At 65.5% G+C, this 227,400-nt stretch carries 211 protein-coding genes, 7 tRNA genes and 5 pseudogenes (2 of these 223 only partly in view); 119 read left to right on the forward strand and 104 right to left on the reverse strand.

From position 1 onward, the window contains the following. The 3 genes in view from A9973_RS18580 to A9973_RS18590 are tightly spaced (each overlapping or abutting the next) and all read left to right on the forward strand, a layout consistent with a single transcriptional unit that may run on beyond the window. Positions 1-253: the end of a TetR/AcrR family transcriptional regulator gene (locus A9973_RS18580; RefSeq protein ID WP_183015181.1), read on the forward strand. It extends 362 nt beyond the left edge of the window; only the last 253 of its 615 coding nucleotides appear in the window; the start codon falls outside the window, past its left edge; it ends in the stop codon at positions 251-253. After that, complete coding sequence (locus A9973_RS18585) at positions 250-693, forward strand: PaaI family thioesterase (protein ID WP_183015182.1); 444 nt, start codon at positions 250-252, stop codon at positions 691-693. The genes A9973_RS18580 and A9973_RS18585 overlap by 4 nt, the downstream gene beginning before the upstream one ends. Beyond that, the gene (locus A9973_RS18590) at positions 690-1,118 is read left to right on the forward strand and encodes an NAD(P)-binding domain-containing protein (RefSeq protein ID WP_183015183.1); all 429 of its coding nucleotides are present in this window, start codon (positions 690-692) and stop codon (positions 1,116-1,118) included. The genes A9973_RS18585 and A9973_RS18590 overlap by 4 nt, the downstream gene beginning before the upstream one ends. On the opposite strand, the gene A9973_RS18595 is transcribed toward A9973_RS18590, so the two are convergent. From A9973_RS18595 to axyZ, 7 genes are all read right to left on the reverse strand, one after another. Continuing rightward, a complete protein-coding gene (locus A9973_RS18595; protein ID WP_183015184.1) occupies positions 1,089-1,856 on the reverse strand; it encodes a phosphatase PAP2 family protein in 768 nt (255 codons plus the stop codon). The two genes, A9973_RS18590 and A9973_RS18595, sit on opposite strands and share 30 nt — an antisense overlap. Beyond that, positions 1,853-2,647: a metallophosphoesterase gene (locus A9973_RS18600; RefSeq protein ID WP_183015185.1), complete on the reverse strand. Its 795-nt coding sequence runs from the start codon at positions 2,645-2,647 to the stop codon at positions 1,853-1,855. The genes A9973_RS18595 and A9973_RS18600 overlap by 4 nt, the downstream gene beginning before the upstream one ends. After that, positions 2,644-3,618 (reverse strand): diacylglycerol kinase family protein, encoded by a 975-nt coding sequence (locus A9973_RS18605; protein ID WP_183015186.1) that lies wholly within the window; start codon positions 3,616-3,618, stop codon positions 2,644-2,646. Before A9973_RS18605 ends, A9973_RS18600 begins: the two co-directional genes overlap by 4 nt. Positions 3,619-3,771: 153 nt before the next feature. Next, on the reverse strand, positions 3,772-5,571 hold the full coding sequence (locus tag A9973_RS18610) for a gamma-glutamyltransferase family protein (protein WP_183015187.1): 1,800 nt from the start codon (positions 5,569-5,571) through the stop codon (positions 3,772-3,774). A 2-nt stretch (positions 5,572-5,573) separates the two neighbouring features. Continuing rightward, positions 5,574-7,076: an ABC transporter substrate-binding protein gene (locus A9973_RS18615; RefSeq protein ID WP_183015188.1), complete on the reverse strand. Its 1,503-nt coding sequence runs from the start codon at positions 7,074-7,076 to the stop codon at positions 5,574-5,576. Between the two features lie 136 nt (positions 7,077-7,212). Continuing rightward, positions 7,213-8,109 (reverse strand): LysR family transcriptional regulator, encoded by an 897-nt coding sequence (locus A9973_RS18620; RefSeq protein ID WP_183015189.1) that lies wholly within the window; start codon positions 8,107-8,109, stop codon positions 7,213-7,215. 48 nt (positions 8,110-8,157) lie between these two features. Beyond that, positions 8,158-8,796 carry a multidrug efflux transcriptional repressor AxyZ gene (gene axyZ, locus A9973_RS18625; RefSeq protein WP_183015190.1) on the reverse strand — a complete coding sequence of 213 codons (639 nt, stop codon included), beginning with the start codon at positions 8,794-8,796 and terminating at the stop codon, positions 8,158-8,160. A 245-nt stretch (positions 8,797-9,041) separates the two neighbouring features. Between axyZ and A9973_RS18630 the strand changes: the two genes are divergently transcribed. The 3 genes from A9973_RS18630 to oprZ are packed head-to-tail and all read left to right on the forward strand — an operon-like array spanning position 9,042 to position 14,728. Next, complete coding sequence (locus A9973_RS18630; protein ID WP_183015191.1) at positions 9,042-10,211, forward strand: MexX/AxyX family multidrug efflux RND transporter periplasmic adaptor subunit; 1,170 nt, start codon at positions 9,042-9,044, stop codon at positions 10,209-10,211. Between the two features lie 3 nt (positions 10,212-10,214). Further along, positions 10,215-13,352 carry a multidrug efflux RND transporter permease subunit gene (locus tag A9973_RS18635; RefSeq protein WP_183015192.1) on the forward strand — a complete coding sequence of 1,046 codons (3,138 nt, stop codon included), beginning with the start codon at positions 10,215-10,217 and terminating at the stop codon, positions 13,350-13,352. Continuing rightward, on the forward strand, positions 13,349-14,728 hold the full coding sequence (oprZ, locus tag A9973_RS18640; RefSeq protein WP_183015193.1) for a multidrug efflux RND transporter outer membrane subunit OprZ: 1,380 nt from the start codon (positions 13,349-13,351) through the stop codon (positions 14,726-14,728). The genes A9973_RS18635 and oprZ overlap by 4 nt, the downstream gene beginning before the upstream one ends. Positions 14,729-14,748: 20 nt before the next feature. Here the strand turns inward: oprZ and A9973_RS18645 are convergent, their stop codons facing one another. The 5 genes from A9973_RS18645 to A9973_RS18665 form a co-directional block, all read right to left on the reverse strand. Further along, positions 14,749-15,408, reverse strand: coding sequence for a metalloregulator ArsR/SmtB family transcription factor (locus A9973_RS18645; RefSeq protein ID WP_183015194.1), 660 nt, complete (start codon positions 15,406-15,408; stop codon positions 14,749-14,751). 55 nt (positions 15,409-15,463) lie between these two features. Then, entirely contained in the window at positions 15,464-16,915 is a 1,452-nt protein-coding gene (locus A9973_RS18650; RefSeq protein WP_183015195.1) for an efflux transporter outer membrane subunit, read from the reverse strand. A 10-nt stretch (positions 16,916-16,925) separates the two neighbouring features. Beyond that, positions 16,926-20,033: a MexW/MexI family multidrug efflux RND transporter permease subunit gene (locus tag A9973_RS18655; RefSeq protein ID WP_183015196.1), complete on the reverse strand. Its 3,108-nt coding sequence runs from the start codon at positions 20,031-20,033 to the stop codon at positions 16,926-16,928. 16 nt (positions 20,034-20,049) lie between these two features. Beyond that, positions 20,050-21,180, reverse strand: coding sequence for an efflux RND transporter periplasmic adaptor subunit (locus tag A9973_RS18660; protein ID WP_183015197.1), 1,131 nt, complete (start codon positions 21,178-21,180; stop codon positions 20,050-20,052). 160 nt (positions 21,181-21,340) lie between these two features. Then, entirely contained in the window at positions 21,341-23,311 is a 1,971-nt protein-coding gene (locus A9973_RS18665) for a choline BCCT transporter BetT (RefSeq protein ID WP_183015198.1), read from the reverse strand. A 124-nt stretch (positions 23,312-23,435) separates the two neighbouring features. Between A9973_RS18665 and A9973_RS18670 the strand changes: the two genes are divergently transcribed. Next, the gene (locus tag A9973_RS18670) at positions 23,436-23,816 is read left to right on the forward strand and encodes a VOC family protein (RefSeq protein WP_183015199.1); all 381 of its coding nucleotides are present in this window, start codon (positions 23,436-23,438) and stop codon (positions 23,814-23,816) included. On the opposite strand, the gene A9973_RS18675 is transcribed toward A9973_RS18670, so the two are convergent. Beyond that, on the reverse strand, positions 23,813-24,436 hold the full coding sequence (locus tag A9973_RS18675; protein ID WP_183015200.1) for a TetR/AcrR family transcriptional regulator: 624 nt from the start codon (positions 24,434-24,436) through the stop codon (positions 23,813-23,815). The two genes, A9973_RS18670 and A9973_RS18675, sit on opposite strands and share 4 nt — an antisense overlap. 130 nt (positions 24,437-24,566) lie before the next feature. Between A9973_RS18675 and A9973_RS18680 the strand changes: the two genes are divergently transcribed. The 3 genes from A9973_RS18680 to A9973_RS18690 are packed head-to-tail and all read left to right on the forward strand — an operon-like array spanning position 24,567 to position 30,390. Continuing rightward, positions 24,567-25,754 carry an efflux RND transporter periplasmic adaptor subunit gene (locus A9973_RS18680; RefSeq protein WP_370539503.1) on the forward strand — a complete coding sequence of 396 codons (1,188 nt, stop codon included), beginning with the start codon at positions 24,567-24,569 and terminating at the stop codon, positions 25,752-25,754. Continuing rightward, positions 25,751-28,915 carry an efflux RND transporter permease subunit gene (locus tag A9973_RS18685; RefSeq protein ID WP_183015201.1) on the forward strand — a complete coding sequence of 1,055 codons (3,165 nt, stop codon included), beginning with the start codon at positions 25,751-25,753 and terminating at the stop codon, positions 28,913-28,915. The genes A9973_RS18680 and A9973_RS18685 overlap by 4 nt, the downstream gene beginning before the upstream one ends. Positions 28,916-28,917: 2 nt before the next feature. After that, positions 28,918-30,390 carry an efflux transporter outer membrane subunit gene (locus A9973_RS18690; RefSeq protein WP_183015202.1) on the forward strand — a complete coding sequence of 491 codons (1,473 nt, stop codon included), beginning with the start codon at positions 28,918-28,920 and terminating at the stop codon, positions 30,388-30,390. 72 nt (positions 30,391-30,462) lie between these two features. Here A9973_RS18690 and A9973_RS18695 read toward each other — a convergent pair whose 3' ends face one another. Beyond that, positions 30,463-31,233, reverse strand: a complete 771-nt coding sequence (locus A9973_RS18695; RefSeq protein WP_183015203.1) for an IclR family transcriptional regulator — start codon at positions 31,231-31,233, stop codon at positions 30,463-30,465. A 222-nt stretch (positions 31,234-31,455) separates the two neighbouring features. On the opposite strand from A9973_RS18695, the gene A9973_RS18700 reads away from it, so the two are divergent. The 9 genes from A9973_RS18700 (at position 31,456) to A9973_RS18740 (ending at position 40,731) form a co-directional block, all read left to right on the forward strand. Beyond that, positions 31,456-32,475, forward strand: coding sequence for a tripartite tricarboxylate transporter substrate binding protein (locus A9973_RS18700; RefSeq protein WP_183015204.1), 1,020 nt, complete (start codon positions 31,456-31,458; stop codon positions 32,473-32,475). Further along, complete coding sequence (locus A9973_RS18705; RefSeq protein ID WP_183015205.1) at positions 32,475-33,359, forward strand: polysaccharide deacetylase family protein; 885 nt, start codon at positions 32,475-32,477, stop codon at positions 33,357-33,359. Before A9973_RS18700 ends, A9973_RS18705 begins: the two co-directional genes overlap by 1 nt. Beyond that, entirely contained in the window at positions 33,356-34,126 is a 771-nt protein-coding gene (locus A9973_RS18710) for a polysaccharide deacetylase family protein (RefSeq protein WP_183015206.1), read from the forward strand. The genes A9973_RS18705 and A9973_RS18710 overlap by 4 nt, the downstream gene beginning before the upstream one ends. A gap of 127 nt (positions 34,127-34,253) precedes the next feature. Further along, a complete protein-coding gene (locus A9973_RS18715) occupies positions 34,254-35,390 on the forward strand; it encodes a C45 family peptidase (RefSeq protein ID WP_183015207.1) in 1,137 nt (378 codons plus the stop codon). 35 nt (positions 35,391-35,425) lie between these two features. After that, on the forward strand, positions 35,426-36,988 hold the full coding sequence (locus A9973_RS18720) for an ABC transporter substrate-binding protein (protein ID WP_183015208.1): 1,563 nt from the start codon (positions 35,426-35,428) through the stop codon (positions 36,986-36,988). A 608-nt stretch (positions 36,989-37,596) separates the two neighbouring features. Next, positions 37,597-38,235, forward strand: coding sequence for a GntR family transcriptional regulator (locus A9973_RS18725; RefSeq protein ID WP_183015209.1), 639 nt, complete (start codon positions 37,597-37,599; stop codon positions 38,233-38,235). A gap of 1 nt (position 38,236) precedes the next feature. Then, positions 38,237-38,734 carry an ureidoglycolate lyase gene (locus A9973_RS18730; RefSeq protein ID WP_370539504.1) on the forward strand — a complete coding sequence of 166 codons (498 nt, stop codon included), beginning with the start codon at positions 38,237-38,239 and terminating at the stop codon, positions 38,732-38,734. Positions 38,735-38,758: 24 nt separating this feature from the next. Beyond that, the gene (locus A9973_RS18735) at positions 38,759-39,685 is read left to right on the forward strand and encodes an allantoinase PuuE (protein ID WP_183015211.1); all 927 of its coding nucleotides are present in this window, start codon (positions 38,759-38,761) and stop codon (positions 39,683-39,685) included. 44 nt (positions 39,686-39,729) lie between these two features. Then, a complete protein-coding gene (locus A9973_RS18740) occupies positions 39,730-40,731 on the forward strand; it encodes a tripartite tricarboxylate transporter substrate binding protein (RefSeq protein ID WP_183015212.1) in 1,002 nt (333 codons plus the stop codon). 52 nt (positions 40,732-40,783) lie between these two features. Here A9973_RS18740 and A9973_RS18745 read toward each other — a convergent pair whose 3' ends face one another. The 8 genes from A9973_RS18745 to ytfE form a co-directional block, all read right to left on the reverse strand. Continuing rightward, on the reverse strand, positions 40,784-42,340 hold the full coding sequence (locus tag A9973_RS18745; protein ID WP_183015213.1) for an ABC transporter substrate-binding protein: 1,557 nt from the start codon (positions 42,338-42,340) through the stop codon (positions 40,784-40,786). A 192-nt stretch (positions 42,341-42,532) separates the two neighbouring features. Beyond that, positions 42,533-43,153 (reverse strand): GntR family transcriptional regulator, encoded by a 621-nt coding sequence (locus A9973_RS18750; RefSeq protein ID WP_183015214.1) that lies wholly within the window; start codon positions 43,151-43,153, stop codon positions 42,533-42,535. Between the two features lie 83 nt (positions 43,154-43,236). Beyond that, complete coding sequence (locus A9973_RS18755) at positions 43,237-44,892, reverse strand: ABC transporter ATP-binding protein (protein ID WP_183015215.1); 1,656 nt, start codon at positions 44,890-44,892, stop codon at positions 43,237-43,239. After that, positions 44,889-45,710: an ABC transporter permease gene (locus A9973_RS18760; RefSeq protein WP_105555188.1), complete on the reverse strand. Its 822-nt coding sequence runs from the start codon at positions 45,708-45,710 to the stop codon at positions 44,889-44,891. The genes A9973_RS18755 and A9973_RS18760 overlap by 4 nt, the downstream gene beginning before the upstream one ends. Next, positions 45,707-46,651, reverse strand: a complete 945-nt coding sequence (locus A9973_RS18765) for an ABC transporter permease (RefSeq protein ID WP_006223711.1) — start codon at positions 46,649-46,651, stop codon at positions 45,707-45,709. The genes A9973_RS18760 and A9973_RS18765 overlap by 4 nt, the downstream gene beginning before the upstream one ends. Before the next feature lie 58 nt (positions 46,652-46,709). Continuing rightward, positions 46,710-47,579 carry an alpha/beta hydrolase gene (locus tag A9973_RS18770; protein WP_183015216.1) on the reverse strand — a complete coding sequence of 290 codons (870 nt, stop codon included), beginning with the start codon at positions 47,577-47,579 and terminating at the stop codon, positions 46,710-46,712. A 219-nt stretch (positions 47,580-47,798) separates the two neighbouring features. Beyond that, positions 47,799-48,716, reverse strand: a complete 918-nt coding sequence (locus A9973_RS18775) for a DUF808 domain-containing protein (RefSeq protein WP_183015217.1) — start codon at positions 48,714-48,716, stop codon at positions 47,799-47,801. A gap of 61 nt (positions 48,717-48,777) precedes the next feature. Next, a complete protein-coding gene (ytfE, locus tag A9973_RS18780; protein WP_183015218.1) occupies positions 48,778-49,449 on the reverse strand; it encodes an iron-sulfur cluster repair protein YtfE in 672 nt (223 codons plus the stop codon). 153 nt (positions 49,450-49,602) lie between these two features. Here ytfE and norR point away from each other — a divergent pair, with 153 nt between their 5' ends. Further along, positions 49,603-51,132 (forward strand): nitric oxide reductase transcriptional regulator NorR, encoded by a 1,530-nt coding sequence (gene norR, locus A9973_RS18785; RefSeq protein ID WP_183015219.1) that lies wholly within the window; start codon positions 49,603-49,605, stop codon positions 51,130-51,132. 268 nt (positions 51,133-51,400) lie between these two features. Here norR and A9973_RS31180 read toward each other — a convergent pair. The 7 genes and pseudogenes from A9973_RS31180 to A9973_RS18820 all read right to left on the reverse strand — a co-directional run. Further along, positions 51,401-51,787: pseudogene (locus A9973_RS31180) on the reverse strand (TonB-dependent receptor domain-containing protein); the annotation flags it as partial. Further along, positions 51,784-52,026 carry a DUF4880 domain-containing protein gene (locus tag A9973_RS18795; protein WP_183015220.1) on the reverse strand — a complete coding sequence of 81 codons (243 nt, stop codon included), beginning with the start codon at positions 52,024-52,026 and terminating at the stop codon, positions 51,784-51,786. The gene A9973_RS18795 and the pseudogene A9973_RS31180, both read right to left, overlap by 4 nt. Further along, positions 52,023-52,568 (reverse strand): RNA polymerase sigma factor, encoded by a 546-nt coding sequence (locus A9973_RS18800; RefSeq protein WP_183015221.1) that lies wholly within the window; start codon positions 52,566-52,568, stop codon positions 52,023-52,025. The genes A9973_RS18795 and A9973_RS18800 overlap by 4 nt, the downstream gene beginning before the upstream one ends. Before the next feature lie 136 nt (positions 52,569-52,704). Continuing rightward, positions 52,705-53,061, reverse strand: a complete 357-nt coding sequence (locus A9973_RS18805) for a gamma-glutamylcyclotransferase family protein (RefSeq protein ID WP_183015222.1) — start codon at positions 53,059-53,061, stop codon at positions 52,705-52,707. 90 nt (positions 53,062-53,151) lie between these two features. After that, on the reverse strand, positions 53,152-53,688 hold the full coding sequence (locus A9973_RS18810; RefSeq protein ID WP_183015223.1) for a hypothetical protein: 537 nt from the start codon (positions 53,686-53,688) through the stop codon (positions 53,152-53,154). Positions 53,689-53,828: 140 nt separating this feature from the next. Next, positions 53,829-54,086 (reverse strand): hypothetical protein, encoded by a 258-nt coding sequence (locus A9973_RS18815; RefSeq protein ID WP_183015224.1) that lies wholly within the window; start codon positions 54,084-54,086, stop codon positions 53,829-53,831. A gap of 40 nt (positions 54,087-54,126) precedes the next feature. Beyond that, a complete protein-coding gene (locus A9973_RS18820; RefSeq protein WP_105555199.1) occupies positions 54,127-54,330 on the reverse strand; it encodes a cold-shock protein in 204 nt (67 codons plus the stop codon). Positions 54,331-54,790: 460 nt separating this feature from the next. Here A9973_RS18820 and A9973_RS18825 point away from each other — a divergent pair, with 460 nt between their 5' ends. Next, complete coding sequence (locus tag A9973_RS18825) at positions 54,791-55,234, forward strand: hypothetical protein (RefSeq protein WP_183015225.1); 444 nt, start codon at positions 54,791-54,793, stop codon at positions 55,232-55,234. A 151-nt stretch (positions 55,235-55,385) separates the two neighbouring features. Next, positions 55,386-55,826 (forward strand): GCN5 family acetyltransferase, encoded by a 441-nt coding sequence (locus A9973_RS18830; RefSeq protein WP_183015226.1) that lies wholly within the window; start codon positions 55,386-55,388, stop codon positions 55,824-55,826. Here the strand turns inward: A9973_RS18830 and A9973_RS18835 are convergent. Together A9973_RS18835 and A9973_RS18840 are read right to left on the reverse strand one after the other, a co-directional pair. Further along, on the reverse strand, positions 55,801-56,541 hold the full coding sequence (locus tag A9973_RS18835) for an SDR family oxidoreductase (RefSeq protein ID WP_183015227.1): 741 nt from the start codon (positions 56,539-56,541) through the stop codon (positions 55,801-55,803). The genes A9973_RS18830 and A9973_RS18835 overlap by 26 nt on opposite strands. Positions 56,542-56,578: 37 nt before the next feature. Continuing rightward, entirely contained in the window at positions 56,579-57,919 is a 1,341-nt protein-coding gene (locus A9973_RS18840) for a CitMHS family transporter (protein WP_183015228.1), read from the reverse strand. A 157-nt stretch (positions 57,920-58,076) separates the two neighbouring features. Here A9973_RS18840 and A9973_RS18845 point away from each other — a divergent pair, with 157 nt between their 5' ends. The 5 genes from A9973_RS18845 to A9973_RS18865 all read left to right on the forward strand — a co-directional run bounded on the left by A9973_RS18845 (position 58,077) and on the right by A9973_RS18865 (position 62,696). Beyond that, complete coding sequence (locus A9973_RS18845; RefSeq protein WP_183015229.1) at positions 58,077-58,781, forward strand: response regulator transcription factor; 705 nt, start codon at positions 58,077-58,079, stop codon at positions 58,779-58,781. 3 nt (positions 58,782-58,784) lie between these two features. After that, positions 58,785-60,197: a sensor histidine kinase N-terminal domain-containing protein gene (locus A9973_RS18850; RefSeq protein ID WP_370539505.1), complete on the forward strand. Its 1,413-nt coding sequence runs from the start codon at positions 58,785-58,787 to the stop codon at positions 60,195-60,197. Beyond that, positions 60,187-61,266, forward strand: coding sequence for an ABC transporter substrate-binding protein (locus tag A9973_RS18855; protein ID WP_255469214.1), 1,080 nt, complete (start codon positions 60,187-60,189; stop codon positions 61,264-61,266). The genes A9973_RS18850 and A9973_RS18855 overlap by 11 nt, the downstream gene beginning before the upstream one ends. 176 nt (positions 61,267-61,442) lie before the next feature. After that, a complete protein-coding gene (locus tag A9973_RS18860; RefSeq protein WP_183015230.1) occupies positions 61,443-62,171 on the forward strand; it encodes a LuxR C-terminal-related transcriptional regulator in 729 nt (242 codons plus the stop codon). A 204-nt stretch (positions 62,172-62,375) separates the two neighbouring features. Further along, complete coding sequence (locus A9973_RS18865; protein ID WP_183015231.1) at positions 62,376-62,696, forward strand: DUF4148 domain-containing protein; 321 nt, start codon at positions 62,376-62,378, stop codon at positions 62,694-62,696. A 144-nt stretch (positions 62,697-62,840) separates the two neighbouring features. Here the strand turns inward: A9973_RS18865 and A9973_RS18870 are convergent, their stop codons facing one another. Then, positions 62,841-63,704 (reverse strand): LysR substrate-binding domain-containing protein, encoded by an 864-nt coding sequence (locus A9973_RS18870; protein WP_183015232.1) that lies wholly within the window; start codon positions 63,702-63,704, stop codon positions 62,841-62,843. A 150-nt stretch (positions 63,705-63,854) separates the two neighbouring features. On the opposite strand from A9973_RS18870, the gene A9973_RS18875 reads away from it, so the two are divergent. After that, the gene (locus A9973_RS18875) at positions 63,855-64,979 is read left to right on the forward strand and encodes an agmatine deiminase family protein (RefSeq protein WP_183015233.1); all 1,125 of its coding nucleotides are present in this window, start codon (positions 63,855-63,857) and stop codon (positions 64,977-64,979) included. A 6-nt stretch (positions 64,980-64,985) separates the two neighbouring features. On the opposite strand, the gene A9973_RS18880 is transcribed toward A9973_RS18875, so the two are convergent. Continuing rightward, positions 64,986-66,035 (reverse strand): hypothetical protein, encoded by a 1,050-nt coding sequence (locus tag A9973_RS18880; protein ID WP_183015234.1) that lies wholly within the window; start codon positions 66,033-66,035, stop codon positions 64,986-64,988. A gap of 171 nt (positions 66,036-66,206) precedes the next feature. Between A9973_RS18880 and A9973_RS18885 the strand changes: the two genes are divergently transcribed. From A9973_RS18885 to A9973_RS18895, 3 genes are all read left to right on the forward strand, one after another. Then, positions 66,207-66,851 (forward strand): cysteine hydrolase family protein, encoded by a 645-nt coding sequence (locus A9973_RS18885; protein WP_183015383.1) that lies wholly within the window; start codon positions 66,207-66,209, stop codon positions 66,849-66,851. 306 nt (positions 66,852-67,157) lie between these two features. Next, complete coding sequence (locus A9973_RS18890; RefSeq protein WP_183015235.1) at positions 67,158-69,620, forward strand: penicillin acylase family protein; 2,463 nt, start codon at positions 67,158-67,160, stop codon at positions 69,618-69,620. Positions 69,621-69,705: 85 nt separating this feature from the next. Continuing rightward, positions 69,706-70,149 carry a hypothetical protein gene (locus A9973_RS18895; RefSeq protein WP_183015236.1) on the forward strand — a complete coding sequence of 148 codons (444 nt, stop codon included), beginning with the start codon at positions 69,706-69,708 and terminating at the stop codon, positions 70,147-70,149. Positions 70,150-70,179: 30 nt separating this feature from the next. Here the strand turns inward: A9973_RS18895 and A9973_RS18900 are convergent, their stop codons facing one another. The 3 genes from A9973_RS18900 to A9973_RS18910 all read right to left on the reverse strand — a co-directional run bounded on the left by A9973_RS18900 (position 70,180) and on the right by A9973_RS18910 (position 77,982). Next, entirely contained in the window at positions 70,180-70,713 is a 534-nt protein-coding gene (locus A9973_RS18900) for a phosphonate degradation HD-domain oxygenase (RefSeq protein ID WP_183015237.1), read from the reverse strand. Positions 70,714-70,876: 163 nt separating this feature from the next. Next, positions 70,877-71,599: an META and DUF4377 domain-containing protein gene (locus A9973_RS18905; RefSeq protein WP_255469215.1), complete on the reverse strand. Its 723-nt coding sequence runs from the start codon at positions 71,597-71,599 to the stop codon at positions 70,877-70,879. Between the two features lie 377 nt (positions 71,600-71,976). After that, positions 71,977-77,982: a DUF3320 domain-containing protein gene (locus tag A9973_RS18910; protein WP_183015239.1), complete on the reverse strand. Its 6,006-nt coding sequence runs from the start codon at positions 77,980-77,982 to the stop codon at positions 71,977-71,979. A gap of 192 nt (positions 77,983-78,174) precedes the next feature. On the opposite strand from A9973_RS18910, the gene A9973_RS18915 reads away from it, so the two are divergent. Further along, complete coding sequence (locus A9973_RS18915; protein ID WP_183015240.1) at positions 78,175-78,945, forward strand: substrate-binding domain-containing protein; 771 nt, start codon at positions 78,175-78,177, stop codon at positions 78,943-78,945. 21 nt (positions 78,946-78,966) lie between these two features. On the opposite strand, the gene A9973_RS18920 is transcribed toward A9973_RS18915, so the two are convergent. Both A9973_RS18920 and A9973_RS18925 read right to left on the reverse strand, forming a co-directional pair. After that, a complete protein-coding gene (locus A9973_RS18920) occupies positions 78,967-79,953 on the reverse strand; it encodes a tripartite tricarboxylate transporter substrate binding protein (RefSeq protein ID WP_183015241.1) in 987 nt (328 codons plus the stop codon). 82 nt (positions 79,954-80,035) lie between these two features. Further along, complete coding sequence (locus A9973_RS18925) at positions 80,036-81,457, reverse strand: CoA transferase (protein WP_183015242.1); 1,422 nt, start codon at positions 81,455-81,457, stop codon at positions 80,036-80,038. Positions 81,458-81,559: 102 nt separating this feature from the next. Here A9973_RS18925 and A9973_RS18930 point away from each other — a divergent pair, with 102 nt between their 5' ends. After that, entirely contained in the window at positions 81,560-82,456 is an 897-nt protein-coding gene (locus tag A9973_RS18930; RefSeq protein ID WP_183015243.1) for a LysR family transcriptional regulator, read from the forward strand. Here the strand turns inward: A9973_RS18930 and A9973_RS18935 are convergent. The 4 genes from A9973_RS18935 to A9973_RS18950 all read right to left on the reverse strand — a co-directional run bounded on the left by A9973_RS18935 (position 82,421) and on the right by A9973_RS18950 (position 86,575). After that, on the reverse strand, positions 82,421-83,284 hold the full coding sequence (locus tag A9973_RS18935; protein ID WP_183015244.1) for a lysozyme inhibitor LprI family protein: 864 nt from the start codon (positions 83,282-83,284) through the stop codon (positions 82,421-82,423). The two genes, A9973_RS18930 and A9973_RS18935, sit on opposite strands and share 36 nt — an antisense overlap. A gap of 28 nt (positions 83,285-83,312) precedes the next feature. After that, positions 83,313-84,503, reverse strand: coding sequence for a hypothetical protein (locus A9973_RS18940; protein WP_255469227.1), 1,191 nt, complete (start codon positions 84,501-84,503; stop codon positions 83,313-83,315). Between the two features lie 382 nt (positions 84,504-84,885). After that, positions 84,886-85,485 carry a nitroreductase family protein gene (locus A9973_RS18945; protein WP_183015246.1) on the reverse strand — a complete coding sequence of 200 codons (600 nt, stop codon included), beginning with the start codon at positions 85,483-85,485 and terminating at the stop codon, positions 84,886-84,888. 166 nt (positions 85,486-85,651) lie between these two features. After that, positions 85,652-86,575 (reverse strand): LysR substrate-binding domain-containing protein, encoded by a 924-nt coding sequence (locus A9973_RS18950; RefSeq protein ID WP_183015247.1) that lies wholly within the window; start codon positions 86,573-86,575, stop codon positions 85,652-85,654. Between the two features lie 110 nt (positions 86,576-86,685). Between A9973_RS18950 and A9973_RS18955 the strand changes: the two genes are divergently transcribed. Further along, positions 86,686-87,504 (forward strand): aminotransferase class IV family protein, encoded by an 819-nt coding sequence (locus A9973_RS18955; RefSeq protein WP_183015248.1) that lies wholly within the window; start codon positions 86,686-86,688, stop codon positions 87,502-87,504. A gap of 26 nt (positions 87,505-87,530) precedes the next feature. Here A9973_RS18955 and A9973_RS18960 read toward each other — a convergent pair whose 3' ends face one another. From A9973_RS18960 to A9973_RS18970, 3 genes are read right to left on the reverse strand one after another with little or no spacing between them, the layout of a single operon-like run. Then, positions 87,531-88,496: a tripartite tricarboxylate transporter substrate binding protein gene (locus A9973_RS18960; RefSeq protein ID WP_183015249.1), complete on the reverse strand. Its 966-nt coding sequence runs from the start codon at positions 88,494-88,496 to the stop codon at positions 87,531-87,533. 51 nt (positions 88,497-88,547) lie between these two features. Further along, a complete protein-coding gene (locus A9973_RS18965; protein WP_183015250.1) occupies positions 88,548-89,024 on the reverse strand; it encodes a DUF3237 domain-containing protein in 477 nt (158 codons plus the stop codon). Continuing rightward, positions 89,021-90,286 carry a flavin-dependent oxidoreductase gene (locus A9973_RS18970; RefSeq protein WP_183015251.1) on the reverse strand — a complete coding sequence of 422 codons (1,266 nt, stop codon included), beginning with the start codon at positions 90,284-90,286 and terminating at the stop codon, positions 89,021-89,023. Before A9973_RS18970 ends, A9973_RS18965 begins: the two co-directional genes overlap by 4 nt. 166 nt (positions 90,287-90,452) lie before the next feature. Between A9973_RS18970 and A9973_RS18975 the strand changes: the two genes are divergently transcribed. From A9973_RS18975 to A9973_RS19045, 15 genes and pseudogenes are all read left to right on the forward strand, one after another. Beyond that, the gene (locus A9973_RS18975; protein ID WP_183015252.1) at positions 90,453-90,944 is read left to right on the forward strand and encodes a MarR family winged helix-turn-helix transcriptional regulator; all 492 of its coding nucleotides are present in this window, start codon (positions 90,453-90,455) and stop codon (positions 90,942-90,944) included. 72 nt (positions 90,945-91,016) lie between these two features. Next, positions 91,017-91,796 (forward strand): tyrosine-protein phosphatase, encoded by a 780-nt coding sequence (locus A9973_RS18980; RefSeq protein ID WP_183015253.1) that lies wholly within the window; start codon positions 91,017-91,019, stop codon positions 91,794-91,796. Positions 91,797-91,839: 43 nt separating this feature from the next. Continuing rightward, entirely contained in the window at positions 91,840-92,145 is a 306-nt protein-coding gene (locus tag A9973_RS18985) for a hypothetical protein (RefSeq protein WP_183015254.1), read from the forward strand. 52 nt (positions 92,146-92,197) lie between these two features. Then, positions 92,198-92,439: pseudogene (locus tag A9973_RS18990) on the forward strand (BrnA antitoxin family protein). A 164-nt stretch (positions 92,440-92,603) separates the two neighbouring features. Then, positions 92,604-93,740: an FAD-binding oxidoreductase gene (locus A9973_RS18995; protein ID WP_183015255.1), complete on the forward strand. Its 1,137-nt coding sequence runs from the start codon at positions 92,604-92,606 to the stop codon at positions 93,738-93,740. 30 nt (positions 93,741-93,770) lie between these two features. Beyond that, positions 93,771-94,166 carry a RidA family protein gene (locus A9973_RS19000; protein ID WP_183015256.1) on the forward strand — a complete coding sequence of 132 codons (396 nt, stop codon included), beginning with the start codon at positions 93,771-93,773 and terminating at the stop codon, positions 94,164-94,166. Between the two features lie 135 nt (positions 94,167-94,301). Beyond that, positions 94,302-95,747: a M81 family metallopeptidase gene (locus A9973_RS19005; protein ID WP_183015257.1), complete on the forward strand. Its 1,446-nt coding sequence runs from the start codon at positions 94,302-94,304 to the stop codon at positions 95,745-95,747. A 53-nt stretch (positions 95,748-95,800) separates the two neighbouring features. Beyond that, positions 95,801-97,372 (forward strand): ABC transporter substrate-binding protein, encoded by a 1,572-nt coding sequence (locus tag A9973_RS19010; protein ID WP_183015258.1) that lies wholly within the window; start codon positions 95,801-95,803, stop codon positions 97,370-97,372. 52 nt (positions 97,373-97,424) lie between these two features. Then, a complete protein-coding gene (locus A9973_RS19015; RefSeq protein WP_183015259.1) occupies positions 97,425-98,360 on the forward strand; it encodes an ABC transporter permease in 936 nt (311 codons plus the stop codon). A gap of 12 nt (positions 98,361-98,372) precedes the next feature. Next, a complete protein-coding gene (locus A9973_RS19020) occupies positions 98,373-99,248 on the forward strand; it encodes an ABC transporter permease (RefSeq protein ID WP_183015260.1) in 876 nt (291 codons plus the stop codon). 8 nt (positions 99,249-99,256) lie between these two features. Next, positions 99,257-100,264 carry an ABC transporter ATP-binding protein gene (locus A9973_RS19025; RefSeq protein ID WP_183015261.1) on the forward strand — a complete coding sequence of 336 codons (1,008 nt, stop codon included), beginning with the start codon at positions 99,257-99,259 and terminating at the stop codon, positions 100,262-100,264. Between the two features lie 7 nt (positions 100,265-100,271). After that, positions 100,272-101,279: an ABC transporter ATP-binding protein gene (locus A9973_RS19030; RefSeq protein WP_304503368.1), complete on the forward strand. Its 1,008-nt coding sequence runs from the start codon at positions 100,272-100,274 to the stop codon at positions 101,277-101,279. Positions 101,280-101,301: 22 nt separating this feature from the next. Further along, entirely contained in the window at positions 101,302-102,756 is a 1,455-nt protein-coding gene (locus A9973_RS19035; protein WP_183015262.1) for an amidohydrolase family protein, read from the forward strand. 73 nt (positions 102,757-102,829) lie between these two features. Further along, entirely contained in the window at positions 102,830-103,477 is a 648-nt protein-coding gene (locus tag A9973_RS19040; protein WP_255469216.1) for a helix-turn-helix domain-containing protein, read from the forward strand. Between the two features lie 282 nt (positions 103,478-103,759). Then, on the forward strand, positions 103,760-103,939 hold the full coding sequence (locus tag A9973_RS19045) for a hypothetical protein (RefSeq protein WP_183015264.1): 180 nt from the start codon (positions 103,760-103,762) through the stop codon (positions 103,937-103,939). 204 nt (positions 103,940-104,143) lie between these two features. Here the strand turns inward: A9973_RS19045 and A9973_RS19050 are convergent, their stop codons facing one another. Together A9973_RS19050 and A9973_RS19055 are read right to left on the reverse strand one after the other, a co-directional pair. Further along, entirely contained in the window at positions 104,144-104,590 is a 447-nt protein-coding gene (locus A9973_RS19050) for a GNAT family N-acetyltransferase (RefSeq protein ID WP_183015265.1), read from the reverse strand. A 134-nt stretch (positions 104,591-104,724) separates the two neighbouring features. Next, positions 104,725-105,309, reverse strand: a complete 585-nt coding sequence (locus A9973_RS19055) for a nucleotidyltransferase family protein (RefSeq protein WP_370539506.1) — start codon at positions 105,307-105,309, stop codon at positions 104,725-104,727. A 289-nt stretch (positions 105,310-105,598) separates the two neighbouring features. Between A9973_RS19055 and A9973_RS19060 the strand changes: the two genes are divergently transcribed. The 5 genes and pseudogenes from A9973_RS19060 to A9973_RS19075 all read left to right on the forward strand — a co-directional run bounded on the left by A9973_RS19060 (position 105,599) and on the right by A9973_RS19075 (position 109,640). After that, on the forward strand, positions 105,599-106,774 hold the full coding sequence (locus tag A9973_RS19060) for a MerR family transcriptional regulator (RefSeq protein ID WP_183015266.1): 1,176 nt from the start codon (positions 105,599-105,601) through the stop codon (positions 106,772-106,774). Positions 106,775-106,821: 47 nt separating this feature from the next. Continuing rightward, positions 106,822-106,974, forward strand: a pseudogene (locus A9973_RS31185) (YjhX family toxin); the annotation flags it as partial. Between the two features lie 159 nt (positions 106,975-107,133). Continuing rightward, a complete protein-coding gene (locus A9973_RS31190) occupies positions 107,134-107,640 on the forward strand; it encodes a GNAT family N-acetyltransferase (RefSeq protein ID WP_255469229.1) in 507 nt (168 codons plus the stop codon). A gap of 301 nt (positions 107,641-107,941) precedes the next feature. Further along, entirely contained in the window at positions 107,942-108,607 is a 666-nt protein-coding gene (locus A9973_RS19070) for an imm11 family protein (RefSeq protein ID WP_183015268.1), read from the forward strand. Positions 108,608-109,256: 649 nt separating this feature from the next. Next, on the forward strand, positions 109,257-109,640 hold the full coding sequence (locus tag A9973_RS19075; RefSeq protein ID WP_183015269.1) for a cytochrome c: 384 nt from the start codon (positions 109,257-109,259) through the stop codon (positions 109,638-109,640). A gap of 68 nt (positions 109,641-109,708) precedes the next feature. Here A9973_RS19075 and A9973_RS19080 read toward each other — a convergent pair whose 3' ends face one another. Beyond that, positions 109,709-110,092, reverse strand: a complete 384-nt coding sequence (locus A9973_RS19080; protein WP_183015270.1) for a VOC family protein — start codon at positions 110,090-110,092, stop codon at positions 109,709-109,711. Between the two features lie 101 nt (positions 110,093-110,193). On the opposite strand from A9973_RS19080, the gene A9973_RS19085 reads away from it, so the two are divergent. Continuing rightward, entirely contained in the window at positions 110,194-110,436 is a 243-nt protein-coding gene (locus A9973_RS19085) for a hypothetical protein (RefSeq protein ID WP_183015271.1), read from the forward strand. Positions 110,437-110,576: 140 nt separating this feature from the next. Next, positions 110,577-110,855 carry a DUF2164 domain-containing protein gene (locus A9973_RS19090; protein ID WP_183015272.1) on the forward strand — a complete coding sequence of 93 codons (279 nt, stop codon included), beginning with the start codon at positions 110,577-110,579 and terminating at the stop codon, positions 110,853-110,855. Positions 110,856-110,963: 108 nt separating this feature from the next. Here A9973_RS19090 and A9973_RS19095 read toward each other — a convergent pair. The 4 genes from A9973_RS19095 to A9973_RS19110 form a co-directional block, all read right to left on the reverse strand. Next, positions 110,964-111,048: transfer RNA gene (locus A9973_RS19095), tRNA-Leu, on the reverse strand. A 188-nt stretch (positions 111,049-111,236) separates the two neighbouring features. After that, positions 111,237-111,710, reverse strand: coding sequence for a preprotein translocase subunit SecG (secG, locus tag A9973_RS19100; protein WP_183015273.1), 474 nt, complete (start codon positions 111,708-111,710; stop codon positions 111,237-111,239). Between the two features lie 21 nt (positions 111,711-111,731). Next, positions 111,732-112,478: a triose-phosphate isomerase gene (gene tpiA / locus A9973_RS19105; protein WP_183015274.1), complete on the reverse strand. Its 747-nt coding sequence runs from the start codon at positions 112,476-112,478 to the stop codon at positions 111,732-111,734. 130 nt (positions 112,479-112,608) lie between these two features. Further along, entirely contained in the window at positions 112,609-113,586 is a 978-nt protein-coding gene (locus A9973_RS19110) for an NAD(P)H-quinone oxidoreductase (RefSeq protein WP_183015275.1), read from the reverse strand. A gap of 151 nt (positions 113,587-113,737) precedes the next feature. On the opposite strand from A9973_RS19110, the gene A9973_RS19115 reads away from it, so the two are divergent. The 6 genes and pseudogenes from A9973_RS19115 to A9973_RS19135 all read left to right on the forward strand — a co-directional run bounded on the left by A9973_RS19115 (position 113,738) and on the right by A9973_RS19135 (position 118,612). Then, positions 113,738-113,825: transfer RNA gene (locus A9973_RS19115), tRNA-Ser, on the forward strand. A 224-nt stretch (positions 113,826-114,049) separates the two neighbouring features. Beyond that, on the forward strand, positions 114,050-114,565 hold the full coding sequence (locus A9973_RS19120; protein WP_183015276.1) for a sigma-70 family RNA polymerase sigma factor: 516 nt from the start codon (positions 114,050-114,052) through the stop codon (positions 114,563-114,565). Next, positions 114,562-115,518: a FecR domain-containing protein gene (locus A9973_RS19125; protein ID WP_183015277.1), complete on the forward strand. Its 957-nt coding sequence runs from the start codon at positions 114,562-114,564 to the stop codon at positions 115,516-115,518. The genes A9973_RS19120 and A9973_RS19125 overlap by 4 nt, the downstream gene beginning before the upstream one ends. A 278-nt stretch (positions 115,519-115,796) precedes the next feature. Next, positions 115,797-116,303: pseudogene (locus tag A9973_RS31195) on the forward strand (TonB-dependent receptor plug domain-containing protein); the annotation flags it as partial. 629 nt (positions 116,304-116,932) lie between these two features. Continuing rightward, positions 116,933-118,009, forward strand: coding sequence for a TonB-dependent siderophore receptor (locus A9973_RS31200; RefSeq protein ID WP_370539507.1), 1,077 nt, complete (start codon positions 116,933-116,935; stop codon positions 118,007-118,009). Positions 118,010-118,174: 165 nt separating this feature from the next. Next, on the forward strand, positions 118,175-118,612 hold the full coding sequence (locus A9973_RS19135; protein ID WP_183015278.1) for a universal stress protein: 438 nt from the start codon (positions 118,175-118,177) through the stop codon (positions 118,610-118,612). A gap of 19 nt (positions 118,613-118,631) precedes the next feature. Here A9973_RS19135 and A9973_RS19140 read toward each other — a convergent pair whose 3' ends face one another. The 4 genes from A9973_RS19140 to A9973_RS19155 form a co-directional block, all read right to left on the reverse strand. Beyond that, the gene (locus A9973_RS19140) at positions 118,632-119,561 is read right to left on the reverse strand and encodes a hydroxymethylglutaryl-CoA lyase (RefSeq protein WP_183015279.1); all 930 of its coding nucleotides are present in this window, start codon (positions 119,559-119,561) and stop codon (positions 118,632-118,634) included. Between the two features lie 37 nt (positions 119,562-119,598). Further along, positions 119,599-120,558, reverse strand: a complete 960-nt coding sequence (locus A9973_RS19145; RefSeq protein ID WP_183015280.1) for a tripartite tricarboxylate transporter substrate binding protein — start codon at positions 120,556-120,558, stop codon at positions 119,599-119,601. A 71-nt stretch (positions 120,559-120,629) separates the two neighbouring features. Further along, on the reverse strand, positions 120,630-121,838 hold the full coding sequence (locus tag A9973_RS19150) for a CaiB/BaiF CoA-transferase family protein (RefSeq protein ID WP_183015281.1): 1,209 nt from the start codon (positions 121,836-121,838) through the stop codon (positions 120,630-120,632). Positions 121,839-122,001: 163 nt separating this feature from the next. Further along, the gene (locus A9973_RS19155; RefSeq protein WP_183015282.1) at positions 122,002-122,928 is read right to left on the reverse strand and encodes a LysR family transcriptional regulator; all 927 of its coding nucleotides are present in this window, start codon (positions 122,926-122,928) and stop codon (positions 122,002-122,004) included. Between the two features lie 121 nt (positions 122,929-123,049). On the opposite strand from A9973_RS19155, the gene A9973_RS19160 reads away from it, so the two are divergent. The 3 genes from A9973_RS19160 (at position 123,050) to A9973_RS19170 (ending at position 126,773) form a co-directional block, all read left to right on the forward strand. Beyond that, entirely contained in the window at positions 123,050-124,126 is a 1,077-nt protein-coding gene (locus tag A9973_RS19160; protein ID WP_255469217.1) for an RDD family protein, read from the forward strand. A 29-nt stretch (positions 124,127-124,155) separates the two neighbouring features. After that, positions 124,156-125,691 (forward strand): tetratricopeptide repeat protein, encoded by a 1,536-nt coding sequence (locus A9973_RS19165; RefSeq protein ID WP_183015283.1) that lies wholly within the window; start codon positions 124,156-124,158, stop codon positions 125,689-125,691. Between the two features lie 464 nt (positions 125,692-126,155). Continuing rightward, positions 126,156-126,773, forward strand: a complete 618-nt coding sequence (locus A9973_RS19170; RefSeq protein WP_183015284.1) for a PIN domain-containing protein — start codon at positions 126,156-126,158, stop codon at positions 126,771-126,773. Positions 126,774-126,805: 32 nt separating this feature from the next. Here the strand turns inward: A9973_RS19170 and A9973_RS19175 are convergent, their stop codons facing one another. The 4 genes from A9973_RS19175 to rpsO all read right to left on the reverse strand — a co-directional run bounded on the left by A9973_RS19175 (position 126,806) and on the right by rpsO (position 131,417). Beyond that, a complete protein-coding gene (locus tag A9973_RS19175) occupies positions 126,806-128,023 on the reverse strand; it encodes a threonine ammonia-lyase (protein ID WP_183015285.1) in 1,218 nt (405 codons plus the stop codon). Positions 128,024-128,038: 15 nt separating this feature from the next. Then, complete coding sequence (locus A9973_RS19180) at positions 128,039-128,764, reverse strand: hypothetical protein (RefSeq protein WP_183015286.1); 726 nt, start codon at positions 128,762-128,764, stop codon at positions 128,039-128,041. A gap of 126 nt (positions 128,765-128,890) precedes the next feature. Next, positions 128,891-131,053: a polyribonucleotide nucleotidyltransferase gene (gene pnp, locus A9973_RS19185; RefSeq protein ID WP_183015287.1), complete on the reverse strand. Its 2,163-nt coding sequence runs from the start codon at positions 131,051-131,053 to the stop codon at positions 128,891-128,893. Positions 131,054-131,147: 94 nt separating this feature from the next. Further along, the gene (rpsO, locus tag A9973_RS19190; protein WP_006223612.1) at positions 131,148-131,417 is read right to left on the reverse strand and encodes a 30S ribosomal protein S15; all 270 of its coding nucleotides are present in this window, start codon (positions 131,415-131,417) and stop codon (positions 131,148-131,150) included. 312 nt (positions 131,418-131,729) lie between these two features. On the opposite strand from rpsO, the gene A9973_RS19195 reads away from it, so the two are divergent. Next, positions 131,730-132,248 carry a hypothetical protein gene (locus A9973_RS19195; RefSeq protein ID WP_183015288.1) on the forward strand — a complete coding sequence of 173 codons (519 nt, stop codon included), beginning with the start codon at positions 131,730-131,732 and terminating at the stop codon, positions 132,246-132,248. Between the two features lie 74 nt (positions 132,249-132,322). On the opposite strand, the gene pssA is transcribed toward A9973_RS19195, so the two are convergent. The 4 genes from pssA to A9973_RS19215 all read right to left on the reverse strand — a co-directional run bounded on the left by pssA (position 132,323) and on the right by A9973_RS19215 (position 136,628). Further along, positions 132,323-133,096, reverse strand: a complete 774-nt coding sequence (pssA, locus tag A9973_RS19200; RefSeq protein ID WP_183015289.1) for a CDP-diacylglycerol--serine O-phosphatidyltransferase — start codon at positions 133,094-133,096, stop codon at positions 132,323-132,325. Positions 133,097-133,264: 168 nt separating this feature from the next. Further along, positions 133,265-134,281, reverse strand: a complete 1,017-nt coding sequence (gene ilvC, locus A9973_RS19205) for a ketol-acid reductoisomerase (protein ID WP_006223609.1) — start codon at positions 134,279-134,281, stop codon at positions 133,265-133,267. A 75-nt stretch (positions 134,282-134,356) separates the two neighbouring features. After that, complete coding sequence (ilvN, locus tag A9973_RS19210; protein WP_006223608.1) at positions 134,357-134,848, reverse strand: acetolactate synthase small subunit; 492 nt, start codon at positions 134,846-134,848, stop codon at positions 134,357-134,359. Positions 134,849-134,858: 10 nt separating this feature from the next. Further along, on the reverse strand, positions 134,859-136,628 hold the full coding sequence (locus A9973_RS19215; protein ID WP_370539509.1) for an acetolactate synthase 3 catalytic subunit: 1,770 nt from the start codon (positions 136,626-136,628) through the stop codon (positions 134,859-134,861). 427 nt (positions 136,629-137,055) lie between these two features. On the opposite strand from A9973_RS19215, the gene A9973_RS19220 reads away from it, so the two are divergent. Further along, positions 137,056-139,281 (forward strand): FUSC family membrane protein, encoded by a 2,226-nt coding sequence (locus tag A9973_RS19220; RefSeq protein WP_183015291.1) that lies wholly within the window; start codon positions 137,056-137,058, stop codon positions 139,279-139,281. Between the two features lie 80 nt (positions 139,282-139,361). Here A9973_RS19220 and yaaA read toward each other — a convergent pair whose 3' ends face one another. The 3 genes from yaaA to A9973_RS19235 all read right to left on the reverse strand — a co-directional run bounded on the left by yaaA (position 139,362) and on the right by A9973_RS19235 (position 142,255). Further along, positions 139,362-140,135 carry a peroxide stress protein YaaA gene (yaaA, locus tag A9973_RS19225; RefSeq protein WP_183015292.1) on the reverse strand — a complete coding sequence of 258 codons (774 nt, stop codon included), beginning with the start codon at positions 140,133-140,135 and terminating at the stop codon, positions 139,362-139,364. A 15-nt stretch (positions 140,136-140,150) separates the two neighbouring features. Beyond that, entirely contained in the window at positions 140,151-140,933 is a 783-nt protein-coding gene (locus tag A9973_RS19230; protein ID WP_183015293.1) for a 3-hydroxybutyrate dehydrogenase, read from the reverse strand. 104 nt (positions 140,934-141,037) lie between these two features. Continuing rightward, on the reverse strand, positions 141,038-142,255 hold the full coding sequence (locus A9973_RS19235; protein WP_183015294.1) for a cation:proton antiporter: 1,218 nt from the start codon (positions 142,253-142,255) through the stop codon (positions 141,038-141,040). 243 nt (positions 142,256-142,498) lie between these two features. On the opposite strand from A9973_RS19235, the gene A9973_RS19240 reads away from it, so the two are divergent. Next, a tRNA-Ser gene (locus tag A9973_RS19240) sits at positions 142,499-142,589 on the forward strand. A gap of 118 nt (positions 142,590-142,707) precedes the next feature. Here A9973_RS19240 and A9973_RS19245 read toward each other — a convergent pair. From A9973_RS19245 to A9973_RS19260, 4 genes are read right to left on the reverse strand one after another with little or no spacing between them, the layout of a single operon-like run. Continuing rightward, the gene (locus A9973_RS19245; protein WP_183015295.1) at positions 142,708-143,982 is read right to left on the reverse strand and encodes a DUF2254 domain-containing protein; all 1,275 of its coding nucleotides are present in this window, start codon (positions 143,980-143,982) and stop codon (positions 142,708-142,710) included. Between the two features lie 22 nt (positions 143,983-144,004). Continuing rightward, a complete protein-coding gene (locus A9973_RS19250; protein ID WP_183015296.1) occupies positions 144,005-144,619 on the reverse strand; it encodes a flavin reductase family protein in 615 nt (204 codons plus the stop codon). A 3-nt stretch (positions 144,620-144,622) separates the two neighbouring features. Continuing rightward, the gene (locus tag A9973_RS19255) at positions 144,623-145,582 is read right to left on the reverse strand and encodes a carbon-nitrogen hydrolase family protein (protein ID WP_183015297.1); all 960 of its coding nucleotides are present in this window, start codon (positions 145,580-145,582) and stop codon (positions 144,623-144,625) included. Positions 145,583-145,600: 18 nt separating this feature from the next. Beyond that, positions 145,601-147,253, reverse strand: a complete 1,653-nt coding sequence (locus A9973_RS19260) for an MFS transporter (RefSeq protein ID WP_183015298.1) — start codon at positions 147,251-147,253, stop codon at positions 145,601-145,603. Positions 147,254-147,425: 172 nt separating this feature from the next. Between A9973_RS19260 and A9973_RS19265 the strand changes: the two genes are divergently transcribed. Beyond that, entirely contained in the window at positions 147,426-148,274 is an 849-nt protein-coding gene (locus A9973_RS19265) for an IclR family transcriptional regulator (RefSeq protein ID WP_183015299.1), read from the forward strand. A 28-nt stretch (positions 148,275-148,302) separates the two neighbouring features. Here the strand turns inward: A9973_RS19265 and A9973_RS19270 are convergent, their stop codons facing one another. Beyond that, on the reverse strand, positions 148,303-149,289 hold the full coding sequence (locus A9973_RS19270) for a tripartite tricarboxylate transporter substrate binding protein (RefSeq protein ID WP_183015300.1): 987 nt from the start codon (positions 149,287-149,289) through the stop codon (positions 148,303-148,305). A 73-nt stretch (positions 149,290-149,362) separates the two neighbouring features. Beyond that, positions 149,363-150,490 carry a mandelate racemase/muconate lactonizing enzyme family protein gene (locus tag A9973_RS19275; RefSeq protein WP_169270571.1) on the reverse strand — a complete coding sequence of 376 codons (1,128 nt, stop codon included), beginning with the start codon at positions 150,488-150,490 and terminating at the stop codon, positions 149,363-149,365. A gap of 161 nt (positions 150,491-150,651) precedes the next feature. Between A9973_RS19275 and A9973_RS19280 the strand changes: the two genes are divergently transcribed. After that, positions 150,652-151,536 (forward strand): LysR family transcriptional regulator, encoded by an 885-nt coding sequence (locus A9973_RS19280; protein ID WP_183015301.1) that lies wholly within the window; start codon positions 150,652-150,654, stop codon positions 151,534-151,536. Between the two features lie 22 nt (positions 151,537-151,558). Here the strand turns inward: A9973_RS19280 and A9973_RS19285 are convergent, their stop codons facing one another. Further along, positions 151,559-152,749, reverse strand: a complete 1,191-nt coding sequence (locus tag A9973_RS19285; RefSeq protein WP_183015302.1) for an amidohydrolase family protein — start codon at positions 152,747-152,749, stop codon at positions 151,559-151,561. 116 nt (positions 152,750-152,865) lie between these two features. Next, positions 152,866-153,063, reverse strand: a complete 198-nt coding sequence (locus tag A9973_RS19290; RefSeq protein ID WP_183015392.1) for a hypothetical protein — start codon at positions 153,061-153,063, stop codon at positions 152,866-152,868. A 188-nt stretch (positions 153,064-153,251) separates the two neighbouring features. Here A9973_RS19290 and A9973_RS19295 point away from each other — a divergent pair, with 188 nt between their 5' ends. Together A9973_RS19295 and A9973_RS19300 are read left to right on the forward strand one after the other, a co-directional pair. Then, the gene (locus tag A9973_RS19295) at positions 153,252-153,749 is read left to right on the forward strand and encodes an ASCH domain-containing protein (RefSeq protein WP_183015303.1); all 498 of its coding nucleotides are present in this window, start codon (positions 153,252-153,254) and stop codon (positions 153,747-153,749) included. Between the two features lie 288 nt (positions 153,750-154,037). Next, a complete protein-coding gene (locus A9973_RS19300) occupies positions 154,038-154,373 on the forward strand; it encodes a virulence factor (RefSeq protein ID WP_183015304.1) in 336 nt (111 codons plus the stop codon). A gap of 231 nt (positions 154,374-154,604) precedes the next feature. Here A9973_RS19300 and A9973_RS19305 read toward each other — a convergent pair whose 3' ends face one another. From A9973_RS19305 to A9973_RS19320, 4 genes are all read right to left on the reverse strand, one after another. Continuing rightward, entirely contained in the window at positions 154,605-154,853 is a 249-nt protein-coding gene (locus A9973_RS19305; protein ID WP_081534068.1) for a hypothetical protein, read from the reverse strand. 229 nt (positions 154,854-155,082) lie between these two features. Continuing rightward, the gene (gene serS, locus A9973_RS19310; protein ID WP_183015305.1) at positions 155,083-156,429 is read right to left on the reverse strand and encodes a serine--tRNA ligase; all 1,347 of its coding nucleotides are present in this window, start codon (positions 156,427-156,429) and stop codon (positions 155,083-155,085) included. A gap of 42 nt (positions 156,430-156,471) precedes the next feature. Then, positions 156,472-157,812 (reverse strand): replication-associated recombination protein A, encoded by a 1,341-nt coding sequence (locus A9973_RS19315; protein ID WP_183015306.1) that lies wholly within the window; start codon positions 157,810-157,812, stop codon positions 156,472-156,474. 78 nt (positions 157,813-157,890) lie between these two features. Then, a complete protein-coding gene (locus A9973_RS19320) occupies positions 157,891-158,682 on the reverse strand; it encodes a deaminated glutathione amidase (protein ID WP_183015307.1) in 792 nt (263 codons plus the stop codon). A gap of 178 nt (positions 158,683-158,860) precedes the next feature. On the opposite strand from A9973_RS19320, the gene A9973_RS19325 reads away from it, so the two are divergent. The 9 genes and pseudogenes from A9973_RS19325 (at position 158,861) to A9973_RS31205 (ending at position 168,569) form a co-directional block, all read left to right on the forward strand. Continuing rightward, positions 158,861-160,129: an amino acid deaminase gene (locus tag A9973_RS19325; RefSeq protein WP_183015308.1), complete on the forward strand. Its 1,269-nt coding sequence runs from the start codon at positions 158,861-158,863 to the stop codon at positions 160,127-160,129. Positions 160,130-160,244: 115 nt separating this feature from the next. Continuing rightward, positions 160,245-161,804 (forward strand): ABC transporter substrate-binding protein, encoded by a 1,560-nt coding sequence (locus tag A9973_RS19330; protein ID WP_183015309.1) that lies wholly within the window; start codon positions 160,245-160,247, stop codon positions 161,802-161,804. A gap of 91 nt (positions 161,805-161,895) precedes the next feature. After that, positions 161,896-162,837 (forward strand): ABC transporter permease, encoded by a 942-nt coding sequence (locus A9973_RS19335; RefSeq protein ID WP_183015310.1) that lies wholly within the window; start codon positions 161,896-161,898, stop codon positions 162,835-162,837. Position 162,838: 1 nt separating this feature from the next. Next, positions 162,839-163,714 carry an ABC transporter permease gene (locus A9973_RS19340; RefSeq protein WP_183015311.1) on the forward strand — a complete coding sequence of 292 codons (876 nt, stop codon included), beginning with the start codon at positions 162,839-162,841 and terminating at the stop codon, positions 163,712-163,714. Between the two features lie 2 nt (positions 163,715-163,716). Then, entirely contained in the window at positions 163,717-164,724 is a 1,008-nt protein-coding gene (locus A9973_RS19345) for an ABC transporter ATP-binding protein (protein ID WP_183015312.1), read from the forward strand. Beyond that, positions 164,721-165,719: an ABC transporter ATP-binding protein gene (locus tag A9973_RS19350; protein ID WP_183015313.1), complete on the forward strand. Its 999-nt coding sequence runs from the start codon at positions 164,721-164,723 to the stop codon at positions 165,717-165,719. Before A9973_RS19345 ends, A9973_RS19350 begins: the two co-directional genes overlap by 4 nt. A 43-nt stretch (positions 165,720-165,762) precedes the next feature. After that, a complete protein-coding gene (locus A9973_RS19355) occupies positions 165,763-166,635 on the forward strand; it encodes a MurR/RpiR family transcriptional regulator (RefSeq protein ID WP_183015314.1) in 873 nt (290 codons plus the stop codon). Positions 166,636-166,649: 14 nt separating this feature from the next. Beyond that, positions 166,650-168,110 (forward strand): annotated as a pseudogene (locus A9973_RS19360) (amidohydrolase family protein); the annotation flags it as partial. 126 nt (positions 168,111-168,236) lie between these two features. Then, positions 168,237-168,569: a RidA family protein gene (locus A9973_RS31205; RefSeq protein ID WP_255469234.1), complete on the forward strand. Its 333-nt coding sequence runs from the start codon at positions 168,237-168,239 to the stop codon at positions 168,567-168,569. Positions 168,570-168,661: 92 nt separating this feature from the next. Here the strand turns inward: A9973_RS31205 and lolA are convergent, their stop codons facing one another. Both lolA and A9973_RS19370 read right to left on the reverse strand, forming a co-directional pair. Then, the gene (gene lolA, locus A9973_RS19365; protein WP_183015387.1) at positions 168,662-169,285 is read right to left on the reverse strand and encodes an outer membrane lipoprotein chaperone LolA; all 624 of its coding nucleotides are present in this window, start codon (positions 169,283-169,285) and stop codon (positions 168,662-168,664) included. Next, positions 169,285-171,669: a DNA translocase FtsK gene (locus A9973_RS19370; protein ID WP_183015316.1), complete on the reverse strand. Its 2,385-nt coding sequence runs from the start codon at positions 171,667-171,669 to the stop codon at positions 169,285-169,287. The genes lolA and A9973_RS19370 overlap by 1 nt, the downstream gene beginning before the upstream one ends. A 42-nt stretch (positions 171,670-171,711) precedes the next feature. Between A9973_RS19370 and trxB the strand changes: the two genes are divergently transcribed. The 5 genes from trxB (at position 171,712) to A9973_RS19395 (ending at position 175,447) form a co-directional block, all read left to right on the forward strand. Further along, positions 171,712-172,671, forward strand: a complete 960-nt coding sequence (gene trxB / locus A9973_RS19375) for a thioredoxin-disulfide reductase (protein ID WP_105555295.1) — start codon at positions 171,712-171,714, stop codon at positions 172,669-172,671. Next, positions 172,658-173,326 (forward strand): Smr/MutS family protein, encoded by a 669-nt coding sequence (locus A9973_RS19380; RefSeq protein WP_183015317.1) that lies wholly within the window; start codon positions 172,658-172,660, stop codon positions 173,324-173,326. Before trxB ends, A9973_RS19380 begins: the two co-directional genes overlap by 14 nt. After that, positions 173,323-173,652 (forward strand): multidrug efflux SMR transporter, encoded by a 330-nt coding sequence (locus A9973_RS19385; protein ID WP_183015318.1) that lies wholly within the window; start codon positions 173,323-173,325, stop codon positions 173,650-173,652. Before A9973_RS19380 ends, A9973_RS19385 begins: the two co-directional genes overlap by 4 nt. Positions 173,653-174,126: 474 nt before the next feature. Then, complete coding sequence (locus A9973_RS31210) at positions 174,127-174,312, forward strand: hypothetical protein (RefSeq protein ID WP_255469219.1); 186 nt, start codon at positions 174,127-174,129, stop codon at positions 174,310-174,312. Further along, positions 174,299-175,447 carry a hypothetical protein gene (locus A9973_RS19395; RefSeq protein ID WP_183015319.1) on the forward strand — a complete coding sequence of 383 codons (1,149 nt, stop codon included), beginning with the start codon at positions 174,299-174,301 and terminating at the stop codon, positions 175,445-175,447. Before A9973_RS31210 ends, A9973_RS19395 begins: the two co-directional genes overlap by 14 nt. Here A9973_RS19395 and A9973_RS19400 read toward each other — a convergent pair. After that, a complete protein-coding gene (locus A9973_RS19400) occupies positions 175,444-177,534 on the reverse strand; it encodes a sodium:solute symporter family protein (RefSeq protein WP_183015320.1) in 2,091 nt (696 codons plus the stop codon). The genes A9973_RS19395 and A9973_RS19400 overlap by 4 nt on opposite strands. Further along, positions 177,534-177,833 (reverse strand): DUF4212 domain-containing protein, encoded by a 300-nt coding sequence (locus A9973_RS19405; protein WP_183015321.1) that lies wholly within the window; start codon positions 177,831-177,833, stop codon positions 177,534-177,536. Before A9973_RS19405 ends, A9973_RS19400 begins: the two co-directional genes overlap by 1 nt. Positions 177,834-178,756: 923 nt before the next feature. Between A9973_RS19405 and kdpF the strand changes: the two genes are divergently transcribed. The 9 genes from kdpF to A9973_RS19450 all read left to right on the forward strand — a co-directional run bounded on the left by kdpF (position 178,757) and on the right by A9973_RS19450 (position 189,306). Further along, the gene (gene kdpF, locus A9973_RS19410; RefSeq protein ID WP_006223569.1) at positions 178,757-178,846 is read left to right on the forward strand and encodes a K(+)-transporting ATPase subunit F; all 90 of its coding nucleotides are present in this window, start codon (positions 178,757-178,759) and stop codon (positions 178,844-178,846) included. After that, entirely contained in the window at positions 178,846-180,642 is a 1,797-nt protein-coding gene (gene kdpA / locus A9973_RS19415) for a potassium-transporting ATPase subunit KdpA (protein WP_183015322.1), read from the forward strand. The genes kdpF and kdpA overlap by 1 nt, the downstream gene beginning before the upstream one ends. Before the next feature lie 22 nt (positions 180,643-180,664). Further along, the gene (gene kdpB / locus A9973_RS19420; protein WP_183015323.1) at positions 180,665-182,824 is read left to right on the forward strand and encodes a potassium-transporting ATPase subunit KdpB; all 2,160 of its coding nucleotides are present in this window, start codon (positions 180,665-180,667) and stop codon (positions 182,822-182,824) included. 40 nt (positions 182,825-182,864) lie between these two features. Then, the gene (gene kdpC / locus A9973_RS19425; protein ID WP_255469220.1) at positions 182,865-183,485 is read left to right on the forward strand and encodes a potassium-transporting ATPase subunit KdpC; all 621 of its coding nucleotides are present in this window, start codon (positions 182,865-182,867) and stop codon (positions 183,483-183,485) included. Between the two features lie 51 nt (positions 183,486-183,536). Next, entirely contained in the window at positions 183,537-186,323 is a 2,787-nt protein-coding gene (locus A9973_RS19430; RefSeq protein ID WP_183015324.1) for a sensor histidine kinase KdpD, read from the forward strand. 12 nt (positions 186,324-186,335) lie between these two features. Then, positions 186,336-187,028: a two-component system response regulator KdpE gene (gene kdpE, locus A9973_RS19435; protein WP_183015325.1), complete on the forward strand. Its 693-nt coding sequence runs from the start codon at positions 186,336-186,338 to the stop codon at positions 187,026-187,028. Positions 187,029-187,156: 128 nt separating this feature from the next. Then, positions 187,157-187,924, forward strand: a complete 768-nt coding sequence (locus tag A9973_RS19440; RefSeq protein WP_183015326.1) for a TorF family putative porin — start codon at positions 187,157-187,159, stop codon at positions 187,922-187,924. 143 nt (positions 187,925-188,067) lie between these two features. Further along, on the forward strand, positions 188,068-188,403 hold the full coding sequence (locus A9973_RS19445; RefSeq protein ID WP_255469221.1) for a hypothetical protein: 336 nt from the start codon (positions 188,068-188,070) through the stop codon (positions 188,401-188,403). A 3-nt stretch (positions 188,404-188,406) separates the two neighbouring features. Next, the gene (locus tag A9973_RS19450; protein WP_183015327.1) at positions 188,407-189,306 is read left to right on the forward strand and encodes a 4-hydroxy-tetrahydrodipicolinate synthase; all 900 of its coding nucleotides are present in this window, start codon (positions 188,407-188,409) and stop codon (positions 189,304-189,306) included. Here A9973_RS19450 and A9973_RS19455 read toward each other — a convergent pair. The 3 genes from A9973_RS19455 to icd all read right to left on the reverse strand — a co-directional run bounded on the left by A9973_RS19455 (position 189,284) and on the right by icd (position 193,697). Continuing rightward, a complete protein-coding gene (locus A9973_RS19455) occupies positions 189,284-190,825 on the reverse strand; it encodes a methyl-accepting chemotaxis protein (RefSeq protein ID WP_183015328.1) in 1,542 nt (513 codons plus the stop codon). The two genes, A9973_RS19450 and A9973_RS19455, sit on opposite strands and share 23 nt — an antisense overlap. Positions 190,826-191,056: 231 nt before the next feature. Next, entirely contained in the window at positions 191,057-192,322 is a 1,266-nt protein-coding gene (locus tag A9973_RS19460) for an O-antigen ligase family protein (RefSeq protein WP_370539508.1), read from the reverse strand. A gap of 118 nt (positions 192,323-192,440) precedes the next feature. Further along, entirely contained in the window at positions 192,441-193,697 is a 1,257-nt protein-coding gene (gene icd / locus A9973_RS19465; RefSeq protein WP_050447222.1) for an NADP-dependent isocitrate dehydrogenase, read from the reverse strand. Positions 193,698-193,946: 249 nt separating this feature from the next. Here icd and A9973_RS19470 point away from each other — a divergent pair, with 249 nt between their 5' ends. Next, positions 193,947-194,372, forward strand: a complete 426-nt coding sequence (locus tag A9973_RS19470; protein ID WP_183015330.1) for a DUF1841 family protein — start codon at positions 193,947-193,949, stop codon at positions 194,370-194,372. 84 nt (positions 194,373-194,456) lie between these two features. Here the strand turns inward: A9973_RS19470 and A9973_RS19475 are convergent, their stop codons facing one another. Together A9973_RS19475 and A9973_RS19480 are read right to left on the reverse strand one after the other, a co-directional pair. Continuing rightward, positions 194,457-194,819 carry a cytochrome c gene (locus A9973_RS19475; protein ID WP_183015331.1) on the reverse strand — a complete coding sequence of 121 codons (363 nt, stop codon included), beginning with the start codon at positions 194,817-194,819 and terminating at the stop codon, positions 194,457-194,459. Between the two features lie 11 nt (positions 194,820-194,830). Further along, positions 194,831-195,184, reverse strand: a complete 354-nt coding sequence (locus A9973_RS19480) for a cytochrome c (protein ID WP_006217806.1) — start codon at positions 195,182-195,184, stop codon at positions 194,831-194,833. 178 nt (positions 195,185-195,362) lie between these two features. Between A9973_RS19480 and A9973_RS19485 the strand changes: the two genes are divergently transcribed. Next, positions 195,363-196,244 carry a MoxR family ATPase gene (locus A9973_RS19485; protein WP_183015332.1) on the forward strand — a complete coding sequence of 294 codons (882 nt, stop codon included), beginning with the start codon at positions 195,363-195,365 and terminating at the stop codon, positions 196,242-196,244. A 25-nt stretch (positions 196,245-196,269) separates the two neighbouring features. Next, positions 196,270-197,442, forward strand: coding sequence for a VWA domain-containing protein (locus A9973_RS19490; protein ID WP_183015333.1), 1,173 nt, complete (start codon positions 196,270-196,272; stop codon positions 197,440-197,442). Positions 197,443-197,463: 21 nt separating this feature from the next. Here A9973_RS19490 and A9973_RS19495 read toward each other — a convergent pair whose 3' ends face one another. From A9973_RS19495 to A9973_RS19505, 3 genes are all read right to left on the reverse strand, one after another. After that, entirely contained in the window at positions 197,464-198,021 is a 558-nt protein-coding gene (locus A9973_RS19495) for a GNAT family N-acetyltransferase (RefSeq protein WP_183015334.1), read from the reverse strand. Positions 198,022-198,102: 81 nt separating this feature from the next. Continuing rightward, positions 198,103-198,480 carry a hypothetical protein gene (locus tag A9973_RS19500; protein WP_183015335.1) on the reverse strand — a complete coding sequence of 126 codons (378 nt, stop codon included), beginning with the start codon at positions 198,478-198,480 and terminating at the stop codon, positions 198,103-198,105. Positions 198,481-198,728: 248 nt separating this feature from the next. Continuing rightward, on the reverse strand, positions 198,729-199,328 hold the full coding sequence (locus tag A9973_RS19505) for a GNAT family N-acetyltransferase (protein ID WP_183015336.1): 600 nt from the start codon (positions 199,326-199,328) through the stop codon (positions 198,729-198,731). Between the two features lie 109 nt (positions 199,329-199,437). Between A9973_RS19505 and A9973_RS19510 the strand changes: the two genes are divergently transcribed. Both A9973_RS19510 and A9973_RS19515 read left to right on the forward strand, forming a co-directional pair. Beyond that, positions 199,438-202,194 carry a pitrilysin family protein gene (locus A9973_RS19510; RefSeq protein WP_183015337.1) on the forward strand — a complete coding sequence of 919 codons (2,757 nt, stop codon included), beginning with the start codon at positions 199,438-199,440 and terminating at the stop codon, positions 202,192-202,194. 286 nt (positions 202,195-202,480) lie between these two features. Then, the gene (locus A9973_RS19515; protein ID WP_183015338.1) at positions 202,481-202,870 is read left to right on the forward strand and encodes a DUF4148 domain-containing protein; all 390 of its coding nucleotides are present in this window, start codon (positions 202,481-202,483) and stop codon (positions 202,868-202,870) included. A 25-nt stretch (positions 202,871-202,895) separates the two neighbouring features. Here the strand turns inward: A9973_RS19515 and A9973_RS19520 are convergent, their stop codons facing one another. The 8 genes from A9973_RS19520 to hrcA form a co-directional block, all read right to left on the reverse strand. Continuing rightward, a complete protein-coding gene (locus tag A9973_RS19520) occupies positions 202,896-203,240 on the reverse strand; it encodes a hypothetical protein (RefSeq protein ID WP_183015339.1) in 345 nt (114 codons plus the stop codon). A 99-nt stretch (positions 203,241-203,339) separates the two neighbouring features. Next, positions 203,340-204,473, reverse strand: coding sequence for a molecular chaperone DnaJ (gene dnaJ / locus A9973_RS19525; RefSeq protein ID WP_183015340.1), 1,134 nt, complete (start codon positions 204,471-204,473; stop codon positions 203,340-203,342). Positions 204,474-204,582: 109 nt separating this feature from the next. After that, positions 204,583-206,508, reverse strand: a complete 1,926-nt coding sequence (gene dnaK, locus A9973_RS19530) for a molecular chaperone DnaK (RefSeq protein WP_183015341.1) — start codon at positions 206,506-206,508, stop codon at positions 204,583-204,585. Between the two features lie 80 nt (positions 206,509-206,588). Then, on the reverse strand, positions 206,589-206,993 hold the full coding sequence (locus A9973_RS19535) for a co-chaperone YbbN (protein WP_183015342.1): 405 nt from the start codon (positions 206,991-206,993) through the stop codon (positions 206,589-206,591). A gap of 17 nt (positions 206,994-207,010) precedes the next feature. Then, on the reverse strand, positions 207,011-207,568 hold the full coding sequence (grpE, locus tag A9973_RS19540) for a nucleotide exchange factor GrpE (protein WP_183015343.1): 558 nt from the start codon (positions 207,566-207,568) through the stop codon (positions 207,011-207,013). A 123-nt stretch (positions 207,569-207,691) separates the two neighbouring features. Next, positions 207,692-207,928: a hypothetical protein gene (locus tag A9973_RS19545; protein ID WP_183015344.1), complete on the reverse strand. Its 237-nt coding sequence runs from the start codon at positions 207,926-207,928 to the stop codon at positions 207,692-207,694. Continuing rightward, entirely contained in the window at positions 207,918-209,042 is a 1,125-nt protein-coding gene (gene hemH / locus A9973_RS19550; protein WP_183015345.1) for a ferrochelatase, read from the reverse strand. Before hemH ends, A9973_RS19545 begins: the two co-directional genes overlap by 11 nt. A 45-nt stretch (positions 209,043-209,087) precedes the next feature. After that, positions 209,088-210,092, reverse strand: coding sequence for a heat-inducible transcriptional repressor HrcA (gene hrcA / locus A9973_RS19555; RefSeq protein WP_006223542.1), 1,005 nt, complete (start codon positions 210,090-210,092; stop codon positions 209,088-209,090). A gap of 143 nt (positions 210,093-210,235) precedes the next feature. Between hrcA and A9973_RS19560 the strand changes: the two genes are divergently transcribed. Together A9973_RS19560 and recN are read left to right on the forward strand one after the other, a co-directional pair. Continuing rightward, positions 210,236-211,135: an NAD kinase gene (locus A9973_RS19560; RefSeq protein WP_006223541.1), complete on the forward strand. Its 900-nt coding sequence runs from the start codon at positions 210,236-210,238 to the stop codon at positions 211,133-211,135. A 13-nt stretch (positions 211,136-211,148) separates the two neighbouring features. After that, complete coding sequence (recN, locus tag A9973_RS19565) at positions 211,149-212,810, forward strand: DNA repair protein RecN (protein ID WP_183015346.1); 1,662 nt, start codon at positions 211,149-211,151, stop codon at positions 212,808-212,810. A gap of 148 nt (positions 212,811-212,958) precedes the next feature. Here recN and fur read toward each other — a convergent pair whose 3' ends face one another. Continuing rightward, complete coding sequence (fur, locus tag A9973_RS19570; protein WP_006223539.1) at positions 212,959-213,378, reverse strand: ferric iron uptake transcriptional regulator; 420 nt, start codon at positions 213,376-213,378, stop codon at positions 212,959-212,961. Between the two features lie 157 nt (positions 213,379-213,535). Between fur and A9973_RS19575 the strand changes: the two genes are divergently transcribed. Further along, entirely contained in the window at positions 213,536-214,072 is a 537-nt protein-coding gene (locus A9973_RS19575; RefSeq protein ID WP_183015347.1) for an outer membrane protein assembly factor BamE, read from the forward strand. A 17-nt stretch (positions 214,073-214,089) separates the two neighbouring features. After that, a complete protein-coding gene (gene dapB / locus A9973_RS19580; protein WP_183015348.1) occupies positions 214,090-214,881 on the forward strand; it encodes a 4-hydroxy-tetrahydrodipicolinate reductase in 792 nt (263 codons plus the stop codon). A gap of 81 nt (positions 214,882-214,962) precedes the next feature. Here the strand turns inward: dapB and murB are convergent, their stop codons facing one another. Continuing rightward, entirely contained in the window at positions 214,963-216,009 is a 1,047-nt protein-coding gene (gene murB, locus A9973_RS19585; protein WP_183015349.1) for a UDP-N-acetylmuramate dehydrogenase, read from the reverse strand. A gap of 193 nt (positions 216,010-216,202) precedes the next feature. Here murB and A9973_RS19590 point away from each other — a divergent pair. The 9 genes from A9973_RS19590 (at position 216,203) to A9973_RS19630 (ending at position 220,870) form a co-directional block, all read left to right on the forward strand. Continuing rightward, positions 216,203-216,278 (forward strand) — tRNA-Gly (locus A9973_RS19590). Between the two features lie 184 nt (positions 216,279-216,462). Then, entirely contained in the window at positions 216,463-217,644 is a 1,182-nt protein-coding gene (locus A9973_RS19595) for a hypothetical protein (RefSeq protein WP_183015350.1), read from the forward strand. Between the two features lie 137 nt (positions 217,645-217,781). After that, entirely contained in the window at positions 217,782-218,492 is a 711-nt protein-coding gene (locus A9973_RS19600) for a hypothetical protein (protein WP_183015351.1), read from the forward strand. A 140-nt stretch (positions 218,493-218,632) separates the two neighbouring features. Further along, positions 218,633-218,708 (forward strand) — tRNA-Gly (locus A9973_RS19605). Between the two features lie 87 nt (positions 218,709-218,795). After that, the gene (locus tag A9973_RS19610; protein ID WP_183015352.1) at positions 218,796-219,410 is read left to right on the forward strand and encodes a hypothetical protein; all 615 of its coding nucleotides are present in this window, start codon (positions 218,796-218,798) and stop codon (positions 219,408-219,410) included. A 233-nt stretch (positions 219,411-219,643) separates the two neighbouring features. Next, positions 219,644-219,719, forward strand: a tRNA-Gly gene (locus A9973_RS19615). Between the two features lie 55 nt (positions 219,720-219,774). Further along, positions 219,775-219,848, forward strand: a tRNA-Cys gene (locus tag A9973_RS19620). Between the two features lie 102 nt (positions 219,849-219,950). Beyond that, complete coding sequence (locus tag A9973_RS19625) at positions 219,951-220,268, forward strand: hypothetical protein (protein WP_255469223.1); 318 nt, start codon at positions 219,951-219,953, stop codon at positions 220,266-220,268. A gap of 2 nt (positions 220,269-220,270) precedes the next feature. After that, positions 220,271-220,870, forward strand: a complete 600-nt coding sequence (locus A9973_RS19630; RefSeq protein WP_183015354.1) for a DUF2946 family protein — start codon at positions 220,271-220,273, stop codon at positions 220,868-220,870. 23 nt (positions 220,871-220,893) lie between these two features. Here A9973_RS19630 and A9973_RS19635 read toward each other — a convergent pair whose 3' ends face one another. Continuing rightward, on the reverse strand, positions 220,894-221,346 hold the full coding sequence (locus A9973_RS19635; RefSeq protein WP_255469224.1) for a nuclear transport factor 2 family protein: 453 nt from the start codon (positions 221,344-221,346) through the stop codon (positions 220,894-220,896). A 111-nt stretch (positions 221,347-221,457) separates the two neighbouring features. Then, complete coding sequence (locus tag A9973_RS19640; protein ID WP_183015356.1) at positions 221,458-221,859, reverse strand: DoxX family protein; 402 nt, start codon at positions 221,857-221,859, stop codon at positions 221,458-221,460. A 130-nt stretch (positions 221,860-221,989) separates the two neighbouring features. Here A9973_RS19640 and A9973_RS19645 point away from each other — a divergent pair, with 130 nt between their 5' ends. The 5 genes from A9973_RS19645 to A9973_RS19665 are packed head-to-tail and all read left to right on the forward strand — an operon-like array spanning position 221,990 to position 226,161. Continuing rightward, positions 221,990-222,922 carry a LysR family transcriptional regulator gene (locus A9973_RS19645; protein ID WP_183015357.1) on the forward strand — a complete coding sequence of 311 codons (933 nt, stop codon included), beginning with the start codon at positions 221,990-221,992 and terminating at the stop codon, positions 222,920-222,922. Between the two features lie 10 nt (positions 222,923-222,932). Next, positions 222,933-223,514, forward strand: coding sequence for an NUDIX hydrolase (locus A9973_RS19650; protein ID WP_183015358.1), 582 nt, complete (start codon positions 222,933-222,935; stop codon positions 223,512-223,514). Continuing rightward, entirely contained in the window at positions 223,511-224,284 is a 774-nt protein-coding gene (gene aat / locus A9973_RS19655) for a leucyl/phenylalanyl-tRNA--protein transferase (RefSeq protein WP_183015359.1), read from the forward strand. Before A9973_RS19650 ends, aat begins: the two co-directional genes overlap by 4 nt. A 41-nt stretch (positions 224,285-224,325) precedes the next feature. Further along, entirely contained in the window at positions 224,326-225,060 is a 735-nt protein-coding gene (locus A9973_RS19660) for an arginyltransferase (RefSeq protein ID WP_183015360.1), read from the forward strand. Positions 225,061-225,117: 57 nt separating this feature from the next. Beyond that, a complete protein-coding gene (locus A9973_RS19665) occupies positions 225,118-226,161 on the forward strand; it encodes a quinone-dependent dihydroorotate dehydrogenase (RefSeq protein ID WP_183015361.1) in 1,044 nt (347 codons plus the stop codon). 117 nt (positions 226,162-226,278) lie between these two features. Here the strand turns inward: A9973_RS19665 and phaP are convergent, their stop codons facing one another. Continuing rightward, positions 226,279-226,857 (reverse strand): TIGR01841 family phasin, encoded by a 579-nt coding sequence (gene phaP / locus A9973_RS19670; protein WP_105555332.1) that lies wholly within the window; start codon positions 226,855-226,857, stop codon positions 226,279-226,281. Between the two features lie 386 nt (positions 226,858-227,243). Between phaP and A9973_RS19675 the strand changes: the two genes are divergently transcribed. Further along, on the forward strand, positions 227,244-227,400 hold the beginning of the coding sequence (locus A9973_RS19675) for a tripartite tricarboxylate transporter substrate binding protein BugD (RefSeq protein ID WP_183015362.1). 821 nt of this gene lie beyond the right edge of the window; 157 of the gene's 978 nt are visible here — the first part of the coding sequence; the start codon lies at positions 227,244-227,246; its stop codon lies beyond the right edge, outside the window.

The raw sequence follows: 227,400 nt of genomic DNA on the forward strand, positions 1-227,400 counted from the left end.
GGGGCCACGCGGCCTGGGCCGGGAAATGGACGAAAAGCTCAACGCCCGGCTGCGGCAATGCGTGGACCTGCTGGGCGTGGCCCTGGGCCGCACCAAAGGCTGGGACGCGCCCGCCGTGGAGGTCGAGCAGATGAATCTCTTCACCTACCTGATGGGGCTATTGCTGCTGTTGCACACCCATCGCCTGAAATCCCTGGGCCAGCACGCCGACGCGCTGCTGGACAACTATTGCCTCGCCCTGGAGCAACGATGACCGTAACCGCCCTGGCCGCCGACGCCGACGCCCCGCTGATCAGCCTTGCCGACTTCCACATCCTGCTGGCCGACCAGCATCCTTTTTCCCTGCTGCTGGGCATCGACATCCTGCGCATCGGCCGCGGCACGGCGCGCGCGGTGCTGCCCGCGCGGGACGCCCACCAGCGCCTGGGCGGCATCGTCGCGGGCCCCATGCTGATGGGCCTGGCAGACCTGACCATGTATGCCGCCGTGGTGGGCGCCACCGGCCAGGCGCATGCCGTCACGGCCAGCCTGACCATCAATTTCCTGCGCAAAAGCCCCGCCGGCGCGATTTACGCCGACGCCCGCCTGCTAAAGGTGGGGCGCCTGTCCGCCGGCGAAGTTATCCTGACCGGCGAAGGCTCGGACGAGCCCCTGGCCCATATCGTGAGCACGTGGTCCGTGCCGAAGCCATGAGCCAGCGCATCAGCATCTTGGGCATGGGCGGCACCGGGACGCTGGCCGCCCGGCGCCTGCTGGCGGCTGAACCGGACATCGCGCTGACCGTCTACGACATCGATCCCGAACGCTGCGAGGATTTCCGCGGTTCGGCGACGCTGGCCACCTCGGCCCGGGAAGCCCTGGCGGAATCGGACACCATCGTGCTGGCCTTGCCGCGCGAGCGCGAAATCGACCGCACGCTGGAGCGCTTCAGCGACGGCGAGGTCACGGCGCCCGTGGCGGGCAAGCAGATCATCGACCTGGCCCCTCCGCCCGGCGAACGGGCGCGCCGCCTGGGCCTGGCGATCGCCAGCGCGGGCGGCCGATACACCAGCTTGCCCGGACTGGCCGGGGAAGACGTCAGCGCGCGGCTACTGCGGGTCTTGCACTGCCCGGCGTGAGGTGCAGTAGCGTTCGGCCACCGCGACGCAAACCGACAGCCAGGCCAGACTGACGGCAAAACCCGCCAAGACGTCGCTGGCGAAATGAACCTGCAGCAGGATGCGGCTGAGCCCGATCGCCATGATCAGCGCCCCGGCGACCGCCACGCAGGGCCACCGCCAGGCGGGCGGCGCCAGGCGCCACACCAGATAGCAGGCCGTGCCGTACACCGCCATCGCGGCCGAGGCATGGCCGCTGGGGAAGCTCCACCCCGCCACCGTGGCGTAGCCGTGATCGTGTTCCGGCCGCACCCGTTCGAAGGTGTGCTTGAGCAGCGTGTTGATCGCCCCGCCCACGCCGGTGGCGATGGCGCAGAACGCCGCCAGCCGCCACCACCCCGTCCAAAGCAGATACAGCGTCATCAGCACGCTCAGCACCGTCAGGAAGTCGCGGTCGCCCAGATAGGTGAACCAGGACAGCACCCACAGCAGAGACGTGTCCATCGACATGCTCAAGGCAGCGGCCAGCGCGCCGTCGAACGCGACGATGCCGCCCTGGTGCCGCACCGCCATCGCCAGGCCCATGAACAGCAGCAGCAAGGCCAGCAGCCCCGACGCGTAGACCGCCTTGCAGCCCTGCCCCGTGCAACCGATGTAGGCGCGCAGGGTGAAGAACGCGGCGGCGCCCGCAAGCAGCGGCAACGCGATGAACAATTCCAAGGCATGAGAGGCCGCCCACGCCGCATACACGTCGGTCATGACAGCGTCACCAGGGTCTTGTCGACCGGCGCGAACGCGTGCGTGCCCGCCGCGTAGTCCCAGCGTTCGACGTGGCACATCTGTTCGCCGCCCTCGCCTTCGCGCGTGATCACATTCACGGAATTGGGCACGCTGCCCCGCACGCGGTGGGAGCAGGCCGTGCCCGCCTGGACGATCCAGCCCGCCGGCTGGCCGGCCGCGGCCAGCGGCAGCACATAAGGAAGATGGATGTGCCCACCCAGGATCAGGTCCACGCCCGCCTGCGCCCAGGCCGCCAGCGCGCGCTCGCGCCCGACGAGCAGATTGGACAGGTCGGATTCGACCTTGGCGCGCACGGGGTGATGCGCCACGACGACCCGCAGTTGGCCCGGACGGGCCTGGCGCAGCCGCTGCGCCACGCGGGCAATCTGCGCATCCGAGATTTCGCCGTCCTTGCGGCGGCGCGGCCGCGTCGTGTTCACGCCGATGGCGAGCAGGCCGGGGTTCTCGAACACAGGCTCCAGCACCGCGCCCAGCGCGCGCTTGTAGTTGCCGTAGGGGTTGAGCGCGCGCAGGAACACGTTGAACAACGGGATGTCGTGGTTGCCCGGCACGGCCAGCACCGGCAGCGACAGGCGTTCGATGAATTTGCGGGCGGCGGCGAACTGGCCGCGCCGCGCGCGCTGCGTGATGTCTCCGCTGAGCACGACCAGGTCCGGGTTCAGCGAGCGGGCCAGATCCAGCGCGGCTTCGACCACGGGTTTGCGCTCGGTGCCGAAATGCGTGTCGGACAGTTGAAGAATGCGCGTCATGAGCGGTCCAGGTACTGCGAGTCGGCCGGCACCACCAGCGGCAGCTTTTCGTCGGCCACCTTGAATTCCAGCGGCGTGTTCATCCAGGAGATTTCACCATCCATCGCCACCTTGACGCGGCTGCGCCCCCGGATATGCACCGTCAGGCGGTCGAAGGCGAAGCTGATCACGTGCTCGGCGTCGCCCAGGCGGCTGAACAGGCCCCGCACCAACAGGCCGTACAGCGCCAGCGTGCCGACCGGGCGCGCCGCCATCGCCATCAGGCGGCCGTGGTCCAGTTCCTGCGATTCGATGCCGATGTGTTCGAGTTGCAGCTTGTTGTTGCCGACCACCAGCGTGGGAGAACGCAGGTCGCGCGCCCGGCCCTCGTACTCCAGCTGCAGCCTGAGCTGGCGCGGTGCGCGCAGCAAGGTGACGATGCCCGACCACAGCGCCACCAGGCGGCTGCGGCCGAAACGCTGCTTATACGCTTCGCGGTCTTCCAGCAGTGTGGGATACAGGCCCAGGCTGGCGTTCACCAGGAACAGCCTGCCGTTCAGGTGCCCGACCTGCACGGGCTGCAGATGGCCTTGCAGGAAGCCGCGCAAGGCGACTTCGGTGTCTTGCGAGATGCCGTAGCTGCGGCCGAAGTAGTTGAACGTGCCCTGCGGCAGGATGCCGAAGGGCACGCCGCGGCCCAGCACCGTGCTGGCCACCGCGTTGAGCGTGCCGTCGCCCCCGGCGGCGATGACGGCGCCCTGCTCGTCCTGCGCGCGCTTGACGGCGGCCTGCGCCGTTTCGGTGAGCCGGGATGGATCATCGACGGGCATCAGCGTGTAACGCCGGCCCGCCTCGTCGAGGATGCCGCGGATGGTGTCCTGCAGGACCTGCGCGTCGCCGCGCCCCGATCCGGTGTTGAGGACGATGAAAAGCGGTTCTTGTCCCGTCAGGGATTGCGCCCCGGTGGCCGGGCGCTGCTGGGATGACGTCATGGGAGAAAGATAGCCCATGCCGGCAAATCGCCGCAAGGCAGCACCGCGCGGCCGGCCCGGCCAGCCGTGGCCGCAGGTGCGGGACGGCTGGTGCGGGCGGCCCGATGCGCGTGGCCGGCGAGGCCGCGCGCATCGGCTCGCCCGCAGAGGCGATTAGCGGCCGATGGCGTAGGCTTGCATCAGCCGCGGCGTCGCCGCCGCATGCAGCAGCCCGTCCTCGTCGCGCGAGGCTGCCGTCAGGCGGCCCACGGACCATTCAGGCACTTCCTCGATCTGGTGCCCGCGCTGGCGCAGGCCGTCGATGACCTCGGGGCCGAAGCTGGCTTCCACCGCCAGATGGCCGGGCTTTCGGTCGCGCGGGTAGAAGGACGTGGGGAAATGCATGGTGTGGGACATGGGCAGGTCGATGGCTTCCTGCAAGTTCAGCCCGTGATGCACATGGCGCAGGAAGAACAGCAGCTGCCACTGCTCCTGCTGGTCGCCGCCCGGCGTGCCGAACGCCAGATAGGGCTTGCCGTCGCGCAGCGCCAGCGAAGGCGTCAGCGTGGTGCGCGGACGCTTGCCCGGCGCCAGCGTGCCGGGCAGCCCCTCTTCCAGCCAGAACATCTGGGCTCGGGTGTTCAGGCCGAAGCCCAGTTCCGGGATGACCGGCGAAGACTGGAACCAGCCGCCCGACGGCGTGGCCGAGATCATGTTGCCCCAACGGTCGATGACGTCCACGTGCGTGGTGTCGCCGCGCTTGGCGGAGGCGCGCATGTCGGCCAGCGTGGGTTCGTTGGTGGCGCTGCCAGGCGCCGACACCTTGGACAGGCGCTCCAGCGTGTCCATGACGCGCGCGACCTGCGCCTCGAAGCCCGGCACCTGGCCGGGCAGCAGATCGTGCGAGGCGGATTCGCCGATCAACGCGCGGCGTTCCGCGTTGTAGTCGTCGGACAGCAGATGGGCCAGCGGCACGTCGATGAAGGCCGGATCGCCGTAGTAGGCCTCGCGGTCGGCGAACGCCAGCTTCATGGCTTCGGTGACGCGGTGGATGAATTCCACGCTGTTCGGGCCGACGCCTGCCAGATCCATGCCTTTCAGCAGCGCCAGCGTCTGCAGGAAGACCGGGCCCTGGCTCCAGGCGCCGGCCTTGGCGACCGTATAGCCGTGATAGTCGTAGGTCAGCGGCTTGTCGTAGCTGGCCGACCAGCCGGCCAGGTCGTCCGCCGTGATGACGCCCCGGTGGGTCGTGCCGCTTTCGTCCATGACGTCGGTGTTGCGCGCGAACTTATCGATCTCGTCGGCGATGAAGCCGCGGTAGAACGCGTCGCGGGCCGCTTCGATCTGGCGCTCGCGATCCGCGCCCGCGGCCTCGGCTTCCTTCAGCACGCGGGTCCAGGTGCGGGCCAGCGCCGGATTGCGGAACAGCTTGCGGGCTTCGGGCACCTTGCCGCCCGGCACGTAGACCTGGGCGGTGGTCGGCCAGTGCGTTTCGAAGAAGTCCTTCAGGCCGGCGATGGTGTTGGAAATGCGCGGCATCAGCGCATGGCCGTGCTCGGCGTAGTAGATGGCGGGCTCCAGCACGTCGCGCACGCGCATCGTGCCGTGGTCGCGCAGCAGCAGCATCCAGGCGTCGAACGCGCCCGGAATCACCGTTGCCAGCAAGCCGTTGCCGGGGATCAGCTTCAACCCTTCGGCGCGGTAGCGCTCAAGCGTGGCCGCGGCAGGCGTCGTGCCTTGGCCGCACAGCACCTCCACCTGGCCGGTGCGCGCCGAATAGAACACCGCGGGCACTTCGCCGGCCGGGCCGACCAGGTGCGGTTCGACCACCTGCAGCACGAACGCCGACGCCGCGCAGGCGTCGAACGCGTTGCCGCCTCGCTCCAGCAGCGACATGCCGGTTGCGCTGGCCAGCCAGTGGGTGGAGGTCACGACACCGAAGGTGCCGAGGATTTCCGGGCGGGTGGTGAACATGGCTACTTCCCCGTCGCCGTGACGCCCTTCAGGCGGATGAGGCCGTCGGGGTAGGCAACGAAATTCTCCAACTTCTTCTGTACGCCGAACGTCCACGGCAGGTAGAACAGGTAGATGATCGGGCGCTGTTCCTGCATGGCGGTCAGCACCTGGTCGTACATGGCGCGGCGCTTGGCCGTATCGGCTTCGGCGCGGGCGTCGTTCAGCAGCTTGTCCACGCCGGCGTCGCAGAACTTGCCGTCGTTCAGGTTTCCCTTGCAGCTGAGGTACTGGTGGATATTGCCGCTGGGATCGACGCGGCCCGACCAGCCGCTCTGGCCCACCTCGAAATCGCCGCGCGCCAGCGACGATTGCAGGGACGCGAACTCGACCGGACGCAGGGTGATGTCGAAGCCGGCTTCGGCGCCCATCGCCTGTACCAGTTCGAATACCTGCTGCATGGTCGTGTTGTTGCCGAAGGTGATCTCGAACTTGACGCGGTCGAAACCGGCTTCTTTCAAGAGCGCCTGGGCCTTCTTCGGGTCGCGGCCCTTGTGCTCGAAGGCGGTGTTGTAGGCGAAGCTGGCGGGCGGGAACGGCTGGTAGGCGGGCTGGAACATGCCTTCACCGATCACCTGGTTCAGCACGTCGCGGTCGATCGCAAGGTCAAGCGCCTGGCGCACGCGCTTGTCTTTGGCCAGCGGGTTGTTGGCGCGGGCGCCGTTGCCCAGGTTGATCGAGATCGACTGGAAGCCCAGGCCGGTCACCGGCGCCAGGCGCAGGTTGCGGTCGTCTTTCACGGCCTTGGCATCGCTGGGCGCCACGCGCTCGATGATGTCCAGGTCGCCCGCGCGCAGGTTGTTCAGGCGCACGGTGTTGTCCGGGATCGGTGTGAAGACCAGGCGGTCGAAGTGGTAGTTGGCGGCGTCCCAGTATTTGGGAAATTTATCGAGCACGATGCGGTCGTTCTGCACGCGCTCCTTGAACTGGTAGGGGCCCGAGCACACGGGCTTGCCGCCGGGATCCTTATCGAACGAGGCGGGCGACATCATCATGCCGGCGCGGTCAGACAGCTGCGACAGCAGCGAAGCGTCCGGCTCCGACAGGTTCAGCACGACGGTGCTGGCATCCGGCGCGTCGACGCTGGCGACGGTGGCCAGTTCGCTCTTGCGGTTGCTGTCGGGCAGCGTGCGGGCGCGGTCCAGGTTCGCTTTGACGGCGGCGGCGTTGACCGGCGTGCCGTCATGGAATACGGCATCGGTGCGCAGCTTGAACGTCAGCGACTTGTTGTCCGGGCTAATCGTCCAGGACTGCGCCAGCTGGGGCACGATCTTCAAGTCGGGGGTGATGTCGACGAGCTTGTCGCACAGCGAGGCGAAGACGATGCGGCCCACGAAGGTGCGCGCACGCGCCGGGTCCAGCACGTCCGGGTCGTCCTGCAGGCCGATCCGCAAGGTGGACTGGGCTTGGGCCAGTCCGCCCACCAGCATTCCCGCCATAGCCATGGCGGCGCAAATCTTACGCATGGATGTTCTCCCTCGATTCATTTTGTTGGATTCTGCGCCAAGCGCGCGGCGATTGTATAGAGCGCGGGCTGTCTGACAGCTAAACAGGAGACGGCGGCGGCCGCCTCGCGGACGCCACCCAGGTAGCACGCCCCGCTCAGGGCAGCCGACAGGGCGCCGAAAAATCCACCGCGGCGGCGACCGCGGCGCGCAGCCGGGCGACCAGCGCGCGCGTGTCGTCGCGCCGGTATTGGAACGCGTAGGGCAAGGCGGCCAGCGCCGGTTCGCCGGGCAGGACACGCAAGCTGCCTTCGGCGGCGAGCGCGTCGGCCCAGTGGCTGGGCAGCAGCCCGACGCCGGTCCCTTCGATCAGCAGGCCGGCGATCGCGCCCCAGTTGTTGCAGCAGAGGCGCACGCCACCGGCTTCGCGCCCGGCCAGCCAATCGTCGATGATGCGGGTCGTGCCCGCGCCGGCCGGCAGGGTCACCAGCGGCAGGCGCGCCAGCAGCGCCGTCGTCATGCGGGTTTCGCCGTCCAGCGCGGCGGGCGAGGCCACCCAGGAGAAACGCGCCTCGCCGATGGGCGTGGACGCGATGTTCGCGCGCGACGACCGCCCTGCGATGACGGCGAAATCCAGTTCGCCATCCGCCACGCGCTGCTCCAGCACCTGGCCGATGTCCACGTAAGGTTCCAGCACCAGGTCGGGATAGGCCGCCCGCACGCCGGCGATCAGGCGCGGCAGCCAGGTCAGCGCGGTCAGCTCGCCCACGCCGAAGCGGCAGCGGCCGCGCAGGCCCGGCGTTTCATTCATGGACGCGCGCACCCGGTCGGCCGCGGCCAGCAGTTCGCGGGCCTGCGGCACCAGCCGCTGGCCCGCGTCGGTCAGCGCGGCCTTGTGGCCGCTGCGGTCGAACAGCGCCTGGCCCAGCGCTTCCTCAAGCTCGGTGATGCGCTTGGACAGCGACGACACCGACAGGTGCAGGCGGCCGGCGGCCACGGCGAAGCTGGCGCAGGTGGCGGCCCAATAGAAGGCTTCGAGTTGCTTGAGGGTCATGCGGCGATTGTAGGGGGATGCGCCCGCGCCGGGTGGCCCGCCGATGGCTTACGCCAGCCGAGGCATCAGCAGATGGGGGGACAAGCGCAAGGTGTCGATCCCGGCGCGCAGCATGCGTTCGACGCTGGGCCAGATATCGCCCTTCAGGCGGTCGGACCAGCAGATGCTGTCGAACACGCCGTCCACCAGCGAATGCAGGTAGATGTTGGATAGCCGCACATCCAGCGCGGGCGGCAGGTCTTCGCGCTCGACCGCGACGCGCAGCAGTTTTTCGGACGTGCGCTGCGCGTAGCGTTCCCACAGGTCGCGGCGGCGCAGCAGCGGTGCATTCTCGTCGCTGCGCTCGCACTTCAGATACAGGATTTCCAGCACGCGCTGCATCGAGCCCTCTTCCGAGTAGATCCGGATGAACTGGCGCATGGAGGCATACAGCGATTCCAGGGCTTCGCCGTCGGTCGACACCTCGGTCAGGGACGCCGCTTCGCCCAATGCCCGGTCGCACATCGCGATGCAAACGTCGATCTTGTTCTTGTAATGGCCGTAGACGGCGCCCCGGGAGACCCCCGCGTGGTCCGCGATGTCGCTCATGGTGGTGCTGGCCACCCCTTTGGACAGGAACACGTGCTCTGCCGCATCCAGGATGCGGTCGCGGGTGCGTTGGGACTCTTCTTTCGTCTTGCGGGCCATGCAGGAAATCTCCATGAAAAAGGTTGAGGGAAGGCGCGGAAAAACAAACGGCGGCTCACCGGGACGGGAGCCGCCATTTCCACACTGTTAAGAAGTGTGCAGCCGCCAGCATACTTTCGAACAAGATAATCAATCAAGCATGACGGATTAAATGATAGACTCGCCTCCCACCGGGAAAACCCGCGCATTCCCGGCCTGGCATCACCCCCGCCCTTCCCACGGGCACACCACAACAACAATCAAAAATGAAGCAACGAGTCCCCTACAAAAAGCTCGCCTTTCTATCCGTATTGGTTCTTATTACCGCTTGCTCGAAGCAAGCGCCGGAAGAAGACGCCAAGGCGCCCGCCGAAATCGGCGTCATCATTGCCCGGGCCACGCCCATCGCCGTCACCACCGACCTGCCCGGCCGGCTGGAGCCCTATCGCGAGGCAGAAGTGCGCGCCCGGGTGGCCGGCATCGTCACCGAACGCCTGTATGAAGAGGGCCAGGACGTGGTCCGTGGCGCCGCGCTGTTCCAGATCGATCCGGCGCCCCTGCAGGCCGCGTACGACTCCGAGGCCGCCAACCTGGCGCGCGCCCAGGCCAGCCTGTCGGCCGCCGCCGACAAGCTGCGCCGGTATGCCGACCTGGTCGGCGACCGCGCCATCAGCGAACGCGACCATGCCGAAAGCGTGGCCGACGAACGCCAGGCGCGCGCGCAGGTCGCGCTGGCGCGTGCCAACCTGCAAAGCGCCAAGCTGCGCCTGGGGTATGCGCGCGTCACCTCGCCCATCGACGGCCGTGCCCGGCGCGCGCTGGTCACCGAGGGTGCGCTGGTGGGCGAAGGCCAGGCCACGCCGTTGACGGTCGTGCAGCAGCTCGACCCCATCTACGTGAACTTCGCCCAGCCCGCCGCCGAGGTGATGCAACTGCAGAAGCAGATCCGCGCCGGCGCGTTGCAAGGCGTGGCGCCGGATCAGGTCCGGGTGCGCCTGGTGCTGCCGGACGGGTCCGAATACGCGCAGGGCGGAACACTTTCGTTCGCGGACCTGGCGGTCGACCCCGGCACCGACAACGTGACGATGCGGGCGCTGTTCGGCAACCCGGGCCGCGACTTGCTGCCGGGCATGTACGTGCGCGTGCGGCTGGAACAGGCGATCAACCGCGACGCCTATCTGGTGCCGCGCGACGCGCTGCTGCGCACCGCCGAGGGCGCGCACCTGCTGGCGGCCGACGAGACCGGCGAGCTGCGCCGCGTTCCCGTCGCCGCGCACCGGCTGCAAGGGCCGAACTGGATCGTCACGCAAGGCCTGACTGGCGGCGAACGCATCGTCGTGGAGAACGCCGCCCAACTGGCCGCCGGCCAGAAGATCAAGCCCATTGAAAAACCGGCCCCCGGCGCGCAAGCCGCCACCGAGGGCAAGAAGGGATAAGCCATGGCGCGTTTCTTTATCGATCGCCCCGTCTTCGCGTGGGTGATCTCGTTGCTGATCATGCTGACCGGCATCCTGTCGATCCGCGCGCTGCCGGTTGCGCAATACCCGGACATCGCTCCGCCCGTCGTCAACATCGGCGCCAGCTACCCCGGCGCATCCGCCCAGGTGGTCGAAGAGGCCGTCACCGCCATCATCGAGCGCGAGATGAACGGCGCGCCCGGCCTGATGTACACCTCGTCCACCAGCGACTCCACCGGCTGGGCCAGCATCAATCTGACGTTCAAGCAGGGCACCGACCCGGACATCGCCGCCGTGGAAGTGCAGAACCGCCTGAAGGCGGTCGAGCCGCGCCTGCCCGAGTCGGTGCGGCGCGACGGCGTGCGCGTGGAAAAGGCGGCCGACAACATCCAGCTGGTGGTGTCCTTGAAGTCCGACGGGCGCCTGGACGACATCCAGCTGGGCGAACTGGCGGCCTCCAATGTGCTGCAGGCGCTGCGCCGCGTGGAAGGCGTGGGCAAGGTGCAGTCTTTCGGCGCGGAAGCGGCAATGCGCATCTGGCCCGATCCCGCCAAGCTGACGGCCCTGTCGCTGACGCCCGGCGATATCTCGCGCGCCGTGCGCGACCACAACGCGCGCATCACCATCGGCGAACTGGGCAACCAGGCCGTGCCGAAAAATGCGCCGCTGAACGCCAGCATCGTGGCCGGGGAATCCCTGCACACGCCCGAGCAATTCGCCAACATCCCGCTGCGCGCGCAGCCGGGCGGCGCCACGCTGCGCTTGAAGGACGTGGCGCGCGTAGAGCTGGGCGGCACCGACTACATGTACTTGTCGCGTGTAAACGGCATGACCGGAACCGGGCTGGGCATCAAGCTGGCGCCAGGATCGAACGCCGTGGAGACCACGCGCCGCATCCGCGCCACCATGGACGAACTGGCGCAGTACTTCCCGCCCGGCGTCACGTATGACCTGCCTTACGAGACGTCCACCTTCGTCGAGATATCGATCCAGAAAGTGCTGATGACGCTGCTGGAAGCGGTGGCCCTGGTGTTCTGCGTGATGTACCTGTTCATGCAGAACTTCCGCGCCACGCTCATCCCGACGCTGGTGGTGCCGGTGGCGCTGCTGGGCACGCTGGGCGTGATGCTGGCGCTGGGCTTCTCCATCAACGTGCTGACCATGTTCGGCATGGTGCTGGCCATCGGCATCCTGGTGGACGACGCGATCGTGGTGGTCGAGAACGTGGAACGCATCATGGCCGAGGAAGGCCTGACGGCGCACGACGCCACCGTGCGCGCCATGCGCCAGATCAGCGGCGCCATCATGGGCATCACCGTCGTGCTGGTGTCGGTATTCGTACCGATGGCCTTCTTCGACGGCGCGGTCGGCAACATCTACCGCCAGTTCGCGGTGACGCTGGCCGTATCGATCGCGTTCTCGGCCTTCCTGGCGCTGTCGCTGACGCCCGCGCTGTGCGCCACCCTGCTCAAGCCCGTGCCGGCCGGCCATCACGAAAAGCGCGGCTTCTTCGGCTGGTTCAACCGTGCCTTCGCGCGCCTGACCGACCGCTACACGGCCCGCGTGGCGGGCGTGCTGGCCCGGCCCGTACGCTTCGGGCTGGCCTATCTGGCCGTCATCGCCGCGGTGGCCTTCCTGTTCATCCGGCTGCCCTCTTCGTTCCTGCCCGATGAAGACCAGGGCAGTTTCATGGCCATGGTCATCCTGCCGCAAGGCACGCCTCAAAGCGACACGATGGCGCTGGTGAAGGACGTCGAACGCTACATGCTGGAGAACGAGCCGGTCGAATTCGTGTATTCGGTCAATGGCTTCAGCCTGTACGGCAGCGGGCCGAATTCGGCCATGTTCTTCGTGACGCTGAAGGACTGGAAGGAACGGCGCGGCGCCACCAAGCATGTGGACGCCGTCGTCGAGCGCATCAACGAAGCCTTTGCCGACCGCAAGAACGCCACCGTGCTTGCGCTGAATTCGCCGCCGCTTCCGGACCTGGGTTCCACCTCGGGCTTCGATTTCCGGCTGCAAGACCGCGCGGGCCTGGGCTATCAGGCCCTGACGCGGGCGCGCCAGCAATTGCTGGAGGCCGCCGCCGAGCATCCGGCGCTGAGCGAAGTGGTGTTCGCCGGCCAGGAAGAGGCGCCGCAGCTGCGGCTGGACATCGACCGCGACAAGGCGCAGGCGATGGGCGTGACGATGGACGAAATCAATACGGCGCTGGCCGTGATGTACGGGTCGGACTATATCGGCGACTTCATGCACAACGGCCAGGTGCGCCGCGTGACGGTGCAGGCCGACGGCAAGAGCCGCGTCGACGTGGACGACGTGTCCCGCCTGCATGTGCGCAACGTGCAAGGCCAGATGGTGCCGATTTCGGCGTTCACCACGTTGACCTGGACGATGGGCCCGCCGCAGCTCAGCCGCTACAACGGCTTTCCCACGTTCACGATCAACGGGTCGGCGGCAAAGGGGCACAGCAGCGGCGAAGCCATGCGCGCCATGGAGGAACTGGCCGCCGGATTGCCGCGCGGCATCGGCTTCGACTGGTCGGGCCAGTCGTATGAGGAACGCCTGTCCGGCAACCAGGCGGCCGCGCTCTTCGCCTTGTCGGTGCTGATCGTGTTCCTGGCGCTGGCCGCGCTGTATGAAAGCTGGTCCATCCCGCTGGCCGTGATCCTGGTAGTGCCGCTGGGCGTGATCGGCGCCGTGCTCGGGGTGACCTTGCGCGGCATGCCCAACGACATCTACTTCAAGGTGGGCCTGATCGCCACCATCGGCTTGTCGGCCAAGAACGCCATCCTGATCGTGGAGGTGGCCAAGGACCTCGTGCGCGACGGCCAGGGCCTTGTGTCCGCCACGCTGGAAGCCGCGCGGCTGCGGCTGCGGCCCATCGTGATGACCTCGCTGGCCTTCGGCGTGGGCGTGCTGCCGCTGGCGCTGGCCACCGGCGCGGCCTCGGGCGCGCAGGCGGCGATCGGCACCGGCGTGCTGGGCGGCATCATCACCGCGACGGCGCTGGCGATTTTCCTGGTGCCGCTGTTTTTCCTGATCGTGGGCCGCCTGTTCGGCGGGCGTGCCCGCCCCGCGCGCCCAACCGGCCGCGACCCTGTGGAGACCACGCCATGAAAGCCATGGCCATGCCCCTGTTGGCGGCAATGCTGGCGGGCTGCTCGCTGGCGCCCGTCCATGAACGCCCTGCCGCGCCCATCCCCGAGGCCTACGACACGCCCGCCCGGGACGGGCAGGCCGCCATGCCGCAAGACTGGCGCGCCTACTTCGACGACCCGGCGCTGCAAGCGTGGATCGAGGCCGCGTTGTGGAATAACCGCAACCTGCGCGTCGCGGCCTTGCGCATCCAGGAAGCACGCGCGCTATACGGCGTGCAGCAGGCCGACCGCCTGCCGGCCCTGGACGGCCGTGGCGAATTCAGCCGGGGCCGCAGCGTCGAGCCCGGGCAGGGCCCGCTGCCCGTGGCGAACCGCTACCGCGCGGCCGTCGGCATCACCGCGTTTGAATTGGACTTTTTCGGCCGCGTGAAAAGCTTGAGCGACGCGGCGCTGGAACGCTATCTGGCCACCGAAGAGGCGCACCGCGCCGCCACCTTGTCGCTGGTGGCGGAGACCGCCACGGCGGTGTTCAACCAGCGTTCGCTGGCCGAACAGCTGCGCCTGACCGACAGCACGCTGGCGCTGCGCGAAGCGACGCTGAAGATCACGCAGCGCCGCTACGACGCGGGGCTGGAAACCGCGATCGGGCTGCGCACCGCGCAGATGCTGGTGGAATCGTCGCGTGCCACGCATGCCGAACTCAGCCGCGAATACCGGCAAGCCGTCCATGCGCTGGGTCTGCTGGCGGGCGACTTCACGCTACCCGCCGGCACCGACGCGGTCTCGCTGGAAAACCAGAGCCTGACGCCGCTGGCGGCCGGCCTGCCGTCGACGCTGCTGACGCGCCGCCCCGACCTGCGCCAGGCCGAAAATACGCTGCGGGCCGCCAATGCCGACATCGGCGCCGCGCGGGCGGCGTTCTTCCCGTCGGTGCAGTTGACGACCGACATCGGCACCACCGCCGGCAGCTTCTCGGACCTGTTCGGATCGGGCACGGGCAACTGGGTGTTCGCGCCCACGCTGACGCTGCCCATCTTCAACGCGGGCCGCAACCGCGCCAACCTGTCGCTGGCTGAAACCCGCAAGGACATCGCGGTGGCGCAATATGAAGGCAGCATCCAGCTGGCCTTCCGCGAGGTGGCCGACGCGCTGTCCGCGCGCGACACCCTGCGCGCGCAGATCGACGCCCAGCGCAAGGTGCGCGACGCCGACCGCGACCGCCAGCGGCTGGCCGAACGGCGCTACGACCGCGGCGTGGCCGGTTATCTGGAGATGCTGGAAGCCCAGCGCAGCCTGTTCGAATCCGAACAGGAGTACATCCGGCTGCAGCAACGCCGGCTGGTCAACGCGGTGGAACTGTACAAGGCGCTGGGCGGGTGGGATACGCCGTCTTAGCCGGAGTTTGACCGGGAACCCTACCCCCGCGCGCTGACGCGATACGCGCAGCGGCGCGCGCCGGCCAGGATGTGCTCTTCCCGATCGACGTGCACGTCCGTGCCCAGCACTTGGCGGAACAGCTCCAGTTCGCTGCGGCAGAAACCCATACAGGCCTTGGCCGCCGAGCAGATCGGACAGTGGTTCTCAATGAACAGATAGTCCGCGCCGTCCTTGCGCAGTTCGGCCATATAGCCTTCCGACGAACGCACCTGCACCAGCCGTTCCAGCCGGCCGGCCAGGTCTTTGGCGCCCAGCATGGCCTGGTGGTAGCTGTTCAGCATGGCGGTTTCGCGCACCTGGATCAGCTTTTCCACGCCTTCGTCGCCGAACACCTGGCGCACCGCCCCGATCATCTGCACCGTCATTTCCGCGTGCGTGTCCGGGAAGCGGCCGTGGCCGGCTTCCGTCAGATGCCAGATCTGCGTGGGCCGGCCGCGCCCCGCGCTATGGCTTTCGGAATCGACCAGCCCGTCCGCATGCAGCCGCGTCATCTGCTGGCGCACCGCTTCGGCCGTCACGTCCATGGCTTTCGCGATGACCGCGATGGATTGCGGGCCGCGCGTCTTCAATGTCATGAGCACGCGGTCCGCTGGTTGATGCGGCGTCCAGGCGATGGGTTGGGACTGGCTGTCGGGCATGGGAATAACAAGACTCTTAGGATTTTTCCTATGGTGCCACGAACCGGAGCGGCGGTCAGCCGGCGGCCGGGGCTTCGGGTCCAACTTCCGGTCCGGCCTCCCAGCCCCCGCCCAGCGCCTTGTAAAGCGCGATGAGGCGGGTATAGGACTCGGTTTCGGCTACCGCCACGGCATCCTGGGCGCGCAAAAGCGTACGCTGCGCGTCCAGCACCGTCAAATACGGGGTGCTGCCTTCCCGGTAGCGCAACTGCGCCAGATCGGCCGCCCGGCGACTGTGCGCGGCGGCTTGGGCCAGGTTACCCAGACGCTGCTGCGTCTGGCCGAATTCGGTCAGCGCGGCTTCCAGCTCTTCCACCGCCCGCAGCACGGTCTGCTCGTAACGCGCCACTTCGCCCTCGGACCTGGCCACGGCCCCGCGCTTTCTGGCCAGCGCCGTCGGCAGGTGCAAGGCCGGCCAGTTCACGCCCGACGCCACGCTGAACGCGCGGCTGGACGACGAACCGAAATCCGCTCCGCGCAGCGCGACAAAGCCCAGGAAACCGCCCAGATCGAACCGGGGATAAAGTTCGGCGGTCGCCACGCCCACGTCCGCATTGGCGGCGGCCATGTTGCGTTCGGCCGCCAGGATGTCGGGGCGGCGCGCCAGCAAGGCGCCCACGTCGCCGATCGGCAGGCGCGCGGTCAACGGCGCCAGCGGCTGGCCCGCGTCGAGTTCGCCCAATTCCACGGGCCGCAGCCCGGCCAGCACCGCGATGCGGTACCGCGCCAGCCGTCTTGCCGTTTCCTGCACGGGCACGCTGGCCTGCACGGTTTCCAGTTCGGCCCGCGCGCTGGCCAGATCGCCCTCGTCGCCGCGGCCGGCCGAGACCATGGCCTGGGTCACGCGCAGGCTGTCGCGCTGGCTGTCCAGATTGGCGCGCGCCACGCCCAGCCGCTGTTCCGCGCCGCGCAGTTCGAAGTAGTTGCGCGCCACCTCGGCGGCGACCACGATGCGGGCCTGGGCCAGGTCCGCCGCCTGGGCCTCGCTGCGCGCCGCCGCCCCCTCGGCCGTCCGGCGCAGGCGGCCGAACAGGTCCAGCTCCCAGGTGGCGTCGAAGCCGGCCCGGTAGCTTTGAGCCAGATTGCGCTGCCCGGCCGCGCCGGCATTGGCTTGCGACAGGCTGCGCTCGTAGCGGCCGTCCAGCGTCACGGCGGGCAGCTGGTCCAGTTCTTTTTCGTCCAGCACCGCGCGGGACTCGGCCAGCCGCGCCTGGGCGATGCGGATATCGTGATTGCGGGACAGCGCCAGGCCGATCAACCGGTCCAGTTGCGGATCCTGCAATTGCCGCCACCAGTCCTGCTGCAATGGGTCCGTGGAAAACAGCGCCTGCTCCGGGCTGTCCAAGGCCACGGGCGCGGCCTGCGGCTTTTGGTAGTCCGGCCCGACGGCGCAACCGGCGGTGGCCAGGGCGGCCAGCAGCACGGCGAGGCCGCGGCGCAGGCGCTGGGAATGAAGGGAAGGGTTCATGATCGGTTCCTTAATGCGCGACGGCCGCGGGGGTGCCGGCGTCGGCGGCCTGCGCCGCCGCCAGTTCGCGGGCGCGCGGCGTATCGTTGGCCGCGCGGTGGTCGCGCGCGAAAACGGTGTAGACGGTCGGCAGCACGAACAGCGTGAACAGCGTGCCCACCAGCAGGCCCACCACGATGACAAGACCCAGGCTGTAGCGGCTGTGCGCGCCCGCGCCCGAGGCGAACAGCAGCGGGATCAGCCCCATCACCATCGCCGCCGTCGTCATCAGGATGGGGCGCAGGCGGATGCGGGCGGCCTGCTCCATCGCGGCACGCCGGTCCAGCCCGTGGCTGACCTGCATCTCGTTGGCGAACTCCACCATCAGGATGCCGTGCTTGCTGATCAGGCCGATCAGCGTCACCAGGCCGATCTGGGTATAGATGTTGACGGTGGCCATGCCCAGCGCCAGCGGGATCAGGGCGCCGCAGATCGACATGGGCACGCTGACCAGGATGATGAACGGGTCGCGCAGGCTTTCGTACTGCGCGGCCAGCACCAGGTAGATGACGATGATGGCGAAGATGAAGGTGATCATCAGCGCCGAGCCTTCCTGGCTGAACTGGCGCGCGTCCGACTGCCAGTCGTAGCTGAAGCCTGCGGGCAGTTGCTGGGCCTGCCGCGTCAGGAACTGCACCGCGTCGCCCATCGTGACACCCGGCATCGGGATGGCCTGGAAGGTGGCGGCGTTCAGCTGGTTGAACTGCGTCAGCGAATTGGGTTCGACCCCCATGGACACCGTCACCAGGTTGGACAGCGGCACCTGCGCGCCGCTGGCGCTCTTGACGTGGAACTGCGCCAGCGACGCGGGCGAGATGCGCTGTTCGCGCAGGCTCTGCGGAATCACGTCATAGGACCTGCCGTCCATGCCGAAGCGGTTGACGTAGTTCTCGCCCACCAGCACGGCCAGCGTGTCGCCGATGGCCTTCATGGTGACGCCCAGGCTGTTGGCCTTGGCGCGGTCCACCTTCAGCTGCACCACCGGATTGTTGTAGTCCAGATCGCTGTCCACGACCATGAACAGGCCGCTTTCGCGCGCCGCCTTCTTCAGGCTTTCCATGGATTCGTAGACCACCGGGTAGTCGGCCGCGCTCATCAGCACCATCTGCACGGGCAAGCCGCCCGTGGAACCCGGCAGCGACGGCAGCTGGAAGGCGAAGATGTTGCTGCCTTCGACCTGGTTGGCCATCGACTGCATGTCGGCCTGGATGGCGTCGGCCGAGCGCGTGCGGGCATCCCAGTCCACGAAGTCCACGCCGCCGATGCTGTTGGAGACCCCGTCCGATCCGTTGATCAGCCAGCGCCCTTTCTGTTCCGGCAAGGTCTTCATGACGTCGTCCCACTTCTTGCCGAACTTCTCCACGTAATCGATATTGGCCTGTTGCGGGGACTTGATCGCCGTCAGCACGGTGGACTGGTCTTCGACCGGCGCCAGTTCGCGCTGCGCCGCGTTGTACAGGAACGGCAGGCTGACCAGCACCCCCGTCGCGATCAGCCCGGTCACCCAGCGGTGATGCAGGGACACGTCCAGCACCCGGCCATAGGCTTCGCCCAGCCGTGCGAAAAAGCGCTCGGCGCGCTGCGCCATCCAGCCCTCCGACACGCGGCGGTTCAACAGGAAAGAGCTCATCACCGGCGACAGCGTCAGCGCGATCACGCCCGACACGACGACCGCCCCCGCCAGCGTGAAGGCGAATTCCTTGAACAGCGACCCCGTCAACCCGCCCATCAGCCCGATGGGCGCATAGACGGCCGCCAGCGTGATCGTCATGGCGATGACCGGCCCCGCCACTTCGCGCGCGCCGATCAGCGCCGCCCGCACGGGCGACTTGCCCTCTTCGATATGGCGATGCACGTTCTCCACCACCACGATCGCGTCGTCCACCACCAGGCCGATGGCCAGCACCATCGCCAGCAAGGTCAGCAGGTTCACGCTGAAGCCGAACAGCGCCATGATGGCCGCCCCGCCCAGCATGGACAGCGGGATGGTAATGACCGGAATCAGCACGGCGCGCAGCGATCCCAGGCACAGGAAGATCACCGCCACCACGATGGCGACCGCTTCCAGCAGCGTGTGCATCACGCCGTCGATGGACGCGCTGATGAAGCGGGCCAGCTCGAACGGCACCTGCACGCTGGTGCCCGGCGGCAGGTTCTGCTTGATGTTGGGCAACAGCTCGTTCAGCCGCTTGACGATGACGAGCGGGTTGCCGACCGGCGTAGCGTTCAGGCCGAAGTACACGGCCGGTTCGCCGTCCATCAGGCCGCTGGAATCGGTGGACGCCGCGCCCAGTTCCACGGTGGCGACATCGCCCAGCCGCACGATGGCGTCGCCGTCGCGCTTGACCACCAGGTCGCGGAATTCGGCCACGTTCACAAGATCGGTATTGACCTGGATGTTGGACACCACGTACAGCCCCTTGGCCTGGCCCGGCGCGGCCTGCACGTTGTTATCGCGCAGCGCCTGGGCCAGTTCGCCAGCGGAAATGCCGCGCGCGGCCATCCGGTTGGGGTCCAGCCAGACGCGCATGGCCAGCTTCTGGCCGCCGTAGAGCTCGACGCTTGCCACGCCGTCGATCGAAGACAGCTGCGGCTGGACCACCCGCGACAGGTAGTCGGTCAGCGCCGCCAACGACAGGGTGGTGCTGGAGAATCCCACGTAGGCCACGGCCGTCGCCTCGCCCGCGGACTTGACCAGCACGGGGTCGTACACGTCTTGCGGCAAGCGGTACTTGACCTCGTTGACCTTGGCCATGACCTCGGTCATGGCCTTGTTGGAGTCGGCGTTCAGCTTCATCCGGACCGTAATGACGCTGCGGCCCTGCGTGGATGAGGACGACAGGTAGTCGATGCCTTCCACCGTGGCCACCGATTGCGCGATGGGCTGCGTGACGAAGCCCTGCATCAGGTCGGGTGACGCGCCTGGATACTGGGTGGTGATGGTGATGGTGGTGCTTTCGGTCAGCGGGTACTGCCGCACGGGCAGGCCACTCAGCGCCTTGATGCCCAACAACAGGATCAGCGTGCTGACCACCAGGGCCAGCACGGGCCGGCGGACGAAAAGGTCGGTGAATCTCATGATTGCCTCCTTCCCGTTACTTGGCCCGCGCCACGGCTTGCCGCGCGTCATCCAGCGCCACGGTGTCGGTGGCGATGATGTCGACCGCCGCGCCGTTGTGCAGGCGCAACTGGCCGGACGTCACGACCTGGTCGCCGGCGTCCAGGCCTTCCGTCACGACGACCCGGCCGCGCGCGCGCTCGGCCGTCTTCACATAGGCTTGCCGCACGGTGGGGGCCGCGCCCTGCTGGTCCGCCGCAGGCGGCGTCAGGACATAGACGGAGTCGCCATAGGCGCTGTAGCTGACCGCAGTTTCCGGCACGGTGATCACGCCGGGCCGGTCGGGCAGGCCGATGCGGCCGTGCGCGAACATGCCGGCGGCCAGGGCGCCGTCGGCATTGGGCAACGTGGCCTGCACCCGCACGATGCGCGACCCCGGGTCCACCTGGGGCTCGACCGTGGTGACCTGGCCGGCGAACTCGCGCCCGGCATGGGCGTCCACTGTCACGGTGACAGGCTGGCCGGCGCGCAACGCGCCCAGCGCCTGCTCGGGCAAGGTGATGTTGGCGTACAGCGTGGTCGCGTCGGTCAACGACACCAGCGCGTCGCCCGCCTTGGCGAACTGGCCCAGATTGACGCGGCGCACGCCCAGCACGCCGTCGAACGGCGCCTTGACACGCTTTTGCTCGATCACCGCCTGCACCCGCTTGATGTCGGCGGCGGCCTGGTCATAGTCGGCCTGCGCCTGGTCCAGCTGTTCGCGCGTGGCGGCCTGCTGCGGCAACAGGCGGCGCGTGCGTTCCAGCAGCGTCCGCGCATTGCGCGCCTGGGCTTGCAGGCGGGCCAGTTCGCCTTGTTCCGGCGCGTCGTTCATCTGCACCAGCAGTTGGCCGGCCGCTACGCGCTGCCCGGCCGTGAACAGGATCTGCGTGACACGGCCGTCCACTTCGGCCGGCACCTGCACCTGGCGCGTGGCCTCCAGGGATCCGATGCCGGTCAGCGCCACCGGGAAGTCCGCCCGCACCGCGGGCGCCACCGCCACCTTGGCCGGCGGCATCGCCCAACCGCCCTTTTGCGACGGCCCGCTGAACTTCCAGACCAGCCCACCTCCCGCCACCACCGCCAGCACGACGATGCCCGCCGCCCATGCCCCTGATTTCGCCTTCATGATTTGCTCTCTATTTATCCAAGAATATACTTGGATAATCTATGATTCCGGCGAATCCGTCAAAGCGGCTAAAGCAATGACCGGCATAGCGGCTGCCTATGGGCGAAAAAAAACCGCCGGACGCGCCCGGCGGTTTCGATGCGAAGCGGCGTGCCCGCTGCTAGGTCCGTACCATGTGCAGGTAGTGGCGATGGCGCTCGTATTGGTCCAGGATGTCGCCGATGACGGCGTCCCGGCTCCAGCCCATGATGTCGTAGTCCTGCCCGCCTTCGCGCAGGTGGACTTCGGCGCGGAAGTATTTGCGCTCTTCCTCGTCGGCGGCCTCGTCCGGCGTCAGGCTGGGGCGCACGAAGGCCTCGGGCTGCACGGCATACGAGAAATCCAGGTGCTCGCCATGGGATACCTCGAGGACGGCGCTGCCGTCGCTCTCGTTTTCCCGGACCTCGACGGCATAGCCCTGCTTGCGCAGTTCGTCGGCCACGTCTTCCAGCGCCGGGCGCACGACGTCGCTGATGAAGCGCTGCACGTGGGCGCGGCGCGGCATCATGACCATGTTGCGCAGGCGGCGTTCCCAGGACTGCCCGCCGCGCGCCGGGCGCGACAAGGTCAGCGACTGGTACCGGATGCCGCGCTTGGTCGCGTCCAGCTTCAGCGCCTTGAACAGCCCCCACAGCGACAGCAGCAGGATGACGGAGAACGGCAAGGCGCTTGCGATCGTGGCCGTCTGCAACGCGGTCAGGCCGTCCGCCAACAGCAGCGCGATCGCCACCGCCCCCATCAGCAGCGACCAGAAGATGCGCTGCCACACCGGCGTGCGGTCCGACCCGCCGGACGCCAGCAAGTCCACCACCAGCGCCCCCGAGTCGGCCGAGGTGACGAAGAACACCGCCACCATCACGATGGCGACGATCGACAGGACCCCGCTCCAGGGCAAGTGTTCAAGAAAGGCGAACAGGGCCAGCGATGAATCGGCTTCCACCACTTCCGCGAAGCCCTGCACCTTGTCCACCAGGATCATGTGGATGGCCGTGTCACCGAACACCGTCATCCAGAACAGGGTGAAGCCGGCCGGCACCAGCAGCACGCCGGTCACGAATTCGCGGATGGTGCGGCCGCGCGAGATGCGCGCGATGAAGAGGCCCACGAACGGCGACCACGCGATCCACCAGCCCCAATAGAACAGCGTCCAGCCGCCGATCCAGTCGGTGGGCTCGTAGGCGTAGAGGTTGAAGGTCTTGTTGACGATGTCGGACAGGTAGGCACCGGTGTTCTGCACGAACGTCTGGAACAGGAACACGGTGGGCCCGACGATCAGCACGAACAGCAGCAGCACCCCCGCCAGCACCAGATTGGTCTCGGACAGGATGCGGACGCCCTTGTCCAGGCCGCTTGCGACCGAGATCGTGGCCAGCCCGCAGGTGATGACGATCAGGATGATCTGCGTGGTCACGCCCACCGGAACGCCGAACAGGTGGTTCAGCCCGCTGTTGATCTGCGCCACGCCCAGCCCCAGCGACGTCGCCACGCCCAGCACCGTGCCGATGATGGCGAAGATGTCGACGGCATGGCCGATCGGCCCGTGGATGCGGTTGCCGATCAGCGGATACAGCGCGGAACGCAGCGTCAGCGGCAGTCCGTGGCGATAACTGAAGAACGCCAGGATCAGCGCCACCACCGCGTAGATGGCCCAGGCGTGCAGGCCCCAATGGAAGAACGTGATCTTCATGGCTTCGCGCGCGGCGATCGCCGTCGCGCCCTCGCCCACCGGCGGCGACATGAAGTGCATCACCGGTTCGGCCACGCCGAAGAACATCAGGCCGATGCCCATGCCCGCGGAAAACAGCATCGCGAACCAGGTGAAATTGCGGTAGTCCGGTTCGCTGTGGTCCGGCCCCAGCTTGATGTCGCCGTACCGGCTGACGGCCAGGAACACCACGGCCAGCAGGATGATCGCAACGACCAGGATGTAGAACCAGCTGGCGTTGCCCAGGATCCAGCCTTGCACCGATTCGAAGAGGCTTTGCGCCGACTTCGGCGCGAAGATCGCGAATCCCACCAGCAGCAGCGTGAAGATGGCGGCCGGGAAGAACACGGGCCGATTGATCGTGGATGGTCGGGTTTCTGAAGTCATGCTGCCGCTCCTTTCGCCCGAGGGTTGGAAAAACCGGCGCAGGCCCCCTCAGTCTGGCTGCACGCCGCAGGTATTACTATCACGCCCAGCGTAGGGCTGACAATCTGAAATCACGGAGAAGCGCATGATCGATCATCTTGACCATCTGGTCCTGACCTGCACCGACCCCGACGCCACAGTGGACTTCTACACCCGCATCCTGGGCATGCGCCTGGAAACCTTCGGCGCGGGCCGCCAGGCGTTGCGATTCGGCAACCAGAAGATCAACCTGCATGTGCGCGGCCACGAGTTCGAACCCAAGGCGCACTTGCCGGTGCCGGGCGCACTGGACCTTTGCTTTATCGCCGACCGGCCCCTGGACGAGGTGATCGCCCGGTTGAACGAGGCAGGCGCCACGATCATCGAAGGCCCGGTGCCGCGCACCGGCGCCACCGGCAAGATCCGGTCAGTGTATCTGCGCGATCCGGACCTGAATCTGATCGAGATTTCGGAACTACTAGGCTAATTGGGCGGCGCGTCGCCGAACACCACGCGGCGGAAGAATCCCGCCAGCACGGCTTCGGTCATTTCCAGCGTGACGCCCTGCGGATCGAAGGCGTAGCTGAACTGCATGCCGTCCGACAGGGCCAGCAAGCCCACGGCCAGCTGCTCGGCCGGCATCGGCAGCGGCGTGCCCACGTGGGCGGAAAACTGGCGGACGTATTCCGTGGTGGCGGCGCGCAGTTCGCGCAGGCAGTCCGTGAAACCGACCCGGAACTCCGGGTCGCGCGCGGCCTGCAGCTTGCCTTCCATCCAGAGCAGGAAGCAATCGTTTTCGCGGTAGTGCGTGCTGTAGTACTCCAGCACGCGCGCCTCCATTTGCGGACGCGATTCGCCGTCTTCGAAGATGGCGCGCATGTCGGCCATCACTTTTTCGTGGTCGCGCCGGAGCAGCTGCAGGAACAGTTCTGACTTGCTGCCGAAATTGGAATAGAAGGCCCCGCGCGTGTACCCCGCCAATTCGGCGATGTCTTCGACGCTGGCGGCCACAAAGCCCTTGCTGAGAAAAACCGATTGCGCGGCGTCGAACAGGCGCTGGCGCGTCTGGTCTCGGCTTTGCTCGCGGGTAAGGCGGATTTTTGACATGGCGCGAGTTTAGCACTGGCCATCATTCCAAATACAATGTTGTATCTGAATTCATAGTTGGATTAGAATCCAGGCCGTATCGAGTCTGACTCGCCCCTCTTTTGCCCCTTTCCGCGCCGCGAGGTGTTTCGTGAATTGTCCAGGCCCTTGCGCGCATCCCGCCGCGCACGACCTTGCCGCCGCCGCGGCATTGCCCTCTTCCACTCCCCGCCGCTGGACGCGCCGGCTAGCCTTGCCGGCCGCCCTGGCGCTGGCCGTGGCCCTGTCGGGCTGCGGCCGCAAAGACGCGCCCGCCCCCGCGCCGCGCCCGGTGGTGGCCATGCCGGCCCAGGCCGACGAACGCCTGCCGGCCTGGACCCTGCCGGGCGAGGTGCAGGCCCGCTACAGCACGCCGTTGTCGTTCCGCGTGGGCGGCAAGATCATCGAACGCCAAGTGAGGCTGGGCGACAGCGTCACCCCGGGCCAGGTCGTGGCCAAGCTGGACCCGGCCGACGCGACCAAGAACGCGGCCGCCGCGAAGGCCCAGTTGTCGGCGGCCCAGCATCAGCTGGACTATGCGCGCCAGCAATTGGACCGCGACCGCGCCCAAGCGCGCGAAAACCTGATCGCGGCGAACCAGCTTGAACAGACCCGCAACGCCTACGCCTCGGCGCTGGCCTCGCGGGACCAGGCCGCGCAGCAGGCGGCGCTGTCGGCCGACCAGTTGAAATACACCACTCTGCAAGCCGACCACGCGGGCGTCATCACCGCGGAACAGGCCGACACCGGCCAGAACGTGGCGGCAGGCACGCCCGTCTACCAATTGGCATGGTCCGGCGACATCGACGCCATCTGCGACGTGCCCGAAAGCGTGCTGGCGGGGCTGACCGTGGGCCAGCGCGCCAGCGTCACGCTGGGCCCGCTGCCGGGCAAGACCTTTACCGCCGTGCTGCGCGAAATCGCGCCCGCGGCCGATCCCCAAAGCCGCACCTACCGCGTCAAGCTCACGCTGGAGTCACCCTCGCCGGAGGTCCGGCTGGGCATGACCGCCAACATCAGCTTCGACAACCGCGGCCTGGACGGCCAGGCGACCTACACGGTGCCGGCCACCGCGCTGTTCCATGACGGCAAGGAACCCGCGGTCTGGGTCGTCAAGCCCCAGGAAGACACGCTGGAGCTGCGCCGCGTGCAGGTGCTGCGCTACGACGCGCGCTCCGTCACGTTGTCCGGCGGCGTCCAGGCCGGCGAACGCCTGGTGTGGCAAGGCGTGCACACCGTGTCCGCCGGCGAAAAGGTGCGCGCGGTGCCGCCGCTGCACCCCGAGGACTTCGCGTCATGAGCGCGCCGGATCGAGAACCTGGCCACAGCCACGAAGAAGGCAAATTCAACCTGTCGGCCTGGGCGCTGCGCCACCAGCCGCTGGTGATCTTCATCATTGCGCTGGTCACGCTGTTCGGCGTGCTGTCGTATTCCAAGCTGGCGCAGTCCGAAGACCCGCCCTTCACCTTCCGCGTCATGGTCATCAAGACCCTTTGGCCGGGTGCGACCGCGCAGCAGGTGCAGGAACAGGTCACCGACCGCATCGGCAAGAAGCTCCAGGAGACCCCCAACACGGACTTCCTGCGCAGCTACTCGCGCCCCGGCGAATCGCTGATCTTCTACACCATGAAGGATTCGGCGCCCGCCAGCACGGTGGCCGAACAGTGGTATCAGGTACGCAAGAAAGTCGGCGACATCCAGGCCACGCTGCCCCAGGGCGTGCAGGGCCCGTTCTTCAACGACGAGTTCGGCGACGTCTACACCAATATCTATACCCTGCACGGCGACGGCTTCTCGCCCGCGCAGCTGCATGACTATGCGGACAAGCTGCGCACGGTGCTGCTGCGCGTGCCGGGCGTGGCCAAGGTCGACTACTTCGCCGACCAGCCCGAACACGTCTACATCGAAATTTCGAACACGCAGTTGTCCCGTCTGGGCGTGTCGCCGCAGCAGATCGCCCAGGCGATCAATACGCAGAACGCGGTGGCCGGCGCCGGCACGTTGACGACGGCCGACGACCGCATCTTCGTGCGCCCCACCGGCCAGTTCGAGAATAGCCGCGCGCTGGCAGACACGCTGATCCGCGTGAACGGAAAATCGATCCGGCTGGGCGACATCGCCACGATCCACCGCGGCTACGACGACCCGCCCATCGAACAGATGCGCGCGGCCGGCAACCCCGTGCTGGGCATCGGCATCACCATGCAGCCCGGCCAGGACGTGGTGCGCCTGGGCAAATCCCTGGGCACGACCTTTGACAAGCTGAAGGCGGAACTACCGGCCGGCCTGACGCTGACCGAAGTGTCCAGCATGCCGCAGGCGGTATCGCGTTCCGTCGACGACTTCCTGCGCTCCGTCGCGGAAGCCGTCGCCATTGTGCTGATCGTCAGCCTGGTGTCGCTGGGCCTGCGCACGGGCATGGTAGTGGTGATTTCGATCCCGGTGGTGCTGGCCGTCACGGCCCTGTTCATGGACGTGTTCGGCATCGGGCTGCACAAGGTATCGCTGGGCACCCTGGTGCTGGCGCTGGGCCTGCTGGTGGACGACGCCATCATCGCCGTCGAAATGATGTCGGTAAAGCTGGAGCAAGGCTGGAGCCGCGCCCGGGCCGCCGCATACGCCTACACCAGCACCGCCTTCCCCATGCTGACCGGCACGCTGGTCACGGTGGCGGGCTTCCTGCCTATCGCGCTGGCCAAGTCCAGCACCGGCGAGTACACGCGGTCGATCTTCCAGGTGTCCGCCATCGCGTTGATCACGTCGTGGTTCGCCGCCGTGGTGCTGATCCCGCTGCTGGGCTACCGGCTGTTGCCCGAACGCAAGCGTGAAGCGCATCTGCCGCACGACCACGAACACGATATCTACAACACCCGCTTCTACCAGCGTCTGCGCGGCTGGGTGGCGTGGTGCGTGGACCGGCGCTATCGGGTGCTGGCGGCCACCGTACTGATCTTCGTCGTGTCGATGGCGGGCTTCAAGCTGGTGCCGCAGCAGTTCTTCCCCAGCTCGGACCGCACCGAACTGCTGGTGGACGTGCGCCTGCAGGAAGGCGCGTCGTTCGCCGCCACGCTGCGCCAGGTGGAGCGCCTGGAAAAAGCGCTGGACGGCCGGCCCGAGATCGACCATTCGGTCAGTTTCGTGGGCACGGGTGCGCCGCGTTTCTACCTGCCGCTGGACCAGCAGCTGGCCACGCCAAACTTCGCCCAGCTGGTCATCACCGCCCATTCGGTGGAAGACCGTGAAAAGCTGGCGCAATGGCTGGCGCCGATGCTGCGCGAGGAATTCCCCGCCATCCGCACGCGCCTGTCGCGGCTTGAAAACGGGCCGCCCGTGGGCTACCAGGTGCAGTTCCGCGTCAGCGGCGACAAGATCCCCGATGTGCGCGCCGTAGCCGAGAAGGTCGCCGCCGAAGTCCGCGCCGATAGCCGTTCGGTGAACGTGCAGTTCGATTGGGACGAGCCCTCGGAACGTTCGGTGCGCTTCGAGATCGACCAGCAGAAGGCGCGCGAACTGGGCATCAGTTCCAGCGACATCTCCGACTTCCTGGCCATGACCCTGTCGGGCTACAACGTGACGCAATACCGCGAACGCGACAAGCTGATCACCGTCAGCCTGCGCGCGCCAAGCGACGAACGCGTCGACCCCGCCCGCCTGGCCACGCTGGCCATGCCCACGCCCAACGGCCCCGTGCCGCTGGGCAGCCTGGGCCAGGTGCGCTACGACCTGGAATACGGCGTCATCTGGGAACGCGACCGCCAGCCCACCATCACGGTGCAGGCCGACGTGACCAGCGGGTCGCAGGGCATCGACGTCACCCACGCCATCGACAAGAAGCTGGACGCGATCCGCGCCGAGCTGCCGGTTGGCTACCGCATCGAAGTGGGCGGCCCGGTCGAGGAAAGCGGCAAGGGCCAGTCGTCCATCAACGCGCAGATGCCGCTGATGGCGGTGGCCGTGCTGACCCTGCTGATGGTGCAGCTGCAAAGCTTCGCGCGGGTGTTGATGGTGGTGCTGACGGCGCCCCTGGGGCTGATCGGCGTGGTCGCGGCGCTGCTGCTGTTCGGCAAGCCCTTCGGCTTTGTCGCCATGCTGGGCGTGATCGCCATGTTCGGCATCATCATGCGCAATTCCGTGATCCTGGTGGACCAGATCGAGCAGGACATCCTGAACGGCCACAAGCGCGTGGACGCGATCGTCGGCGCCACGGTGCGGCGCTTCCGCCCCATTGTGCTGACGGCTGCGGCCGCGGTGCTGGCCCTGATCCCGCTGTTGCGCAGCAATTTCTTCGGCCCCATGGCGACGGCGTTGATGGGCGGCATCACCAGCGCCACCGTGCTGACGCTGTTCTTCCTGCCCGCGCTGTATGCGGCCTGGTTCCGCGTGCGCCACGACGAACGCGACGAACCGGAAGGCGTGCCGCCCGGCGCCAACGCCGCCGACACGCTGCAACGAGGAGCCTGACGATGATGACCCTTCCCCCCCGTTTGGCCAGACTGCCGCTGGCGCTGCCGCTGATCCTGGTGCTGGGCGCCTGCGCCTTCGCCCCCGACAGCAAGCCGCCCGCGGTGGCGTCGCCCGCGCAGTACGGCGTGGAACCCGCGCCCGCTGCCGGCGCCGCTGCGCAAGGCGTAGCGCAACGTTTCGAGCCGGGCGCGCGTCCCGTGCCCGAATGGTGGAAACGCTATGGCTCCGGCGCGTTGGACGCGCTGGTGGAAGAAGGCCTGGCCAACAGCCCCAACCTGGCCGCGGCGGAACGCAACCTGGCCGGCGCGCGCGAGCAACTGCGCGCGCAGGTCAATTCGTCCTTGCTGCCGTCCGTGGACGCGGGTGTCAACGGCAAGCGCAACCGCGCGCTGACCATGCCGAACCTGCCCGAGCCCACGGCGCTCTACAACGTCTTCACCGGGCAGATCCAGGCCACCTACGACCTGGACCTGTTCGGCGCCGCGCGCTTCGCCAACGCCTCGCTGGCGGCGCAGGTCGAACAGCAGGCGTTCCAGCTGGAGTCCGCCCGCCGGTCCCTGGCCGGCAACATCGTCACCGGCGCCATCACGTCGGCGTCGCTGGCCGAACGCGTGGCCCTGACGGAAAAGCAGGTGGTGCTGCTGCGGCAGGTGGCGCGCGATACGCAGCGCCGCTATGAATTGGGATCGGCATCGCAGAACGATGCGCTGGACGCCGACCAGGACGCCGCCACGATGGAGGCGTCGCTGCCCGGCCTGCGCGCGCAATGGCACGCGACCCGCCATGCGCTGGCCGTGCTGCTGGGCCGCAGCCCCGATCAGGCCCCGGAAGACCTGGCTTTCAGCATGTTGGCGGTACCGGCGCAGGTGCCGGTGGTGGTGCCGTCGGAATTGCTGGCGTCGCGCCCGGACGTGCTGGTCGCCGATGCCGTGGTGCAGGCCGCCGCCGCCGATGTGGGCGTGGCCACCGCGCAGTTGTTCCCCAGCCTGTCGCTATCGGCGTCCATGGGCAAAGGCGGCTTCAGCTGGCCGTCCGCGCTGTCGGGCGCGGGATCGATCTGGGCTATCGGCGCATCGCTCACGCAACCCATCTTCCACGGCGGCGCGCTGCTGGCCGAACGCCGCGCGGCCCAGGAACGCTATCAGGCCGCGGTGCTGCAATACAAGCAGACGGTGCTGACCGCATTCCAGGATGTGGCCGACACCTTGTCGCGCCTGGACGCCGACGGGCAGGCGCTGGCGTCGGCCGAAGCCTCGCGGCGGGCGGCCGAACAGTCCTACCGCAACACGGCCAGCCGGGTGCGGCTGGGCGCGCTGGCGCCCTACACGGAATACGCGGCCGAGCAGCATTACGTGGCGGCGCGGCTGCGCGAACTGGAATACGCCAATGCCCGGATGACCGAAACCGCGGCGCTGTTCCAGGCCATGGGTTCGCCCGCGCGGGCGCCGGAGACCGCCGCCCGACAGCCCTGACCGGGTCTGCCATCGCCACTCTGCCCCCGCCTCTGGCCCGATCCCGTCCGGCTGGAAACAGGCCCTCGGCGCCTACGGCGCGGGGGCCTGTTCTTTCATGCGCGCGGCCAACGCCAACGATTCGATGCGGCGGGCGGCGGACTGCAGCAGCGCCGTCGTCTTGTCCTGCGCGATCGTGTTCAACCGGGTCGCCAGGAACGTGACCGTCAACGCGCCGAAGATGCGGCGGTCTTCCTGGAACACCGGCACCGCGATGCCCGCCCGCTCGGGCGAGATCTCCCCCACTCCCAGATAGGCGCCCTGCACGCGGATCGTGTCCAGCTTCGCCGTGAATTCGCCCAGGGTGTCGCCCAGGCCCAGCGCGCGGACTTCGTCCGTATGCGCCTCGTACAGCTTGCGCTGGTCCTTGCGCGGCAGGAACGCCACGATGGTCTTGGCCGTGGCGCCGCGGAACAAAGGATGCGCGCGGCCGCGGCCGTGCGGGATGCCCAGTTCGTCGGGGCCGCGTTCGTGGTGGATATTCAGGATGCGCAAGCCATGGATCACGCTGAGCAGCACGTCTCCGCCCACCTGATCGACCACCTCTCGCATGATCGGCCGCGCCACGGCCAGCACCGGGTCGCCATCGATGATCAAGTGATCCAGTTCGATGATGCGGGGGCCCAGCTTGTAGCCGCCGCCCGTCATGCGCAGCAGATAGCCCAGGTCGGACAGGTCGCGGATGTAGCGGTAGCCCGTAGGGGCCGAATACGCCAGGCGGGAAATGATGTCTTCGGCCGTAAGCACCGGAGTGTCTAGGCTGAAGAGGTCAAGAATCGCCAGGGCTCGCTTCAGGGTGGACATGGGGTCTTTGGGCAAGGAACAACGCGGGACCGGCGCAGCGTATCACAGCGTTCCGCCCCGCCGCCGCGCCTCATGAAGGCAATCTATCGGCATCGCGGCCCGCAGCAGACTTGAGCTATCGTCTTTCCTGTTTTTATCATTTATAGATAAATACTAATTGGTAAGTATGATTTTTTATCGAATAATGATATCCAACTAAAAGCAGAACCCAAGGGGAAAACCATGAAGCAGTCACGCAGCAGCAATGAACCGCACGGCGGCGTCAGCCGCCGGCAATTCCTGACGGCCTCTGCCGCGGCCCTGGCCGGCGCGGCGGTCGCCCGGCCCGGCCAAGCCTGGGCGGCGGACTACCCGGCGCGCGCCATCCAGTTCATCGTGCCCTTTCCCGCCGGCGGCGGCACCGATCTGGTGGCCCGGCCGCTGGCGCAGGGCATCGGCGAAGCGCTCAAGCAAAGCGTGGTCGTCATCAACAAGGGCGGGGCCGCGGGCAATATCGGCACCCAGCAGGCCGCGCGCTCGGCCCCCGACGGCTACACGGTGGCGCTGGGTTCCACCGGCACGCACACCGTGAACCAGAGCCTGTACGAGAATATCGGCTACGACCCAGTCAAGGACTTCGAACCGGTGTCGATGGTCTGCTACTACAACAACGTGCTGGTCGTGCATCCGTCGTTTCCGGCGCGGACCCTGCAGGAACTGGTCGCCCTCATCAAGGCCAACCCGGGCAAGTATTTCTACGGCATCACGCAGAACGGCAGTTCGGCGCATCTGGCCATGGAACTGCTGAAGGCCACGGCCGGGCTGGACCTGCCCGGCGTGCCGTACAAGGGCGCGGCGGCGGCGGTCAACGATTTCCTGGGCGGGCAGTTCCCCATCCTGATGGACGTGGTGATCAACCAGCAGCAATTCATCCACGGCGGCAAGTCGCGCCCGTTGGCGGTGACATCCGCGCAGCGCGCGCAGGCGCTGCCGGACGTGCCCACCGTGGCCGAGTCCGGCTTCCCCGGCTATCAGGCCATCGGCTGGAACGGCGTGTTCGTGCCCGCGGGCACGCCGGCCGCCATCGTCAGGACGCTGAACAGCGCAGTGCAAAGCGCGCTCAAGCAGCCCGCGCTGGCGCAACTGACGCAAAACGGGTTGGAGCTGCATGGCGGCACGCCCGAAGAACTGGGCCGCTTCGTCGCCAGCGAAAGCGAGAAGTGGCGCGCCCTGATCAAAAACGCCGACATCAAGGCCACCTGATGCAACGATTCCCCTACGGCGCGGCGGTCCGCGCCGACGACAACCCCTGGCTGCCGCTGGACCGCGAACTGCGGGCGCAAGGCTTGCGTGCCGCCGGCGCGGCGCCGGTGCGCGCCGTGGTCTGCGTCACCGTCCACGTGGACGGCCCGGCCGTCGAAGTCGGCCGCAAGCAATTCCCGGCAGGCCCGTACACGGCCGGCCGCTACGCCATCCGGCGCGGCGTGCCCCGGCATCTGGAGATCCTGGCGCGGCACCGCATGCCCGCCACCTTCTTCGCCTGCGGCTACGACGTCGAACACTACCCCGCCCCCTTCCACGCCATCCTGGCCGCCGGCCATGAAATCGCCGCGCACGGCTATCTGCACGAGGCCTGGGACCTGGGCGACGAGGAACCCGCGCTGTTGGCGAAAACGCACCGGATCATCCAGCAGGAACTGGGCGTGACGCCGGCGGGCTGGTGTTCGCCGTCCGGGCGCAAGAGCCATCGCACCTTGCCGGTGCTACGCCAGTTGGGCTACCGCTATGACGCCAGCGAAAAAGACCAGGACCGGCCTTACCTGGCCGACGGCGACGACGGCTTCATCATGCTGCCCAACAACACCGTGTCGCTGGACGACTATCCGTTCTACTTCTCGGGCCACAGCCTGGCCGCCGAAGCCTGCGACAACTGGATCCAGGAATTCGAGGCCCTGCGCCAGGCCGAAGGCTATGTCCACCTGACCGTGCATCCCAAGGCGGCCGGCGGTTCCGGCACGCCCGCCCGCGCCGCCGCCCTGGACCGATTCCTGGGCCATGTCGCGGCCCAGCCCGACGTGCACGTCATGACGCTGGAAGCGCTGGCCCGCCACTGCCTGGCCCACCCCGACAACTGGAGACGCGCATGACCGCCCCCAAGACCGTGCTGGTCACCCTGAACGTGCAAGGCATCGGCCCCGAAGCCGCGACCCAGCCCGAAGCTGCGCTGCACGGGCGCGACGCGCATGGCCGCTATGCCTACGGCGGGGGCCTTGCCCGCGTGCTGGACATGCTGCGACGCCAAGGCATCCGCGCCACGCTCTTCTGGCCGGTATTCGAAGCCGAGCGCTGCCGCGATCTGCTGGAGCAAAGCCTGCGCGACGGGCATGAAGCCGCCTCGCAGGGCAATGCCTTCGAAGATCTGAGCACGTTGGGCGATCGCGAAGGCGAGGTGCTGGAACGCGCCCGCGACCGCCTGGCCCAATTGACGGGCGCCACGCCGCTAGGCTTCCGCTACACCGGCAGCGCTTTCTCGGCGTGCACCGTGCCGTTGCTGCGGCAACTGGGCTACCGCTACGACAGCAGCGCGATCGATGACGACGCCCCCTACGCCCTGGACGCCGACGGCGGCGCGGGCATGGTCGAACTGCCCTGGAGCGAAGGCCTGTGCGACGCCACCCACTTCAGCCGCCGCGTCACCCAGGACCGCGCCTATGCGCACTGGGTGGAACAGGGCGACGCGTTGCTGGCGGCCGAGGGCTACGCCTGCCTGACCCTGCATCCGCGCGCAGACAACGGCGTCGGCCGCGCGGCGCGGCTGCAGAAAGTGGAGCAATTGCTGGAACGCTTCCGAACGGCGGGCGCCGAGTTCACCGCCTGCGGCGACCTGGCGGCGCGCGCCTTGCAAGCAGGATAAGGGCCATCAGCACCCGTAGCGCGTCATTGGGTAAACCCTGAGCAATATTGGCGCCAAAATAAGCTAACATTTTTGAAATATCGATTTCCCCTTCCGACTACACGGCGCGCGTCGCCGCTTACCGTCCATGACCCAGATCACCCAATTCCCTTTCGTATCGGTTTCCGGCACGCCCGAAGCCCGTGGCCGCTCCTATGGCCAACAAGCCGCCGACCGCGTGCGCAAAAGCGCGGCCATGTACGGCCAGACGCTGGTCGACCTGGGCTACGACGCCATGGCGCGCACCCAGCTCATCGCCCATTTCGCGCGTGAAATCGAGGACTTCGCCCCGCACTACCTGGAAGAAATGCGCGGTATCGCCGCGGGCGCCGACGTGCCGTTCGAAGACATCGTCATGGTGAACGCGCGCACCGAAGTCGTGGCCAAGGCGCGCGCTGAAAAGAAAAAGGCCGCCGAACTGGAACCGGGCGACGGCTGCACCGGCGCCCTGATCCTGCCCACGCGCTCGGCCAACGGCAACCTGATCCACGGCCAGAACTGGGACTGGCGCGCCGAATGCGCCGAAACCGCCATCGTGCTGCGCGTGCGCAACGACAACGGCCCGGACATCCTGACTTTCGTTGAAGCCGGCGGCCTGGCCCGCAGCGGCCTGAACAGCGCCGGCGTATCCATCACCGCCAACTACCTGGAATCCGACCGCGACTTCCGCCAACTGGGCGTGCCGCTGTCGCTGATCCGCCGCAAGGTGCTGGAACAGCAGCATTTCGCGCTGGCCATCAAGGCCGTCGCCACCACGCCCAAGTCGTGTTCGAACAACATCATGATCGGCATGGCCGCCGGTTTCGGCGTGGACTACGAATGCACCACCGATGAAGCCTTCCCGATCTACCCGGGCGCCGACGACCTGATCGTGCACGCCAACCACTGGGTCAGCGAAGTGGCGCTTGGCAAGCTGCGCGACACCGGTCGCGCCAGCACGCCGGAAAGCGCCTACCGCGACTGGCGCGTGCGCCGCCTGCTGAACGAGAAGACGCAACTGACGCGCGAAGACTTGAAGCGCGCGCTGTTCGACGACTTCGGCGCGCCCTATTCCGTTTGCCGCCCGCCGCGCCCCGGCAGCCACGACAACCTGTCGGCCACGGTCGCCATGGTCGTGATGGAACCCGCCGCCGGCCTGATGGAAGTGGCGCCGCTGCCCGCGCTGAACCGCACGTTCACCCGTTACAGCCTGACCGCAGAACCCGAACTGCTGGCCGCCGCCTGACCGGCAACGCGTCCGCGCAACCCGAGGAAATATCAATGACGAACCATTGTTTGCGCGCCGCGGTTGCGCTGGCGCTTGCCGGCCTGGCCGGCGCGGCCGCCGCCCAACCGGCGCCGCCGCTGCGCATCTCGCTGACGGCCGACATCCGTTCCACCGAACCTGGCGTCAACCGCGACAGCAACAGCGACGCGGTCGTGCTGCACATCGTCGAAGGCCTGGTCGCCTACGGCGAAGACGCCGAAGTGCGTCCGCTGCTGGCCAAGTCGGTCGACATCAGCCCCGACGGCAAGACCTATACGTTCAAGCTGCGCGACGGCATCACGTTCCACAACGGCAAGCCGATGACGTCGGCCGACGTGCTGTGGACCTGGCAGCACTACACCGCTGCCAATTCCGGCTGGCGCTGCGCCAGCGAATTCGACGGCCGCGGCACGGTGAAAGTCACTAGCGTGGACGCGCCCGATGCGCAGACGGTGGTCTATCACCTGGAAAAGCCCACCAGCCTGTTCCTGGCGTCGCTGGCCCGCACCGACTGCGGCGGCACCGGCATCCTGTCCAAGGATTCCGTCGGCGCGGACGGCGCCTGGATCAAGCCCATCGGCACCGGCCCGTTCGAATTGGCGGAATGGAAGCGCGGCGAATACATCCGCCTGACCAAGTTCGCCGGCTATTCGAACCTGGACGGCAAGCGCGACGGCTACACCGGATCCAAGCGTCCGCTGGTGGACGAAGTGCGCTTCATGATCGTGCCAGACGACTCCACCGCCAAGGCCGCCTTGCAGCGCGGCAACATCGACATCATCGAAGACGTGTCCAACAACGACGTCCCCGTGCTGCAAGGCACGCCGAACGTGAAGGTGGCCTACGCGCCGGTGATGAGCATGACGGCGCTGCTGCTGCAGACCAAGGATCCGGTATTGTCCAGCCCGAAGATGCGCCAGGCCCTGGCCCACGCCATCGATTACAAGCAGTTGGCCGCCGCGGTCACCGAAGGCCTGGCACAGCCCAACAATTCCATCGTGCCGCTGGTCTCGCCCTTCCATGACGCGGCCCAGAAGCAAGGCTGGGACTACGATCCCGCGCAAGCGCAGAAGCTGCTGAAGGAGGCCGGCTACAAAGGCCAGGAGCTGACGATCCTGACCACGAAGCGCTACCCGCAGTCGTATAACTCGGCCGTGATCGTGCAGGCGATGCTGCAGTCGGTGGGCATCAATGCGCAATTGTCGGTGGTGGAATGGGCGACGCAGCTGGACCGCTATAACGCGGGCACTTACCAGATGATGACGTTCCCCTATTCGGCGCGCCTGGACGCGGCGCTGAATTACGAGATGGTGACGGGCGACAAGGCCAAGCAACCGCGCAAGATCTGGGACAACCCCGAGGCCGCGAAGCTGGTGGAAGCGGCGTCCGTGGATACGGACCATGCCAAGCGGCAGGCGGCGTTCGACCAGCTGCATCAGCTGTTCCTGGCGGATGTGCCGAGCATTCCGCTTTATAACGGGCTGGATATCGGGGCTTACCGGAGCAACATCAAGGGGTATCAGCCTTGGGCGGTGAAGAAGCCGCGTGCTTGGGAAGTGGAGCGGGTGGCGCAGTAGGCTTGGTAGTGCAGGCGGTTTTTGTTGTAGGCCGCCCATCGGCGCAGCCACCCTGACGGCGCGCGCCCACGATTGCGGTCCGGAGCCTTCGCTCCGGACTGCCCCTTTGTCATCTTCGTTGCGGCCTGCGGCCGCTTCCTTCAGATTCCCTCGGGCGCATCAAGGTTGCGCGCCGTCAGGGTGGCTGCGCCGACGGGCTACCAGCGTCTTGGCTTGAGGCGCTGCTAGACCCGTGGTGGGTGGAGAGTCTTGCGTCGCCCGCCGAATTGCGGCCGCGCGGGCGGCCACAATCGGCATACATGGTTGTGGGCGTCGTGGCGGTGTCCGTCCTGCGTGTGGCGGCATGCCTAAGCAGGCGTATTTCCCTTCCTTGTGCGCGAATTCCGCCCTTTTGGGCGAATTGCCCTTTCTCCGGGCCTGTTCCGCTCCGTCCTGGGCGGAATCCCCTTCCCCTTCTTCGCCTTCCCCCGCTGATTTCGTTCGGTTCGAGTATTCGGGATACTACTGGTATCCCATTGGGATACCAATGAAGTACCGTTCAGCCATCGCATCGGCCGCAACCCGGTTTTCGGGTGGGCGGCGCCGCTTCCATTTCCTGCAACACGCTTATGAACGCTACGCAACGCACCTATCAAACGCTTCTGGACCAAATCGTTTCGCGCCGGATTCCGGCTGGCGAAGTGCTGGAAGAGCGGCGGCTGGCCGATGAACTGGACGTGTCGCGCACGCCGTTGCGCGCCGCGATGAACCGGCTGCTGGGCGAAGGCATGCTGGAGCGCCTGTCCAACGGGTCGATCGTGGTGCGGTCGTTCGGCGTGACGGATCTGCTGGAACTGCTGCAGATCCGTAGCCTCTTGGAAAGCGAGGCGGCGGCGATGGCGACGGGGCGTATTCCGGCCGAGCCGCTGGAAGGACTCCGCACGCGTCTCCAGGCCTTGCTGGACGGCCAGACGCCTGACGAAAAATCGGACTGGGAGGTCGACAACGCCCTGCATGACCTGGTTGCCGCCTATTGCGGCAACCGGAACCTGGCGTCGATGATCACCGCGACCCGCCGGCAAGTGCGGATGTGCGACGTCGAACGTTTGCCGCAGCGGCAGGTGCAAGCCCGGGAGGAACACCTGGCGATCGTGCTCGGCCTGTTGTCGGGCGATTCCGCGCGCGCGCGCCAGGCGATGGCCGCCCATCTGGAGAGCGTGCGCCGCAGCTACGTCAATTCGCTGGGATACCTTTCCCATGGCGCCTGACGTGCCGAATCCTCAACCGGTCGTGCGCGTACAGCCTCTTACCCCCGACGCGTTCGCGCCTTATGGCGAGGTGGTTGCGCACCAAGGCACGGAACGCCGCCACCACCTGACCGAGCCGATGCGGCACGGGCCGCAAGTCATGCGGCAGGCCTGCTGGGTCAGCCGCGTGAATGCCCGGGCGGCCGGTCCCGTCGTGATCGAACTGATGGAACGGCATCCGCATGCGGCCCAGACCTTCGTTCCCCTGACGGCGACGCCCTACCTTGTCGTGGTCGCGCCGACCGGGGCCGACGGCTTGCCGGATATGGCGCGGCTGGAGGCCTTTCTGGCTTCCGGCAGCCAGGGCGTGTGCTATCGCGTCGGCACCTGGCATCACGGCCTGACCGTGCTGGGCGGGCCGGCAGAATTCCTTGTCTTGATGGGCCAGACCGGCCGCGACGACGACGACGAATTCTGGCAGGCGCCGGCCCCTCATGCCGTCGTTTCCCTTCCCGATTGACTCCTCTCAGGTGGCTTGTCCGTCATGAACTTCGATCCTCCCCACTTGCGCCGCGATTTCATCGGCTATGGCGCAAATCCCCCCGATCCCCAATGGCCCGACGGGGCCCGTCTGGCGTTGAACCTGTGCATCAACTATGAAGAAGGCGGCGAGCCTTCGGTGCCGGACGGCGATGCCGAATCCGAGACCGGGCTGACCGAAGGCGGCGCGGGCGGCTTTAGCGGCCGCGACCTGGCGGCCGAGTCGATGTTCGAATACGGCAGCCGCATCGGCTTTTGGCGGGTGCACCGGCAACTGCAATCGCGCGGCATGACGGCGACGGTCTTGGGCTGCGGCCTGGCGCTGGAACGCAACCCCGAGGTCTGCGAGGCCATCCGCGCGGCGGGCTATGACGTCTGCGCGCATGGCTGGCGCTGGGAGCGGCATCAGAACCTGACGTTGGAACAGGAACGCGAGCGCATCCGCCGCACGGTGGAATCGATCACCCGTTCGGTGGGCTCGCGCCCGCTGGGCTGGTACTGCCGCTATGGCCCCAGCCTGAATACCCGCGCATTGCTCGTGGAGGAAGGCGGCTTTCTTTACGATTCCGACACCTACAACGACGAACTCCCCTACTGGACCCGGGTGGCCGATAAGCCGCACCTGCTTGTGCCCTACGGATTGGCCAACAACGACGCCAAGTTCATCCGCGGCGGCATGGCTACCGGGCAGGACCTGTTCGAGTATCTGCGCGACGCCTTCGACCTGCTTTACGAAGAAGGAGCGACGGCCCCCAAGATGATGTCCGTCGGGCTGCACCTGCGCCTGGTCGGCCAGCCCGGCCGCGCGGCCGGCCTGGCGCGCTTCCTGGACCACGTGGCCGCCCATTCCGATGTGTGGGTGTGCCGCCGCGCAGATATCGCCCGCCACTGGCACGCCTGCCATCCGCCCGCCCAGGACGCACCGCGCTGATTCGTTTTCTGCAATGACCCCGTTTTCTCTATCAGGAGAGCAGCATGTCGAAGTACAGGAAATTCAATCGTCGCGGCGCGTTAGCCACGGCGCTGGCCGGATTGCTGGCGCTGGGCCTGAGCCCGGTTGCGCAAGCCCAGCCCCAACCTTATCCGAACAAGCCCATCCGCATCATCGTGCCCTTCCCGCCCGGCGGCGCGGCGGACACGCTGGCGCGCGCGCTGTCGCAACAACTGAACGACACGCTTGGCAAGCAGGTGATCGTCGAGAACCGGGCCGGCGCGGGCGGCACCATCGGGACCAATGCGGTGGCAAGGGCGGAACCGGACGGCTACACGCTGCTGCTGGGCAACGTATCGACCCTGGCGATCGCGCCCAGCCTGTACCCGAACCTGAACTATGACCCGGTGAAGGACTTCCAGCCGATCACCCTCGTCGGCAAAAGCCCGCTGGTCTTCGCCATCAACCCGGGCCTGCCGGCCAAGAACCTGCCTGAACTCATTGCGCTGGCGTCCAAAGAACCCGGCAAGCTGACGTTCGGCTCATCCGGCGCCGGCAGCATCACCCATTTGACGGGCGAAGTCCTCAACCTGGCCACGGGCGGCAAGCTGGTGCACGTGCCCTACAAGGGCAGCTCGCCGGTGCTGCTGGCCGTGGCGTCGGGCGAACTGAGCATGGGCGTCACGCAGGTCGTGGAAATGCTGCCTCAGTACAAAGGCGGCCGGGTCGGCGCGGCGGCGGTGACGGGAACCGAGAAGTCGCCGGCGCTGCCCGACGTCTCGACGGCAGCGTCGCAGGGCGTGAAGGGCTTGGAAGCGACTACGTGGTACAGCCTGATGGCGCCCGCCGGCGTGCCGGCAGCGGTCATCGACCGCTTGCAACCCGCCCTGCAGAAAGTGCTGTCCAATCCCGAACTGCTAAAACGCTATGCCGACGAAGGCCTGATCCTGGCCCCGTCCACGCCAGCGGAACTCACCGCCTTCCTGGGCAAGGAAGTCCAGGACTGGGCCGCCGTCATCAGGCAGGCGGGCGTGAAGCTGGACTAGGGCGGCCCTGCGGGAGGGACGCCTCTGGACGCCTGGGAAGTGGCCGGAAGCATTACTTCCCTTCGACGACCTTGGTCTCCCACACCCTGGGCTTGCCTTCCCACACCGAGAAGCCTTCGACGCGCTTGTTGACCGCCCAGGCGTCGGCGCCGTTGTACAGCATCAGCATCGGCGTCTGCTCCAGCATCAGCGCGTGCAGCTGATCGAACAGGGCCTGGCGCTTGGCCGGGTCCGATTCCAGGAAGCTTTCGTCGATTAGCTTCTGCGCGGCGGGATCGTCCCAGACCTTGCGCGGCTGCTTGGCCTTGTCGCCCGAGAACTGCTCGAAGCTGAGCGACGGGTCCAGGCGGGACGAGAACGAGAACGAGCTGACCTGGTACTTGCCGGTGTTGTAGCGGTCCAGCTGCGTGGCCCACTCCAGCACTTCGATCTTGGCATTGATGCCGACCGACTGCATCATGGCCTGCGCGATCACCGCGACCTGGTAGCTGGGCACGTGGGCACGCTTGTTCGCGTAGATGACGATGGGCTCGCCCTTGTAGCCCGCTTCCTTCAGCAATTGCTGCGCACGCGCCGGGTCGTACTTGTAGCTGCGTTTTTCGGCTTCCTTGTAGTAGGCCGAGCCGGCGTGGACCGCCGAGTTGTTCAACTGGCCCAGGCCTTCGGAGGCGGCGGCCACCACCTGCGGGATATCCAGCGCGGCGGCGATCGCCTGGCGCACCTTCACGTTCTTCAGCACCGGGTCCTGGGTCTGGAACAGCAGCACGTGCTTGACCGCGTCGTGGGGGCTGAAGACGGTCAGGTTCTTGGCGCTTTTCAGTTCGCCCACATCGGTGTTGGTGATCTGGCTGGCGTCGATGGCGCCGGACATCAGGCCGGCCTTGGACGTGGACGGGTCCGGCACCACCAGGAACTTCACTTCGTCCACCAGCGGGCGCTTGGAACCGACGTAGCCGTCCGGCTTGTCGCCTTCGGGCGACACGTAGTCCTTGAACGCGGACAGCAAGGTGTATTCGCCGCGCTTCCAGTCCTTGAACATGTAGGGACCGGTGCCCACGGGCTTGATCCACGACCCGTCCGCCGCGACCGAATCCTTGGAGATGATGGCGGTCATGCCGCAGTCGGTGCGCGCCAGCGAATCCAGGAACACGGCCGACTTGCGGTCCACCTTCATCACCACGGTCTTCGCGTCGGGCGCGGTCACTTCCGTCACCTTCAGGCCGTTGCGGCCGTCGAAGTCGCTGCGGCAGCGCCAATCCGTCTTCGGATCCATGTAGCGCTGCCAGTTCCAGATCACGTCGGCGGACGTCAGCGCGGCGCCGTTGTGGAACTTGACGCCGTCGCGCAGCGTGAAGGTGTATGCCAGGCCGTCCGGCGACAGGTCCACCGACTTGGCCAGCAGCGGGCCGACCGTGCCGTTCTCGCGGTAGCCGACCAGGCCTTCGACGATATTGAGCACCACGCCGTCAGTCGTGTTGTCGCGGTTGACACCGGGGTTGGTCGACCGGATGTCGGCCGGTTGCGCCACGGTCAGCACGGCCGCGTGGACCGGCACGGCGGCAAGCGCCAGGGAGAGCGCAAGCGCTCTGGGAACAAAATGGTGGTGCATGGAAAAGACTCCCCGGCGTGCGGCGCAGATTTCACGCATATATTGGCGCCAAAATAATCTGCTAATTATGGCGACTCCTCCGTAAGCCGCCATCGGGGGTATCCCTGAAGCACTCGCGGGAAAACAACGCGGCGGCCCCCTTTTCAGGTGGGCCGCCGCGTGGGCGAAGCGCCATCGGCCGGATGCGCCGCGTCAGGAGATGTCTTGCCCCACGTGCTGGGCAATGATCTTCTGCAGCAGTTTGACGTCGCGGGCCTCCAGCGCTTCGACCATGTCGAAGTGTTCGCGCGCCGAGATTTCGATGCGTGAACGGGTCACCCATTCCTTGGCGGGCGCCGCGGGCCCGCGCGCGCGGGTTTCCTGGATCAGGGCGGCCAGTTCGCGGTTGCTGCACAGGTCGTACATGCCGGCGTGGAACGCCAGGTTGACCTCGTACTGCTCCAGCAAGGTGCCGTCGTGCAGCAGCTTGGCGAAGCGTTCGGCCAGCGTGCGCAGCGCCCGGACCTTTGCCGCCGTGACGTTGGGCATCAGGTCGGCCGCCGCCCCGGTTTCCAGCAGGACACGGATGTCGCGGATCTGCAGATGCTGGTCCGGGTCCATCGCATAGACGTGATAGCCCCGGTTCGGGATGTGCGCAATCAGCCGCTTGGCGGCCAATTGGTCTAGCGCCCGCCGGACGTCCAGACGCTTGGCGTCATAGCGCTCTTGCAGGTCGATCTGTTTCAACCAGGCGCCGGGACCATACACACCCGACTGAATATCATGGGCAATACGGTCTACCAGGCCGGGCTGTGTCGCTGCCGCTTTCGGCATGGACCACTCCCGTCAATCAAATCCAAAACGCGTATTTTAGGCATAACTTCTTGCGGCGATAGCAGGGGGTTCCCCCCCTGCCCTCACGCGCTGGCCCGCAAGGGCTCTTGCCCGTCCAACCGCCACCGCAGGCGCACGCCCCCAGTATCGGTGGATTCCAGCGCCGGGATCGCCGACAGCAGGCTACGCGTGTAGTCATTCTGCGGCCGGTCGAACACGGCGTCGCGCGAGCCTTGCTCGACAATGCCGCCATCGCGCATCACCACCACCCGGTCGGCCACCTGCTCCACCACGCCCAGGTCGTGGCTGATGAACAGGCACGAGAACCCGTGCCGTTCCTGCAAGTCGGCGAACAGGTCCAGCACCTGCGCCCGGACGGTGACGTCCAGCGCGGATACCGGTTCATCGGCGATCACGAACGCCGGGCGGCGCACGATGGCGCGGGCGATGGCCACGCGCTGACGCTGGCCGCCGGACATCTCATGCGGAAAGCGCTTGGCGTACTCGGACCCCAGGCCCACCTCCGCCAGCACCTCGTCCACGCGGCGGCGCCTGTCCGCCGCGGGCATGTCGCTCAGCATGCGCAGGCCTTCACCCACCAGCTGCCCGATGGTCATGCGCGGGTCCAGCGACGAATACGGGTCCTGGAACACCATCTGGCAATTCAGGCGGTAGTCGCGCCAGGCGGCCGAGCGCCGGTTCACCAGCTGGTTGCGGAACAGGATCTGGCCGGACGTGGGCGCCAGCAGGCCGGCGATCGCCCGGCCCAGCGTCGTCTTGCCCGAACCCGATCCGCCGACGACCGCGACGACTTCGCGCGGCTGCACATGCAGGTCGATGCCGCCCAGGGCGCGCTTGGCGTTCGTGCGGGAGAACAGGCGCTGGTGGCCCGCGTAGTCCACCACCAGGTTCTTGACCTCGACGATGGGCGCCTCCGGCGCCAGCTTGCGGGCCGGCAGGCGGCGCGGCATTGCGTCCAGCAGCTTGCGCGTGTAGGGGTGCTGCGGCCGCTCCAGGATGCCGGCGGTCGTGCCCGTTTCCAGCACCTTGCCATGCTGCATCACCACCATGCGCTCGGTATAGCGCGCCACCATCGGCAGGTCGTGGCTGATCATCAGCACCGCCGTATGGTGTTCGCGCGTCAGGTCCACCATCAGTTCCAGGACGTCGCGCTGCACCACCGCGTCCAGGGCGGTGGTGGGCTCGTCGGCGATCAGCAGGGCCGGCTCCAGCAGCATCACCGAGGCCAGCATCATGCGCTGGCGCATGCCGCCCGAAAACTCGTGCGGCCAGGCGTCCATCGCCCCCTTGGGGTCGCGAATGCCGACGCGGCGCAGCATTTCAAGGATGCGTTCGCGGCGCTGCGCCGTGGACAAGTCCTTGCGGTGCAGCTTCAGGCCTTCGTCCAGCTGGCGGCCGATCGGCATGGACGGGTTCAGCGACGTCATCGGCTCCTGGAAGACCATGCCGATGCGCGCGCCGCGCAGCTTGCGCAGCACGGCAGGATCGGCCTTCGTCACGTCCACGCCTTCGAACAGGATGGCCCCGCCGGCCACCACCAGCGGCGCCGGCGTCAGGCCCATGATGGCGCGTGCCGCCTGGGTCTTGCCGCTGCCGGATTCGCCGACGATGCCGACCATTTCGCCCGGCGCTACGTCGAAGGACACGCCGCTGACGATCTCGCGGCCGCCTTCGCCCACCGTCAGGGACAGGTTCGATACGGTTACCAGTGCGCTCATTGCACGCCCCTCATGCGGGGATCGAGACGGTCTCGCACCGCGTCGCCCAGCAGGTTGATCCCCAGCAGCGCGAGCGCGATGGCCAGGCCGGGAAGGATGGAAAGATACGAGGCCTGCGCCATGAACGGGCGCGCGGCGGCGAGCATGTTGCCCCAGGTCGGCGCGGGCGGCGGCACGCCCAGGCCCAGGAAGGACAGCGCGCTTTCCGCCAGGATCACCCAGCCGAACATGGACGTGGCCAGCACGGTCAGCGGCGCCACGCAGTTGGGCAGCACGTGCCGGAACATGGTGTAGAGCTCGGAATTGCCCAGCACCCGGGACGACTCGATGAACTCCTTTTCGCGCAGGGACAGCACCGTGCCCCGCACGATGCGCGTCACCGACGGCGTGTAGGCCAGGCCCAGCGCCAGGATGATGCCGTACTTGTTGGCGCCCACCACCGCCAGCAGCCCCAACGCCAGCAGCAGGCCCGGGAAGGCCAGCAGCGCATTGTTGAAGGCCATGATGATGCGGTCGGTCCAGCCGCGCACGAAGCCCGTCAGGGTACCGATCGCGGTGCCCGCCACGATGGCGAACGTGACGGTCAGCAGGCTGATCCAGACGCTGCTTGCGGCCCCGGCCAACAGGCGCGACAGTTCGTCGCGGCCGAATTCGTCGGTGCCCAGCAGGAAATCTCCGCCCGGCGGCTTGAGCCGCGCGACGAAGTTGATCTTGAGCGGGTCATGCGGCGTCCAGAAGGCGCCCATGACCGCCGCGACGATCATCGCCCCGACGATCACGCCGCCCAGGAGCGCGTTAGCTGCGATTCGCTTTTTCATTCGGCGGTCACTCTCGGGTCGAAGATGGGATAGCAAAGGTCGATCAGCAGGTTCACGATCACGTAGACGACGCCCACGAACAACAGGCAGCCCTGGATGACGGGGTAGTCGCGCGCGAAGATCGAATCCACCAGCAGGCGGCCCAATCCGGGAATCGTGAACACGGTTTCCACCACCGCGATGCCGCCCAGCAGATTGCCCAGCACCAGGCCGATCAGCGTCCAGGTCGGGCCGAAGGCGTTGCGGAACGCGTGGCGCATCAGCACGGCCGATTCGGACAAGCCCTTGGCGCGCGCATGGGTGATGTAGTCCAGCCGCAGCACTTCCAGCGTGCTGGCGCGCGCCATGCGCATCAGCACCCCGATCTCGTGCAGGAACAGCGTCAGGATGGGCATGGCCAGGTACAGCAGGCCCGCCTTCCAGTCTTCGCCGATGGACACGTAGCCCACTACCGGCAGCCATTGCAGCTTCAGGCCGAAGAAGATCAAGAGCAGCAAGCCCAGCCAGAAGGTCGGGATGGACACCAGCAGCGTCGCCGAACCGACCAGGAACAGGTCGGGCCATTTGTTCTGCTTCCAGGCCGCGATCATGCCGGCGGGCACGGCGACCAGCGCGGCGAACAGCACCGCCACCAGCACCACGCGCCCGCTGATCAGGAAGCGGTCCCACACCAGCGGCAGCACGGGCTGCCCGGTGTTGATGGACGATCCCAGATCGCCGTGCAGCATGTTGCCGAACCAGATGCCGAACTGGGTCAGCCAGGTCTGGTCCAGCCCCAGGCGCGCACGCAGGTCCGCCAGGGCGGCCGGCGTGGCCAGGTCGCCCAGCAGCAGTTGGGCGGGATCGCCCGGAATCAGCCGGATCATCACGAACACCGCCACCGCCACGATCAGCAGGGTCGGCACGGCCATGACAATTCGGGATAGCGCAAAACGCAGCATGGCCCTCTCCTATTCCTGGACGCCGCGCGGCGGTGCGCCGCGCCCGCGTCCAGCGATATCAATTATCAGCATGTCGCAACTTGCGCAGCGCGTCCGCCAGGAAGTCCTGCACCTGGCCCACGCACTTCAAACCGTCATGCGGCACGTTCTCGACCACGTCCAGCACCGCCTTCACGCCTTGCGCTTCGAACGAACGGCGCAGCGACTCCAGGCGCTCGGGGCGCGTCTTGCCGGCGTCGTTGGCGCCCGGCATGAAGAACTTGCCGCCTTCGCGGTGGGTGATTTCCCAGGTTTCCAGGTCGGCCTTGCCCACGATCATGTGGACGGCGACCTCTTTAAGCGCCTCGATGTCGACGGCCTTGCCGAAACGGGCTTCGGCATCGCGCACGCCCACCCACCAGTCCTGGCTGGGGTCCAGCAGCGTGACCGAGCCCGGCGCGCCGATCGACACGGCCCACAGGCTTTCCGGGTGCAGGTAGGCGTAGCGGTTGACGAACTGGCCGCCGCCCGAATAGCCGAACAGGCCGAACTTCTTGAAGTCGCGGCCGAACTTCTCGCCGACTTCGGCCACCATGTCCAGCAGGATCTGGTCATAGCGGATGTCGCCTTCGCGCAGCTGCTTGAAGCCGTCGCGGTTGCCGTCGCCCAGCGGGCCCACGGGGAACAGCGGGCACAGCACGATGCAGTCGTTCCAGCGCGCGAACTCGGCGAACGCGTCGCGGTATTCCACGAAGGCGCGGCCGGTGCCGTGCATGATCACCACCAGCTCCATCGGGTGGCGGGCGGTGTCGATGTGCGGCGGCACATACATGCAATAGGAAAAGCGCGGATCGGAACGGGCCGCGAAGACGGTGCTGTGGCCCAGGTCGTATATGGCCCGCGCGCGGGCGGCGTCGGGCTGGATGGCGGGAGCTGCGTTGGACTGCATGATTTCCTCGTTTCCATGGCCGCGGCGCGGGCGCATGGTCTATGCCGGTGGTCGAAACAATAATCACATAAATTGGCGCCAATTTTAGGCGCATGCGTTTCCGGTCAACAAGGCAGGGGATTCCCTAGTGCCAACGGGCCCGGGCCGGTAGGCCCGGCCGTTGTTTCATTCCTGGGGGAGAGGTAATCAGGCGCCGCAGGAGTGCGGCGCCATGCTGCGTCAGCCTTTCTTGAACAGCCGCTTGGCCACGCTGACCACGGCCAGCACCACCGCCCCGGCCACGATGCCGAACAAGGCGTTGAGCAAGGTGGACGTCAGCGCCTGCACCACGCCGCTCCCGCCCACCGCGGCGGCGGCGCGCTCGACGGCGGCATAGACCGGCGGGATGCCGTGGGTCAAGATCGCGCCGCCCACCATGAACATGGCCGCGGTGCCCACCACCGACAGCGTCTTCATCAGGTAGGGCGCCGCGCCCACGATGCGCTTGCCCAGCCAGGCCACCGCCTGCGACCGCTTCTGGCTCAAGTACAGGCCCAGATCGTCCAGCTTGACGATGCCGGCCACCAGGCCATAGACGCCCACGGTCATGGCGATGGCGATGATCGACAGCACCAGTACCTGACGCGTGAAGTCGGCGTCGGCCACCGCGTCCAGGCTGATGACGATGATCTCGGCGGACAGGATGAAATCGGTGCGCACCGCGCCTTTGATCTTGTCGCGCTCGAAGGCGACCATGTCCACGGACGCGTCCTGCAAGGCTTCGGCGCGCGCCGCATGATTGCCTTCCGCCGAATCGCCATGCGGCAGGAATTTGTGGGCCAGCTTTTCCACGCCTTCGAAGCACAGGAACGCGCCGCCCAGCATCAGCAGCGGCGTCACCGCCCAGGGCAGAAAGGCGCTGATCAAAAGCGCCGACGGCACCAGGATCAGCTTGTTGATGAAGGACCCCCGGGCCACCGCCCACACGACGGGCAGCTCCCGGTTGACCGGCACGCCGCTCACTTGCTGCGCGTTCAGCGCCAGGTCGTCGCCCAGCACGCCGGCCGTTTTCTTGGCCGCCACTTTGGTCATGACGGAGACGTCGTCCAGAATCGTGGCGATATCGTCGAACAATGCGAAGAAACTGCTTCCGGCCATCAAGCATCCCCTGAGCCCTAAGGTGCCCCGAGTGTACAGGCCGCAGGCGCCGGCGGGCCGGTCAGTTGCGCACCGGCGCGGCGGCGTCGTCGAACAGGATGTTGTTTTCCAGATGGATGTGCGCCATCAGGTCTTCCTTGAACGTGCGGATGCCCAGGTACAGCGCGCGCCAGGTGTTGCATGCGGCGCGCGGCAAGGTCAGGCCGTGCGTCAGCGCCAGCAGGCGTTCCAGCGCCACGCCATGGTCGTCGTGCTCCATGCGCATCACCATGATGGGCATGGTCGCCATCGCCCCATGGCCGCGGGCCAGCATCGGGAACAGCACCTGCTCTTCCTTCTGCATATGGCTTTCCAGTTCCTGGTGCATCGTGCGCAGGTGGTCGGCCAGGCCGGCCGGACAATCCGGGCTGTCGGCATGCACCTGTTCCACCTTCAGCGCCAGCCGGATCAGTTCGGGCAACTGCTGGCGATGCACATCGTGATAGCGCGCCAGGATGTGGTCGATCAGTTCGGCGGGGGAGGCCAGGCCCCAATCCGTCTCCCGGGGCGGGTTTCTCGACAGCGCGATCAGACGCGCCTCGATCTGCGCCGGATCCAGCGACCGTTGGGCCGCCGCTTCGCCCAGACTTTTCTTGCCGCCACAGCAGAAATCCAGTTCGTATTCGTGGAACACCTGCGTGGCGCCCGGAATGCTGCGGGCCAACTGGCCCAGGGATTGCTCAACCATGTTCATCGCGTCTCTCCAGTGATCTTGACGGGTACCTGGATAGAAGCGAAAACCATGCCAGAAAAACATTGCTTCAAATCAAAGACTTGCAAAACAAAGGGTAGATAAGACCATCGCAAATCGGGGTTTTAATCACCCTGCGACGGTAAAATCGACCCCATGCGAAACCTCTTGCTTGCCGATCTGGTGGCTGATCTTCCGCCCGCCATCCGTCTGCAACGGCTGGTCTCCAGCCTGCGTGCGCATTTCCGCTGCGGCGCCGTCGCCCTGCTTCAACAGGAAGAGGATCATCTGCGTCCCGTCGCGGTTGACGGCCTGACCCGGGACGCGCTGGGCCGGCGCTTCGCCGTGCACCAGCACCCGCGCCTGGCCGCCATCCTGGCCCGCCGCGGCATCACCTGCTTCCATCACGACAGCACACTGCCCGACCCCTACGACGGCCTCATCAACGGCATGGCCGGCGAACCGCTGCCGGTGCACGACTGCATGGGCACCCGCCTGCATGTCGAAGGCCAGCCCTGGGGCGTACTGACGCTGGATGCGCTGGAAGTCGGCACGTTCGACACCGAAGCCCAGACGGAACTGCGCGACGCCATCGTGCTGGTCGAAGCCGCCTTGCGCACCACCCGCCTGGAAACCGAGATCCGCGCCTTGCGCGACGCCCGCGGCCCCGCGCCCGCCGGCAACGTGGCCACGGACCGCTACGAAATCCTGGGGAACAGCGAGTCCATCGCCCGCCTGCTGCATGAAATCGACGTGGTGGCCGATTCCGACCTGCCGGTCCTGCTCCTGGGCGAAACCGGCGTCGGCAAGGAGTTGTTCGCGCATCGCGTGCATCGCCTGTCGCGCCGCGGCGGCAAACCGCTGGTGCATGTGAACTGCGCCGCCCTGCCGGAATCCCTGGCGGAAAGCGAATTGTTCGGTCACGCCAAGGGCGCGTTCTCAGGCGCGGTCACGGACCGGCCCGGCCGCTTCGAAGCGGCCAACGGCGGCACGCTGTTCCTGGACGAAGTCGGCGAACTGCCGCTGCTGGTGCAGGCCAAGCTGTTGCGCGCCCTGCAGAACGGCGAAATCCAGCGCCTGGGCGACGACCGGCCGCGCACGGTGGACGTGCGCATCGTGGCCGCCACCAACCGCAGCCTGCAAGACCTGGTGCAGGCCGGCGATTTCCGCGCCGACCTCTATCACCGCCTGTCGGTCTACCCGGTTCCGATTCCGCCGCTACGCGAACGCGGCAATGACGTGCTGCTGCTGGCCGGCCGCTACCTGGAACTGAACCGGGCGCGGCTGGGCTTGCGCAGCCTGCGGCTGTCCGAAGACGCCGAGGAAATGCTGCGCCGCTATTCCTGGCCGGGCAACGTTCGCGAACTGGAACACGTGATCAGCCGCGCCGCCATCAAGGCGGTCAGTCACGGCGCCGACCGCAACGACATCGTGACGCTGCAGCCCACCCTGCTGGACGTGTCGGACCACCATGCGCCTGCGGCCACGCCGGATGACGCAATCGTTGGCGACGCGCCTGCTGCGGGCGTCCCGTCTTTGCGCGACACGGTAGACGCCTGCCAGCGCCAGGCGATCCGCCGCGCGCTGCATGCGCATCACGGTAACTGGGCGCACGCCGCGCGCGCGCTGGACGTGGACCCCAGCAACCTGCACAAACTGGCGCGGCGGCTGGGGCTGAAGGCCTAGGGCTCGATCGCCCCGGCGCCTCGGCCTCCAGCATCGCTCCCTTGCTCAGTAGGTCGCGCGCACGTTCAGCATCACGCTGCGCGGCTCGCCGTAGTAGTTCGACCCGTAGGCCGCCCACACGCGCTGGTAGTAGACCTTGTCGAACAGGTTGTTCACGGTCAGCGTGGTTTCCAGATGCTTGTTGAACCGGTAGCCGGCAGCCGGCCGTGATGTCCCAGCCCGGCGCCGGGCTGCCGCTGATTTCGGCTTCGAAGCCCTGGCTGCGCATCTTGCCGGCCGCCATCGAGCACAGCGGATTGTCCGGATCCGTCATGGCGCGATTCTTGGCTTCCATGCGGAACAGCGCGGCGTGGCCGTTCAGGCGCTTATCCAGGAATTCGCCCTTCAGCCCGATCTCGACCTGCTTGCCCGTGCGCGGATCCAGCAGTTGGCCGTTCACGTCCGTGGTGGTCTGCGGCGTGAAGATGCTGGTGTAGCTGGCGCAGGCCGACAACTGCTCGTTCAGGTCCACCACCAGGCCCAGGTACGGCGTGAACTTGCCGTTGATGTTGCTCTTGGTGTTGGTGAACTGGTTGAAGTAGGCGTTGCGATTCTGGGTCCGGTTTTCCCACCAGGTCAGGCGGCTGCCCGCAATGACGGACACCGCGTCGGTCACCCGCAAGTTGGCGCGGGCATGACAGGCGCCGGGGCGCGCGCCGCTGCCTGCCGCGGCAAGGCGGCCATGTCGTCCCAGACCTGAGCCAGGCGTTCGTACTCTTGCCGATGCACCGGCGATTGCGCCAGCCACGCCTGGAACGCCTGTTCCGCGCCGGCGTCGGACGTGCGCGCCCGACGGCGCATGAACCATGCGCTCGCGGCTTCTTCAATCGCGGATAGGGGGTGGGATTCAGTCATGACGCTTCGCCGTGGACACGGCGCTTGCAATGCGCCAGGGCCAGTTGCAGGTGCTTTTCCACCGCCCGCACCGAAATGCCCATGCGGTCGGCGATGTCCTCGCAACGGAGCTCATCATACCGATAAAGGAGAAAGGCCTCGCGCTGGCGCGGCGGCATCTCGTCGATGGCGGATTGCAGCAGGCGCAGGCGCTGGTTCGTATCGGCGCGGGCTTCGGGTTGATGCCCGGCGTGGGCGGTCAGGCTGCCGTCCGGCGGTTCGAAGCCCTGGTCGTCAAGGCTCGCCACGACGTGCTCGCCGCGCACGCCTTCACGGCGCCAATGGTCGCGCAGCAGGTTGCGCGCGATCTCGTACAGATAGGCGCGCAGCTTTTCCGGCGGCTCGGCGCCGTTGCTGGCGGCAAGCCATTTAGCGAACGTTTCTTGCGCCAGATCCCGAGCGGTATCCGGCGAGCGCTTGAGCTGCCGGTTCAGAAAACCGATCAGCTCGGTGTTCCACGCTTTGTATGCCTCGGCGATCACGCCGAAGAACCGCTCCCCCATGATGCCCCTAAGTCGATATCCATCGCGCGGTCAGCAACCCGGCGCGTCGTCATGGCGTGAATCAGATGATAATGATTCTTATTGTATCAACTTTATCGGGGGCCGCCCAAAAGCGGATCGGGCAGGCAAAGACGCGTCAGGCCTTGATGTACACCCAGGCGTGCACGCCGGACTTCAGCAACACCGACACGCGCTTGTAGTCAGCGACTTCGTAGTTGTCGGCGGCGTGCAGTTCTTTCTGGCTGATTTCGAATACCGTGCCCTGGACTTCGTCTTTCGGGTCGTAGCTGGCGTATACGATCGGATGCTGCGCCTTGCCGCTGGTCTTCAGGACCTCGGGGTCGGTGATGGCCACCCAGTGCTGGACATAGCCCGTCATCGCATCGGGCCGCCCGGTCAGTTCGCGGCCGAAATTGGCCATCTGCACCGCCTTGTCTTGCAGGGTCCCGTATGCGAAAAGCAGGATCGACGTTTCGTGGAAGTCATGCACCATCGTGTCCTTCAGGAAAAAGTCACTGGTAGCCGACTTTATACCAGCGTATCCAGCAAGGCATTCCTGCAAGGTAAACAGGGCTGGCTCGCCTTACACCCAAGAGGCGGGCCAGCGCGCCAGGCGTGTCGCCCGGCCTTGCACATCCTCGTACACCGCAAGCACGCCGCGCTTGTTGCGCAAGACGACGACGCGCTTGCCGTCGAACTCGTTGATGTGGCTATAGTGCGCGGGCTCGGCCTCGCCGCCGTCCTGCTTGTAGGCCGTCTTGGCCCGGTCGACGAAGTCGTCGTCGTCGCGCTCCACGCGCGTGATGCCCGGGCGCATGCGCACCGGCGGCGAATCACCCGGTTGGCCGCTGCCGCCGTCCGCCATGAAGCGCGCGATCCGCGCCTTCACCTGCGGAAGACTGAATTCGGTTTGCGCCATTTCATGGCTCATGAGGCGATGCCGCGTGCCTTGCGGCAGTTCGCTCCACTGGTTCAGGACGGACGCCCCAAGCATGGCCAGGATGCGCTGTTCTGCGTCGTCCAGTTGCTCAAGCGCGAATGACGTGGCCAGCGCGCTGAAACGCCCCTGGCCTTGATCGCCGGATCGCGCCCTGCCTGCCCTGCTGCTTGAATTCGCCATGCGAATCTCCTGGGCGTACTGGGTAAACGCGCGGCATGATGAATTCGCGCTGTTCATTTGCCCTGCTGAAAAACAAAAGGCCGCCCGTGGAATTCAGGGCGGCCCGGTCCGGCATGCGCGCCGCGTCAGGCGGCAAGGCATCAGGCTGGCCTGGCATGCGAGTCAACCACGAGCCGGCCATGATTGATCGCTGCATCCACCGCCATTCCCGGGCTGGAGACGAATCCGCCCGAAGCGAACAGCGGCACGGCGTGATGTTCGTTGAGTTTGTCCTGGTCTGCCGCAAGTTCCACCGCAACGGTTGCGGTGAAGGCGGGCCGACCGCTGCCCCCGACTGAAATCCGGGAAACATTGGCGGTAAGCCGATAGCCCTTGTAGACCATATTATTGTGAAACATGAAACCCCCTATTTGATCAAAAGGCCCAGCGGGCCTTCATTCACAAAGCGCGGATTTGCGTGGCGTGCGGGCCTTTCGCGCCCTGCGCGGTGACATAGCTGACGCGCTGGTTTTCCAGCAGGACTTTATGCCCTTCGCTCACGATTTCCGAGAAATGCGCAAACAAATCCTTGCCGCCGTTCTCGGGCATGATGAAGCCGAATCCTTTGGCATCGTTGAACCATTTGACGATTCCGGTTTCCATAATCTCTTTCCTTTAAATGCGGGCACCGCCCGCGAAGATGAGCCTGTCAAGGAAAGGACTGCGAACAATGAAGCGCCCCCAAGGGGTGCAAGACCGGACGAAAATCGCGATGCTCGAAAAGCTTCAAGTCCACTATGGGTCCAGGGGTCGTTAAAGTCAATCGGCGTTTCCGATTACCACCAAATAGTCATTCTGGTGGCATTTAGCCGTTAATTCACCGTAAAAGCGCGCAACCGGGTGCACATGCCACGCCCGTTGTTTGCTTATTGCATAACTGGCGCGGCTTTCGCATACGCGCGCGGGATAAAGCGCGTATCCTGCCTGTATGGTGCTTGAACGCGCGTTGCCTCGCCGTATCGCCATACAGGAGTATGGCCTTGCCCACCCCCCGCAATACCCCCCCGCAGTCCCTTCGAACCTCACTTTTCACGATGGCGCACGCGCTGATTGCAGAACACGCGTGAGCGCCTTCAGAAGGTCGATCGCCAAATTCGCCAATGCCTGCGTGAAACTGCTTCCCCCCGCTTCTCCGCCACCGCGCGGCGGCGGCGCTGAACCCAAGCGCGACTCCCATCGCGATCACGCGGCCATCTCATCGCCGTGGCGCATCTACCGCATCTACGCCCGCCCCGGGCATCTGCTGATGCGCAACGAGCAAGGCCGCATTCTGGATCTCGGCATCATGAAAGGCGCCGAACCCGACCTGGCATACCGGCTTTACCCCCGTGATCTGCAAGGCAAGGGCTTCGCCACGCGCACCCTGCTGCTGGACGACATCGCCCGCCGCATCGAGGCCGGCGAAATCAACAAGGAACTGCTGAACCTGACCGATTGGGATCAGCCCATTGGCGCCGACCTGGACCGCGGCACGCACACGGACGTGTCGATGAAGCTGGGGCGCTAAGCCGCCCGCGCGGGCATCGCCGGCAGCGCGACCAGACAGCGCGCGAATGGCTGTGGGACGGCGGCGTGCAGTTTGACGTATAGACCCCATTATAATCGCGCCCCATTAGCCAATCCTCCGGCGCGTTTATCGCTACCGCGTTGCTACTCCAATGACGACTTCCGCCGCTTCCGCCCACCCCATCGCCATCGATCCCGATCAGGTCGGCGAGTACCCCGCCCTGACCAAGTCCGGCGGCGGTTATTTCTATGACGACGTATTGGAGTACCGCGTGTGGGTGCACCCGCATGCGGGCGGCGAGGACTTGCACGACGGCGACGACTATTACTACGCCTTCGCCACCTTCGAAGATGCGGCGGAATGCTCGAACGAGACGCCGGGCGCGGAGCAGCCGCTGGTGCTGGTCCGGCAGTTCGAGTCCATCAACGAACCGACGCCGGGCGTCTTCGAGCATCACACCGAAGCGCGGATCACCGAGTGGCGCGTGGAGTGGCTGGCGGACTGCAAGCGATCCGCCGCCTCCATCCCGGACTTCCTGAAAAGCCGCGCGCACCAGGCGCCGGCCGTCAGCTCATGTACACGCCGCCGTTGATGGCGTAGTTGGCGCCCGTCACGAATGCCGCGTCGTCGGACGCCAGCCAGGCGCACAGCCCGGCGAGGTCGCGGGCCGTGCCCAGCCGCCCCACCGGCACGCTTTCGATGATGCGGTCCAGCAGCGCGGGCGGGAAGGCCTTGACGGTATCGTCGGCGATGAAGCCCGGCGACACCAGGTTCACCGTCACGCCGCGCGCCGCCACCTCCTGCGCCAGCGACCGCGTGAAACCGATCACCGCGCCCTTGGCCGTGGCGTAGTTGATCTGGCCGATCTGGCCTTTTTCCGCCGCGACCGATCCGATGTTGATGATGCGGCCCCAGCCGCGGTCGGCCATGCTGTCGACCACCTGCTTGGTGCTGTTGAACAACGTGTCCAGATTGCTGCGCAGCACGGCCGACCAGTCCGCGTAGGCCATCTGGCGAAAGCGCATGTCCAGCATCGAACCGGCGTTGTTGACCAGCACGTCGATCTCGCCGACTTCGCGGCGGACCTTCGCGAACGCCGCCTCGGTCGACGCCCAGTCCGTCGCATCGCCTTCCGACGCGACGAAGTCGTAGCCCAGGGACTTCTGTTCCTTCAGCCACGTGTCGCGGCGCGACGAGCGCGGGCCGCAACCGGCCACCACGCGGTGTCCGGCATGATGCAGCGCGTGGCAGATCGCGGTGCCCGTATGGCCCATTCCGCTGGTGACGTAAGCAATGCGCAAAGCCATGAACGTTCCTTTATGAAAGTGCGGCAGGCGCCGCGGATCAGCCGACCACCCCGACCAGCGGGAACAGGCCGAACGCCAGCGCGGCCGCAAGCATCACCATGCAGACCATCGTGGCCCACTTCAGCGCATAGCGCTGGTGGTCGCCGAATTCCACGCCCGCCAGGCCGACCAGCAGATACGTCGACGGCACCAGGGGGCTCAGCAAATGCACCGGCTGGCCGATGAGCGACGCGCGCGCCATCTCGACGGGCGAAATCCCGTAGCCCTGCGCCGCTTCGCTCAGGATGGGCAGCACCCCGAAGTAGAAGGCGTCGTTCGACATGAAAAACGTGAACGGCAGGCTGACCAGCGCGGTGATGCCAGCCAGGTACGGGCCCATCGCGTCCGGAATCACGGCAAGCAGGCTGCGCGACATGGCTTCCACCATGCCCGTGCCCGACAGGATGCCGGTGAAGATGCCCGCGGCGAAGATCAGCGACACCACCGACAGCACGTTGCCCGCGTGCTGCGCGACGCGTCGGCGCTGTTCGGCCAGGTTCGGATAGTTGATGATCAGGGCCACCGCGAAGGCGATCATGAACAGCACCGGCAGCGGCAGGACGCCCATCACCAGGCTGACCATCAGCGCCAGCGTCAACCCCGCGTTCACCCACAACAGCTTGGGGCGGCGCAGGTCGTGGTCGACTTCGATCTCGGGCAGGTTCTTGGGGCCGTCTTCGTCGTAGCCGGCATGCAGCGACGCGCCGTCCGGCAGCGACAGCACGCCCAGGCGGCGGCGCTCGCGCAGGCCCAGGAAGAACGCCAGAACCAGGATCGAGACAATGGCCACGCCCATGACCGGCACCAGGGGCACGAAGATGTCCCCCGCGTCCACGTGCAGGGCGCTGGCGGCGCGCGCCGTGGGGCCGCCCCACGGCGTCAGGTTCATGACGCCGCTGGCCAGCATCGCCAGGCAGGTCATGGACAGCGCGTTCATCTTCAGGCGGCGGTAGAGCGGCAGCATCGAGGCCACCACGATCATGTAGGTCGTGGAGCCGTCGCCGTCCAGGGAGATCACGAGCGCCAGCACGGTCGTGCCGACGACGATTTTCAGCGGATCGCCCTTCACCGCGCGCAGGATGCGGCCCACGATGGGGTCGAACAGGCCGGCGTCGATCATCACCCCGAAATACAGGATGGCGAACATCAGCATCACGCCCGTGGGCGCGATCTTGCGGATGCCGTCCAGCATCATCTTGTCGATGCCGGCGCCAAAGCCGCCCAGCAGGGCAAAGATAATGGGGACGAGGATCAGGGCAACCAACGGCGACAGCCGCTTGGTCATGATCAGCGTCATGAACGTGATCACCATGCCGAAGCCAAGCAGGGTCAGAAGCATGAGGGATATCTCCGACTAGTCGTTGTTATGTGTGGCGCTGCCTCCGGCGGGGGAAGCAGGTGCCGAAGACTAGAAATAAAAGCTGTCTGGAACCTGTCGTTTTCTTGTAAGCATGCCCGTGGAAACCCGAGGGGGCCCAGGGCTTTACAATCAGCCGATGCGCATCCTGGTAATCGAAGACGACGAGGATCTGGCCGACGCCATCGTCCGCCGGCTGCGCCGTCTCGGCCATGCCGTGGACCTGCAGAACGACGGCCTCAGCGCCGACGGCGTCCTGCAGTACGAGACCTTCGACCTGGTCATCCTGGACATCGGGCTGCCCCGCATGTCGGGGTTCGATATCCTGCATCGCCTGCGCGACCGGGGCAGCAAGACGCCCGTGCTGGCCCTGACCGCCCGCATCGACATCGAAGACCGCGTCCATGCGCTGGATACCGGGGCCGACGACTACCTGGCCAAGCCCTTCGACTTCCGCGAGCTGGAAGCCCGCTGCCGCGCCTTGCTGCGCCGGCCGATCGCCCAGGCGGCCGGCGTGCAGCGCTTCGGCGACCTGACCATCGACAGCGCCGCGCGCCAGGTCACGCTGGCCGGCCAGCGCATCGACCTGCCCAAGCGCGAGTACAGCCTGCTGGAGATCCTGCTGGCCGGCATGAACCGCGCCGTCAGCAAATCGGAAATCGCCAACAAGCTGTTCGCGTTCGACGACGACGCCGCCCCCAACGCCATCGAGGTCTATATCGCCCGCCTGCGCCGCAAGCTGGAAGGGTCGCCATTGCGCATCGAAACGCAGCGCGGCACCGGATATCTGCTGACGTCCACCGACGACGCCGACAGCATCGCTCCCCCCCCGCCCCGGGCCTGACCCGTGCCGCACGGCCGCATCTCCGTCCGCCGCCGCCTGCTGGCCATGCTGATGACGCTGTTCGCCGTCGGCTTGGGCGCGCTGTACCTGCTGGTGCGCGGCTACGCGCATCAGACCGCCGACACCACTTACGACCAGTTGCTGCGCGCCTCGGTGCTTTCCATGGCCGACAGCCTGCAACTGGTCCAGGGCGAATGGCAGATGGACATGCCCTACGCGGCGCTGGCCCTGCTGGAGCAGGCGCCGCGCGACCGCGTGTTCTACCGGGTATCCACCGGCGGCGGCGTGCTGATCTCGGGCTATGCCGACCTGCCGTCCCTGCCAGGCCGCGCAGACACTGATGGCGCCGGCGATTCGCCCCAGCTGTACACCGCGGCCTATCAGGGCGAGCCCGTGCGCATCGCCTGGATGGAGCGCAAGATCGCCGGCCCCCGCAACGCCGAATCGGCCGTCATCCAGGTCGCGCAAACACGCGAGGCCCGCAACGCATTGGCGGAAAACATCCTTTGGCAGGGCACGCTGGCCCTGATCGGCTTCACGGCCGCGGCGCTGGCCTTGGCGTACTGGGGCCTGCAACGGTCGCTGTCCCCCATCCAGCGCATTGAACGCGAACTGGCCGCCCGCAACGCCTCCGACCTGCACCCGATCGCCGCGCCCGTGCCCGAAGAGCTGGACACGCTGGTGCATTCGCTGGATGGTTTCATGGCGCGCCTGGCCGACAACCTGGACACGCTGCGCCTCTTCATCGCCGAGGCTGCGCATCAGCTGCGCACGCCGCTGGCCGCACTGCACGCGCAGATGGAGGTGGCGCTGGACGAAGAAGACCCGGCCGAGCAGCGCCGCAGCCTCGCGGCCGTGCTGCGCAATGCCGAAAAACTGTCGCGCCTGGTCAATCAACTGCTTAGCGACGCCAGCGTCATCCACCGCAGCAACGTCAAGCAGTTCCAACCCGTCAACGTGGCCGACCTGCTGAGCCAGGCCGTCCATGACACCGTGCCGCAAGCCGATCCCCAGCCGGATGTCCGGCTGCATCTGCCCGATGCCGCCACCACCCGGCCGCCCGTCGTGCTTGGCGACAGCCTGATGCTGCGCGAAGCCTTCAAGAACCTGATCGACAACGCCCTGCGCCACGGCGCCAACAACGACGGCCACATCGACATCCGGCTGGACGCCGACGGCGGCGACTGGCGCATCGCGGTATCGGACCTGGGGCCGGGCATTCCGCCAGCGCTGGCCAACACCGCGTTCGAGCGCTTCGCCCGCGGCCCCAATCCGCGCGCGCCCGGGGCCGGCCTGGGGCTGTCCATCATCAAGCGCGTCGTCGATGTCCATCAGGGCAAGCTCAACCTGAGCAACCGCGTGGGCGGCGGCCTGGATGCGGTCATCACCTTGCCGGCGGCCCCTCATGATGCGTAGCGCCCTGTCCTGGATCCGCGTGATCGGCGCGATGGCCGCCGTGCTGTGTGCCACGCCGTTCGCCGCGCCGGGGCACGCCGCCGAGGTCAACGGGAGCGGGTTGACGCTGGGCCCGGCGGACAGCAAGAACGTGCTGATCCTGCATGCCTCCAACAGCGTGCAGGTGTTTCGCGGCGTACTGGAGGACTTCAGCGAACTGAACCCCGGCATCCGGCTGGAATACACCGAGCTGTCCACGCAGCAGCTCTATCGCGACACCCTCGAACGCGCGGCGCAGCCTGCCGCCAAGCGCGGCCCCGACCTGGTCATCAGCAGCGCCATGGACTTGCAGACCAAGCTGGTCAACGATGGCCATGCGCAGATGCACGTGTCGCCGGAAACCCGCGCGCTGCCCGCCTGGGCCAACTGGCGCGACGAGGTCTTCAGCATCGGCACTGACCCGATCGTCATGGTCTACAACACGCGCCGGCTCGCCGCCGCGCGGGTGCCGCACACCCGCCGCGAACTGCTGTCACTGCTGCAGGCGCCCGACCGGCCACTGGCGGACCGCATATCGACCTACGACGTGGACGGCAGCGGCATCGGCTACCTGGCCGCCACGCAAGACACGCGGCTGGACAGCATGGCCGGCGCCTTGCTGGCCGCCTTCGGCCGCAATGGCGTGTCCGTCCACGAGTCCACCGAGGACGCCCTGGACAAGCTTGCGCGCGGCGACATCACGCTGGCGTACAACTTGCTGGAGTCCTACACCCGGCACCGGATCGACCAAGGCGCGCCGCTGGCGATCATCTACCCGCAGGACTACACGCTGATGCTGTCGCGCTCGGCGATCATCCCGAAACAGGCGCCGCGCGGCGATCTGGGCGCCCTCTTGCTGGACTATCTGCTGTCGCCCCGCGGCCAGGAGATGCTGGCCCGGCAGTCCGGCATGCGCCCGGTCAACGCCTCGGTCATCCCGGCGGCGGGCGTGCGGCCCATGGCGTTGGGCGTGGGGCTGCTGGTGTATCTGGATCCGTTGAAAAAGCGGCACTTCCTGGACGTGTGGCGGGCCGCCATCCAGGCGCCCTGACGGTGCCCGCCTTCGGCACCCGGCCCTGACGCGCCCTGGTGGAAATATCCCGGTACTACGGCACCAGGACTCGGCTGCGTCCGCCCAGAAGCGATGGATTTTCTCCCGGACCGCCATTTCACGCGCATAATTTCTTTCCGGGCCGGCTTGCCGACCACGATCGTTGGAGGCATGCCATGGCCGAGCATCAGATCGCTTTGCGGACATCGTTCGATGCGGCGCATCCCGTCGCGGATGCCTCCCCGCCATGGCGCGGCATTCCCCCCAAGGCCCGCAGCGTGGCCGACGCCGAAGATGCCACCCGGCGCGGCGGGCGGCTCCAACGCCACCCAGCCGTGTCCATCGGCTGGCAATCGATCGACAGCGCCTACTCGGGATTCGGCGAGGCCGTCCTGCTCGTGGGCAAGGGGGCCATCGTCGAAAAGATGTCCGCGCTGGCTCGGCGCTATCTGGACGACGGCCATGGCTGGTCGACGCGCAATGGCAGGCTGCGCCATGCGGATCCCAAGGTCCAGCGCCTGTTCGACGCCTATTGCGTCGCCGTGGCGCGCGACCGGAAAATGCGGGCCCTGGCCACCACGGCCAGTTGGGGGGAAGTCTTCTGGATGGATATCGGCCCGGCCCCTGACACGTTGAACCCGCAAGGCGAACGCATGATCCTGGTGCGCATGCGCCGCAATAGCGCCTTCTCCATGCCGGATGCGACCCGGCTGAGATCCGTGTTCTCCATCACCCACGCCGAAGCCGCCGTGCTGGCGGGTCTTGCGGCCGGCCACAGCGTGGAAGAAGTGGCAACGCTGCGCCAGGCGTCGGTCCTCACCGTGCGCAAGCAAGTGGCCTCGCTACTCAGCAAAATGGAATGCCATCGCCAGTCGGAGCTCGTGCGGCTGGCATCCTTGCTGTAATCGGACGACACCCCCGCGGCGCATCCGGCGTACCCAATATTGAGTATGCGGCTTCCCCCCATGCGGCCCTACCATGAGGCCGAAGCCAAGGGAGGAGGGACCCTCCGGTCACGCGGCTGCTCTTGCCCAAGCCTGCATTTCCGCATGCCCGCGAGAACACCGGGATCCAACGCCGCGATCACTGTCGTCATCAAGGAGCTCCTCATGAAGACTGCCCTCTCGTTCCGCGCCCTCGCCTCCGTCGCGCTGGCGGCAAGCGCCCTGCTGTCCGGCGCCGCCGCCGCGCAACAGGCCGTCGCCCCCACGACCGCCGCGCCCGAACCCAACATCACGCTCAGCCGCGACGACGTCATGCGCGATCTGGCCGCCTGGAAGAACTCGGGCGTGGAAAGAAACTGGAACAGCGACAACACCCCCGACATCAATAGCCCGGAATATGTCGCCAGCTACCGGAAGTATGTGGATACGGTCAGGCCTGCCGCGTCGCAAATGCCTGCGCAGTCGCAGAATCAGGGCAAGTGGTAACGCACCCGCGCTTCGCCCCACTGTCCGGGGCGAGATCCCCGTCGCGACGGCAGTGAACGCTCACCGCCCGTTCCGCCCCTTCCTGGTGCAAAGCGACCATGGCCTGCGCACCAGGCGCAACGGGTGGCGCCTGCGCATCGGCCGCTAGGGCGCCGCCTCCAGCTCCTGGCGCAGCCACTCGCAAAACGCGCGCGTCAACGGGTCGTCCTGACTGTCGCGGTGGACCAGCCAAGTCCATTTCGGCCCTTGCACCGTCTGCGCCGAGAGCGCGCGAAGAGAACCGTCCTGGTGCCAGCGCGCAGCCAGCAACCCACTGACCAACGCCATGCCCAGGCCCTCGCGCGCCGCATCCAGCAACTGGCCGGCGTCAGAGAAATTCATGCCCTGCCCGCGCTGGCCCACATTGGCCCCGCCCTGCGTTTCCCAATGGCTCCAGTCCATCTCCCGCTCGCCATGCAGCGTGGCAGGCGGGCCGGCGGCGCCTGCGAGCAGGCTGGGGTGGCACGCGGGGTACAGCCGGTCTTCGACCAGCACCCGGAAGGCGCAATCCGCCTGCGGGCCCAGATCATCGCGAATCGCCACGTCCACCGTCTGCTTGGCCATATCCGGCGCGGCGTCGCTGGTGTACAGCCACAAGTCCGCTTGCGGATGCCGCTGGCGAAACGCGTTCAACCTGGGCAGCAGCCAATGGCGTGAAAACGCCGGGGTGGTGTTCACGATCAATTGGTCGGGCTTGCGGTACTGGTCCAGCCTGCGGATGCCGGCGGCCAATTGCTGCAGCATCGCCTGCGTCGTCGCAAGCAGGTCCCAGCCGGCATCGGTCAACGAGACCGTGCGCCCCTGCCGGAAGAACAAGGGCTGGCCCAACAGTTCCTCCAGACTACGGACCTGCTGGCTGATCGCCGACTGCGTCAGATGCAGTTCGTCGGCGGCCTTATGGAAACTGCCCAGCCGGGCGGCCGCCTCGAAACCGCGCAGCCCATTCAACGGCGGCCATTGTTTAAGCATATCAATAAGTTCTACTAATCATAATTCCACTGAATATATCGCTTGTCCGGGGCTTTTATCCAGCAATACACTGCTTTTCAAGAGGTGTGCACGCCTTCCTTTTCACATAACCGATATTTATCAATGCAATCCGGATTCCAGGAGCCCCCTGTGCCCTCCCGTCGTCGACTCATCCAACAAACCTCTCTGCTTATCGGCGCCCGCGCCGCCGCCGCGCTCGGTCTGGGCCTGCTGGCGCCCGCCGCCAAAGCCGCATCCGGACCCGCCTGGCGCATGCCCGACGAAAGCGCGCCTCAAGCGCGCGCCTTCATCGCATTCGGCGCCCAGGACGCCATCTGGGATGACTTCACCGCCGACGTCCAGGCTGCGCTGGGCCGCATCGCCCGCGCCATCGCCGGCTTTCAACCCGTCACCGTGTTCTGCCGCGCGGGTGAACTGCGGCAGGCGCAGCGCCATTGCGGCACGGCCAACATCACGTACGTGGAAACCGGCCTGGACGACATCTGGATGCGCGACATCGGCGCCAACTTCGTGCTGAACGGACAGGGCGGCACCGCCGGCGTGGACTTCAATTTCAATGGCTGGGGCGGCAAGCAGCGCCATGCCGCCGATGCCGGGATCGCCGCCGAAACCGTGGAACTGGCCGACGCCGAATACATGCAAAGCGACCTCATCGGCGAAGGCGGCGGCATCGAGGTCGACGGCCGCGGCACGGGCATCATGACGGAGAGCAGCTGGATCAATCCCAACCGCAACCCCGAGTGGGCCAAGGCAGAGGTCGAAGACGAACTGAAGCGCTGCCTGGGCCTGCGCAAGATCATCTGGCTGCCCGGCATCAAGGGCCGCGACATCACCGACGCCCACGTGGACTTCTACGCCCGCTTCGCGCGTCCCGGCGTCGTCGTCGCCAACCTGGACATGGATCCGGATTCCTACGACTACGCCCTGACGCGCAAGCATCTGGACATCCTGCGCCGCGCGACCGACGCCGACGGCAACGCGCTGGAAATCCACACGATGAGCCCGCCGCTACACCCGCGCCGCAGCAAGTTCCTGGACGGCAACGACGATTTCGCGGCCGGCTACATCAATTACTTCGTCATCAACGGCGCGGTCATCGCGCCGGAGTTCGGCGACCAGGACGCGGACCGGAAGGCGCGCGACTTGCTGGCGCGGCTATATTCCGGCCGCAAGATCGTGCAAATCGACATCGATGCCATCGCCTCGGGCGGCGGCGGCATCCACTGCGTGACGAACCAGCTGCCCGTGGCCTGAGGCTGGTCAGGCCAGATACGACGCCACTTCTTCGGCCGTCAGGTAGCGCGTGAAGGTCATGGACGGCTGCTGCGCGTCATGGATGATGCCGTTGAATCCCGACCAGTTGCGCTGCGTGCCCTCTTCCGTCTCAAGCGCGACCAGCACACACTTGCCGTGCTTTTCCATGTTGTGGCGCAGCGCCGCTTCGCCCCAGGCCCACAGCATCGGCTGGACCAGGGCGCCGTCGGCGTACGCGCCGATCTGCAGCCACTGGAAGTCGGCGGTATCCCGCTCCATCTCGGGCTGGCGCGGCGCGACCTCCCGCTTGACGCCCAGCACCCCGGCATGTTCGCCAATGATGATCTGCAGCAGCGTGAACGCGTGGAAGGTGTTGTTGATGGCGTGCGCCCGCGCCACGAAACCCGACCGGGACGCGGGCATCACCACGACCAGCTCGTCCTCGTAGCTGACTTGCGCGGCCATCCACAAATAATGCAGCTGCTCGAAAGGCAGGCTGTCGTTGTTCGTGGCCATCGGGTGCAGCAGGGCCATCAGCCCGGCGTCGGAGACAAACGCGTGATGGTTGCCTTGATCGCGCATCAGCATCGTCATCATGGGCAAGACCAGCACGTCCACAGCCTGATGCAGCGCTTCGACCTCCCAGCGCCGGTCTTCCGGCACGGCCGCCAACGCCGCTTGCGCGTCGGCCCAGGCCTGCCGGTCGGCCTCTTCGACCTCTTCATCGTCGTCTTCCACTTCCAGCGCGCAATAGGGGCGCAGGGTCTGCAGCCATTGGCGCAACAGCGATTGCAGGGTCGGGAACAGGATGACGGGATCCGCATCGTCTTCCACCAGCGAACCGCACATCAGCGCCAGGGCCGAGGCCCGGTTGGGGTGAAGCCGGGGGAGCAGATCGGCGCAGGCCTGAAGGCAGTCCGCGGTGTGGGCCGGATCTTGCGCGCAGGCGTAGAACGCGCCGACCTCGGGGCGATTGAAGAATTGCTCCAGGGGATCCAGATCGTCGGGCGTGGCGATCGGGGCGGAAAGCGCGGCGGCAAGGTCGTCGATGGGCATAGGAAGAGGCGGCGAAGGTTGGCGTGATGTCGGTGAGATGCGGGAGCAGCCGGCGTCCGCCCGCGCAAATGGGGGCCAGCAGCGCTGATTATCATCTGGATTCCCCGCATCAAGACGGCCATGGTAGATTCATTCGTCGTTCTCAACGCCGAACCTGCCATGCCGCCATCCATGGAACCTGCAAACGCCGATCCGAAGCCCCTGCGGCCGGGCACGGGAAATGTCGCCGCAGCGCAAAGCTCAAGCACCCGGCTCCCGGCAATCGACCCTGCGAGCACCGCGCTGCTGGTCATGCATTACCAGACCGACATCCTGGAACTCTTTCCCTCGGTGGCCCCCGCCTTGCTCGCCAACACGCGCCGCTTGTGCGATGCGGCCCGGCACAGGGGCATCAGCGTCTTTTTCGCCAACATCCGGTTCAGTCCCGGCTACCCCGAAGTCAGTCCGTTGAACAAGAATGGGCAAGGCATCAAGCAGCTAGGACTGTTTGTGGACGACACGCTCTCGCCCGGACTCAACCGACAAGCCAGCGAACCGCTCATCATCGCGCATCGCGCCAGCGTGTTCTTCGGCACCGATCTACAGGTCCGGCTGTCGGCGCAGGGCGTCGATACGCTGATGATGGCGGGCATCGCCTCGACCGGCGTCGTGCTGTCGTCGGTGGCGTATGCCAGCGACGCCGACTTCCGCCTGCTGACGGTCAAGGAATGCTGCTACGACCCCGACGAAGTCGTGCACGAACGCCTTTTCGCGACGGCATTCGAGTCGCGCACGACGGTGCTTTCGTTGGACGAGGCCCTGGCAATGCTGACGTGACCGGCGCAAGAAACGCCGGCCTCAAGGTACGCTGCCATCCTGATAAAAGTATCAGACTGCAAGGCCGCTGACGGGGTCCCGCAGCGGCCTTTCGGGGCAGGAGCCGCCCCGGAGGCTTGGTTGCCGGATTCGTCCATGCGTTCACCCGACCGGTCCGGCGTTACAAGCCCACTCAAATTTCATTAAAAGAAACACCTCTTTCGCCCCGCCTGATTTAGTTGTATCGCTTGCTTGCGGGGTCGTCCGGCAGCGCGACGCTCCGGGACTTTCAGGCATATACAAAAGCAATAAACCGGAGGAGGAGCCATGCGTATTCTTTATCGCAGGATCGCCGCATTGCTGGCGAGCGGGCTGATTGTCGTGGTGGCCGGCTGCGCCGCGCCCGGCGGCAAGAAGGACACGATCAGTATGGCGGGGCTGTCCCAGCCCGTGGAGATCGTCAGGGACAAACACGGCGTGTCGCACATCTATGCGCAGAACCAGAACGACCTGTTCTTCGCCCAGGGTTTCAGCGCCGCGCGAGACCGCTTGTGGCAGCTGGACCTGTGGCGCCGCCAGGGCGAAGGCAAGATGGCCGAACAGTTCGGCCCGCGCTTCATCGAGCAGGACCGCGCCGCGCGCCTGTTCCTCTTCCGCGGCGACATGCAGGCCGAGTTCGCCAGTTACCACCCCGAAGGCCGCGCCATCCTGACCGCGTTCGCCAATGGCATCAATGCCTACGTGAATTGGGTCAAGGCCAACCCCGAGCAATTGCCGCCGGAGTTCAAACTGACCGGCACCGAACCGGGTTACTGGAGCCCGGAGACCTCGCTGATCCGCATCTACGCGCTGACGCGCAACCTCAACGAAGAAGTGAAGATGGCGCAGCAGGTCGCCGCCTTGGGGGTGAACAACGTGCAGGGATTAAGCACGTTCGAGCCGCCTTTGGCCTTGCAGGTGCCGGCGGGGCTGGATGTGCGCGCCATCGACAAGACCGTCCTGGCCAATTACGCCTTGGCGCGCGATGGCCAGAAATTCGTCGCGGCCGATTTCCCGCGCAGTCCGCTTGCGGCCGATCAGCGCGCAACGCTTGCCAGCGCATTGTCGGAAGGCAGGCTGGCGTCGCTGGACCCGGATTTCGATCCGATGGCGACCCGCTATGAAAGCAACAACTGGACGTTGGGCGGCCAGCACACCGCCACCGGCAAACCCATCCTGGCGGGCGACCCGCACCGGTCGATCACCATGCCGTCGCTGCGCTACATGGTGCATCTGAACGCGCCGGGCTGGAACGTGATCGGCGCCGGAGAACCCGCATTGCCGGGCGTTTCCATGGGCCACAACGACCGCATCGCATTCGGCCTGACGATCTTCGCATTCGGCGACGAAGAGGATCTTTACGTCTATGACACCAACCCGGCCAATCCCGACGAATACCGCTACCAGGGCCGCTGGGAAAAGATGCGCCAGGTCGACGAGTCCATCCCGGTGCGAGGCGCCGCGCCCGCCGTGCGCAACCTGAAGTTCACGCGCCACGGCCCGGTGATCCAAGAAGACCGGATCCGCCACAAAGCCTACGCCTTGCGCGCCGCCTATCTGGAATACCCCGGCACGGCGGCCTATCTGGCCAGCCTGCGCCTGAACCAGGCGCAGAACTGGAACGAGTTCGTCGCCGCCATGGAAAAGCACTACACGCCCAGCGAAAACATGGTGTACGCCGACGTGGACGGCAATATCGGCTGGTTCGGCGGCAGCATCGCGCCGATTCGTCCGCGCGGCGATTGGTCGGGCATGTTGCCGGTGCCCGGCAACGGCGATTTCGAATGGCGCGGCATCCTGCCGGGCAGCGCGCTGCCCCGCGCCTACAACCCGCCCGAAGGCTACGTGGCAACGGCCAACGAGTACAACCTGCCTGCCGACTTCCCCTACAAGGACATGTCGGCGCGCACCTGGGCCGAACCCTACCGCGTCCAGCGCATCCGGGAAGTGCTGGCCGAAGGCAAAGGGCTGACGGTGCAGCAATCGCAGGATCTGCAATACGACAACCTCTCGATCCCGGCTCGCACGCTGATGGGCTACGCCAAGTCCCTGAACGCCGCCGACCCCGCATTGAATGACGCGTTGGGTCTGCTGAAGGATTGGGATTCCCGCATGGAGACCGAGTCGCGGGCCGCCTCGGTCTACGCCTTCTGGCTGCCTGAAGTGGTCAAGCGCGTGACGGATCTCTACGTGCCGGCGAACGGGCGCGCGGCCTTCGGCGAACTGTCTACCCGCAAGACGCTGGAGAAGCTGGCGACCCCCGACGCCGCCTTCGGCCCCCGGCCGGAACAAGGCCGGGACGCGCTGCTGCTGCAGGCGCTGGCCGATGGCGTGCAGAAACTGCGCGCCAAGCTGGGTCCCGATTCGACGCAATGGCAATGGGGCAAGCTGCATCACATCCAGTTCGAGCACAGCCTGGCCAGCCTGCTGCCGCCTGACACCGCCCGCGCCTACGGCACGCCGCGCTATCCGGTGAGCGGCGACAACGACACGGTGCATCGCGCCACGTTCCGCAAGAGCGATTTCCGGCAGATCAGCGGGTCGTCGTACCGCCAGGTGATCGACGTGGCGGACTGGGACAACTCGCGCGTCCAGAACGTGCCCGGGCAATCGGCCGACCCGCGCAGTCCGCACTACCAGGATCTGCTCAAGGACTGGGCCACGGGCAACTACTTCCCCATGGCGTTCAGCCGGGCCAAGGTGGATAGCGAACGCGCGGACACGCTGACGCTGCGGCCCTCGGGGAATTGAGAAGACGGAACGACTAACCGGCACCGAGCCGCGATGTCAGGACCATATCGCGGCCCGGCCTCTTTCATTCATTAAAGGAGATTGCATGTCCCAAAGTACCCTTCCCGGCACCCGACCTTCCGAACGCCGGCGGCCCAGCGAACGGCGCTTCTGGTTTATCGTCCTGGCCGGCACGCTGGCTGCCTTGGGCTACGAAATCGTGTCCTTGCTGCAAGGCGATTTTTCGGCTGCGAAGAAGCTGTTGTTGCCCGCGCTTCTGCTGGCGTGGCTGTACCGCGGCAGCGCATGGGCCCGCTGGATCCTGATGGCGCTGCTGCTGGGGTTCGGCGCCCTCAACCTGTACCTTGGACTCGGGCTGCTGCAAGACGCTCCCGACCGCCTGCTGTACGTGGCCGTTTTCAGCGCCTTCATGATGGCGACAGGCCTGTATCTGGCATTCGCCAAAAACGATTTCGCCCGCTATCGCGGTTACGTCGCAGTGCGCGAAGACCTGCGGGCGCGCGGAAGGCGGACGGCACCCCGGACCTGACCGGGATTTGGCTGCGGGGCGAGGGCGGGCTCAGGCCGCCCGCAAGCAACGTCGGGCCATCCCGACATAGTGCGCAAGCGGCGGCGTGCGCAAGCCCACCACTTTCGCCAAGTCGTCATAGCGGCGCAACCGCACCGCCTCCAGCGCGTGCGGTTGCGCGGCAAACGCCTCTGCCTGCTCCGGCGTGAACACCCCGCCCTGCAGCTCCAGGCTGTGCACCGACACGGGCGATAACGTGTCCAGATAGGCCGGGTCGATCGCGCCCAGATAGCGCTTGGCCGCCACATGCAGGCGCACCGGCGCGGTCACGTCGTCGCCGAACAACTCGGCCAGCGCGTTGGCGCCCACTTCCTGGTGGCGCATGTCGGTGGTGATGCTTTCCGCAAGCATGAGATGGCCAAGGTCGTGCAGCAACGCGGCCACGGTCACCGCTTCGGACTCCCCGGCCTGCTCGGCAAGCTGCGCGCATTGCAGCGCATGCTCGGTCTGGCTGATGCGTTCCCCGCCGTAGTAGGCGGCGCCATGGTTGGCGAACAGGCTTTCGATATAGAGCAGGGTCAGCATGGGATGGCCTCGCAGGCGGCAGATAACGGAAAAGATATCCCGGCGCAATTACATCTAGATGACTAGATGCCATGAGTGACAAAAAAAACGCCAGTGCACAGCTCATCCCCGAACTGCGCACTGGCGCCCTGCACTGGACGCCCTTATCCGGCGTCGATCATTTTTACTTCCCCGACGCGTCCTGCTCCACCACCATGTCCAGCACGTACACCTTGGACGGCGCATCGGCGGGCGGGTTCTTCCAGTCGTAGCGCTTCACGCGCAGCACGGTGCGCACGCCGTCCTTGTGCGCGAAGCCTTCGATCGACTGATACAGCGGATGCCACTTTTCCTGCGCCGGCTGCTGCACGCCCGCGTCGTTATAACGGCGTTCGCGCACCATCAGGCACTGGTAGTTCGGAATCATCGGGTGGCTGCATTCCGCCTTCTTCGCGGCCACTTCCAGGAATAGGGTTTCCCCGGCGCTGCCGTACAGCGTCTCGGGCGTCGGCTCGCCGACGAACGTCAGGACGCTGCCGTCCTGCGCGACCAGTTCCAAGGCGGGTTCGGCGGTGTCGCCGGACAAGGTCGCGCGCAAGTCGCCCTTCACACGCTGATTGATCTCCGCGTCCAGCTGCATCAGGCTCTGTTCGCAAGCCTTCATCGTGGACGCCAGGTTGCTCACGTGCAGCACGCCGTTCTTGTAGGTGTACCCGCCGAATTGCGCGTTGCAGCCGCCACGGATATTCAGAGCGTCATTCGCGAACGTCAGGCGCAGCTGATGCTCGATGCCTTTTTGCAGCGCGGCGATCGGCTTGCCCGACGCGTCGCTGGCGGATGTCAGGCGCCAGTAGTACGCGGGCAGGGTCAATTGGCTGGCGGGCGACGTGGCGGCAGAAGTGGGCATGGAGGACGATCCTTCGCTGGGCGGGGTAACCGGAGCGCAAGCCTGAAGCAGCGCGGCGCATGCGGACGCAAGGAGGATTATTTTTTTCATGGTTCGTTCCTGTAAGCCGGATGGCACTGATGAAAAGCGGGATTCTACGTACACAGTGTGGACGAATTCGGCTGACCGGCTTTCAGAGCGTTTCCAAATCTTGCTGGATAAGCGGCTGCAGAAAGGCGGCCCAGGCGGTGCCTTAAAGCGCCGCCCCCCTCCTGCAAACGCTGAAATCAGGGTTATCCCTGACCGACCGCTGACGACGCGCGGGCGTTTACAGTCTGACACCTTACGCCGGCGCCCGGCGCCGGCATCGTGGGCGTCCCTGCCTCGCAGGCCGTCCGCTATCCCGTCCGCAGCATCCCCGCCTCTTCCCGCACCGCGCCTTGCCGCACAAGCGCCGACACGGCCAGGCCGACCCGGCTTTCCGCATCCGCCAAGGTCCGCGCCATCCCCAGCATCCGGCACACCGACTTGATCACGTCCGCCTTGGGCGCGTTGCCGGCCATGGCCAAGACATGCATGACGCCGTTGGCCAGTTCCTGGATGCACACGTCGTCAATCCGGCGGCGGGTGGCGTCATCGTCGCCGGCGCCGCGAAAGCCCTTCCAGTCTTCAGGCTTCACGTCCGCGGGCCAATAGAAGGTGGCTTGCCCTTCCTCGGTCTGCCCCACGTCCATCGGCGTCAAGGTGCGCAGCCGCTCGACGATCCTGACGCCCGTGCGCTCCAGGCCCCACGCCCGCGCGACCTTACGATGCAGCACGGTTTCGGCGATCGGGCCTTCGGTATCGATCACGACGCGCAACTGCTCGGCCACCTGGCTGTTGTTGGCGCGGCTGTAGAACGCCTCGGCATCGCCGCCTTCCAGGTCTGCCAGCGGATACACCGGTACGCCGCCCGCGATGCCGGCCGCCGCCGACGCGCCGTTGCCGCCCGCCCACGCCCCCTCTTCCGTCGTGATTTCGAACGCCACCGCGCGGCCGCCGTCCGGCGCGCCCGCCTGGACCACGTCCTGCGTCGCTTCCGCTTCTATTTCCGCTTCCGCTTCTGGTGCTTCCTCGGGCTGACGCTCCAGTTCCGCTTTCAATCGGGCCAGGATCTTCTCGACTTCCCGCTCGGGGTTGATCCACCAGTCGGTCGACCAGACCCGATGCAGGCGCCATCCCAAGCCTTCCAGCACCACCTGCCGCAGGCGGTCCCGGTCGCGCGCCGTGGCGCCGGAATGATAGGCGCGGCCGTCGCATTCGATCCCCATCAGATACCGACCCGGCGCGCGCGGATCCACCACGCCCATGTCGATCCGGTATCCCGAACATCCGACTTGCGGGTGCACGGTCCAGCCATGATTGCGCAGCACCTTGATGACTTGCGTCTCGAACGGGCTGTCCGGTTCACGCCCGGTCGGCAGCGACTGCTCGACCAGCGCGCGCGGCCCCTTCAACGCGAATTCCAGATAGTGCTTCAAGTCCCGCACGCCCGTGGCCCGCACGCGCGACAGGTCGATCTGCTCGGGCATCAGGGTGCTGTAGATCACCACGCCTTCCCGCGCCCGCGAAATCGCGACGTTCAGGCGGCGATGTCCGCCTTCGCCATTCAGCGGCCCGAAGTTCATCGTCATCTTGCCAGCCGCATCCGGGCCGAAGGTGATCGAAAAGTAGATGACGTCGCGCTCGTCGCCCTGCACGTTCTCCAGGTTCTTGATGAAGAGCGGCTCGCGGGACTGGGCGGAAATCGCCTTGTCCAGGTCGGCGTTCGCACGGCGGCGGGCGTCCAGCAGCGTTTCGATCAGCGACTGCTGGGGCTGGTTGAACGTAACCACGCCCAGCGTCTGGCGGCGGCGCGACTTGTCCAGATAGTGCTGTTCGATGCCTTGCACGATGGCTTCGGCTTCGCGGCGGTTGGTGCGGCTGCCGCCCCGGTCGTAAACGCCGGAAACCTTCTCCAGGCGCACGGCCACGTCATCGGTGACGGGCGACGGGAACGTGATCAGCTGCGAGTCGTAGTAGGTGACGTTGCTGAAGGTGATCAGGCTTTCGTGCTTGCTGCGGTAGTGCCATTGCAGGCGCAGGCGGTTCATGTCGGCGCCCAGGCACTCGTCCAGGATGCTCTCCAGGTCTTCGACCTGGCCGTCGTCGCCCGAGCCGTCCTCCTCCGGCGCGGATTTGCTGAAGAAGCTGGTGGGCGGCAGTTGCTTGGTGTCGCCCACCACCACCAGTTGCTGGCCGCGCGCGATCGCGCCGACGGAATCCCACACCGGAATCTGCGACGCTTCGTCGAAAACGACGACGTCGAACTGCGAATGGCCGGCGTCCAGGTATTGCGCCACGGACAAGGGCGACATCAGCAGGCAGGGCTTCAGTTTCGGCAACAACGACGGCAGGCGCTGCATCAGCTGCCGCACGGGGACGTGGCGGGCCTTCTTCTGCAATTCGCGGCGCAGCAGCCCCAGTTCGCTGTCGGGGCTGACCAGGATGCCGTTGCCCGCGGGCACCTTGCCGGCCAGCACGGCGGCGATATACGCCGACGTCAGCTTCTGGAACCGGTCGTCGGCGTCGCGGAATTCGCGGATCTTGCGTTCGTGGTCGGCGCTGGAGAAAGAGCGCAGCACGGGCGAATGGTCGATGACTTTCTTCACCCACCAATTGCGGTAGCTGAATTCGAAATGGGATTCGACCTGCTCCAACGGCACCCGCCCTTGCTCCAGCGATGCGACCAGCCCTTGCAATTGCGCGCCGACGGCCTGTTCGCGGGCATCGCGCCACACGCACCAGGGCATCAGGAACTGCTTGTTGTGGCGCCAACCGGCCAGGACGGACTGGATGCGTTCCAGCGCGCCGTTGGCGTCCGCGGCGCCCGCCAACGGCTCGGTGGGCTTTGCCAGCGCGTCGGCCTCGGCCAGCCTGTCCCGTAACGCGCGCCACGTGTTGCGGGCGTCCAGCAGGCGCTTGCCCAACGCCGCGTCCGGCTGCAGGAACGCGCGGTTCTCGCCCACCAGCGGTTGCAGCCGCGTGCGCAGATCCGCCGCGGCGGCCGGGTCGCCCGCGACCCGCGTGACGACTTCTGCAAAGCGCTGCGCCCATTGCTCGTGGCGCTGGACCTGCTCCCAATCGGTGTCGAGGCCCGTGTAGGCCTCTTGCAGCAGGCGCTGGGCATCGGCTTTCAAAACGGCCAGTTCCCGGTCTTCGGCGTTGACCGACGCCAAGGGCGCCAGCACCGCGCCGATCGCCGCCTCATCCGGGCGCTGGGCATCCGTGCGGTATGCGGCCAGGCGCTTGCGGATGCCGCCTTTGGCGAATATCGACTTCGGCCACCATGCCGAACACGCGGACAGCCATTCGGCCTTCAGCGCATTGGCATCCAGCTGCGCCAGTTGCGCGTTCCATTGCGTGCCCACTTGCCCCCAATGGGCATTGCGCGCCAACCCGTGGCGCGCCAGGGCCTGCACCTGGGAGCGCGCAGCCGGATCATGCGCCTGCGCGGCCAATCCGGCCGGCACGTGCGGCGCGGCCAGCAGCACGTCCATCAACGCGTCCAGCTTGGCGTAGGCGTCCAGGCTCAGCCCGGCCGCCGGCACGCCCAGGCCTTCGCCCGCCGCGACGACCTGTTGCTGGAACCCGGCCACCGCCTGATCCAGCGCCTGCGCCGCCGCCAGCAGCGCGTCCTGCCAACTGGGGCTCCATTCGGCCATGCCGATGTGCGCCAGCGGGTGGCCGTGCAGGGTGCCCAGTTCACCGGACAGGGTCGCCATGCGCCGGGCGGTCTCGCGCAATTGCGCCAGGTCCTTGCGCTCGTGCGCCTGCCCGTCCGGCCACGACATCGGCGAAGGCTCGCGCTCCGCGTTCTGGATGCACGTGCCGATGGCGTCGTACACCGTCAGGCCATTGGGGTGTTCGTGATGCAACGCGTCGACCAGCCCGTTCAGGTCATGGCGCAGCACGGCCAGGCGCTCGGCCTCGCGTGCCCAATCGTCGCCGGTGCGTTGGCCGCTGTGGTCCAGCGCCTTGCCCAGCTGTTGCAGCACTTCCGCCTTGCGCGCCTTGGACGAATGCAGTTCCAGGCAGAACGGGCCCAGGCCGATATTGGCCAAGCGGCGATGCACGACCTCCAGCGCGGCCATTTTCTCGGACACAAACAGTACGGTCTTGCCGCGCGCCAGCAGGTGGGCGATCAGGTTGGTGATGGTCTGGCTCTTGCCGGTGCCCGGCGGGCCTTCCAGCACCAGATCGCGGCCGGCGTCGACGGCGCAGATGGCTTTCAGCTGCGACGAATCGGACAGCAGCGGAGTCAGCAGATCCTCGGGCTTGTAGCTCTCGTCCAGCCGGTCGAAGCGCGCGTCCAGGGGCTCCTTCGCAAAGGCCTGCCCCGGATGGTCGATCAGGTGCAGCACGACGCGGTTGGCCTTCAACTGTTCGGTGCGGTCCTGCAGGTCCTTCCACATCAAATACTTGGTGAACGAGAAGATGCCCAGATGCACCTGCTCCAGCACTTCCCAGCCCGCGATCTCGCGCACGGCCAGGCGGAACGCCTGCAGCACGCGGGCCACGTCCACGCCCTTGTCGTCGGCGGGCAGGATGTCCAGGCCCGGGATGCGCAGTTCGTAGTTGTTGCGCAGCATTTGCAGCAACGTGGGGTTGATGATGGTCTCGTCGTCGTGGCGGACCAGACGGAAGCCGCTGCGCACGGATTGGCGCTGCAACGATACCGGCACCAGGATCAACGGCGCCAGATGGGCGCTTTCCGCGCCGGGGCTTTCCGTCCAGCGCAGCATGCCCATCGCCAGGTACAGCGTGTTGGCGCCGCCCTCTTCCAGGCCGGTGCGCGCCGCGCCGAAAATGGCCAGCAGGTTCGCGTCCAGCGCGTCTTGCGCGACGCGGGCGATCAATTCCTTGTTACCCAGCGCCTCCAGGGCCATGTCGTCCAGCGGCGCGCGGCCGCCCCGGCCTTGATGCACGTCGGCCATGCGCGGGTCGTCGCCGTCCATCAGCGCGGCGGGCAAGGGGCGGATGCGGAATTCGCTGCCGTCGACGATGGCGTCTTCCAGGCGGGCCAGGTCGGGCACGACCAGCGGCAGCGTGGACTTGGTCAGCTTGAAATTCAGCAAGCGGTTGCGCAACGTCAGGTCCAGCAGCCGCGACTTCCACTTGGCCAGGCGGCCCTCCGGCGTGTCGTCGGCGGGTTCCAGGCTGATGACGAACTCCGGATCCAGCGGCGGCAGATCGGGCGTGGGTTCGATGGCGGCGGGGCGTTCCACCTCGTGGTCGTCGCCAGGCACCGCCGGCGCGACGCGGGACGGCAGCGGCTTGATCTGCAATTCCCGTGCGCGGTGCACGTCGATGGCGTAGCGGAAGGTGTCCTCTTCGCGCAGGTGGGCAGCGCCCTGCTCCAGCGCAAGGCGCAAGGACGGGCGGAAGTTCGGGTGCTGGGCGATGCCGGTGGTTTCAAAAACCAGGAATTCGCCGCTGTCCACGCGCTTGCGCACTGCCTGCACATCGTCGGTCAACGGGTCCGCGAAGCAGGCCTGGTGCAGCCAGACGCCCACCCAGGCATGGCCGTCCTTCATCAGGATGACGGGGCGCAGCCCCGCCTGCTCCAGGCAGGACGAGAACAGCATCGCCAGATCCAGGCAGGTGGCCACGCGGGCCTCCATGATGCGGTCCGGCGTGCGGATCTTCTGGCCGTCCACGCCGAAGGACGCAGGCGGCTCGGCATAATGCAGTGACTCGGCGGCCAGAGTGCTGTAGATGGCCGACACCTGCTTCCAGACCACGTCGCGGCTCTTGGACTGGTAGCCGTTCATCTGCAGATCGGCGTACTGCGCGCGCAGCAGGCGGGACGCCTTGCCGATCAGCACGTCCACCGCCGGATTATTGGGCATCGAGAACGCGGCCAGCAGTTCGGGCAAGGCCCGCGTGCCGGCCCACTGGTCATAGGCCAGCACGGTGATGGGCTGCGACGCGCGGCCCAGTTCCTGCGCCCCCGCCTGCACGGCGACATCGATGCTGGCGCGCACGGCCTCTTGCAGGTCGGCCACATACGCATGATCCGGCGCCAGATCCAGCGGCGAGACGCGGCGGATTTCACCGGGGGCCAGCTTGTCGAAGCGCAGCTTGACCGTCTGCGCGAACGGCGGATTGCAGCGGAGTTGGACTTCGACGTTATCGAAGGCCTGCTGCGTGCGGTTGGTCAAACGCAGGGACCGCACGACGGGGACCGCATTCTGGATGGACGCGTAGCCCAGCGTCGGGTCCGCTTCGATCGCGATGGCGATGGCGTCGGGCGTGTTCAACCCTGCGGCGTGCGCCGCGCCTTCCTGGATCGCCGGCGGTTCCAGGTCTTGTCGCTTATCCATCGATGTCTCTCTGCGAATACGGGGCGTTGGCCCCATTTCTAATCTGCAAGGTCGAATTCTAAAGCCCGCATCGCATGGCGGCACCGCGTAACAGTCGGTACAAGCGGAATATTCGCGTGCGGGGAGGCGTCTATCCCATTGGCGCGCCGCATATCGGCGTTGATGGAAGACACTTGAATGAAGGTGAAGGATATGAAGTCGTTCAGAACATTCGCCGGCGGCATGCTCGCCATGGCCTGCCTGGCCGCCGCCCCCGCATGGGCCGCGCAAGACCTGAATGTGTACGGCCCCGGTGGCCCGGCGCCCGCCATGAAGGAAGCCGCCGCGGCATTCGGCAAGACGCATGGCATCACCGTCAACGTCACGGCCGGTCCCACGCCCGCCTGGGCCGACAAGGCCAAGCAGGACGCCGATGTGCTGTTCAGCGGCGCCGAGAACATGATGAGCGGCTTCGCCAGCGCCCTGCCCGGCGTGTTCGACCTGCGTGACGCCCGCACGCTGTACCTGCGCCCGTCGGCGATCCTGGTGCGCCCCGGCAACCCGAAGGGCATCAGCGGTTTCAAAGACCTGCTGAAGCCGGGCATCAAGGTGATGGCCGTGTCCGGCGCCGGGCAGACCGGCCTGTGGGAAGACGTGGCCGGCCGCCTGGGCGATATCGGGACCGTGCGCGCCTTCCGCGCCAACCTCGTCCTGCCTGAAGCCGCCAATAGCGCCATGGCGCGCACCCAGTGGACCGAAGACAAGAGCATCGACGCCTGGTTGATCTGGAATATCTGGCAGGTGTCGAACCCCACGCTGGCCAGCGTGGTGGACATCGAAGAGCCGTACCGCATCTATCGCGATGCCGGCGCGGTTGTGACCAGACAGGGCAAGGGCAATCCGCAGGCGCAGGCCTTCGTGGATTATCTGGCCTCGGCCGACGGCAAGGCGATCTTCAAGAAATGGGGCTGGAAGACGGACTGAACATCCGTCCCCCCTGCCCGGTCAATTCTCGGCTTTGAGCCCCAGGCGCTTGATCGTGTCGCTCCAGCGCGAGTATTCGGCGGCCACGTATTCCTGGCACGCCTTGGGGTCCTTGTTCATCAATTCGGCCCCCTGGAAGCGCAGGCTCTTCTGCACGTCGGGGTCTTTCAGCGACTCCTGCAATACCTGATCCAGCTTGGCCAGGATGGCGGGGTCGGTGCCCTTGGGCGCGATCAACACCTGCCAGGTGCCCGCATCGAAGCCTTTCAGGCCGGGCACGGCTTCGCTCAAGGCGGGCACGTCGGGCAGGCTGGCCGACCGCTTTTCCGACGTGACCGCCAGCGCGCGGGCCTGGCCGTTCTGAATGAAGGGCATGGCGCTGTTGAACGAGCCGGAATACATGAAATTCACGTTGCCGCTGACCAGGTCGGTCAAGGCCGGGCCGTTGCCCTTGTAGGGCACGTGCTGGATGTCCAGGCCCATGCGGTTCGCGATGTCCATGGACACCAGGTGGTCGATCGCCCCGTTGCCTGAGGATCCCTGGAAGTACTTGCCGGGATTCGCCTTGACCGTGTCGTAGAACTGGGCCGCGGACGTTTGATCCATGGCCTTGTTCGTCAGCAAGATCAGCGGCACGCTGACCGAGCAGCTGGCCGTCAGGAACGCCGTCTTGGGGTTCAGGTCATCGCGCCCGAACAATGGCGGCGCGGTCGTGATCGACGAGGTGCCGTACAGCAACGTATAGCCATCCGGTTTGGCGCGCATCAACTCCGCCGTGCCGATGTTGCCGCCCGCGCCCGGCTTGTTTTCGATGATGATGGGCACGCCCAGTTTCTGCGACACGGTCTTGAACAACACGCGTCCGATCGCATCCGTGGGGCCGCCCGGCGCAAAGCCGATGATCAGCGTGATGGGTTTGGCGGGATACCCGCCGGCCGCATGGGCGCCACCCGCCATACCCAGGATGGCGGCGGCCGCAAGCGTGCCCGCTACGCGTTGAATGTCCATGATGTCTCCTGTGTCTTTTTTTTCTGATGCGTTATTGGCGTCACTTCCAAGCCGTTACTTCCAAGCCATTGGCGCCGTCGTCCTACAACCACTGCGCGGGATGCGCGCCGTTTGGCGCCGGCGGCAATACCCAAGCCGCGCGCGTCCGGGAAAACTGCGCCACGGGCGGCAACTGTTCCAGCACGCCATAGGCGGATTCGCGCCGTTCCAGGAGGGGGTTCAATGCCAGCGCGAAATGGCGCCGCGGCTGCGCCGGATCGAAATCGTTCAACAGTCCCAGGTCCTGCACCCACATCGACGTGCGGGCCAACGACACCTTGACGTGATAACTGCCGCCTTCTTGCGCGCGGCGGATCAGCGCCTGCATGACGCCGGTGGCGCCCAGATACCCCGTCAGGTAGTCATTCAGCAGGTACGGCGGCACGACGCGGGGCTTGCCCTGCCCGCCCTCGCGCACCGAAATGCCGGTGACGGTCTGCCCCAGTTGCTCGAAGCCTCCGCGCTGCCCCCACGGCCCTTCGTCGCCGAACGCGGTCACCGTGACATAGATCACGCCAGGCCGGATCGCCGCGGCGTCCTCGGGGCCCAGGCCGCGCTTGCGCATGCTGCCCGGGCGCCACGATTGCACGACGACATCCGCGCCGGCGATCAGGTCGCGCGCCGCTTGCAGGCCCGTCGGCGCATCGAAGTCCAGGAACGCCGAGCGTTTGCCGATGTTCGTGTCCACGGTCTGACGGAACGGGTCCTGCATGGCCGGCGAGGTGACGCGCAAGACATCGGCGCCGTGCTCGGCCAGCGAACGCGCCACGACGGGTCCGGCGATCACATGGCCCAGATCCAGCACACGCAGCCCATCCAGCGGCCTGCAGTCAGCGCGGGCCGGCTCCGGCTCGCTGTCGGCGATCTTGATGATCTCGACCGCCGGCAAGCCGGCCAACAGCTTGCCCTGCGGATGGTTCGACCATTCTTCTTGCGACCGCGCGTACACGCCCGGCAATTTGCGTTCGGCAAATGCCGTTTCCAGATCGTCCCCGCGCCAGCGCGAAATGGCTTTGGCCAGCGCCGTGGTGGTGTTCGCGCAATCCAGGACTTCCAGCACGCCGTCGCGCAAATGCGGGTAGGAGCCGATCGGGAAAAACCAGCGCTCGTCGGCGGTCTGATAGAAATCCGCCTTCAGTTCCGTCAGCAACGACAACGCCGGCAGCGAAAACCCGCTTTGCGTTTGAAAGTGCCCGGGGTTCAACGAACTGGCTGCTTGCATCCAGTCGATGGCCACGGTCTGGCGTTGGCCCGTGGCCATGTGATGCCAGCGTTCGACGGTCAACGCATACGCGCCGATAGCGCTGGCGGCGGCCACGGTCAATTTATGCGGAGAATCGAATCGCGGACTGGCGCCATGGAAATGCAGGCGGTGTTCCGGGGCGTCCTGCCGGGTCCATTCGCGGCCCAGAAGCGCGGCGATGGCGGCGTAGGCATCGTGGGCCTGAGGTTTTGTCTCGCTCATTGTTTTATCCAGACGGGCGGTGATAACGAAGCCCAGTCTAGGAGCGCCGATTTTCCGTGTCCAACATATAATTCAATAATCTGTAAGACATAAAAGGTCTTTATGCTGAACAGCCGATTACTGCGCCAGTTCATCGCCGTGGCCGAAGAACTGCACTACGGCCGCGCGGCCCTGCGCGTCGGGATCGCGCAATCGCCGCTAAGCCAGGCCATCCAAAAGCTGGAAGCGCACGTAGGCACGCCCCTGTTCGTGCGCAACAAGCGCAGCGTGGCGCTTACCCCGGCGGGCGCCGTATTCCTTGAAGAAGCCTATCAATGGCTGCGATATGAACGCGTGGCGATCGAACGCGCCCAACATGCGACGGGCGGTGAAATCGGCCAGCTATCCATGGGGTATATCGGCAGCGCCGGTTACGGCTTCATGCCGGATCTGATCGGCCAGTTCCGGCGCGACTATCCCCAGGTCAAACTGCGGGTTTTCGAAATGACCACGCGCGACCAGCTGGAACGCATCAAGGGACGGTACCTGGACGTGGGCATGTTGCGCACGCCGCTGGCCGACGACGAAACCATAATCGCGTCGATGCGATACCGGCACGACCGCCTGATGTGCGCGTTGCCGCACACGCACCGGCTGGCCAGCCGCCGGTCTGTCGCACTGAAGGAACTGGCCCGCGAGTCATTCGTGGCCTTTACGCGGCAGAACGTGCCGGCGGCCCACGCGCAATTGATATCCGCCTGCGCCACGGCCGGCTTCTATCCGCAGATAGACCAGGAAAGCGCGCAGATCGGCAGCGTCATCTGCCTGGTCGCGGCGGGCTTGTCCGTGGCCTTGATCCCCAGCAACCTGAAGTCGCTGATGCACCCGAAAGTCAGCTATGTGCCGCTGTCGGACACGACGGAATTCCTGAAGCAGGAAGTCGGCCTGGCCTGGCGCCGCGACGACGCAAACCCGGCGCTGGCGTCATTTCTGAAGGTGGCGGCCCGGCTGGCCAGTTGAGACATCGCGGCCATAGGCGGGTTCGGTCAGGCAGGATTTGAGCCAGTCGAAATCGTCCGACGCGTCGATTTCACCGTCGATCTTCGGCAGCGGTTCGGACGCGTAGACATGCTGCGGCTGCTCCGGCTGCGTGTTCCATTTCGCCTGGGTGTCGCCCACGCTGGCGCAAGCCTCGTCAGAACTATTGAACGAGCACGACGCCACGACGCGGGGCTTGCCGCCCACCACATCGGCGACATACCGCTTGGTGTACACCGCGCCCGACGCCCAGGATTCATCCACCGAGCAAATGCGGTCGTTGTTCTGGTAGTGGCGGGTCGAAAAGCAGCCGTAATAGGCGTAATCGCGCGGCAGCACGTCGCAAGACGTCCAATAGCCCGCGAACTCGCCGCCTGTGAATTGCGCCTGGAACTGCTGTTGCTGAACGGCCAGGCGGATCATCTCGGGCGTCGTGGAACCCTTCCTGGTTTCCTTGAACTGCGCTGCGCGGCCGCCGATCAGTTCGCGGGCGGCCTCGCCCACTGTCTTGTCATCGGGCAGCGAATCGGCGTCGTCGATCAGGTGGTCCAGCGCCCGGTCGCGCGCCGCGACCCAGCGCTTCTGGCTTGCCACCAGCATGTCGCGGATTTCGCCGTTGGGCGCCTGCTTCAGAATCGCGTTGTAGGCCCGGTTCAAATCGGCGTCGGCCGCCACGGTCTTCTTGTCCGAGCAAATCAGCTTTTCGGCCGGCGTTCCCGCCTTGGCGCAGTTGATCGCCAGCGCGGGCGCCGACGCCATGGCCAGGCCGGCAAGAAGCAACAGCTTTACTGCGGGAAATTCGGATTTCATCAAGTTCTGCTCTGTTCCAGGGGCCGGCCTAGCGGCTGATGACTACGCTGTCTTCCATCACGATGCGGTAGCGGTTGCGCAGATCCAGCACATAGGTGAAGTTCGACGTGCCGGTGGCGGCTTTGCCGCGTGCCGGGCTGGATACTTTGTAGTCGTAAATGCCTACGACCTTGCACATCTGGTCCTTGCACTGCGCCTTCAGCGTGCTCTGGTCGACCACGAAGCGGCGGATGGGCCAGCGGGCGAAGTAGGCTTGCTTGTCGGCCAGGATCTCGGACTTGGGCCGCGTCTTCTTGAAGTAGTCGACCGTGTCCGCGTAGAACTCGCGCGTGAAGTTCATCGATTCTTCATTCGTGCCGCTGCCCGCCTGGATCATCAAGGCCGCCGCGTTGATCGCTTTCTGCTCGTCGGAAATCGCGGCCGGCGCGGTTTCCTTTTTCATGTACGGGTTGGCCACGGGTGCCGCGCCGCCATGCGCCGTTTGAGCCGGTGCCGGTGCCGGTGCCGGAGCCGGCGCCGGCGTCTGGGCCTGCGCCGGCGCGGAGACAGGTGTAGCCGCCGGCGCATTGGCCTGGCCGCCCCCCGCGCCACGCGGCGGCGGACTGTTCTGCGCCACCTGCGTCTGGCCGGTGCGGTTGATGCCGTACTTGGCGATTTCCTGCGGCGTGAAGAAATACATCTCTTTGGACGGCGTGCTGAACATGATGCCCAGCACATCGGCCGACACGCCGTACTTCGGCAGCGTGGCGACGATATCCGACACGCCGAACTGGGCTTGCTCGCCCGTCATTTCCGGCGCGGAGATCTGATGCACGCCCAACCGGCCTTCGGCCAGGCGCTGGCGGCCGGCAAAGTACACGAACGCGCACGCCGATGCGCAGTAGCTGTCTTTGGGAATGAACGTGTTCAGCCCGCGCTCGTAGACCTCTTCGGCCACGACCAGCCCGATATGCACCAGCCCGCCGCCATTGTTCTGCAGGATCAGGGTGCCGATCGAGGGATGCTCGCGCAGCGCCTTTTTCAGGTTCAGCATGTCGTTGGCGCCGACCCCCGTGTGATAGATCAGCAGGTTGGGCGCGCTGGGGAAGTAGACGAACGGCCCGTAGCGCTCCGCCTCTTCCGCCGGCGCCTTCGGCTGCGCGGAGGCCGGCTGTTGCGCCGGAGCCTGGGCCTGGGCCGGGGCGGCCGCGATGCCGCCCAGGGGCAGCGCCACGCACATTCCAAAAGCCGTTAGTTTTCTTTTCAGCATCGGTTCTGTTCTATCGCGAGTAGAGAAATGGAAATGGGCATTTCTCGGCCTGGGCCGCCGGAAGGGAAAACCTCCCTTCGCACCCTTAAAGGCGCAAATTTATCAGTCTTTGCGCTTCAAGCGCTTGTCGCAGGGAATTGTGTGACCTTGGAACGTCACTTTGACCGATGGCGCCCTGCGGTTCGCCTTGCGGTGGAACACGGCATCGATGGGGTTGCCATGGCGTGAATATCGCGCCGACCCCGAGGTATCGTATCCCGTAAAAAACTGAAAACCCGCATTCCCCTGGCAGGGGGAAGCGGGTTTTCAGCCTGTGATTATCCGGACGCCGATCAGCGTCCCGGTGATCCGATCAGCCGACCACGCGGAAGCGCTCGGCGTCGTCCATGAAGCCCTTGTCGCTGAAGCCGTTTTCGTTCGAACCGAACGGCATTTGCGCACGCAGCTTCCACGAAGCCGGAATCTTCCATTCGCTTGCCACCACGCCGTCGATCAGCGGGTTGTAGTGTTGCAGGCTGGCGCCGACGCCGGCGTTGGCCAGCGCGGTCCAGACCGACAGCTGGGCCATGCCGCCCGCCTGTTCCGACCACACCGGGAAGTTGTCGGCGTACAGGGCGAACTTTTCCTGCAGGCTGCGGACGACGTCGTCATCTTCGAAGAACAGCACCGTGCCCACGCCGGCGGCAAAGCTCTTGAGCTTGGCTTCGGTCTTGTCGAAACCTTCGGCAGGCGCGACCTTGCGCACGGCTTCGATCGCCAGGTCCCAGAGCTTGACGCTTTCAGCGCCGAACAGGATCACCGCGCGCGAACTTTGCGAATTGAACGACGAGGGGCTGTGCTTGATCGCGTCCTGGATCAGGGTCGCCAGTTCCTCTTTGGAGGCCGACAGGTTGCGGCCCAGCGAATATTGGGTGCGGCGCTTCTTGAGGGCGTCGAGATAAGCGTTGCTCATAAGAATATAACCTTTCGACCAGTAGATAGAGGGATGGTATGCGAGGCGATTCTACCGGCCCGCCCGTGACGGGAAAACCCATTCAAGTCAAAAATCCGGAGATTGGGGTCGGAACAAACTGTTCTATTCATGAACCCAATAGGGCAGCCAGCACGGTCATTCGACGCTATTGCTGCGCTTGCTGCCCGATGGCAGCCAGCATCCATTCCCGGAACGCCTGCACGCGGGGATCCGCCACGCCGCCCGCCGGGTACACCAGGTGGTAGGCGTACTCCGGCGCCACCCGCACGCCCACGTCGAACAGCCGGACCAGTCTGCCAGCCTGCACGTCGCGGTCTACGAGCTCCCACTCCACGAGTCCCACGGCCCCGCCGTCGATCACGGCCTGCACCACGTGGCTGGATTCGGTGAAGGCGACGCTACGGCTGTCGTCGAAGTCCTTGATGCCCGCTGCCGCCATCCACATCGGCCAGTTCGGCCAGACCACGCCGCCCGGTTTGCAGTCCACATAGCAAAGCGTGTGTGCAAACAAATCGCGCGGCATCTTCAACGCCGGGCCGGTCCGCAGCAGCGCCGGGCTGCATACGGGGACTACCACGGTGTGGAACAGGCGATGCGCGATCGCCTCGCCGTATTGCCCCGCGCCGAAACGGATCGCCATGTCCACATCGTCGGCGTCGAAATCCCGCACCTCGTCGCTGATATCGAACGTCAATTCCAGCCCGGGATACGCAGCCCGAAACTGCGGCAGCCTGGGCAACAGCCAATTGGTGGCGAATCGCGCACCCACCGACAGGCGCAGATGTTCCGATTTGCGGCTGATGCGCCTGGCTTTGGCGGCCGCGCGCTGCAGCGTTTCCAACGCATCGGCCGCCGCCTCGAACAGGATCGAACCGGCAGGCGTCAACTGAATGCTGCGGCTGCTGCGGGTGAACAGCACGATATCCAACTGGTCTTCGATCTCTTTGATCTGATACCTGACGGCTGCCGGCGTCAGCCCGACTTCGTGGGCGGCCCGCGTGAAGTTCAGGTGGCGCGCGGCGGCTACAAATGTTCGAAGGGCACGCGTGCCGGGCAGCAATCGATTCATGATCTTCAAGCGAAATTTAACGATTAGATGAAAATTACTCGTTTCCCCTGGGATATTCAATTGGGGATAGTAGAAGCACTTGATGATCAACCCTTTCCAGGAGCTTCCCTATGTCAGCCACCCCGCCCTCTAACTTCGTCGCGCACCGCAACGGCCAGCCCGCCACCTTGCAGGACCTGACGCCCTTGGCGTTTGCCGGCTACGCCCACTTCACCGCCATGCAGGTGCGGGACGGACGCGTGCGGGGGCTGGACCTGCATCTGGCGCGGCTGCGCGCGGCATCGATCGAGATGTACGGGCAGGCATTGCCGGACGAGCGGGTCCTGGCGGCGCTGCAGGCGGCGATACAGGCCGGGCCTGCGGATGTCTCGCTGGTGGCCACGGTGTATTCGCCCGCCGGCGAATTCACCGTGGCCGGACCCGAGGTGCAGCCGGAGCTGCTGGTGCGGACCGGCGCGCCCTCTACCGGCCCGCGCGGCCCGCTGGCGCTGGCGGCGATCCCGCATGAGCGGATGCTGCCTTCCGTGAAGCATGTGGGTGAAGTGGCCAAGACCTATCTGTTGCGCCAGGCGGCCGCGCAAGGATTCGATGACGCGGCGTTCGTGGACCGGCAAGGCCGCCTGAGCGAAGCCTCGATCTGGAACTTGGCATTCTGGGACGGCGAAGCCGTCGTGTGGCCCGATGCGGCGATGCTGACCGGCACGACCATGGGCATCGTGCGGCGCCAGCTGGACCGGATTGGCGTGCCGCAATGCGTCCAGGCCGTCACGCCGGAAAGCGTCCGAGACCTGCGGGGCGCCGTCGTCATGAATTCGTGGACGCCCGGCGTTGCGGTGAATCGGATCGGCTCAGCCGCCTTGCCCGCCGCGCCCCGCTTCATGGAATTGCTGCATGCGGCCTATCAGGCGGAAGCGCCGGTATCGCCTTGAGCACGGTGGTGCCCGCCGTGGCCGAATCAATCCGCCCGGAATCCCGTCGCTTTCACGACGTCGGACCAACGCTTGGATTCCGCGGCCAGCAGGGCTTGCAGCGCCTGTCTGTCCGACCCGACCACCACGAAGCCGGCCTCGCCCAGGCTGCGCACGGCGGCGGGCTGGGCGAGGGCCCGGGCGCTGTCTTTCTGCAAGCGGTCCAGCACGGCGTCCGGCGTGCCGGCGGGTGCGAACAGCGCGAACCAGGCGCCGAAGTTGATCGCGGGCAGACCGCGTTCGCCAAACGTCGGCACCGCCGCTAGCGCCGGCGACCGTTGCGCGCCGGTGATCGCCAGCGCGCGCAGCTTGCCGCCCTGCACTTGCGGAACCGCCAGCGCCGTCGTCACGAACGCAGCCTGGACCGCCCCCGACACCAGGCCCGACACGGCATCGCCCGTGGAACGGTAATGGATGGCCTCGATCTTCATGCCAGCTTCGCGGGCGAACAGCTCGGCTCCGAAATGCCCGGGCGTGCCCGCGCCGAAGGTCGCGAAGTTAAGACGGTCAGCCGTCTTCCTGCCGCCGTCGATGAAGGCAGCCAGATCCTGATACGGGGAATCGGCCGGCACCACCAGCACGAAGTCGGCGCGCACCACTTCAGAGATCGGCGCGAAATCACGCGCGGGGTCGTAGTTCAGGTTGCGGTAGGTGGCAGGGGAAATGCTGATGGAGCCGACCTCGCCCAGCAGCAGGGTCTGCCCGTCGGCCGGGCTGCGTGCCACCGTCTGCGCGGCGATCTGCCCGCCCGCGCCCACCTTGTTTTCCACCACCACGCTTTCGCCCAGCAGCGGCCCCATGTGCTGCGACAACGTGCGCGCCACGATGTCCGGCCCCGTTCCAGGCGGAAAGCCCACGTTCAAACGCACGGGACCATTGGGAAACTGCGCCATCGCCGCGATCGGCACGCACAGCAGGAAACCGCCCAACAGGCGGCGCAACGTCGATGTCATGGTTGTCTCCGGGTTGTTTTCGGTATTCTTGCCGCGGCCGACGCCGCGGGTTCAGCAGATGCGGTAGAAGCGCAATTCGACGCGGTCGGGGTAGCGCGCGCCCGTGCCGATGAACAGGCTTTCGTTCATCCAGCCCAAGGCCGGCGACGCGGTTTCAAAGCGCGGGTAGCTGCGGAAGTAGATGCGGGCGGGGTCCACGGCTTCGCCGCGCACCAGGCGGGCGATGTCGTCGGCGTGGCCCGTGCGGATGCCGGTGTTCTCGACGTAGATGCGTTCGCCATCGGGCGTTTCGATGACGTAGCGCGCGTGGATGTCGGTGTAGGTGGCCGAACGGATCACCTGGAAATCCGCGCCGCCCGGCAGGACCCTGCCGCGAAGGCGCGGCCCGTCCACCGTGCCGCCCGTAATCGGAATGACGCGCCGGCAGCCTTGCGGCGTGTCGCCCACTTCCTGCGGCGCGCCTACCTCGACCACCACGGTGGCCACATGTTCCAGCTGCGGCGCCAACGGGTCGGTATTGTTGTTCATGGTGCTTCCCCCCGGCTCTTCTGCACGGTGGCGGGATCGAATCCCGCGAGTTGTTTGTAGCGCAACGATACCGCCGCCAGCTCCTGCGGCGCGATCACGTCCCCAATGTCGGCAAACCCTTCGGGCGCGCGCTCTTCGGCCATCTGCATCACCTGTTCCGGCCCGTTCAAGCGGTTGCGCAGGACGATGCCCGCCGTGCGGGGCAGGCGCTCGGCCTCGTATTCCAGCAGGGCGGTTTGCGGCGTGCGCACCGCGCCGCTGGCCGCTTGCGCCAGCCAATCCGACAGGCAGCGCGCATCCAGGATCGCCTGCGCCGACCCGTTCGATCCGATGGGATACATGGGGTGCGCGGCGTCGCCCAGCAAGGTCACGCGCCCCCGCGTCCAGCGCGGCAAAGGGTCGCGGTCGACCAGCGGGAATTCGTAGATCGCCTGCGCGCCGTCGATGATGGCGGGGATATCGATCCAGTCCCAGCGCCAATCGGCGAAGCGGTCCGCAAAGACCGACTTGTCCACCTGCCGGTTCCAATCGGTGGCGGGCAGCTCGGCGCCGGGCACGGCCAGCTCGGCGATCCAATTGATCAACGACCGCCCCTGGCGGCGCAGCGGTTCCGAAATCGGATAGCAGACGAATTTCTGGTCTTGATGCCCCGCCATGAACATGCTGCGGCCGTCCAGATACGGCGGCGCCTCGGTCACGGCGCGCCACAGCATGCGCCCGGAGAAGCGCGGCTCGTCGCCCGCCGGATGCAATTGGCGGCGCAACGCCGAATGGATGCCGTCGGCGCCCACCAGGATGTCGGCGCGCACGCGCTGCAACACCCCGTCCGACCGGCGCCGGAAATGCGCCATGACGCCGGAAGCATCCTGTTCCGCGGCCTCCAGCACGCTGCCCGTGACAATGGCGTCGTCGCCCAGCCGCTCGCGCACCGTCTGCGCGAGCAGCATCTGGAATTCCCCACGATGCACCGAAAACTGCGGCAGCGGATACCCCGCCTCCCGGCCGCGCGGCTCGCGCCAGATTGGCTGGCCGAACTTGTTGTAGTAGTGCAGCTGCGAAGTCTCGATGGCGCGCTCGGCCAGACCGGGCATCAAACCCAGCTGTTCCAGTTCACTGACCGCGTGCGGCAGCAGATTGATGCCCACGCCCAAGGCCTTAAGTTCCTGCGCGCTTTCATGGACGCGGCAATCGATGCCGCGCCGATGCAGCATCAAGGCGAGCGTCAGCCCGCCGATGCCGGCGCCGGCGATGACGATTTGCATGTCTGCTCCTGATTTTATTTGTTATGCAACATAACAAAATCCGGACGTTTTCCGCACCCCGGGGATTTCCCGTAATGCGCTAGCGCGGCGACACTGGGTGCATTAGTGTTGAGGCCCCTTGTCGAGGCCCGCTCAAGCGACGGCCCCAGAACCGCGATCCCGCCCCATGTCCAGAGCCGCATCCCAACGCCCCCGGCGCCCCGCCGCGCGTGGCGAGCATTTCGACCCGCACGTCCCCGGCATCCAATACGGCGCGCTGGACGACCTGGTGGGCTACGCCATCCGGCGCGCCCAGATCGTGATCTACGAAGACTTTCTGAATGCGCTGGCGCCATGGGACATCACGCCCCAGCGCTTTTCGTCTCTGACGCTGATCGCGGCCAACGCCAACCTGAAGCTGACGGATCTGGCGCGCCTTCTGGGCATCGCGCGGTCGGGGGCCGTGCAGATCGTCGACCAATTGCAGGACCTGGGTTATGTCGAACGGCACGAGGCCGAACACGACAAGCGCGCGTATTCGCTGGCGATGACCCCGGAGGGCGAAAAGATATTGGCCGAGATCACGCTGGCGGTCAAAGCGCATGACGCGCGAATCAGCACCCGATTGGGCGCCGCGGAAAAGCGCCAATTGATCGGATTGCTGGGCAAGCTCGGGTAGCAGGGCCGGCGGGGCTAGACGGATCACGGTGATACGATCATCGGCAAGCCCTCAGACCAAGGAAGCCGCCTTATGTCCCGTTCAAATCCTGCCGACGCCCCGCTTGCCACCGGCCGACGCCGCCTGGCGCTGGACAGCGTGCACAACGCCCGCGACCTGGGCGGCCTGACGGGCGCGGACGGACGGCGGCTGCGCGACGGCAAGCTCTTTCGCAGCGGCAACCCCGGGCGCGCCAACGCCGCAGACCTTGAATTCCTGAGCGGGCTGGGGTTGGAGGCCGTCATTGATTTCCGTGCCGACAGCGAGAAAGCGCAGGACGAACCGAATTTCGGAAAACGCTTCCCCTGGATTGCCTCGCCCGTACTGGACGGGAACATGGCGATGGCCGTGCTGTTGCCCAAACTGCGCGAGAGCACGCAGGCGGCGGCAAACGCCATGATGGTGGACATCTACCGCGACTTCCCGTCCCGCTACCAGGCCCCCTTCGGCACCTTCCTGCAAACGGCCGCCACCGGAAAGACGTTGCTGTTCCACTGCACCGCCGGCAAGGACCGCACCGGTTTCGCCTCGTTGCTGCTGCTGTCGGCGCTGGGCGTCCCGCAGGACGACATCGTGGCGAACTACCTGGAATCGAACCATTGGAACGCGCGGTTCTTCACGGAGATCCTGGCCAAATCCGCGGAACGCGGCGTACGGGACGACGTGATGATGCCGCTGCTGGAAGTCGCGCCCGCCTACCTGGACGCATCCGTGCAGGCGATCGATCAGGGGTTCGGCGGCATGGACCGCTACCTGCGTGACGTGCTGAAAGTGGATGTGGACGTCTTGCGCGGCCACTATCTGGAAGGTTGAGGCACGCCGCAGCCGCGGGCGTCACTATCCAAGGATCGAAACCATGCTGAAAGACCGCCGATTCCAAATATGGTTCGCCGTTTTCGCGCTGGTCGCCGGCACGTTGATCGCCTTGCTGTGGCCGAAAAGCTCGGGCTACCCGTCCATCGGCGGCGGCGGCTACGACTTGTCGAATTGGGTCTACACGCTGGGCTTGCTGGCATTCACCGGCGTGTGGTCGCTGGTCGCGATAGCGATCGCCCTGGGCCGGGACGATGCCCATGCGGCAAAGCGCGCCTATTGGCTGGCCGCCATCGGCGCCGTCACCTTCGTGGCCTCGGCAGTGGCGTTCGGCCATCATGTGACGTAGGCGCTGCGCATCGTCAGCCTGCGCAAGGCAAATTCGAGAGCGGTGAACCTATATGCCGAAGCTTAAGCCTGGGACGAGTGTGCCCACTCGGAAAGAAGATGACGCCATCAACCGTGGCATCGCCGCAGATCCGGACACCCATGAACTCGGTGCCGCCGATTTCAAGCAGATGAAGAAACTGGGTCGTCCGAAGGCCCGGACGTGCTGGAGCGCTTCCGCGCTACCGGTTCAGGCTGGCCGACAAAAGTAGACGGGGCCCTGCGCGATTGGTTCAAGACCCGCGTTCCTCACTGAACAACACAAACACAAAACCCGCCGGATTTTCCTCCAGCGGGTTTTTTTCGCCCTTTCAACCCCTGCCCTCCGCGCCATCAGGGCATTCCCCTATTACCCGTCCGCCGTCAAAAAACTATCGTATTCGAGAATTATCAAATAAGAGAATTCTCGCTTCCGACAAAATGACTGCTGACTCCCTATACGATTTCGCCGTGGTCGGCGCCGGCATCGCCGGCGCGTCCGTGGCCTACCGCCTGAGCGCCACGGCGTCCGTGGCAGTGCTGGAACGCGAGTCCCAACCCGGCTATCACTCCACCGGCCGTTCGGCGGCCATGTTCATGGAGACCTACGGCACCACGCAGATCAAGGCGCTGACCCGCGCCAGCCGCGCCTTCTATGAACAGCCGCCGCAGGGTTTCAGCGAGCATCCCCTGCTTAGCCCGCGCGGCGTGCTGTACATCGCCACGCCGGAACAGAAGGACCTGCTGCGGGAAGTGTTCGAAGACTTCCACCGCCAATCGCCCAACGTGACGCTGATCGACGCTGAACAGGCCGTGGCGCGCGTGCCGTGCCTGCGCGGCGACCAGCTCTGCGGCGCGATCGAAGAGCCGGATGCGCGCGACATCGACGTGCATGCCCTGCACCAGGGCTTTCTGCGCGGCATGAGCCGCCAAGGCGCGGTACTGCACAACAACGCGGAGCTGGTGTCCGCCGCCTACGCGGACGAGGCCTGGGTGCTGACGTTGGCCGACGGGCGGGCCATCCGGGCGCGGGTGCTGGTCAACGCCGCCGGCGCTTGGGCGGACCACGCCGCGGCCCTGTGCGGCGCCGCCCCCATCGGCCTGCAGCCGTGCCGCCGCACGGCCTTCACCTTCTCTGGCCCGCAGGACACCGACTTTTCCCACTGGCCGGCCGTGGTCGGCGTGGACGAAAGCTATTACTTCAAGCCCGACGCCGGCCAGTTGCTGGGGTCGCCCGCCAACGCCGATCCGGTGCCCGCGCATGACGTCGTGCCCGAAGAGCTGGACGTGGCGACCGGCATCTACCGCATCGAGACCGCCACGTCGCTCACCATCCGCCGCCCCAAGCACACCTGGGCGGGCTTGCGCTCGTTCGTGCGCGACGGCGACTTCGTGGTGGGCTGGGACGCCGGCGCCCCCGCCTTCTTCTGGCTGGCGGCGCAAGGCGGCTACGGCATCCAGACCGCGGCCGCCACCTCCGAACTGGCGGCCGCGCTGCTGACGCGCCAGCCGGTGCCCGCCCACTTGCATGCGCATGGCGTCGACGCCGACGCGGTGCGCCCCGAGCGCTTGCGCTGACCTTCATCCCACCCTGAACGAGAACCCGCCATGACCGCCATCATCCGTTATCCCAGCACCCTGCCCCTGCCGTTTTCGCGCGCCACGCAGGCGGGCGACTTCCTGTTCCTGTCGGGCCAGATCCCGATGGATGCCAGCGGGCAGGTCGTGCGCGGCGACATCGCCACCCAGACGCATGCCGCCATCGAACGCATCAAGGAAACGCTGGCCCTGACGGGCGCGGCCCTGAAAGACGTCGTGCGCGTGACGGTGTGGCTGTCGGACCTGACGTTGTTCGCACAGTTCAACGAGGCTTACCGCAGCCACTTCGCGTCCGACTTCCCCTCGCGGTCGACCGTCGAGGCCAAGCTGGCGATGGACGTGGACGTAGAGATCGAAGTGCAGGCATGGCTGGGCGCGGCGCAAACGCCCGCCGCGAAACCCTGAACCACATCCGTTTGCTTGCAAGACATTGCCAGGCCCTCGCCTGGCAATGCATCACCCCACTGCGCGCGCCACGATGCCCGCGCCCCTAGGGCCTGCCGACAGGCCTTAACCCTTCTTCTGCGCGGAGCGTCATCCATGAAAATATTCTCCGGGTCCCTGGCGACCGAAACGAACACCTTTTCCCCCATCCCGACGGGTCTGTCCGCTTACCGGGCACGCGGTTATTACCCCGCCGGCCAGCATCCCGACCGCATGCAGATGTTCTCCGGACCGCTGTGGGCCGCGCGCCAGCGCGCCGTGGGCAAGAACTGGACGCTGATCGAAGGCATGACCGCCGGCGCCACGCCGGCCGGCATCACCACCCGCCACGCCTACGAAACGCTGCGCGACGAGCTGCTTGAAGACCTGCGCCGCGCCGGCAAGGTCGATATCGCGTTGTTCGGCCTGCATGGCGCCATGGTCGCCGACGGCTATGACGATTGCGAAGGCGACCTGCTGCGCCGCGCCCGCGAGATCGTGGGCCCCGGCACCGTCATTGGCGCCGAGCTGGATCCGCACTGCCATCTGACCGACGCCATGGTGGACAGCGCCGACTTCCTGGTCTGTTTCAAGGAATACCCGCACACCGACATCCTGGACCGCGCCTACGACCTGGTGGACCTGTGCGTGGCGCGCGCTGAAGGCCGCAACACGCCGACGCGCGCCGTCTATGACTGCGAAATGATCTCGATCATGCACACCAGCCGCGAACCCATGCGCAGCTTCGTCGACCGGCTGATGGCCATGGAGGGCAAGGAAGGCGTGCTGTCGGTATCCATCGCGCACGGCTTCCCCTGGGGCGACACGCCGGACATGGGTTCCAAGGTCCTGGTCTACACCGACGGCGACCAGCGCCAGGCCGACGCGCTGGCACGCGCGCTGGGCGAAGAGATCATCGGCTTCCGCGACCAGCTTGCGCCGCCCTACCCCGGCGCCGACGAAGCGCTGGACCAGGCTTTGGCGGCCAAGGAATTCCCCGTGGTGCTGGCGGACTCCGCCGACAACGCGGGCGGCGGCGCGCCCAGCGACGCCACCTTCATCCTGGAACGCGTGCTGGCGCGCGGCATCACCGATGTCGCCACCGGCCCCTTCTGGGATCCGGTCGCCGTGCAGCTTTGCTTCGAAGCCGGCGAAGGCGCGCAGATCAAATTGCGCGTGGGCGGCAAGGTAGCACCCGTCTCGGGCCAGCCGCTGGACCTGGACTGCGAAATCCTCGCGCTCAAGCGCGACGCCGTCATGACGGGGCTGGCCGGCACGCCCGCGCTGCTGGGCGACGTCGCCGTGGTGCGCACGCAAGGCGTGACGATCGTCATGAACACCTCGCGCACCCAGGCCATGGGCACCGACCTGTTCACGCAATTCGGCGTAGACCTGCTAGCGATGAAGCTCATCATCGTGAAGTCGTCGCAGCACTTCTATGCCTCGTACTCGAAGGTGGGCCGCCAGGTCATCTACGTCGAGACGCCTGGCGCCATCACGCAGGACGTCAACGCGCTGCCGTTCACCAAGCGCAAATTGCCCAAGTGGCCGTTCAAGGCCTAAGGCGCCATCCATTGCCGCCCGACCGGGCATCCAGAATGAATAAGGGGAAAACAATGATCAGACGTTTCAGCTTGCTGGGGGCCGCCGCGCTCCTGGCGATGAGCGCCGCCACGGGCGCGTTCGCCCAGACCAAGACCCTGCGCATGGTGCCGCACGCGGACTTGAAGACACTGGACCCGCTGTTCAACACGGCCTACATCACGCGCAACCACGGCTACATGGTGTTCGACACCCTGTTCTCGCAAGACAGCAAGGGGCAGGTCAAGCCGCAGATGGTCGACACGTGGACCACATCCGAGGACGGCAAGGCCTGGACCTTCACGCTGCGCCCCGGCCTGAAGTTCAGCGACGGCACGCCGGTGAAGGCCGAAGACTGCATCGCATCGCTGCAGCGCTGGGCGAAGAAGGACACGCTGGGCCAGGCCATGATGGCGGCCGGCGCCGAATTCGCCGCCACCGGCGACAACACCTTCACGCTGACGTTGAAGGAACCCTTCGGCCTGGTGCTGGATGCCTTATCCAAGCCGTCCGGCATGCCGCCTTTCATCATGCCCAAGCGCCTGGCCATGACGGATCCGAACACGCAAGTCACTGAAATGGTCGGCTCGGGCCCGTTCCTGTTCAAGCGCGACGAATGGGTGCCCGGCAACAAGGTCGTCTACGTGAAGAACCCGGCCTACGTGCCCCGCGCCGAGCCGGCCGACGGCCTGGCGGGCGGCAAGAACGTGAAGGTGGACCGCGTCGAATGGCTGTACATCCCCGACGGCAACACGGCGACCGCCGCGCTGATGAACGGCGAGGTCGACATGATCGAACAGATCACGCCCGACTTCCTGCCCGTCGTGGAAAGCAACCCGGACATCACGCTCAGCACCTCGGTCGCGTCCCAGGGCATGGTCATCGTCAATGCGCTGCATCCGCCGTTCAATAACCCGCTGGCCCGCCAGGCGCTCTACTACCTGGTGAGCCAGAAGGAAATGCTGTCGGCCATGGGCTACCCGGAGAAATACCGCGTCGACTACTGCGCCACGCTATACATCTGCGGTTCGCCGCTGGCGACCGACGCCGGCGCCGCCCCCTACGCCAAGCCCGACCCGGCGCGCGCCAAGCAACTGCTGCAAGAAGCTGGCTACAAGGGCGAGAAAGTGGTGCTGCTGTACCCCACCGACCACTTGAGCGCGCCCGCCGTGATGGTGCTGGCGCAGAACATGAAGAAGGCCGGCATCAAGGTGGACGTGCAGTCGATGGACTGGGCGTCGCTGGCCGGCCGCCGCCTGAAGAAGGACCCGCCCGAACAAGGCGGCTGGAACATCTTCCTGACCTGGGGCGGCTACTACGACGCCAGCACGCCGGTGACCAACCCCTGGCTGTCCGCCGCCTGCGGCAACAGCCTGCCGGGCTGGCCCTGCGACAAGGAACTGGACACGTTGCGCACCAGCTGGATCCGCGAAACCGATGCCGCCAAGCGCAAGGAGATCGCCGCGCAGATGCAGGCGCGCGCCTACCAGACCGTGCCCTACGTCATGTGGGGAGAATTCAAGCCCGTCTTCGCCGTGCGCGGCCTCAAGCACACCGAGCTGATCAAGAACGGCATCCCGGTGATGTGGAACATCGAAAAACCGTAAGGCAGACGCCGGGCGCCGCCAGCGCCCGGCCGCAAGCCAGGGGGAATCCACCGTGAAATACATCCTGCGCCGCATCGCGGCCGTCATTCCCGTCATGGCCGTCGTCGCGGTCGTGGTGTTCCTGCTGATACACCTGTCGCCGGGCGACCCGGCCGCGGTGATGGCGGGCGATAACGCCACCGCCGACGACGTCGAGAAGATCCGGCAAAACCTGGGGCTGGACAAGCCGCTGCCGCAGCAATTCGCCATCTGGGTCAGCCATATCGCGATGGGTGACCTGGGCACGTCGATGTCGTCGCAGATGCCGGTGTCGCAACTGATCGGCCAGCGCATGGGGCCGACGCTGTCGATCGCCATTTTCACCATGCTGTTCGCCGTGCTGGTGGCCGTGCCGCTGGGCGTGCTGGCCGCATGGAACGCCGGCCGCTGGCTGGACCGGCTGGTGATGATCGGCGCGGTCTGCGCGTTCTCGGTGCCGGTGTTCCTGATCGGCTACTGCCTGGTCTACGGCTTTTCCATCAAGCTGGGGTGGTTGCCGGTGCAGGGCTACAAGCCGCTGGCGGACGGCCTGGTGCCCTACCTGCGCCACCTGGTGCTGCCCTGCCTGTCGCTGGGCCTGGTGTACATGGCGCTGCTGACGCGCATGACGCGCGCCACCATGCTGGAAGCCCTGTCCGAAGACTACATCCGCACCGCGCGCGCCAAGGGCCTGTCGGCGGGCCCCATCGTGTGGCATGCGCTGAAGAACGCCGCCAATCCCATCGTCACCACCATCGGCGTGGGCGTGGCCCTGCTGATCGGCGGCGTGGTGGTCACCGAGACCGTGTTCGCGATCCCCGGCCTGGGCCGCCTGACCATCGACGCCGTGCTGCGCCACGACTATCCGGTGATCCAGGGCGTGCTGCTGGTGGCCTCGGGCATCTACGTGCTGATCAATCTGCTGGTCGACCTGAGCTACCGGCTCTTCGACCCCCGCATCCGCTACTGAGAAAGGCAACGCATGAATACGACCACCCTGCCGCTTGCCGTTCCGCGTCCGCGCTTGCGCCGCGCCGTCCGGTCGCTGCGGCGCCACCCCATGCTGTACGTGGGCGGCGCCATCCTGCTGGTGCTGGCGGCGATTGCGCTGGCCGCCCCCTGGCTGGCCACCGTCGACCCGCAGGACATCAACCCGATGGCGCGCATGAAGCCGCCGTCGTCCGAGCATTTCTTCGGCACCGATGCGCTGGGCCGCGACGTCTATTCGCGCACCGTCTGGGGCGCCCGCATATCGTTGCTGGTCGGCATCGTGGTGGCGGTGGTGTCCACCGTGGCCGGCGTGGTGCTGGGCATGCTGGCCGGCTACTTCCGGCGCGTCGACGCCTTCATCATGCGCATCATGGACGGCCTGATGGCCATTCCCGGCGTGCTGCTGGCCATCGCCCTGATGGCCACGCTGAAAGGCGGCCTGGGCACCGTGATCATCGCCATCGTCATCCCCGAAGTGCCGCGCGTCGTCCGCCTGGTGCGCGCGCTGGTGCTGACGATCCGCGAACAGCCCTACATCGAAGCCGCCGTATCAGTGGGCACCCGCGTGCCGTCCATCCTGTTGCGCCATATCCTGCCCAACCTGTTCGCGCCCCTGATGGTGCAGGCCACCTTCATCGCCGCCTCCGCCATCCTGACCGAAGCCGTGCTGAGCTTCCTGGGCGTGGGCATTCCACCGCAGATCCCCAGCTGGGGCAACATCATGGCCGAAGGCCGCAACTTCGTGGCCGTGGCGTTCCACATCATCCTGTACCCCGGCCTGTTCCTGGGCATGGCCGTCCTTGCCGTCAATCTGATGGGCGACGGGCTGCGCGACATGCTCGACCCCCGTCTGGCCAAAAAGCTGTAGGAGCGACCATGCCCCCCACTCCCATCCTGCGCGTGCATGACCTCACCACCTGTTTCGACGGCGACGACACCACCGTCGTGGCCGTCGACAAACTGTCGTTCGACCTGCTTCCCGGCGAAACGCTGGGCCTGGTCGGCGAATCCGGCTGCGGCAAGAGCGTCACGTCCCTGTCCATCATGCGGTTGCTGCGCGCCCCCGGGCGCGTCGCGGGCGGCAGCATCGAATTCGACGGGCGCGACCTGCTGGCCCTGCCCGATAAATCCATGCGCGCCATCCGCGGCAACCAGATCTCGATGATCTTCCAAGAGCCCATGACCTCGTTGAACCCGGTCATCACGGTGGGCAAGCAGATCAGCGAATCGCTCATGCTGCACCAGGGCCTGTCGCGCCGCGACGCCCTGGCGCAAGCCGAGAAGCTGCTGGAGCTGGTGCAGATCTCGGACCCGGCGCGCCGCGTGCGCGAGTACCCGTATCAGCTGTCCGGCGGCATGCGCCAGCGCGCCATGATCGCCATGGCGCTGGCGTGCCAGCCAAAAGTCCTGATCGCCGACGAGCCCACCACCGCGCTGGACGTCACCATCCAGGCGCAGATCCTGCATCTGCTGCGCGACATCCAGGCCCGGCTCGGCACGGCCATCGTGCTGATCACGCACGACCTGGGCGTGGTCGCGCAGATGTGCCAGCGCGTCATCGTGATGTACGCCGGCCGCAAGGTGGAAGAAGGCAGCGTGGACGACGTGCTGGACCGTCCGCAGCATCCGTACACCCAGGCGCTGATCCGTTCGCTGCCCGACTTCGTCGACGGCCAGGACCACACGGCGCGGCTGGCCGAACTGCCCGGCATCGTGCCCGTGATGACGCCCGCCTCGCGCGGCTGTGCCTTCGCCGCCCGCTGCCCGCAGGCGCTGGCGCGCTGCACCGAAGACGCGCCGCCCGCCATCGACGCCGGCAGCCGCCACCGCGTCTGGTGCTGGGCCCGACAGTCCGAACCGGCCTCCGCCGCCCTGACCGCCTGAGGCCGCCATGAACCTTCACGACATCCCCCTTTCCTCGGCCGCGCCCGCGCGCACGGCGCCTGACGCGGTGCCCATGCTGGAAGTCATCGGCCTGAAAAAGCACTTCCCCGTGGACAACGGGCGCGGCGCGAAAGTGCTGCGCGCGGTGGACGGCATCTCGCTATCGGTCCCGCGCGGCCAGACGCTGAGCCTGGTCGGCGAATCCGGCTGCGGCAAATCCACCACCGGCAAGTGCCTGATCCGCCTGACGGACCCCACCGAAGGCCGCATCCTGCTGGAAGGCGAAGACCTGGCGAAAATGAACAGCAGCCAGTTGCGCGCCATGCGCCAGCGCATGCAGTTCATCTTCCAGGATCCGTTTTCTTCCATGAACCCGCGCATGCGCGTCCGCGACATCATCGGCGAGCCGCTGCGCAACTTCGGCCACGACCGCGCCGCCATCCGCGAACGCGTCGCGCAGTTGCTGGCCCGCGTCAGCCTGCGCCCCGACGCCGCCGACCGCTACCCCCACGAATTCTCGGGCGGGCAGCGCCAACGCATCGTCATCGCCCGCGCCCTGGCGCTGGATCCCGGCCTGATCGTCTGCGACGAACCCGTGTCGGCGCTGGACGTCTCGGTCCAGGCGCAGGTCATCAACCTGCTGATGGACCTGCAGCGCGACCTGGGCCTGACCTACGTTTTCATCTCGCACGACCTGAGCGTGGTGCGCCACATCAGCCACCGCGTCGCCGTGATGTACCTGGGCAAGATCGTGGAAATCGGCACCCGCGACGCCATCTTCGATCGCCCGGCGCACCCCTACACCCGCGCCCTGCTGGCCGCCGTGCCGTCGGCGCGCCAGGGCCAGCGCGCGCCCGTCGAAGTCCTGAAAGGCGAAATCCCCAGCCCGCTGTCGCCCCCGTCGGGCTGCGCCTTCCGCACGCGCTGCCCGATGGCGCAGCCGCGCTGCGCCGAAGAAGCCCCGCCGCCCCGCCTGGTCGCCCCCGAACAGCAAGTCGCCTGCCACTTTGCCTGAACCCCATTAGCCGGAGATCCGCATGTCCCAGCCTGACGCCACCCCGTTCGACTACATCCTTGCCGGCGGCACCGTCATCGACGGCGCCAACACCCCGGGCCAGCGCGCCGACGTCGGCGTGCGCGGCGACCGCATCGCCGCCGTGGGCGACCTGTCCGCCAGCGCCGCCCGCCGCCGGATCGACGTCAGCGGCAAGGTGGTCGCGCCCGGTTTCATCGACTCGCACACGCACGACGACAACTACCTGCTCAAGCACCGCGACATGACGCCCAAGATCTCGCAGGGCGTCACCACCGTCGTCACCGGCAACTGCGGCATCAGCCTGGCGCCGCTGGCCCACGCCAGCCCGCCCGCCCCGCTGGACCTGCTGGACGAAGGCGGCTCGTACCGCTTCGCGCGCTTCTCCGACTACCTGGACGCCCTGCGCGCCACCCCCGCCGCCGTCAACGCCGCCTGCATGGTCGGCCATTCCACGCTGCGCGCCGCCGTCATGCCCGACCTGCAGCGCGAGGCCACGCCCGACGAAGTGCAGGCCATGCGGACGCTGGCCGACGACGCCCTGGCCAGCGGCGCCATCGGCATCTCGACCGGCACCTTCTACCCCCCCGCCGCCCGCGCCACCACCGAAGAGATCATCGAAGTCTGCCGGCCGCTGAACACCCACGGCGGCATCTACGCCACCCACATGCGCGACGAGGGCGAGCACATCGTAGCGGCCCTGGAAGAGACCTTCCGCATCGGCCGCGAACTGGACGTGCCCGTCGTGATCTCGCACCACAAGGTCATGGGCCAGCCCAACTTCGGCCGCTCCCGGGAAACGCTGCCCCTGATCGAAGCCGCCATGGCCACACAAGACGTCTCGCTGGACGCCTACCCCTACGTGGCCGGCTCCACCATGCTCAAGCAAGACCGCGTGCTCTTGGCCGGCCGCACCATCATCACCTGGTGCAAGCCGTTCCCGGAACTGAGCGGACGCGACCTGGAGGAAGTGGCCGCCGAACGCGGCAAGTCCAAGTACGACGTCGTGCCGGACCTGCAGCCCGCCGGCGCCATCTACTTCATGATGGACGAGCCCGACGTCCAGCGCATCCTGAAATTCGGCCCCACCATGATCGGCTCGGACGGCCTGCCCCATGACGAACGTCCCCACCCCCGCCTGTGGGGCACCTTCCCCCGCGTGCTGGGCCACTACTCCCGCGACCTGGGCCTCTTTCCGCTAGAGACCGCCGTCTGGAAAATGACCGGTCTGACCGCCGCCAAATTCGGCTTGGCCGAACGCGGCCAGGTGCAGCCGGGCTACTTCGCCGACCTGGTGGTCTTCGACCCCGCCACCGTCGCCGACGCCGCCACCTTCGAACGCCCCACCGAACGCGCCGCCGGCATCCACTCCGTCTATGTCAACGGCGCCCCCGTCTGGGAAGACCAGGCCTTCACCGGCCAGCACGCCGGCCGCGTCCTGAACCGGACCGCCGCCTGAACCCGCCCACCCCTTACAATCCGGCGTAGACGCGGCAGGGCTTGCGGGCCCTGCCCCAGCCCCCAACCCCTTGATGCCCGACCGCTACATGGCCCTACCCGGCAATACGTCCCCCCCCGAGATCGTGGGCAAGGAAGAAATGGGCGCCCGCCTGCGCGCCGAGCGCAAAGCCAGAAAAATGACCTTGCAGGCGCTATCGCAGGCCAGCGGCATCGCGGTATCGACGCTGTCAAAGGCCGAACTCGGCCAGATCGCCCTGAGCTACGAAAAGTTCGCCGCGCTGGCCCGCGCGCTGGACATCGACATGACCCGCCTGTTCATGCTGCGCGACGCCTCCCAAGCCGCCGTCGCCCCCACTTACGTCAAGAACAAGCTCAGCGACGCCCGCGACTACATCACCGAGAACTATCACTACCGCCTGCTGATGGGCGAATACCCCGGCAAGAAGATGCTGCCGATGGTCGCCTTGATCGATTCACGCAAGGTGGTGGAGTTCGAGGACTACATCCGGCACCCGGGCCAGGAGTTCGTCGTGGTGCTATCGGGCAAGGTGCGGATTCAGTTCGAGAATGGCGACAGCGTGGTGCTGGGGAAGCTGGAGTCGGCGTATTTTGATAGCAGTATCGGGCACGTGTACCTGTCGTTGAGCAGGAAGCCGGCGGAAGTACTGGCGGTATGCAGCGACATGGAGGACGTGCCTTCGAGGTTGAAGGGGAGCTGAGAGGCCGAGGCTTGGGCTGGGCTGGGCTTGGACGTCTTCTTCGGTTTCGGCGCGAGCTTGGACTTCGACGTTGACCCTCGATGATTTGAGGTTTTGCCTTGCGCTGGCATATGGCTGTAATAGAAGCCGGCCATACTCGTCGACGAGATGCTTGGGGGGACCCCGGTCTGGACCGGACCAGCCCTGGATATTCATATGAATGGTAATTCGTTGGCCCGGGCCAAAAGCCGGCTTACGATGCCTGGCATCTACTGGGCCCGGTGCCCGCAGGAATGCTCCGACATGCAACGCTTGATCTCCCCCATTTTGACCCGCCGCCCGGCCCTCCTTGCCGGCCCGCTTAGTGGCCGCCGCTATGACGCGGTGTATTCGGTAAAAGCCCACCGTGAAGCCCGGATGTTGAATGAATCGGCACAGCGGATTCTGGCTGTTTCGGCCCGGTATATGTTGGCTGGGGCTTGATTCTTATTTTGTGATTCCTGGCATTGCGCTGGGCAGCGCCGCAGTCAAAATCCCGCTGAGACGTCAGGTTTCAGCGGGATTCTTTTTAAGCGCTCATTGGGGCGACCACGGGCAGCTCACAATTTCAAGTCCGGCTCTTCACGGAGTCGACGCAGGTACGAAAAGCGCGTCGGCTTCCTGCCAACCCCCGGTGTGCGGCGGTTCTTACAAGGATGTTCTCAGCTTCACGAACACGAGTTCAGGATCCTGATCATCCAGATTCTCAATTTGGCCACTTTCGATAAAGCCAAGCTGTCCGAGCAAATGGCGCATCGCGATGTTTGAAGTATTCGTCGACGTGAACAACTTGCCTCCTTGGCATCGCAACTCCAACGTCCGCATGATTGCCGTCGCGACGCCACGGCGCCGTGCAGAATCCTTGACCACGATTAGCGGGATGAAGTCGTGCTCGAAGAAGGATCTGTTAAGCACCCCGTAACCGATTAGCGCAGAAGCACATTCCGCTTCTACCGCGGCCCAGCATTGGCCCGCGGCCACCGCATTGGCGATAAATGTCCTTCTAGCCAGTTCCTGCTTGGCGATCGGATCCAGTTCAATGATCGAATCGATGTCGTAGCTCTGGGCTAGCCGGACGTTCGTTTGAGGAGGCATAGTCGCAACGCATCAGGATTGGAGAATTCTTAGTCTATCGTGTCAGGGAAGCTCAGCCGCAGTTGCCTTGCGCCGACGGCGTTTCTGGGCGAAAACGGCCGCCCGTTTTCGACCCACAGCGGTCCTATGTGCGGTCAGGGTGTACAGATTGATAGCCGAGGCCATCGGTGGCCGAATCGCTTGGAACTCACGCGGTGCATAAACGTTGAGACGCTCGCCCGCCGAGGGTTGTGCCGAACTCGCAGTTCAAACAGGTCACTCAATCCGTACGGCGCTATGACCTTCAATGATTCATCACCGTCCAGGTAAATGCCAACGCAAGTGGCAAACTCTGGCCAAGTGGCCAGCCCATCGTCCAAAGACGTTAGGGGTGAAACCACCTGGCCGAGCGCTTCTGCGAACCACTCGTGCACTCTGGCCTGGTTTGTCACTTCCCAAGTGAGCGAGGGAAGGAGCCAATGCAGCCGCTCTTGAAGTTCGGCATCCAGAGCTAGAGGCGCTTCGGCATCAAAGTACGCAACGTCCACGTCATCCAAGTTCGAGGGCTCCTGAAAGCCATGCAAGCTATCCCAAACCAAGGATCTGATGGCCCCTGCACCGATGCACCACGAGGGCAAACCAAGGCAGCGAACCGCCCGCAGCGCAGCCATCAGTTGCTCAGAGGATTCGACGAGGTCGCATAGTTGTTGCTCATAGCCAGCTCGAACGGTTGTCATCATTTCGCCAGGAACTAGAATTTCGGGTTGCTTGTATGTGGAAACAGCATATCCGGAATCGTCCGGACGACCACTCCTGGCCGGAAGCGGTTGTCGAAGACTGGCAGTTTTCGACCCGTTGCGGTCCTTTTGGGAGGGCAGCAATCGTCCAGAATCGTTCACTCAAAGCACAAACTGCTACCGACCAAGCACGGAAATTGTCGCAACGAAAAAAGGCTCTGTAGCCAATTTTCTCTTTACCTGTCTATAACTTCATGGTTTATGGTTTACGCCCTAGAACGAGGGAAAGGTCATGTATCGCATTTCCGAATTGGCGCTGAAAGTGGGTTTAAGCCGTTCTACGCTGCTTTACTACGAGAAGCTGGGGTTGATCTCATCCCAGCGGCAGGCCAATGGATATCGAACGTACTCAGAGCACGACCTGCAGCAGTTGAAATTGCTGCAGCAGCTTCAAGCAGGTGGGCTGACATTAAAAGAGTGCCAAGCGTGCTTAGAAACACGAATAGACAGGTCATTATTACTTGAGCGATTCCAGGCTCTGGAACAGGAGATCGCGCAGAAACAACAATCTAGAGATCTGCTCGCAGCAATGCTTGGAAAAGCCTCCATGCGTGGTTGGCACCAAGCTTTGGACAGCCAGGCTCCAGGCGCTCATTTAGCTTGGTTGCTGAAGCAAGGTTTCAACGAAAAGCAGGCACTACGCTTGAAGTGGTTATCAAAGGATATGAATGAGCATGACCACTATATGGCCGATTTCGAGCGAATCTTTGATGGTTTGGATCGCCTAGGGCCGGGGTCGGCTGAGGATACATTGCAAGCACTCTATGCGTTACCCACTGTGCCGCAGAGCCTGCTGGATATCGGTTGCGGCCGAGGCCTGAGCACGCTGCTACTGGCGAAACATACCCAAGGGCTGGTCACCGCCTTGGACAACGACGAGTACAACCTAACGTGCCTAAAAGAGGCTGTCGCAGCCAATGCATTGGAAGATCACGTCCAGCTGCTGTGCGCCAGCATGACCGAAGTGCCGTTTGAAGGCAGTTCATTTGAAGCTATTTGGGCCGAGGGTAGCGCGTACATCATGGGCTTTGGTAATGCCCTCAAAAGCTGGCGGCGGTTTATCAGACCGCAAGGGTTCCTGGTGGTAAGTGATTTGATATGGCTGACCGATAATCCGCGTTCTGAAGCCTCATCGTTCTGGCAGAAAAACTACCCTGGCATGACAACGCTGGAGAATCGCGTTTCCAGCATTACATCACTGGGCTATCGAGTCGTATGTAGTTTTCCATTAAGCCAACATGCGTGGGAAAACTACTTGGGCCCCCTGCGCGAAAAGATTGCAGAGCTGTCCGTACAAGAATTTTCCTCAAAGGCGCTGGCAGATATCAAGGACGAGATTGATATCCACGAGCGCTTCCTCGATGACTACGGCTACCAGTTTTTCGTGTTGCAGAAGAACAGCGCCTAGTCTCGAAACATTGTTCATCAAGCCCTGAAACTAATTGGGTCGATATCATGAATATTAAAAAATCGGAACAACGGACGCCGCACGTCCTCGCAAAAGGCGGCCGCATCTCGCACCAACGCGACGCTTTGGGCCGTGTCAGGGCGGTCGAATGCTATACCCGAGAAGGCCAGTTGCTTTCCGACTGCACGCTCAGCGTATTCAACAAGCTGGAGACGATCCTGCAGCACAACCAAGGCATCAATCCACCTGGATTTGACTATGCGTTCAACCTGACCTGTGGCAACCAGTACACAAAAAACACTGCCCTGTTCAACACACTACGGGGCCTGTTCGATCAAGACACTAGAGAAAAACTCAATATGAATTTTAATATCCGCAATGAACGATCTGAAGACATCGAACGCATATTCAAACTGACTGCTGCGGCATTTGAGCAGGAAAAACACTCCAGCCACACCGAGCAATTTATTATCGATGCACTACGCCAAGCAGGACAATTAACAGTTTCGCTGGTTGCAGTGGAGAATGATGAAATCGTTGGGCACGTCGCCATTTCCCCAGTCACCTTGTCTTCCGGTACTGCAGGTTGGTATGGGCTTGGGCCAATTTCCGTATTGCCGCGCCGCCAAGGCCAGGGTATCGGCTCATCCCTGATGAAAGCTGCTCTTGCCGAGTTACAAGACCAGGGTGCAGCTGGATGCGTAGTGTTGGGTGATCCTGGCTATTACGGTCGCTTTGGCTTCAAAGCGTACGCAGGTTTGGAGCTGCCTGGGGTTCCCCAAGAGTATTTCCAAGCCTTGTCTTTCGGCGGTGATTTGCCTGCAGATACTGTGCAATATCACGAGTCCTTTGACGCCACGGAGTGAGCTGGGAGCGCCCAGGTCATGCTTTCATCCTGATAACGCTCGGTTCATTCAATGCATTTTCCGGCAGCGGCATCAACTTTTTGAGTGAATTACAGCCTTGCGCAGCAGGTCACAAAGAGCGGAAAGTAGAGCGAGTTGAACATCTACTTTCGACCAAAATCTGCTTTCCTCGAAAGGCAGCTCCTGGCCGGAAGCGGCCAAGTGAATCAAGTATCACAGGCATCATTTCGCCGGAACTTGTGGCTGCGCTAAAGCCCCGTTAGCATCTGCTCACCTGCATTCCCGTTCTGTGCCCACATCCATGATGGAAGCCACCGTGACCGAACCCACCGCCATTGAAGTTTCAGGCAAAGCCGCATCTCATAAGGGCAAATTTTTCCTGATCGACGCCAGCTTCTTGGGAAACGGCAGGGTTCCCGGCATAGACATCGCCAACGAACAGAAGCTGATCGATCCGGGGATGAATGTCGTCTCGCGTCCTAATGGAATGCCAGATCAGTATCCGGAGCGTCCGCACCTGGTTCATGTACCGGAGAAGGGCGGAATGCCACGCGATCTGGAAGAGCTCGCTGGCATATGGATTGTGTCGGAGCCGTTGAAGCAACTGCTTGAGCAATTAGACGCCGAGGCGTTTGCATTTGTGGCATGCGACTTCAGCCTTGCTGACGGCAGCCCCGCCCCTCAATACTACCTAGGCAATGTGCTGCGCACACTCGATGCCCTGGATGAAGCAGCTTCTCGCGTGAGGATCAAGCTCAGCCACAATTATCAGACCGGCGAGGACGAGAAGCTTTATAGCCTCGTTGGCGGAGCCAGCTTGGTGTTCAAACAGGATGTTGTGGGAGATGCCCATATCTTCCGCCAGGATCGCATGGGAGCACCTTTTATCTGCGACCGCGCGATGTTTGATGCATTGAGTGCGGCCAACTTCTCCGGCGTACGGCTGCGCGATGTAGCCGATATTTAGCGCTGACACGGGAGGGGAGGGTTATGGCCGCTGCGAGACCCTAAGCGGCCACGCTCGGATGTCGGTGCGGTGACGCGAATGCTCGCTTTTGGCCGGAAGCACGCATTCGCGAACGTCCGTCCCAAACCCATGAGCGGTCTGCTAATCCGCGCCTTTGGATTGCATCAAGCCAAGCTCGAGCTTGGCAATCAGTGCCCTGACCTCTCCTTCCCCCCCGGTCCAGCGGATCGCCATGCGTACCAGTCGCGACGACACAGATGCTGGAACCGTCAAACCCTGCGTCGAGGCGATCTTCTGGGAACAATTGGGGCACTGACTCTCTCCGGGATGATTGGAAGGTTTTGGGCCGGAGCCGCAATCTACGGCTGCAACGCCCCGACACCGGCAGGTGCTGGATCTTTTTCTTCAACTGAGCCCGATCCCCCGTGCGCCCAACCCCGCCAGGCCGTGCCGCCTGCGATAATGCGCCGGGCGCGGTGGCCGAAATCATCTGCGGTCGGCGGTCGTTCAAGCCCTCCGGAGTGTGGAATGCAATCTCTTATCGCTGCGAAACGCGGATTGAATTCAAAAGATCGAAAGCGTCGAACGTTGCAGTGGCGTTCCCCGGGCGTTGCTCCAGATTATTATCTTATTTATACAAAAAGACCAAATGAAAGTAAGAGCACTATGCATCACTTCGCTGGGAGTTTTGGCGCTAACCCAAGCATCGCTCTCCTTCGCGCAAAACATCAACGGGAAAAATCTATTTACCCAACGATGTGCCATGTGTCATGGAGCTGATATCAAAGGCACTGGACCATTGGCCAAGAAGAGCAATCCCCCCACACCCGATCTGACCACTGCCGTTTTCAAGAAGCGACTCCACGACTATCCAGGCGTTATAGTTTCCTCGGTAATACTCCGCCCGAATGGAGATTTGATTCCAAGGACTTTGCGAGAAAATGGTGTAAAGCTGGCGCCACATTCCTGGACCGTTCAGGATTTTCGCGATTTAAATACTTACATGAGTGGCGTGATTTCGAAAAGCCGATAGCTTTTAGGCGCATAAAAGGTGCCAGACCGCGTATTCACCATGAGATGCAGTCTGGCATCTTTTTTTGTCTAGCCGCCACGAAAGACCGCTTCCATATTGTTGCCGTCGGGATCCAGCACAAACGCGGCGTAGTAGCCCGGCGGATAGCCTTTGGATGGATCGCGCAGCCCGGGTGCGCCGTTATCGGTTCCGCCCGCTGCCATCGCGGCAGCATGGAAGGCGTCCACTTCCGCATGGTTCTTCGCCGCGAACGCGGTGTGCTGCTGCACACCGTGCGGATGAAACTTGTCGATCCAGAAAATCGGATAGTCGACGCCATAGCCGATGGCATCGGTTCCCTCGCCGACAGGAATCTGCATGATGCGGCGCAGGCCAAGAGCCCCCAAGACCGAGTCGTAGAACTTGGCGGAGCGAGCGACATCGGCCACGCCGATACCCGTATGGTCAATCATGGGAACCTCCCGGAGGGTTCAAGGACTTGCGACCATTACAGTTCACACATGCGGGATTGTCCATTTCACAGCCGCTCCTCCCTGATGACGGCCGTAAGAAAATGACCGTTTCCAACATGTGGCGATGGATGGGACGCCTGGCGTTGCTCGGCATATGCCTTGAGCGACTGCATCGTTCGAGGAAGCCCTTCCAGATGGGCTTGTTTGGTATCGGGATCCCACAGGTGCCATCGATCGACCTCGCTCCAGATGTGGTCGACGACCATAGGCGGGACTGCGATGCGGACGCGCGCTTCGATGTGCATGAGTGGGGCGATTATCAATCGGCAGCAATCATAGACTGACGATCCGGCACGCCGCCCAACTGGGCGCGGTTGACCGCTACCCTCATGGATGCGGAGCGCCGGTAATCCGGTATACAACTACAATTTTGAAGATGGCCACTGTCGCCTGACACCAGCCCCCGTTGAAAGGCAGAATCCACATGAGCGTTGAACTGGATAAACAGGCCCGAGCCACTGCCATCGCATCGATTCAGCGGTATTTCGATGAGCACATGGAGGAACCCATCGGCAATATCGCTGCGGGCGCGTTGCTAGGGTTTTTTCTGGAGGAAATCGGGCCGACGGTCTATAACCAGGCCGTCGCGGATGTGCAAGAGCGGTTGCAGGTGCGCATCTCCGAACTGGACCTTGAGGTCCGCGAAGACGAGTTCGCCTACTGGCGCAAGTATTCGCAAGAGGGGAGCAAGCGGAAAAAGTAGCGCGCGCGGGTCATTCGATCAAAGCGTCATCCGCTCTCTCCGCCCAGCCCGCAAAGCAAAAAGCCCGCTGAAACTTTACGTTTCAGCGGGCTTTTTACGAGGAATTCTTGGTGCCGACGGCGAGACTCGAACTCGCACAGCTTTCGCCACTACCCCCTCAAGATAGCGTGTCTACCAATTTCACCACGTCGGCATTCACCAATTTCCCGGCGTCGCCATAGGCACTGCCAGAAAGTCGAGCATTCTAGCACGAATTGAACGGATGACGGAAGCGACCCCAAATCGCACGGACTCCACCGCCATCCGCCCTTGCCTCACACCCGCCACCCGGCAAAGAAAAAGGCCGGCAAACGCCGGCCTTTCTTCTCTTCCTGCCCGAACTTACTTGGCAGGCGTTTCAGCCGGCTTTTCGCCCGTAGCCGGAGCAGCGGGAGCGGGAGTCGCCGGAACCGACGGCACCGACGCGTCAGGCTTGGCCGGGGCGGCAGGCGCTGCCGGCACCGAGCCAGGAACCGACGAACCGCCAGCGGCGGGCGCGGCACCCGGCACTTGGGGCACGGAGCGGTCGGACGGGAAGCTCTGCATCACGCCGGAGTCCACGGCCGGGCCGTTGGTGCCCTTGTGGCTGACGTAGGCCAGGCCGGCGGTCGACGCGAAGAAGACCACGGCGGCCCACTTGGTGGCGCGCGACAGGAAGTTGGCGGCGCCGGTGGCACCGAACAGGCTGCCGGACGAACCGCTACCGAAAGCGGAACCCATGTCGGCGCCCTTGCCCTGCTGCAGCAGGACCAGAACGATGATAGCCAGCGCCGAAAAGACTTGGACGGCCAGCAGAAGTTTAAGCATCAAGGGCATTACAGACTCCGGAACGGAAACTTAGATGGCGGCAATACGCAAAAATTCTTCAGCCACAAGCGACGCGCCGCCGACCAGGGCTCCGTCGATATCAGTCATGGCGAACAAACTGGCGGCGTTGGCAGCTTTGACGCTACCGCCGTACAAAACCTGCACCTGCGCCGCGCCCAGCGCGCGCAAGGCGGCGCGGATGGCGGCGTGGACTTCCTGCGCCTGCTCGGGGCTGGCGGTGCGGCCAGTGCCGATGGCCCAGACGGGCTCGTAGGCCAGGACCATGCGCGACACGGCCTCTGCACCCAGCGCCAGCACGGGCTTCAACTGGCGTTCGATGACGGCCAGGGTGTTGCCGGCTTCGCGGTCGGCCAGCGACTCGCCCACGCAGACCACGGGGGTCAGGCCGGCGGCCAGCGCGGCTTGCGCCTTGGCGGCCACGATTTCGTCGGTCTCACCGTGCAGCACGCGGCGCTCGGAGTGGCCGGCCAACGCCCAGCGGCAGCCGAATTCTTTCAGCATCGCACCGGCGACTTCGCCGGTGTAGGCACCCTTTTCGTGCGCGCTGACATCTTGCGCGCCCCAGGACACGTTGCTTCCGGTCAGGGCCGAACCGGCTTGCGCCAGGTAGGGAAACGGAACACAGATGCCGATGTCGCAGTGGCTCGCGGCATCCGCGGCGCGCAACTCGGTCAGCAACGCGGCGTTCTCGGCCAGGTTGCCGTGCATCTTCCAGTTGCCCAGCACGAGGCGGGCGCGGTTTTCGACTGAAGTCATGGCGCAATTGTCAGAGAGGGTGAGTCCCGGGGGATGACGCGACCGCCCACGGGCCTGCCTGGAAAAAATTCCAGGCGAAACCCGAGATTGTATCCTGTTGCGCGGCGATACGCCGAACGCCGCGCGTTTCTTACATTGTCAGGATGATTTTGCCGATATTTTCGCCGCCTTCCATCATGGCGTGGGCCTTGGAGGCCTCGGCCAGCGGGAACGTGGCGTGCACGATCGGCTTGATGGCCCCTTTTTCCAGCAAGGGCCATGCCTGTTCGCGCAGGGCGCGCGCGATGGCGCCCTTGAAGTCGATCGACCGGGGACGCAGGGTGGACCCCGTGATGGTCAGGCGGCGGCGCATGACCTGGGACGTGTCCACATCGGCGCGCGAGCCGCCCAGTTGGGCGATGATGACGATGCGGCCGTCGTCGGCCAGGCATTGCATGTCGCGCGCGATGTAGTCGCCCGCCACCATGTCCAGGATGACGTCGACGCCGCGCCCGCTGGTGGCGTCCATGACTTCCTTCACGAAGTCCTGCGTCTTGTAGTTGATGCCCTTTTCGGCGCCCAGCGCTTCGACGGCGCGGGCGCGGTCGTCGCTGCCGACCGTCGCGTAGACCTTGTTGCCCATCGCGCGGGCCAGCTGGATCGCCGTGGTGCCGATGCCGCTGGCGCCGCCGTGCACCAGCAGGATCTCGCCTTCGGACAGGCGGCCGCGGTCGAACACGTTGCTCCAGACGGTGAAATAGGTTTCCGGCAGGCCGGCCGCTTCGATGTCGGACAAGCCCTTGGGGATGGGCAGGCATTGCGCCACGGGCGCGACACAGTATTCGGCGTAACCGCCGCCCGCGACCAGCGCGCAGACCTTGTCGCCCACGGCGAAGCCGCTGCCGGCCACGTCGCCGCCCACGATTTCGCCGGCCACTTCCAGGCCCGGCAGGTCGGAGACGCCGCGCGGAGGCGCGTAGTTGCCCTTGCGCTGGAACACGTCGGGGCGGTTGATGCCCGCGGCGCTGACTTTGATCAAGACTTCACCCGCGCCGGCTTCGGGCGTGGGGCGTTCTACGGGGACCAGAACCTCGGGGCCGCCGGGGCGGGAGATTTCTACAGCGTGCATCGCGTGCCTCCTTTGCAGCAAATGGATTATTATTGCGCCCTTTACGGCATATCGCGCTGCCGTTCGGGCAGAATGTTTGCCTGACGGCCGAATCGCCGATCTGCGCGCGCCAGTCGACCCGACGCGCCCGCCAGACACATCAGCAGACCCCGGAAGCGTGGCAGAGTGGTCGATTGCACCGGTCTTGAAAACCGGCAACGGGCAACCGTTCGTGAGTTCGAATCTCACCGCTTCCGCCAAATATCCTTTGGCAATCGCAAGGCCCTCGGCCGCCCCAGGCATTTCCCCGGGACGCCGCATACGCGCCGACGCGCTCTTTCACTCCCCTACCCACCACGACGAACCGTGCCCCCGGCTGCCTGCCCGCAACCGTTTCGGCCCACGGGTGTTCCCTGCTACTGGCGGCACGCCTTTTTCTATATACTGAATGATACTTATTCTTATTTTTTAAGATCTTCAGTTCATGGGAAAGCACTCCACCCATTCCGCCCTGGCTTCCCTATACGTGAACTATCGCCCTTGGCTGGTGGATCGCCTGCGCTTTCGGCTGCGCAATCACGCGGACGCGGAAGATCTTGCGTCCGACACGTTCCTGCAAGCCGCCGTCAGCCGCGAACCGGTGGCTTCAATCGCCGAACCCAAGGCGTACCTGTCCACTATCGCCCGACGGCTGCTGTTCCATTTCTGGCGGCGCCGCGAACTGGAACAGGCGTATCTGCAATGGCTGGCCCTGCATGCCGACGACCTGGCGCCGTCGCCCGAAGCCGTAGCGTTGGGCGTGGAAATGCTGATGCGGGTGGATGCCGTGTTGCACGGGTTGCCCTCGGCCGTGCGCGCAGTGTTCCTCTACAGCCAGCTGGACGGCTTGGGCTACGAGGAAATCGGCCAGCGCATGGGCCTGTCGGTGCGCACGGTGCAGCGGCATATGGCGCAGGCGCTTGAACGTTGCCTGCGCGTGCGCCGCGAGGGGCTCGCATGACGCCCGAGATTGATCGCCAGGCCGTGCAATGGATGCTGCGCCTGTCCGCAGGCGACGCCGACGCGGCCGAACAACTTCGGTTCCAGAAGTGGCGGCAAGCGGATCCCGCGCATGCGCAGGCCTGGACCACGCTGCAGGAAAGCGTGGCCGGGCCGCTCCAAGCGTTACGCGCGCTGGGCGCGGCACACTCGCAGGATTCCGCTGGCGCGGCGCTGCGCGGCATGCTGGTCCGGGGCCCTTCGCGGCGCCTGTTCCTGGGCAAGACCCTGGCGTTGGCAGGGGTCGCGGCGGGTACCACCTGGGTTGGCGCGCGGCAATGGCAGCAGCGCGCTGACCTGACCACCGGCATGGGCGAACGCCGCACGGTTGCGCTGGACGACGGCAGCCAAGTGCACCTGAATGCGGAAAGCCGGATACGGCTGGAATTCACCAACGCGGTGCGCCGCGTCCGCTTGCTGCGCGGCGCGTTGATCGCCGCCGTGGCGCCGGACGAAACCCGCCCGTTTGGCGTCAGCACGGATGACGGCACGGTATGGGCGCTGGGCACCCGCTACATGGTGCAAAAGGAAAGCGGCCACAGCGTGGCGGCCGTGCTGGAGCATACGGTCCGGGTACGTGCGCGCAACGGGGCGACGGAACAGCTGGCGGAGGGGCAGGCGGCAGCCTATGACGCCACGGGCATCCGCCACCTGGACGGCGCGCCGGCTGCGGCGCTGGCGGCCTGGGAAGCGGGCCGGATCGAGGTGCTGGACGCATCCCTGGAACACGTCGCGTCGGCCTTGCGGCCCTACATGCGGGCCACGCTGCATGTGTCCGATGCGGCGGGCCGGCTGCGGGTGCAGGGGGTGTTCTCCCTGGATCGGCCGGATGAAGCCTGGGCCGCGCTGGCGGCGACCTTGCCGTTGCGCATCAACCATTACGGCGGCTTGCTGACGTGGGTGGACCGGGCCTGATTCCCGGTCCGGCTGGTTTTTTTACAATTTTTCTGTCCGGTTTTTTGGCGTCGATACACCTCTGGGTAGGAATTCGAGAAATCAGCAACCCGGAGTTGTACGTCATGCATCCTTTGTATCGGGCCAGCCTAGCGGTGGCCGTCGCCGTGGTCTCCCCCGCCGCCCTTGCGCAACCGACCGCAACCACCCAGCAATACGAGATCCCCGCCGGACCGCTGGCGGTCGCCCTGAACCGCATCGCGGCGCAGAACAACCGCGTGCTGTCGCTGGACCCCGCCATGGTCCGCGATATCAGCGCGCCCGCGCTCAACGGCCACTACACCTTGAACGACGCGCTTGGCCGCGTCACCGCGGGGTCCGGCCTGGAAACGGTGACCCTGCCCGGCGGCGCGCTGACCTTGCGCCGCGTGCCGCAGTCGGCCGTGACGACGCTGGCGCCGATCAACGTCACCGCCAACACGGAAACGGCCTGGGGCCCGGTCGCCGGCTACGTGGCCAAGCGCAGCGCCACGGGCACCAAGACGGACACCGCCATCCTGGAGACGCCGCAGTCGATTTCGGTGGTCACCGCCGAGCGCATCAGCGCCATTGGCGCCACCACGCTCAAGGACGCGCTGGGCTACACGCCGGGCGTGGCCACGACGACCTATGGCGCCGATTCCCGCTACGACTGGATCGCGATCCGCGGCTTCGACGCCTATTCGCCGGGCTACTACCTGGACGGCATGCCGCTGCGCAACAACGGCAACTGGGGCATCTGGCAGACGGAAAACTACGGCGCGGAGCGGATCGAGATCCTGCGCGGGCCCGCGTCCGTGCTGTATGGGCAGACGGGTCCTGGCGGCCTGGTCAACGTGGTCAGCAAGCGGCCCACCGAAGAGCCCCTGCATGAATTGCAGGCGCAGTTGGGCGACCATTCTCGGCGCCAGCTGGCGGGCGATCTTTCAGGCCCGGTCGATGAGGACGGCAAGTGGCTGTACCGCATCACGGCGATGGGGCTGGATTCCGAGATGCCGGCGCACGGCATCGCCAACGACCGTCTGTACATTGCGCCGTCGTTGACGTGGCGCCCGTCCGCCGACACGTCGCTGACGCTGCTGTCGCAATACGGGCGCAAGGACGGCGGCACGTATACGCGGGTGCGTCCGGCCGTGGGATCGCTGGTGCCCACGCCCGTCGGCACCCATATCCCGACCGATCTTTTCGTAGGCGAACCCGATTACGACAACTTCGATCAGACGCAGTGGATGGTCGGCTACCTGTTCGAACACCGCGTCAGCGATGCGGTGACGCTGCGCCAGAACGCGCGCTACGGCAAGTTGCGCGTGGACTACGCGGCGGTGCAGTCCCTGGGCTATCTGCCCGTCAACGAGGCCCCGTCCGACCCGGCCACTACCAGACCCTGCGGCGCAGCGTGTCGGGCAGCAAAGAGAATATTTCCAGCTTCACCGTCGACAACCAGGCGCAGACCGATCTGCGTTTCGGCGATTGGCAGCACCGGATACTGCTGGGGGTGGATTACCAGCGCACGGCCATCGACCAGGTCAGCTTCAACGGGGGCTACGCGCCGCCGCTATCGATCTACGACCCCGTCTATGGCCGCGGCGGCATCCAACGCCCCACGCCCTGGATGGACGCCGACATCACCGTGGCGCAAACCGGCGTGTACCTGCAAGACCAGATCAAATGGAACGACCGGTGGGTGCTGACGCTAGGCGGCCGGTACGACGACGTGTCGGGCAAGATGCGCAACCGCCAGGACGGCTCCACCACTCGCTTTCCCGACAACCACTTCAGCAGCCGCGCCGGCCTGGTCTACGTGGATCCGGCCGGCTGGGCGCCGTACCTGAGCTATTCGGAATCGTTCTCTCCCACCGCCACTATCGATCCGGTCAGCGGCCAGCCGTTCAAGCCTGAAACCGGCAAGCAATATGAAGCCGGCATGCGCTACCAGCCCGCCGGGAGCACGGACAGCTACAGCGCTGCAGTCTTCGAACTGCGCCGCAAGAACTACATCACCTACGACAGCCAATCGATGCCCAGCCAGAAGGGCGAAGTGCTGGTGCGCGGCCTGGAACTTGAAGCCACCTTCCAGCCCATCCCACGCATGAACGTCGTCGCGGCCTACACCTGGACGCCGACGGCCGACGTGGTCGAAAGCAGCAATCCCGCCGAGGTCGGCAAGCAAGCGACCGCCGTGCCCAAGCACCGCGCCTCACTGTGGCTGGACTACCGGTTCGAGTCCGCCGTCAAGGTCGGGATCGGCGCCCGCTACACGGGGACGAATTTCGGTGACGGCGAAGGCGCGCCGGCCAAGGTCCCGTCGTTCCTGCTGTTCGACGCGATGATCGGCTACCAGATCAAGAACTGGACGCTGGCGCTGAACGCCCGCAACCTGACCAACAAGACCTACATCGCCAACTGCGGCTACGGCAACTGCTACTACGGCGACCAGCGCACCGTCGTGGGCACCGCGACGTATCGCTGGTAGGGGGGACGGGCACTGCCGGCCCTGCCGCAGGGCCGGCGCTTGATCGGCGTCAGCTGCGGGCGGGCGCGCGCCTTCCGGGGCGCGCGGCGCAGGCGTAGTATGGAACTGTTGTCCTCGCCCGTGTGGCGGCCGCGACCGCGCCGCCTTCCCCCCTTGGAGGTTGCCATGTACAAGCACATTCTCATCCCCATCGACGGATCCAGCCTGGCCAATACCGGCCTGGAGCAAGGACTGGGCCTGGCCCGCGCGCTAGGGGCCAGCGTCACCGTGGTGACGGCCTATGGCAGCTTTCACATGCCCTCCATGGAAACGGTGCAGCTGGAAGGCGTGCGCAAGACCTATGAACACCAGGCCAAGGAATTGGCCGGCTCCTACCTGACGGAAGCCGCCGTCCGCGCCAAGGCCATGGGCGTGCCGTGCACGACGGAAATGCGCGAAAGCGACGCGCCATATCAGGTCATCATCGACATCGCCCTGACGCAGGGCTGCGACCTGATCGCGATGACCTCGCACGGACGCAGCGGCATGGCCGCGCTGCTGCTGGGCAGCCAGACGCAGAAGGTGCTGGCGCACTCCACGGTGCCGGTGCTGGTGTACCGCTAGGCTAGCGTGTGGCGCGGGGTTACGCCACGGCCGCCGCGCCGGGGAATGTCTTGGGAATGCCTGCCGCGGCCACGCCGCTGCGCAAGGTCTCTTGCGGCAAGGCTTCGGCCAGCAAGGCGCGCGCGGCCAACAGCCGGCGCAGGTCCACGCCGGTCCGGTAGCCCATGCTTTCCAGCATGAACACCATGTCTTCGGTGACGATGTTGCCCGACGCGCCCGGGGCAAACGGGCACCCGCCCAGGCCACCCAGGCAGGAATCGAAACCGCGGATGCCTTCGTTCAGGCCCGCCAGCGCATTGGCCAGGCCCAGCCCCATGGTGTCGTGCAGATGCAGCTTGGTCAGCAGGCTGCCCACGGCGTCCTGCGTTGCGCGCACCCCATCGCGCACCTGCGCGGGGTGCGCATAGCCCACGGTGTCGGCCAGCGCGATTTCATCGACGCCGGTGCGCGCCACGGCGGCGGCCACCTGCGCCACGCGCCGCACCGGCACGTCGCCTTCCATCGAACAGCCGAACGCCGTGGCGACGGCCGCGTCGATGCGCATGGGGCGCGGCTGCGACCGCACCCAGTCCACGATCGACGCCATCATCTCCACCTGCGCGTCGGTGCCCTTGCCGACGTTGGCATGGCTGTGCGTGTCGCTGACCGAGATCGGAAACGACAGCACGTGCGCGCCCGCCTCGTAGGCGGCGATCGCGCCCTTCAGGTTGCAGGCCAGCGCGCACACGGTCAGGCCGTCTATCTTCAGGACGTCGGGCAGGATGGCGCCGGTATCCGCCATCTGCGGCACCCGCCGCGGCGATACGAAGCTGCCCACCTCGATCTCGCGCAAGCCCGCCGCGGCCAACTGGCGGATCCAGCGCAGCTTGTCGGCCGCGGGCATTATGCCCTTGGCCATTTGCAGCCCGTCGCGCGGACCCACTTCGCAAAGCCTGACTTCCTGATTCATAGGTTCTCCCTGTCGTGTACGCGGGCCTGCGCCCGGGCTATTGCTGTACCACGATGCCCGCGCTCTTGATCGTCTGCTGCGCCTTGCCGATGTCCGACTGGATCAGTGCCGCAAACTGGGCGCTGGACACCGGATCCGTTTCCAGCCCCTGCGACGCCAGCGCTTCCTGCACGTCCTTGCGCGCCAGCAGCTTGTTGAAATCGGTGTTCAGGCGCGCCACGATGTCGGCGGGCGTCTTGGCCGGCGCCAGCACGCCGTAGTAGGTCACCACGCTGAAATCCTTGTAGCCAAGCTCGGCCACGGTCGGCACGTCCGGCAGCGCCGGATTGCGCTTGGGCGAGGTCACCGCCAGCGCGCGCACCTTGCCCGCCTTGATCAGCGAGGCCGCCGACGAGATCGAGGAACCGGCAAACTGCAGATGCCCGCCCATCAGGTCGGCCAAGGCAGGCGCCGACCCCTTGTACGGCACGTGCTGCATCTTGAAGCCGGCCTCGTGCTGCAGCATTTCCATGGCGATGTGAACGCCGCCGCCGGTGCCCGACGTGCCGTAGGAAATCTTGTTGGGCTCCTTCTTGGCGGCCTCGATCACTTCGGGCAGGGTCTTGTAGGGCGAGCTCTCGGCCACCAGCAGCACCATCGGCGTGGTGGCCACCAGCGCCACGGGCGCCAGGTCCTTGACCGGGTCGTAGGCCACCTTCATCAGCAGCGGAATCAGGGTGACGTTGTCGGATTGGCCGATCACCAGGTCATAGCCCTGCGCGGGCGCGCGCGCCGCCTCGGCCAGGCCCAGCGCCGTGCCGGCGCCCGGCTTGTTTTCGGGCACCACCGCCCAGCCGTTCAGCTCGTGCAGCTTGTTGCTCATCAAGCGGCCGATGTAGTCGGTGCCGCCGCCCGGCGTGGACGGGATGATGATGCGGATGGGCTTGTTGGGATAGTCCTGCGCGTGCACGGTGCAGGCGGCGGCCAACGCGGCCAGCGCAATCAGTTTTCGAATCATGGGGTCTCCTATTTGATGGATGTCTTGGCGGTCTGACGCCGCCTCGACAGGGTGCCGACGTTATGGCCGGGTCATGCGATGACTCCCGCCGTGCGCAGCGCATCGATGCGCGCCGCGTCCAGGCCCAGCCCTTGCAGAATGGCGTGGGTCTGGCCGCCTTGCACCGGCGGATCGCAACGCTTGCCGGCCTTGCGGCCATCGAATTCGATGGGCAGCGCGGCCGTGGATATTTCGCTGCCGTCGGGCAGCAGAGTCTTCAACAACGCGCCCCCGGCGTTCAGGTGCGCGTCGTCCAGCAGATCGTGCGGCTGGCGGATCGGGCCATAGGAAAGATTGGCGTCCTCCAGCGCCTGGCACAGCGCATCCGTCTTCCAGGTTTTCAGGATCTCGGCCACGCCGGGCACCAGCCACGACCGGGCGGCTTCGCGGTCGACCGCCGTAGCCAGGCGCGGGTCGGCGGCCCATTCCGGCGGCAGGAATTTCTGCGCGAAATTGCGCCACTGCGCATCGCCCACCACCGCGACGAACACGCGGCCGTCCGCCGTTTCGAACACGTCGTACACGCCCCATGGCGGCTTGCGCTCCGCGCCCATGGGTTTGGGCGCCGTGCCGGTCAATTGGAACTGCGCGATGAACTGCGCCACCAGCAAGAGGTTGTTCTCGAACAGGCCCGACCGAACGTGGCGGCCACGGCCCGTGGCGTGGCGGTCGTGCAGCGCGGCCAGCGCGCCGACCACCCCGAAGGTGCCGCCCAGAATGTCGTTCACCGATGCCGCCACGCGTTGCGGCGTGTCGGCGCCGCCATTGATATAGGCCAGCCCGCCCATCATCTGCACCACTTCGTCCAGCGCGGTGCGATGCTTGTACGGACCCGACAGAAAGCCCTTCAGCGACACGTAGATCAGCCCGGGGTTGCCGGCCGACAAGGACTCGTAGTCCAGCCCGTACTGGGCCAGGCTGCCGTCGCGGAAGTTCTCCACCACCATGTCGGTCTGCAAGGCGAGCGTTCGCACGATCTCCTGCCCTTCAGGCGATTTCAGGTCGATCGCCAGACTTTGCTTGTTGCGGTTGAACACGGGGAAGTAGCCGCTGCCCGACCCTTTCAGGCGGCGCGTGCGGTCGCCGTCGATGGGTTCCACCTTGATCACGTCGGCGCCCAGGTCCGCCAGCGACAGGCCGGCGGCCGGCCCCATGATCATGTGGGACAGTTCCAGGACCTTGATCCCCCGCAAGGGCAATTCGGAACTCTCCATGAAGGGTGAAGCCGGTGCTGCGCTCATCAACGTTTCCTCTCGCCTGCCTGATGGTCGGATGCGGACCGGCAACGTCGGAAATCCATGTTGCCGCCCTGCGAATGCGTCCATCATCGCGGGCCTGCGGATAGGGCGGGTAGCGGTCTTTCAGCACGGGGGCATTCTCGTTTCGGAACATCCGGGTTTGCCCCTAGCGTCCGTCCGCCGGCAACACGCCCAAGTGGGCCAGCAAGGCCCGCGCGGCCGGCGACAAGGCATCCGGATCCCGCACCGCAATACAGATCGGCGTGCTGGACCACGGGCCGGTCAACGGGACGAAGCGGATGTCCAGATGCGACAGGCGCGCCTTCAGGTACTGGGGCACCACGGCCACGCCCATGCCGCGCGCCACCAGCATGCAGATCGTTTCGTGCGAACTGACCCGCGCGCTGATGCGCCGCGTCACGCCCGCGCCTTTAGCCGCCTGTTCGAACACGCTGCTGATGCCGTTGTCGCGGTTCAGCTCGATCTGCTCGAAGGGCAGCAGTTGCGCGTAGTCCAGCGCCTCGCGGTCGGCCAGCAGATGCTGGCCCGGCACCACGGCCGCCAGCTCGCAATGGCCGCAGGCGTATACCTGCAAGCCGTCATGGCCGAAGTCCGACCCGGCGGCCACGTCGGCGTTGCCGTCCAGCACGGAACGGAACGCCGCCTGTGTCGTGTCTTCTTCCAGCGAGATATCGATTTGCGGGTACGCCCGGCGAAACGACTGGATCTGGGCCGGCAGGTCGCCCGACAAGGCGGCCACGCTGACGGCCAGCCGGATGTGCCCGCGCACGCCGCTCGCAAACCCCGCCATCTCGCGATGCATGCGGTCCATGTCCTGCAGCAGCCGGCGCGCATGAGTCGCCAGCGCATTGCCTGCCGGCGTGGGCTGCACGCCCTTGACGCCTCGCTCCAGCAGCGGCACGCCAAAGGCGTCTTCCATTTCCGACATGCGCTTGCTGACGGCGGACGGCACGATGTTCTCGCGGGCCGCGGCGCGCGCCAGGCTGCCTTCCTCCAGCGCCGAAAGGAACAGTCGGAGCGAAACGGGGTCGATGTCGCGGGGGGCTGGCGATACGGGCTGGGCAGGCTTCATGGCAGGAAGTGTCCCGCGTTGCCTGTCCGAGAAGGCATCGGGGTTTTCCCGCACGCCGGACCTGGGTATGATCCGCAATCCGGCCGCCAAGCGCGGCCTTCGTTTTGCGGATCACGCTTCCATGCAATGCCCTCGCTGTAATTGGCAGAACCCGGCCTCCAATACCCTATGCTTCAGTTGCCAGACACCGTTGCCGGTCAAAGCGGCGCCGGCTCCTGCGCCGGCCCCCGCCAAGCGGTCCGCCCCGGCGCAGAACGCGCCCGTATTCCCCAGCATCTGGACCCGGTTGGGCGCCACCGCCATCGACGGCCTGTTCATGGTGGCGGCGATCATCACGCTGATCTGGGCCGCCTCGCTCACCTATGAAAGCCTGACCGGCGAGCCCCGGCCCGTGCTGCTGGTGCTGCTGGCAGGGCTGATCGGCTGGCTGCTGCCGGCCTTCATGGACGCCTGGACCAACGGGTCCCCCGGCAAGCGCCTGCTGAAACAGCGCGTCGTGAACCGCAAGGGGCAAGCGCCCGGCCTCGCGCGCTCGATCTGGCGGCACACGCTGAAGTACACGCTCAACCTTGCCCTGCCCGGCCTGTTCCACCATATCCAGCAAGCCATTTTCGGCGACCGGTCCATGCATAACGCCTTGGCCGGCACGCATGTCGTCTCCAGCCGGGCGCATCCGCGCGCGATGCAGGCAGCCGTGGCCAAGACGCCTGCGGTCACCGGTACGGGCAAATTCCTGTTCTTCGTATTTGGGGTGCTGGCGCTGGTCCTGGGCGGCATCGTCATCGGGGTCGGCGTCATGAGCCAGGACGACGGCGACAATCCCTTGCACGCGGACGTCCGCCGCTATGACCTGGTGTCGGACCCGATCCGCATGCTGGTCGAAAACCACTACCGCAGCAAGAAGGCCTATCCCGCAACGATGGCGGACATCGGCCTGACCCAGGAATCGCTGCAGAACAGCGGCTTTTCCAAGCTGGATATGAATCCCGTCAACGGCGTGCTGCGGCTTACGATTGCAGGCGCGCCGCGTGAAGACGGCTTTCCCACGCTGGCCAGCAAGCACCTGATGTACCTGCCGGAACTGCGCGCCGAGAAGAAAGGCGGCGGCATCCGCCGCTGGCAGTGCGGCAGCGACGACATCGCCAGCACCGACCGCCCCTACAGCTGCCGCCACGACACCACCGCGTTCGCGCGCTAGCCCGCCCTTTTGAATACGGAACGCCCCGCATGTCCAGTCTGATCGAAGCCATTCACCGCGCCGATGACGGCCACGACCACAAGCAGATGCTCTCCTTGTGCGAACAGGGCGTGCGCGAACAGCCCGGTTCCGCCGTGATGTGGGCCCTGCGCGCCCGCTATCACGACAAGCGCAGCGCTCACGCCCAGCGCGATGCCGACCTGGCCCGGTCGCTGACCCTCGATCCACAATGCAGCGACGCCCTGCGCGTGCGCGCCACCGCCCTCTACGACGCGGGCGAACAGCAGGAAGCCTGGCGCATCCTGCGCGACGCGCGCCAGCGTGCGCCCTCGCATTTCGGCCTGATGATGTCCGAGGCCTACTTGCTGATCAACGACCGCCGCCTGGAAGACGCCATCGAATGCTGGACTCGCGCCTCGCAGCTGCGGCCGTCTGCCGCGGCGCCGCATTGCTATATCGGCTCGAACCTGCATAACGCCGGCCGCTACCAGGACGCGCTGCCCTACCATCAGCGCGCCGTCGCGCTGGCGCCCAACAACGGCGGCTTCCTGTATGACGCGGGCAACAACTACCGGCGTCTGGGCGATCTGAAGAATGCCATCGCGATGTTCGACCGCGCCCGTGCCATCCTGGGCGAGGAAAACGCCATCCAGCACAATCGGGCCTCGTGCCTGCAAGCGCTGGAGCGCCATGAAGACGCGGTAGAGGAATGGAGCAGCCTGCTGCGCCGCGAGCCCGATTGGGATTGGCCCTTGGAAGGCAAGGCGCGGTCGCTGCACCGCCTGGGCCGCGCGGACGAGGCCGCGCCGCTGTGGCGGCACCTGGACGCGCTGTCGGACACGGGCTGGGAAGGCCGCAAGGAGCAGGCCCGCGAATTCGTGCGCAGCGGCGACCCGGAACTGGCGGAACAAGCCTTGCAAGGGCTGGATCCGATGGACAGCGGCGACGCGCAATTGCTGTTCGTGGCGGGCAACGCCCAGCGCGACCAGCGCAATTGGGAACAGGCGCTTGCCTACTACCTGCGCGGCTACGAGATCGCGCCCGGCGACGATTTCCTGCCGGGCAACGCGGCCGACATGCTGACCCGCCTGGAACGCTACGACGAAGCCCTGCCCCTGTCGGAAGTGGCGATTTCGCTCGACCCCGACTGGCTGAAGTGGCGCCGCGTCCGCATCGACGCGCTGACGAACCTGGGCCGGGGCGCCGAAGCCGTGGCCGATGCCGACCGCGCGCTTGCCAAGTGGCCGGACAGCGGTCCGCTGCATGCCGAACGCATCAACGCGTTGAATGCGGCCAAGCAGTACGAAGAAGCCCTGGCCGCGTGCGACCGCCTGATCGGGCTGGATCCCGACTACCGCAGTTGGGCCCTGTTTTCACGCGGCGAGATCTACGGCCACCTGAAGCGCCCGGCCGAATCGGCACTGGCCTACCGCCAGGCCGCCGCGTCCTACCAGCAGAACGGCAAGGCCGAGTATCAGGACCTGTCGTTGCGCCGGGCCCAGGCGGCGGAAGAAGCCGCCGCCTCGCCACGCGGGTTCCTGGGCCGGCTGTTCGGCCGGAAATAGGCGCGTGGCGGGCTCGGGCTTACCCGGATCCCCGCCGGGCGCGCCAATGCCCCTGCGCCCAAGATGGTATAGTCACGCCCGCTGCCGGCCCTGCACGGGCCGTGCAACGCCCGAGTGGTGAAATTGGTAGACACAAGGGACTTAAACTAATTTGAGCCCTTTGGAGGAAACTCCAAAGGTGTAGCCCGTCAAATTCGGCGAACGCCCTGGACCTGTTCCGAGCCAACGCCGAGCCAAGCCCCGGTTGAAAAACCGGGGAAGGTGTAGAGAGCAGACGGCGGGCACCTAAGGCCGCAAGGCTATGGTGAAGGCGTGCTCCAGACCACGAACAGCGCTTATGCGCGGGCGGCGAAAGCCGAAGTGGTAAGAAAATCCCTCGGCCGCAAGGCCGTACCGGTTCGATTCCGGTCTCGGGCACCATTACTCTTGCCGTTCAAAGGCCCCGGCCTTTCTCATTCCCCATCTTGACCGCTCCTTCCGCCCCTGCCCCCTTTATCGTCCTGGACGCCTGCGTGCTGATGTCCGGCATCTTGCGCCGGCTGCTGCTGCGTCTGGCCGAAGCCGGCGTGTTCATCCCGGTCTGGACGGAACGCATCGGCGAGGAGTGGCGCCGCAACGCCTCCCGCATCTGGGACATTCCGCCGGAAGTGCTGGCCGAGTTCTGGGCCGACATGAACGCGCGCTTTCCCGACGCCAACGAGGCGGACACGCAGGTCTATGAAGCGTCGCTGCGCTACAGCGATCCGAAGGACTTCCATGTGATCGCCGCCGGTTTGGCGCGGCGCGCGCGCTGCGGGCTGCAGCAGCCACCCGTCGTGCAGATCGCAACGTGGAACCTGAAGGATTTCAACCGGTCGGAATTGCGCCGCCAGGGTCTGGATGTGTACAACCCCGACCGCATGCTGCTGCAATGGTGGCCAGGCAACGTCGAGCGCATGCGCGAGGCCATCGCCCAGATCCCCGCCGATTACATCGCGCTGGGCCGCGAACCCGAGCCGCTGTCCACGACCTTGCACCGTGAACGCCTGTACGGCTTGAAAAGCCTGGTGGCGCGCGACGCCGCGCAACGCGACGCCGCCTGATCCCCCGGTTCGGCCGCCCCTGACGGCGGTTCTTAGTGATCGTGGTTGCTAGCCGCGAAACCCGCGGCGTTCAGGATGTCGATCACTTCCAAGATATGCTCCGGCCCGCGCGTCTGCAGCACAAAATCGACTTCCACGTTGCGTACCGGCAATGAGGTGAACGCGCGCTGGTGATGCACTTCGGTGATGTTGGCCTGGGCATCGGCAATCAGCTTGGTAGCGTGGGCCAACGCGCCCGGCAGGTCGCGCAAGTCCACGCGGATGCGGGCCAGGCGCCCGGCGCGCACCATGCCGCGTTCGATCAGTTCGCCCAGCATCAGCGGGTCGATGTTGCCGCCCGTCAACACCAGACCGATGCGCTTGCCCTTGAAGCGGTCGCTGCCCGCTTCCTGCGCGCGCAGCAGCGCAGCCAGGCCAGCGGCCCCGGCGCCTTCCACCACGGTCTTCTCGATTTCCAGCAGCACCACGATGGCGTGCTCGATATCGCTTTCGCTGACCAGTTCGATCTGGTCGACCAGTTGGCTGACGATGGGTTGGGTCAGCGCGCCCGGCGACTTCACGGCAATGCCTTCGGCAATGGTGTACTGACCCTGCGGCATGGATACGCCCTTGACAGCCGCGTACATCGACGGGAAGCGTTCGGTCTGCACACCCACGATCTCGATGCCGGGCTTCAAGGCCTTGGCGGCCGTGGCGATGCCCGAGATCAGGCCGCCGCCGCCGATGGCGATGACCAGCGTGTCCAGCTGAGGTTGGTCTTCCAGCATTTCCAGCGCAACGGTGCCCTGCCCCGAAATGACGGCTTCGTCGTCATAGGGGTGGATCATGATCAGGCCGCGCGCTTGCGCCAGCTCGTAGCCGTGGGCCTTGGCGTCGTCGAAGGTGTCGCCCGCCAGCACCACTTCGGCGCCGAAGCGGCGCGTGTTGGCCACTTTGACCGTGGGGGTGAAGCGCGGCATCACGATCACGGCCGGCACGCCCATGCGCTGCGCATGGTAGGCCACACCCTGGGCATGGTTGCCGGCCGACACCGCGATCACGCCCTTGGCGCGCTCGTCGTCCGACAGGGTCAGCATGCGGTTCAACGCGCCGCGCTCCTTGAACGACGCCGTGAACTGCAGGTTCTCGAACTTCAGCCAGATTTCGGCGCCGAAGATGTCGGACAGCGTGCGCGACAGGGTGAAGGGGGTCTTCAGCACCTGGCCGCGCAAATTTTCGCGGGCGGTCTGGATAGAGGCGATATCGATCACGATGGGTAGATCCTGTTAGCGCACAGGCAGGAAATTGAACAGCAGCAGGCCCTGCGCGTAGTTGATCCCGATGCGCCGCGAATTCTCGCCGAGCAGATTGGCGATCAAGTCCAGCCGGCCGATGATGGCGCCGAACTCGCGCTCGAAGCTCAGGTTCGTCGCGTTGGGAGACATTTCATTGGCCAGCAATAGGGGCTCGCCTTGATTGTTGCGGCGCGACGCCAGCAGCCAGGCGGCGGCCTCGACATTCCGTGCAGCATTGTAGACCCGCTGGCCGTCCAGCGCGTCGGTGGCGTACAGCCGGGTCTTGCCGTTGTGGGCCGCGATGATGGTGTCGGCCAGGCCGTAGATGAAGGCGCCGACGCGGTCGCCGGTGTAGTTGGGGTCAAGCGACACGGCCAGGATCTGGATGTCGCGCAGGCCGGCCAGGTCGCTGGGCGGGATGCGGACTTCGATGGCGTGCTTGACCAGGTTCACGGCCGCCTTCTGGTCCGCCGCGCCGGTCTTGCGCCATTCGCGGGGATTGCGGCGGTAAAGCTTGTCCAGCAGCGAATACAGGCTGGTCAGGTTGTCGCGAACTTCCAGGGTGACGGTGCGGTTGAAGTCGGTCTGCCCGAATTGGTCGGCGGACATGCCTTCGCTATTGGGTCCGCGCTGGCCCGGGCCCGGGCTGCTCATGCAGCCGGCCAGCAGCGCTGTCAGCAGCGCCGCCGCGGTCGCGGCTCCTGGCCATCCCGTCATGGTTTCCCCATCCTCTCCCCCGTCTTGCGCAAGACTTTACAGGAAAGCCGGGCAGAGTTGGAGGTTACAGGGCCCCATGAAAAACGGCGCCTTGCGGCGCCGTTTTCGTTCAATCAGCCTGCCAGCTTATTCAGCTTGCGGTTCCGATTGGGGGGCAGCTTCGGTCGCGGCAGCAGGCTGCTGCGCCTCGATGCCGCCGATCGCCTTGATGGACAGGCGCAGGCGGCCCTTGTCGTCGGCCTCGATGATCTTGACGCGGACTTGCTGGCCGACCTTCAGCACATCGTTGATGTTCGCGATGCGGTAGTTGGCGATTTCCGAGATGTGCAGCAGGCCGTCACGGCCCGGCAGCACTTGCACGATGGCGCCGAAGTCCAGCAGACGCAGCACCGAGCCTTCGTAGATCTGGCCCACTTCGACGTCGGCGGTCAGTTCGACGATGCGGCGCTGGGCTTCTTTGGCCTGCGCTTCGTCGACGCTGGCGATCACGATCGTGCCGTCGTCGGAGATGTCGATCTGCGTACCGGTCTCTTCGGTCAGCGCGCGGATGGTGGCGCCGCCCTTGCCGATCACGTCGCGGATCTTCTCGGGGTTGATCTTGATGGTCAGCATGCGCGGGGCGAAAGCCGAGAGCTCGCCACGCGAACCGTCCAGCGCTTCCTTCATCTTGGTCAGGATGTGCAGGCGGCCTTCGCGGGCTTGCGCCAGCGCCACTTGCATGATTTCCTTCGTGATGCCCTGGATCTTGATGTCCATCTGCAGTGCGGTGACGCCGTTTTCGGTGCCCGCGACCTTGAAGTCCATGTCGCCCAGGTGATCTTCGTCACCCAGAATGTCGGTCAGCACGGCGAACTTGCCGCCGTCCAGGATCAGGCCCATGGCCACGCCGGCCACGTGATCCTTGACCGGCACGCCGGCGTCCATCATGGCCAGCGAGCCGCCGCAGACCGAAGCCATCGACGACGAGCCGTTGGACTCGGTGATTTCCGACACGATGCGGATCGTGTACTGGAAGTCTTCAGGAGCCGGCAGCAGCGGAATCAGCGAGCGCTTGGCCAGACGGCCGTGGCCGATTTCGCGGCGCTTGGGCACACCGATGCGGCCCGTTTCGCCGGTGGCGAACGGAGGCATGTTGTAGTGCATCATGAAGCGGTCGCGGTATTCACCCATGAGCGCGTCGATGATCTGTTCGTCTTGCTTCGTGCCCAGCGTGGCCACGACCAGCGCTTGCGTTTCACCACGGGTGAACAGCGCGCTGCCGTGTGCGCGGGGCAGCACGCCCAGACGCACGCTGATGGGGCGCACGGTGCGGGTGTCGCGGCCGTCGATACGCGGTTCGCCGTTCAGGATCTGGCCGCGGACGATGGCCGATTCCAGCGAGAACATGATGTTGTCGACGGTCACGGCGTCCGGCAGCGACGCGCCCTTTTCAGCGGCGGCGGCAGCCAGCTTGGCCGACACGTCAGCCGACACTTCGCGCAGCTTGGCGGTACGGGCTTGCTTTTCGCGGATCTGGTAGGCGGCGTTCAGGCCTTCCTGGGCAGCCGAGGTCACGGCGGCGATCAGGGATTCGTCCTTGGCCGGCGCTTGCCAATCCCAATCGGGCTTGCCAGCGTCCTTCACCAGTTCGTGAATGGCGTTGATGACGGCCTGCATTTGCTCGTGGCCGAAGACCACGCCGCCCAGCATGATTTCTTCGGACAGCTGTTGGGCTTCCGATTCCACCATCAGCACGGCGTTTTCCGTACCGGCGACCACCAGGTCCAGCTTGGACGACTTCAGTTGCGAAGCGGTCGGGTTCAGCGCGTATTGGCCATCGATGTAGCCCACGCGGGCGGCGCCGATGGGGCCGTTGAACGGGATGCCCGAAATGGCCAGAGCGGCCGAGGCGCCGATCATGGCGGCGATGTCGGGATCGATCTCGGGATTGACCGACAGCGTGTGGATGACCACTTGGACTTCGTTGTAGAAGTCTTCAGGGAACAGCGGACGCAGCGGACGGTCGATCAGGCGCGAGGTCAGCGTTTCCTTTTCGGACGGCTTGCCTTCACGCTTGAAGAACCCACCCGGAATACGGCCGGCAGCGTAGGTCTTCTCAATGTAGTCGACGGTCAGCGGGAAAAACGTTTGACCCGGCTTGGCCTTCTTGGAAGCCACGACGGTGGCCAGGACGACGGTGTCCTCGATCGACACCACAACGGCGCCGGATGCCTGGCGAGCGATTTCGCCAGTTTCCAGAACGACCGTATGCTGGCCGTATTGGAACGATTTTGTCACTTTGTTGAACATGACGATTATTCCTTACAAATGAAAAACCGTGGCCGTCGCGACAATACGTCGCACCGACCACGGTTATTGCGTCATGGGGAGCCAGCCCCGTCGATCACTTACGCAGACCGAGTTTTTCGATCAGAGCGCGGTACGAATCGGGATTGCGGCCCTTGAGATAGTCGAGCAGCTTGCGGCGACGGCTGACCATACGCAGCAGACCGCGGCGCGAGTGATGGTCCTTCATGTGTTCTTTGAAGTGACCAGTCAGTTCGTTGATACGGGCGGTGAGCAGAGCCACCTGAACTTCGGGGGAGCCGGTATCGCCTTGAGCGCGTTGGAACTGCGCAACGATATCGGATTTCTTGATGTCAGCTACAGACATTGATGACCTCTTCGGACATGCGACAGGGCCGAGGTGCCCTGACGTGGTTTGGAAAAAATTTGCGTAAATCCCGGCGATAAGCGTTTTTGCTTTCTCACTGCTGCTTCAATAGCTGTGAAGAAGGCCCTCTGAACCTACTATGAAGGCGGCTTCCTCTACAGCCGGACTGCCGGCGCAAAGCATCTTGCAAAATCAATACACTTGATAAAGCTCGATGATTATAGCTGATTCGCTAGAATTACCCCAGAGCCGGTTTCGGCTGGCAGGCAGTGGCCGGCAACTGCCCGGCAGGCGCCCCAGAGGAGCAAAGTTATGTCCAAATATTACAAAACAGCCCGCATCACCCTTGCCTCGCTGGCCCTGACCGGGCTTGCCGCATGCGCCAACCTGGCCCAGGTGCCACCCGGCACGCCCTACGCCGACGTGCTGACCCAGTTTGGTAAGCCCAACTTCGAATGCCCGCAGGCAGGCGGCGGGCGACGCGTCATCTGGACGCAACAGCCGATGGGCCAGTACGCCTGGGGCACCAACGTAGGCACCGACGGCCGCGTGGGACAGGTGGTGCCCCTGCTGACCGACGCCCACTTCAAGGTGCTGGAAGCCGGCGACTGGGGCCCCGACCGCGTGCGCTGCGAATTCGGCCCGCCGGCCCGCATCGAAGAAACCGGCCTGGGTGAAAAGCGCGAAGTCGTGTGGTCGTACCGCTACAAGGAAAACGGGGTCTGGAATTCGCTGATGTACGTCTACATGAGCCGCGACGGCAGCAAACTGACGCACTTCCACCCCGGACCCGACCCCATGTACGACGACGAGAAGTTCATGTGGCGCTGACGCCACCCGGTTCCAGAAACGCAAAACCCGCCGATCCGGCGGGTTTTGTCGTTTTGCCTTGAAGGGCGGAGCGATCAGGAAGACTGGCCGCGACGCTCTTGCGTCAGGCGGCGCGCCTTGTTCCAGCGCCAGCCCCACATGATCCAGCCCGACAGGCCATACAGCACGAACAGGCCGAACAGCACGACCGGGGGGTCGCTGGACACGAACACGAACACGGCCACCACCAGCAAGATGCCCCAGAACGGCACGCTGCGGCCCAAGGCGAAGCTCTTGCCGCTGAAGAACGGCGCGTTCGACACCATGGTGATGCCGGCGTACATGGTCAGCGTGAACGCCACCCAGGCCATCAGGCTGTCATGGATGGGCAGCTTGTTGTCCACGGCCAGCCAGACGAAACCCGCCACCAGCGCGGCCGCGGCCGGGCTGGGCAAGCCCTGGAAATAGCGTTTGTCGACGACGGCGATATTGGTATTGAACCGCGCCAGACGCAACGCGGCCCCGGCCACGTAGACGAAGGCGGCCAGCCAGCCCCAGCGGCCCAGGTCGTTCAGGATCCATTCGTACATGACCAGCGCGGGCGCCACGCCGAAGGACGTCATGTCCGACAGCGAGTCGTATTGTTCGCCGAAGGCGGACTGCGTATTGGTCAGCCGGGCGACCCGGCCATCCATGCCGTCCAGCACCATGGCCACGAAAATGGCGATGGCGGCGACTTCGAAGCGGTCGTTCATGGCCTGCACCACGGCATAGAACCCCGCGAACAACGCCGCGGTGGTGAATGCGTTGGGCAGCAAGTAGATGCTTCGGTGGCGGTTCTCGGAATCGCGCATGGAAAAATTGGGCATGGTCTCAATAACTTACAACGGACTGTGAAAGGTTAACCCATCTGGCCCCGCTTGCGGGCCAGAGCAAGCCGCGTTCCTGAGCAATAAACCAAGAAAAAGCGGCATGCCCTCGCAGGCATGCCGCTTTGACCGCTTGCACGCGGGGAAACCCCCGCGCCAGGCTCACGATCAGTTCTTGGACTTGTCCACCAGCTTGTTGGCGGCGATCCAGGGCATCATGGCGCGCAGCTTGCCGCCCACTTGCTCGATCTGCGATTCCGCGTTGATGCGGCGGCGCGAGGTCAGGGTCGGGGCGCCGGCGGTGTTTTCCAGGATGAACTTCTTGGCGTACTCGCCGGTCTGGATGTCCGTCAGGCACTGGCGCATGGCTTTGCGGGTTTCGTCGGTGACGATCTTCGGGCCCGTTTCGTACTCGCCGAATTCGGCGTTGTTCGAAATCGAGTAGTTCATGTTGGCGATGCCGCCTTCATAGATCAGATCGACGATCAGCTTCAGTTCGTGCAGGCATTCGAAGTACGCCATTTCGGGCGCGTAGCCGGCTTCCACCAGCGTGTCGAAACCGGCCTTGATCAGTTCGACGGTACCGCCGCACAGCACGGCTTGTTCGCCGAACAGGTCAGTTTCGGTCTCTTCGCGGAAGTTGGTTTCGATGATGCCGGCGCGGCCGCCGCCGTTGGCGCTGGCGTACGACAGGGCCACGTCACGCGCGGCGCCCGACTTGTCCTGGTATACGGCCACCAGGTGGGGCACGCCGCCACCTTGCTTGTACGTGTTGCGCACCGTGTGGCCCGGGGCCTTCGGGGCGATCATGATGACGTCGATATCTTCGCGCGGCACGACCTGGCCGTAGTGGACGTTGAAGCCGTGAGCGAAAGCCAGGGCGGCGCCCGCCTTGATGTTGGCGTGCACTTCCTTGTTGTAGACCGAAGCGATGTTCTCGTCGGGCAGCAACATCATGACGATGTCGGCGGACTTGACGGCATCGGCCACTTCTTTGACTTCCAGGCCGGCGTTGGCGGCCTTGTTCCACGAAGCGCCGCCCTTGCGCAGGCCGACGATGACCTTCACACCCGATTCATGCAGGTTCTGCGCGTGCGCATGGCCTTGCGAACCGTAGCCGATGATGGCGACGGTCTTGCCTTTGATGAGGGACAGATCGCAGTCTTTGTCGTAGAAAACTTTCATGGTTGTGCTCCAGATTCCAATATTTTGGATATTCGATGGTTCAGATGTAGGGTGCGGCTTGGCCTGGAAGGCCGGTCAAATCTTCAAAATCCGTTCACCGCGTCCGATGCCGGACACGCCGGTGCGTACGGTTTCAAGGATGGCACTGCGGTCCAGGGCTTCCAGGAAGGCCTGTACTTTTTCCTGCACCCCGGTCAATTCGATGGTGTAGGACTTGTCGGTCACGTCGATGATGCGGCCGCGGAAGATGTCCGCCATGCGCTTCATCTCTTCGCGTTCCTTGCCGACGGCGCGCACCTTCACGAGCATCAGCTCGCGCTCGATGTGGGCGCCTTCGGTCAGGTCCACCACTTTGACGACATCCACCAGGCGATTCAAATGCTTGGTGATCTGTTCGATGACCTCGTCGGAACCGGTCGTGACGATGGTCATGCGCGACAGGGTGGAGTCCTCGGTGGGCGCCACCGTCAGGGTCTCGATGTTGTAGCCCCGCGCGGAAAACAGCCCCACCACGCGCGACAGCGCGCCGGGTTCGTTCTCGAGGAGGACGGAAATCACGTGCTTCATGGTGGCCTCCTTACAGGTCTTCAGAGCCAAGCAGCATTTCGGTCAGCCCGCGTCCGGCCTTGACCATCGGCCACACGTTTTCGGTGCGGTCGGTGATGAAGTCCAGGAAGACCAGGCGTTCCTTGTGCTTGCCGAACGCTTCGCGCAGCGCGGGTTCGACATCCGCCGGACGCTCGATGCGCAGACCCACGTGGCCATAGGCCTCGGCCACCTTGACGAAGTCGGGCAGCGAATCCATGTAGGACTCGGAATAGCGCGAGCCGTAATCGATCTGCTGCCATTGCCGGACCATACCCAGAAAACGGTTGTTCAGGCAGACGATCTTGGGCGTCAGGCGGTACTGGTGGCAGGTCGACAGTTCCTGGATGTTCATCTGGATCGACGCTTCGCCGGTGATGACGGCGACGTCGTGCCCAGGGTTGGCCATCTGTACGCCCATCGCGTACGGCAGCCCCACCCCCATGGTGCCCAGGCCGCCGGAGTTGATCCAGCGGCGCGGCTTGTCGAACTTGTAGTACTGGGCCGCCCACATCTGGTGCTGGCCCACGTCGGAGGTGACGAAAGCGTCGCCGCCGGTCACTTCCCAGAGCTTTTCCACCACGTACTGCGGCTTGATCACTTCGTCCGAGTTGGCGAACTTCAGGCATTCCTTGCCGCGCCACGTCTCGACCTGCTCCCACCATTTGGCGATGGGGGCCGGCTTGTGCTCGGCCGCGGCGATCTCGTATTGCGCGCTGAGGTCGGCCAGCACGTCCTTGACGTTACCGACGATCGGGACGTCCACGCGCACGCGCTTGGAGATCGACGAGGGATCGATATCGATATGGATGATCTTGCGGGCGTTCTGCGCGAAGTGCTTGGGATTGCCGATCACGCGGTCATCGAAACGAGCCCCGATGGCCAGCAGCACGTCGCAGTGCTGCATCGCCATATTGGCTTCGTACGTGCCGTGCATGCCGGGCATGCCCACGAACTGGCCGCTGCTGGCCGGGTAGCCGCCCAGACCCATCAGGGTACTGGTGCAGGGCGCGCCCAGCTGCGACACGAGCTTGTTGAGCTCGGGCGCGGCGTTCGACAGAATGACCCCGCCGCCCGTGTAGATCATCGGCCGCTCGGCGGCCAGCAGCATCTGCACGGCTTTCTTGATCTGCCCCTGGTGGCCCTTGTTGACGGGCGCATAGGAACGCATCGAGATCTCGCCCTTGGGCGGCGTGTACTTGCACTGCGCGACGGTGATGTCCTTGGGGATATCCACCAGCACCGGGCCGGGACGGCCCGTGCGCGCGATGTAGAACGCGCGGCGCATGGTTTCGGCCAGGTCCTTGACGTCGCGCACAAGGAAGTTGTGCTTGACGCAGGGACGCGTGATGCCGACGGTGTCGCATTCCTGGAAGGCGTCCTCGCCGATGGCCGCAGTGGGCACTTGCCCGCTGATGATGACCATGGGGATGGAATCCATATAGGCGGTGGCGATGCCGGTGACGGCATTGGTCACGCCCGGGCCGCTGGTCACGAGGCAGACGCCGACCTTTTGCGACGAGCGCGAATAGGCATCGGCGGCGTGCACGGCGGCTTGCTCGTGACGAACCAGGATATGCTGAAATTTGTCTTGCTTGAAGATCGCGTCGTAGATGTACAGCACTGCGCCGCCGGGATAGCCGAAAACGTGTTCCACGCCCTCATCGGCCAGGCAGCGCACGACGATATCGGCGCCATTCATTTCCATGTTGTATTTCCTTTCAGTACCGGCCCTGCAACCCTGACTGCTGCTCGCCCGGATACGGCGGCAACGGAACCCATACCGGCTACGACAACATGATCCGGCGCTTTGCGGCTCACGGAGCCACGCCACCCGGACACCCTGCCGACCCGGCACACGCTCGACAGAACGCAGTGCAAACGCCCCTTGGGGACGCTGGAGGTCGAAATGGAAGCTTTGGCAACACACGCTTGTGGCGCGGCCAACAGCAGGTATCACTGCGGCAGGATGGCTGGGAGGTGACCCTGACCATCCGCCTCAACGCGCCGGTATCGGATAGGCAGACCGACGCAAGAGATGGAATTTACCGCGTTGCGTCAAAGGTAGCAAATCGAGGTTTCAGGACCGTTGCACGGGCGATGCAGGGAAACTCCGGTAACGATCCGACCCCAAAAATCCGAACGACCTCTCTATACTTATCCGGTCGCCCACCGTCCGCCGCCGCCCCATGGATTTGCGCATTGCCAGCATCCGCCGCTTCCTCTACAGCCACTACTTCTTCGGAGGGGTGCGCCAGGGGGTCGGCATGCTGTTGCCCGTGCTGGTGCTGGGCGGCATCTTCGGCAACTACACGACTGGGCTGGTCGCGACGTTCGGCGCGCAGTGCCTGGCCATCATCGACCAGCCGGGCGGGCCGCAGCGCCACCGCACCAACGAGATGCTGGGCGGCGCCGCGCTGGGCACGCTGACCGTCATCATCACCGGGCTGGCGTCCACGCATCCGGTGATGATCTGGCTGGTCGTCATCGCGCAGTGTTTCGTCTATTCGATGTTCACCGTGTTCGGCAAGCGGGGCGGGCTGATCGGCTTTGCCGGCCTGCTGCTGATGACCTTGACCATGCACTCGCCGCTGGAACCGCACGAGGTCCTGGCGCACGCCGCCGCCACGCTGGGCGGCGCCCTGTTCTACGTGGTGTTCAGCCTGGGTTTTTCGCGCCTGTTCTGGCTGCGCGAGGAACAGCAGGCCATGTCGGTGGCGCTGTTCGCCACCGGCGACTATGTCGCCGCCCGCGCCGCCTTCTACGACGCCACCGCCGACCTGGACGAGGCCTACCGCACGCTGATCCAGCGCCAGTCCGTCATGACGGAAAAGCACCAGGCCGCCCGCGACATGGTGCTGCGCGCCCTGCCCCGCGGCAAAGGCCTGGGCGACCGCCAGCGCGTGATGATCTGGAACATGTTCGTCGACATGCTGCAGCTGCTGGACACGCTGGTGGCCACGCACACCGACTACGCCGCGTTGCGCCGCACCCTGGCCGGCAACGACTGCCTGATGTTCATGCGCGACGCCCTGGTGAAGATGTCCCTGGAGCTGAACCGCATCGCGCTGGACGTGTCGCGCGGGCGCCAGGTGCAGTACCGCAGCAGCGCCCGCGCCGAACTGCGCGCCATCGAATACGAGATCGAACAGCTCAAGCAGCAGGGCCTGGGCGAACGCGAACCCGAAATGCTGGCGCTGATCATCCAGGTGCTGCGCCGCCTGCGCAATTCCGCCCGCATCGTCGACCGGCTGGCGGACCACACTGCGGCCTCGCCGGACGCCAAGCCCACCGACGTGCTGCGCATCAACAAGTCGTTGACCCGCTTCATCTCGCGCCAGGAATTCCGTTTCGGCCTGCTGACCAGCAACCTGCGCCTGGACTCCCCGCATTTCCGCTATGCGCTACGCGTGACGGCAGCAGCTGCCATCGCCATGACGCTGGCCAGCCGCTGGCTGTCGCCGGCGTTCTCGGCGCACAACTACTGGATCATGCTGACCATCGTCATCATCATGAAGCCCGGTTTCGCGCTGACGCGGCAGCGCAACGGCTGGCGGTTGGGCGGCACGCTGATCGGCTGCATCTGCGCGCTGCTGCTGTTCAACGTGACCGACCGGCCCGAAATCCTGTTCGCCGTGCTGCTGGGCGCCTGCATCATGGGCAACAGCCTGGTGCAGCTGAACTACATGGCCAGCGCCATCTTCAACACGCTTTTCGTGGTGCTGGTGTTCCACTTCGTCTCGCCGGGCACGGTGTCCATGTCCGTGATCGGCGAACGCGCCATCGACACGCTGCTGGGCTGCACGCTCGCGCTGGTGTGCAGCTACATCCTGCCGTGGTGGGAAGCCCGCTACCTGAAGCCCCTGGCCGCCGCCGCCACGCGCGCCAACCGCGAATACCTGATCGCCGGCCTGCGCTACGCCGATGCCATGCAGGCGCATGGCGCGCCGGTGGGCGACGCCGCGGCCGAGACCCCGGCGGTCATCGATGCCGACCTGGCCTGGCGTCTGGCGCGCAAGAACGTGCACATCGCGTTCAGCAACTTCGCCGAGGCCTTCTACCGGATGATGAGCGAACCGAAATCGCACCAGGTCAGCGTGCCCGAGCTCAACAACCTGCTGATCCAGAACCACGTGCTGGCCTCGCAGATCACCGCGGCGATCCCCATCCTGGCGGCCTTGCCGAAAACGCCCGAGGCGGTGCAACTGGCCATGAACGGCATGGTCGACCTGCTGGACGAACGCCGCCCCGAGATCGCCGCGAACCTGCCCACGCAGTTCGACACCGAAGGCGAACAGGCCGCGCTGGTCTACCCGGTCAAGCAGATGCTGAAGGCGTCCCACATGATCCGGCAAGAACTGCAGGCCTTGGCCGACCCGACGCACGCGCCGCCGGTGGCGGCCGTGGCGTCTTGATCGCAACGGTCCTTGCGCGATAAAAAAAGCCGGCCTGGAAACAGGCCGGCTTTTGCTTGGGGCGGCGATCCGCCCCGGGATCAGTCCAGCTTGCGCCGGAACACCAGCTTGTCTTCCGACGACGCCGACGCGTCATACGCGTAGCCTTCCAGGTCGAAGCCGTGCAGGCCTTCGGGCTTGGCAACCTTGTGCTGGATCGCGTAGCGGGCCATCAGGCCGCGCGCGCGCTTGGCGTGGAAGCTAATGATCTTCCAGGCGCCGCTCTTCCAGTCCTGGAACACGCACTGCACCACGCGGGCCTTCAGCGTCTTCAGGTCGACCGACTTGAAATACTCTTCGGACGCCAGGTTGACGATCACCGGCGATTTCTTGCCTTCCTGGCGCTCGTTCAAATAGCCCGCAATGGTCGAGCCCCAATACTCGTACAGGTTCTTGCCCTTGGGCGTCTGCAGCCGCGTGCCCATTTCCAGGCGGTACGGCTGCATCAGGTCCAGCGGCCGCAGCACGCCGTACAGGCCGCTCAAGATGGCCACGTGTTCTTGCGCCCAATCCAGCTGCTTGGCCGACAGGGTCGACGCGTCCAGCCCTTCATACACGTCGCCGTTGAAGGCCAGCACGGCCTGGCGCGAATTGGCCAGCGTGAACGTGCGCTTCCAGTGGGCGTAGCGCTGCGCATTCAGCTCGGACAGCGCCGGGCTCAGGCTCATCAGTTCGGAGATATCGTCCGCGGACTTGGTCTTCAGCACCTTGATCAGGCCGGCGGCCTGGTCCACGAACAGCGGCTGGGAGTGCGTCTCGATATGCAGCGGCGAGTCGTAGTCCAGCTTCTTGGCGGGGGAAAGCAGAAACAGCATTCGGGGATTCCTTTATTAACGCGCCGTCCAGCCGCCATCGACGGAGACGGACGTTCCAGTGATTTGGGCCGCGGCGTCCGACGCCAGGAACACGGCCGTGCCGCCCAGTTGTTCCGGTGTCACGAACTGCAGCGACGGTTGCTTTTCGCTGAGCAGGTCGCGCGCAGCGGTTTCCTGGTCGACGCCGTTCTTTTCGGCCAGCGCGGAGATCTGCTTTTCCACCAGCGCCGTGCGAACCCAGCCCGGGCAGATGGAATTGGCGGTGATGCCTTGGCCGGCAGTTTCCAGCGCCGTGACCTTGGTGAAGCCCACCACGCCGTGCTTGGCGGCCACATAGGCCGACTTGTTGGCCGAGGCCACCAGGCCATGCGCCGAAGCGATATTGATGATGCGGCCGAAACCCTGCTTCTTCATGTGCGGCAAGGCGGCGGCGGTGCCATGGAACACGGCCGACAGGTTCAGCGCCAGGATCGCATCCCACTTTTCAGCCGGGAAGTCTTCGATCAGCGCGGTGTGCTGGATGCCGGCATTATTGACCAGGATGTCGATGCGGCCCAGCTGGCGCACCGCGTTGTCGACCAGCCCGCGCACCGCGTCGCCCCTGGACAGGTCGGCGCCGTCGTAAATCACCTTCACGCCATGCTTGTCGGCCAGGCCGGCGCGCACTTTTTCGATCTCGGCGGCATCGCCGAAACCGTTCAGGACGATATCGGCGCCTTGCTGGGCGAAGGCCGTGGCGATACCCAGGCCGATGCCGCTGGTGGAACCGGTGACAAGGGCGACTTTTCCTTTGAGCATGAGCATTCTCCTATGGTCTGGCGGTGTGCTGGATGCGAAAACGGGGTTCAAGTGTAGCTGCCCGGCATGACGGCGATCACGCCATGCCCTCACGACCCGCAGGGTCAAGCGGCAGGCGGCTTTTCCAGAGGGTCGGCAGGCGCTTGCGCAGCGTCGGCGGCGGGCTCGGCGGCAGGCAGGTCGGCCATGCCGCCCCGGTTCTCCGGCACGCGCTCCAGCAGTTTGATCAGCACCGGCACCACGCCCATCGATACCGCCACCACCACCGCCAGCACGTCGCGCTGCTCCAGGTTCATCAGATGGTTGTCCCAGGCCTCGTTGAAAATGGCGAAGCTGAACTCCCCGCCCTGCGCCAGCACCATGGCGAACAGCAGCCGGTGATAGCGCGGCAGCCCCAGAAAGCGCGCAAAGCCGTACAGGACCAGCGCCTTGACCGCCAGCAAGGCCGCCACGCCGGCGATGATGAGTTTCCAATGGACCGACACCACCGCCAGATTGATGGACATGCCGATGGCCAGGAAGAACAGCCCCAGCAGTAAGCCTTTGAATGGGTCGATCGCCTTTTCCAGCTCGTGCCGGTAACGCGATTCCGCCATCAGCACCCCAACCAGGAAACCGCCCAGGCCGGCGGACAGGCCCGCGTAATCGAACAGTTGCGCCGCCCCCACGACCATCAGCAGCGCCGCCGCCGTGAACAGTTCGTTCAGTTGCGCTTTGGCGGCCCAGCCCAGCAACCGAAGCCGGTAGGCCACCGCCACCACCGCCACTGCGATCAGCGCCTCCTTGAACGACGGCGCCGACGTGCCGTCGGAGCCCAGCACCCCCGCCGCCACCAGCATCGGGATCGCCGCCATGTCCTGGAACAGCAGGACGCCCAGCGCAGACCGGCCCAACGGCGTGCGCGTCAGCGCGCGTTCATCCAGCAGCCGCAGCGCCACCGCCGTCGACGACAATGCCAGCGACAGACCGCACAGCACCGCCGCCTGCCATTCCATGCCCGCCAGATGCCGCAGCGCCGCCCCGAACACCACGCCCAGCAGCAGGCCGCAGGCCAGCATCTGCAGAGATCCCAGCATGAAGACCTCGCTGCGCATGGCCCAGAGCCGCTTGGGCGACAGCTCCAGCCCGATGATGAACAGCATCATCACCACGCCCCACTGGGACACGTTGATCATGGTGTCCACGTTGGTCACCAGTTTCAGGCAGGAGGGTCCGATCAGTACGCCCGCAATCAGATAGCCGGGAATGGCGCCCAGCCCCAGCCGCTGGGTGATCGGCACGCACAGGACGGCGGCAAGCAAGAGGATAAGAATCAGATCCATGGTCAGGATTCTGGGCAAAGATCGCCGGCCCCGGAAGCCCCGGGGTAAGCCCCTGTAAAGATTTTTTCCCGCCCCCTTTACACACAGGAAAAAAATCCTGTAGAATTGCGGGCTTCGCTGCTCCGACAACGAAGATCCTTCCGACCAGGGATCTTTGAGTGAGAAAACCGCCCTACTGCTTAAATCGTCTACTTAGACGGCAAGAGCGAAGGCAGGAATTTCACCGTTACGGAATCCAGCAACGGAGAGGTGGCAGAGTGGTCGAATGTACCTGACTCGAAATCAGGCGTACGGTATCCCCGTACCGTGGGTTCGAATCCCACCCTCTCCGCCAGTATTCAAGAACGAAGCCCCTGAGAAATCAGGGGCTTTTTTCTTTTCGGCGCAGCGGCTTCTTCCGTGAAGCACATCGCGCGCGCGGCAGCGGAAAAACTCTCAGTGCAGCAAAACCCTCAGCGCAGCAAGGGCTGAGCCAGCTCGCGAAGCTGGCGCTTGTCTTCCTCCAGTCCCAGTGCGTCCTCTGCATACCTGAGCATGCGCACCGCGTGCCGGGAGGCGGCCGTCTTGAACAACGGATTGATCTCCACCAGGCTCAATAACGCCTTTGTCATGCGCGTGCCCACTTCCAGCAGACTCGCGCCGTCACGAGCGATAGGGCCGAAAAAGTCGTCGAACAGATCGTCCACGCTCAAGCTGTGCACGTAGACCCGCTGGCAATCCGCTTCGGCATCCAGTTGCTGCGATGGCGGCTGCCCCCAGTAACTCAGACTTCTTACGCCCCTGCCAATGACATCAATCGCCGTTCCGGGGTCGTTGACGGCGGGAGACAAGGCGCGGGACGCAATTTCAGACAGCACGGACAAGCCAAAGCGCGGGTCGTGTTCGAACGTGCGACGCGTTCCAATGGTGACAGCACCAAGAATTTCCTCGTTCGGCACCTCGCGCGGCGCCGGCTCGTTGCTGGTGTCGGACACGATCCATGCCAGCGCCATTCCGACATGGGCAAAGCCGCCCGGAAGAATATCAAGGTAGATCAAGGCGTGATGGTCGCGCGCGATCCGGCCCAGCGCTTGGACGTCTATGTGCTGGACGTAGCCTGTCTGGTCGCTTGCCACGGTCTGCGCCGACTCGGGCGGCATGCCTGCCGCCGGATAAGGGCTGCCGCCCAGACATGGCCACTGGACTCGGTGCTGGATAGCGTCGATCGTCGCTTTTTCAACGCGGTCAATCGTCTCACCGACCCGCCCAAGCTTTGACAGATGCTCGATCCAGCGCAACAGCGTGTAGACGATCAGGATCACCACCGCGATCGTCACCGCGAACAACAAGACCCGCCCCTGCGCGCCATAGGCGCCTGTACTCAGCGCGATGATGCCCACCAGGCTGAACAGAAATGAGCCGATGAACGTCGCCAAGGCGTTTTGCGTAGTGGTGTCCTGCATGACGAGGGTGGTTGCCCGCGGGGTCACGCCGCTGCTCGCCGCACCGTATGCCGCCACCATGGTGCTGAGCGAAAAGGTGGTCACCGCCAGCATGCTGGACGCAATGATGCCCAAAATCTTGTCCACCGCTTCGGCACCGATGCGCGCGGGCAAGGTTTCAGGAATGACGCCCTTGAACATGATGGCAAGCAAGGCGGTAACCACGCCCAGCAGCGAGAAAAGACTGGCCTTGAACCAAAGGCGCTTGGTCAATTGCTTGAGCGCCCATTGCCATCGAGCAATCATCTATACCCCTTAAGTCACCTCGCTACGGGTCGGTAGGCCGCGCCAGCTGAAACAAATCCGTGCTGCGAGCGTACCACCCGCTGCCGTGCATCCGGGCAACCAGCCCCATCTCGGCGGTGTTCACGTAGCCGCGCTCGGCATCCTGCACATACGCGTCGTCCACATGCGCGCCCAGCACCCGGCCGATGACCACGACCTGATGCGGACCGGTCACGATCGTGGCCTGGCTGACGCATTCCAGCGACACCGGGCTGCCCTGGATCAAGGGCGGGCGCACGTGCGCGGCCGGCAGCGCTTTCAATCCGGCCTTGGCCAGCTCGTCCACGCCGGGCGGATAGTCCGCGCAGGTCTGGTTCATCTGCTGCATCAGCGATTCCGGCACCAGGTTCACCACGAACTCGCCGTTCTCGATGATGTTGGCGCTGGTGTCCTTGAGCTCGCCATTGGCGCGGCGCATCAGGCCGATGGCGACCGTGGGCGGCTGATGGCCCATGACGTTGAAGAAGCTGAACGGCGCCGCGTTCACGCACCCGTCGACCGATATCGTGGTGACCCACGCGATCGGCCGAGGCGTGACGGTCGAGGTCAACAGCTTATAGACCGTCTGCGAAGGCAAGGCGCTGAAATCGAAGTGCATGGCTCAGGGCTCCTGCTGGCCTGCCGCGCCGGAGGCAGAGACCGCCCGCTTTTCGCGGGTGTCGACGTGCAGCTGGAACACGTCCGGCCGCGCGTAGTGGCCCGACACGTCGAAGTCGTACTTGCCGCGCAGGATCTGGTTGGGATGGATGTCAGCGTACAGGATCGTTTCGGCGGAAAAATCCGGGCCGGCCAGCACTTCGCCCAAGGGGTCGATGATGGCGCTGCCCCCGCGCATCAGCACGGTGTCCGGGCTGTCGCCCAAGGCGCATTCGAAGTCTTCCGGATACGCGTCGCGGCGCAGGTGCTGGCAGGCGGTCAGCACATAGCAGCGGCCTTCCAGCGCGATGTGGCGCATGCTGGGGATCCAGCTGTCGCGGTCATCCGCGGTGGGCGCGCAATACAGCGCCACGCCCTGGCTGTACATGTACATGCGCAGCATGGGCATGTAGTTTTCCCAACAGATGACGGCGCCGATCTTGCCGTAGGGCGTATCGAAGACAGGCATCGTCGAGCCGTCGCCGAAGCCCCAGATCAGCCGTTCGCCCGCGGTCGGCATCAGCTTGCGGTGCTTGCCGGCAAGCCCTTCCTGACCGTTGAAATACAGCACGGTGCAATACAGCGTGCCGCCGTCGGCCTCGATGCAGCCCATCACGACGAAGGTGCCGGTGTCGGCCGCGGCCTGGGCCACCACTGCGACCTCTTCACCATCCAGCCGGATGGCTTGCTGGTGATAGCTGGCGAAGGCATCGCGGCCTTCGGCCTTGCGCATGCCGATGGGCGCGCCGAAGGAATTGCCCTTGGGATAGCCGCCCAGGAAGGCTTCCGGGAACACCAGCACCCGGGCGCCCTGCTCCGCCGCCTGGCGGATCAGGGAAGCCGCCTTCTGGGCGCAAGCCAGGCTGTCGGTCGGGATGGACGCCGCCTGGATGACGGCAGCCTTGAAGCTCGATTGCACGGACATGTCTCTCCTCGCTTTTTTCTAGTGGATGGGGTCTTCGTCGATGGCCTGGGCGCGGGTGTTCGGCAGGAACAGGCTGCCGATGACGCCCACCACGACCATCACGGCCACCGGATACATCAAACCGCCGAAGATATTGCCGCTGGCCTGCGCCAGATAGGTCGCGGTGAACGGCACGATCCCGCCGAAGATGCCGGCGCCGATGTGGTACGGGAAGGATAGCGCGGTATACCGGATGCGGGCGGGGAACAGTTCGACCAGATAGGACGCGACCGGGCCGTAGACCATCGCCACGACGGTCGTCATCAGCACCAGGATCAGGATGATGGTGGCGCGGTCGACCCGCGCGGGATCGGCGCGGTCCGGGTAGCCGGCGGCCGTCAGCGCGCTGGCGTAACCGGCGCGGTCGAAGCCGTTGACGGTGACGCCGCCCACGCTCATGGCGATGTCCTGGCCAGGCAGCGGAGCCGCGTATTCGAAATTGATGCCCTTGCCGACCAGGAATTTCTTGGCCTGCACGCATACCTTCTTGTGGTCGGCGTGGCTGCCGATCATCGCGGCCTGCAAGCCGAAGTCGCAGGCGCCGCCGCTCGTGTCGGCGTGCACGCGCACCGGCGTGCTTTGCATGGCCTGCGCCAGCGCCGGGTTGCCGGCCTTCAGCAGCACCTCGAACATGGAGTGGTAGCCGATGGCGGCGATGAACAGACCCGCCATCATGATCCACTTGCGGCCGATGCGGTCGGACAGCCAGCCGAACAGCACGAAGGTCGGCGCGCCGATGATGAAGCCGATCAGGATCAGCGTATAGACGCTGGTCTGGTCGATCTGCACCGCCTGCTGCAGGAAGATCATCACGTAGAACTGGCCCGTGAAGTAGGTCGCGCCCTGGCCGGCGGTCACGCCGATCAGCGCCAGCAGCACCAGCCGCAGGCTGGACCATTGGCCGAACGTTTCCTTGATCGGGTTCTTCGACAGGCGGTTCTGCTGCTTCATCCGCGTGAAGACGGGCGATTCATGCAGCTTGGCGCGCACATAGATCGAAATCGCCAGCATCACGATCGACAGGATGAACGGCAGGCGCCAGCCCCATTGGCGGAAGTCCTCGGCGCTCATCGCCGCCTGCGTGCACAGGATGACGACCAGCGACAGGATCAGGCCGGCCGACGAGGTGATCTGGATCCAGCCGGTCAAGAGACCGCGGCGCTTCGGTTCGCAGTGTTCGGCCACGTAGATCACGGCGCCGCCGTATTCGCCGCCCACCGCCAGGCCCTGGATGACCCGCAGCGTCAACAGCAGGATCCACGACAGGTGGCCCGCCGATTCATACGTCGGCAGGCAGCCGATCAGCACGGTGGCCCCGCCCATCATCACGACCGTGATCAGGAAGGTGTACTTGCGGCCCCACTTGTCGCCCAGGTAGCCGAACATCACCGCGCCCAGCGGACGGATGATGAAACCCACCGCCAGCGCGCCCAATGCGGCAAGCAGCGCCACCGTGGGATTGTCCTGCGGGAACAGCACCTGGCTCATGAAGACGGCGAGCGTCCCGTAGATGAAAAAGTCGTACCACTCGAACAGCGTGCCCAGCGTCGAGGCCACCACCACCTGGCGTTCCTCTTTCCTGCTGAGCGTCGTCCCCGCGTCTACCCGCTGCATTGCGACGTTAGCTTCCATGCTTGCAATCCCCGATCGATTTCAATTGATACTGCTGTATGCATTAACTATTATCAAACTTGAATGCGAACGAGACATAGCTGGGGGAAACCCGGAAAACCCGTCCCCGGCATCCGCCGGGACGTGGCGGAGCCGCTGCTACACTGCCGCCAAAGACACAGTGGAGGCAGTGATGGCAAGGCCCGCCGGCAAGGTTGAAAAGAACTCGGAACAGGCGCCGACCGCTGCGCGCCGGGGCATCCAGTCGATCGAAGTGGGGTTCCGGATACTGGACGTGATCCGCCAGACCGGCCGCCCGATGCCCTTGAAGGAAATCGCCGACGCCTGCGAACTGACTGTGCCCAACGTGCACTACTACCTGGTCAGCTTCCAGAAGGTCGGCGTGGTGCAGCAGCATGCGGACACCGGCCATTACGGCCTGGGGCCCTATGCCTTGCGGCTGGGCCTGGCGGCCCTGGAGCAGTTCGACGTCTTCACCACGGCTCGGCCCATCATGGCCGAGGTGGCCGCCGTCACCGGGCACACCGTGTTCCTGGGGGTATGGGGCAACAAGGGCCCCACGATCGTCTACCGGGTGGAAGGCAGCCGCAGCCGCCCGTTGCTGGAACTGCGCGTAGGCAGCGTGATGCCGCTGCTGTCGTCCGCGCTGGGCCGCAACTTCCTGGCCCATCTGCCCGATGCACTGACCCGCGACCTGCTGGCGCAGGAACTGGCCTCGGCGGTGCCGGAAAGCCATGGCGGCGCGCCCGGCAACTCCTACACGGCGAAAGACGTGCAGGCGATCCGCGACGAGGTGCAAAAGCACCACATCAGCCGTTGCCGCCACGCCCTGCTGCCGCACTTCACGTCGCTGTCGGCGCCCATCTTCGACATGCTGGGCGAAATGACCGCGGCCATCACCCTGATGGGCCCGGTGGGCGCGATCGATGATGAACTGGAGTCCGGCACCGCGCGCCTGCTACGGGAAAAGGCCCGCTCGATCTCGGCGATGGCGGGCTGGGTGGACCCGGACGCGCGCTAAGCCGCCACGTCGCGGGCCGGCCGCCGCGTCAGCTTTCGACGACGATCTTCGCGTCTTTGATCGTCTTGGCGTACTTCTGCTGTTCCTGCGTCATGAAGTCGGCAAAGCGCTGCACGCTGCCGCCGCCGTCTTCCGCGCCCACCTGCGCCAGCTTTTCCTGCACGTCCGTCATGGCCAGCACGCGGTCGATGTCGCGGTTCATGCGCTGGACCATGGCACCGGGCATCTTGCCCGGCCCTACCATGCCGAACCAGATGCTGGCCTCGAACCCCGGATAACCTTGTTCGGCCACCGTCGGCACGTCCGGCTGGCTCTTGGAACGCTGCTGCAGCGTCTGTGCCAGCGCGATCACCTTGCCCGACTGCAACAGCGGCGTCGCGGTCGTCATGCCTTCGAAGCAGTACTGCACATGGCCGCCCATCAGGTCGTTCATCAGCGGCGCGGATCCCTTGTACGGCACGTGCAGCACGTCGATGCCGGCGCGCGCCTTGAAAATCTCCAGCGCCAGATGCTGGGCGGATCCGGCGCCGGCCGATCCGAACACGATCTTGCCGGGCTGCGCGCGGCACAGCTTGACCAGGTCGGGCAAGGTCTTGGCGGGCTGCGCGGCGCCGCCGATCAGGATGGTGGGCGTCTTGCCCACCAGCGCGATGGGCGAAAAATCGCGGTCCACTGAATAGGCCAGCTTGGGCTGCAGCCCCGGCGCGATCCCATGGCTGTTCACATGCGCCATCAGAAGCGTGTTGCCGTCGTTCGGCTGCCGCGCTACCTGCTCGGCGGCGATGATGCCGGCCGCGCCCGCGCGATTTTCCACGATGACGGGGATGCCCCACATCACGCCCAGCTTCTGCCCCAGCAAGCGGGCCAGCACGTCCGTGCCCCCGCCCGCAGGAAAGCCCACCACGATCTTCACGGGGCCGGACGGCAGGTCCGGCTGTTGCGCGCGGACCGCGGCGGGCAGGGCCAGCCCCACCCCCAGCGCCGCGGCGCCGGTCATGAATTGCCTGCGTTGCATTCTTGTCTCCTCGCGCCGGTCCCGTAGGCCGGCGGCTGGTTTTAGCGAAGCACTGGCTGCTTGCGGGGCGGCCTCAACGGCCGACCCGGGCCCACTTTCCGTACCGTTCGACCATGCGTTCGTCGAATCCAAAGCCCAAGCCGGGCTCCTGGTGCAACACCACGCGGCCTTGCTTGTGGGTCAATTGGCGGTCGACCAGCTTGCGAAAGTTCAGCACCTGGTCGTCCCAGAAAAATTCGACGTAGCGCGCGTTCGGTGTGGCCGCGACCAGCGGTGCATGCACATCGTGGAACCAGTGTGGGCAGACGACCACGCCATAGCTGGCGGCGGTGGCGGCGATGCGCTTCCACTCGGTGATGCCGCCGCACACGGCCGCGTCCGTCTGCAGAATGCCGGCCGCCCCCTTGTCCAGCAATTCCTTGTGATACCAGCGGCCATAGCCGATTTCGGCGGTGGCGATCGGCAGGTGCGTCAGGCGCGCCAGCTTGGCGTGGCTGTCGATATCGTCCGGGCTGAAGGGCTCTTCGATGAAATAGGGCTCGTACTGCTCGAAGCGGCGGATGTACTGCATGGCCTGGGTCACGTCCTGCCAGGCGTTGTTGCAGTCCATCATCAGTTCGACGTCCGGGCCCACGGCCTCGCGTGCCGCCTTCAGCCGCGCCTCTTCCTCGCGCGGCGACAGGCGGCCGGTTTTCATCTTGACGGCGCGGAAACCCTTGTCCACATAGCTGGCCATTTCTTCGCCCAGATGCTGCGGCGTCTTGCCGTCCAGGTAGTAGCCGCCGCTGGCGTAAGCCGGCACGGTTTCCAGTTCGACGGCGCCCAGGAACTTGTGCAGCGGCAGGCCGGCGGTCTTGGCGTTCAAGTCCCACAGGGCGATGTCCAGCGCGCTCAGCGCGCGCATCACGGTGCCCTGGCGGCCTTGCAGCAACGCCTCCTGGTACATCGATTGCCACAGTCCTTCGACGGCATGCGAGTCCTTGCCCAGCAGCACGGGCCCAAGCAGGCTTTGCACGGCCGCTTCGAAGATGGCCCCGCCGGCGCTGCCCACGTAGCAAAACCCGATGCCTTCCACGCCATCGGTGGAACGCACCTTGACCAGGCCATAGTGCCGCGTGGAGACGGTGCGGTTCGAGAACGAGGTGACTTTGTCCAACGGCACCGCGGCGGCGCATACGTCGATGGATTCAATGATGGGCACGACAGGCTCCTTGATAAGGGGAAATTTCGACAAGCGGCGCCAACGCGTCTTGCGCGGGCTGAATGCTCTGGACGTATTCTTCCCTTCGCCAAAGAAAACAACAATTATCGTCATGCATCTTTAGAATATGGATATTCCATCTTCCCAAGAGGCTCGCCGCCGTGGATTCGCGCTTTCTGCAAACCTATGTGCATGTGGTGGAACTGGGCTCCATCGCCCAGGCCGCCCGGCACCAGGACTTGACGCCCGCCACCGTGCAGCAGCGGCTGCGGGCGCTGGAAGCGGACGTGGGAAGCGCGCTGATCGCCCGCTCCGGGCGCACCGTCAAACCGACGCCGGCGGGGCTGCGCATCCTGGAGCGCGCCCGCCAGATATTGCGCGACGTGCGGGACCTGCGTTCGGCGGCCAGCGACACGGACCTGCCCGCCGGCCCCTTGCGGCTGGGCGCCACGCCCACCGCGCTGACGGGCATCATGCCGCCCGTGCTGCGGACCTGGGTCACGCGGCACCCACACATCGAAATCTATATCGAGCCCGCCCCCACCACGCTGCTGTACGGCAAGGTGCTGTCAGGCGAACTGGACGGCGCGCTGCTGGTGCACCCGTTGTTCGCGCTGCCCAAGACCTGCGCATGGCGCGATCTGCGCCACGAGCCCCTGGTGCTGGTCACCCCCGCCGACATGAAGGTGCGCGATCCGCTGGCGGTGATCGCGCGCGAACCCTACATCTGCTATGACCGCAGCGTAGTGGGCGGAAAGATGGCGGACGATTATCTGCGGACGCGCAACCTGCGGCCGCAGGTGCGCTTCGAGCTGGATGGAATCGATTCCATCGCCAAGCTGGTCTCGGAAGGGTTGGGGGTGGCGCTGCTGCCGGATTGGGCCGCCTCCGGCACGCCACCGGCGCAGGTCAAGCGCTGGCCGCTGCCTGCGCCGTGCCCGGTGCGCACGGTGGGCGCAATCTGGCTGCGCGCCGGCGTGCGGTCGGAATTGATGCGCGCGTTCGTGGAACTGACCGAGTCGCAGCTTGGCTTGTCCCAGCCTTAGGGGCTGAAGACTTCCAAGACGCTCAGGCGATGGCGTCCTGCCCGTTGCGCGCCACGATGGCGCCCCCTGCCACAACCAGGCGGCGGGGCTTGCGGGTCACCACGGCTTCAGTCACGCAGCTTGCGTCCACCAGAACCAGGTCAGCGCGCGCCCCCGGCGTCAGGCCATAGTCCGCGAACCCACAGGCGCGGGCCGCAGCCCCCGTCACGCAATCGAACGCCCACTCGACCTCGTCGTCGCGCCGCAGGTCGTTGCGCAGGCCGATCATCATGGCGCGCGCCAGCATGTCGGGGCTGCCATAAGGCGTCCAGGTATCGCGGATGCCGTCGTTGCCGCCAAAGATCGTCACCCCGGCCTCGCGGCAGGCGCGCACCGCCGGCACGGGCCGGGACGGCGGCGCCGTGGTCAGTACGGCCGTGTCCAACGTGGCCAGGCGCCGGAGCAAGCCGTCCAGCCGCTTCGCGTCGATCCCGCCCAGACAGAAGGCATGGCTGATGACCACCTTGCCTTGCATGCCCAGCGCGGCCACGCGGTCCAGGATCAGGTCCAGCGTGAACGCGCCCAGTTCACCGGGTTCATGCAGATGGATGTCCACCGGCTTGCCATGTTTGTCAGCCAGGCCGAACAGCACGTCCAACGATTGTGCGGGATCGCGGTCGATGGCGGACGGGTCCAGCCCGCCCAGCACGTCGGCGCCCTGCGCCAGCGCCTGGTCCAGCAATTCGGCGGTGCCCGGACGGATCAGCAACCCCGATTGCGGAAACGCCACGGTTTGGATGTCGACGCGGCCGGCCAGCTCTTCACGCGTGGCATGCACACCGTCCAGGTGGCGCAAGCCGGCATCGGTATCGACGTCGACGTGGCTGCGAATGCGGGTCGTGCCTTCACGCAGGAAAGCCAGCGCCAGCGCGCGCGCATGGCTGGCCGCGTCGTGGCCGGTGCTGGCGCGCCAGGCGCGTTCGTTATCGATGCGGTCCGTCAGCGCGGAGCCGACTTCGTTCACATACCAGGGCGATTCCCAGTTGGTCTTGTCCAGGTGGGTGTGCCCTTCGACCAGCCCCGGCAGCAGCAAGGCGCCGCCGCCGTCTTCCACCAGGGCATCGGCCGCGGCTTCGATCCCGGGGCCGATCCGGGCGATGCGGCCCGCGCGCACCAGCACGTCCACGGCCTCGCTATTCGAGACGCGGACATTCTTCAATAACAAGTCGGTCATGGGATGCTCCGCAAAAGATGGTCCGCAGAAATCTTCCGCAAAGGTGTTCCGCAAAGGTGTTCCGCACAAGCGCAAGCGGCCGGCCCCCATGGCCGGCTACGCAAACATCTTGGGCATCAAACTTGCGGCGGTTCGATCCAGAAGAAGCGTTCGCCCTGGCGGACCATGTCGGCCACGCCTTCGGCGCCGATGCGGTAGTCGGTGCCCATCAGGGAAGCGCCGCCGTCTTCGTGGATGTGGATGACGGCCAGCGGATCATTGGCCATGGAGTACCAGTAGTAGCCAGGCTTGAGGTCATGCAGGTCTGTATTCATGCCTTGAGTATACAAATAACGACGCCGGTACAAAAAGACAACACTAATACAAACCGTGCCTGACATCACGAACACGACAGGTCATACTTCCCGCAACTGGATAAAAATAGCTGGTGCACTTGTCACACATCGATTCAACGCGATGCCGGAAACGACCAAGCGTTAATCGAGAGGAGAATAGCGAGCGCATGAAAAGGCAGTCACTTCAATTCAGCGAACCGCTTAAACAGGCCGTCTTGAACGGCTCCAAAGTGCAGAGCCGCCGCATTTTGAAGCCGCAACCGACTAAACCCACCACGGTCTGGTACGCCGACGCGGAAGACTCCGGCAGATGGGTGGCCATGGGCCCCAACCGCGATAACCCCACCGAGCTGCGAAAGACGTCCAGCTGGGTCAGATGCCCCTATGGGAAATCCGGCGAGAGCATCGTCTTGACTGATGAAGCCGGCCAGCCGTTCGCCAACGCAGTGATCGTGGGCGTGCGCATACAGCGTTTGCAAAACCTGACCGAAACCGACGCGCGCGCCGAGGGCACGCAAGCGCTTTATGAATCGTCGGCGCTGCTGCCGGGCGTGCCGCTTCAAACGGCGTTCGCGCTGACGTGGTGCGAACGCTACGGTTCGCATGCCTGGGCCGCGAATCCGTGGGTATGGGTCGTGGAATTCCGTCGCCAGCAGGACGAATAAGGACGGCGGCGCCCGACAGGCGCCAGGCGGCATGCCGGGTTGGTGACGGCGTGTAACGCCCTACCCCAACTTCATCTCATTCCAGCTGATTTCAATCGATTTCAAGTGCGGGTTTACCAGAGCGGACGCACCACGCCGCAGTGCAGCACCTGTCCGGATTCAAGCAAGGCAGCGGTTGCGGATTGTCGCTATTGAGGAAGGCCCGCTTACGAAAAGCCAGCGGGAAAGCCCGAAAATAGGGCCGTCGAATACTCAACTTTGCTGTGTCATGCAGCAGGCAGGTGCAACATGAAAAAATGGCTTATCGCAGGTGTCGGTGCCGCAGGTCTACTGATCTCCAGCGTCGCATTGGCCCGTGTGGATGTGGGCATTTCCATCGGCGTCCCCGGCGTGATCTATCCGGCGCCGGTCTATGTCGCCCCCGCACCGGTCTACGTGGCCCCGCCGCCGCCCGTCTACTACCACCCGGCCCCTGTCTATGTGGCGCCCCCGGTGGTCTACCCCGCCCCGGTCTATTACCGCGGCGGCCCCTACTGGCGCGGTGGCCCGCCCCCGCGCTACTACGGCCCGGGTCCGGGCTATTACCGCGGACATGGGCATGGCCACGGCGATTGGCGCCGTTAACAAGGCAAAGGCCACTCGAATGGGTGGCCTTTTTTGTCGCTGCTTTCTATTTCGTTCAGGGCATTGTCCGGTGCCCCGTCAGAACCGTATCAGGCTGCGGGAGCCTGTACCGGTTTGCCGGCCAGGGCGGCCGGTTTCTGCAATGCCGCATTCGGCTTGTTGGCCTCCTGCGGCGACTCCTGAACAAGATCAATCCATCTGCGGGGCGCACTCGACGCCCGCCACCAGCCATTATGCGGACGCATGTGCAAACTCCGGTTCACCGTTAAAACGCACACCATTGATTTCTTGGAACAATTGACGGCTTTCCTGTTCTGCTTCGTGCAAGTCGGAGAACGGCGCCTGTCCGGGCACCGTCCAGCATTTTTCCGGTGCGGTTCCGCCGACTCGGCGGGTCCATATCTGCACGCGGTAGCCCTGTTCGTCTTCATGAGCGACAGAGCATCTCACACGAAAATCTCCAATCATTCTTGAAGTCATGGACAACTCCTTGTTTTATATGTGAATGAAGCGTGTAGAACGCGGGTGTATTGTGCCGCAACTATCCGGCCCTTTTATTAAAAATACACAATTGCTCACATCAAAATCCACCACACACGCGGTTAGCATAATCAGCGAAAGCGACAAGAATATGTCGCATGATAAAAAAAAACGGAGCCCGCAGGCTCCGTCTTTTTATCCGCCAAATGGAGGATAGGCACAATACGCGTCAGGGTTTCAGTACCGCAATGCCACCCATATAAGGCTGCAGCGCTTCAGGCACCCGCACGCTGCCATCGGCTTGCTGATGATTTTCCAGCACGGCCACCAATGCGCGGCCGACCGCCAGGCCGGATCCGTTCAAGGTATGCACGAATTCCGGTTTGCCTTGCGCATTGCGGAAACGCGCTTGCATGCGGCGGGCCTGGAAGGTTTCGCAATTGGACACCGACGAAATTTCGCGCCAGGTGTTTTGCGCAGGCAGCCAGACTTCCAGGTCATAGGTCTTGGTCGAACCAAAGCCCATGTCGCCCGTGCACAACAGCACCACGCGGTACGGCAGGCCCAGCAATTGCAGCACGCGCTCGGCATGGCCGACCATGTCTTCCAATGCCTCGTAAGACTGGTCCGGCTGCGTGATCTGCACCATTTCGACCTTGTCGAACTGGTGCTGGCGGATCATGCCGCGGGTGTCGCGGCCACCGCTGCCGGCTTCGGAACGGAAGCACGGCGTGTGGGCGGTGAGCTTGAGCGGCAGGTCGGCGGCGGCCTGGATGGTGTCGCGCGCCACGCTGGTCAGCGTGATTTCCGACGTGGAGATCAGGTATTGGTCTTCACGCACGTACGGATTGCCCGCGGCATCCACCTTGGGATCGTCGTCGCCGCCGCCCTTGGACACGGCGAACATGTCGTCCTTGAACTTCGGCAACTGCCCCGTTCCGTACAGAGTCGAGGCGTTGACGATGTACGGCGTGTAGCACTCGGTGTAGCCGTGCGTGCCCGTTTGCAGGTCCAGCATGAACTGGGACAACGCGCGGTGCAGGCGGGCGATCGGGCCGCGCATGAACGAGAAGCGGGCCCCCGACAACTTGGCCGCCATGTCGAAATCCAGGCCCAGCGGTTCGCCGATGGCGACGTGGTCGCGCGCCTCGAACGCCAGGGGCGGCGGGTTGCCGTCGGCGCCCGCTTCGCCCGGCAGCCAGCGGCGGACTTCGACGTTGTCGTCGGCGGATTCGCCCAGCGGCACGCTGGCGTGCGGCAGGTTCGGCACCGACATCAGCAGCTCGTTCAGCGGCGCCTGCAAGGCGGCCAGCTCTTCTTCCAGCTGCTTCAGGCGAACCGGCACGGCCTGCGATTCGGCCATGACGGCGCTGGCGTCTTCGCCCTTCGCCTTCAACTGACCGATCTGCTTGGCCAGCGCGTTGCGGCGGGCTTGCAGGGACTCGGTTTCGGTCTGGACGGCCTTGCGGCGAGATTCCAGGTCGTTAAACCGTTCCGTGTCGAAAGTCACGCCACGGCTCTTGAGGCGGTCTACGACGGTTTGCAGGTCTTTGCGCAGCAGTATCGGGTCTAGCATGGTGATGTCAGTGAGGTTGCGGAAAGCAACGGGCGCGGCCCGTCACCGGTTCTTGGCGCGTTCCAGCGCGTCCAGCTCTCGCAGGAATGCCAACTTTTGCTGGATTTTAGCCTCCAGGCCGCGATCGGTCGGCCGATAGAAGGAAGGCTTCAGTCCATCAGGGAAATATTGTTCGCCCGCGGCATAACCATGCGGCTCGTCGTGGGCGTAGCGGTAGGCCTTGCCATGGCCCAGTTGCTTCATCAGCTTGGTCGGCGCGTTGCGCAGATGGATGGGCACCGACGCGCTGCCGTGCTCGGCCGCGAACTGGCGCGCTTGATTGTAGGCGTTGTAGACGGCGTTGGATTTGGCCGCGCAGGCCATGTAGACCACGGCTTGCGCCAGCGCCAGCTCGCCTTCGGGCGACCCCAGGCGTTCATAGATGTCGGCGCCGTTGACTGCCAGGTCGGTGGCGCGGGGATCGGCCAGGCCGATGTCCTCGACCGCCATGCGGACCAGCCGGCGCGACAGGTACTTGGGGTCGGCGCCGCCGTCGATCATGCGGCAGAACCAGTAGAGCGCGGCGTCAGGGTTGGAACCGCGCACCGATTTATGCAGCGCGCTGATCTGGTCGTAGAAGGCGTCGCCGCCCTTGTCGAAGCGCCGCAGGTTTTGCGACAGCGAGATCTCCAGCCAGGCGGCATCCACCGAATCGCGGCCGGCGGACTGCGCGGATTCGGCGACGACTTCGACCGCGCTGATGAGCCGGCGGGCGTCGCCGTCGGCCCAGGCCGCCAGCTGCTCGCGCGCATCGGGCTCGACCCGGATGGCCTCGCCCTCTTCCAGCCCGTCGTTCAACGCGTCGACCGCGCGGTCGACCAGTTGCTGCAGTTCTTCAGGCGAGAGCGATTGCAGCACGTACACCCGCGCCCGCGACAGCAAGGCCGAGTTGACCTCGAACGAGGGGTTCTCGGTGGTGGCGCCGATGAAGGTGAACAGCCCGCTTTCCACATAGGGCAGGAAGGCGTCCTGCTGCGCCTTGTTGAAGCGGTGCACTTCGTCGACGAAGAGGATGGTGCGGCGTCCCTGGCCTTGCGCCACCTGCGCCACCGTGACCGCCTCGCGGATGTCCTTGACGCCGCCCAACACGGCCGAAATGGCGATGAACTGGGCATCGAAACCATCGGCCATCAGGCGCGCCAGCGTGGTCTTGCCCACGCCCGGCGGCCCCCAGAAGATCATGGAGTGCGGACGGCCGGATTCGAACGCGACGCGCAGGGGCTTGTCGGGGCCAAGCAGGTGCGATTGCCCGACCACGTCGGACAACGTGCGCGGGCGCAGGCGCTCGGCCAGGGGCACATAAGGCCGATGGGCGGGATCGGCCGCGAAGAGATCGTTGCTCATTGGCAGCAGATGGGGGAAGACAGCAAGAAGTTCAAGTCGGTATTACACCATGACCGCCAGCCCTGGGCCGCCCGCCGCTCAAGCCAAATCGGGCGGCGCGAAGCGGCGATTGGCCAGCACCGGCAGTACGCGGCGGGCGTGCGCCAGCCGCTCGGGGTCGATGTCCGCGAACACCAGCGCCGGGGCCTCGCCCGCGCGCGCCGTCACGACGCCCAAGGGATCCACCACCATGCTGCAGCCGATATTGCGTTCGCCGCATTCGCCGGCGGCCGCCACATAGCAGGTGTTCTCCAGCGCGCGCGCCGTGACCAGGACCTCCCAGTGCATTTCCTTCAGCGGACCGCGCACCCAGGCGGCCGGCAGCACCAGCAGATCCGCGCCGTCCAGCGCCAGGCGGCGCGCCATTTCGGGGAAGCGCACGTCGTAGCAGGTCATCAGGCCCACGCGCAGGCCGGCGATTTCCAGCAAGGGCGGGATCTCGGTGCCGGGGGTGACGTTGGTGGATTCCTTCATGTTGAAGGCGTCGTACAGGTGCAGCTTGCGGTACTGCGACACGATTTCACCGTCGCGCAGCGTGACCAGCGTGTTCCAGACCCGGCCCTCGCCCGTCGGAATGTGCACGCACATCATGGTCGCCAGGGATGAGCCGCGGCTGGCTTCAAGCAGGCGGGTCATGAACGGGCCGTCCAGCGGTTGCGCGGCCTTGAGCACGATCTGCGGGTCGGTGATGTCGCGGGCCAGGATGCCTTCGGGCAGCACCAGCAGGTCGGCGCCGCCTGCGCGGGCGCGCTCCATCAGGTCGACGCAGACCTGGGCGTTCTCTTCCCAGACGCGGCTGACGGCGAACTGGCCCAAAGCGACTTTCAGCATGGCTTTTCCTTGTGCGGATCGGTTTTTTCCGGCTGTTTCCCGGGGAATTTCCTATTGTCGCGCCAACTGGCCCGGCGTGCCGACTACGGGAAACTCCCAGCTCCCGCTTGTAAATTTCTTTCACGATAATGAAAAAAACAGACTTTGACGTAAATATTTTCCACAACTGGCGCCCGTCATGACGAACTCCTCCTCCCCCGCAGCCCTGTTGGACGTGAACGGCAAAGGCCTGGGCGCGTTTCCCGAGTCCTGTACCACCGCCGACGTGGCGACCTTGAACTGGAACCTGCTGGACGAGGACGTCAGCCTGCCGGTGGCGGTGCTGTACGAGGCCCGCGTCCGCCACAACCTGCAGTGGATGCAGCAGTTCATGGAGGCGTACCACGTCAAGCTGGCGCCGCACGGCAAGACCACGATGAGCCCCGCCCTGTTCAAGCGCCAGATCGACAACGGCGCCTGGGGCATCACGCTGGCGACTGCGCCGCAGGTGCTGGCCGCCTACCAGCACGGCATCCGCCGCGTGCTGATGGCCAATCAGCTGGTGGGCCGCGCCAACATGGCCATCATCGCCCGCCTGCTGCAAGATCCCGCCTTTACCTATTTCTGCATTGTGGACTCCCCCGCCAATGCCGCCCAGTTGGGCAAGTTCTTCGGCGAACAGGGCTTGACCCTGCCCGTGCTGATCGAACTGGGCCCCACCGGCGGACGCACGGGTGTGCGCGACGACGCGCAGCTGCAAGCGGTCGTCGAGGAAATCGGCCGCTGGCCCTGCCTGGCGCTGGCCGGCATCGAAGTCTACGAAGGCGTGCTGCAGGAAGAAGGCGCCATCCGCGCCTTCCTGCGCCGCGCCACCGACGCCTTGCGCGGGCTGGCCACCGCCGGCCGCCTGCGCAAGAGCGGCCCCGCGATCATTTCCGGCGCCGGCTCAGCCTGGTTCGACGTGGTGGCCGAAGAGTTCTCGCAGCTGGACATCGGCGCGCCGCTGGAAGTGGTGCTGCGCCCCGGCTGCTATCTGTCGCACGACGTGGGCGTCTACCGTTCGGCCGCGGAACGCATCAACGCCCACAACCCCGTGGCGCGGAAGATGGAACCGGGCCTGCTGCCCGCGTTGCAGGTCTGGGCCTACGTGCAGTCGCTGCCCGAACCCGGCCGCGCCATCATCGCGATGGGCAAGCGCGACGCGGCGTTCGACGCCGGCCTGCCCACGCCCGCCCTGCGATTCCGTCCCGGCCAAGATGCCCCCGCCGCCGCGCCCGGGACGTGGAAGCTGACCGCCATGATGGACCAGCACGCCTTCATGCAGATCGGCGAAGGCGACGACATCCAGGTCGGCGACATGATCGCCTTCGATATCTCCCACCCTTGCCTGACGTTCGACAAGTGGCGCCAGGTGTTGCTGGTGGACGAGCAGTACCGCGTCACCGACGTGGCCGAAACCTTCTTCTGAACGCCCCCTGCCCGCCGCACCGCGCCTGGCCCGAGGGGGCAAGAAGACCTGGGATCCCGGCGCTTTGACTGATTACAACGCGACAACCTGTTTTTGACCCTCTGGAGAGAGAATCATGAACTTCCGTACCTCCCGGCGAGGCGGTGGGCTGACCAGCCTGCTCGCGGCCGGCGCAATTGGCTTGACCGCAATGTCGTCCCCCGCCCTGAGTGCCGCGCCGGTCAAGGGAGGCACGATATCCGTGGCCACGATCGGCGAGCCGCCGACGCTGGACCCGATGAGCAGCACGGCCGATCTGGTGGGCATCCTGACGCAGCATTTCTTCGAAACGCTGTATACCTTCGACGCCAAGTGGAACCTGACTCCGCTGCTGGCGGACAAGATGCCCGACGTCACCCCCGACGGCCTGATCTACACGATCCCGCTGCGCCAGGGCATCACATTCCACGACGGTTCCAAGATGGATTCGTCCGACGTGCTGGCCTCGCTTAAGCGCTGGACCGAGACCGCCACGCGCGGCAAGGGTGCCGCGAAAGTCATCAGCAGCATCGAAGCCCCCGACGCCAACACCATCCGCATCACGCTCAAGCAGCCCTATGCGCCGTTGACTGCGCTGCTGGCCATGAACAACGCCGCCGCCGTCATCATGCCCAAGGGCAAGATCGCGCCGGTGTTGACCGAAATCGTCGGCACGGGCCCCTATCAGTTGAAGGCCCGCGTGCCTGACCAGTACATCCAGCTGGTGCGCTTCGAAGGCTACAAGCAGCGCGAAGGCGAGCCCGACGGCTACGGCGGCGCGCGCAAGCAGTACCTGGACGAAATCCGCTTCGTGCCGGTCAGCAACGCCAACACCCGTTCGGAAGCTGCTGCCGCCGGCCAATTCGACTATGTCGACTCGCTGCCCGTGGAAGCGCTGGACAAGCTCAAGGGCGGGCGTTCCGACCCGGTGATGCTGAAGCCTTTCGGCTGGCCGCGCCTGGTGCTCAACACCAAGCAAGGCATCATGTCCAACCTGGCCGTGCGCCAGGCGGTGCAACTGGCGCTGAATGAAGAGGACATGCTATTTGCCGCCTTCGGCAACAAGGACTTCTACAAGCTGAACGGCGACCTGTATCCGGAAGGCTACCCGTGGGCCACGTCGCTGGGCGGCAAGGTCTACAACAAGGCCGATTCCGCCGCCGCCAAGAAGCTTCTGGACAGCGCCAACGTGGCCGACAAGAAGATCCGTATCCTGACCAGCCAGCAGTACGAGTTCCATTACAAGATGGCGCTGGTAGCCGCGGAATACCTGAAGGCCGCCGGCTTCACGGTGGACATGCAGGTCGTGGATTGGGCCACCTTGACGCAACGCCGCCAGGACCCCGCCGTGTGGGACATCTTCATTACCCACAGCGTGTTCCTGCCTGAGCCCGCGTTGATCGACTTTCCGTCCAAGGACGCGCCGGGCTGGTGGGACACGCCGCGCCGCGCGCAGGTGATGGACGCCTTCAACCAGGCGCGCACGCAGGAAGAGCGCATCAAGCGCTGGGCCGACGTGCAGCAGGCCGTGTATGACGAGATCCCCTTCGTCAAGGTCGGCGACTTCAATGCCCAAGCCGCGCGCTCGCCGTCGCTGCAAGGCACCAAGCCCGCCCCGTGGCCGTTCTTCTGGAACGCCTGGAAGGCCCCCAAGTAAGGATGCGCCCAGCGCGGCGGGCGATCGCAAGAACCCGATCGCCCGCCGCGCGCAACCCGTCATGCGCCCGACGTTTCTTTAGGAATCCATCGTGTTGCGTTATCTCTTAAACCGGCTGGTCGGGCTGGTGGCCGTGATGTTCATCGTCGCGACCATCGTGTTCGTCATCATCCGCGTCACGCCCGGCGATCCGGCTGCCGTGATGCTGGGTCCGCAGGCCAGCCAGCAGGACATCGCCGCACTGCGCACGCAGTTGGGGCTGGACCAGCCGATGGCCATGCAGTACCTGTCGTGGCTGGGCAAGCTGGCGCAAGGCGACCTGGGCCAGTCCATCTTCATGAACAAGCCCGTGCTGTCGGCGCTGGCGGACCGGGCCGAGCCCACGATTTTCCTGACGTTGATGTCGCTGCTTATCGCCACCGCCATCGCGCTGCCGGTGGGCATCCTGTCCGCCGTCAAACGTGGCACCACGCTGGACCAATCGGTGCTGTCGTTCTCGATGTTCACCTCCAGCGTGCCCAGTTTCTGGCTGGGCCTGCTGCTGATGCAGATTTTCTCGGTGAAGCTGGGCTGGCTGCCGGTGTCGGGCTATGGCGGCCCGGACGCGTCGCTGGCCACGCGGCTGTCGCACCTGATCCTGCCCGCCGTGGTGCTGGGCCTGGTGAACTCTGCGCTGATCACCCGCTTCATCCGCGCCAGCATGCTGGACGTGCTGCGCGACGACTACGTGCGCACCGCGCGCGCCAAGGGCCTGCCGGAAAGCAAAGTCATCCTGAAGCACGCCGTGCGCAACGCGCTGATCCCCATCCTGACGGTGCTGGGCCTGACCACCGCGCTCTTGATCAGCGGCGCCGTGGTGACCGAAACCGTGTTCGGCCTGCCCGGCGTGGGCAGTCTGGTGGTGTCGGCGGTGCTGCGCCGCGACTACCCCGTCATCCAGGGCGCGCTGCTGATCATCGCGGCCATCTATGTCCTGATCAATCTGATCATCGATCTGCTGTACCTGCTGGTCGATCCCCGGGTGCGCTACTGATATGGCTATCGCAACTTCTCCCCAATCCGCTGGCGGCGCCGACCGCTGGCAGGTGCTGCGCCTCCTGGTGTCGCGCAAGACCGTGCTGCTGAGCCTGATCGTCATCATCGTACTGGTGGCCGCCGCGCTGCTGGCGCCGTGGGTCAGCCCCTACGATCCGTTCAAGCTGTCCATCATGAACCGGCTGAAGGCGCCCGGCGCCGCGCACTGGTTCGGCACCGACGACTTCGGGCGCGACGTGTTCAGCCGCGTCATCTACGGCGGCCGGCTGTCGCTGATGGTGGGCTTTTCCGTCGTGATCGTCTCCAGCGTGCTGGGTATCGCGCTGGGCCTGGTGGCCGGCTTCTTCCGGTCGGCCGACAAGTTCGTGTCGCGCCTGATCGACGCCATGATGGCATTTCCCGACATCCTGCTGGCGATCTCGCTGGTGGCCGCGCTGGGGCCCTCGCTGATCAACGTCGTGATCGCGCTGGGCATCGTCTACACGCCGCGCCTGGCCCGCATCGTGCGCGCCTCGACGCTCGTGATCCGCGAACTGCCCTTCGTCGAAGCCGCCCGCGCGCTGGGCGTGCCGACCTGGCGCATCGTCACCGTGCACGTGCTGCGCAACCTGGTGTCGCCCATCCTGGTGCAGGGCACGTTCATCTTCGCCTACGCGATCCTGGCCGAAGCCGGCCTGTCGTTCCTGGGCGTGGGCGTGTCGCCCGACATCCCCACCTGGGGCACCATGATCAACGCCGGCCAGCAATACATGGGCTCGGCCGACTGGATCATGATCTTTCCCGGCATCGCCATCGTGCTGTCCGTGCTGTCGCTGCAATTGGTGGGCGACGGACTGCGCGACGTACTCGACCCGCGCCTGCGCAAGGAGCTGTAATCATGACGGCAAGCACCCGAGACGTCGTGCTGTCCGTGGAAGGGCTGAAGACCTGGTTCCACAGCCGCGACGGCATCGCCAAGTCCGTGGACGGCGTCACCTTCGATCTGGCCCGCGGCGAAACGCTGGCCATCGTGGGCGAATCCGGTTCCGGAAAATCCGTGACCAGCCTGTCCATCATGGGCCTGTTGCCCAAGCCGGCCGGCCGCATCGAAGACGGCAAGATCCTGTACCGCGACCGCCAGGGCACGCAGCACGATCTGGCGCGCGCCACGCCCGCCACCCTGCAGAAGATCCGCGGCGCCGAAATCGCCATGATCTTCCAGGAGCCGATGACGAGCCTGAACCCGCTGTACACGGTAGGCGACCAGATCGCCGAAGCCGTGCTGCAGCACGAGGGCGGCTCTTACGCCGCGGCGATCCGGCGCGCCCGTGACATGCTGGAACGCGTGGAGATCCCCGCCGCCGACCGCCGCGTCAACGAATACCCCCACCAGATGTCGGGCGGCATGCGCCAACGCGTGATGATCGCGCTGGCGCTGGCCTGCAACCCGGCAGTGCTGATCGCCGACGAGCCCACCACCGCGCTGGACGTGACCGTGCAGGCGCAGATCCTGGACCTGCTGCGCCGGCTGCAGAAAGAGATGAACATGAGCATCCTGTTCATCACGCACAACCTGGGCGTGGTGGCCGAGATCGCGCATCGCGTGGCCGTCATGTACGCCGGGCGCGTGGTCGAGGACGCGGGCGTCTACGACCTGTTCGAAAAACCCACGCACCCGTACACCCGCGGCCTCTTGTCCTGCCTGCCCACCGCCGCCCTGCTTGCCTCGGGGGAACGGCTGCGCGCCATTCCCGGCAACGTGCCCAGCGTGCTGTCGCTGCCGGCCGGCTGCACGTTCGCGCCGCGCTGCGAACTGGCCGCCGACGACTGCCGCGCGGCCGTGCCCGAGCTGATCGCCGTGCAATCCGAACACCGTGCGCGCTGCATCAAGGTGAACCCGATATGACGAGCCCCCAAACGACCGTGCGCGCCGAAGACCCGCTGGTCCGCATCGAAGACCTGAAAGTCCACTTTCCGACCTCGCAAGCGCGTAACGCGCCCGTGGTGCGGGCCGTGGACGGTGTCAGCTTCGATGTGCCGAAGAACACCATCGTGGGCCTGGTCGGCGAATCCGGGTCCGGCAAGACCACCACCGGCCGCGCGCTGCTGCGGCTGTTCGCGCCCACCGCCGGCCGAATCCTGTTCGACGGCCACGACATCACCACGCTGAATGAAAGGCAGATGCTGCCGTGGCGCCGCCGCATGCAGATCGTGTTCCAGGACCCGTATGCCAGCCTCAATCCCCGCATGACGGTGGCCGAGATCCTGGGCGAGGCGCTGGATACGCATAAGCTGGCCCAGCACCGCCGTTCGGCGCGCATCGGCGAACTGCTGGAACGCGTGGGCCTGAACGCCGACCACAGCCGCCGCTATCCGCACGAGTTCTCGGGCGGCCAGCGCCAGCGCATCGGCATCGCCCGCGCGCTGGCGGTGGAACCGGACTTCATCGTCGCGGACGAACCCGTGTCCGCGCTGGACGTCTCGGTGCAGGCGCAGGTGCTGAACCTGCTGCAGGACCTGCAGCGAGACCTGGGCCTGACGATGCTGTTCGTGGCCCACGACCTGGCGGTGGTGGACTACCTGTGCGACGAAGTCGTCGTGATGTATCTGGGCCGCGTGATGGAACGCGGGCCCACCAGCGAGGTCTACGCCCGGCCGCGCCATCCCTATACCCGCGCGCTGCTGTCGGCCGCGCCGGTGCCGGATCCCCGCGCCCCGCGTTCGCGTATTCTGCTTAAAGGCGATATCCCCAGCCCGATCAATCCACCCTCCGGCTGCGTGTTCCGCACGCGCTGCCCGCACGCCATCGACGCCTGCGCCACCATCGAGGCGCAAGCCGTCAGCGTGGGACCGGGCCACTTCGTGGCCTGTTCGCGCATCGGCGCGCCCGAGCTGGCCTAAGCGCTAACCTTCGCCCCGCCCAGCTCTGATCCAGGAACCCCACATGAACATCATCCGCGACATCGTCTACCAGATACGCAGTCGGCGGGACGCATTGAGCGTGACGGAACGCAAGGTCGCGGACGCCATCCTGGACGACATCATGTGGGGCGCCAGCGCCACGGTCGACCAGCTGGCGACGAAGGCCGGCGTCAGCATCGCCACGATCTCGCGCTTTGCGCGCACGGTGGGCTGCGAAGACACCCGTGATCTGAAGATGAAACTGGCACAGGCCAGCACGGTGGGCAGCCGCTTCCTGGACCCCAGCGCGCCCGCCGAGGAAAGCACGTTCTACGCCCGCATCTACGCCGACATCGAAAGCACGCTGCGCGCGCACCTGCCCACCTTCACCGAGACCTTGTTCGAGCAGGCGTCCGCCATCGTCGACGGCGCCCGCATGATCTATGTATTCGGCATGGGCGGCGCGTCCGCCGTGCTGGCGCAGGAAGTGCAGTCGCGCCTGGTGCGCCTGGGCTACCCCATCGCCGTCTACAGCGACGCCGTGCTGCTGCGCATGGTGGCGGCCACGCTGGACGAGCGCGATGCGGTGCTGATCCTGTCGGCCTCCGGCCTTACCCCCGAAATCGTCGGCGCCGCCCGCATCGTCAAGCAGTACCGCGCCCGCATCGTCGCCATCACCGACGCCACGTCCGAACTGGCCAAGCTGGCGGACGTGGTGCTGCCGATACGCACGGACGAGACCGATTTCATCTACAAACCCTCGGCATCGCGCTACGCGATGATGCTGGCCATCGACCTGTTGTCGACGGAACTGGCCATGCTGAACCAAGAGGAAAACCGCGAACGCCTGCGCCGCATCAAGCTGGCGCTGGACGAGCACCGCGGCGGCCCGAACCGTTTGCCGCTGGGCGATTGAACCTGGAACCCAAGATGTACGACACCCTCATTGGCAACGTCCGTGTCCTGGACGGCACCGGCGGCGCCGAATACCGCGCCAGCGTGGCGCTGGCCGATGGCCGCATCGCCGCCATCGGCGCATTGCCCGGCGCGCAGGCCCGCCACATCGTCGACGGCAAGGACCTGGCGCTGGCCCCCGGCTTCATCGACGTGCACACGCACGACGACACCAACGTCATCCGCACGCCCGGCATGCTGCCCAAGCTGTCCCAAGGCGTGACGACCGTGGTGGTGGGCAATTGCGGCATCAGCGCATCGCCCGTGTCGCTGCGCGCAGAACCGCCCGACCCGATGAACCTGCTGGGCGGCCGCGAAGACTTCAACTATCCGACGTTCGCCGACTACACCCGCGCCATCGAAGCCGCGCAGCCGGCGGTGAACGTGGCCGCGCTGGTGGGCCACACGGCCTTGCGCAGCAACCACATGGACCGCCTGGACCGCGCCGCCACGCAGGACGAAGTGCTGGCCATGCGCGAACAGCTGCGCGACGCGCTGGCGCATGGCGCGATCGGACTGAGCACGGGTCTCGCCTACGCGTCCGCCATCGAGGCGGACACGGCCGAAGTCAAATTGCTGGCCGAAGCGCTGGATGAATTCGGCGCGCTGTACACCACGCACCTGCGCTCGGAATTCGCGGCCATCCTGGAAGCCATGCAGGAAGCGTTCGACATCGCCCTGCACGCCCGCGTTCCGGTGGTGGTGTCGCACCTGAAATGCGCCGGCGCCGGCAACTGGGGCCGCACGAAGGAAGTGTTGTTCAAGCTTGAGAACGCGGGCCGCCTGCAGCATGTGGGCTGCGACTGCTATCCGTATTCGGCCAGTTCGTCCACGCTGGATCTGAAGCAGGTCACCGACGAATTCGACATCGACATCACCTGGTCCGTGCCGCACCCCGAAGCGGCGCGCCGCAAGCTGTCCGCTATTGCCGCCGACTGGGGCGTGACGCTGCTCGAGGCCGCGCGCCGCCTGCAGCCGGCCGGCGCCGTCTATCACAACATGCACGAAGACGACGTGCGCCGCGTGCTGTCGCACCCGCTGACGATGGTGGGTTCGGACGGCCTGCCCAACGACCCGATGCCGCATCCGCGCCTGTGGGGCGCCTTCCCGCGCGTGTTGGGCCATTACAGCCGCGATGTGGGGCTGTTCCCGCTGATCCAGGCCGTGCACAAGATGACCGGCCTGTCCGCCGCCCGCTTCGGCCTGGCCGACCGCGGCCTGGTGCGCGAGGGCTATCACGCCGACCTGGTGCTGTTCAATCCGGACACGGTCATCGACCGCGCCACCTTCGCCGCGCCGGTGCAGACCGCGGCCGGCATCGAAGCCGTCTGGGTCAACGGCACCCTGTCGTACCACCAGGGGCAGCCCACCGGCGACCGCGCCGGACGCTGGCTGCCGCGCAACGGCGACCTCCGCGCAAGCTTCGCGGCGGCGTCTTCCCCTTTCTCCGGCATCCACGCCGTCCCAATAAGGAGCCTGTCCATGAGCAATGCCCCCACCGCCGACAAGAACGGCATCACCCGCTACGGCGTTGCCGGCGGCACCGGCCAGGGCGGTTCGCACATGCCGTTCGCGCGCGCCGTCGCCGCCGACGGCTGGCTGCACGTGTCCGGCCAGGTGCCGATGGAAAACGGCGAAGTGATCGAAGGCGGCACCGTCGCCCAATGCCACAGGGCCATCCAGCAACTGCTGGCCATCCTGAAAGAAGCCGGCTATGGCCCGGAACACGTGGTGCGCTGCGGCGTGTGGCTGGACGACGCCCGCGACTTCCCGTCGTTCAACAAGGTGTTCAAGGAATACTTCGGCGAAAACCCGCCCGCCCGCGCCTGCGTGCAGTCCAGCCTGATGGTGGACGCCAAGGTCGAGATCGATTGCGTGGCATACAAGCGCCCTTGATGGCGCGCCCTGGATCGGCAGTCTTTGACAGGCAGCCCTGAATGAAAATGGCCCGGTGGATCACCGGGCCATTTTCTTTACCTCTTCACCACTTACATCTTCACGACATCCACGCCTTTAGGCGCCGTGAACTGGAATTCCTTGTCCGCCAACGTGGGATTGGGGGCGATCGCCGACAGGTCCACGCGGGTTGTCTGGCCGAACGAATCCAGCAATTCCACGCGCACCGGCAGGTTGTCCTTCATGCCGATGTCCACGCGCGAAAACCCGGCGTCGGCCGTGCGCGGCTTGGCGCGCAGCCAGTCCACGCCATCTTTGGACGGCAGCGCCGATACGTCGAACGATTGCTCCAGCGAACCGGAACCGAACAGGATCGCGGCAGGCGACGTGCCGATGGCGGCGTCCACCTTGCGCTCGGTCACCTGGGCCAGGTCGGGATCGAACTGGAACACCGTGCGGCCGTCGGAGATGACGAGCTGCTCGTAGGGCTTTTGCACCGCCCATTTGAACTTGCCCGGGCGCTGGAACGAAAACACGCCGGTCTGCGCCGGCTGTGTGCGGCCCTGGGTGTTCACCGTGTATTGCGAGAACGAACCGGTGGCCGCCGTGACGGTCGAGACAAAGGCCTTCAATTGCTCTTGCGCGCTGGCGGCAAACACCAGGGCCGGGGCCAGAGTCAGGGCGGTGGCGATGGCCAGGCGGCGAAACGTCTTCATCATGCTTCCTCTCGGGCGGCAGCGGCGGCGGGAACCAGGATTTCCCGGTTGCCGTTGGATTGCATCGCCGACACCATACCTGATTGCTCCATCTGCTCGAGTAACCGGGCCGCGCGGTTGTAACCGATGCGCAGGTGGCGCTGCACCAGCGAGATCGACGCGCGGCGGTGCTTGAGCACCACTTCGCAGGCCTGGTCGTACATCGGGTCGGATTCGGCGTCGCCGCCGATGCCGGTGACGCTGCTGGCGCCTTCGCCGTTGTCGCCCTCAAGCCCGCCTTCCAGCAGGCCTTCGATGTAGTTCGGTTCGCCCTGCGCCTTCAGGCTTTCCACCACGCGGTGCACTTCATCGTCGCTGCAGAACGCGCCGTGCACGCGCACCGGCAAGCCGGTGCCCGGCGGCATGTAGAGCATGTCGCCCTGGCCCAACAGGGTTTCCGCGCCCATCTGGTCGAGAATGGTGCGAGAGTCGATCTTGGACGACACCTGGAACGCGATGCGCGTGGGGATGTTGGCCTTGATCAGGCCCGTGATGACGTCCACGCTGGGGCGCTGCGTGGCCAGGATCAGGTGGATGCCGGCGGCGCGCGCCTTCTGCGCCAGGCGGGCGATCAGTTCTTCGATCTTCTTGCCCACCACCATCATCAGGTCGGCCAGCTCGTCGATGACCACCACGATGGTGGGCAGCGGCGACAGCGGCTCGGGCGCATCGGGCGTCAGCGAGAACGGGTTCGGGATGGGCTCTTCGCGCTTGATGGCGTCGCGGATCTTGGTGTTGTAGCCCGCCAGGTTGCGCACCCCCATCTTGCTCATCAGGCGGTAGCGCTTTTCCATTTCGCCCACGCACCAGTTCAGCGCGTTGGCCGCGTGGCGCATGTCAGTGACGACCGGGGCCAGCAGGTGCGGGATGCCTTCGTAGACGCTCATTTCCAGCATCTTCGGGTCGATCAGGATCAAGCGGGTATGGGACGCGTCGGCCTTGTACAGCAAGGACAGGATCATGGCGTTGATCCCCACGGACTTGCCCGAACCGGTGGTGCCCGCCACCAGCAGGTGGGGCATCTTGGCCAGGTCGGCCACGACCGGGTTGCCGGCAATGTCCTTGCCCAGCGCCATCGTCACCACCGAATGGCTGGCGTGATAGGTCTGCGAGCCCAGGATTTCAGACAGGCGCACCATCTGGCGGCGCGGGTTGGGCAGTTCCAGGCCCATCAAATTCTTGCCGGGGATGGTTTCCACCACCCGGATGCTGACCAGGCTGAGCGCGCGCGCCAGGTCCTTGGCCAGGTTAACGATCTGGCTGCCCTTCACGCCGGTGGCCGGCTCGATTTCATAGCGCGTGATGACCGGACCGGCCTGCGCCGCCACCACGGTGACGGACACGCCGAAGTCGGCCAGCTTCTTTTCGATCAGGCGCGAGGTGAATTCGATGGTCTCGGCCGAGACCGTTTCCTGGTTCGTCAGCGGCGGGTCCAGCAGGCTGATGGCCGGCAGGTCGCCCTCGGTGCCGCCCGACGGCGCGAAGAACAGCGACTGCTGCTTTTCCTTTTCGACGCGTTCGGACTTGGGCACGACGGTAATGGCGGGTTCGATCCGCACCGGCTGCTCGTGCACCAGCTTTTCCTGCTTGGCCTCGACCTGCTCGGTGCGCACGGCCTTGGCCACCTGGCCGACCTTGCGGTCTTCGCGGGCGGCGTAGGAATTGCGGATGCGGCGGACGACGCCCTCCATCCAGGAGCCCACGCGTTCGGCCACGGCCAGCCACGAGAACGAGAAGAACAGGCTCAGGCCGATGGCCAGCATGACCAGGAAGGCCAGCGTGCTGCCGGTGAAGCCGATGCTGCGGCTGATCAGGTCGGCCAGCGTGTGGCCGATGACGCCGCCTGCGCCGCTGGCGGTTTCGGACGCGCCGGGCAGATGCGTGCCGCGGCTGGCCAGGCGCAGGGCTTCCATGCCCAGCGAGCCCAGCAGCAACAGGAAGAAGCCGATGCCCTCTTCCCAGTGGACGCGCGGCAGCACTTCCGGCTGCTTACTATTAGTTACCTTAAGCTGGCTGGCCAGTCGGCGGTAGCCGGCGCGCACGCGGTGCAGCAGCAGGATGACCCACCACCAGGCCGAGAAGCCGAAGAGATAGAGCAGGATGTCCGCCAGATAGGCGCCCAGCCGCCCCCCGTGGTTGCGCACGACGTCGCCGGGCACGGAGTGCGACCAGCCAGGGTCGGACGCGCTCCAGGTGGCCAGCACCAGGGTGAGCCAGGCCGCCAGGGCGGCAAATAGGATCCAGCGGGCCTCGCGCAGCAACGCGGAAATACGCGTTTGTAGCGGCGAAGGCCCGTTGCGTGTGTTGCGCGAGGCGCGCGGAGAAGCAGTCGAGATACGCGGCATGCGGCTCATTATAATTGGGCGTTAACCTAAAGATACCCGCCCATGTCCACGCCTACGCACGCTAAAGTTTTGATACTCGGTTCCGGCCCTGCCGGTTACACGGCGGCCGTCTATGCGGCACGCGCCAATCTGAGCCCTGTTCTTGTTACAGGTCTGGCCCAAGGCGGCCAGCTCATGACCACCACGGATGTCGACAATTGGCCGGCCGACGCGGATGGCGTGCAGGGTCCGGACCTGATGCAGCGCTTCCAGAAGCACGCTGAACGCTTCAACACCGAGATGCTGTTCGACCACATCGCGAAGGTCGACTTGTCCAAGCGCCCGTTCACCCTGACGGGCGACACCGGCAAGATCTACACCTGCGACGCCCTCATCATCGCCACCGGCGCTTCCGCCAAGTACCTGGGCCTGCCGTCCGAGCAGTCCTTCATGGGCCGCGGCGTGTCCGGCTGCGCCACCTGCGACGGCTTCTTCTACCGCAACCAGGACGTGGTCGTGGTCGGCGGCGGCAACACCGCCGTCGAAGAAGCCCTGTACCTGTCGAACATCTGCCGCAAGGTCACGCTGATCCATCGCCGCGACAAATTCCGCGCCGAACCGATCCTGGTCGACAAGATGATGGCCAAGGTCGAGAACGGCAACATGGCGCTGAAGACGTTCCATACGCTGGAAGAAGTGCTGGGCGACGACAGCGGTGTAACCGGCGTGCGCGTTCGCCACGTGGACACTGGCGTCACCGAAGACATGGCCGTGACCGGCGCCTTCATCGCCATCGGCCACCAGCCGAACACCGAAATCTTCCAGGGCCAGCTGGAAATGAAGGACGGCTACATCGTCACCAAGAGCGGCCTGTCCGGCATGGCCACGATGACCTCCGTCCCCGGCGTGTTCGCCGCGGGCGACGTCCAGGACCACGTCTACCGCCAGGCCATCACCAGCGCCGGCACGGGCTGCATGGCTGCCCTGGACGCCCAACGGTGGTTGGAGAATGCGGGGCAGTAAGGTCGGCCTGGCCGACCTGAAACGCCTGAAGAAAGACCTGCAGGCCGAGCGCGAACGCGAAGCGCTGGCCAAGCGGGTCGCGGTGCTGAAGAAGCCAGAAAGCGCCCCCATGGACGACATGGCCGCTTTCCAGCGCACGATGAAGTCCGTCACGCCGATCAAGGCGGCCGCCCGGGTGGAGCACAAGCCCGCGGCGGAACCCGCCCCGGCGCTGCGCCGCGCCAACGCGCTGGGCGAGGCGCCGTCCCGCGCGGACGGCGGGGTGTCCGACGGCGGCGAAATCACGCACCTGTTGTCCGAGGGCGGCACCGCCTTCGTGCGCAGCGACGCCGCGCCCGACACCGCCCGCAACCTGCGGCGCGGCCAATGGCGCGCGGGCGCGGAACTGGATCTGCATGGCCTGCGCGTCGAACAGGCCCGCCACGCGCTGCTGTCTTTCCTGGACGAATGCCAGGAACACGGCATCCGCTGCGTGCGCGTCGTGCACGGTAAAGGCTATGGCTCCCAAGGGCTGGAGCCGGTGCTGAAGGACAAGGCGCGCACCTGGCTGGTGCAGAAGAACGAAGTCCTGGCGTTTTCCGAGGCGCCTGAACGCGAAGGCGGCGCGGGCGCGCTGCTGGTGCTGCTGCGGCAATCCGAAGGAATGCGCAAATGAAATGGCTCTACCTGGGCGTGGCGATCATCGCCGAGATCTTCGCCACCAGCGCCCTGAAGGGCTCCGAAGGCTTCACCCGCCTGGTTCCCTCGCTTATCACCGTGACCGGCTACCTGATCTCGTTCTATTTCCTGTCGCTGACGCTGCGCGAGATCCCGGTGGGCATCGCCTATGCCATCTGGTCCGGCGTGGGCATCGTGCTGATCTCGATCGTGGGCGCGGTGCTGTTCAAGCAGCACCTGGACACGCCCGCGCTGATCGGTATCGGCCTCATCATCGCCGGCGTGGTGGTGATGAACGTGTTTTCGAAATCCGTCTCGCATTGACCCCCCGCGCCGAACCGCCGGCTGCATCCCGGATCCGCCGCAGGCTGACGGCCGGGTTGTGCGCGGCATGGTTGGGCATAGGCGGCCTGGGCTTGCTGCCGGCCGGCACCGCCTGGGCAGACGGGTTCAACCGGGCCGCGGAACTTGCGCGCTACCGGACCTGGCTGACGGATTTCAAGCAGGACCTGGACCGCTTGTCCGCCTCGCGGCGCCCGCTGTCCGAGGCCGAGCTGGACGCGATGTTCGCCCGCACCGTGGTGCCCGGTTCGCGCGGGGCTGTATTCATCCGCCAAAGCTTCGCGCGGCGCGGCGACGACGGCGCCTATTTCCCGCAAGCCGGCCCGCGCGCGGTGTTCCTGGGCGTGCTGGACAGCGGCATCCCCGCCGGCCAGGGCGGCCTGTACCCGGAAACGGACCCGGCGCTGAAGGTCGCCGGACCTGACCGTCTGGTACCTGCATGTGGATGTGGGCGACATGACCAATACCTATCTGCTGTCGGACAAGCATTTCACGCCGTACCGGCTGCCGCCCCCCGGCAAGCTGGAACGCAACGCCTACCCGTTCCTGCTGATGGACACGCACGCCGGCGCGCTGCGCCTGGGCGGCGTCAGCAGCGAACTCTGGGGGCTTATCGTCTACCTGCACAATGCCGCGCGTTGAATCCGCCCTGCGCCTGCTTGCGCTGACGGCCCTGTCGATGGCGCCCGGACTGGCCAACGCGCTGTGCGAGCCCCTGGCGGCGTCCGCGCAGCGCCAGACCCTGGTGGCGGACATCTCGCTGGAAGGCACCAACACCCTGCTGGCGCTGGACGGCTCGCGCATCCAGTCATGGCAGCCCGCCGTCTCGGTGGAGACCGGCGCGCGCGCCACGCCTGTGATCTGGGCCGAACGCGTGGACTGGTCGGTGTACGCCGCCGCGCCGAACGCGCGCATCGGCGTCGCGATGCTGCGCTTCGAAACCGGCGCCGACGGGCGCCGGCATCTGTGCGGCATCGCGCGCTACGGCGCCAACGCCGTGGATGCGGCCCGTAAATCCGGCAAGGCCGCCCTGCCGTCACCCGACGCGGAGACCCGCTACTACTATGGCGAGGGTGAGCGGTTGACCGGTTTCGAGGAGCGCTACCGCGGGGCCGACGGCCGCCCGAACCCGCCGGTACGCTACTGCCTGCGCTATGACGAGCACGGTTGGCTGGCCGAACTGGGCGCCAACGATTGCGCCGCCCCCTCTCAACCGATGACCCGTTACGTGCATGACGCGGCGGGCCGGTTGCTGCGCGTCATCGCCTATCAGGAGAAATCCGGCGAGGCGTCGCAGGTCGTGGCCTATGACGGCCAGGGCCGCACGATGCAGCGCTATCTGCGTCCACACGTCGGGTGGGCCGAAGACGGCCCTGCGCTGGGGCTGCCCTATCGCGAGATTCAAAGCGAGTACGCCGTGCTGGTGTTGCCGGGCCCGGCCTGGAAGCCGCCCGCGCTGGATTCGTACCACTATGACTGGGCCATCGTGCGGCCCACGCCCGCCGGCAGCGGCAATGGCGGCGGCGACATCTACGCCGCCAAGCGCGACCCCGCCCAGGTGCTGGCCAAAGGCAACAGCGGCAATGGCGGCCAGTTCGCTTTGACCGCCGCGCAGAAGCAGCGCATCTGGGACGCCGCCGGCAAGACGCCAGGCGGCGTGCAATGGCTATGGGCGCCCGGCCAGACTTATACCTTGCTGCAAGCCGTGCCCGGCGCGACGTGGGCCGCCTGCACCGATCCGGAAAACCGCAAAGCCGACGCCTGCGGAACGCCTTAGGCGTTTTCAGCCGGCGGCCGGGGCGCGGCCGGATGGCGCAGATAGTCCACCAGCGCCAGCGTCGCCCGGTCGGGCGGCGGCGTCAGCAACGACACCACGATGATGGTCAGGAAGGCCACGGGCGCGCCGAAGATGCCCGCCGCGATCGGCTGGATGCCCCACCACAGGTCCACCGGCTGCGTGCGGGAAATGCCCAGCACCCATTCGCGCAGCCACGGATGCGTGTGCGTCATGTACGCGAAGGTCACGGCCAGGCCCGCGGCCATGCCCAGGGTGGCGCCCCATTTGTTGGCGCGCCGCCAGAACACCCCCATGACCAGTGCTGGAAAGAAGGACGACGCCGCGAACGAGAATGCCGCGGACACCATGAAGAGAATATCGGCAGGCTTGCGCGCGGCCACCCAGGCCGCGCCGAACGCCACCACCAGCAACAGGATTTTCGACACCATCACCCGGCGCGCGGCCGACATGCGCGGCGACACCATCCGGTACCACATGTCGTGCGACAGCGAATTGGACAAGGTCAACAGCAAGCCGTCGGCGGTGGACAGCGCGGCCGCCAGCCCGCCGGCCGCCACCAGCCCTGAAATCACATAGGGCAGCCCCCCGATCTCGGGCATGGCCAGCACCACCACATCGGCCCCCATGCTGATTTCGCTTAATTGCACGACCCCGTCGCGGTTGATGTCGGTGACGTCCAGCAGATTGGCGTCCACCGCGCTCCAGGCATGCACCCAGTTGGGCAGGCTCAGGAAATTCGAGCCGACCACCTGCGTATAGACCTCGTACTTGACCAGCAGGGCCAGCGCGGGCGCCATGAAATACAGCAACAGGATGAACAGCAGCGACCAGCACACGGATTTGCGCGCCTCGATCACCGAGGGCGTGGTGTATGAGCGCATCAGGATATGCGGCATCCCCGCCGTCCCCAGCATCAGGCACAGCACCAGCGCCAGGAAATTGATGCGCATGTTGCGCCGCTCTTCCGGGTCTTTGGCGGGGAACGGCTCCGCATGCGGGGTGGGCGGGGCCGCCCGCGCCTCGAAAGTCGCGCGGGCTTGCGACCAGACCACGCGCGCATCCTCTACGCTGGCCGGGTAGGCGGCCAATTCCCGTTCGGCGGAACGGATCTCGACCATCGGCGCGTCAGTGGTGTTCAGTTGGGCCAGGCGGCTGCGCAGCTTGTCTTTTTCCAGCGTCCAGGATTCGGGCAAGGCCTGCACGCGTTGCGCCATCTGGTCGGCGTGCTGCTGCCACAGCCGGCGCACTTCGATTTCGGAAGGGTCGTTCTGCAGGTAGATCTCTTTTTCGGTCACCTGCTGCAGCACCACGCCGGCCGACAATTGCGGCACGGGCATGTTGGTGTGCTTGATCGACAGCCACACCACCGGCACCAGATAGGCGATGACAAGGATGATGTACTGCCCCACCTGCGTCCATGTCACGGCGCGCATGCCGCCCAGGAACGAACAGACCAGCATGCCGCCCAGCGCCACGAAAATGCCCAGTTCGAACGAAATGCCGGTCATGCGCGTGGTGATGATGCCCACGCCGTAGATCTGGGCCACCAGGTAGGTGAACGAGCACAGGATGGCGCAGGCCACGCCCGCCATGCGCGGCATGTTGCCGCCGTAGCGCGCGCCCATGAAGTCGGGGATGGTGTACTGCCCGAAGCGGCGCAGGTAGGGGGCCAGCAGCATCGCCACCAGCACATAGCCGCCCGTCCATCCCATGATGTAGGCCAGCCCGCCGTAGCCGGTCAGGTACAGCGTGCCCGCGACCCCGATGAACGACGCCACCGACATCCAGTCCGCCGCCGTGGCCATGCCGTTGTAGATGGCGGGCACGCGCCGTCCGGCCACGTAGTATTCGACCTGGTCCGACGTGCGGCACACGATGCCGATGCCGGCGTAGAGGCTCACCGTGACCAGCAGGAAGACATAGCCGATCCAGTTACGCGGCATCCCCAGGATCTCGGCCAGCGCCATCAGCAGGATCATCAGCGCGAAGCCCGCCGTGTACAGCACGTAGATGCGGCGCAGGCGGATCCGGAACTGCTGGGGGGTGTCTCCGCTGAAAAACGGCATCAGCGGTCCTCTCCGGCGGCTTCCGCCTCGGCGTGCTCGTCGGCCTGGTTCATGACCCGGGCGTACACGCCGATGATGATCAGGTAAGCCAGCGGCGCGCCGTAGGCCGCCATCCAGAAGGCGAACGGCCAGCCGATGAAATCAAAGGTCAGGCTGCGGGCGAAAAAGGCGGGAACGAAGGTCAGCGCCGCCCAGACGGCCAGCAGCAACAGGATCAACCGCAAGTTGCGGCGCCAATACGGGGGGGACGCAGAGGGAGTGGACGCGGGCGGAGAGGTCAAAGCGCGGGGTTCGGGCATAGCTAGGATGTAGAGACCCTACCTGGATAGCGCGAAACGCTGCGTCTGAAAAGCCCGTGTGGATGAAATCCAGGCTTTTTATGCGACAACGGCTGGCACTGCCTGGTGCCAGCCGTTGTGCGTTTTGCTTTTTTTGAGTACTGCTTTACTTTTTTTATGTACCGGTGCCGCCGGTATTTGCCCATGCAGGGCTTTGTCTCCTCACCTGCATGGGAAGAGATTCTGCACCAAGTGCGGGAATGCCACACTAGGGGAATGCCCTAAGACGGAGCATTCATTTACATATTCCGTGCACCGAAGCAGTGCAATTTGACCGCAAAGTTCTAAATATTGGGATTTTTTGGCGAAAACGCACGAATTGAGCCAAATTCAGAAATCCCGCCCATCCCGGAATATGACGATCGCCACCGCAGCATGCCCGGAATCGGGCGCGGCGCGCAATCGGACCAACACCCGAAGCTGCCCCTCAGCAAGCCCGGCGCGCAGAAGAAAGCCACAGAACCTTTAGGTATAGCCAGGCGTACAAAAAGAACCGCACAGCCTTAAGAAGAACGCCCCAGACACCAGAAAAATAGCCGCGCCGCCGCCGGGCCGCTCCCAAGGCGGCGCAGCCCCCTCGGGGGGCAGCAAGCTCGCAAAGCGAGCGCAGCGTGGGGGGCCCACATTTATTTTTTGTTTACACCCCCCTCCCCAACCTATATCCCGTTTTTACCCCCTGCTCCGTAACCTGCCGGTGTCCTGATTGGTCACCTGGCCTGCCCGGCGCGCATCCGCTTTTGCCGCGCAGGCCCGTCGTTCGAAGGGAGCCGCGCTCCCGGGAGGAAAAACGTGGATGCCATCTATATCGCCGTCTTCGCCGTCATGGCCGGGCTGACTGCCGCCCTGCTGCGATTCTGCGAAGCCCTGTCTACCGGAGAGTCGTCATGAACTGGCTCTATTGGGTCAGCGGCCTGACCGCCGCCCTGCTGTTCGTGTACCTGCTGGTCGCCCTGTTCAAACCGGAGAAATTCTGATGACCGCCGAATTCGTCGGATTGCTGGTCCTGTACCTGGCCGTCCTGCTTGCGATCGCGCCCCTGCTCGGGCGCTACATCCGCATCGCCATGGAAAACGGGCAATCCCGGCTGACCGCCTGGGGCCGCCCGCTTGAGCGCGGCATCTACCGGCTGGCGGGCATCGACCCGCAGGCCGAGATGGGTTGGAAGCGCTACGCCCTGGCCGTGCTGGCCTTCAACATCCTCGGCATCGTGGTCGTCTACGGCCTGCAGCGCGTCCAGGGCATGCTGCCGCTGAACCCGGCCGCCATGGGCGCCGTGACACCGGACTCCGCCTTCAATACCGCCATCAGCTTTGTCAGCAATACGAACTGGCAAGGCTATGGCGGTGAAGCCACGATGAGCTACCTGACGCAGATGCTGGCGCTGACGGTGCAGAACTTCCTGTCGGCCGCCACCGGCATCGCCGTGCTGTTCGCGCTGATCCGCGGCCTGGCGCGCCACTGTTCCGCCACCGTCGGCAACTTCTGGGCCGACATGGTCCGCTGCACGCTGTACGTGCTGCTGCCCCTGTCCTTCGTGCTGGCGCTGGCGCTTGTCAGCCAGGGCGTGATCCAGAACTTCAGCCCCTACCAGGACGTGCAGACGGTAGAAGCCCTGCACTACGACCAGCCGCGCGTGGACGCCCAAGGCCAACCGGTGCTGGATGCCCAAGGCCAGCCCGTGACCGACCCCGCCGTCACGTCGACGCAGACGCTGGCCATGGGCCCGGTCGCCTCGCAAGAAGCCATCAAGCTGCTGGGCACCAATGGCGGGGGCTTCTTCAACGCCAACTCGGCGCATCCGTTCGAGAACGCGACGCCGCTGGCGAACTTCCTGGAGATGCTGGCCATCCTGGCGATTCCCGCCGCGCTGTGCTTCACGTTCGGCGAGATGGTGGGCAGCCGGCGCCAGGGCATCGCGATCCTGGCGGCGATGACCGTGCTGTTCGCCGTCTTCGCGCTGAGCATCGCGTACTTCGAGCAGCAGCCCAACCCCATGGCCGCGCAAGCCGGCGCCGACAGCGCCATGACCGCGTTCTCGCCAGGCGGCAACATGGAGGGCAAGGAAACGCGCTTCGGCATCGCCGCGACGTCGCTCTTCGCCGTCATCACCACGGCCGCGTCCTGCGGCGCGGTCAACGGCATGCACGATTCCCTGACCGCCATGGGCGGGCTGTCGCCGATGCTGCTGATGCAGTTGGGCGAAGTCGTCTATGGCGGCGTGGGCTCCGGCCTGTACGGGATGCTGGCCTTCGCCATCCTGGGGGTCTTCATCGCCGGCCTGATGATCGGCCGCACCCCGGAATACCTGGGCAAGAAGATCGAGGCCTACGACATGAAGATGGTGTCCATCGTCATCCTGGCCACGCCGCTGCTGGTGCTGGGCGGGACCGCGCTGGCCGTTTCCGTCTCGGCCGGCCAGGCGGGCGTGCTGAACCCCGCGATCCATGGCTTCTCGGAAATCCTCTACGCGCTGTCGTCCGCGGCCAACAACAACGGCAGCGCGTTCGCCGGGCTGTCCGCCAATACGCCCTTCTACAACGTATTGCTGGGCATCGCCATGTGGTTCGGCCGCTTCGCCGTGATCGTCGCCGTGCTGGCGATGGCCGGCTCGCTTGCGGCCAAGCGCCGGCTGCCCGCCGGCCCCGGCAGCATGCCCACGACCGGCCCCCTCTTCGTGGTGCTGCTGATCGGCGCCGTGCTGCTGGTGGGCGCCCTGACATATGTGCCCGCGCTGGCCTTGGGCCCGGTCGCGGAACACCTGCAACCTTGAACGCAACAGGCTAGGAAAGAAAATGGCCAAGATTGAAATGCCAACAACCAGCGCAGGCGGCGGTGCCGCCCGCACGCCCGCGGCCGCCTCCCAGGACCGTCCTTTCGGCATGTGGTCGCGCTCGCTCGTGGGGCCCGCCGTGCTGGACAGCCTGCGCAAGCTCTCGCCCGCCGCACAGCTGAAAAACCCCGTGATGTTCGTCGTGTACGTCGGCAGCATCCTGACGACGCTGCTGTGGGTCATGGCCCTGCGAGGCCAGGCCGAAGCCCCCGCGGGCTTCATCCTGGCCATCTCCGTATGGCTGTGGTTCACAGTGCTGTTCGCCAACTTCGCCGAAGCCTTGGCTGAAGGCCGCGGCAAGCAGCAGGCGGCGACGTTGCGCGGCCTGCGCACCACCATCAACGCCCGCCTCTTGAAGAATTTCCGCGAGGCGGACATCCGCGACGCGCAGCCCGGACAATGGCGCGCGCAAGGCGTCAGCCAGCCCTCTGGCCTGCTGCGCCGCGACGAGGTGGTGCTGGTCGAAGCCGGCGAGACCATCCCCGGCGACGGCCAGGTGATCGCAGGCGTCGCCTCGGTCGACGAAAGCGCCATCACCGGCGAATCCGCGCCCGTCATCCGCGAATCCGGCGGCGACTTCTCGTCGGTCACGGGCGGCACGCGCGTGCTGTCCGACTGGATCTTCGTGCGTATCGCGGCCGACCCCGGCGAGAGCTTCCTGGACCGCATGATCGCCATGGTGGAAGGCGCCAAGCGCCAGAAGACGCCGAACGAACTGGCGCTGACCATCCTGCTGGTCGGGCTGACCGTGGTGTTCCTGCTGGTGGTCGTGACCCTGATGCCGTTCTCGATCTACGCGGTCAACGCGGCCGGCGGCGGCGCGGCGGTCACCGTGACCGTGCTGGTGGCGCTGCTGGTCTGCCTGATCCCCACCACCATCGGCGGCTTGCTGTCGGCCATCGGCGTGGCGGGCATGAGCCGCATGATGAGCGCCAACGTCATCGCCACGTCAGGCCGCGCGGTGGAAGCCGCGGGCGACGTCGACGTGCTGCTGCTGGACAAGACCGGCACCATCACCTTCGGCAATCGCCAGGCGTCCACCTTCCTGCCCGCGCCGGGCGTGTCGCCGCGCGAACTGGCCGACGCCGCCCGCCTGGCCTCGCTGGCCGACGAGACGCCGGAAGGTCGCAGCATCGTGGCCCTGGCCGACAAGGCGATCCACGCGCCGGCCCCCCACATGGCGGGCGTCGAATTCGTGCCCTTCACGGCGCAGTCGCGCATGAGCGGCGTGAACCTGGGCGACCGCTTGATCCGCAAGGGCGCGGTCGACGCCATCCAGGCCTGGCTGGCCGCGCAGGAAGCCACGGTGCCCGAGCAGGTCTTGCGCCTGGCCGAAGACGTGGCGCGCCGCGGCAGCACGCCGCTGATGGTCAGCGACGGCAACCGTGCGCTGGGCGTCGTGGAACTCAAAGACATCGTCAAACCCGGCATCCAGTCGCGATTCGCCGAGTTGCGCCGCATGGGCATCAAAACCGTGATGATCACGGGCGACAACAAGCTGACAGCGGCCACCATCGCGGCCGAAGCCGGCGTGGACGACTTCTTGGCCGAAGCCACGCCCGAGGCCAAGCTGAAGCTGATCCGCGCCTATCAGGCAGAAGGCCGGCTGGTGGCGATGACGGGCGACGGCACCAACGACGCCCCCGCGCTGGCGCAGGCGGACGTGGCGGTGGCGATGAACTCGGGCACCCAGGCCGCGAAAGAGGCCGGCAACATGGTGGACCTGGACTCCAACCCCACCAAGCTCATCGAGATCGTCGAAATCGGCAAGCAGATGCTGATGACCCGCGGCGCGCTGACCACCTTCAGCGTGGCCAACGACGTGGCCAAGTACTTCGCCATCATCCCCGCCGCCTTCGCCACGGTCTATCCGCAGCTCAACGTGCTGAATATCATGCACCTGGCCACGCCGGCCTCGGCCATCCTGTCGGCCGTGATCTTCAACGCGCTGATCATCGTCGTGCTGATCCCGCTGGCGCTCAAAGGCGTGCGCTACCGGCCGTTGGGCGCGTCGGTGCTGCTGCGCCGCAACCTGCTCGTCTACGGCCTGGGCGGCCTGCTGGTGCCGTTCGTGGGCATCAAGCTGGTCGACATGGTGCTGGCCGCGCTGGGCTGGGTGTAAGCCCGGCCGCGACGCCCCATCCGAATAAAAGGAATCCATCATGAAACACGCAACGCAATCCGTTCCCGCCCTGCCACGCCCTGGCGGCATCCTGCGGCCCGCGCTGGTCGTCTTCGCCGCCCTGTCGCTGGTGACGGGCCTGGCCTACCCCTTCCTGACGCGCGGCGTGGCCGCCGCCGTGTTCCCGCACGAGGCAGCCGGCTCGCTGATCAAGCAGGACGGCAAGGTCGTCGGTTCGGAACTGATCGGCCAGTCGTTCACATCGCCGCAGTACTTCTGGAGCCGCCCCTCGGCCACCGCGCCGATGCCGTACAACGCAGCCGCCTCGGGCGGATCGAACCTGGGCCCGCGCAACCCGGCGCTTGCCGAAGCCATCCAGGCCCGCATCGCGGCCCTGAAAGCGGCCGATCCGGAAAACCCCACGCCGGTGCCGGTGGACCTGATCACGGCGTCCGGCAGCGGGCTGGATCCGCACATCAGCCCGGCCGCCGCCCGCTACCAGGCGGCGCGGGTGGCCCGCGCCCGGCACCTGCCGCGCGAACAGGTCGACGCCCTGATCCAGGCCAATACCGAAAAGCCCTGGCTGGGCGTACTGGGCGACCCCGTCGTCAATGTGCTGATGCTGAACCTGGCGCTGGACCAATTGGGCACGGCGCGTTGATGGCGCAGCGTATAGTATTGCCAGCCTTTCCCACCCCTTCCTTGCGCGTTCATGGCTGACATTGCTGGCGAGCGTCCCGACCCCGACGCGCTCTTGAAGACCTTGGACGACGCCGCGCGCCAGGCGGTGCGTGGCAAGCTGCGCGTGTACTTCGGATCGTCGGCCGGCGTGGGCAAGACCTACGCCATGCTGGTCGCGGCCCGGGCGCAGGCCGCGCAAGGGGTCAGCGTGCTGGCCGGCATCGTCGAAACCCATGGCCGCCGCGAAACCGCCGGCCTGCTGGAAGGCCTGGCGGTCCTGCCGCTGAAGGAAGTGGCCTACCGCGGCCATGTCCTCAGAGAATTCGACCTGGACGGCGCGCTGGCGGCCCGGCCCGGCCTGGTGCTGGTGGACGAACTGGCGCACTCCAATGCGCCCGGCTCTCGCCACGCCAAGCGCTGGCAGGACATCCAGGAATTGCTGTCGGCCGGCATCGACGTCTGGACCACGCTGAACGTGCAGCATCTGGACAGCCTGAACGAAGCCGTCAGCAGCATCACCGGCGTGCGCGTCTGGGAAACCGTGCCCGACGAGGTCTTCGACGCGGCCGATGAAGTCATCCTGGTGGATCTGTCGGCCGACGAACTGCTGCGGCGGTTAAAAGAAGGCAAGGTCTACCTGCCCGACCAGGCCCGGCACGCCACTCGCAACTTCTTCCGCAAAGGCAACTTGATCGCCTTGCGCGAACTGGCGTTGCGCCGCACCGCCGACCACGTCGACGACGATGTCCAGGCCTACCGGCGCGACCGCGCCATCGAGCCCGTCTGGCGCACCCGCGAAGCCGTGGTCGCCTGCATCGGCCCCGACATCGATGCCGAATACGTCATCCGCAGCGCGCACCGGCTGAGCCAGCAGCTGGAATGCGATCTGCATGTCGTCACCATCGACACCCCGCGCGCGGCGCCCACGCCGCAAGCCGAGCAGGACCGCATGCAGCGCAGCCTGGCCCTGGCGGATTCGCTGGGCGCGCGCACCGAAACGCTGGCGGGCGGCGACATGGTCGATGCCGTAGTGCGCTACGTGCGCCGGCACAACATCACGAAAGCCATCGTCGGCCGCACGCGCGCCACGGGCCTGCAACGCCTGCGGCTGTCGGTGTCGGCGCTGCTGACGGCCGCCCTGACGCCGGGTTGGCTATGGCGCCGGCATAGCTTCGCCGACATGCTGGCGGCCGGTTGCCCCGAGATCGACATCATCCGGCTGGGCGCGCCGCCCCTGCCCGCCAGCGCCGCCCCCGGCCGCGACCCGCTCACGCTGGGGCGCCGCGCCGGCCAAAGCGCCGACGACCGCAACGGCCGCCCGCTGGCCGGCTACGCCTGGGCGCTGTGCTATTGCGCCGCTGCCGCCGGGCTGTCGATGCTGGCGTTTCCCGTGCTGCACCAGACCAACATCGTCATGCTGTTCCTGCTGGCAGTGATGGGCGTGGCGCTGCGCCACGGGCGCGGCCCCGCGGCGCTGGCCTCGGTCGTCAGCGTGGGACTGTTCGATTTCTTCTTCGTGCAGCCGCTGGCCTCGTTCGCGGTATCGGACGTGCAGTACCTGCTGACCTTCGGCGTGCTGCTGTCCGTGGGCCTGCTGATCGGGCAATTGACGGCCGGACTGCGCCTGCAAGCGCAGGTCTCGGTCAAGCGCGAGGCCGACGCGCGCAGCCTGTACGAATTCGCGCGGGAACTGTCGTCGGCGTTGCTGCCCGAACAGATCGTGGCGTCCGCCGGCGCCTTCGTCCACGCCACCTTCGGCTCGCGCTGCGCGTTGTACATCCTGGGCCTGGACGACCGTCTGAAGCTGGCCTCGCCCGCCGCCGACGACATGCCGCCGCTGGAATCGGCGCTGGCCCAATGGGTCTATGACCACGGCCAGCCTGCGGGCGCCGGCACCGCCACGCTCTCAAACAGCGACCTGCTGTACCTGCCGCTGAAGGCGCCCATGCGCACGCGCGGCGTGCTGGCCCTGGCCGCGCCCCGCCGCAGCTTATTCACGCATCCTGACTCGCGACGCCAGATCGAGGCCTACGCGACCCTGATCGCCATCGCGCTGGAGCGGCTGCATTACGTGGAAGTCGCGCAGCAAGCGCTGGTCAGCATGGAATCGGAGCGGTTGCGCAATTCGCTGCTGGCCGCCGTGTCCCACGACCTGCGCACGCCGCTGACCAGCCTGATCGGCATGACCGACACCCTGACCCGCCAGCAGGCGACGCTGCCCCCCGACGTGCAGGACACCGTCCGCGCCATGCGCGACCAGGCGCAGCGCATGCACGCGCTGGTCGTCAACCTGCTGGACATGGCCCGCCTGCAAAGCCGCGACACGCCGCTGCGGCTGGAATGGCAGTCCATCGAAGAACTGGTCGGCGCGTCGCTGGCCGCCATGCGCGAGCCCCTGGCTGGCCATCGCGTCGCCGTGGCCAGCCTGTCGCAGCTGCCGCTGGTGGAGTGCGACGGCGTGCTGATCGAACGCGTGCTGTGCAACCTGCTTGAAAACGCCGCCAAGTACACGCCGGCGGGCAGCACGCTGCGCATCCACGCCGCGGTGCACGAAGACGAACTCCGCGTGGCCGTCAGCGACAACGGCCCCGGCGTCGTCCCGGGCGCCGAGCGCCGCATCTTCGAAAAATTCACGCGCGGCGAGCGCGAATCCGCCACGCCCGGCGTCGGCCTGGGCCTGGCGGTGTGCGAAGCGATCATCTCGGCCCACCATGGCCGCATCTGGGTCGAACACACGCCGGGGCTTGCCTCCGGCGCGCAATTCGTCTTCAGCCTGCCGCTGGGCACGCCGCCCGCGATCCAACCCGAAACCTTTTGACCGGCCATCCGCATGTTCGACTACCAGCCTACCGTCCTGATCATTGAAGACGACGCCAACATCCGGCGCTTCGTCCGCCAGGCGTTGGAAAGCGAAGGGTGCACCGTGCACGAGGCCGACACCGTCCGCCGCGGCCTGATCGAGGCCGGCACCCGCCAGCCCGACGCCATCGTGCTGGACCTTGGCCTGCCCGACGAAGACGGCATGACTCTGATCCGCGAACTGCGCGGCTGGACCGAAGTGCCCGTGCTGGTGCTGTCCGCCCGCAGCGCCGAGGCCGACAAGGTGGCCGCGCTGGATGCCGGCGCCGACGACTACCTGACCAAGCCTTTCGGGGTCAGCGAGCTGCTCGCGCGGCTGCGCGTGCTGCTGCGCCGCCATGCGCGGGGCGGCGCGGGCAACGCGGCCGAAATCGCCTTCGGCGAGGTGCGCGTCGACTTCTCCAAGCGCGTCGTCGAACGCGCTGGCCAGCACGTGCACCTGACGGCCATGGAATACCGCCTGCTGGCCGCGTTGCTGGCGCACCGGGGCAAGGTCATGACGCATCGCGAACTGCTGCGCGAGGTCTGGGGCCCGTCCCATGTGGAAAGCAACCATTACCTGCGGATCTACATGGGCCATCTGCGCCAGAAGCTGGAAGCCGATCCCGCCCAGCCCGTCTATCTGCTGACCGAAATCGGCGTGGGCTACCGCTTCGCGGGCTGAAGCCCGCGCCATCCTTGCGATACCGGCGCACCCTTTATGCGCCCTTTATGCGGACAGCGCGAGTCTTGTCTCGCGCTTTATGCCGATCCTCCTATTGTTGCGGTCCCGTTCAACATCCGGAGCATCCCATGTCCCGCAATACCCTGGCCGCGCTCGCCCTGCTGACCCTCTGCGCCACCGCGCACGCCAACGACGCGCCTGCCGCAGCCGAAGCCCCCGCCGCTTCCGATTTCAACCTGACGGCCAACGTCACGCTGGCCAGCCAATACCGCTACCGCGGCCTGATGCAGTCGAACAACCAGCCCGCCGTGCAGGGCGGCTTCGACCTGACGCATGCCAGCGGCTTCTACCTGGGCAATTGGAACTCCAGCATCAGCTGGCTCGGCGACACCAACAGCGAGGTGTCCGCGCCCGTGGAAATGGACTTCTACGGCGGCTACAAAGGCAGCCTGACCGACAACGTGCCGATCGACCTGGGCGTCTTGCAGTACTACTACCCAGGCGACTACCCGTCCGGCTACACCAGCCCCGACACCACCGAGCTGTACGCCGGCATCGGCTATGGTCCCGTGATGTTCAAGTACTCCCTCGCCCTGACCAACCTGTTCGGCTTCGCCGACAGCAAGTACAGCCAGTACTTCGACCTGTCCGGCAATGTGGACACCGGCATCTGGGGCCTGACCGTCAACGCCCACGTCGGCCGCCAGATCGTGCGCAACGTCGACAACGGGTCCTACACCGACTGGAAGCTGGGGCTGACCAAAGACTTCGGCCAAGGCCTCTCGGTCTCGCTCGCCTATCTGGACACCAACGCCGACCGCGCCGTCTACACCAACACGCGCGGGCGCGACATGGGCCGCGCGACCGGCCTGCTGTCGGTGACCAAGGCATTCTGAGCGACCCGGGCATTGACGCGTTTTTTACACGCCGCGCCCGCTTTTATCGGCAGGATTTACGGCGCGGTTTCTATAGTGGAATCGTCATCAACCAACCGGAACCGCGGATCGCGCCTTGCAGCGCTCCGCCCCGCCCCACCGCCATGATTCCCCGACTGGATCGCCGCAGCCACATTTCCCCCGATCGTTCCCCGGCCACTTCCCTGCCCTTGGCGCCCTTGCCGCACTCCGACAGGGTCGCGCTGACGGTCAGGATCGATACCCTGGATGCGTTGAAGGTGCGGCTGGCGCTGCACCGCGAACTGGGCGAGCGCATCGGCGTGTACCTGCTGTCGGTGGACCACGCCCATGCGCAGAGCGTCTTGCAGCTGCAATGCGCCCGGGGCGAACTTGACGCCTTGATGCACGCCGTCATGCGCGGCCTGCCGCAAGCGGAATTCGGCGCGGTGCGCCCCGCCTCTGCGATCACGGTGCAATAAGCCATGGACATGCCAGCCAAAACGGTTTTCGACGGTATCTGGTTGCCGATGGTCACGCCGCTGCGTGGCGGTTATGTGGACCTGGACGCCGCGCAGGCGCTGGCCCGCTACTACCGCAACGCCGGCATCTCGGGCCTGGTCCTGTTCGGATCCACCGGCGAAGGCAATCTGCTGAGCCTGTCGGAGAAGATCGACATGATCGAGGCCATCGCCAGCGATCCGCATGCGTTGCCGCTGGTGTTCGGCGCGGGCGGCGTCGATACGCGCGGCGTGGCCACTGCCATCCGCCGCCTGGACAAGTACGCGCCCGACGGCTATCTGGTGCCGCCGCCCTACTACCTGGGGCCGTCGCAGCCGGGCATCCTGTGGCACTACCGGCAGATCGCCTGGGCCACGGAACGTCCCATCATCCTCTACAACATCCCCAAGCGGACCGGCGTCACCATGACTGTCGAAACCATGGAGACGCTGGCGCTGCTGCCCAACTTCACGGCCGTCAAGGAATGCAACCCGTCGGTGCTGGCGACCCTGAACGCACGCGGCAAGCTGGACGCGTTGTGCGGCGAAGACCTGTCGCTGCTGGACCATTGGCTGGCCGGCGGCCGCGGCGCCATTCCGGCCGCGGCGCACCTGTACCCCGAGCGCTTCGTCGAAGTCATGCAGCTGGCGCGCGACGGCCACGCCGAAGCCGCGCGCGAATTGTTCGAACCCTTGCGCGGCCTGATCCGCCTGCTGTTCGCGGAACCCAACCCCGCCCCGCTCAAGCGCGCCCTGTCCCTGCAAGGGCTGATCGCTGACGAACTACGCATGCCCATGATGCCTGCCAGCCGTGAACTCAGCCCCCGGCTGCAGCGCGCCATGAGCGCGGTGCAGGGCTCGCCTAACCGGCTGCAGACAGCTTGAAGATGGACACCGCGTGGGCCAGGTCGTCGGCCTGCTCGTGCAGGGTGGCCGCCGACGCGGCGAACTCCTCGACCAGCGCGGCGTTCTGCTGCGTCACGCTATCCAGGTGCGCCACGGCCTGATTGATCTGCTCGATGCCCACGCTCTGTTCCGCCGATGCCGTGGCGATCTCGCCCATCAGCGGCGCGCTGGTGGCGGCCGATTCCAGCACGCTGCCCATCGTGGCGCTAGCCTGCTCGACGCGCTGGCTGCCGCGCGCGACCGACTCGGACGAGGTTTCGATCAAGCCCTTGATTTCCTTGGCAGCCGTGGCCGACCGCTGCGCCAACGCCCTGACTTCGCCCGCCACGACGGCAAAGCCGCGGCCCTGCTCGCCCGCCCGCGCCGCTTCCACCGCGGCGTTCAGCGCCAGGATATTCGTCTGGAATGCGATACCGTCGATCACGCTGATGATCTCGTCGATGCGCTGTGAGCTGTGCGAAATTTCGCGCATGGCGTCAATGGCGTGCTGGGTCTCTTCGCTACCCTGGCGCGCCAGCTGCGCCGCCTGCCCCGCCAACGAACTGACTTCGCGCACGTGGTCGGCGCTTTGCTTGGCCGTGGCGGTAATCTCTTCCACGCTGGCCGCGGTCTGCTCCAGCGCCGCGGCCTGCTTCTCGGTGCGGTCCGACAAGTCCATGCTGCCCGCCGCGATCTGGCGCGACGCCGCCGCGATGGAGCCGGTGGACTGCACGATGCTGCGCACGGCCGCGTCCAGGCGTTCCTGCATTCGCGCCATTGCGTCGAACAAGCGGCCGATCTCGCCGCGATGACGGCGCGGCACGATGCTGGACAGGTCGCCATTGGCGACGCGTTCGCACAGCGCCACCGCCTCGTCCAGCGGACCGATGACATGCGTGCGGAAAAAGCGCAGTGCGGCGATCAGCACCAGCGCCAGCAACCCCAGCGTCACGGCGCCCTGGCGCCACAACGTGCCGTGGAACACCGCATCCACGTCATCCACGTACAGGCCCGTGAAGATCAGCCACCCCCATTCGGCGTCATAGGCGGCGTAAGTGATCTTCGGCAAGGCCTCGGTCTCTCCCGGCCGCGGAAACCGGTACTCCACATAGCCTCCGCCCGCCTTGCCCTGGGCATACAGGTTTTCAAAAATCGGCAGGCCATCGACGTCCTTGATGGCGCGCACATTCGTGCCCACGAGCTTGGCGTCGGGATGGACCAGCAAGGCGTAGTCGTCGCCGAAGACGCCCACATAGCCGTCCGCCCCGTAGCGCAGCTGCGCCAGCCGCCGCGCTACGTTGCGCTTGGCGTCGGCCAGCGGCACGCCCTCGCTGACGCTCTGCTTGCCGTTGCGCAGGATGCCGGCGGCAAGGTCCAGGACGTGCCGCAATTCGGTCTTGCGCTCGGCCACCATCTCGACGCGGCGCTGCCAGGCATCCCAGGCGCCCAGGACCAGGACGGCGACGCCGATGGCGAACACGAACCACAGCAGTTCCCTGCGCAGGCTGGAATTTTTCACAGGCTATCCCTTTATGTGCCATTCGCTCGCGTGAAACCATTAGCGGCAGAATGTGACGGTTTATATATTGCGTTCCGTCAGGATACGGGGGCACAGCAGGGTTTTCACCAAGTCGAAGCTGCAAGCTTGATCTAGCGCAACGCCCATAAAAAAAACGCAAGACGGTAGCGTCTTGCGTTCGGAAAAAGCCTGCGTGGCGGGGCCTGCCCCGCCAATCGCCCGCGCCGCTATTCAGCGCGGCGCGACAGCCGCGGCCGGGCGCGGCCCGCGAGGCGTCGTCAACGCGATCAAGGTCACGACGATGAGCGAATAGTTGGGCACGCTGCGCATATTGCGGAACATCATCTCGGTCAGGCTGAAGGCGCAATAGCCCAGGCAGAACAACAAGCCCAGTTGCGCGCCCACGCGGATCACCCGGTCATCGCTGGCCAGCCGCCGGAAGAAAATGGCCGCCGGCAGCAAGTAGAGCGTCAGGATACTAATCAGACCCAGCGCCCCGTAGCCGGACAGGGCGGCCAGCATATCGTTGTGGGGCTCGCCAAAGCCTTCGACGACCTCTTCGGTCACCACGCCCTGGGCCTGCAATTGCAGCAGCTCATCGCGGAACTTGCTGGGGCCGATGCCGACGATCGGGCTTTTCTGGAACATCAGCATCGATGCGTGCCACAGCTGCAACCGGATACCGAACGACGTATCACGGTTCGTCGACGTCGCGAAACCCTGGACGTCTTTCGTAATCTCATGCATGCGGCTGCTGAACGTCCAGATGGCCGTGGCGCTTGCCGCCAGCGCCGCACAGACCGCCAGCGCACAATATATCTTTTGGCGGCGCTTCCAATTGTGCAGGCCAAGCAGAAAGACCAGCCCCAGGATAGGCAGCAGCATCCAGCTGCTGCGCGTCTCGGACGCCCAGGTAGCGATGATGCTCAAGACCACCGCCAGCAGCTTCACGCCCATTTCGATACGCGGCCAGCGCGTGCTGGCGCCCCACCCCAAAGACAGCAGCGTCATGGCGCCGAACAGCAACGTCATGTTCGCGAACGCCACCGCGTTATAGCGTCCGCCGACATCGACCATCGCCCCGCGCCCCAGCGTCTCCATGGTCACAATGAGCAGGCCGGACCCCGCGAATGCCCCCGCGACAATGCTCCACTGCACCAGCTTGAGTCTCTGCTGCGGCGCACGCAGCAAGAGCCAGAGCACCGGAATCGCCAGCGCGAACCGCAGCAGCTTCTCCAATTCGGAATTGCTCCACACTCCCCGGACCAGGAACGTGGCGAACAGACAGCCCAGTGGCAACAACAGCGCCAGCGCGACGGGCCACAGTGCTTTGAAATCCATCGGTTCGTAACGCTTGAGCGCGTTGGCGCCGAGGGCGATCAAGGCGACCACACCGGCCAGGTAAACAACGGCGGGGCCGCCCACTGGGCTGGTCAAGGCCAGCGCGGGAACCAGCAACACAAGCCATGTGGCCAGGGATACATAAAAGCGGGGCACAGCAATCAACCTAGTAGAAAAAGCGGGAGGACAGAGGGCATCTCGCGGGTCAGCTAGACAAAACCCGCCCGCCATGACGGCGGGCGGGTTGTGCGGGAACTGCCGGGTCGGACGAAATTTACATGTTTTCGATCATGACCTGGCCAAAGCCCGAGCACGACACCTGGGTCGCGCCTTCCAGCAGGCGCGCGAAGTCGTATGTGACCTTCTTGGACAGGATGGATTTCTCCATGCTGGAGATGATCAGGTCGGCGGCTTCGGTCCAGCCCATGTGGCGCAACATCATTTCGGCCGACAGGATCTCGGAACCGGGGTTCACGTAGTCCTTGCCGGCGTACTTGGGCGCCGTGCCGTGGGTGGCTTCGAACATGGCGACCGAATCCGACAGGTTGGCGCCCGGCGCGATGCCGATACCGCCCACTTGCGCGGCCAGCGCGTCGGAAATGTAGTCGCCGTTCAGGTTCAGGGTGGCGATCACGTCGTATTCGGCCGGGCGCAGCAGGATCTGCTGCAGGAAGGCGTCGGCGATCACGTCCTTGACGATGATCTCGCGGCCCGTCCTCGGATTCTTGAACTTGCACCACGGGCCGCCGTCGATCAGCTGGGCGCCGAATTCCTTTTGCAGCAGCTCGTAGCCCCAGTCACGGAAGCCGCCTTCCGTGAACTTCATGATGTTGCCCTTGTGCACCAGCGTCAGCGACGTGCGGTCGTTGTCGATGACGTACTGCGCGGCCTTGCGCACCAGGCGCTCGGTGCCTTCGCGCGACACCGGCTTGATGCCGATGGAGGACGTGTTCGGGAATCGGATCTTCTTCACGCCAAGCTTGGTCTGCAGGAACTGGATCAGTTCCTTGGCCTGCTCGCTTTCGGCCATGTATTCGATGCCCGCATAGATGTCTTCCGAATTCTCGCGGAAGATCACCATGTTGGTCTTCTCGGGTTCGCGCACCGGAGACGGCACGCCCTTGAAGTACGCTACCGGGCGCAGGCAGACGTACAGGTCCAACTGCTGGCGCAACGCCACGTTCAGCGAACGGATGCCGCCGCCGACCGGGGTCGTCAGCGGGCCCTTGATGGACACCACGTAGTCTTTGACGACTTCCAGGGTTTCATCGGGAAGCCAGACGTCGGGACCGTAGACCTTGGTGGCCTTTTCGCCGGCATAGACTTCCATCCAGTGGATCTTGCGCTTGCCGCCGTAGGCTTTCTGCACCGCGGCGTCGACGACCTTGATCATCACCGGGGTGATGTCGGCGCCCGTGCCGTCGCCTTCGATGAAGGGAACGATGGGCTGTTCAGGCACATTCAGCGAGAAATCGGCGTTGACCGTGATCTTCTGGCCGCCAGCGGGAACCTTGATATGTTGGTAGGACATGAATGCTCCATTTGCTCCGGGTGGTTTTTCTGCACGCGCCGCATCGGAAAGCGTCCGATTCCGCGGGGAGACCGCCCTCGCGAACCGCACACAGGATGGCGGATACCGATCAATTCTATATCGCAAAGGGCCCGCCGGGCCTCGCCCCTTCCTGAGCGGTGAAAAAAAGCCCCTACGGGGGAGCGCTTTTTGCCTGGGAACGCCCGAGCAGTAAAATACCGTTCTTCCCCCTGTATTCCGCCCCCGCAGATGTTCAATCCCTCCCGCGACCAAGTCCGCGAATTCTTTATCGACACCTGGCGCAAGCACCGCGCCAACGACGTGCTGACCCCGCTTGAGGCCATGGCACTGGACTGGATCATCGAGCATCCCGAATACCACGGCGACCTTGAAAGCCCGGATGCCATGACCACGGAGTACGACGTGGAAAAAGGGCGCACCAATCCGTTCCTGCACCTGTCCATGCACCTGGCGATCGCGGAACAGTTGTCAATCGACCATCCGCCCGGCATCCGCCGCGCTTACCAGCAGCTGACCGCGCGCTCCGACGCGCACCAGGCCGCGCACGAGATCATGGAATGCCTGGGCCAGGTGGTCTGGGAAGCGCAGCGCCTGGGCACGCCCATGGACAGCGACACCTACATCGACCTGATCCGCCGCCGCGCCAGCCTCTGACCACCTCCCGTCAACAATAAAAAAACCCTCGGCCTGTGAACTGACCCGAGGGTTTTTTATTGCCGGACGGAGGAAGCGCAAGAACTACTTGCGCACGCCCAAATCGCTTGGCAGCGAGGCCAGCCAGGCCGTCACGTTGGAGATGTCCTGGTCGGACAGCTGCGTGGCGAAGGCGCCCATGATGGGGTTCTTGCGCACATTGGCCGTGGCCGCGCTGCCGGAGGCGCCGCGCTTGTAGGCCTTCAGCGCATGGGCCAGGTAGTCGGCGTGCTGCCCGGCCAGCGTCGGGTAGGCCGGGTCCACCGCCGTCTTGGCGTCGGCGCCATGGCAGGACGCGCAATTGAATTTGTCGAAGACGGCCTTGCCGGCCGCCAGATCCTGCGCCTGGGCCGCGGTGCCCGCGATGGCCAGGGTCGCGCCCGCAAGGGCAAGCATGGTGCGGTTCATGTGTTTGCCCCTTATTTGAGATTCGAGTAGTACGCGGCCAGATCGGCGATGTCCTGGTCGGACAGGCTGCCGGCAATGGCGTCCATCGTGGGATGGCTGCGCGCGCCTTTCTTGTACTCGTTAAGGGCGGTCTCGATGTACTTGGCGTTCTGGCCAGCGATCATCGGCACATGGTAGAGCTCGGGAAATGTCGCCTTGTAGCCTTCGATGCCGTGGCAGCCGATGCACATGGAGACTTTGTCTCGGGCGTTCTGGATGTTGCCGACAGGCGCTGCGTCGGCAGCAACAGCCTGGCCGGCGATCGCACAGGATGCCATCGCGGCCAACACGGAAACCGTGCACTTCAGAGAGGTTCGCAACTTCATTGGAATGGCTCTTCTTGGTATGGCTTAAGGACTAGGGCCCGCATCACACGAAAAGGCCCCCTGCAAACACGTTGCGGGTCGAACCCAACTGCAAAACCGCCTGATTGTACGATAATTGCTCAGGATTAATACCTTACGATGGTATTGATCACCATCAATTCTCGGAAGCCATCAGACAATGTCCGCAGCCCAGTCCGCCTCCTCCGCCTCGCCCGCACGCTTCAACGGAACCGACAGCTATGTCGCCACCGACGACCTGAAGCTGGCCGTCAACGCCGCCCTGACCCTGCAGCGGCCGCTGCTGATCAAGGGAGAGCCCGGCACAGGCAAGACCATGCTGGCGGAAGAAGTGGCACGCGCGCTGGGCCGGCCCCTGCTGCAATGGCATATCAAGTCCACGACCAAGGCGCATCAGGGCTTGTACGAATACGACGCCGTGTCGCGCCTGCGCGACTCGCAGCTGGGCGATGAAAAAGTCCGCGACATCCGCAACTACATCGTGCAGGGCACCTTGTGGCAGGCCTTCCAGGCGGACGAACCGATCGTCCTCCTGATCGACGAGATCGACAAGGCCGACATCGAATTCCCCAACGACTTGCTGCGCGAACTGGACCGCATGGAATTCCATGTCTACGAAACGCGCGAGACCATCTCCGCGCGGCACCGCCCGCTGGTCATCATCACGTCCAACAACGAGAAGGACCTGCCCGACGCGTTCCTGCGCCGCTGCTTCTTCCACTACATCCGCTTCCCCGACCGCGAAACCATGCGGGACATCGTGGCCGTGCACTATCCGCACCTGAAGCAGGATGTGCTGCGCGCCGCGCTGGACACGTTCTTCGCGCTGCGCGACGCGCCGGGCTTGAAGAAAAAGCCGTCCACGTCCGAGCTGCTGGACTGGCTGCGCCTGCTGCTGGCCGAAGACGCCACCGCTGCCGAGATCGACGCGCACACCGCAACCGCGGTGCCGCTGATGGCCGGCGCGCTGTTGAAGAACGAACAAGACGTACACCTGCTGGAACGCCTCGCGGCCATGACGCGCGGCGGCCAGCGCCGTTGATCCCGCAGCTACCGGCGGCCCGCACATGCTGATCGACTTTTTCTATCACCTCCGGGCGCACAAGCTGCCCGTCTCGGTCAAGGAATACTTGACCCTGGTGGACGCGTTGCGCCAGGACCTGATGGCGCCCACGCTGGACGAGTTCTACTTCCTGGCGCGCGCCACGCTGGTCAAGGACGAGTCGCTCTACGACCGCTTCGACAAGGCCTTCGGCGCCTATTACAAGGGCATCGAAGCCGCCTTGCCGGCCGGCAAGGAGATCCCGCTGGACTGGCTGATCAAGCAATTCGAGAAAAGCCTGTCGCCCGAGGAAAAGGCCGCGATCGAAAAGCACGGCTGGGACAAGCTGATGGAGCTCTTCAAGGAACGCATGGAAGAGCAGAAGGAGCGCCACGCGGGCGGCAGCAAATGGATCGGCACCGGCGGCACCTCGCCGTTCGGCAACGGCGGCTACCACCCCGAAGGCATCCGCGTGGGCGGCGCCTCGGCCGGCAACCGCTCGGCGGTCAAGATCTGGGACATGCGCCAGTTCAAAGACTACGACGACCAGGTCGAACTGGGCACGCGCAACTTCAAGGTTGCGCTGCGCAGGCTGCGCCGCTTTGCGCGGCAAGGCGCCGAACTGGAGCTGGACCTGGACGACACCATCGCCAGCACCGCCCGCAACGCCGGCCATCTGGACCTGCGCATGGTCCCCGAACGCCACAACACCGTGAAGGTGCTGATGCTGCTGGACGTGGGCGGCAGCATGGACGACCACATCGGCCGCGTGGAAGAACTGTTTTCAGCGGCCCGCAGCGAATTCCGCAACCTGGAAGTCTATTACTTCCACAACTGCCCTTACGAAAGCCTGTGGCAAAGCAACCGCCGGCGCCAGAACGAACGCTTCGACACCTGGGACGTGCTGCGCAAGTACAACCCGGACTGGCGGCTGATCATCGTCGGCGACGCCACGATGAGCCCCTACGAGATCCTGCAACCCGGCGGTTCCGTCGAACACTACAACAAGGAACCCGGCGCGCAATGGATGCGGCGGCTGCTGGACGCCTGGCCCAAATCGGTGTGGCTGAACCCCGAGCCCACGGCCTCCTGGCAATACCGCCAATCCATCGCGTTGATGCGCGACATCATGCAAGACCGCATGTACCCGGTCACCGTCGCCGGCCTGGAACAGGCCATGCGGGTCCTGTCGAAGTAGGACCCGCGCCGAGGCTGTCCGTCAACCATCCACCGGTTGCTCGGGCGTATCCAGCGTCAACTGATAGAACGACAGGTCAAGCCAGCGGCCGAACTTGAAGCCGGCTTCCTTGACCGTGCCCGCGTGCTTGAAGCCCAGCTTCTCGTGCAGGCGGATGCTGTTCTGGTTGGACGCGTCGATGCCGCCGACCAGCACGTGCACCTGGTTGGCGCGCGCGCGTTCGATCAGCACGCGCATCATGGCCTCGCCCAGCCCCCGCCCCCGGAACCGTCCGTCCACGTAGACCGAATGCTCCACCGAGTACTTGAACGCGGGCCAGGCGCGGAACGTGCCGTAGCTGGCGAACGCCATCAGTTCGCCGGCCTCGTTCTCGAACCCGACCACTGGAAAACCGCCCTGCTGCTTGGTCTGGAACCAGCCTTGCATCGCCTCGCGCGGCCGCGGCCGGTAGTCGTACAGCGCCGTGGACGTCGCGATGGCGTCGTTGAAGATGGCCAGAATCTGATCCGCATGGCGTTCATGCGTGCAGTCGACCAGGGTGGCGCCGTCCGGCGCGAAGGTGTCAGCGGGCGTTTTCATAGCCGAAAATTGTACTGGCCCGCCATAAAAAAAACCGGCGAATTCGCCGGTTCAGTGCGTTGCTGCCGCTTCTGGCCACTCTCAGGCGGCGCGGCTCTCCACAGATCGGCGGGCGGCGGACGCGCCGCGCAAGCCCGGGCACTGGCGCCACGACAGTTCGTCGGCGTCCATGTCCAGGTCGAACAGGTCATTGGCGGCCGGCCAGGGATGGCTGCGCGCCGCAGCGCCTTCCATTTCCAGCACATGTCCGGCGAACCCGCGGGGCGAACCGCCGCACTCCTCGAAATACCGTTGAGTGCTCAGGTCCACCACATAGGTGGTCATGTCGTGCGTCAATATGGCCACGAATTGGCCGTCATCACTGGCATAGGCGTACTGGAATTGCCCTTTGATCCCGTCGCCGCTCAAGGCGTTGCCGGTCAATTGGGACAAGGCACGCGTGACGATCTCGGTCAGCATGGGTCGTTCCTCCGAAAAATGCGCCGGCAGGATGCCGGCAGCGAAGGCGCGAACGACAAGCACCGGCGCCGCGCTTGGGCGGCGTCTGGCGTTGGACGGGAAGCCGGTAGACGGCTGTCGCGCATCCCGTCGGCAACAGCTACTACGTGCTTCAAAGCTTACACCCGCACGCCGGCCTGCCTCAAATTTGCCTTGTGCACTAACGATGTTGCATTGCAGCACCCTATGGCGATGCGGCTTTCCAGCGCTTATGCGGCTGCAACCGGCATCCCGCCTGGCTCTGCGTCACCATTTTTTTGGTCGCGCCATTGCGCCTGCCCCATGCGGTAGAGCACGTGGCGGCGCAGCGGATGGCCTTCGGAAACAGCGGGATGGTCGAACAAATCGGCGTCCTCCCGCATGCCCAGGCGGGCCATCACGGCCCGCGACCGCAGATTGCCCACGGCGGTGAACGCCACGATCTCGGCCAGCCCCACCTGCTCGAACCCCACGCGCAGCGCGGCCAGGGCGGCCTCGCTGGCGTAGCCGCGCCCCCAGAACGGCCGGCCCAGGCGCCATCCGATCTCAACACCCGGGGCGAACGGCAGCACCGGCGGCATCGGCTTGATCCCCACGAACCCCACGAACGGCGCCACGCCGGGCGCCTCGACCGCCCAGAAGCCCCAGCCGTGCTCGTCGATGCCGGCCGCCAGCCTGCCGGCCAGCGCATCGCTTTCCGGCGCGGTCAGCGGCAGCAGGAACTCGGTGACGCGCGGGTCCGCGTTCATCTCGGCGAACGGCTTGCGGTCGTCCGCGCGCCACTGCCGCAGCACCAGGCGCGGCGTTTCGACTTCCAGGGATAAAGACATGTCGGATTTCCTTGCCGCGTGGCCGGCGGGCGCCGCCGGGATCAGCCCTTGAACCATTGCCAACGTATACACTCCAACGGATTCTGCCATGCCAAAGGAATTGTCTGCCATGCGCCTGTCCCTATCGAAGCTGCCGCGCCCGCTGGGTGTGCTGCTGTTTTCCTCTTTCCTGGCCTTCCAGGCTGGTGCCGCCAGCCTTCCCGCCGGCGTCTCGGAGGCCGCCTCGATTGAAGGCATCACCGAATACCGGCTGGCCAATGGCCTGAGAGTGCTGCTGGTTCCCGACGACTCCAAGCCCTCGACCACGGTCAACATGACCTACCTCGTCGGCTCGCGCAACGAGAACTACGGCCAGACCGGCATGGCGCACCTGCTCGAACACATGCTGTTCAAGGGCACGTCCACCACCCGCAACGCCATGGGCGAATTCTCGCGCCGCGGCTTGCAGGCCAACGGTTCGACCTCCAGCGACCGCACCAACTATTTCGCCAGCTTCGCCGCCAACCCCGACACGCTCAAGTGGTATCTGGGATGGCAAGCCGACGCCATGGTCAATTCCCTGATCGCCAAGGAAGACCTGGATTCGGAAATGACGGTCGTCCGCAACGAAATGGAAAGCGGCGAAAACAGCCCGTCGCGCATCCTGATGCAGAAGATGCAGGCCGCCGCGTTCCAGTGGCACAGCTACGGCAAGAACACCATCGGTGCCCGCTCCGACGTGGAAAACGTCGACATCGGGCAACTGCGCGCCTTCTACCACGAGTATTACCAGCCCGATAACGCCGTGCTGATCGTGGCCGGCAAGTTCGACCCGCAAGCCACGCTGGCCGACATCGAGGCAACGCTGGGCAAGCTGCCCAAGCCCGACCGCAAGCTGCCGCCCGAGTACACCGTGGAACCCGTGCAGGACGGCGAACGCTCGGTGACGCTGCGCCGCACCGGCGGCACCCCGCTGGTGGCCGCGATGTACCACATCCCCGCCGCCGGCAGTCCCGACTTCGTCCCGCTGGACCTGGCCACCGTCATCCTGTCCGACACGCCGTCTGGCCGCCTCTACCACGCGCTGGTCGCCACCAAGCTGGCCTCGGGCGTGTTCGGCTTCACCATGGAAAACCGCGACCCGGGCCTGGCGATGTTCGGCGCGCAATTGCCCCCCGGCAAGAGCCTGGACACCGCCGTGAAGGCATTGACCAGCACGCTGGAAACGCTGGGCAAGAAGCCGTTCACGCAGCAGGAACTCGACCGCGCGCGCAGCAAATGGCTGACGGCATGGGAACAGACCTATAGCGACCCCGAACAAGTCGGCGTAGCCCTGTCCGAAGCCATCGCCGCAGGCGACTGGCGCCTGTTCTTCCTGCAGCGCGACCGCGCCCGCAAGGCCTCGCTGGCCGACGTCCAGCAAGCCGCCGTCACTTATCTGGTGCAAAGCAACCGCATCGAGGGCCGCTACATCCCCACGGAAAAGCCGTTGCGCGCGCCGCAGATGCAGCGCGAGGACCTGACCGCGATCTTCAAGGACTACAAGGGCGATCCGGACTTCAAGTCCGCATCCGCCTTTGACCCGACCCCCGGGAACATCGACAAGCTGACCCAGCGCAAAAAGCTGGACCTGCCCAATGGCCCGGTGCAACTGGCGCTTCTGCCCAAGGCCACCCGCGGCAACCGCGTGCAGGCGCAGATGCTGATCCAGTTCGGTAACGAGAAAGACCTGTTGGGCCAGCGCGTGAATTCCAGCGCCGTGGCCGATCTGCTGACCCGCGGCACGCCCAAGCTGTCGCGCCAGGACATCCAGGATCGCCTGGACAAGCTGCAGGCCGAACTCGGCTTCAGCGGCGGCGGCACCACCCTCAAGATCGCCATGTCGACCAAAGGCGAGAACCTGCCCGAACTGACCGCCCTGGCGCTTGAGATCGTGCGCAACGCCAACTTCCCGAAGGAACAACTGGAGGAATATCAGCGCCAGCTTGAAACCTCGATCCAGAATGCCATGACCGAACCTTCGGCCCTGGCCGGACGCACCTTGGCCCGCCAGGACAATCCCTGGCCCGCCAACGACCTGCGCTATGTGCCCACGTTCGAAGAATCGCTTGCCAGCGTGCGCGGCCTGAACCGCGACGCCCTCGCCAAGTTCCACGCCAAGTTCTACGGTGCGGGCAAGATCGAGTATTCGGCCGTCGGCGACTTCGAGCCGGAAGCCGTGGAAAAGGCGATCAAGACCGGCCTTGCCGGCTGGAAGAAGGCCCCCGCCTACACGCGGGTCGCCAATCCGTACCGCGACATCCCCGCCAAGCAGTTCGACATCGACACGCCCGACAAGGCCAACGCCTTCTATATTTCGCGCATGCCGCTGAAGCTGCAGGACACGGATGCCGATTACGCCCCCCTGTACTTGGCCAATTACCTGTTCGGCGCATCCGAAACCTCGCGCCTGTGGAACCGCGTGCGCGAAACCGAAGGCCTGTCCTACAACGTCCGCAGTTCGCTGTCGGTGTCCTCGTTCGAGCCCAGCGCCAGCTGGACCATGTATGCCATCTATGCGCCGCAGAACCGCGAACGCCTGGAAAAAGCCATCAACGAAGAACTCTCCCGCGTGCTGAAGGACGGTTTCTCGGAGAAGGAAATCTCCGACGGCATCAATGCCCTGCTGAACTACCGCAACCTGGCCCGTGCGCAGGACGACATCCTGGCCAGCACGTGGCTGGACTACCTGCAGCGCGGCCGCACGTTCGAATGGTCGGCCGAGATGGACAAGAAGATCTCGGCGTTGACGCCCGACGCGGTCAATGCCGCACTGCGCAAGTACCTGCGCGCGGATGGCTTCAGCACCGCGGTCGCTGGCGACTTCAAGAAGAAAACGGCGCCCTGACGCCCGCTTTCCGCCCATCCCGCCCCTGCCTCGGCAGGGGCTTTTTTTTGCATGATGAAATACCGCCTGCTTTGCTCCCCGGCCTTCGAATCGACAAAACCATGCCACTGACGGGGAGATATTTTCATAACGCCAGGATTACTCGGTTATTTGGAAAGATGTTTTCAAGGAATACGGGTTTATCCCAGGTGGGATAGCGCGCAGAATTCAGTCATCGGGAAACACAACGAACCACGACGGAGGGCCGCCGGATTCGGTCCCCACTTGAAACGATTGGAGGTCTACCATGAAAACCCTAACCACCACCCTGCTGCTATCCCTGGCCCTGGTTGGCGTCGGCGCCCAAGCCGCTGGCGTAGAGCAAGGCAAGACCAGCGCCCAAGTCGCGACCGAGCTGCAACAAGCCAAGGCCAGCGGCCAATACACCTTCGGCGAGCTGGACTATCCGCCCGCCCTGCCGCAAGCCGCAAGCCTGAGCTCGCAAGACGTGCAAGCCCAGCTGCAACAAGCCAAGATCAGCGGCCAGTACACGTTCGGCGAACTGCAATACCCGCCCGTCGCCGCGGCGCCCGCCGCCGTCAAGACGCGCGCCGACGTCCAGCAAGAGCTGGCCCAAGCCAAGGCCAGCGGCCAATACACGTTCGGCGAACTTGACTACCCGCCGATCACCCGGTGAGCTGCTTGCTGTAGCCCGGCCGGCCTCAGGCGGCATCATGGCTTGGGGTCGGTTTTTTCCGGCACAGCGGCAACCGCAGTCGCAGTAGAAGTTGCAGTACCAGTAGTTGCTGTTGAAGTTCGAAGTTGCTGTTGAAGTTCGAAGTTGCTGTTGAAGTTCGAAGTTGCTGTTGAAGTTCGAAGTTGCTGTTGAAGTTCGAAGTTGCTGTTGAAGTTCGAAGTTGCTGTTGAAGTTCGAAGTCGAAACTGAAGTCGATGTAGAAGTTGCAGTTGCAGTAGAAATTGCAGTAGCAGTGAGGCCGCGGCGAAAAGCCGCGGCCTTTTTCATTGCCGGCGGCCTTATTGGAGGCATTGCCTGCGGCGATTTCCACGCGGGTCAGCCTCAATGAAAACACCCCGCAAGCCGGGTGGCGATCCGGCTTGCGGGGTGCAGGGTCTTACCGTGGGCGGCCGAAACCGCCTGGCGTGCTTCAGCTGAAGAATTCCTTCACGCGGTCCGTCCACGACTTGCTTTGCGGCGAGTGGCGGTCGCCCCCGTCGTTCAGCGACGTCTCGAACTGGCGCAAGATGCTCTTCTGGTCTTCGCTCAGGCGTACCGGCGTTTCCACGACGACGTGGCAGTACAGGTCGCCCGGATAGCTGCCCCGCACGCCGCGGATGCCCTTGCCGCGCAGGCGGAAGGTCTTGCCGGACTGCGTGCCTTCGGGAATCGAGATCTCGGCCTTGCCGCCCAACGTGGGCACCTGGAGCTCGCCGCCCAACGCCGCCGTCGTGAACGGGATGGTCAGCTCGCAGTGCAGGTCGTCGCCGTCGCGCTGGAAGATCTTGTGCTGCTTGATGTGGATTTCCACATACAAGTCGCCCGGAGGACCGCCGTTGATGCCCGGTTCGCCGTTGCCGCTGGAGCGGATGCGCATGCCGTCGTCGATGCCGGCCGGAATCTTGACCTGAAGGGTCTTGTTGCGGCGGATGCGTCCGACGCCGTCGCAGGACGGGCACGGATCGGTGATTTCCTTGCCGTTGCCGTGGCAGGTCGGGCAGGTCTGCTGCACGCTGAAGAAACCTTGCTGCATGCGCACGGCGCCCGAACCGCCGCAGGTGCGGCAGGTCTTGGGCGACGTGCCGACCTTGGCGCCGGAGCCGTGGCAGGTGTCGCAATTTTCCCAGCTGGGTACGCGGATTTCGGTGTCGAAACCGGCCGCAGCCTGTTCCAGCGTGATTTCCAGCGCGTACTTCAGGTCGGCCCCGCGGTACACCTGCGGGCCGCCGCCGCGACGGCCACCGCCGCCGGCGCCCCCGAAGATTTCACCAAAGATATCGCCGAAGGCGTCGGCGAAACCGCCGCCCATGCCCGCCCCGCCCATGCCGGCGGAGTTGGGGTCGACGCCCGCATGGCCATAGCGGTCATACGCGGCGCGCTTCTGTTCGTCACCCAGGACCTCGTAGGCTTCCTTGGCTTCCTTGAACTTCTCTTCGGCTTCTTTGCTGTCCGGATTGCGGTCCGGATGGTACTTCATGGCCAGCTTTCGATAGGCCTTCTTGAGTTCGTCGTCCGCGGCGTTTTTCGCTACACCCAGGACTTCGTAATAGTCGCGTTTTGCCATGATCCGTGGGCTCAAAAACGAGCCGTCTTTTCAGTGCTACAGAATGAGTTCGCCCGGTAGGCGGATTTCTCCGGCTACCGGGCGGCAGAGGCTGGTCAGCGCCCGGCCATTATTGGTCGCGCTTGACTTCCTTGAAGTCGGCGTCGACGACGTTGTCGTCCACCGGCTTCGCGTTGTCGGCCGCTTGCTGCTGGCCGGCGGCTTGTTGCGCCTGCATGTCGGCGTACATCTTCTCGCCCAGCTTCTGCGAGGCGGTCGACAGGGCTTCCACCTTGGCGTCGATCGCGGCCTTGTCGCCTTCCTTCAGCGTGTCTTCCAGGTCCTTGATGGCGGCTTCGATGCTTTCCTTTTCGGCAGCTTCGAGCTTGTCGCCGTACTCGGTCAACGACTTGCGGGTGGCGTGCACCAGCGCGTCGGCCTGGTTGCGCGACTGAGCCAGCTCGGCAACGCGGTGATCTTCCTCGGCGTTGGCCTCGGCATCCTTGACCATGCGCTGGATCTCGTCTTCCGACAGACCCGAGTTGGCCTTGATGGTGATCTTGTTTTCCTTGCCGGTGCCCTTGTCTTTCGCGGACACGTGCAGGATGCCGTTGGCGTCGATGTCGAACGTGACTTCGATCTGCGGCATGCCGCGCGGCGACGGCGGGATCCCTTCAAGGTTGAACTCGCCCAGGGCCTTGTTGCCCGCGGCGATTTCGCGCTCGCCCTGGAACACCTTGATCGTCACGGCCGGCTGGTTGTCGTCAGCGGTCGAGAAGGTCTGCGAGAACCGGGTCGGGATCGTCGTGTTCTTCTGGATCATCTTCGTCATCACGCCGCCCAGGGTTTCGATACCCAGCGACAGAGGCGTCACGTCCAGCAGCAGCACGTCCTTGCGGTCGCCCGACAGCACGGAACCTTGAATGGCGGCGCCAGCGGCGACAGCTTCATCCGGGTTCACGTCCTTGCGCGGCTCCTGGCCGAAGAACTCTTTCACCTTTTCCTGAACCTTGGGCATGCGGGTCATGCCACCGACGAGAATCACGTCGTCGATGTCGGAAACCTTCACGCCAGCGTCCTTGATGGCGACGCGGCAGGGTTCGATCGTGCGTTCGATCAGTTCTTCAACCAGCGCTTCCAGCTTGGCGCGCGTGATCTTCAGGTTCAAGTGCTTCGGACCCGAGGCATCCGCCGTGATGTACGGCAGGTTGATTTCGGTCTGCTGCGTGGACGACAGTTCGATCTTGGCCTTTTCAGCCGCTTCCTTCAGGCGTTGCAGCGCCAGCACGTCCTTGGACAAATCAACGCCTTGTTCCTTCTTGAACTCGGCAATGATGTAGTCAATGATGCGTTGGTCGAAGTCTTCGCCGCCCAGGAAGGTGTCGCCGTTGGTCGACAGCACTTCAAACTGCTTTTCACCGTCGACGTCGGCGATTTCGATGATGGACACGTCGAACGTGCCGCCGCCCAAGTCATAGACGGCGATCTTGCGGTCGCCCTTCTCGGTCTTGTCCAGGCCGAACGCCAGCGCGGCTGCGGTGGGCTCGTTGATGATGCGCTTGACTTCCAGACCGGCGATGCGGCCGGCGTCCTTGGTGGCCTGACGCTGGCTGTCGTTGAAGTAAGCGGGCACCGTGATGACGGCCTCGGTCACTTCTTCGCCCAGGTAGTCCTCGGCGGTCTTCTTCATCTTGCGCAGCACGTCGGCCGACACTTGAGGAGGCGCCATCTTCTTGCCGCGCACTTCCACCCAGGCGTCGCCGTTGTCGGCGCGAGCGATGGTGTAGGGCATCAGGTTGATGTCCTTTTGCACCGCTTTTTCTTCGAACTTACGGCCGATCAGGCGCTTCACCGCGTACAGGGTGTTGCGCGGATTGGTCACGGCCTGACGCTTGGCGGGGGCCCCGACCAGGGTCTCGCCGTCGTCCATGTAGGCGACGATCGAGGGGGTGGTGCGAGCGCCTTCCGCGTTTTCAATGATTTTGACCTGCCCGCCGTCCATGACAGCCACGCAGCTGTTGGTCGTGCCCAGGTCAATGCCAATAATCTTGCTCATGGTGGGTACCTTGAATTAAATCTATGAAAATAGAGGGAAACTTCTTGTCCCCACATAACTGGGGCTACTCGCAGGGTTTTTCAAGACGCCTGGCCGGAATTTTCCGTACCCGGGTCCTGCAACCGCTGGATCGCCGCCGTGAATTGGGGCAATCCGGGCCAGCCGGTAATGCGCCCGAGCCGTTTTCCGGCCCGGAACAGCACAAAAGTGGGGACACCATGCAGGGAAAAGCGGCGGCCCAAGGGCTCGTCGGCATAGACGTCGGCCTCGAACCAGGTCAGGCCCAGGCCCAGCAACGTCTCTTGGTGCAGCAACGCCGCCTGCTTGAAAAGATTGCAGTTGTAGCAATCCTGGCCCCACAGGAACACGCAACGCAGATCCCGCCCCGGCGCCTGGACCACGGCCGCGTCGAATCCGGCGGAGTCGACATGATTCATGCCGAACACCTGAAAGACCTGAGCCGGATCGAAGCGGGGGGCGGTCATGGCGCGCGGAGCCGCAATCAGCCTTGGCCCGCCGACACCACCACCAGCGCCGGACGCAGGGTCCGGTCGGCAATGGCGTAGCCCTTCTGCAGCAACTGCAGCACGGTGTTGGCCGGCTGCGCGTTGGGAATCGAGGAAATGGCTTGATGCAGGTGCGGATCGAACTTGTCGCCCTGAGCCGGCGCGATTTCCTTGAGCAGATTGCGCTCGAAACCCGCGGTCAGTTGCTTCAAGGTGACTTCAACGCCTTCACGCAGCGTTTCAACGGTCTGGTCGGGCTGGGCCAACGCGGCTTCCAGGCTGTCCTTGACCGGAACCAGGCTTTCGGCGAACGACTCGATGCCGAATTTGCGCGCCTTGGACACTTCTTCCTGGGCGCGGCGGCGCACGTTCTCGGCTTCGGCCTGCACACGCAGAAGCTGGTCGTGCTGCTCATTGACGGTGGCCTGGGCGGCGTCCAACTGGGCGCGCAACTCGTTCAGCTCGGCCTGCGCGGCGTCCTGAGCGGCGGGGGCCGCATCGGCGTTCTGGCCGACTTCGGGCGTCTGATCTACAGGCTCGTGGGGTGCCGTCATGGGGAATCCTCCAAAAAGAATGGCTTTCGCAGACATGAATGGGGGCCAATACCCCTATTTCAAGCCCGGGAAAGCGAAATATTCCCTGACGGCGCCCGCCCGGGAACCGGGCGGAGCGACCGCTTACTTCTTGTGGGGCTGCGCGGGTGCGACCGGGTCGCTGGCCGGAAAGCTCTCTTTCAATGCGCGGTCGACCCGCGCATCTTCTTCATCCGGCTCGGACCGGATCGCGATCGGGTCGCTGGCGGGAAAGGTCTCGGCCAGCGCTTCGTCCAGATCGTGCTCGAGCTGGTCTTCGTCGACCGGGGTGGCAACCGTCCCCTTTTTCACGACTTTGCCGCTCTTGGGATCATGCTGCATGCGCCTTCTCCTTCAAGTCCGTGGTGGCCTGGGATGTCAGCGGCCAGCCCTGCAAGTTCCGTTCCACCATGCCCGCCAGGCCGGCGATCCATGCGGGATCGTCGTTCAATGCGGGGATGTAGCGGAATTGCTTGCCGCCTGCCCCGACAAACGCGTCGCGGCATTCCAGGCTGATCTCTTCCAGGGTTTCCAGACAGTCTGCCACAAATCCCGGACACACCACATCCACCTCCGTCACCCCCGAGGCCGCCAGCGCCTTGAGCGTGGGCTCGGTGTAGGGCTCCAGCCAGCGGGCGGTGCCGAAGCGGCTTTGGAAGGTCACTTCGATCTGCTCGCGCGGCAAGGAAAGGCGTTGCGACAACAGGCGCGCGGATTCCATGCAATCGCGGTAATACGGGTCGCCCAGTTCAATCGAATAGCGCGGCAGCCCGTGAAAGCTCATCACCAGCTTCTGCGGCTTGCCGTTTTCGCGCCAATAGGATTCGATGCGCGCGGCCAGCGGATCCAGCCAGGCCGGATCCTCGTGGAAACGCTTGGTGAAACGCAGTTCGGGCTGGTCGCGCAGCCGCCCGGCGTGCCGGGTCACCGCGTCGACGACGGTGGCCGTCGTGCTGGCGGCGTACTGCGGATACAGCGGCACCGTCAGGATACGCTCGCAGCCCGCGGCACGCAGGCGCGTGATCGCATCGGGAATCGACGGGTTGCCGTAGCGCATGCCCAATTCCACCACGGCATCGATGCCCGCCGCATGCAGCGCCGCGCGCACGCCATCCGCCTGGCGCTGGCTGTAGACCATCAGAGGCGAGCCCTCTTTCAACCACACGCCTGCGTAGCGCGGCGCCAGCTTCTTGGGGCGCATCGTCAGCACCAGCCCGTGCAGGATGGGTTTCCACAGGTAGCGGGGGATTTCGATCACGCGGGGGTCGGACAGGAATTCGCCCAGGTACTTCTTGATGCCCGCCTTGTCCGGCGTGTCCGGCGTGCCCAGGTTCACCAGCAGCACGCCAACCTTGCCCGGCATGCGCGGCGGCGGGTCTTCGTTGAAGGGATCGTCCTGCTCGGTTTCCGGCAGATAGCGTTCAGGCCACAGGTACTTGAACAAGCGAAGAAACACGAAGACTCCCCTTCCTCCGCAAGGAGGATGTAGCTTTGAATGGAACTACTGGTTGTGGCTGAGTGCGTTGGACAACAAGCGCGCCGTGATGTCCACGATGGGAATGACGCGTTCGTATGCCATGCGGGTGGGACCGATCACGCCCAGCGTGCCCACCACCTTGCCGTCCACGCCGTAAGGCGCGGTAATGACCGAGACTTCTTCCATCGGCACCAGCTGCGAGTCGCCGCCGATGTAGATCTGCACGCCCTGCGCGCGGCTGGACACGTCCAGCAGCTGCAGCAGGTCGGTCTTCTTTTCGAACAGCGAGAACATCTTGCGCAGCCGGTCCATGTCGGAAGCGATATCCGTCACGTCCAGCAGCTTGCGTTCGCCCGAGATGATCATGGCGTCGCCGTCTTCGGCCGCTTCCGCGCTGGCTTCCACCGCCGCCTGCATCAGGCGCGAGATATCTTCGCGCAGTTGGGCGAGTTCGGTGGACAGGGTCTGGCGCACCGCGTTGAAGGACTTGCCGGCAAAATGCATGTTGAAGAAATTGCCGGCTTCCAGCAATTCGGCTTCGACATAATCGCGCTGCACGAACAGGATCCGGTTCTGGACGTCGCCGTCGGGCGTGACGATGATCAAGAGGACCCGCTTGTCGGACAGCCGGATGAATTCGATCTGGCGGAATACCTGGGCGCGCTTGGGGGTCAGCACCACCCCGGCGAACTGCGTCAGGTTCGACAGCAGCGCGGCTGCGGCATTGACGGCGCGGGTGGGTTCGGCGGCCGACAGCATTTCGCCCATGTTGTGCGGTTGCAGCTGGTAGGACTGCACGGCCAGCAGCGAATCGACGAACATGCGGTAGCCCCGCGGCGTGGGGACACGGCCGGCGGAGGTATGCGGGCTATGGATCAGCCCCAGCTCTTCCAGGTCCGCCATGACATTGCGGATCGTGGCCGGGGACAAGTCGAAGACTTTCGATAGCGTCCGCGAGCCGACGGGCTGCCCATCGGCGATGTAGCGTTCTATCAACGCTTTCAGTAGTGCGCGTGCGCGGTCATCCATAACAGGTATTTTAGGGAATCTTTTCCAATTAAGGCGATTTTTGTCCTGCACGCGGATATGCGGCCCCATATAATCGCCAAATCAGCCCTCCCTTGGCGGGATTCGGCTTTCTGGCTTTGCCCTTTTTCGATAAGCACGCATCCATGCACTTTCCTACCGTCGCCCTGATCGGCAGATACCAGGACACCGGCCTGGACACACCGCTGAGAGCCCTTGCGCACGCGCTGACGCAAGCGGGCAGGCACGTGCTCATCGACGCCGATACCGCCCGCAACACCGGCCTGACCGAATACCCGGTCGCGACCCTTGAAGAGATCGGCCAGCGCGCTTCGCTGGCCGTCGTGATGGGCGGCGACGGCACCGTGTTGGGCGCGGGCCGCCACCTGGCGCCCTTCGGCGTGCCGCTGGTCGGCATCAACCATGGCCGGCTGGGCTTCATTACCGATATTCCGCTGCAAGACGCGCATGGCGCGCTGGCGCGTGTGCTGGAAGGCAGCTTCCAGATCGAAGAGCGCATGCTGCTGGAAGGCAGCGTGTGGCGCGGCGACCAGAAAATGTATTCGGCGTCGGCCTTGAACGACGTCGTGCTGAACCGCGCCGGACGCGGCGGCATGATCGAAGTGCGCGTCGAACTGGACGGCGCCTTCATGTATACGCAGCGCGCCGACGGCCTGATCATCGCCACCCCCACCGGTTCCACGGCCTACGCCCTGTCCGCCAACGGCCCCATCCTGCACCCCGGCATGAATGCCATGGTGCTAGTGCCCGTGGCGCCGCAAACGCTGTCGAACCGCCCCATCGTGATCCCCGACACCGGCGTGCTGAACATGACACTGACGGCGATGGGCCGCGTGGAAGTCGGCGCCAGCGTGCATTTCGACATGCAGACCTGGTCGGACCTGCAACCCGGCGACCGCATCGTCGTGCAGCGCGCGCCCTATACCATCCGCTTCGTGCACCCCGAGGGCTACAGCTTCTTTTCCACCCTGCGCCGCAAGCTGCACTGGAACCTGATGCCCCAAGCCACCGACAACGTAGAGTAGTAAGCGCCCCGTCATGCTGCGCACCCTGCATATCCGCGACTTCGTCATCGTCGAACAGACCGAGATCCATTTCGGCCCCGGCTTCACCGTCTTCTCCGGCGAGACCGGCGCGGGCAAATCCATCCTGATCGACGCGCTGGCGTTGGCGCTGGGCGAACGCGGCGACGCCAGCATGCTGCGCGAAGGCGCGCCGCGCGCCGACATCACGGCGGTGTTCGACACGCCCAAGGCGCTGCACGCCTGGCTGGCCGAACGCGAGATCGACGCCGACGACGAACTGTCGCTGCGCCGCGTCGTCGATGCGCAAGGCCGCAGCCGCGCCTATATCAACGGCACGCCCGCCACCGTGGGCCAACTGCGGGAACTCGGCGACAGCCTGGTCGATATCCACGGCCAGCACGCCCATCAAAGCCTGATGCGCCCCGAGGCCCAGCGCGACCTGCTGGACGCCCACGGCGGCCACGCCGTACTGCGGCAGACGGTCGGCCAAGCCTGGAAGCAATGGCGCGCGCTGGCGCGGCAGCTGGAAGCCGCCGAAAAAGACGCGGCCAGTCTGGCCACCGAACGCGACCGCCTGCAATGGCTGGTCCAAGAACTGGACCAGTTGGCGTTGGGCCCCGACGAATGGGACGCGCTGCAATCCGAGCACACGCGCCTGTCGCACTCCCAATCGCTGCTGGACGGCGCGTCGCAGATCCTGGAAGCGCTGGACGGCGAAGGCGATTCCGCGCATCACCGCATCACGTCGGCCAACCACCGGATCCAGCAGATGCTGCGGCACGACCCCGGCCTGCAAGGCGTGCACGATGAACTGGAATCCGCCCGCATTGCCATCAGCGAAGCGGTGTCTGACCTGAACAATTACGTCAGCCGCGTCGACCTGGACCCCAAGCGCCTGGCCGACGTGGAATCACGGCTGAGCCTGGTGTTCGAGACCGCGCGCAAATTCCGGGTCGAACCCGACGCGCTGTGCGAACTGCGCGACTCGCTGCACGCCGAACTGGCGGCCTTGCAAGCCGCGGGCGACATCGAGGCGTTGCGCGCCCAGTCCACCGACGCCCAGGCGCAATATGATGCCGCGGCCGCCAAGCTGACCGCCGCCCGCCGCAAAGTCGCGAAAGACCTCGGCAAGCAAGTCACGCAGGCCATGCAGACGCTGGCCATGCAGGGCGGCAAGTTCGAGCCCACGCTGGCGGCCGCCGCGCCCTCCGCGCACGGCAACGAGCAGGTCGAATTTCTGGTGGCCGGCCATGCCGGCACCACGCCCCGCCCCCTGGCCAAAGTGGCCTCGGGCGGTGAACTGTCGCGCATCTCGCTGGCGCTGTCCGTCATCGCAAGCCGCGCGGCCCGCGTCCCGACGCTGATTTTCGACGAGGTCGACAGCGGCGTCGGCGGCGCGGTGGCCGAAGCGGTCGGCAAGCTGCTGCGCGAACTGGGCGAACGCCATCAGGTGCTGTGCGTCACCCACCTGCCGCAGGTCGCCGCCTGCGGCAACAACCAGTTCCTGGTCAGCAAGACCGAATCGCGCGGCACCACCCGCTCCAGCATCGAAGCGCTGGACGCCCCGGCCCGGGTCGAAGAGATCGCCCGGATGCTGGGCGGGATCACCCTCACTGCCACCACGCGCGAACACGCCCGCGAAATGCTGGAGGGCTTCGGCCAACCCGCCGCCTGATCGCTATCCGCCTCCCAATAAACCCCGTGGCCGTGCCCGGGGTTTTTTATTTGCCGCCCAACAAAAAGCCCCTTCTAAGGGAAGGGGCTTTGAGACTCACGAGCCCGCGGCGAGCGCGGCCGAAGGCCGTGGGACGGACGCGCGCGGCTTAGCGGCCTTTCAGGCAGCTGCCGCAGATGCCGTACAGCACCATCGCGTGGCTTTCCAGCGCGAAGCCGTTGTCTTTGGCGATCTTTTGCTGCCGCTTTTCGATGTCCGGGTCCGAAAACTCGACCACCTTGCCGCAGTTCGTGCAGATCAGGTGATCGTGGTGATCGCCGTCATTGAGCTCGAACACGGCCTTGCCGCTGTCGAACTGGCTGCGGGCAAGGATGCCTGCCTGTTCGAACTGCGTCAGCACGCGGTAGACGGTCGCCAGGCCGATTTCGACGTTTTCGCCGATCAGCGCGCGATAGACGTCTTCGGCGCTCAGGTGGCGCTGGTCGGATTTACGGAAAATATCAAGAATTTTCAGGCGGGGAAAAGTCGCCTTCAAACCCATGTTCTTCAGTTCGCTTTGGTCGCTCATGGTGTAATCGCTCTCCGTCCGCGTTGGCATGGGCAAGGATGTGGGGCGCGCCGCGAGCCGGCTCCCCTGAATTCATGCCGCCCCGCGGAACTATCCTTATGAAACCTTTATGATAACGGTTTTGTCTGCTTCCAAATAATAGGGGCGCGTAGTGTCCATGATTGCACGAATTCCCTCCCGCTCGCTGAAGACCGGATTGGCCGTTGCCGCCCTGGCCGTCGCCCTTGCCGGCTGCTCCGGGGACAAGTGGGGCTTCCCCTACAAGGCCGGCGTCCAGCAAGGCAACTGGATCACCCAGGAACAAGTCGCCCTGCTGCAGCCCGGCATGACGCGCGAACAGGTGCGTTTTGCGCTCGGCAGCCCCACGCTGACCAGCGTGCTGCACGCCAATCGCTGGGACTACCCGTACTACTACAAGCCCGGCTACGGCGAAGCCCGTGAACGCAAGTTCACCGTCTGGTTCGAAAACGACCGGCTGACCCGCTGGGAGGGCGACAAGCAGCCCGACCTGCAACCCTATCAGCTGAATGCGCCCAGCGCCACGTCCGACGAAAAGTCCGACAAGCGCCTGGACCAGGACGAGGCCCGGCTGAAGGAAGAAGCGGAACAAAAGAAGCGTGATTCGGCCGCTCCGGTCAGCCCGTTGAACCAGTACCCCGGCCAGCCGGGCAACTCGCCCGAGCCGCTGCGCTAACCCCAAGGATTCTCTACATGCGTATTGCAATTGCCGGCGCCAGCGGCCGTATGGGCCAGATGCTGATCGATGCCGTCCTCAAGTCCACCGGCCTGCAACTGACGGTTGCGCTGGACCGCAAGGGCTCGACCGCCCTGGGCCAGGATGCCGGCGCACCGCTGGGCCAACAGACCGGCGTGCTCATCACCGACGACCTCGACGCCCTGGCCCAGGCCGACTGCCTGATCGACTTCACCCGCCCCGAAGGCACGCTCGAGCACTTGCAGGCCTGCGTCAAGCACGGCACGCGCGCCGTGATCGGCACGACGGGCTTCGACGAGAGCGGCCGCGCCGCGATCGATGTCGCCGCGCAGAAGATCGCCATCGTGTTCGCGCCCAACATGAGCGTCGGCGTCAACGCCACGCTCAAGCTGCTGGACATGGCTGCGCGCATCCTGAATTCCGGTTACGACGTCGAAGTGTTCGAAGCGCACCACCGCAACAAGGTCGACGCGCCGTCGGGCACCGCCTTGAAGATGGGCGAAACCATCGCATCGGCCTGGGACGTAGCCCTGCCGGACGTCGCCACCTGGAGCCGCCACGGCGACACCGGCGTGCGCAAGCCCGGCACCATCGGTTTCTCGGTCCTGCGCGGCGGCGACATCGTGGGCGATCACACGGTGTCGTTCTGCGGCATCGGCGAACGCATCGAGATCACCCACCGCTCGGCCAGCCGCGCCACCTACGCGGAAGGCGCGCTGCGCGCCGCGCGCTTCCTGGAAGACAAGCACAACGGCCTGTACGACATGCAATCGGTGCTGGGCCTCTAACGTTCGGCAAACGCAAAAAAGGATCCCTAGGGATCCTTTTTTTTGCTCGCGAAAGGCGGTCTGGCGCGCGTCACCGGCCGTTCAGACCACCACGGGCTCCGGCTCCAGCCTGACGCCATAGCGTTCGGCGACGGCCTGCTGGATCGCGTGCGCCAACCCCATGATGTCCGCCGCCGTGGCCCCGCCGCGGTTCACCAGCACAAGCGCCTGACGGTCGTGCACGCCGGCCGCGCCCAACGCCCGCCCCTTCCAGCCGCATTGATCGATCAGCCAGCCCGCCGCCAGCTTGTAGCGGCCGTCCGGCTGGACGTAGGACACCAGCCCGGGAAAATGCGCCGCCAGGCTGTCACGCACATTGGCCGCCACGATGGGGTTCTTGAAGAAACTGCCTGCATTGCCGGTCACGGCGGGGTCGGGCAGCTTGGCGCGGCGGATCTCGCACACCGCGTCGAAAACGTCGCGAGCCGTCGGCTCGCCTTGCACCAGCCGAGCATGGCGCTGCAGGTCGGGATAGCCCAGCACGGGGCGCCACGGGCGGGGCAACGCGAAGCGCACGCTGACGATGACCCAGCGGCCCGGCGCATCGTGCTTGAACGCGCTGTCGCGATAGGCGAAGCGGCAATCGTCGGCACGCATTTCAACCATGCGCCCGGCCGGCACGTCCCATGCGGTCAGGCTATGGAAGCGCGCGTCGAACTCCACGCCATAAGCGCCGATGTTCTGGACCGGTGCGGCCCCCACCGTTCCGGGGACAAGCGCCAGGTTCTCCAGGCCGTCCCAGCCATTGTCCACGCAAGCCGCAACGAAACCGTGCCAGTTCTCGCCGCCCGCCGCCTCGACCAGCCAGGCATCAGGCCGCGCCTCCAGCAGGCGTACGCCCTTGAACGCCACGCGGGCGACCAGGCCCGGCACCCGCTGGGGCAGCACCACATTGCTACCGCCGCCCAGCACCAGCAGGGAATCGGCCTGCCGCGCCAGATCCGACAACGCGGGCAATTGCGCGGGGTCGTCCAACGTGACGAACGCGCCGGCCTGGGACGCCAGCCCCAGCGTATTCAGCCGGGTCAGGTCTTGGGTGGCGGGGGTCAACGCAACAGGCGCGGCGTTGGTGGCAGCGGGATTTGACATGGGTGCTACTGGCTATGCTATAGTTTTGGTCTTCGCTCATATTACTTGATTGAGTGTTTGGGTTTGATGTTCACGCAACATCGCTCTCATGACAAACTCGAAAAAATCATGTAAGATGCGCGCCTTCTGATCGATAACCAAGTTGATCAGAGTGAATAAGAAAAAGGTTCTGGATCGTTTTTTCAGAATCTACGCGGGAGTAGCTCAGTTGGTAGAGCGCAACCTTGCCAAGGTTGAGGTCGCGAGTTCGAGACTCGTCTCCCGCTCCAAATTCAGATTTGCAGCGTTTTCCTGAAAATTCTGCGAATCATTAAAAAGGGCCTGCGGGCCCTTTTTTCATGCCCGCTCAATACGCATGCACAGCGCATGCACAGCGCATGCATGGCGCACATGCATGCCGCACGAGCACCACAGGCGCGGCGCATTGCCGCACATCGCGGTACATTCCCGGGCATGCCGCGCTCCCATACCCCCGCCTTCAATCCATTGCTTGCTGTCTTATCCGGCCTGTCCCTGGTCGCGGGCGTTATCGCGGGCATTGCCGGCCTCGCCACGAATTCCACGGGTGGCATGTTCCCGAATCTGGCCTTGGCGCTGGGGTTGATGGGGCTGGGCCTGGGCAACGCCATTTCGTTCCTCTGCAATCTGCTGGCCTGGCGGCTGGGCGCGCGCTTGCGGTGGCTGCGGATCGTGCTGATCCTCCAAGCCCTGCCCACCATCGCCTTTGCCGCCATCGCATGCAAAGCCGTCTGGGACAACTTGCAGGACCGCCGCAGCCACCAGCAACGCGGCGCCGTCTGGAACGCGGTGCGCAGCGACGACGTCGCCGCCCTGACCTTGGCGCGGCAATCCTGCGGCACGGCATGCCGCGAAGGAATCACCGACCAGGGCCTGCTGATGAACGCGACCATGGCGCGCGCCCATCAAGTGGCCAGCCACCTGATCGCGCAAGGCGCGACGGTCAGCGCCAGCCTGACCGCGCCCTCTATGGACCTGCACACCTGCGAAGGCCGGTACCTGCCGGCGCTTTCCGCCTTGAGCGTCGCGGTCGCGCAGCGCGACGACGCGCTCGTGGCCCTGCTGCTGCCCGCAAGCGACATGGCGGCGCGGCGCGAGGCCATGTGGACAGCGGCGATGCTCGACCGCCTGGACACCGTGAAGGCGCTCGCCGCCAACGGCGTGCCGCTGACCTTGCGCGGCAAGACCCTGGACCAGAACGACACCCTGCTCGTGGCGGCCGCAAGCGGCGCCGCGACGACAGTCGGCCGATGGCTCATCGACACGCAGGGCTTGCCGGTAGACGCCATCATCAACGGACCCGATCCCTACCCCGGCACGGCCCCCATCGCCGCGCTGTCCGATTTCATGCGCGATACGCAATCGCCGCGCGCAGCCGAGTTCCTGCGCCTGCTGCGCGCGCATGGCGCGGATCTGGACGCCCGGCCTCGCAACGGCGCCTCCGCGCTTGAGGAGGCCGTGCGCATCGGCAGAAAGCCGGTCGCGGCCCAATTGATCGACGCGGGCGCGGACCCGGCCCGCTTGCCGTCCGCGGCGCGAGCGCGTCTGGCCGAGCTGCTGGCCGGCCCGGACGAGCCGGCATTTCCCAAACGCCGGACGGATTGCGTTCCCCCCTGAGTTGCCGGATATCAAACCTTAGACGGACTCGGGCGCTGGCCGGGGCGCAGCCCTCCGCCTTGCTGGGCATAATCGACGGTCTTGCCGGCCGCGCGTGACGCACGCGCTCGCCGCCAACCCCCAAGGAGGCCAGCGCCATGATGGGAATCCGCCGCGCAGTGCTGCTGCACCGTTTGAAAACCGCCAGCTACGCGATCGGTTCGGTCGTCTTGATCAGCTGGGTCACCGATGCGCTGAACGAAGGGCTCATGTTCAAGCCCGTGCTGCGCTACTTCTACCCGGCCGCGGTTGAAAACTACCTGCACCCGTTCACCGACCGCCCCAGCCTGATGATCTGGCTGATGCCCTTGCTGTTGGCGTTGCTGCTGATGTTCGTGTCTTCGATGATGACGGTGCATCACTTCAAACGACGCGTCCTTTACCGGATGAGCCCACCGGTCGCCTCTCCGAAACCGGACCACCTGATCACGCTTGCGACCGGCGACCAGACGTTGCGCGACCTTCCGCCCGACGCGCGAGGCCCCACGCTGCATGCGCTGTACCGGCAAGCCGGCGACCTGGCGCCACTGGAAGCCGCTTGCGCCGCCGCCGGCATCACGCTGCATGCGCGCCCCCTGCCCGATACCGCAGACATCCGCCAGCTGACTCTGCGGCTTGACCGGATCCTCGCGCAGATACGCCGCAAGGCGGGCCCTGCCGCGAGCATCGCATTCGACCTGAGCAGCCTGTCGCCGGAACTGGCCAGCGCGGCTACGATCGCGTGCCTGGAAAACAGCGTGATGCTGTGCTATCTGGACACGCAAAAGCAGCTGCGCGCGCACCGCGTCATTTGTGAAATAAGCGATTGAGGACGCGGCCCCGATCATGAAATCCGGGCCCGCGCCCCTCGCCGCGTGCAAACTTTTAAAATTTCTGTATACTTCCGCCTCTCTTGCAAAGAACAACGTTTCGGGTTGCACAAATCCAGATGTTTTCAGCGCGGGAAAATGCGGGAGTAGCTCAGTTGGTAGAGCGCAACCTTGCCAAGGTTGAGGTCGCGAGTTCGAGACTCGTCTCCCGCTCCACATTCAAAAAGGCCCAGACTTCGGTTTGGGCCTTTTGCTTTGTATTCGGGTTTAGCAATGGCGGATTTAGCAAAGAGGACATAGGCGATGGACAGCGTATTAATCCTGCTGATGGTGGCCTTGGCATGGCAAGTGTTGCGCGTGCGCTACCAGCGCGCGCGCATCGCCTTGCTGGGGCGGCATTTGGGCAGCTTGCAGCTTGAGCGTCACATGGAAACGTTGACGCAAGGCTACTCCCGCGCCATTCGCGAAGAATCCGAATCGCGCCAGCTGCAGGTGCTGGAAACTTTTGCCCAGACCGAACGCGCCATGGCATCACAGGCAAACTCGCTGGCCAACGCGATGCAAAAGGAAAGCCCGCAGGCCGCTCGCGTATCCACGCTCTCGCTTTGCGTGCCGTACATCGAACGCTTTGTTCCTGCGGCAACCCGGGATTTTCGTGAACTGCTGCACATCCACGCAGCCGGCCTGCGTCACGTCGTGGACAACGAAGATCACCTGGACGCGAAAGCCCGCGCGTTCCAACTCTCGGCAGAGCTATATCTGCTGCAGCACAGCTGCCATTGGTTCTGCAAATCTCGCGCAGTGGCCGATGCGCGATTGATGCTGCGGCATCAGGTCAACCATCAAAAAGTGCTGGAATCGGTATCTGCGGCGACCCGCTACGCCTATCAGCAATGGCAGCGTGGCGATAAACGCTAACTCCGCCTGCCCCTTTTCCACACAAGCCAAAATTTTCGTGTATAATTGCTGTCTTTGGTGGAGACGGGTTCAGCGATAACTTCAAACAACCAGCAAGCAGAGAGCAAGCGAAAAGCAGCAAAAAGCTTCTGCAGACCTTCACCAAACATGCAGCGATGCATGCGGTACTGAAATAATGCGGTATTGAAATACTGCGGTACTGAAATAGGTACCAAGCAATACAGCAGTACAAAGCGGGAGTAGCTCAGTTGGTAGAGCGCAACCTTGCCAAGGTTGAGGTCGCGAGTTCGAGACTCGTCTCCCGCTCCAAATACAAAAAGGAAGCAACGGCCAACACCGCGCTTCCTTTTTTCTTGCAAGTGCTGGCGCAATGGCAGAGTGGTCATGCAGCGGATTGCAAATCCGTGTACGTCGGTTCGATTCCGGCTTGCGCCTCCAGCATCTTTTCCCCCCTCCCCCCCAGCATCTCGTTACGCATCCCTACGCGCTGTCAATCGAATGATTGCTATGGTGACGCCGTTTTCATTTGACGTCGAACCCATGCACCGCATTCTGAATTCCCGCGCCTGTTCCCCCTTGCTCGTCTTATCGACCGCCGCGCTGCTGTCGCTTGCGCCGCTGGCGGCCGAAGCCGATTCCGACCGCCACCACCATCGCCACGGCCGCGAGTACAAAGAGAAGTATTGGGAAGGCAATTGCCGGGTCGAGCGCAAATGGAAGCGCAACGGCGAGTATCAGGAAAAGCGCAAGTGCCGTGACGATTATCATCAGGGCTACATGGCGCCGCCGCAGGTCATCATGCCCATGGCGGCGCCCGCGATCATCATCAACCCGCCCCCCATCATCATCCGGCCCTGAACATGGATCAATCGGTGAAGGACGCCATCGCCCGCTGGCCCGACGTGCCGGCAGTCTTCGGCTGGCTGTCGCTGGACGGCCGTGGCCGCTGGCGCCTGCATCCGCAAGGCCTCGCCACGCAAGGCGGCGAGGGAGAATCCATCACCAATACCCAGATCCTGGAATTCATCAACCGCAACTACGGGCATGACGACGCGGGCAGATGGTTCTTTCAAAACGGGCCGCAGCGCGTCTTCCTGCGCCTGGACGCGGCCCCATTCGTGCTGCGGTTAAGCGACGACAACCGCCGCTTGCTCACCCACACGAATGCGCCGGTCGAGTCCGTCAGCGGATGGTGGCTGGACGATGCGGGCCAGCTGTACGCAATGACGCCGGCCGGCGGCGGCATCGTGCTGGACCGAGATCTGCCCGCGCTGCTGGAAAAACTGGTGCCGGGCCACGGCGCGTCCTTGCTCGACGCGTTGGCCGACCTGGCGCCGGGCCAGGTGATACAGGCCTCATGGCCGGACGTCTACCCGGCCGTGCCGCTGCGGGCCATTGCCGGACAGGACGTCGCGCAAGCTCTGGGATTCGATCCCAACCCCCGCGCGCCGCAAGACTGATCCGACCAAGCCGGCGTCAACGGTCAGAACATGCCGTTGGTGTTGGCGGACTGCTCGGGAATGGGCTGCACCGCATCCCAATGCTCGACGATCTTGCCCTGCTCCAGACGGAAAATATCGATGATGGCGTTGCCCCGCGTGCCAGGTTCGCGCACCGCGTGCACATGCAGGATCACATAATCGCCATCGGTGAAGGCGCGCTTGATCTCGCTATGCGACTTCGGGAATTTATCGCGCAGAAAGGCGACGAACTTGCGGAAGCCCTCCGGGCCGTCGGCCGCGTTCGGGTTGTGCTGCACATAGCGGTCGCCCACATATTTCAGCGCGGCATCCGCATCCTTCTGGTTCAGCCCCTTTTCGTAGAAGGCCAGCACCGCGGCCTTGTTGGCGGCCTCTTGTTCGGGGCTTGCCTGGACGGCGGGCGACAAAGCCGCGGCAAACAGCAACGCGCCCGCGGCGCGTCGGATCAATCGCATCGAAACAATCATCAAGACTCCTGAACGGAAAAAGGGCGGCCGGCTCATTCTATGAGCCGGCCGCCCCGTCGACCATGACCGCCTCGGTAGACAGTCTGGTGCGCGCAGCGATCAGCCGAGGCCGCTCTTGACCAGCGCGAACTTGCCGTCGCCCAGCAGCGCCAGCACGGCGGCGCCCACGGTCAGGAAGATCGGGTATTCCCAGCCACCGCCAGCGTTGCCGAAGCCCCAGCCATTGCCGAAATGGACGGTCGAGGCCACGAACAGCTGCACCACCGCGATGGCGGCGACCCAGCGCGGCACGATGCCCAGGATCAGCAGCGCGCCCGCGGCGACCTCGAAGAACGTGACCGGGTAGGCCAGCCAGCCGGCAAAACCGATCTTGGCGAAGAATTGCGCGGTGCCGGGCAGCGTGAACACCAGCAGCTTGGTCAGGCCGTGGGCCAGGAACATGACGCCAAGGGCGACACGCAGCAAGAGCGCGGCGTAGGGCGCGGTACGGGTATCAATCATTGCGCTCTCCTTGAGCGGTTCGGGAATCGCCCGATACGGGAAGATTCATCTTGGCCGCTATTCTTGCGATTCCAAAAACAAAGATAAACATGCAGAATTGCAAATTATTGTTCCCCGTTAGGAAACAATCTTGGACACCCATACCGCTATGCAGACCTTCGCCAAGGTCGTGGAACTGGGCTCATTCGCGGCCGCGGCCGACAAGATGGGGCAAGCCCGGTCCGTCGTGACCCGGCAGATCGCCTATCTGGAACAGAAGTACGGCGTGCGCCTGTTGAACCGCACCACGCGCAAGCTCAGCATGACCGACGCGGGCCGCGCGTTCTATGACCGCGTGCGCCCGATCCTGGCCGAAGTGGCCGACCTGGAGCTGTCGCTGCAGGCCGAAGGCCAGCGCCCCAGCGGCCGCCTGCGGGTCAGTGCGCCAGTGTCGTTCGGCATCCTGCACCTGGGCCCCGCCATCGCCGAGTATCTGCAGCGCTACCCCGACGTCGTCATCGACCTGGACCTGAACGACCGGGTCGTGGACCTGGTCGAAGACGGGTTCGACGTGGCCGTGCGCATCGGCCCGCTGCTGGATTCGTCGCTGGTGGCGCGCCCGCTGGCGCCGCAACAATTGCTGGTCTGCGCGGCGCCCGCCTATCTGAAGCGCCACGGCACGCCCAAGACGCCGGAAGACCTGAAGCAGCACCGCTGCCTGCATTACGCCTACGCCAGCACCGGCAACGAATGGCATTTCGAGAAAGACGGCGTCACGCATCTGGTCCGTGTGAACGCGGCGCTGCGCGCCAACAACGGCGATGTGCTGCGCACCGCTTCGCTGGCCGGGCACGGGGTCATTCTGCAGCCCGAATTCCTGGTGGGGGACGACATCCGCGCCGGGCGGCTCGTGACGCTGCTGGCCGACTACGCGCACACTCCGATCTCGATGTACGCCATCTATCCCCACCGGCGGTTCCTGTCGCCCAAGGTGCGCTCTTTCGTCGAGCACCTGGAAGCGCGCTTCGGCAACCCGGCCCCGTCTGCCCCCGGGCGGCGCGCCAGTCCCCGCCGCAGCCGTTAGAATCCTACCCATGACCGCCAAACCGTCCATCGAATACTTCCCCGCCCCTCGTCGTTCACTTTTCTGCAGCCAGTGCGGCACGCCCGTCAACCGCCGGGTGCCGGAAGGCGACAACCGTGAACGCGACATCTGCGATCACTGCGGCGCGATCCACTATCAGAACCCGCGTCTGGTGGTCGGCACGGTCCCGGTCTGGGAAAATCGCATCCTGCTTTGCCGGCGCGCGATCGAACCGCGCTACAACACCTGGACGCTGCCCGCGGGCTTCATGGAGCTGGGCGAGAGCACCGCGCAAGGCGCCGCCCGCGAAACGCTGGAGGAATCCGGCGCGCGCATCCAGCTGGGCGAGCTCTACACCCTGATCGACCTGCCCCAGATCGACCAGGTACACGTGTTCTATATGGCCCAGGCGCTAGGCCCCGAACTGGACCCCGGCCCGGAAAGCCTGGAGGCCCGCTGGTACGACGAAGCCGAGATCCCTTGGGATGATCTGGCGTTCCGCACCGTCGCCACGACGCTGCGGCACTATTTCGAAGACCGCAAGCAAGGCGTCTTCGTCCCCCACCACTACACCCTAGAATCGCACCGTTGAAGCTGCCCTGGCTTGCCGCCGACACTCCGTTTCCGCCAGCGGAATTCGCGCTGACGGACCCTGACGGCCTGCTGGCGGCGGGCGCGGATCTATCCCAAGAGCGGTTGATACAGGCCTATTCCAACGGCATCTTCCCCTGGTATTCGGAAGGCGAACCCGTGCTGTGGTGGAGCCCCGACCCCCGCATGGTGCTGACGCTGACGGACTTTTCCCCGTCGCATTCGCTGCGCAAGCTACTGCGCCAGATCGCCAGCCATGAACACGACGCCTCGCCCCGGGTGCAGGTGCGCGTGGATACCGTTTTCCCCCAGGTGATGGCGCATTGCGCCGCACCGCGCGACGGCCAGCCCGGCACCTGGATCACCAGCGCCATGCAGCAGGCCTACGCCGGCTGGCATCAGGCCGGATACGTGCACAGCATCGAAACCTGGATGGACGGCGAGCTGGCGGGCGGCCTGTACGGCATCAGCCTGGGCGGCATGTTCTTCGGCGAATCCATGTTCACCCGCGTGCCCAACGCCTCGAAGATCGCGCTGGCCTACCTGGTGCGCTACCTGAGCCACTTTGGTGTGGCCTGCATCGATTGCCAACAGCAGACGCGGCACTTGGCCAGCCTGGGCGCCCGCCCGATCTCGCGGAGCCGCTTCCTGCAGCACGTACGCCAGGCGACGGCGCAAGCGCCCATTCCATGGACACGAGGAATCCTGGACAGCGGCGGGTGCCTGTGGCCCGATGCCGCATCCGACGCCGACTTAGGCGTTAATATGTAGCCATCCCGTCGCGGACTTGCCGTCGCGATGCGTAATCCCTCATGAGCCAGCTCAAAGAACTTCCCTTCTCCACGCTGCAGTTCTACGCAACCGCTCCCTACCCTTGCAGTTATCTGCCAGGTCGACAGGCTCGGTCGCAGGTCGCCGCGCCCGGCCATCTGATCAACGCGGGCACGTATTCGCAACTGGTCGAACAAGGCTTCCGCCGCAGCGGGCTGTTCACCTACCGCCCCCATTGCGACAACTGCCAGGCCTGCGTGCCCGTGCGTGTCGACGCCGCCGGGTTCGCGCCCAACCGCAGCCAGCGCCGCGCGTGGCGCGCCCACCAGGACCTGCAATCTTTCGTCGCTGAACTGGCGTGGTCGCCCGAGCATTACCGGCTGTATACGCGTTATCAACAGGGCCGGCACCCGGGCGGCGGCATGGACGAAGACAGCCGCACCCAATATGCGCAGTTCCTGCTGACCAGCCGCGTGAACACGCGCCTGGTGGAATTCCGCGACCCCGACGGGGTGCTGATGATGGTGTCCATCATCGACGTGCTGGATGACGGCCTGTCGTCGGTCTACACGTTCTACGATCCGGACGTCGAAGGCAGCCTGGGCACCTACAGCATCCTGTGGCAGATCGAGCAGTGCCGCAACCTGAACCTGCCCTGGCTGTACCTGGGCTACTGGATCAAGGACAGCCGCAAAATGTCCTATAAGTCCAGCTTCCATCCCGCGCAATTCCTGGCCGACGGCGAATGGCGCGACCAGGTTGTTCCGTCCCCCTGATTTCTCCCGCCCGGGGCGGCCGCAAGGCCGGTGAAATTCGCTCTACAATTCCGCCCCATGTCTATCCTCTTCCACGCCTATCCCCTGGCCCGCCCGGCGCTGTTCGCCATGGACGCGGAAACCGCCCACGAAGTCACGCTGTCGGGCCTGCAACGCGCCTACGAGTGCGGCGCCACGCGCAAGCTGATGCATGCGCAACCCCAGGCGCCCAGCACGCTGATGGGCATGCGGCTGGCCAACCCGATCGGGCTGGCGGCGGGCCTGGACAAGAACGGCGCCTATATCGACGCGCTGGGCAATCTGGGATTCGGTTTCATCGAAGTCGGCACGGTCACCCCGCGCGCGCAGCCCGGCAACCCGAAGCCGCGCATGTTCCGCCTGCCGCGCGCCAATGCGCTGATCAACCGTCTGGGTTTCAATAACCAGGGCCTGGACGCGTTCCTGGCCAACGTGCAGCGCAGCCAGTGGCGCAAGCAGGGCGGCATCCTGGGCCTGAACATCGGCAAGAACGCCGATACGCCGATCGAGCGCGCAGCCGACGATTACCTGATCGGCCTGGAAGGCGTGTATCCCCATGCCGACTACGTGACGGTGAATATTTCGTCGCCCAACACCAAAAACCTGCGCGCGCTGCAGAGCGGCGACGAGCTGTCGGCGCTGCTGGCGCAGTTGGCGGACAAGCGCCGGGCGCTGGAAGACCAGCACCAGCGCCGCGTGCCGATGGCCGTGAAGATCGCCCCTGACCTGACAGAAGAGCAGATCGACGCGATCGCCGACACGCTGCCGCGCCACGGCATCGACGGCGTCATCGCCACCAACACCACGCTGTCGCGCGATTCGGTCGCCGGCCTGGCGCACGCCGACGAAGCCGGCGGCCTGTCCGGCGCGCCGGTGCATGAACTGTCATTGAAAGTGATCCGCCGCCTGAAGGCACAACTGGGCGACAGTCTGGCCATCATCGGCGTGGGCGGCGTGATGTCGGGCCAGCAGGCCCGCGAAAAAATGGCCGCCGGCGCGGATGCCGTGCAGTTGTACACAGGACTGATCTATCGCGGCCCGGCCTTGGTCAGCGAGTGCGTCCACGCTGTCTCAAAAAGCTAGAGCCCCACGCAGGGCAAAAAAAAGGGGCCACCCGGTGGGTGGCCCTAATTCCAGCTCTGCTCTGTCACTCAACAGTACTACATTACTGCGATTTGCGCAGCATCGCGCGCCAGAGACTTAGGCGGTGCGACGGCTACGGCTGGCAACCTTGGTGGCGGCATCGGCGGCATCCGTTGCTGCCTTGAAGGTCGCGTTGGCGGCGGCATTCAGGTTCGATTCGGCGACTTCGGCAGCCTGCTTGGCGGCCTTGGTGACGGAATCGTAAGCGCTGGTCGCGGTGGCCAGCGAGGACTTGAACAGGGCGACGGCGCTTTCCGAGCCGGCCGGGGCGTTCTTCGAGAACTGGTCGACGGCTTCGCTCAGCTGTTGCTGGCCTTCGGCGATCTGTTCTTCGGTCAGCTTGACCAGGCTGCCTTGCACGCCGGCAACGATGTCATACACGTGCTTGGTGTAAGCCATGGCCTTTTCGGCGCCCGGCTGCAGCAGACCGGAGGCGAACGCCGCGGCTTCTTGCGGGTCTTTCACTTCGGCGGCTTGTTGCGAACGCTGGGCGACTTCGTCCAGGGTGGCGCGCACGACCTTCAGGTTCAGCTCGACCAGCTTTTCAAAGCCGGCGAAAACGGCGGACTGGGCGGCCACGAAAGTGTTGATGCTGGCCTTCTGGCGGTCCAGAACTTGTTGCGGAATTGCGCTCATAGAATGCTCCTTTATGGGTAGCCGGACGCTTCCGGCAAGTCAGGATGGTTGTCTGCGACGAAAAATAAAAACGTGCGCGGAAACTGGTACTACAAGCTACCGCCGGCCCGTTTGATGCACTGCACAATTCACATTCTAGACGGGCAATATTCCTTGTCAAGCAGTTTTTGTGCGACGCAACAAGTATTTGCACTTTTACGGTGCACGCCTTGGGCACGCCTCTGATCCTGCACAAGAATTTCCCATGATTCGGGAAATACCGGACATGACGGCGTATCAATTCTTTTCTAAACTGCTTTCACGCTGATGACAGACAAATACAAATCAAAAGTCAGCGGTCAATAACTACATCGCAGCAAGCAAAACCCCCTGCAATTGGAGACTTCATGACCCTTATTCCCCGCACGCTTTCGGCCCTGCTCGCGGCCAGCGCCCTGCTCGCGGCAGGCGTCGCCCACGCGGAATACCCGGAACGCCCCATCAATATGGTGGTGCCCTTCGCCGCAGGCGGCCCGACCGACAACGTCGCCCGCTCACTGGCGG

The sequence above is a fragment of the Achromobacter sp. UMC46 genome, from assembly GCF_014170335.1.
Taxonomy (GTDB): Bacteria; Pseudomonadota; Gammaproteobacteria; order Burkholderiales; family Burkholderiaceae_B; genus Achromobacter.

Coding starts and splice junctions, on each gene's coding strand:
- A9973_RS19355 (WP_183015314.1), top strand. CDS start 165,763: ATGAACATCATCCGCGACATCGTCTACCAGATACGCAGTCGGCGGGAC.
- A9973_RS19030 (WP_304503368.1), top strand. CDS start 100,272: ATGAACCTTCACGACATCCCCCTTTCCTCGGCCGCGCCCGCGCGCACG.
- A9973_RS19150 (WP_183015281.1), bottom strand. CDS start 121,838: ATGAGCGCAGCACCGGCTTCACCCTTCATGGAGAGTTCCGAATTGCCC.
- A9973_RS18845 (WP_183015229.1), top strand. CDS start 58,077: ATGCGCATCCTGGTAATCGAAGACGACGAGGATCTGGCCGACGCCATC.
- A9973_RS18660 (WP_183015197.1), bottom strand. CDS start 21,180: ATGAAGGCGAAATCAGGGGCATGGGCGGCGGGCATCGTCGTGCTGGCG.
- pnp (WP_183015287.1), bottom strand. CDS start 131,053: ATGTTCAACAAAGTGACAAAATCGTTCCAATACGGCCAGCATACGGTC.
- A9973_RS18865 (WP_183015231.1), top strand. CDS start 62,376: ATGAAGACTGCCCTCTCGTTCCGCGCCCTCGCCTCCGTCGCGCTGGCG.
- A9973_RS19295 (WP_183015303.1), top strand. CDS start 153,252: ATGAAAAGGCAGTCACTTCAATTCAGCGAACCGCTTAAACAGGCCGTC.
- rpsO (WP_006223612.1), bottom strand. CDS start 131,417: ATGTCTGTAGCTGACATCAAGAAATCCGATATCGTTGCGCAGTTCCAA.
- A9973_RS18925 (WP_183015242.1), bottom strand. CDS start 81,457: ATGAGCGAGACAAAACCTCAGGCCCACGATGCCTACGCCGCCATCGCC.
- A9973_RS19600 (WP_183015351.1), top strand. CDS start 217,782: ATGATGGGAATCCGCCGCGCAGTGCTGCTGCACCGTTTGAAAACCGCC.
- ytfE (WP_183015218.1), bottom strand. CDS start 49,449: ATGAACATGGTTGAGCAATCCCTGGGCCAGTTGGCCCGCAGCATTCCG.
- A9973_RS19475 (WP_183015331.1), bottom strand. CDS start 194,819: ATGAACCGCACCATGCTTGCCCTTGCGGGCGCGACCCTGGCCATCGCG.
- A9973_RS19025 (WP_183015261.1), top strand. CDS start 99,257: ATGCCCCCCACTCCCATCCTGCGCGTGCATGACCTCACCACCTGTTTC.
- A9973_RS18915 (WP_183015240.1), top strand. CDS start 78,175: ATGAAGTCGTTCAGAACATTCGCCGGCGGCATGCTCGCCATGGCCTGC.
- A9973_RS18765 (WP_006223711.1), bottom strand. CDS start 46,651: ATGCTGCGTTTTGCGCTATCCCGAATTGTCATGGCCGTGCCGACCCTG.
- A9973_RS18715 (WP_183015207.1), top strand. CDS start 34,254: ATGACCCAGATCACCCAATTCCCTTTCGTATCGGTTTCCGGCACGCCC.
- A9973_RS19595 (WP_183015350.1), top strand. CDS start 216,463: ATGCCGCGCTCCCATACCCCCGCCTTCAATCCATTGCTTGCTGTCTTA.
- A9973_RS18630 (WP_183015191.1), top strand. CDS start 9,042: ATGAAGCAACGAGTCCCCTACAAAAAGCTCGCCTTTCTATCCGTATTG.
- A9973_RS19255 (WP_183015297.1), bottom strand. CDS start 145,582: ATGTCCGTGCAATCGAGCTTCAAGGCTGCCGTCATCCAGGCGGCGTCC.
- A9973_RS19070 (WP_183015268.1), top strand. CDS start 107,942: ATGATGGAAGCCACCGTGACCGAACCCACCGCCATTGAAGTTTCAGGC.
- A9973_RS19485 (WP_183015332.1), top strand. CDS start 195,363: ATGTCCGCAGCCCAGTCCGCCTCCTCCGCCTCGCCCGCACGCTTCAAC.
- A9973_RS18775 (WP_183015217.1), bottom strand. CDS start 48,716: ATGGCCGGAAGCAGTTTCTTCGCATTGTTCGACGATATCGCCACGATT.
- kdpC (WP_255469220.1), top strand. CDS start 182,865: ATGAAACACGCAACGCAATCCGTTCCCGCCCTGCCACGCCCTGGCGGC.
- A9973_RS18955 (WP_183015248.1), top strand. CDS start 86,686: ATGTCAGCCACCCCGCCCTCTAACTTCGTCGCGCACCGCAACGGCCAG.
- A9973_RS19545 (WP_183015344.1), bottom strand. CDS start 207,928: ATGCAGCATGATCCCAAGAGCGGCAAAGTCGTGAAAAAGGGGACGGTT.
- A9973_RS18945 (WP_183015246.1), bottom strand. CDS start 85,485: ATGAGCAACGCTTATCTCGACGCCCTCAAGAAGCGCCGCACCCAATAT.
- A9973_RS18795 (WP_183015220.1), bottom strand. CDS start 52,026: ATGACTGAATCCCACCCCCTATCCGCGATTGAAGAAGCCGCGAGCGCA.
- A9973_RS19505 (WP_183015336.1), bottom strand. CDS start 199,328: ATGTCTTTATCCCTGGAAGTCGAAACGCCGCGCCTGGTGCTGCGGCAG.
- A9973_RS19260 (WP_183015298.1), bottom strand. CDS start 147,253: ATGGAAGCTAACGTCGCAATGCAGCGGGTAGACGCGGGGACGACGCTC.
- A9973_RS18615 (WP_183015188.1), bottom strand. CDS start 7,076: ATGCGTAAGATTTGCGCCGCCATGGCTATGGCGGGAATGCTGGTGGGC.
- A9973_RS18700 (WP_183015204.1), top strand. CDS start 31,456: ATGAAGCAGTCACGCAGCAGCAATGAACCGCACGGCGGCGTCAGCCGC.
- A9973_RS19080 (WP_183015270.1), bottom strand. CDS start 110,092: ATGATTGACCATACGGGTATCGGCGTGGCCGATGTCGCTCGCTCCGCC.
- A9973_RS19055 (WP_370539506.1), bottom strand. CDS start 105,309: ATGATGACAACCGTTCGAGCTGGCTATGAGCAACAACTATGCGACCTC.
- A9973_RS18685 (WP_183015201.1), top strand. CDS start 25,751: ATGAGCGCGCCGGATCGAGAACCTGGCCACAGCCACGAAGAAGGCAAA.
- A9973_RS31190 (WP_255469229.1), top strand. CDS start 107,134: ATGAATTTTAATATCCGCAATGAACGATCTGAAGACATCGAACGCATA.
- A9973_RS18805 (WP_183015222.1), bottom strand. CDS start 53,061: ATGGTGCATGACTTCCACGAAACGTCGATCCTGCTTTTCGCATACGGG.
- kdpB (WP_183015323.1), top strand. CDS start 180,665: ATGGCCAAGATTGAAATGCCAACAACCAGCGCAGGCGGCGGTGCCGCC.
- A9973_RS19495 (WP_183015334.1), bottom strand. CDS start 198,021: ATGAAAACGCCCGCTGACACCTTCGCGCCGGACGGCGCCACCCTGGTC.
- A9973_RS19245 (WP_183015295.1), bottom strand. CDS start 143,982: ATGATTGCTCGATGGCAATGGGCGCTCAAGCAATTGACCAAGCGCCTT.
- A9973_RS18830 (WP_183015226.1), top strand. CDS start 55,386: ATGACGACTTCCGCCGCTTCCGCCCACCCCATCGCCATCGATCCCGAT.
- oprZ (WP_183015193.1), top strand. CDS start 13,349: ATGAAAGCCATGGCCATGCCCCTGTTGGCGGCAATGCTGGCGGGCTGC.
- A9973_RS19440 (WP_183015326.1), top strand. CDS start 187,157: ATGTCCCGCAATACCCTGGCCGCGCTCGCCCTGCTGACCCTCTGCGCC.
- A9973_RS18985 (WP_183015254.1), top strand. CDS start 91,840: ATGCTGAAAGACCGCCGATTCCAAATATGGTTCGCCGTTTTCGCGCTG.
- A9973_RS19270 (WP_183015300.1), bottom strand. CDS start 149,289: ATGCAACGCAGGCAATTCATGACCGGCGCCGCGGCGCTGGGGGTGGGG.
- A9973_RS19430 (WP_183015324.1), top strand. CDS start 183,537: ATGGCTGACATTGCTGGCGAGCGTCCCGACCCCGACGCGCTCTTGAAG.
- A9973_RS19110 (WP_183015275.1), bottom strand. CDS start 113,586: ATGCACGCTGTAGAAATCTCCCGCCCCGGCGGCCCCGAGGTTCTGGTC.
- A9973_RS18590 (WP_183015183.1), top strand. CDS start 690: ATGAGCCAGCGCATCAGCATCTTGGGCATGGGCGGCACCGGGACGCTG.
- A9973_RS19050 (WP_183015265.1), bottom strand. CDS start 104,590: ATGCCTCCTCAAACGAACGTCCGGCTAGCCCAGAGCTACGACATCGAT.
- A9973_RS18840 (WP_183015228.1), bottom strand. CDS start 57,919: ATGCTTCTGACCCTGCTTGGCTTCGGCATGGTGATCACGTTCATGACG.
- A9973_RS18975 (WP_183015252.1), top strand. CDS start 90,453: ATGTCCAGAGCCGCATCCCAACGCCCCCGGCGCCCCGCCGCGCGTGGC.
- A9973_RS18600 (WP_183015185.1), bottom strand. CDS start 2,647: ATGACGCGCATTCTTCAACTGTCCGACACGCATTTCGGCACCGAGCGC.
- A9973_RS18965 (WP_183015250.1), bottom strand. CDS start 89,024: ATGAACAACAATACCGACCCGTTGGCGCCGCAGCTGGAACATGTGGCC.
- A9973_RS18725 (WP_183015209.1), top strand. CDS start 37,597: ATGAACGCTACGCAACGCACCTATCAAACGCTTCTGGACCAAATCGTT.
- A9973_RS19610 (WP_183015352.1), top strand. CDS start 218,796: ATGGACAGCGTATTAATCCTGCTGATGGTGGCCTTGGCATGGCAAGTG.
- A9973_RS19315 (WP_183015306.1), bottom strand. CDS start 157,812: ATGAGCAACGATCTCTTCGCGGCCGATCCCGCCCATCGGCCTTATGTG.
- A9973_RS19535 (WP_183015342.1), bottom strand. CDS start 206,993: ATGACCGCCCCCCGCTTCGATCCGGCTCAGGTCTTTCAGGTGTTCGGC.
- A9973_RS19090 (WP_183015272.1), top strand. CDS start 110,577: ATGAGCGTTGAACTGGATAAACAGGCCCGAGCCACTGCCATCGCATCG.
- grpE (WP_183015343.1), bottom strand. CDS start 207,568: ATGACGGCACCCCACGAGCCTGTAGATCAGACGCCCGAAGTCGGCCAG.
- A9973_RS18645 (WP_183015194.1), bottom strand. CDS start 15,408: ATGCCCGACAGCCAGTCCCAACCCATCGCCTGGACGCCGCATCAACCA.
- A9973_RS19285 (WP_183015302.1), bottom strand. CDS start 152,749: ATGACCGACTTGTTATTGAAGAATGTCCGCGTCTCGAATAGCGAGGCC.
- A9973_RS19195 (WP_183015288.1), top strand. CDS start 131,730: ATGTCCAAATATTACAAAACAGCCCGCATCACCCTTGCCTCGCTGGCC.
- A9973_RS31205 (WP_255469234.1), top strand. CDS start 168,237: ATGCCGTTCGCGCGCGCCGTCGCCGCCGACGGCTGGCTGCACGTGTCC.
- A9973_RS18670 (WP_183015199.1), top strand. CDS start 23,436: ATGATCGATCATCTTGACCATCTGGTCCTGACCTGCACCGACCCCGAC.
- A9973_RS18960 (WP_183015249.1), bottom strand. CDS start 88,496: ATGACATCGACGTTGCGCCGCCTGTTGGGCGGTTTCCTGCTGTGCGTG.
- A9973_RS18940 (WP_255469227.1), bottom strand. CDS start 84,503: ATGTGCGTGGCGCTGCCCCTGGGCGGCATCGCGGCCGCCCCGGCCCAG.
- A9973_RS19060 (WP_183015266.1), top strand. CDS start 105,599: ATGTATCGCATTTCCGAATTGGCGCTGAAAGTGGGTTTAAGCCGTTCT.
- A9973_RS18620 (WP_183015189.1), bottom strand. CDS start 8,109: ATGACCCTCAAGCAACTCGAAGCCTTCTATTGGGCCGCCACCTGCGCC.
- A9973_RS19155 (WP_183015282.1), bottom strand. CDS start 122,928: ATGAAGCCTGCCCAGCCCGTATCGCCAGCCCCCCGCGACATCGACCCC.
- A9973_RS19450 (WP_183015327.1), top strand. CDS start 188,407: ATGGACATGCCAGCCAAAACGGTTTTCGACGGTATCTGGTTGCCGATG.
- A9973_RS19480 (WP_006217806.1), bottom strand. CDS start 195,184: ATGAAGTTGCGAACCTCTCTGAAGTGCACGGTTTCCGTGTTGGCCGCG.
- A9973_RS19135 (WP_183015278.1), top strand. CDS start 118,175: ATGTACAAGCACATTCTCATCCCCATCGACGGATCCAGCCTGGCCAAT.
- A9973_RS18920 (WP_183015241.1), bottom strand. CDS start 79,953: ATGGACATTCAACGCGTAGCGGGCACGCTTGCGGCCGCCGCCATCCTG.
- A9973_RS19305 (WP_081534068.1), bottom strand. CDS start 154,853: ATGACTTCAAGAATGATTGGAGATTTTCGTGTGAGATGCTCTGTCGCT.
- A9973_RS18710 (WP_183015206.1), top strand. CDS start 33,356: ATGACCGCCCCCAAGACCGTGCTGGTCACCCTGAACGTGCAAGGCATC.
- A9973_RS19515 (WP_183015338.1), top strand. CDS start 202,481: ATGAAAACCCTAACCACCACCCTGCTGCTATCCCTGGCCCTGGTTGGC.
- A9973_RS19000 (WP_183015256.1), top strand. CDS start 93,771: ATGACCGCCATCATCCGTTATCCCAGCACCCTGCCCCTGCCGTTTTCG.
- A9973_RS19575 (WP_183015347.1), top strand. CDS start 213,536: ATGATTGCACGAATTCCCTCCCGCTCGCTGAAGACCGGATTGGCCGTT.
- lolA (WP_183015387.1), bottom strand. CDS start 169,285: ATGAAGACGTTTCGCCGCCTGGCCATCGCCACCGCCCTGACTCTGGCC.
- A9973_RS18900 (WP_183015237.1), bottom strand. CDS start 70,713: ATGCTGACCCTGCTCTATATCGAAAGCCTGTTCGCCAACCATGGCGCC.
- A9973_RS19660 (WP_183015360.1), top strand. CDS start 224,326: ATGAGCCAGCTCAAAGAACTTCCCTTCTCCACGCTGCAGTTCTACGCA.
- A9973_RS19380 (WP_183015317.1), top strand. CDS start 172,658: ATGCGGGGCAGTAAGGTCGGCCTGGCCGACCTGAAACGCCTGAAGAAA.
- A9973_RS19405 (WP_183015321.1), bottom strand. CDS start 177,833: ATGCCCGAACCCCGCGCTTTGACCTCTCCGCCCGCGTCCACTCCCTCT.
- A9973_RS18820 (WP_105555199.1), bottom strand. CDS start 54,330: ATGGAAACCGGAATCGTCAAATGGTTCAACGATGCCAAAGGATTCGGC.
- trxB (WP_105555295.1), top strand. CDS start 171,712: ATGTCCACGCCTACGCACGCTAAAGTTTTGATACTCGGTTCCGGCCCT.
- A9973_RS18655 (WP_183015196.1), bottom strand. CDS start 20,033: ATGAGATTCACCGACCTTTTCGTCCGCCGGCCCGTGCTGGCCCTGGTG.
- A9973_RS19020 (WP_183015260.1), top strand. CDS start 98,373: ATGAATACGACCACCCTGCCGCTTGCCGTTCCGCGTCCGCGCTTGCGC.
- A9973_RS18870 (WP_183015232.1), bottom strand. CDS start 63,704: ATGCTTAAACAATGGCCGCCGTTGAATGGGCTGCGCGGTTTCGAGGCG.
- A9973_RS18880 (WP_183015234.1), bottom strand. CDS start 66,035: ATGCCCATCGACGACCTTGCCGCCGCGCTTTCCGCCCCGATCGCCACG.
- serS (WP_183015305.1), bottom strand. CDS start 156,429: ATGCTAGACCCGATACTGCTGCGCAAAGACCTGCAAACCGTCGTAGAC.
- A9973_RS19400 (WP_183015320.1), bottom strand. CDS start 177,534: ATGCCGTTTTTCAGCGGAGACACCCCCCAGCAGTTCCGGATCCGCCTG.
- A9973_RS19075 (WP_183015269.1), top strand. CDS start 109,257: ATGAAAGTAAGAGCACTATGCATCACTTCGCTGGGAGTTTTGGCGCTA.
- A9973_RS19320 (WP_183015307.1), bottom strand. CDS start 158,682: ATGCTGAAAGTCGCTTTGGGCCAGTTCGCCGTCAGCCGCGTCTGGGAA.
- A9973_RS19510 (WP_183015337.1), top strand. CDS start 199,438: ATGCGCCTGTCCCTATCGAAGCTGCCGCGCCCGCTGGGTGTGCTGCTG.
- A9973_RS19340 (WP_183015311.1), top strand. CDS start 162,839: ATGGCTATCGCAACTTCTCCCCAATCCGCTGGCGGCGCCGACCGCTGG.
- A9973_RS18815 (WP_183015224.1), bottom strand. CDS start 54,086: ATGTTTCACAATAATATGGTCTACAAGGGCTATCGGCTTACCGCCAAT.
- A9973_RS19125 (WP_183015277.1), top strand. CDS start 114,562: ATGACGCCCGAGATTGATCGCCAGGCCGTGCAATGGATGCTGCGCCTG.
- A9973_RS18800 (WP_183015221.1), bottom strand. CDS start 52,568: ATGGGGGAGCGGTTCTTCGGCGTGATCGCCGAGGCATACAAAGCGTGG.
- A9973_RS18720 (WP_183015208.1), top strand. CDS start 35,426: ATGACGAACCATTGTTTGCGCGCCGCGGTTGCGCTGGCGCTTGCCGGC.
- A9973_RS18770 (WP_183015216.1), bottom strand. CDS start 47,579: ATGCAGTCCAACGCAGCTCCCGCCATCCAGCCCGACGCCGCCCGCGCG.
- secG (WP_183015273.1), bottom strand. CDS start 111,710: ATGCCCTTGATGCTTAAACTTCTGCTGGCCGTCCAAGTCTTTTCGGCG.
- A9973_RS19500 (WP_183015335.1), bottom strand. CDS start 198,480: ATGCTGACCGAGATCGTCACGCGTGCCTTGTCCCAATTGACCGGCAAC.
- A9973_RS19490 (WP_183015333.1), top strand. CDS start 196,270: ATGCTGATCGACTTTTTCTATCACCTCCGGGCGCACAAGCTGCCCGTC.
- A9973_RS19040 (WP_255469216.1), top strand. CDS start 102,830: ATGCCCGACCGCTACATGGCCCTACCCGGCAATACGTCCCCCCCCGAG.
- A9973_RS19325 (WP_183015308.1), top strand. CDS start 158,861: ATGACGAACTCCTCCTCCCCCGCAGCCCTGTTGGACGTGAACGGCAAA.
- A9973_RS19045 (WP_183015264.1), top strand. CDS start 103,760: ATGCAACGCTTGATCTCCCCCATTTTGACCCGCCGCCCGGCCCTCCTT.
- recN (WP_183015346.1), top strand. CDS start 211,149: ATGCTGCGCACCCTGCATATCCGCGACTTCGTCATCGTCGAACAGACC.
- A9973_RS18835 (WP_183015227.1), bottom strand. CDS start 56,541: ATGGCTTTGCGCATTGCTTACGTCACCAGCGGAATGGGCCATACGGGC.
- A9973_RS18995 (WP_183015255.1), top strand. CDS start 92,604: ATGACTGCTGACTCCCTATACGATTTCGCCGTGGTCGGCGCCGGCATC.
- A9973_RS19635 (WP_255469224.1), bottom strand. CDS start 221,346: ATGCGATTGATCCGACGCGCCGCGGGCGCGTTGCTGTTTGCCGCGGCT.
- A9973_RS18910 (WP_183015239.1), bottom strand. CDS start 77,982: ATGGATAAGCGACAAGACCTGGAACCGCCGGCGATCCAGGAAGGCGCG.
- A9973_RS19370 (WP_183015316.1), bottom strand. CDS start 171,669: ATGCCGCGTATCTCGACTGCTTCTCCGCGCGCCTCGCGCAACACACGC.
- A9973_RS18595 (WP_183015184.1), bottom strand. CDS start 1,856: ATGACCGACGTGTATGCGGCGTGGGCGGCCTCTCATGCCTTGGAATTG.
- A9973_RS18860 (WP_183015230.1), top strand. CDS start 61,443: ATGGCCGAGCATCAGATCGCTTTGCGGACATCGTTCGATGCGGCGCAT.
- A9973_RS18760 (WP_105555188.1), bottom strand. CDS start 45,710: ATGAAAAAGCGAATCGCAGCTAACGCGCTCCTGGGCGGCGTGATCGTC.
- A9973_RS18905 (WP_255469215.1), bottom strand. CDS start 71,599: ATGCCCACTTCTGCCGCCACGTCGCCCGCCAGCCAATTGACCCTGCCC.
- A9973_RS18970 (WP_183015251.1), bottom strand. CDS start 90,286: ATGCAAATCGTCATCGCCGGCGCCGGCATCGGCGGGCTGACGCTCGCC.
- A9973_RS19350 (WP_183015313.1), top strand. CDS start 164,721: ATGACGAGCCCCCAAACGACCGTGCGCGCCGAAGACCCGCTGGTCCGC.
- A9973_RS18755 (WP_183015215.1), bottom strand. CDS start 44,892: ATGAGCGCACTGGTAACCGTATCGAACCTGTCCCTGACGGTGGGCGAA.
- A9973_RS19290 (WP_183015392.1), bottom strand. CDS start 153,063: ATGAATACAGACCTGCATGACCTCAAGCCTGGCTACTACTGGTACTCC.
- A9973_RS19330 (WP_183015309.1), top strand. CDS start 160,245: ATGAACTTCCGTACCTCCCGGCGAGGCGGTGGGCTGACCAGCCTGCTC.
- A9973_RS19625 (WP_255469223.1), top strand. CDS start 219,951: ATGCACCGCATTCTGAATTCCCGCGCCTGTTCCCCCTTGCTCGTCTTA.
- dapB (WP_183015348.1), top strand. CDS start 214,090: ATGCGTATTGCAATTGCCGGCGCCAGCGGCCGTATGGGCCAGATGCTG.
- A9973_RS19140 (WP_183015279.1), bottom strand. CDS start 119,561: ATGAATCAGGAAGTCAGGCTTTGCGAAGTGGGTCCGCGCGACGGGCTG.
- hrcA (WP_006223542.1), bottom strand. CDS start 210,092: ATGGATGACCGCGCACGCGCACTACTGAAAGCGTTGATAGAACGCTAC.
- dnaJ (WP_183015340.1), bottom strand. CDS start 204,473: ATGGCAAAACGCGACTATTACGAAGTCCTGGGTGTAGCGAAAAACGCC.
- A9973_RS18930 (WP_183015243.1), top strand. CDS start 81,560: ATGCTGAACAGCCGATTACTGCGCCAGTTCATCGCCGTGGCCGAAGAA.
- A9973_RS19235 (WP_183015294.1), bottom strand. CDS start 142,255: ATGGATCTGATTCTTATCCTCTTGCTTGCCGCCGTCCTGTGCGTGCCG.
- A9973_RS19345 (WP_183015312.1), top strand. CDS start 163,717: ATGACGGCAAGCACCCGAGACGTCGTGCTGTCCGTGGAAGGGCTGAAG.
- A9973_RS18675 (WP_183015200.1), bottom strand. CDS start 24,436: ATGTCAAAAATCCGCCTTACCCGCGAGCAAAGCCGAGACCAGACGCGC.
- A9973_RS18650 (WP_183015195.1), bottom strand. CDS start 16,915: ATGAACCCTTCCCTTCATTCCCAGCGCCTGCGCCGCGGCCTCGCCGTG.
- icd (WP_050447222.1), bottom strand. CDS start 193,697: ATGTCCTACCAACATATCAAGGTTCCCGCTGGCGGCCAGAAGATCACG.
- A9973_RS19220 (WP_183015291.1), top strand. CDS start 137,056: ATGGATTTGCGCATTGCCAGCATCCGCCGCTTCCTCTACAGCCACTAC.
- murB (WP_183015349.1), bottom strand. CDS start 216,009: ATGTCAAATCCCGCTGCCACCAACGCCGCGCCTGTTGCGTTGACCCCC.
- phaP (WP_105555332.1), bottom strand. CDS start 226,857: ATGAGCGCAATTCCGCAACAAGTTCTGGACCGCCAGAAGGCCAGCATC.
- fur (WP_006223539.1), bottom strand. CDS start 213,378: ATGAGCGACCAAAGCGAACTGAAGAACATGGGTTTGAAGGCGACTTTT.
- A9973_RS18750 (WP_183015214.1), bottom strand. CDS start 43,153: ATGCCGAAAGCGGCAGCGACACAGCCCGGCCTGGTAGACCGTATTGCC.
- A9973_RS19560 (WP_006223541.1), top strand. CDS start 210,236: ATGCACTTTCCTACCGTCGCCCTGATCGGCAGATACCAGGACACCGGC.
- A9973_RS19180 (WP_183015286.1), bottom strand. CDS start 128,764: ATGACGGGATGGCCAGGAGCCGCGACCGCGGCGGCGCTGCTGACAGCG.
- axyZ (WP_183015190.1), bottom strand. CDS start 8,796: ATGGCCCGCAAGACGAAAGAAGAGTCCCAACGCACCCGCGACCGCATC.
- kdpA (WP_183015322.1), top strand. CDS start 178,846: ATGACCGCCGAATTCGTCGGATTGCTGGTCCTGTACCTGGCCGTCCTG.
- norR (WP_183015219.1), top strand. CDS start 49,603: ATGCGAAACCTCTTGCTTGCCGATCTGGTGGCTGATCTTCCGCCCGCC.
- A9973_RS19470 (WP_183015330.1), top strand. CDS start 193,947: ATGTTCAATCCCTCCCGCGACCAAGTCCGCGAATTCTTTATCGACACC.
- kdpF (WP_006223569.1), top strand. CDS start 178,757: ATGAACTGGCTCTATTGGGTCAGCGGCCTGACCGCCGCCCTGCTGTTC.
- A9973_RS19160 (WP_255469217.1), top strand. CDS start 123,050: ATGCAATGCCCTCGCTGTAATTGGCAGAACCCGGCCTCCAATACCCTA.
- A9973_RS19395 (WP_183015319.1), top strand. CDS start 174,299: ATGCCGCGCGTTGAATCCGCCCTGCGCCTGCTTGCGCTGACGGCCCTG.
- ilvC (WP_006223609.1), bottom strand. CDS start 134,281: ATGAAAGTTTTCTACGACAAAGACTGCGATCTGTCCCTCATCAAAGGC.
- A9973_RS19005 (WP_183015257.1), top strand. CDS start 94,302: ATGAAAATATTCTCCGGGTCCCTGGCGACCGAAACGAACACCTTTTCC.
- A9973_RS18635 (WP_183015192.1), top strand. CDS start 10,215: ATGGCGCGTTTCTTTATCGATCGCCCCGTCTTCGCGTGGGTGATCTCG.
- A9973_RS18690 (WP_183015202.1), top strand. CDS start 28,918: ATGATGACCCTTCCCCCCCGTTTGGCCAGACTGCCGCTGGCGCTGCCG.
- A9973_RS18745 (WP_183015213.1), bottom strand. CDS start 42,340: ATGCACCACCATTTTGTTCCCAGAGCGCTTGCGCTCTCCCTGGCGCTT.
- A9973_RS19010 (WP_183015258.1), top strand. CDS start 95,801: ATGATCAGACGTTTCAGCTTGCTGGGGGCCGCCGCGCTCCTGGCGATG.
- ilvN (WP_006223608.1), bottom strand. CDS start 134,848: ATGAAGCACGTGATTTCCGTCCTCCTCGAGAACGAACCCGGCGCGCTG.
- A9973_RS19385 (WP_183015318.1), top strand. CDS start 173,323: ATGAAATGGCTCTACCTGGGCGTGGCGATCATCGCCGAGATCTTCGCC.
- A9973_RS19085 (WP_183015271.1), top strand. CDS start 110,194: ATGACCGTTTCCAACATGTGGCGATGGATGGGACGCCTGGCGTTGCTC.
- A9973_RS18705 (WP_183015205.1), top strand. CDS start 32,475: ATGCAACGATTCCCCTACGGCGCGGCGGTCCGCGCCGACGACAACCCC.
- dnaK (WP_183015341.1), bottom strand. CDS start 206,508: ATGAGCAAGATTATTGGCATTGACCTGGGCACGACCAACAGCTGCGTG.
- kdpE (WP_183015325.1), top strand. CDS start 186,336: ATGTTCGACTACCAGCCTACCGTCCTGATCATTGAAGACGACGCCAAC.
- A9973_RS18895 (WP_183015236.1), top strand. CDS start 69,706: ATGTCCCAAAGTACCCTTCCCGGCACCCGACCTTCCGAACGCCGGCGG.
- A9973_RS18855 (WP_255469214.1), top strand. CDS start 60,187: ATGATGCGTAGCGCCCTGTCCTGGATCCGCGTGATCGGCGCGATGGCC.
- A9973_RS18695 (WP_183015203.1), bottom strand. CDS start 31,233: ATGTCCACCCTGAAGCGAGCCCTGGCGATTCTTGACCTCTTCAGCCTA.
- A9973_RS18885 (WP_183015383.1), top strand. CDS start 66,207: ATGGAACCTGCAAACGCCGATCCGAAGCCCCTGCGGCCGGGCACGGGA.
- A9973_RS18740 (WP_183015212.1), top strand. CDS start 39,730: ATGTCGAAGTACAGGAAATTCAATCGTCGCGGCGCGTTAGCCACGGCG.
- A9973_RS18665 (WP_183015198.1), bottom strand. CDS start 23,311: ATGACTTCAGAAACCCGACCATCCACGATCAATCGGCCCGTGTTCTTC.
- A9973_RS18610 (WP_183015187.1), bottom strand. CDS start 5,571: ATGTTCACCACCCGCCCGGAAATCCTCGGCACCTTCGGTGTCGTGACC.
- A9973_RS19445 (WP_255469221.1), top strand. CDS start 188,068: ATGATTCCCCGACTGGATCGCCGCAGCCACATTTCCCCCGATCGTTCC.
- A9973_RS18585 (WP_183015182.1), top strand. CDS start 250: ATGACCGTAACCGCCCTGGCCGCCGACGCCGACGCCCCGCTGATCAGC.
- A9973_RS18735 (WP_183015211.1), top strand. CDS start 38,759: ATGAACTTCGATCCTCCCCACTTGCGCCGCGATTTCATCGGCTATGGC.
- A9973_RS18950 (WP_183015247.1), bottom strand. CDS start 86,575: ATGAATCGATTGCTGCCCGGCACGCGTGCCCTTCGAACATTTGTAGCC.
- A9973_RS19250 (WP_183015296.1), bottom strand. CDS start 144,619: ATGCACTTCGATTTCAGCGCCTTGCCTTCGCAGACGGTCTATAAGCTG.
- tpiA (WP_183015274.1), bottom strand. CDS start 112,478: ATGACTTCAGTCGAAAACCGCGCCCGCCTCGTGCTGGGCAACTGGAAG.
- A9973_RS19265 (WP_183015299.1), top strand. CDS start 147,426: ATGGCAAGGCCCGCCGGCAAGGTTGAAAAGAACTCGGAACAGGCGCCG.
- A9973_RS19640 (WP_183015356.1), bottom strand. CDS start 221,859: ATGATTGATACCCGTACCGCGCCCTACGCCGCGCTCTTGCTGCGTGTC.
- A9973_RS18980 (WP_183015253.1), top strand. CDS start 91,017: ATGTCCCGTTCAAATCCTGCCGACGCCCCGCTTGCCACCGGCCGACGC.
- A9973_RS19165 (WP_183015283.1), top strand. CDS start 124,156: ATGTCCAGTCTGATCGAAGCCATTCACCGCGCCGATGACGGCCACGAC.
- yaaA (WP_183015292.1), bottom strand. CDS start 140,135: ATGCTGTTTCTGCTTTCCCCCGCCAAGAAGCTGGACTACGACTCGCCG.
- A9973_RS19035 (WP_183015262.1), top strand. CDS start 101,302: ATGTCCCAGCCTGACGCCACCCCGTTCGACTACATCCTTGCCGGCGGC.
- A9973_RS19665 (WP_183015361.1), top strand. CDS start 225,118: ATGTCTATCCTCTTCCACGCCTATCCCCTGGCCCGCCCGGCGCTGTTC.
- A9973_RS19120 (WP_183015276.1), top strand. CDS start 114,050: ATGGGAAAGCACTCCACCCATTCCGCCCTGGCTTCCCTATACGTGAAC.
- pssA (WP_183015289.1), bottom strand. CDS start 133,096: ATGCCCAATTTTTCCATGCGCGATTCCGAGAACCGCCACCGAAGCATC.
- A9973_RS19230 (WP_183015293.1), bottom strand. CDS start 140,933: ATGCTCAAAGGAAAAGTCGCCCTTGTCACCGGTTCCACCAGCGGCATC.
- A9973_RS18935 (WP_183015244.1), bottom strand. CDS start 83,284: ATGAAATCCGAATTTCCCGCAGTAAAGCTGTTGCTTCTTGCCGGCCTG.
- A9973_RS18890 (WP_183015235.1), top strand. CDS start 67,158: ATGCGTATTCTTTATCGCAGGATCGCCGCATTGCTGGCGAGCGGGCTG.
- A9973_RS19630 (WP_183015354.1), top strand. CDS start 220,271: ATGGATCAATCGGTGAAGGACGCCATCGCCCGCTGGCCCGACGTGCCG.
- A9973_RS19300 (WP_183015304.1), top strand. CDS start 154,038: ATGAAAAAATGGCTTATCGCAGGTGTCGGTGCCGCAGGTCTACTGATC.
- A9973_RS18810 (WP_183015223.1), bottom strand. CDS start 53,688: ATGGCGAATTCAAGCAGCAGGGCAGGCAGGGCGCGATCCGGCGATCAA.
- A9973_RS19650 (WP_183015358.1), top strand. CDS start 222,933: ATGACCGCCAAACCGTCCATCGAATACTTCCCCGCCCCTCGTCGTTCA.
- A9973_RS19145 (WP_183015280.1), bottom strand. CDS start 120,558: ATGATTCGAAAACTGATTGCGCTGGCCGCGTTGGCCGCCGCCTGCACC.
- A9973_RS18605 (WP_183015186.1), bottom strand. CDS start 3,618: ATGACGTCATCCCAGCAGCGCCCGGCCACCGGGGCGCAATCCCTGACG.
- A9973_RS31210 (WP_255469219.1), top strand. CDS start 174,127: ATGACCAATACCTATCTGCTGTCGGACAAGCATTTCACGCCGTACCGG.